The 191,837-nt window shown below is 31.4% G+C and carries 186 protein-coding genes, 9 tRNA genes, 1 pseudogene and 1 riboswitch (1 of these 197 only partly in view); of the genes and pseudogenes, 79 read left to right on the top strand and 117 right to left on the bottom strand.

The annotated features are described in order from the left end of the window. Positions 1–87: 87 nt before the first annotated feature. Complete coding sequence (locus P2G10_RS04175) at positions 88–729, bottom strand: rhomboid family intramembrane serine protease (RefSeq protein WP_275315298.1); 642 nt, start codon at positions 727–729, stop codon at positions 88–90. 91 nt (positions 730–820) lie between these two features. On the opposite strand from P2G10_RS04175, the gene P2G10_RS04170 reads away from it, so the two are divergent. Then, complete coding sequence (locus P2G10_RS04170) at positions 821–1,732, top strand: lysophospholipid acyltransferase family protein (RefSeq protein WP_218773431.1); 912 nt, start codon at positions 821–823, stop codon at positions 1,730–1,732. 58 nt (positions 1,733–1,790) lie between these two features. Here P2G10_RS04170 and P2G10_RS04165 read toward each other — a convergent pair. The 3 genes from P2G10_RS04165 to P2G10_RS04155 all read right to left on the bottom strand — a co-directional run bounded on the left by P2G10_RS04165 (position 1,791) and on the right by P2G10_RS04155 (position 3,792). Continuing rightward, positions 1,791–1,866, bottom strand: a tRNA-His gene (locus P2G10_RS04165). A 55-nt stretch (positions 1,867–1,921) separates the two neighbouring features. Continuing rightward, positions 1,922–2,638 (bottom strand): bacillithiol biosynthesis deacetylase BshB1, encoded by a 717-nt coding sequence (bshB1, locus tag P2G10_RS04160; protein WP_275315297.1) that lies wholly within the window; start codon positions 2,636–2,638, stop codon positions 1,922–1,924. An 8-nt stretch (positions 2,639–2,646) separates the two neighbouring features. Further along, positions 2,647–3,792, bottom strand: a complete 1,146-nt coding sequence (locus P2G10_RS04155; RefSeq protein WP_275315296.1) for a trans-sulfuration enzyme family protein — start codon at positions 3,790–3,792, stop codon at positions 2,647–2,649. 73 nt (positions 3,793–3,865) lie between these two features. Between P2G10_RS04155 and P2G10_RS04150 the strand changes: the two genes are divergently transcribed. The 4 genes from P2G10_RS04150 to P2G10_RS04135 all read left to right on the top strand — a co-directional run bounded on the left by P2G10_RS04150 (position 3,866) and on the right by P2G10_RS04135 (position 6,918). Next, positions 3,866–4,624, top strand: a complete 759-nt coding sequence (locus P2G10_RS04150) for a Rossmann-like and DUF2520 domain-containing protein (protein ID WP_218773434.1) — start codon at positions 3,866–3,868, stop codon at positions 4,622–4,624. Then, on the top strand, positions 4,608–5,135 hold the full coding sequence (locus P2G10_RS04145) for a KdsC family phosphatase (protein WP_275315294.1): 528 nt from the start codon (positions 4,608–4,610) through the stop codon (positions 5,133–5,135). The genes P2G10_RS04150 and P2G10_RS04145 overlap by 17 nt, the downstream gene beginning before the upstream one ends. Positions 5,136–5,183: 48 nt before the next feature. Next, positions 5,184–5,606, top strand: a complete 423-nt coding sequence (locus P2G10_RS04140; protein ID WP_218773436.1) for a DUF2147 domain-containing protein — start codon at positions 5,184–5,186, stop codon at positions 5,604–5,606. Positions 5,607–6,039: 433 nt separating this feature from the next. Further along, complete coding sequence (locus P2G10_RS04135) at positions 6,040–6,918, top strand: metalloprotease (protein ID WP_218773437.1); 879 nt, start codon at positions 6,040–6,042, stop codon at positions 6,916–6,918. Between the two features lie 179 nt (positions 6,919–7,097). Here the strand turns inward: P2G10_RS04135 and P2G10_RS04130 are convergent. From P2G10_RS04130 to P2G10_RS04115, 4 genes are all read right to left on the bottom strand, one after another. Then, a tRNA-Arg gene (locus tag P2G10_RS04130) sits at positions 7,098–7,171 on the bottom strand. 29 nt (positions 7,172–7,200) lie between these two features. Further along, a tRNA-Pro gene (locus P2G10_RS04125) sits at positions 7,201–7,275 on the bottom strand. 15 nt (positions 7,276–7,290) lie between these two features. Continuing rightward, a tRNA-Ser gene (locus P2G10_RS04120) sits at positions 7,291–7,374 on the bottom strand. A 99-nt stretch (positions 7,375–7,473) separates the two neighbouring features. Continuing rightward, a complete protein-coding gene (locus tag P2G10_RS04115; protein ID WP_218773438.1) occupies positions 7,474–9,525 on the bottom strand; it encodes an HD family phosphohydrolase in 2,052 nt (683 codons plus the stop codon). Positions 9,526–9,630: 105 nt separating this feature from the next. Between P2G10_RS04115 and P2G10_RS04110 the strand changes: the two genes are divergently transcribed. Together P2G10_RS04110 and P2G10_RS04105 are read left to right on the top strand one after the other, a co-directional pair. Then, entirely contained in the window at positions 9,631–10,806 is a 1,176-nt protein-coding gene (locus tag P2G10_RS04110) for an acetyl-CoA C-acyltransferase (RefSeq protein WP_275315291.1), read from the top strand. Positions 10,807–10,824: 18 nt separating this feature from the next. Next, positions 10,825–11,595: a C40 family peptidase gene (locus P2G10_RS04105; RefSeq protein ID WP_275315289.1), complete on the top strand. Its 771-nt coding sequence runs from the start codon at positions 10,825–10,827 to the stop codon at positions 11,593–11,595. 74 nt (positions 11,596–11,669) lie between these two features. Here the strand turns inward: P2G10_RS04105 and P2G10_RS04100 are convergent, their stop codons facing one another. After that, a complete protein-coding gene (locus tag P2G10_RS04100; RefSeq protein WP_218771075.1) occupies positions 11,670–12,905 on the bottom strand; it encodes a tetratricopeptide repeat protein in 1,236 nt (411 codons plus the stop codon). Positions 12,906–12,922: 17 nt separating this feature from the next. Beyond that, entirely contained in the window at positions 12,923–15,445 is a 2,523-nt protein-coding gene (gyrA, locus tag P2G10_RS04095; RefSeq protein WP_218771076.1) for a DNA gyrase subunit A, read from the bottom strand. 308 nt (positions 15,446–15,753) lie between these two features. Between gyrA and P2G10_RS04090 the strand changes: the two genes are divergently transcribed. The 5 genes and pseudogenes from P2G10_RS04090 to P2G10_RS04070 all read left to right on the top strand — a co-directional run. Beyond that, positions 15,754–18,306 carry an ATP-dependent Clp protease ATP-binding subunit gene (locus P2G10_RS04090; RefSeq protein ID WP_275315288.1) on the top strand — a complete coding sequence of 851 codons (2,553 nt, stop codon included), beginning with the start codon at positions 15,754–15,756 and terminating at the stop codon, positions 18,304–18,306. Between the two features lie 183 nt (positions 18,307–18,489). Further along, positions 18,490–19,875 (top strand): TlpA family protein disulfide reductase, encoded by a 1,386-nt coding sequence (locus P2G10_RS04085; protein ID WP_275315287.1) that lies wholly within the window; start codon positions 18,490–18,492, stop codon positions 19,873–19,875. A 124-nt stretch (positions 19,876–19,999) separates the two neighbouring features. Beyond that, positions 20,000–20,308: a hypothetical protein gene (locus P2G10_RS04080; protein ID WP_275315285.1), complete on the top strand. Its 309-nt coding sequence runs from the start codon at positions 20,000–20,002 to the stop codon at positions 20,306–20,308. A gap of 127 nt (positions 20,309–20,435) precedes the next feature. Next, positions 20,436–21,005: a hypothetical protein gene (locus tag P2G10_RS04075; protein WP_275315284.1), complete on the top strand. Its 570-nt coding sequence runs from the start codon at positions 20,436–20,438 to the stop codon at positions 21,003–21,005. 23 nt (positions 21,006–21,028) lie between these two features. After that, positions 21,029–21,385 (top strand): annotated as a pseudogene (locus P2G10_RS04070) (TlpA family protein disulfide reductase); the annotation flags it as partial. Positions 21,386–21,450: 65 nt separating this feature from the next. Here the strand turns inward: P2G10_RS04070 and P2G10_RS04065 are convergent. Then, positions 21,451–22,251, bottom strand: coding sequence for a TIGR00266 family protein (locus P2G10_RS04065; protein ID WP_275315283.1), 801 nt, complete (start codon positions 22,249–22,251; stop codon positions 21,451–21,453). A gap of 62 nt (positions 22,252–22,313) precedes the next feature. Next, on the bottom strand, positions 22,314–22,769 hold the full coding sequence (locus P2G10_RS04060; protein ID WP_275315282.1) for a DUF4442 domain-containing protein: 456 nt from the start codon (positions 22,767–22,769) through the stop codon (positions 22,314–22,316). A gap of 155 nt (positions 22,770–22,924) precedes the next feature. Here P2G10_RS04060 and P2G10_RS04055 point away from each other — a divergent pair, with 155 nt between their 5' ends. The 5 genes from P2G10_RS04055 (at position 22,925) to P2G10_RS04035 (ending at position 26,920) form a co-directional block, all read left to right on the top strand. Next, on the top strand, positions 22,925–23,353 hold the full coding sequence (locus P2G10_RS04055; protein WP_218771083.1) for a DUF4870 domain-containing protein: 429 nt from the start codon (positions 22,925–22,927) through the stop codon (positions 23,351–23,353). An 18-nt stretch (positions 23,354–23,371) separates the two neighbouring features. Further along, positions 23,372–23,716: a PadR family transcriptional regulator gene (locus P2G10_RS04050; RefSeq protein ID WP_218771084.1), complete on the top strand. Its 345-nt coding sequence runs from the start codon at positions 23,372–23,374 to the stop codon at positions 23,714–23,716. Continuing rightward, positions 23,709–25,682, top strand: a complete 1,974-nt coding sequence (locus tag P2G10_RS04045) for a PspC domain-containing protein (protein WP_275315280.1) — start codon at positions 23,709–23,711, stop codon at positions 25,680–25,682. The genes P2G10_RS04050 and P2G10_RS04045 overlap by 8 nt, the downstream gene beginning before the upstream one ends. Before the next feature lie 15 nt (positions 25,683–25,697). Beyond that, the gene (locus tag P2G10_RS04040; protein ID WP_275315279.1) at positions 25,698–26,204 is read left to right on the top strand and encodes a nuclear transport factor 2 family protein; all 507 of its coding nucleotides are present in this window, start codon (positions 25,698–25,700) and stop codon (positions 26,202–26,204) included. A 194-nt stretch (positions 26,205–26,398) separates the two neighbouring features. Further along, positions 26,399–26,920, top strand: coding sequence for a hypothetical protein (locus P2G10_RS04035; protein WP_275315278.1), 522 nt, complete (start codon positions 26,399–26,401; stop codon positions 26,918–26,920). Positions 26,921–27,006: 86 nt separating this feature from the next. On the opposite strand, the gene P2G10_RS04030 is transcribed toward P2G10_RS04035, so the two are convergent. After that, a complete protein-coding gene (locus tag P2G10_RS04030; RefSeq protein WP_218771088.1) occupies positions 27,007–27,294 on the bottom strand; it encodes a hypothetical protein in 288 nt (95 codons plus the stop codon). A gap of 185 nt (positions 27,295–27,479) precedes the next feature. On the opposite strand from P2G10_RS04030, the gene P2G10_RS04025 reads away from it, so the two are divergent. From P2G10_RS04025 to P2G10_RS04010, 4 genes are all read left to right on the top strand, one after another. Further along, positions 27,480–28,142 carry a M15 family metallopeptidase gene (locus P2G10_RS04025; RefSeq protein ID WP_275315277.1) on the top strand — a complete coding sequence of 221 codons (663 nt, stop codon included), beginning with the start codon at positions 27,480–27,482 and terminating at the stop codon, positions 28,140–28,142. A 129-nt stretch (positions 28,143–28,271) separates the two neighbouring features. After that, a complete protein-coding gene (locus tag P2G10_RS04020; RefSeq protein WP_275315276.1) occupies positions 28,272–28,952 on the top strand; it encodes a hypothetical protein in 681 nt (226 codons plus the stop codon). Between the two features lie 141 nt (positions 28,953–29,093). Then, complete coding sequence (gene pdhA, locus P2G10_RS04015) at positions 29,094–30,089, top strand: pyruvate dehydrogenase (acetyl-transferring) E1 component subunit alpha (protein ID WP_275315275.1); 996 nt, start codon at positions 29,094–29,096, stop codon at positions 30,087–30,089. Between the two features lie 3 nt (positions 30,090–30,092). After that, a complete protein-coding gene (locus P2G10_RS04010) occupies positions 30,093–31,733 on the top strand; it encodes a pyruvate dehydrogenase complex dihydrolipoamide acetyltransferase (protein WP_275315274.1) in 1,641 nt (546 codons plus the stop codon). Positions 31,734–32,526: 793 nt separating this feature from the next. Here P2G10_RS04010 and aroC read toward each other — a convergent pair. After that, positions 32,527–33,588: a chorismate synthase gene (aroC, locus tag P2G10_RS04005; protein WP_275315273.1), complete on the bottom strand. Its 1,062-nt coding sequence runs from the start codon at positions 33,586–33,588 to the stop codon at positions 32,527–32,529. 334 nt (positions 33,589–33,922) lie between these two features. Here aroC and P2G10_RS04000 point away from each other — a divergent pair. From P2G10_RS04000 to P2G10_RS03980, 5 genes are all read left to right on the top strand, one after another. Then, positions 33,923–34,007, top strand: a tRNA-Ser gene (locus P2G10_RS04000). A gap of 244 nt (positions 34,008–34,251) precedes the next feature. Then, positions 34,252–35,472: a site-specific integrase gene (locus P2G10_RS03995; protein ID WP_275315271.1), complete on the top strand. Its 1,221-nt coding sequence runs from the start codon at positions 34,252–34,254 to the stop codon at positions 35,470–35,472. A 61-nt stretch (positions 35,473–35,533) separates the two neighbouring features. Further along, positions 35,534–36,703, top strand: a complete 1,170-nt coding sequence (locus tag P2G10_RS03990; protein WP_275315270.1) for a hypothetical protein — start codon at positions 35,534–35,536, stop codon at positions 36,701–36,703. A gap of 86 nt (positions 36,704–36,789) precedes the next feature. After that, positions 36,790–37,080, top strand: coding sequence for a helix-turn-helix domain-containing protein (locus P2G10_RS03985; protein ID WP_275315269.1), 291 nt, complete (start codon positions 36,790–36,792; stop codon positions 37,078–37,080). A 4-nt stretch (positions 37,081–37,084) separates the two neighbouring features. Further along, entirely contained in the window at positions 37,085–38,584 is a 1,500-nt protein-coding gene (locus tag P2G10_RS03980; RefSeq protein ID WP_275315268.1) for a hypothetical protein, read from the top strand. Positions 38,585–38,913: 329 nt separating this feature from the next. Here P2G10_RS03980 and P2G10_RS03975 read toward each other — a convergent pair whose 3' ends face one another. From P2G10_RS03975 to P2G10_RS03965, 3 genes are read right to left on the bottom strand one after another with little or no spacing between them, the layout of a single operon-like run. Next, on the bottom strand, positions 38,914–39,126 hold the full coding sequence (locus P2G10_RS03975; protein ID WP_275315267.1) for a hypothetical protein: 213 nt from the start codon (positions 39,124–39,126) through the stop codon (positions 38,914–38,916). Positions 39,127–39,130: 4 nt separating this feature from the next. Further along, a complete protein-coding gene (locus P2G10_RS03970) occupies positions 39,131–39,340 on the bottom strand; it encodes a hypothetical protein (RefSeq protein WP_275315266.1) in 210 nt (69 codons plus the stop codon). A gap of 2 nt (positions 39,341–39,342) precedes the next feature. Continuing rightward, on the bottom strand, positions 39,343–39,543 hold the full coding sequence (locus P2G10_RS03965) for a hypothetical protein (RefSeq protein ID WP_275315265.1): 201 nt from the start codon (positions 39,541–39,543) through the stop codon (positions 39,343–39,345). Between the two features lie 163 nt (positions 39,544–39,706). Between P2G10_RS03965 and P2G10_RS03960 the strand changes: the two genes are divergently transcribed. From P2G10_RS03960 to P2G10_RS03940, 5 genes are all read left to right on the top strand, one after another. Next, complete coding sequence (locus tag P2G10_RS03960; protein ID WP_275315264.1) at positions 39,707–41,455, top strand: type I restriction-modification system subunit M; 1,749 nt, start codon at positions 39,707–39,709, stop codon at positions 41,453–41,455. Positions 41,456–41,457: 2 nt separating this feature from the next. Further along, entirely contained in the window at positions 41,458–42,750 is a 1,293-nt protein-coding gene (locus P2G10_RS03955; protein WP_275315262.1) for a restriction endonuclease subunit S, read from the top strand. A gap of 4 nt (positions 42,751–42,754) precedes the next feature. Beyond that, positions 42,755–44,380: an RNA-binding domain-containing protein gene (locus tag P2G10_RS03950; protein ID WP_275315261.1), complete on the top strand. Its 1,626-nt coding sequence runs from the start codon at positions 42,755–42,757 to the stop codon at positions 44,378–44,380. A gap of 1 nt (position 44,381) precedes the next feature. Further along, on the top strand, positions 44,382–47,393 hold the full coding sequence (locus P2G10_RS03945) for a type I restriction endonuclease subunit R (protein ID WP_275315259.1): 3,012 nt from the start codon (positions 44,382–44,384) through the stop codon (positions 47,391–47,393). A gap of 199 nt (positions 47,394–47,592) precedes the next feature. Next, positions 47,593–48,156: a tyrosine-type recombinase/integrase gene (locus P2G10_RS03940; RefSeq protein WP_275315258.1), complete on the top strand. Its 564-nt coding sequence runs from the start codon at positions 47,593–47,595 to the stop codon at positions 48,154–48,156. Positions 48,157–48,244: 88 nt separating this feature from the next. On the opposite strand, the gene P2G10_RS03935 is transcribed toward P2G10_RS03940, so the two are convergent. The 10 genes from P2G10_RS03935 to P2G10_RS03890 all read right to left on the bottom strand — a co-directional run bounded on the left by P2G10_RS03935 (position 48,245) and on the right by P2G10_RS03890 (position 57,958). Next, positions 48,245–48,571, bottom strand: a complete 327-nt coding sequence (locus P2G10_RS03935) for a hypothetical protein (protein WP_275315257.1) — start codon at positions 48,569–48,571, stop codon at positions 48,245–48,247. A 225-nt stretch (positions 48,572–48,796) separates the two neighbouring features. Continuing rightward, positions 48,797–49,201, bottom strand: coding sequence for a hypothetical protein (locus tag P2G10_RS03930; protein WP_275315255.1), 405 nt, complete (start codon positions 49,199–49,201; stop codon positions 48,797–48,799). 1 nt (position 49,202) lies between these two features. Continuing rightward, positions 49,203–49,931: a DUF5131 family protein gene (locus P2G10_RS03925; RefSeq protein ID WP_275315254.1), complete on the bottom strand. Its 729-nt coding sequence runs from the start codon at positions 49,929–49,931 to the stop codon at positions 49,203–49,205. Positions 49,932–50,487: 556 nt separating this feature from the next. Then, on the bottom strand, positions 50,488–50,979 hold the full coding sequence (locus P2G10_RS03920) for a CAP domain-containing protein (protein ID WP_275315252.1): 492 nt from the start codon (positions 50,977–50,979) through the stop codon (positions 50,488–50,490). A gap of 1,290 nt (positions 50,980–52,269) precedes the next feature. After that, positions 52,270–53,001: a LytR/AlgR family response regulator transcription factor gene (locus P2G10_RS03915; RefSeq protein ID WP_275315250.1), complete on the bottom strand. Its 732-nt coding sequence runs from the start codon at positions 52,999–53,001 to the stop codon at positions 52,270–52,272. Between the two features lie 979 nt (positions 53,002–53,980). Next, entirely contained in the window at positions 53,981–54,541 is a 561-nt protein-coding gene (locus P2G10_RS03910) for a phosphatase PAP2 family protein (RefSeq protein ID WP_275315249.1), read from the bottom strand. Between the two features lie 2 nt (positions 54,542–54,543). After that, positions 54,544–55,587, bottom strand: a complete 1,044-nt coding sequence (locus tag P2G10_RS03905) for a peptidylprolyl isomerase (protein WP_275315248.1) — start codon at positions 55,585–55,587, stop codon at positions 54,544–54,546. A gap of 89 nt (positions 55,588–55,676) precedes the next feature. Beyond that, entirely contained in the window at positions 55,677–56,402 is a 726-nt protein-coding gene (locus P2G10_RS03900; protein ID WP_218771095.1) for a BamJ family beta-barrel-assembly machinery protein, read from the bottom strand. A 13-nt stretch (positions 56,403–56,415) separates the two neighbouring features. Continuing rightward, on the bottom strand, positions 56,416–56,940 hold the full coding sequence (gene gldI, locus P2G10_RS03895; RefSeq protein WP_218771096.1) for a gliding motility-associated peptidyl-prolyl isomerase GldI: 525 nt from the start codon (positions 56,938–56,940) through the stop codon (positions 56,416–56,418). Further along, on the bottom strand, positions 56,930–57,958 hold the full coding sequence (locus tag P2G10_RS03890; RefSeq protein WP_218771097.1) for a DHH family phosphoesterase: 1,029 nt from the start codon (positions 57,956–57,958) through the stop codon (positions 56,930–56,932). The genes gldI and P2G10_RS03890 overlap by 11 nt, the downstream gene beginning before the upstream one ends. A 93-nt stretch (positions 57,959–58,051) precedes the next feature. On the opposite strand from P2G10_RS03890, the gene P2G10_RS03885 reads away from it, so the two are divergent. Next, a complete protein-coding gene (locus tag P2G10_RS03885; protein WP_275315246.1) occupies positions 58,052–58,471 on the top strand; it encodes a nucleoside-diphosphate kinase in 420 nt (139 codons plus the stop codon). A 97-nt stretch (positions 58,472–58,568) separates the two neighbouring features. On the opposite strand, the gene P2G10_RS03880 is transcribed toward P2G10_RS03885, so the two are convergent. Both P2G10_RS03880 and recF read right to left on the bottom strand, forming a co-directional pair. Beyond that, positions 58,569–58,865, bottom strand: a complete 297-nt coding sequence (locus tag P2G10_RS03880) for a DciA family protein (RefSeq protein ID WP_275315245.1) — start codon at positions 58,863–58,865, stop codon at positions 58,569–58,571. 82 nt (positions 58,866–58,947) lie between these two features. Next, on the bottom strand, positions 58,948–60,027 hold the full coding sequence (gene recF / locus P2G10_RS03875) for a DNA replication/repair protein RecF (RefSeq protein ID WP_275315244.1): 1,080 nt from the start codon (positions 60,025–60,027) through the stop codon (positions 58,948–58,950). 114 nt (positions 60,028–60,141) lie between these two features. Between recF and P2G10_RS03870 the strand changes: the two genes are divergently transcribed. The 11 genes from P2G10_RS03870 to P2G10_RS03820 all read left to right on the top strand — a co-directional run bounded on the left by P2G10_RS03870 (position 60,142) and on the right by P2G10_RS03820 (position 71,719). Continuing rightward, positions 60,142–60,924: a tetratricopeptide repeat protein gene (locus P2G10_RS03870; protein WP_218771101.1), complete on the top strand. Its 783-nt coding sequence runs from the start codon at positions 60,142–60,144 to the stop codon at positions 60,922–60,924. Next, positions 60,924–61,430: a 6,7-dimethyl-8-ribityllumazine synthase gene (gene ribH / locus P2G10_RS03865; RefSeq protein ID WP_275315243.1), complete on the top strand. Its 507-nt coding sequence runs from the start codon at positions 60,924–60,926 to the stop codon at positions 61,428–61,430. Before P2G10_RS03870 ends, ribH begins: the two co-directional genes overlap by 1 nt. Before the next feature lie 178 nt (positions 61,431–61,608). Next, complete coding sequence (locus P2G10_RS03860; protein ID WP_218771103.1) at positions 61,609–61,893, top strand: riboflavin synthase subunit beta; 285 nt, start codon at positions 61,609–61,611, stop codon at positions 61,891–61,893. Further along, positions 61,893–63,752 carry a DNA mismatch repair endonuclease MutL gene (mutL, locus tag P2G10_RS03855; RefSeq protein WP_275315242.1) on the top strand — a complete coding sequence of 620 codons (1,860 nt, stop codon included), beginning with the start codon at positions 61,893–61,895 and terminating at the stop codon, positions 63,750–63,752. The genes P2G10_RS03860 and mutL overlap by 1 nt, the downstream gene beginning before the upstream one ends. Positions 63,753–63,761: 9 nt before the next feature. Continuing rightward, on the top strand, positions 63,762–64,487 hold the full coding sequence (locus P2G10_RS03850; RefSeq protein ID WP_275315241.1) for a rhomboid family intramembrane serine protease: 726 nt from the start codon (positions 63,762–63,764) through the stop codon (positions 64,485–64,487). Between the two features lie 38 nt (positions 64,488–64,525). Continuing rightward, positions 64,526–65,383, top strand: a complete 858-nt coding sequence (locus P2G10_RS03845; protein WP_218771106.1) for a rhomboid family intramembrane serine protease — start codon at positions 64,526–64,528, stop codon at positions 65,381–65,383. 4 nt (positions 65,384–65,387) lie between these two features. Next, positions 65,388–66,401 carry an endonuclease/exonuclease/phosphatase family protein gene (locus P2G10_RS03840; RefSeq protein ID WP_275315240.1) on the top strand — a complete coding sequence of 338 codons (1,014 nt, stop codon included), beginning with the start codon at positions 65,388–65,390 and terminating at the stop codon, positions 66,399–66,401. Positions 66,402–66,484: 83 nt separating this feature from the next. Beyond that, a complete protein-coding gene (locus P2G10_RS03835; protein ID WP_275315239.1) occupies positions 66,485–67,885 on the top strand; it encodes an FAD binding domain-containing protein in 1,401 nt (466 codons plus the stop codon). Then, complete coding sequence (locus tag P2G10_RS03830; protein ID WP_275315238.1) at positions 67,885–70,140, top strand: xanthine dehydrogenase molybdopterin binding subunit; 2,256 nt, start codon at positions 67,885–67,887, stop codon at positions 70,138–70,140. The genes P2G10_RS03835 and P2G10_RS03830 overlap by 1 nt, the downstream gene beginning before the upstream one ends. Positions 70,141–70,310: 170 nt before the next feature. Beyond that, positions 70,311–70,685 carry a hypothetical protein gene (locus P2G10_RS03825; RefSeq protein WP_275315237.1) on the top strand — a complete coding sequence of 125 codons (375 nt, stop codon included), beginning with the start codon at positions 70,311–70,313 and terminating at the stop codon, positions 70,683–70,685. Between the two features lie 83 nt (positions 70,686–70,768). Continuing rightward, positions 70,769–71,719 (top strand): XdhC family protein, encoded by a 951-nt coding sequence (locus P2G10_RS03820; protein ID WP_275315236.1) that lies wholly within the window; start codon positions 70,769–70,771, stop codon positions 71,717–71,719. A 26-nt stretch (positions 71,720–71,745) separates the two neighbouring features. On the opposite strand, the gene proC is transcribed toward P2G10_RS03820, so the two are convergent. From proC to P2G10_RS03785, 7 genes are all read right to left on the bottom strand, one after another. Further along, positions 71,746–72,552 carry a pyrroline-5-carboxylate reductase gene (gene proC, locus P2G10_RS03815; protein ID WP_275315235.1) on the bottom strand — a complete coding sequence of 269 codons (807 nt, stop codon included), beginning with the start codon at positions 72,550–72,552 and terminating at the stop codon, positions 71,746–71,748. 48 nt (positions 72,553–72,600) lie between these two features. Then, positions 72,601–72,792, bottom strand: coding sequence for a hypothetical protein (locus P2G10_RS03810; protein WP_218771113.1), 192 nt, complete (start codon positions 72,790–72,792; stop codon positions 72,601–72,603). Between the two features lie 527 nt (positions 72,793–73,319). Beyond that, positions 73,320–73,982, bottom strand: coding sequence for an HAD family hydrolase (locus P2G10_RS03805; RefSeq protein ID WP_275315234.1), 663 nt, complete (start codon positions 73,980–73,982; stop codon positions 73,320–73,322). Positions 73,983–74,037: 55 nt separating this feature from the next. Continuing rightward, positions 74,038–74,664 (bottom strand): tetratricopeptide repeat protein, encoded by a 627-nt coding sequence (locus P2G10_RS03800; RefSeq protein ID WP_275315233.1) that lies wholly within the window; start codon positions 74,662–74,664, stop codon positions 74,038–74,040. Positions 74,665–74,670: 6 nt separating this feature from the next. Continuing rightward, entirely contained in the window at positions 74,671–75,090 is a 420-nt protein-coding gene (locus tag P2G10_RS03795) for a DUF2141 domain-containing protein (RefSeq protein WP_275315232.1), read from the bottom strand. A gap of 83 nt (positions 75,091–75,173) precedes the next feature. After that, a complete protein-coding gene (locus tag P2G10_RS03790) occupies positions 75,174–75,980 on the bottom strand; it encodes an alpha/beta hydrolase (RefSeq protein ID WP_275315231.1) in 807 nt (268 codons plus the stop codon). 114 nt (positions 75,981–76,094) lie between these two features. After that, a complete protein-coding gene (locus P2G10_RS03785; protein ID WP_275315230.1) occupies positions 76,095–78,251 on the bottom strand; it encodes a TonB-dependent receptor in 2,157 nt (718 codons plus the stop codon). 234 nt (positions 78,252–78,485) lie between these two features. Between P2G10_RS03785 and pdxH the strand changes: the two genes are divergently transcribed. From pdxH to P2G10_RS03770, 3 genes are read left to right on the top strand one after another with little or no spacing between them, the layout of a single operon-like run. Further along, entirely contained in the window at positions 78,486–79,133 is a 648-nt protein-coding gene (gene pdxH / locus P2G10_RS03780; protein ID WP_218771119.1) for a pyridoxamine 5'-phosphate oxidase, read from the top strand. A gap of 30 nt (positions 79,134–79,163) precedes the next feature. Then, the gene (locus tag P2G10_RS03775; protein WP_275315229.1) at positions 79,164–79,652 is read left to right on the top strand and encodes a SixA phosphatase family protein; all 489 of its coding nucleotides are present in this window, start codon (positions 79,164–79,166) and stop codon (positions 79,650–79,652) included. An 11-nt stretch (positions 79,653–79,663) separates the two neighbouring features. Then, entirely contained in the window at positions 79,664–80,557 is an 894-nt protein-coding gene (locus tag P2G10_RS03770) for a Ppx/GppA phosphatase family protein (protein ID WP_218771121.1), read from the top strand. A 68-nt stretch (positions 80,558–80,625) separates the two neighbouring features. Here the strand turns inward: P2G10_RS03770 and P2G10_RS03765 are convergent, their stop codons facing one another. From P2G10_RS03765 to P2G10_RS03725, 9 genes are all read right to left on the bottom strand, one after another. Then, complete coding sequence (locus tag P2G10_RS03765) at positions 80,626–82,071, bottom strand: DUF389 domain-containing protein (RefSeq protein WP_218771122.1); 1,446 nt, start codon at positions 82,069–82,071, stop codon at positions 80,626–80,628. A 113-nt stretch (positions 82,072–82,184) separates the two neighbouring features. Then, entirely contained in the window at positions 82,185–83,300 is a 1,116-nt protein-coding gene (locus P2G10_RS03760) for a C1 family peptidase (RefSeq protein WP_275315228.1), read from the bottom strand. A gap of 62 nt (positions 83,301–83,362) precedes the next feature. Next, positions 83,363–85,762, bottom strand: a complete 2,400-nt coding sequence (locus P2G10_RS03755) for a TonB-dependent receptor (protein WP_275315227.1) — start codon at positions 85,760–85,762, stop codon at positions 83,363–83,365. 118 nt (positions 85,763–85,880) lie between these two features. Then, positions 85,881–85,963 (bottom strand) — tRNA-Tyr (locus P2G10_RS03750). Positions 85,964–86,014: 51 nt separating this feature from the next. Further along, positions 86,015–86,087 (bottom strand) — tRNA-Lys (locus tag P2G10_RS03745). Positions 86,088–86,579: 492 nt separating this feature from the next. After that, positions 86,580–86,662 (bottom strand) — tRNA-Tyr (locus P2G10_RS03740). A 50-nt stretch (positions 86,663–86,712) separates the two neighbouring features. Continuing rightward, positions 86,713–86,785 (bottom strand) — tRNA-Lys (locus P2G10_RS03735). Between the two features lie 131 nt (positions 86,786–86,916). Next, positions 86,917–87,681 carry an ABC transporter ATP-binding protein gene (locus tag P2G10_RS03730; RefSeq protein WP_218771125.1) on the bottom strand — a complete coding sequence of 255 codons (765 nt, stop codon included), beginning with the start codon at positions 87,679–87,681 and terminating at the stop codon, positions 86,917–86,919. Next, entirely contained in the window at positions 87,681–88,421 is a 741-nt protein-coding gene (locus P2G10_RS03725) for an MlaE family ABC transporter permease (RefSeq protein WP_218771126.1), read from the bottom strand. Before P2G10_RS03725 ends, P2G10_RS03730 begins: the two co-directional genes overlap by 1 nt. A 116-nt stretch (positions 88,422–88,537) precedes the next feature. On the opposite strand from P2G10_RS03725, the gene pafA reads away from it, so the two are divergent. Then, positions 88,538–90,184: an alkaline phosphatase PafA gene (gene pafA / locus P2G10_RS03720; RefSeq protein ID WP_275315226.1), complete on the top strand. Its 1,647-nt coding sequence runs from the start codon at positions 88,538–88,540 to the stop codon at positions 90,182–90,184. Between the two features lie 58 nt (positions 90,185–90,242). On the opposite strand, the gene P2G10_RS03715 is transcribed toward pafA, so the two are convergent. Further along, positions 90,243–90,398, bottom strand: a complete 156-nt coding sequence (locus P2G10_RS03715; protein WP_260586715.1) for a YqaE/Pmp3 family membrane protein — start codon at positions 90,396–90,398, stop codon at positions 90,243–90,245. 132 nt (positions 90,399–90,530) lie between these two features. On the opposite strand from P2G10_RS03715, the gene P2G10_RS03710 reads away from it, so the two are divergent. Next, on the top strand, positions 90,531–93,305 hold the full coding sequence (locus tag P2G10_RS03710) for a T9SS type B sorting domain-containing protein (RefSeq protein WP_275315225.1): 2,775 nt from the start codon (positions 90,531–90,533) through the stop codon (positions 93,303–93,305). A gap of 71 nt (positions 93,306–93,376) precedes the next feature. Here the strand turns inward: P2G10_RS03710 and P2G10_RS03705 are convergent, their stop codons facing one another. Next, entirely contained in the window at positions 93,377–95,881 is a 2,505-nt protein-coding gene (locus P2G10_RS03705) for a M14 family metallopeptidase (RefSeq protein WP_275315224.1), read from the bottom strand. Positions 95,882–96,036: 155 nt separating this feature from the next. Here P2G10_RS03705 and P2G10_RS03700 point away from each other — a divergent pair, with 155 nt between their 5' ends. Next, positions 96,037–97,176: a geranylgeranyl reductase family protein gene (locus P2G10_RS03700; protein WP_275315223.1), complete on the top strand. Its 1,140-nt coding sequence runs from the start codon at positions 96,037–96,039 to the stop codon at positions 97,174–97,176. 70 nt (positions 97,177–97,246) lie between these two features. On the opposite strand, the gene P2G10_RS03695 is transcribed toward P2G10_RS03700, so the two are convergent. The 4 genes from P2G10_RS03695 to P2G10_RS03680 are packed head-to-tail and all read right to left on the bottom strand — an operon-like array spanning position 97,247 to position 100,172. Then, the gene (locus P2G10_RS03695) at positions 97,247–98,875 is read right to left on the bottom strand and encodes an ABC transporter substrate-binding protein (RefSeq protein ID WP_420833280.1); all 1,629 of its coding nucleotides are present in this window, start codon (positions 98,873–98,875) and stop codon (positions 97,247–97,249) included. Beyond that, positions 98,838–99,350, bottom strand: coding sequence for a DUF4442 domain-containing protein (locus P2G10_RS03690; protein ID WP_218771133.1), 513 nt, complete (start codon positions 99,348–99,350; stop codon positions 98,838–98,840). Before P2G10_RS03690 ends, P2G10_RS03695 begins: the two co-directional genes overlap by 38 nt. A gap of 10 nt (positions 99,351–99,360) precedes the next feature. Next, a complete protein-coding gene (locus tag P2G10_RS03685; RefSeq protein ID WP_218771134.1) occupies positions 99,361–99,678 on the bottom strand; it encodes an antibiotic biosynthesis monooxygenase family protein in 318 nt (105 codons plus the stop codon). Continuing rightward, the gene (locus P2G10_RS03680; RefSeq protein ID WP_275315221.1) at positions 99,675–100,172 is read right to left on the bottom strand and encodes a GNAT family N-acetyltransferase; all 498 of its coding nucleotides are present in this window, start codon (positions 100,170–100,172) and stop codon (positions 99,675–99,677) included. The genes P2G10_RS03685 and P2G10_RS03680 overlap by 4 nt, the downstream gene beginning before the upstream one ends. A 127-nt stretch (positions 100,173–100,299) precedes the next feature. Between P2G10_RS03680 and mtaB the strand changes: the two genes are divergently transcribed. The 5 genes from mtaB to P2G10_RS03655 are packed head-to-tail and all read left to right on the top strand — an operon-like array spanning position 100,300 to position 104,012. Beyond that, complete coding sequence (gene mtaB, locus P2G10_RS03675; RefSeq protein WP_275315220.1) at positions 100,300–101,634, top strand: tRNA (N(6)-L-threonylcarbamoyladenosine(37)-C(2))-methylthiotransferase MtaB; 1,335 nt, start codon at positions 100,300–100,302, stop codon at positions 101,632–101,634. A 38-nt stretch (positions 101,635–101,672) separates the two neighbouring features. After that, complete coding sequence (locus P2G10_RS03670) at positions 101,673–102,194, top strand: DUF6438 domain-containing protein (RefSeq protein WP_275315219.1); 522 nt, start codon at positions 101,673–101,675, stop codon at positions 102,192–102,194. After that, on the top strand, positions 102,194–102,859 hold the full coding sequence (locus tag P2G10_RS03665; protein WP_275315218.1) for an alpha/beta hydrolase family protein: 666 nt from the start codon (positions 102,194–102,196) through the stop codon (positions 102,857–102,859). Before P2G10_RS03670 ends, P2G10_RS03665 begins: the two co-directional genes overlap by 1 nt. 37 nt (positions 102,860–102,896) lie before the next feature. Next, positions 102,897–103,796 carry a lytic transglycosylase domain-containing protein gene (locus P2G10_RS03660; protein WP_275315217.1) on the top strand — a complete coding sequence of 300 codons (900 nt, stop codon included), beginning with the start codon at positions 102,897–102,899 and terminating at the stop codon, positions 103,794–103,796. Between the two features lie 3 nt (positions 103,797–103,799). Next, positions 103,800–104,012, top strand: coding sequence for a hypothetical protein (locus P2G10_RS03655; RefSeq protein WP_218775071.1), 213 nt, complete (start codon positions 103,800–103,802; stop codon positions 104,010–104,012). A gap of 5 nt (positions 104,013–104,017) precedes the next feature. Here the strand turns inward: P2G10_RS03655 and P2G10_RS03650 are convergent, their stop codons facing one another. The 4 genes from P2G10_RS03650 to P2G10_RS03635 all read right to left on the bottom strand — a co-directional run bounded on the left by P2G10_RS03650 (position 104,018) and on the right by P2G10_RS03635 (position 105,317). Next, positions 104,018–104,218, bottom strand: a complete 201-nt coding sequence (locus P2G10_RS03650) for a YwbE family protein (protein WP_218771140.1) — start codon at positions 104,216–104,218, stop codon at positions 104,018–104,020. An 85-nt stretch (positions 104,219–104,303) separates the two neighbouring features. Continuing rightward, on the bottom strand, positions 104,304–104,495 hold the full coding sequence (locus tag P2G10_RS03645) for a cold-shock protein (protein ID WP_218771141.1): 192 nt from the start codon (positions 104,493–104,495) through the stop codon (positions 104,304–104,306). Between the two features lie 195 nt (positions 104,496–104,690). After that, positions 104,691–104,882: a cold-shock protein gene (locus P2G10_RS03640; protein ID WP_218771142.1), complete on the bottom strand. Its 192-nt coding sequence runs from the start codon at positions 104,880–104,882 to the stop codon at positions 104,691–104,693. A 243-nt stretch (positions 104,883–105,125) separates the two neighbouring features. Further along, positions 105,126–105,317, bottom strand: a complete 192-nt coding sequence (locus P2G10_RS03635; RefSeq protein ID WP_218771143.1) for a cold-shock protein — start codon at positions 105,315–105,317, stop codon at positions 105,126–105,128. 171 nt (positions 105,318–105,488) lie between these two features. On the opposite strand from P2G10_RS03635, the gene P2G10_RS03630 reads away from it, so the two are divergent. Further along, a complete protein-coding gene (locus tag P2G10_RS03630) occupies positions 105,489–106,064 on the top strand; it encodes a helix-turn-helix domain-containing protein (RefSeq protein ID WP_275315216.1) in 576 nt (191 codons plus the stop codon). Between the two features lie 5 nt (positions 106,065–106,069). On the opposite strand, the gene P2G10_RS03625 is transcribed toward P2G10_RS03630, so the two are convergent. The 10 genes from P2G10_RS03625 to nadC all read right to left on the bottom strand — a co-directional run bounded on the left by P2G10_RS03625 (position 106,070) and on the right by nadC (position 119,375). Further along, positions 106,070–106,753, bottom strand: a complete 684-nt coding sequence (locus P2G10_RS03625; protein WP_218771145.1) for a phosphonatase-like hydrolase — start codon at positions 106,751–106,753, stop codon at positions 106,070–106,072. Between the two features lie 5 nt (positions 106,754–106,758). Next, positions 106,759–107,916: a TIGR03364 family FAD-dependent oxidoreductase gene (locus P2G10_RS03620; protein ID WP_275315215.1), complete on the bottom strand. Its 1,158-nt coding sequence runs from the start codon at positions 107,914–107,916 to the stop codon at positions 106,759–106,761. Then, a complete protein-coding gene (locus P2G10_RS03615; RefSeq protein ID WP_275315214.1) occupies positions 107,906–109,168 on the bottom strand; it encodes a DUF5690 family protein in 1,263 nt (420 codons plus the stop codon). Before P2G10_RS03615 ends, P2G10_RS03620 begins: the two co-directional genes overlap by 11 nt. A gap of 71 nt (positions 109,169–109,239) precedes the next feature. Continuing rightward, positions 109,240–112,092 (bottom strand): TonB-dependent receptor, encoded by a 2,853-nt coding sequence (locus tag P2G10_RS03610; protein WP_275315213.1) that lies wholly within the window; start codon positions 112,090–112,092, stop codon positions 109,240–109,242. A gap of 188 nt (positions 112,093–112,280) precedes the next feature. Further along, on the bottom strand, positions 112,281–112,949 hold the full coding sequence (folE, locus tag P2G10_RS03605; RefSeq protein WP_275315212.1) for a GTP cyclohydrolase I FolE: 669 nt from the start codon (positions 112,947–112,949) through the stop codon (positions 112,281–112,283). A gap of 68 nt (positions 112,950–113,017) precedes the next feature. Continuing rightward, a complete protein-coding gene (gene hisS / locus P2G10_RS03600) occupies positions 113,018–114,382 on the bottom strand; it encodes a histidine--tRNA ligase (RefSeq protein WP_275315211.1) in 1,365 nt (454 codons plus the stop codon). Positions 114,383–114,540: 158 nt separating this feature from the next. Next, positions 114,541–115,470, bottom strand: coding sequence for a YihY/virulence factor BrkB family protein (locus P2G10_RS03595; protein WP_275315210.1), 930 nt, complete (start codon positions 115,468–115,470; stop codon positions 114,541–114,543). 171 nt (positions 115,471–115,641) lie between these two features. Next, the gene (locus P2G10_RS03590) at positions 115,642–116,211 is read right to left on the bottom strand and encodes a pentapeptide repeat-containing protein (protein ID WP_218771152.1); all 570 of its coding nucleotides are present in this window, start codon (positions 116,209–116,211) and stop codon (positions 115,642–115,644) included. 182 nt (positions 116,212–116,393) lie between these two features. Continuing rightward, on the bottom strand, positions 116,394–118,499 hold the full coding sequence (locus P2G10_RS03585) for a M3 family metallopeptidase (RefSeq protein WP_275315209.1): 2,106 nt from the start codon (positions 118,497–118,499) through the stop codon (positions 116,394–116,396). Between the two features lie 15 nt (positions 118,500–118,514). Then, positions 118,515–119,375, bottom strand: coding sequence for a carboxylating nicotinate-nucleotide diphosphorylase (nadC, locus tag P2G10_RS03580; RefSeq protein ID WP_218771154.1), 861 nt, complete (start codon positions 119,373–119,375; stop codon positions 118,515–118,517). A gap of 61 nt (positions 119,376–119,436) precedes the next feature. On the opposite strand from nadC, the gene rlmH reads away from it, so the two are divergent. Next, positions 119,437–119,910: a 23S rRNA (pseudouridine(1915)-N(3))-methyltransferase RlmH gene (gene rlmH, locus P2G10_RS03575; protein WP_218771155.1), complete on the top strand. Its 474-nt coding sequence runs from the start codon at positions 119,437–119,439 to the stop codon at positions 119,908–119,910. Positions 119,911–120,027: 117 nt separating this feature from the next. Next, positions 120,028–120,870: a coiled-coil domain-containing protein gene (locus tag P2G10_RS03570; protein WP_218771156.1), complete on the top strand. Its 843-nt coding sequence runs from the start codon at positions 120,028–120,030 to the stop codon at positions 120,868–120,870. A 77-nt stretch (positions 120,871–120,947) separates the two neighbouring features. Here P2G10_RS03570 and P2G10_RS03565 read toward each other — a convergent pair whose 3' ends face one another. Continuing rightward, positions 120,948–121,709 carry a helix-turn-helix domain-containing protein gene (locus P2G10_RS03565; protein WP_275315208.1) on the bottom strand — a complete coding sequence of 254 codons (762 nt, stop codon included), beginning with the start codon at positions 121,707–121,709 and terminating at the stop codon, positions 120,948–120,950. Between the two features lie 201 nt (positions 121,710–121,910). Here P2G10_RS03565 and P2G10_RS03560 point away from each other — a divergent pair, with 201 nt between their 5' ends. The 5 genes from P2G10_RS03560 (at position 121,911) to P2G10_RS03540 (ending at position 126,260) form a co-directional block, all read left to right on the top strand. Next, a complete protein-coding gene (locus P2G10_RS03560) occupies positions 121,911–122,489 on the top strand; it encodes a non-canonical purine NTP diphosphatase (RefSeq protein WP_275315207.1) in 579 nt (192 codons plus the stop codon). Next, positions 122,490–123,521 (top strand): FecCD family ABC transporter permease, encoded by a 1,032-nt coding sequence (locus P2G10_RS03555; protein WP_420833279.1) that lies wholly within the window; start codon positions 122,490–122,492, stop codon positions 123,519–123,521. It begins immediately after the preceding gene. Between the two features lie 2 nt (positions 123,522–123,523). Further along, positions 123,524–124,321, top strand: coding sequence for an ABC transporter ATP-binding protein (locus P2G10_RS03550; protein WP_218771159.1), 798 nt, complete (start codon positions 123,524–123,526; stop codon positions 124,319–124,321). A gap of 67 nt (positions 124,322–124,388) precedes the next feature. Further along, positions 124,389–125,435, top strand: coding sequence for a M28 family metallopeptidase (locus tag P2G10_RS03545; RefSeq protein ID WP_275315206.1), 1,047 nt, complete (start codon positions 124,389–124,391; stop codon positions 125,433–125,435). A 108-nt stretch (positions 125,436–125,543) separates the two neighbouring features. Further along, positions 125,544–126,260 (top strand): 3-ketoacyl-ACP reductase, encoded by a 717-nt coding sequence (locus P2G10_RS03540; protein WP_275315205.1) that lies wholly within the window; start codon positions 125,544–125,546, stop codon positions 126,258–126,260. Positions 126,261–126,303: 43 nt separating this feature from the next. Here the strand turns inward: P2G10_RS03540 and moeB are convergent, their stop codons facing one another. From moeB to thiS, 8 genes are all read right to left on the bottom strand, one after another. Continuing rightward, on the bottom strand, positions 126,304–127,359 hold the full coding sequence (moeB, locus tag P2G10_RS03535; protein WP_275315204.1) for a HesA/MoeB/ThiF family protein: 1,056 nt from the start codon (positions 127,357–127,359) through the stop codon (positions 126,304–126,306). Further along, complete coding sequence (gene thiH / locus P2G10_RS03530; RefSeq protein ID WP_275315203.1) at positions 127,359–128,480, bottom strand: 2-iminoacetate synthase ThiH; 1,122 nt, start codon at positions 128,478–128,480, stop codon at positions 127,359–127,361. The genes moeB and thiH overlap by 1 nt, the downstream gene beginning before the upstream one ends. 109 nt (positions 128,481–128,589) lie before the next feature. After that, positions 128,590–129,360 (bottom strand): thiazole synthase, encoded by a 771-nt coding sequence (locus P2G10_RS03525; protein ID WP_275315202.1) that lies wholly within the window; start codon positions 129,358–129,360, stop codon positions 128,590–128,592. A gap of 14 nt (positions 129,361–129,374) precedes the next feature. Further along, positions 129,375–130,022, bottom strand: coding sequence for a thiamine phosphate synthase (gene thiE, locus P2G10_RS03520; protein WP_275315201.1), 648 nt, complete (start codon positions 130,020–130,022; stop codon positions 129,375–129,377). Position 130,023: 1 nt separating this feature from the next. Continuing rightward, the gene (locus P2G10_RS03515; RefSeq protein ID WP_218771164.1) at positions 130,024–130,779 is read right to left on the bottom strand and encodes a hydroxymethylpyrimidine/phosphomethylpyrimidine kinase; all 756 of its coding nucleotides are present in this window, start codon (positions 130,777–130,779) and stop codon (positions 130,024–130,026) included. 530 nt (positions 130,780–131,309) lie between these two features. Beyond that, the gene (locus P2G10_RS03510; RefSeq protein WP_275315200.1) at positions 131,310–131,912 is read right to left on the bottom strand and encodes a thiamine phosphate synthase; all 603 of its coding nucleotides are present in this window, start codon (positions 131,910–131,912) and stop codon (positions 131,310–131,312) included. A gap of 292 nt (positions 131,913–132,204) precedes the next feature. Then, a complete protein-coding gene (thiC, locus tag P2G10_RS03505) occupies positions 132,205–134,064 on the bottom strand; it encodes a phosphomethylpyrimidine synthase ThiC (protein ID WP_275315199.1) in 1,860 nt (619 codons plus the stop codon). A gap of 33 nt (positions 134,065–134,097) precedes the next feature. After that, the gene (gene thiS / locus P2G10_RS03500; protein WP_218771167.1) at positions 134,098–134,301 is read right to left on the bottom strand and encodes a sulfur carrier protein ThiS; all 204 of its coding nucleotides are present in this window, start codon (positions 134,299–134,301) and stop codon (positions 134,098–134,100) included. A gap of 45 nt (positions 134,302–134,346) precedes the next feature. Next, positions 134,347–134,441, bottom strand: a riboswitch (TPP riboswitch). Between the two features lie 271 nt (positions 134,442–134,712). Here thiS and P2G10_RS03495 point away from each other — a divergent pair. Next, positions 134,713–134,997 carry a hypothetical protein gene (locus P2G10_RS03495; RefSeq protein WP_218771168.1) on the top strand — a complete coding sequence of 95 codons (285 nt, stop codon included), beginning with the start codon at positions 134,713–134,715 and terminating at the stop codon, positions 134,995–134,997. Between the two features lie 59 nt (positions 134,998–135,056). Here P2G10_RS03495 and P2G10_RS03490 read toward each other — a convergent pair whose 3' ends face one another. From P2G10_RS03490 to rpsL, 37 genes are all read right to left on the bottom strand, one after another. Next, complete coding sequence (locus P2G10_RS03490) at positions 135,057–136,013, bottom strand: arginase (RefSeq protein ID WP_218771169.1); 957 nt, start codon at positions 136,011–136,013, stop codon at positions 135,057–135,059. A gap of 56 nt (positions 136,014–136,069) precedes the next feature. Next, positions 136,070–137,356, bottom strand: coding sequence for a citrate synthase (locus tag P2G10_RS03485; protein ID WP_218771170.1), 1,287 nt, complete (start codon positions 137,354–137,356; stop codon positions 136,070–136,072). Between the two features lie 333 nt (positions 137,357–137,689). Continuing rightward, on the bottom strand, positions 137,690–138,274 hold the full coding sequence (locus P2G10_RS03480; protein ID WP_275315198.1) for a hypothetical protein: 585 nt from the start codon (positions 138,272–138,274) through the stop codon (positions 137,690–137,692). 88 nt (positions 138,275–138,362) lie between these two features. Beyond that, entirely contained in the window at positions 138,363–139,652 is a 1,290-nt protein-coding gene (eno, locus tag P2G10_RS03475; protein ID WP_218771172.1) for a phosphopyruvate hydratase, read from the bottom strand. Positions 139,653–139,766: 114 nt separating this feature from the next. Then, positions 139,767–140,882 carry a glutamine-hydrolyzing carbamoyl-phosphate synthase small subunit gene (carA, locus tag P2G10_RS03470; protein ID WP_218771173.1) on the bottom strand — a complete coding sequence of 372 codons (1,116 nt, stop codon included), beginning with the start codon at positions 140,880–140,882 and terminating at the stop codon, positions 139,767–139,769. Between the two features lie 98 nt (positions 140,883–140,980). After that, complete coding sequence (gene rplQ / locus P2G10_RS03465) at positions 140,981–141,454, bottom strand: 50S ribosomal protein L17 (RefSeq protein ID WP_218771174.1); 474 nt, start codon at positions 141,452–141,454, stop codon at positions 140,981–140,983. Between the two features lie 60 nt (positions 141,455–141,514). Further along, positions 141,515–142,507 carry a DNA-directed RNA polymerase subunit alpha gene (locus tag P2G10_RS03460; protein ID WP_218771175.1) on the bottom strand — a complete coding sequence of 331 codons (993 nt, stop codon included), beginning with the start codon at positions 142,505–142,507 and terminating at the stop codon, positions 141,515–141,517. A gap of 95 nt (positions 142,508–142,602) precedes the next feature. Further along, entirely contained in the window at positions 142,603–143,208 is a 606-nt protein-coding gene (rpsD, locus tag P2G10_RS03455; protein ID WP_218771176.1) for a 30S ribosomal protein S4, read from the bottom strand. A gap of 137 nt (positions 143,209–143,345) precedes the next feature. Continuing rightward, positions 143,346–143,732 carry a 30S ribosomal protein S11 gene (gene rpsK / locus P2G10_RS03450; RefSeq protein ID WP_028887452.1) on the bottom strand — a complete coding sequence of 129 codons (387 nt, stop codon included), beginning with the start codon at positions 143,730–143,732 and terminating at the stop codon, positions 143,346–143,348. A gap of 79 nt (positions 143,733–143,811) precedes the next feature. Then, the gene (gene rpsM / locus P2G10_RS03445) at positions 143,812–144,177 is read right to left on the bottom strand and encodes a 30S ribosomal protein S13 (protein ID WP_218771177.1); all 366 of its coding nucleotides are present in this window, start codon (positions 144,175–144,177) and stop codon (positions 143,812–143,814) included. Continuing rightward, positions 144,177–144,293, bottom strand: coding sequence for a type B 50S ribosomal protein L36 (gene ykgO / locus P2G10_RS03440; RefSeq protein WP_073316873.1), 117 nt, complete (start codon positions 144,291–144,293; stop codon positions 144,177–144,179). Before ykgO ends, rpsM begins: the two co-directional genes overlap by 1 nt. Before the next feature lie 12 nt (positions 144,294–144,305). Next, a complete protein-coding gene (infA, locus tag P2G10_RS03435; protein ID WP_104808455.1) occupies positions 144,306–144,521 on the bottom strand; it encodes a translation initiation factor IF-1 in 216 nt (71 codons plus the stop codon). A 1-nt stretch (position 144,522) separates the two neighbouring features. Further along, a complete protein-coding gene (gene secY / locus P2G10_RS03430; RefSeq protein ID WP_218773491.1) occupies positions 144,523–145,842 on the bottom strand; it encodes a preprotein translocase subunit SecY in 1,320 nt (439 codons plus the stop codon). A gap of 14 nt (positions 145,843–145,856) precedes the next feature. Further along, positions 145,857–146,306 (bottom strand): 50S ribosomal protein L15, encoded by a 450-nt coding sequence (gene rplO, locus P2G10_RS03425; protein ID WP_218771178.1) that lies wholly within the window; start codon positions 146,304–146,306, stop codon positions 145,857–145,859. Between the two features lie 11 nt (positions 146,307–146,317). Further along, positions 146,318–146,500: a 50S ribosomal protein L30 gene (gene rpmD, locus P2G10_RS03420; RefSeq protein ID WP_218771179.1), complete on the bottom strand. Its 183-nt coding sequence runs from the start codon at positions 146,498–146,500 to the stop codon at positions 146,318–146,320. Between the two features lie 11 nt (positions 146,501–146,511). After that, the gene (gene rpsE / locus P2G10_RS03415; RefSeq protein ID WP_275315300.1) at positions 146,512–147,036 is read right to left on the bottom strand and encodes a 30S ribosomal protein S5; all 525 of its coding nucleotides are present in this window, start codon (positions 147,034–147,036) and stop codon (positions 146,512–146,514) included. Positions 147,037–147,044: 8 nt separating this feature from the next. Further along, positions 147,045–147,395: a 50S ribosomal protein L18 gene (gene rplR / locus P2G10_RS03410; RefSeq protein ID WP_275315197.1), complete on the bottom strand. Its 351-nt coding sequence runs from the start codon at positions 147,393–147,395 to the stop codon at positions 147,045–147,047. An 18-nt stretch (positions 147,396–147,413) separates the two neighbouring features. After that, positions 147,414–147,959, bottom strand: a complete 546-nt coding sequence (gene rplF, locus P2G10_RS03405; RefSeq protein WP_218771182.1) for a 50S ribosomal protein L6 — start codon at positions 147,957–147,959, stop codon at positions 147,414–147,416. A gap of 12 nt (positions 147,960–147,971) precedes the next feature. Beyond that, positions 147,972–148,370: a 30S ribosomal protein S8 gene (gene rpsH / locus P2G10_RS03400; protein ID WP_218771183.1), complete on the bottom strand. Its 399-nt coding sequence runs from the start codon at positions 148,368–148,370 to the stop codon at positions 147,972–147,974. A 363-nt stretch (positions 148,371–148,733) separates the two neighbouring features. Next, complete coding sequence (gene rpsN / locus P2G10_RS03395; RefSeq protein ID WP_218771184.1) at positions 148,734–149,003, bottom strand: 30S ribosomal protein S14; 270 nt, start codon at positions 149,001–149,003, stop codon at positions 148,734–148,736. A 3-nt stretch (positions 149,004–149,006) separates the two neighbouring features. Further along, the gene (rplE, locus tag P2G10_RS03390; protein ID WP_058885425.1) at positions 149,007–149,558 is read right to left on the bottom strand and encodes a 50S ribosomal protein L5; all 552 of its coding nucleotides are present in this window, start codon (positions 149,556–149,558) and stop codon (positions 149,007–149,009) included. Between the two features lie 2 nt (positions 149,559–149,560). Then, positions 149,561–149,869 carry a 50S ribosomal protein L24 gene (gene rplX / locus P2G10_RS03385; RefSeq protein ID WP_218771185.1) on the bottom strand — a complete coding sequence of 103 codons (309 nt, stop codon included), beginning with the start codon at positions 149,867–149,869 and terminating at the stop codon, positions 149,561–149,563. Between the two features lie 12 nt (positions 149,870–149,881). Then, positions 149,882–150,250, bottom strand: a complete 369-nt coding sequence (gene rplN, locus P2G10_RS03380; protein WP_218771186.1) for a 50S ribosomal protein L14 — start codon at positions 150,248–150,250, stop codon at positions 149,882–149,884. 1 nt (position 150,251) lies between these two features. Continuing rightward, on the bottom strand, positions 150,252–150,509 hold the full coding sequence (gene rpsQ, locus P2G10_RS03375; protein ID WP_068703444.1) for a 30S ribosomal protein S17: 258 nt from the start codon (positions 150,507–150,509) through the stop codon (positions 150,252–150,254). 18 nt (positions 150,510–150,527) lie between these two features. Beyond that, positions 150,528–150,719 (bottom strand): 50S ribosomal protein L29, encoded by a 192-nt coding sequence (rpmC, locus tag P2G10_RS03370; RefSeq protein ID WP_218771187.1) that lies wholly within the window; start codon positions 150,717–150,719, stop codon positions 150,528–150,530. Positions 150,720–150,730: 11 nt separating this feature from the next. Next, the gene (rplP, locus tag P2G10_RS03365) at positions 150,731–151,162 is read right to left on the bottom strand and encodes a 50S ribosomal protein L16 (RefSeq protein WP_218771188.1); all 432 of its coding nucleotides are present in this window, start codon (positions 151,160–151,162) and stop codon (positions 150,731–150,733) included. 22 nt (positions 151,163–151,184) lie between these two features. After that, positions 151,185–151,907 (bottom strand): 30S ribosomal protein S3, encoded by a 723-nt coding sequence (gene rpsC / locus P2G10_RS03360; RefSeq protein ID WP_218771189.1) that lies wholly within the window; start codon positions 151,905–151,907, stop codon positions 151,185–151,187. A gap of 11 nt (positions 151,908–151,918) precedes the next feature. After that, positions 151,919–152,323, bottom strand: a complete 405-nt coding sequence (rplV, locus tag P2G10_RS03355; RefSeq protein ID WP_275315196.1) for a 50S ribosomal protein L22 — start codon at positions 152,321–152,323, stop codon at positions 151,919–151,921. A 9-nt stretch (positions 152,324–152,332) separates the two neighbouring features. Next, the gene (gene rpsS / locus P2G10_RS03350; protein ID WP_028887472.1) at positions 152,333–152,611 is read right to left on the bottom strand and encodes a 30S ribosomal protein S19; all 279 of its coding nucleotides are present in this window, start codon (positions 152,609–152,611) and stop codon (positions 152,333–152,335) included. Positions 152,612–152,614: 3 nt separating this feature from the next. Further along, on the bottom strand, positions 152,615–153,439 hold the full coding sequence (gene rplB, locus P2G10_RS03345; protein WP_218771191.1) for a 50S ribosomal protein L2: 825 nt from the start codon (positions 153,437–153,439) through the stop codon (positions 152,615–152,617). A gap of 11 nt (positions 153,440–153,450) precedes the next feature. Further along, entirely contained in the window at positions 153,451–153,741 is a 291-nt protein-coding gene (rplW, locus tag P2G10_RS03340; RefSeq protein ID WP_275315195.1) for a 50S ribosomal protein L23, read from the bottom strand. An 8-nt stretch (positions 153,742–153,749) separates the two neighbouring features. Further along, positions 153,750–154,379, bottom strand: coding sequence for a 50S ribosomal protein L4 (gene rplD, locus P2G10_RS03335; RefSeq protein ID WP_275315194.1), 630 nt, complete (start codon positions 154,377–154,379; stop codon positions 153,750–153,752). Continuing rightward, on the bottom strand, positions 154,379–154,996 hold the full coding sequence (gene rplC / locus P2G10_RS03330; protein ID WP_218771194.1) for a 50S ribosomal protein L3: 618 nt from the start codon (positions 154,994–154,996) through the stop codon (positions 154,379–154,381). Before rplC ends, rplD begins: the two co-directional genes overlap by 1 nt. A 286-nt stretch (positions 154,997–155,282) precedes the next feature. Then, positions 155,283–155,588, bottom strand: coding sequence for a 30S ribosomal protein S10 (rpsJ, locus tag P2G10_RS03325; RefSeq protein WP_024740605.1), 306 nt, complete (start codon positions 155,586–155,588; stop codon positions 155,283–155,285). A gap of 12 nt (positions 155,589–155,600) precedes the next feature. After that, positions 155,601–157,718, bottom strand: coding sequence for an elongation factor G (gene fusA, locus P2G10_RS03320; RefSeq protein WP_275315193.1), 2,118 nt, complete (start codon positions 157,716–157,718; stop codon positions 155,601–155,603). Between the two features lie 3 nt (positions 157,719–157,721). Continuing rightward, entirely contained in the window at positions 157,722–158,198 is a 477-nt protein-coding gene (rpsG, locus tag P2G10_RS03315; protein ID WP_218771196.1) for a 30S ribosomal protein S7, read from the bottom strand. 32 nt (positions 158,199–158,230) lie between these two features. Next, positions 158,231–158,605 (bottom strand): 30S ribosomal protein S12, encoded by a 375-nt coding sequence (gene rpsL, locus P2G10_RS03310; protein WP_028887479.1) that lies wholly within the window; start codon positions 158,603–158,605, stop codon positions 158,231–158,233. Positions 158,606–158,908: 303 nt separating this feature from the next. Between rpsL and P2G10_RS03305 the strand changes: the two genes are divergently transcribed. From P2G10_RS03305 to rlmB, 6 genes are all read left to right on the top strand, one after another. Then, positions 158,909–162,076, top strand: a complete 3,168-nt coding sequence (locus P2G10_RS03305; RefSeq protein WP_275315192.1) for a SusC/RagA family TonB-linked outer membrane protein — start codon at positions 158,909–158,911, stop codon at positions 162,074–162,076. A gap of 17 nt (positions 162,077–162,093) precedes the next feature. Next, a complete protein-coding gene (locus P2G10_RS03300) occupies positions 162,094–163,581 on the top strand; it encodes a SusD/RagB family nutrient-binding outer membrane lipoprotein (RefSeq protein ID WP_275315191.1) in 1,488 nt (495 codons plus the stop codon). A 192-nt stretch (positions 163,582–163,773) separates the two neighbouring features. Then, positions 163,774–166,980 (top strand): SusC/RagA family TonB-linked outer membrane protein, encoded by a 3,207-nt coding sequence (locus P2G10_RS03295; RefSeq protein ID WP_275315190.1) that lies wholly within the window; start codon positions 163,774–163,776, stop codon positions 166,978–166,980. A 17-nt stretch (positions 166,981–166,997) separates the two neighbouring features. After that, entirely contained in the window at positions 166,998–168,464 is a 1,467-nt protein-coding gene (locus P2G10_RS03290; RefSeq protein WP_218771200.1) for a RagB/SusD family nutrient uptake outer membrane protein, read from the top strand. Positions 168,465–168,537: 73 nt separating this feature from the next. Further along, complete coding sequence (locus tag P2G10_RS03285) at positions 168,538–169,272, top strand: hypothetical protein (RefSeq protein ID WP_218771201.1); 735 nt, start codon at positions 168,538–168,540, stop codon at positions 169,270–169,272. Between the two features lie 78 nt (positions 169,273–169,350). After that, a complete protein-coding gene (rlmB, locus tag P2G10_RS03280; RefSeq protein ID WP_275315189.1) occupies positions 169,351–170,088 on the top strand; it encodes a 23S rRNA (guanosine(2251)-2'-O)-methyltransferase RlmB in 738 nt (245 codons plus the stop codon). A gap of 35 nt (positions 170,089–170,123) precedes the next feature. Here the strand turns inward: rlmB and P2G10_RS03275 are convergent, their stop codons facing one another. Next, a complete protein-coding gene (locus tag P2G10_RS03275; RefSeq protein WP_275315188.1) occupies positions 170,124–170,834 on the bottom strand; it encodes a rhomboid family intramembrane serine protease in 711 nt (236 codons plus the stop codon). Positions 170,835–170,910: 76 nt separating this feature from the next. Between P2G10_RS03275 and P2G10_RS03270 the strand changes: the two genes are divergently transcribed. Continuing rightward, positions 170,911–172,182 (top strand): replication-associated recombination protein A, encoded by a 1,272-nt coding sequence (locus tag P2G10_RS03270; RefSeq protein ID WP_275315299.1) that lies wholly within the window; start codon positions 170,911–170,913, stop codon positions 172,180–172,182. Positions 172,183–172,231: 49 nt separating this feature from the next. On the opposite strand, the gene P2G10_RS03265 is transcribed toward P2G10_RS03270, so the two are convergent. The 4 genes from P2G10_RS03265 to radC are packed head-to-tail and all read right to left on the bottom strand — an operon-like array spanning position 172,232 to position 175,726. After that, positions 172,232–172,975 carry a hypothetical protein gene (locus P2G10_RS03265; protein ID WP_275315187.1) on the bottom strand — a complete coding sequence of 248 codons (744 nt, stop codon included), beginning with the start codon at positions 172,973–172,975 and terminating at the stop codon, positions 172,232–172,234. Between the two features lie 28 nt (positions 172,976–173,003). Then, positions 173,004–173,681, bottom strand: coding sequence for a YjjG family noncanonical pyrimidine nucleotidase (locus P2G10_RS03260; protein ID WP_275315186.1), 678 nt, complete (start codon positions 173,679–173,681; stop codon positions 173,004–173,006). Positions 173,682–173,710: 29 nt separating this feature from the next. Then, positions 173,711–175,015: a polysaccharide deacetylase family protein gene (locus P2G10_RS03255; protein WP_275315185.1), complete on the bottom strand. Its 1,305-nt coding sequence runs from the start codon at positions 175,013–175,015 to the stop codon at positions 173,711–173,713. Positions 175,016–175,039: 24 nt separating this feature from the next. After that, positions 175,040–175,726, bottom strand: coding sequence for a RadC family protein (radC, locus tag P2G10_RS03250; protein ID WP_218771207.1), 687 nt, complete (start codon positions 175,724–175,726; stop codon positions 175,040–175,042). A 98-nt stretch (positions 175,727–175,824) separates the two neighbouring features. Between radC and trkA the strand changes: the two genes are divergently transcribed. From trkA to P2G10_RS03210, 8 genes are all read left to right on the top strand, one after another. Then, positions 175,825–177,171 carry a Trk system potassium transporter TrkA gene (gene trkA, locus P2G10_RS03245; protein WP_218771208.1) on the top strand — a complete coding sequence of 449 codons (1,347 nt, stop codon included), beginning with the start codon at positions 175,825–175,827 and terminating at the stop codon, positions 177,169–177,171. Beyond that, positions 177,171–178,670, top strand: a complete 1,500-nt coding sequence (locus P2G10_RS03240) for a TrkH family potassium uptake protein (RefSeq protein WP_218771209.1) — start codon at positions 177,171–177,173, stop codon at positions 178,668–178,670. The genes trkA and P2G10_RS03240 overlap by 1 nt, the downstream gene beginning before the upstream one ends. Positions 178,671–178,921: 251 nt before the next feature. Beyond that, complete coding sequence (locus P2G10_RS03235; protein WP_275315184.1) at positions 178,922–179,569, top strand: phage tail protein; 648 nt, start codon at positions 178,922–178,924, stop codon at positions 179,567–179,569. Between the two features lie 20 nt (positions 179,570–179,589). Then, positions 179,590–180,237, top strand: coding sequence for a phage tail protein (locus P2G10_RS03230; protein ID WP_275315183.1), 648 nt, complete (start codon positions 179,590–179,592; stop codon positions 180,235–180,237). 95 nt (positions 180,238–180,332) lie between these two features. Then, positions 180,333–184,493 carry a T9SS type A sorting domain-containing protein gene (locus tag P2G10_RS03225; protein ID WP_275315182.1) on the top strand — a complete coding sequence of 1,387 codons (4,161 nt, stop codon included), beginning with the start codon at positions 180,333–180,335 and terminating at the stop codon, positions 184,491–184,493. Between the two features lie 11 nt (positions 184,494–184,504). After that, positions 184,505–184,675 (top strand): hypothetical protein, encoded by a 171-nt coding sequence (locus P2G10_RS03220; protein WP_218771212.1) that lies wholly within the window; start codon positions 184,505–184,507, stop codon positions 184,673–184,675. 64 nt (positions 184,676–184,739) lie between these two features. Next, positions 184,740–185,849: a hypothetical protein gene (locus P2G10_RS03215; protein ID WP_275315181.1), complete on the top strand. Its 1,110-nt coding sequence runs from the start codon at positions 184,740–184,742 to the stop codon at positions 185,847–185,849. Next, complete coding sequence (locus P2G10_RS03210; protein WP_275315180.1) at positions 185,839–186,894, top strand: nucleotidyltransferase family protein; 1,056 nt, start codon at positions 185,839–185,841, stop codon at positions 186,892–186,894. The genes P2G10_RS03215 and P2G10_RS03210 overlap by 11 nt, the downstream gene beginning before the upstream one ends. Here the strand turns inward: P2G10_RS03210 and P2G10_RS03205 are convergent. Then, the gene (locus P2G10_RS03205) at positions 186,887–188,242 is read right to left on the bottom strand and encodes a UDP-N-acetylmuramate--L-alanine ligase (RefSeq protein WP_275315179.1); all 1,356 of its coding nucleotides are present in this window, start codon (positions 188,240–188,242) and stop codon (positions 186,887–186,889) included. The genes P2G10_RS03210 and P2G10_RS03205 overlap by 8 nt on opposite strands. Before the next feature lie 175 nt (positions 188,243–188,417). Between P2G10_RS03205 and P2G10_RS03200 the strand changes: the two genes are divergently transcribed. Beyond that, on the top strand, positions 188,418–191,837 hold the 5' portion of the coding sequence (locus tag P2G10_RS03200; protein WP_275315178.1) for an alpha-2-macroglobulin family protein. It continues 3,000 nt past the right edge of the window; the window shows 3,420 of its 6,420 coding nt (coding positions 1–3,420); it begins with the start codon at positions 188,418–188,420; the stop codon falls past the right edge of the window.

Genomic DNA, 191,837 nt, shown 5'->3' with positions numbered 1-191,837 from the left:
AGCGTCAGCCTTCCAAGCTGAATGTCGCCAGTTCGAACCTGGTCTTTCGCTCAAAAAGCCGAAACATTTGTTTCGGCTTTTTTTATTTTACTTCTTTAATTTATCTCCAAATAAGAACAACCCCACTATAATCGCTCCGATAATTCCGATCATTAAAGTATTATTCCCCACAACACTCGGCTTTAACAATATTGTTAACACATAACCTCCTATTGCACCCCCTAAATGTGCAGAATGCCCAACGTTACCTACTTGGTTTTTCATTCCATAGATTGAATACAGTAAATACCCAATACCAAAAATATAACCTGGCAAAGGAATAGGAATTGGTAACATGATTAATTCCATATCTGGATTGAGCATTATTGATGAAAAAATAACACCAGATACAGCTCCCGAAGCACCAACAGCACTATAGTATAATTCTTCTTTATGTTGATATAATGAATATAGACTTCCTGCAACCAAACTACCAACGTAAATCAACAAGAAATAAGGAGTTCCGAAATTAACAACCACTACTTTTCCAAAAAGATACAAAGCATACATGTTAAACCCTAAATGCATCCAATCTACATGCAAAAAACCCGATGTTAACATTCGTAATTTATCGCCGCTTAGTATCTTCTGCACTTGAAACTTGTATTTATCAAAAAAAACAAGATCATTAAAACCTTTACAAGAAATTAAAACGTTTACGACTATTAGTATTAAAATAATTTGACTCATATTTTATATTTATTACCACAAAAATAATCAAAAGTTAATAAAGCAAATGATTAATAATTTAATGCGATATTTGCATTTTTAAATTTACAATATGAAGTTTTTTACATTTGCCATTACCTACCCTTTTATATGGTTACTATCAAGATTACCTATGGGAATTTTATATTTATTTTCAGACTTTTTCTTTTTTGTATTATACCATATTCTTGGTTATAGAAAAAAAACTATTATAGGTAATTTAAACACAGCTTTTCCTAATAAAAAAAGAAAAGAGATAAATAAATTATCAAGAAAATTCTCTAGACACTTTGTTGATTTAATTTTTGAAAGCATTAAATCTTTTACTATTAGTGAAAAAGAAATACTAAAAAGATACAAATACAAAAACCCTGAATTGATAAACGAATTAACAAAACAAGGAAAAAGTATTGCTCTAGTTGGCGCTCATCAAGCAAATTGGGAATGGGCTTTTGCAATGCCTAAATTCTTAGATATTAATTGTTACGGAGCCTATACGAAAATACAAAATCCATATTTTGAAAAAAAGATAAAAACTTCAAGAACCAAATTTGGTTTCGAAGGAGTTCCTACAATTGAATTTAATAAAACCATTAGTAGCAGAGAAGCAAAAAAAATACAAACTCTTTATATTTTACTAAGTGATCAATCACCTAAAGTACGTAAAACAAGATATTGGTCTCATTTTTTAAATAAAAAAGTACCTGTACATACTGGCGCTGAAATCTTAGCTAAAAAATACGACTTAACAGTTGTTAACATGAATACCACAAAGATTAAACGAGGATATTTTGAAACTGAATTTGAACTAATAACAGACAACCCTAAAAGTTTTGATAATTTTGAAATAACAGATAAGTTTTTAGAAATAACAGAAAGAAATATAAATAAACAACCAGAGTGCTATTTATGGTCTCACAAACGCTTTAAGCACAAAGACAAATACGACGAATGGTTAAAAATCAGAAAAACTTCTCAAAAATAATTGAGAAGTTTTTTTTTGCTTTAAATTAAAAAAGTCTTCTCAAATGAGAAGACTTTTTGGGTGGAAGACGGGATTCGAACCCGCGACCCTCGGTACCACAAACCGATACTCTAACCAACTGAGCTACAACCACCATGTAACTTGCGGGTGCAAATATACAACATTTTCTAACTTCTGCAAAACTTTTTTTTAAATTAATTTACTTAAATTTTCAACAGCAACGTAACGCTCTGAGGTAAAACCTTCTGCATAATCTACACCTATTAATCTTCCTAAATCTTTTGCTCTATAATTTATACTATCTGTAAAATTCTTACTTGTTATTGGCGTTTCTGGTTCATTACTTGTCGGATCAAAGAACTGAGAACTGTATGCTAAAACTGAAGCTTCTTTTTTATCCATAAATCCAGTTACATCAACTACAAAATCTGGCTCAATATTTTTCCATTGTATGTAATGATATACTTGTTTCGGTCGCCATTTTTCTTGTAGCTCACCATCTAACTCAGTTTCAATCTTCATCAAACCACTTAAAAAACAAGCATCAGAAACAACTTTACTTCCTTTCGAGTGATCAATATGCCTATCATCAATTGCATTGCACAATACAATGTCTGGCTTGTACTTACGAATCATCTTTATAATTGCCAATTGATGCTCTTTATCATTAATAAAAAAACCATCAGCAAAGCCTAAATTTTCACGAACGGAAACTCCTAGAATCTCAGCAGAATTTGCAGCTTCCATATCTCTAATATCAGCAGAACCTCTTGTACCAAGTTCTCCCCTAGTTAAATCTACAATACCTACTTTTTTACCTAATGATATTTCTTTCGCAATCGTAGCGCCACAACCTAATTCAACATCATCTGGATGCGCTCCGAACGCCAATATATTTAATTTCATCTATTTTATTATTTTAAAGCTTGCTCTATGTCTTCTATTAAATCTTCTGTTTCTTCTATACCTACTGAAAAACGAATTAAACCATCCTTTATTCCTTGATTTGCTCTTTCTTCGGATGATAATAAAGAGTGAGAAGTTTCAGAAGGACTTAACATCGTGCTTTCAATACCCGCTAAACTCATTGATGGCTTTATTAATTGTAATCTATTCATAAAATCCATCGCGTTTAAACTTTCATTTAACTCAAAAGAAAGCATCCCTCCGTAGTATTTCATTTGAGAAACTGCTAGCTCATGATTTTCATGAGATTTTAAACCCGGATAATATACTTTTGATACTTGCTTATTACTCTCTAAATAAGTCGCCATTTTTAAAGCATTTTCACTTTGATGCTTTACCCTTAAATTTAACGTTTTTAAACTACGTTCTAACATCCACACCGTAAAATCACTTAAACTTCCTCCTAAGTTTTTGGCAAGATTCCAAATTCTATCAATATGCTTATCTGATGCAGCTACGGCTCCTGCTAAAATATCAGAATGTCCTCCCATATATTTGGTTGCCGAATGCAGCATAATATCAATACCAAAATCAGCAGGTGTTTGGTTTATTGGCGATGCAAATGTATTATCAATCATTGTTATAAGCTTATTTTCCTTAGCCAAATTAGCCACTGCTTTTATATCAACAATTTTTAATAATGGGTTTGACGGAGTCTCAATAAAAATAACCTTTGTATTTGGCTTTATCTCTTTTTTAAAATCCTCAATATTTAAACTTTTCGTAAAAGAATATTCAATTCCGAATTTATCAAACTCTTCAACAACAAAATTATATGTACCTCCATATAATGTTTCTTGCAATATAATATGATCTCCTTTTTGTAAAAAAGCAAGCATTGTTGTGCTTATTGCTGCCATTCCTGATCCAAAAATTAAAGCTCCTTCTGTTTTCTCTAGAGCTGCTATCTTCTTACATAAATACTCTTGATTAGGCGTATTAAATGAACGTGGATATCTTTTTACATCTACCGCATCAAATTCATAAGATGTAGACATGAATATAGGCGAAATGGCTCCTTTAAATTGCTCGTCTTTTATTTCTCCTACATGCGTACATATAGTATTTATACCTAGTTCACTGTTTTTTTTCATCTTTACGAAATTTAGCAGCTAATTTACTAAATCCATTTTCGTTTTGAAATAAAATATCGATATCTTCGTACTTATGATTAGAATTGCCATTATTGGAGGCGGAAATGTAGCAACACACTTAGCGAGTGCTTTTAATAAAACTAAAGAAGTTTCTTTAGTGCAAGTGTATGCCAGAAATATTGAGCAAATTGCGTTTTTAAAGCAAGAAGTTAGCGTAACAGATAACTTAGGTTTATTAAAAGATGCCGATGTTTATATCATTGCTGTTTCTGATGATGCTATAACTGAAGTTTCATCAAAAATTAATAAAAAAGATAGCCTAATTGTTCACACCTCTGGAAGTGCTTCATTAGACTCGCTAAAAAACAAAGGTAGAAAAGGTGTTTTTTACCTCTTGCAAAGTTTTTCTAAAGACAAGGCTGTTGATTTTAGTGAAATTCCGTTTTGCCTAGAGGCTGAAAACGAAGAAGATTTAACTACGCTAAAAACAATTGCCAAGACTATCGGAAAAAAAATATATTCTATTAATTCCGTGCAACGTAAAACAATACATGTAGCTGCTGTTTTTGTAAATAACTTTACAAATCACTTTTACAAAATTGGTGAAGATATTTGCAAAGAACATCAAGTTCCTTTTGAAATTTTACAACCTTTAATTCAGGAAACAGCAAGGAAAATTATCTCCTTAAATCCAGAAGAAGCTCAAACTGGACCTGCGAAGAGAAACGATCAAAAAACGATTCAGAATCATTTAGAGTTACTCAATAAAGAACAACAAGAAATGTATCAACTTATTACAAATTCAATCCAAAAAAATGGAAAAAAGTTATAAAGAAATATTACCTCAAATAGATACTTTAATTTTTGACGTGGACGGCGTTTTAACAAACGGAATCGTAACCGTTTTTCCTGACGGACAATTAGTGCGCCAAATGAATATTAAAGACGGATACGCTTTAAAAGCAGCTGTAAAAGCAGGTTTTAAGGTTTGTATTATTTCTGGAGGAAAAAATGAAGGAGTTCGTACTCGATTAGCCAACTTAGGCATTACTGATATTTATTTAGGCGCGCATGATAAAATTAAACAGTTTAACGAACTTATAGAAAAGTACAATTTAAAATCAGAAAACGTGTTATACATGGGTGATGATATTCCTGATTATCCGGTTATGAAACTGGTTGGAATGCCATGTTGCCCTAATGATGCTGCAAGAGAAATTCAGCAAGTATCTAAATATATTTCCGATAAAACTGGTGGAAATGGCTGTGCTCGCGATGTTATAGAACAAGTATTAAGGGTTCAAGGAAAATGGAACAACAATTTTGATGCTCAATACGATTAAATGGAACAATTTTTGAAAACTAAATACTATATTAAAAACACAATAAAAATGAAAAACACTATTTTAATTTTTTTATTAATTATTAGCTCTTCTATAAGTGCTCAAACTATTTTTGGTAAATGGGAAAACCGTGATGAAGAAACCAATAAGGTAGATTCTGTAATTGAAGTTTATGAAAAAGGCGGCAAAGCTTTTGCTAAAATTATAGAAATCACAGACAAAAACAGACAAGATGTTTTATGTACAGAATGTAGCGGTAAACGTAAAGACACTCCTATTTTAGGAATGAATATTTTAACTGGTTTAGAAAAAGATGGTGATGAATGGAGCGGTGGAAAAATACTAGATCCTAAAAACGGAAAAGAATACAAATGCTACATTCAGTTAGACTCTAGTAATAAATTAAAAGTACGTGGTTATCTTGGGTTTGCTGCCTTTGGTAGAACTTCATATTGGTATCGTAAAAAATAATTTTTTTCTTTTCCATAAAAAACTCTAACTACTCGCTAGTTAGAGTTTTTTTATTCCCTTTTTTTTTAATATCACTTTTCAATTTAATATAGGGTACCCGAAAAGTGTGCCTTTTATTAAAACTTATATAACAATCAAATATTAAAAAAAGATTTAAAACCTCTGACCACAAACATAACAGATAGCTAATCATATATCTAAAAAAGTATAATTTAAATGAATTGACTCTAGCATAAAAAACTAGCTAAACACCTCTTAAATATTACACTTATTTAGCATATTCACAAAATAAAAACTTAATATCACATAAAAAAACAACTACTACATTAATAAATTACACTTCTTGTTGTTTTTTTAACTATTTACACAAATAAACAATAATACACAATTACTTCCGTTTTTAATTTGATCAACCCTCAAACCCTTTAAAAAAATGAAACAAATTATCAAATTAATGACGTTAGCTATTCTAGTTTCGTTACAAAGTTGCGACAAACAAGAAATAGAAAAAGACATAGCTTTAAATGCTAACTCTCCAGAAACTGGTGTCCTACCTAATGAATTAGGTAATCATAACACAGCGCACAACTGCGCAACAGTATCTCAATTTGGACCAAATTCTTATTGGTCAAACACACTTGTAAACACAAGTGAAACAAATTTTTTAAAACAACAAAACAATAACGCTTCAAATCTGTTTGGAATATCAAATGTTCCTCTTTATTTTGCAGCAGGAAGCGGTACATTTAATGCACTTTCTTACGGACCTCCTAACAATTATATTATTTGGGGTGAAGAAATGCTGAGTGGCGCATTAAACTACGGAAGATCTGCCGTAGCATATATTGTTGCTCATGAAGTAGCGCATCAAATACAATTCAGACAAGGGTACCCTTCAGTAAGAGGCGCTTCTAATACAGAGTTAGAGGCAGATGGTTTTGCTGGATATTTTTTAAGAAGAAGCTATACATCTAATTGGTCTGATGTTATTCCTGCATATAATTTTTCTCAATCTATTGCTGGCTCTAACGGTTCATCTCATGGAACTGCAGCGCAAAGACGTTCTTCTGTAAGGTTAGGATGGTTACTAGCTAATAACGGTACTTTATCTAATGCTAATCTTGATTATAACTTTTTCTACTACTATAACAGCTATATTTTACCTGGTAAATTAAAATCTAGCAATATTGAAAAGCCTAAAAAAATAGATCAAGGATTACATGAATTCATGTTAACTAAAATAAAAGAGTTAAACGATATTCATTCAGGAAAAATCTCTGAAGAAGAATATGCTAACCTAAGTAATAACTAAAATAATATTAAATAAGGGTTGATCATTTTATAAAAGAGAGGTTTTAAAAACCTCTCTTTTTTTTATTATATGTTGATCCATATAATCATAGTCTAATCACAAGAAATGGTATATTATTCTAAACTATCATAAACCAAATAACAACAAAAAAGCCTCACTATTTCTAGTGAAGCTTTAAGTGAGCCCTGGAGGATTCGAACCTCCGACCGCCTCCTTAGAAGGGAGGTGCTCTATCCAGCTGAGCTAAGAGCCCGTAGTTTTTATGTTTCTACGAAAACAGTGTCGGGGTGGCAGGATTCGAACCTGCGACCTCCTCGTCCCAAACGAGGCGCGATGACCGGGCTACGCTACACCCCGAGTGCAATTTAATTGCGGAGAGACAGGGACTCGAACCCTGGCGACAGTTACCCGTCGACAGATTAGCAATCTGCTCCATTACCACTCTGGCACCTCTCCTCGAACTTTAAACTACTTAATAAATAAGAGTTTTAAATTGCGAGTGCAAATATACAACCACTTAAGTGCTTTCACAAGTATTTTTTAAAAAAAATTACACTAATCAGGGTACTCAACTCGTAAGTGATAGATACTCATCAACTTATTCTTAATAATTTTTTTTATTTTTTCTATCTCTCTAAAGGTAATATCCGAATTTGTGAACTGATTGTCGTTTTTTTGCTTATCAATGATCTTATCTATTAAATTATCTATTGATTGTGCTGTTGGGTTTTTTAAACTTTTAGAAGCTGCCTCAGCTGCATCACACATCATTAAAATAGCTGTTTCTTTAGAAAAAGGAATTGGGCCTTGGTATTGGAACTTTTTAATATCTACTTCCTCTCCTTCTATAGTGTTCTTTAATTCTTGCTTATAAAAGTAATAAGTAACACTTGTTCCGTGGTGTGTTCTAATAAAATCTATTATTCTGTCTGGCAGTTTGTTTTTCTTTGCTATTTCTATTCCCTTTATAACATGGTCTAGAATTATTCGGGCACTATCTTTTGGTAATAATTCGTTGTGAGGGTTTACACCTGTAGATTGGTTTTCTGTAAAATACATTGGGTTTGCCATTTTACCAATATCATGATACAGTGCTCCTGTTCTTACAAGCATTGAATTAGCACCTATCTCGTTTGCTGCAGCTTCTGCTAAATTTGCCACTTGCATTGAGTGCTGAAAGGTTCCTGGCGCTTTTTCATTTAAGTCTCTTAATAATTTCGAATTTGTATTAGACAATTCTAACAAAGTAACATCAGAAACCAAACCAAACAACTTCTCGTAAAAGTAAATAAAGAATACTGCCAAGAAGGATAATAATCCGTTTGCTGCAAACAATCCGAAATACAACCAATTTATTTTATCTGCATTTCCTTCTTTTAATATTGAGAAAGCAAAATAAGTAACCATATAAATTAGAGTAATTTGTCCTATCGACATAAATAAACTTGCTCTTTTATACAGCTCAGAAACTGTTAATATTGTTACAATACCTGCAATAATATGTAAATAGATAAACTCGAAACTATTAGGCACAATAAATCCTAACAAAAGAACCGTTAGCACATGTGTGAATAATCCAAGTCTAGCATCAAAAAAAGCTTTTAAAACTATTGGTAAAATACTTAACGGTACAACATAAAGGTATTCAGAATTGTATTTAACAACCAATGTTTGCACAAAAATCATTAAAAAAACATTAAAGAAAATAAAGGTTACTTTATTGTTGTCGTTAAAAATTTCGAACCTATATTTCTGTAAAAAAAGTAATAGCATTAACAGTGCTAAGGCTACTAAAATTGTATATCCAAAAACAATCCAATAATAATTAGATTTTGTCCAAAGTTGCGAACTTGAAGCAGTTTCATATGATTTTAAAATATTGAATTTTCTTCCAACAACAACATCGCCTTTTAATATTATCAACTCTCCTTTAGAAACTTTTCCTTTAACATGTGATATATTTCTTAAAGCTTCATTTAACTCTTTACTACTATATTTAGTGTCATAAATAACATTTGGTCTAAGACTTTCTGATAAAAGGTTTAAAAGTATGTTTTGTTTACTTACATCAAGCTTATTGGTGTTTTTTGAAATAAACTTAAGCACATCTTTTGATTGTAATAACATAGAAAAAGAAATATCATCTATCGAATTTCCTTTACGTAAAATTATAAGTTCTCCTGGGTTTCCTCTTGTTACACTCGCATCATCTAAAAAACCGTAATGATATATTTTCTTAATAACAAGTTCTCCTTCCTTTTTTAAAGCACTTAAATCTTTAACTGATAAAGAATCGGAAAGAGCTAATTTAGCTTCAAAAGAATTTAAAACTCGTGTTTCTACCTCTTCATTATAAACAAAATATTTTTTAATATTAGACCTGATTTCGCGTGTTTCCGCATCAATTTCTTTTGCAGTTTTTTGAATAGCAAAATCAAATGGCGCATAAAAATTATCATACTGCCAAGGTTTTCCTTGCGGATAATCATATTTAAATTGTCCTTCTTTAGGGAAGAGGTATACAATTGATACAACTGTAATTAAAAATAATAATACTTTATAAATAATAGCATTATTCTTATATAACTTATTAATGAAATCGTTCATTTTATATGTTTAAAAATGTAAATATAACCTTTCTCTATTATTTGAGTATTGGTTATAAAATGGTTATTTTCGCAAAACAAATCTTAACACAATACATTCAAATATATGAAAGAAGTAGTTATTGTATCAGTTGCTAGAACACCAATCGGTAGTTTTTTAGGCAGTTTATCAACTATACCTGCACCTAAGTTAGGTGCTGTAGCAATAAAAGGAGCTTTAGAGAAAATTAACTTAAAGCCAGAAATGGTCGATGAAGTTTTTATGGGAAATGTGGTTTCTGCCGGAATTGGTCAAGCACCAGCTCGTCAAGCTGCAATTTTTGCAGGAATTCCTAACACTGTACCTTGTACTACTGTAAATAAAGTTTGTTCTTCTGGTATGAAATCTATCATGTTAGCTGCGCAAGCAATTGCTTTAGGTGATGCTGATGTTGTTGCTGCTGGTGGTATGGAAAACATGAGTATGATTCCTCATTATCAACATGCAAGAACAGGTTCTAAATTCGGACCTATTAAAATGGAAGATGGTTTACAAAAAGACGGTTTAATTGATGCTTATGAACAAGTAGCGATGGGAGTTTGTGCTGATGAATGTGCAACTGAATATAGTTTCTCTAGAGAAGAGCAAGATGCTTTTGCTATCGAATCTTACAAACGTTCTTCTAAAGCATGGAGTGAAGGAAAATATGCTGATGAAATTGTACCGGTAGAAATACCTCAACGTCGTGGCGAACCTGTTGTCTTTTCTGAAGATGAAGAATATAAAAATGTAAAAATGGAGAAAATTCCTGCTTTACGCGCTGCTTTTACTAAAGACGGAACAGTTACTGCTGCAAATGCATCAACAATTAATGATGGTGGAGCTGCTTTAATTTTAATGTCTGCTGAAAAAGCTGCTGAATTAAACTTAACTCCTTTAGCTAAAATAAAAGGATATGCAGATGCTGCTCACGAACCTAAATGGTTTACCACTGCACCTGCTAAAGCATTGCCAAAGGCATTAGCGAAAGCTGGAGTTGCAATTGATGATGTAGATTACTTTGAATTAAACGAAGCGTTTTCTGTTGTAGGTTTAGCTAACATGAAAATTTTAGGTTTATCTGCTGATAAAGTAAATGTAAATGGTGGAGCTGTTTCTTTAGGACATCCATTAGGAGTTTCTGGAGCTAGAATTGTTATCGCTTTAACGTCTATCTTAAAACAGAATAATGCTAAAATAGGTGCTGCCGGTATTTGTAACGGTGGTGGAGGTGCTAGCGCAATGGTAATCGAAAGAGTTTAATCTTTAATTAACTAGTCAATGTCTTTCGGAATTTGTAATTTAAGTATTGTACCTCTTCGTCTTGAACCTGCTGACCCATCAGAAATGGTAAATCAAGTAGTTTTTGGCGAGCATTTTATGGTTTTAGAAAAATCTAAAAAATGGAGTAAAATTCGTTTAGCTTTCGATAACTACGAAGGTTTTATTGACAATAAGCAATATGAAGAAATTACAGAGGATGTTTATAATTCTTTATCCGAAGAAAACAAAAGCTATGCAGGTGAATTAATTGATTTTATTACTGATAACAATCATAATTTAACTACAATCCCTATGGGAGCTAGACTTCCGTTTTACAAAGACAAGAATATCAATATTAATAAAACTTTATATTCTTACGAAGGGAAGGTATGTAATACGAAACTAGCTAAATCTGTTATTATCGATACTGCTTTTCTATTTTTAAATGTGCCATATTTATGGGGCGGAAAATCGCCTTTTGGTATTGATTGCTCTGGCTTTACACAAACAGTATATAAATTGTGTGGCTACAATTTATTTCGTGATGCCAAAGAGCAAGCTAAACAAGGTGAAGTCTTAAGTTTTATTGAAGAAAGTGAACCTGGTGATTTAGCCTTTTTCGATAATGAAGATGGCAATATTACCCATGTTGGTATTATTATGAATGATTATAATATTATTCATGCGCATGGTAAAGTACGAATTGACAAGTTAGATCATAGCGGTATTTATAATATAGACACCAATAAACACACTCATAAATTAAGAGTAATTAAACGTTTTATTTAGAATTCCCTTAAAATACAAGTACAAAAAAAACCGAAACTTTTAAGTTTCGGTTTTTTTATGTTTCTGATATAATCTTATTTCATTGACTTGTATAAGTCTCTATATTCTGTTGCTTTCGCTTCATTTTCTAAAACCTCGTATAAGTTCATAAGAGTCTTTACAGTATCCATATTTCTATTTAAAGAATCTGCCTTTTCTAAGTAAGGTAACGCTTCTTTATAAACTTCTTTTTGTTGTAAAGCTAACTCATCGTACTTTTTAAAGTTTGATAAATTTTTATTCATCTCCTCTACAATTTTCTTATCCTTATTTAAAACAGCAACCGCTAAATTCATATAAGCATCAGCATAGTCCGGCTTTAATTCAACTGCCTTTCTATAATATTTTTTAGCATCATCAACTTTTCCTTCATTAAAGTTAACTACTCCTAAATTATAGTATAATGTAGGGTTTTCTGGATCTAAAGCAATTGCTTCACTCATTAACTCTCCAAACTTATCCATTCTTTTAAGCTTACTATACATATCAGCTTCATTCAGTAATAAATTTAAATCCTTTGGGTTTGCTTTTCTTGCCTCTGCTAAAGCCTCAATAGCCTCATCAGTTTTACCCTGTTCTTTTAATAATAAAGCTATATTCTTAACAATTATAGCTGTTTTAGATTCAGAAGATTTTATACTAGGCTTAATATACTTTTTAGATTTAACCATTAAATCTCTTTGCTGTTTAGAACCTAAGTTTTCAACTTTACCTGTTAATTTATTTGTTGCTACATATTGAGTTTCAACACCTGTATAACCAACTTTTCTTAGTTCTTTATAATACTTAATTGCTGTATCATAATCTTTTGCTTGTGTTGCTGATATAGCTGCATTATACACAAAAGAAGTATCTGTTGGACTTAACATATATGTTAAGTAAAAGTTTTCGGCTGCGTTTTTGTAATCCTTTTTATTATTGTATAAATCTACAGCCTTGTTAGATACTTCCTGAACTAATTGATTCAATAATGGTTTAGCTTGTTCAGAATACTTATTATCCTCCATTGCTAATAATATTTGAAAAGCTTCTGCAGAATTTTTATAATCTTTTTTTGCCGCTAAAGCTTTACCTTTTAAGAAATAAAATTTAGATTTATATTTATCTTCTCCTTCTGCCATTACTAGTTCTTCAACTGAGTTAAGAGTAGAAATTGCTGTTGAATAATCTTGTTTTTTTATAGCTTTCTCAGCTGCTTTTAATTCAGATTTTTGAGCCATTAATCCTAATGTCATCAATCCTAAAGAAAAGGTTAAAATTTGTTTTTTCATTTTAATTACTGTTTTATTTATTGTTGTTCTTGATCTTCGTTTGTTATATCTTCATTTTCAATTTCCGTGCCATTTTCTTCTTCTTCATTTTCATCATCGTCTTCTTCACGCATAACTTTTGCAACGGCAGCAATACTATCGGTATCTTTTATGTTAATTAAACGAACACCTTGCGTTGCACGTCCCATAACACGTAAATCTTCAACAGCCATACGAATTGTAAGTCCAGACTTATTAATAATCATTAAATCATTTGAATCATCTACATTTTTAATTGCAACTAATTCACCTGTTTTTTCTGATATATTTAAAGTTTTAACTCCTTTTCCTCCACGGTTTGTAACTCGATAATCTTCTAGTTTAGATCTTTTTCCGTATCCTTTTTCAGAAACAACTAGAATATTACTATCCATGTCATTTACTGCAATCATACCTACAACTTCATCCTTATCGTGTTGTAATGTAATACCTCTAACTCCAGATGCAGTTCTTCCCATTGGGCGGGTTTTTGCTTCTTCAAAACGAATAGACTTACCTGACTTTAAAGCTAACATCACTTGGCTATCACCAGTTGTTAATTTAGCCTCTAATAGTTCATCGCCTTCTTTAATTGTAATTGCATTTATACCATTAGTTCTTGGACGAGAATATTGCTCTAAAGGCGTCTTTTTAACTTGCCCCTTTTTAGTAGCCATAATCACAAAGTGATTATTAATATACTCTTCATCTTTTAAATCTTCAGTAACTAAGAATGCTTTTACCTTATCATCTTGTTCGATGTTAATTAGGTTTTGCATTGCTCTACCTTTGGTATTCTTTCCTCCTTCTGGAATTTCATAAACTCGCATCCAGAACACTTTTCCTTTTTGAGTAAAGAACATCATATATTGATGATTTGTTCCTACAAATAAATGCTCTAAGAAATCTTCATTACGAGTCGTTGCTCCTTTTTGTCCACGTCCTCCTCTATTCTGCACTTTATATTCATCAAGATTGGTACGTTTTACATAACCTGCATGAGAAATAGTTACTACAACTTTAGAGTCAGGAATCATATCTTCGATACGCATATCTCCACCAGCATAGTGAATCTCAGAACGACGCTCATCACCATATTTATCTCTAATAAGCGTTAACTCATCTGTAATTATTTGGTAACGTCTTGGTTCGTTTGCTAAAATATCTTTTAAGTCCGTAATTGTTAACATAATTTCGTCAAACTCTGCACGTAACTTATCTTGTTCTAGACCTGTTAATTGACGCAAACGCATTTCTACAATTGCTTTGGCCTGAATTTCTGTCAATTCAAAACGTTCAATTAAACTTTCTCTAGCTTCATCTCCATTTTTAGAAGCACGAATAATTTTAATTACTTCATCAATATTATCCGAAGCAATAATTAATCCTTCTAAAATATGTGCTCTTGCTTCTGCTTTCTTTAATTCAAATTCTGTTCTACGAACAACAACCTCATGTCTATGTTCTACAAAATAATGAATTAATTCTTTTAAGTTTAATTGCTCTGGACGGCCTTTTACTAACGCAATATTATTTACACTAAACGATGTTTGTAATTGTGTATATTTATATAATTTATTTAAGACGATATTAGGTATCGCATCACGTTTTAAGACATATACAATACGCATTCCGTTCCTATCAGACTCATCGCGTATATTGGCAATTCCTTCTAATTTTTTATCATTTACTAACTCGGCAGTTTTTTTAATCATTTCTGCTTTGTTAACCTGATAAGGAATTTCAGTAACAATAATACATTCTCTTCCTTTTACCTCTTCAATAGTAGCTTTGGCACGCATTACAATACGACCTCTACCTGTATGAAAAGCATCTCTTACACCATCATAACCATAAATAGTTCCTCCCGTAGGAAAATCTGGTGCTTTAATATGCTGCATTAACTCATCAATCTCAATATCTCTATTTTCGATATAAGCAATCGTACCGTTTACAACTTCTGTTAAGTTGTGCGGTGCCATATTTGTTGCCATACCTACTGCAATACCAGACGCTCCGTTTACTAATAAGTTTGGAATACGTGTTGGTAAAACCGTTGGTTCTTGCAAAGTATCATCAAAGTTTAAACGATGATCAACAGTTTCTTTTTCAATATCAGCTAACATATCTTCTGATATCTTCTGCATTCTAACCTCGGTATAACGCATTGCTGCTGGAGAATCTCCATCAACAGAACCAAAGTTACCCTGCCCATCAACCATCATATAACGTACACTCCAACTCTGTGCCATACGAACCATAGAATCATATACAGAGGTATCACCATGTGGGTGATACTTACCCAGTACTTCCCCTACAATTCTTGCTGATTTCTTATATGATCCTGTTGCTTTAATCCCTAGCTCATGCATACCATATAAAACTCTTCTGTGAACTGGTTTTAAACCATCTCTTACATCTGGTAATGCTCTTGATACGATAACCGACATCGAATAATCGATATACGCTGATTTCATTTGCTCTTCAATGTTGATAGGGATCAACTTTTCGCCATCTGCCATATATATTTTTTTAAAATATTAATTCTCAATTTCGTTAAAAAAGTGAATTTTACACTTGATAAAACTCACTCCTAAAATACACTAAAATTAGCTGTACCTCTTAAAACATTGCAAGATACTATAATGGCTGCTTTTACACAAAAAATAAACTTACTGTTTTAACCATACTTATCAACAATTTTAACATTTTTTAAACATTTATTTTCATATATTGATCTTGCCATTATGTCTGCTTAAAACTATTGGCATCTTTTTTGTAATTTTTAAGAAAAAAACTTACTAACTTTACATTTATACAAATTAAATTTATGGACGATAATTTTTCACCACAAGTTAGAGATGTAATTACTTTCAGTAAAGAAGAAGCCTTAAGACTAGGGCATGATTTTATTGGAACAGAACACCTGTTATTAGGTTTGATTAGGAAAGGAGACGGTAAAGCCATTGAAATACTAACTACTTACGATGTAGATTTGGATTTAATGCGCAATAAATTAGAGAAATTAAACCCAACCACCCCATCAATAGCAAACATCGAAAAAAAGAGTTTGCACCTTACAAGACAAGCTGAAAAAGCAATAAAAACAACGTTTTTAGAAGCTAAATTATATCAAAGTAACTCTATAGACACTGCTCATTTGTTGTTATGTATTTTACGTAACGAAAATGACCCAACTACTAAACTACTTCAAAAATATGATGTAGGCTACGAAGAAGCTAAAGCGCTTTACAAGGAACTCCATGTAGAAGATACTTTTTCTTCTCCTACTGCCGAAACACCTTCTGAAGATGAATTTAGTAATGAAAAATCAAATCCTTTCGGGCAACAAACACCTAAAGGAAAACAAGCTAAAAAATCTAAAACTCCTGTTTTAGATAATTTCGGGCGCGATTTAACATTATTAGCAACCACTGGCAAATTAGACCCAGTTGTTGGTCGAATAAAAGAAATTGAACGTGTTTCTCAGATTTTAAGTCGACGTAAAAAGAACAATCCAATGTTAATTGGAGAGCCTGGTGTTGGTAAATCTGCCATAGCAGAAGGTTTAGCTTTAAGAATTGTAGAACGCAAAGTATCTCGTATTTTATTCGATAAAAGGATTGTTTCTTTAGATTTAGCCAGCTTAGTTGCCGGAACAAAATATAGAGGTCAGTTTGAGGAACGCATGAAAGCCCTAATGAACGAATTAGAGAAGAATGACGACATTATTTTATTTATCGACGAAATTCACACTATTGTTGGCGCAGGTGGTGCTACAGGCTCTTTAGATGCCTCTAACATGCTTAAACCAGCTTTGGCCCGTGGAGAAATTCAATGTATTGGTGCCACTACTTTAGACGAATTTAGAACTAACATCGAAAAAGATGGTGCTTTAGAGCGTCGTTTTCAGAAAGTAATTGTAGAACCTACAACGGTTGAAGAAACAGTACAAATTTTACATAACATTAAAGCTAAGTACGAAACTCATCACCAAGTATCATATACTGATGAAGCTATTGACGCTTGTGTAAAATTAACGAATCGCTACATGACAGATCGCTTTTTACCAGATAAAGCTATCGATGCTTTAGATGAAGCAGGATCTAGAATACATATAACCAATATTGTTGTTCCGCAACAAATATTAGAACTAGAAGCTAAACTAGAACAAATTCGCGAACAAAAAACAAAAGCTGTAAGCGGCCAGAAATACGAAGAAGCAGCAAAGCTACGTGACGACGAAAAAAATATTGAAACAGCGCTAGAATCTGCTCAAAACCAATGGGAAGAAGACGCTAAACTAAATAGAGAAATTGTTACCGAAGATAATGTTGCCGAAGTTGTTTCTATGATGACAGGAATACCTGTTAACAGAGTTGCCGAAGCAGAAAGTCATCGTTTAGCCGATTTACCTAACATGATTAAAGGTAAAGTTATAGGTCAAGATGATGCTGTAACCAAAGTAGTAAAAGCCATACAGCGTAATCGTGTAGGTTTAAAAGATCCCAATAAACCAATTGGTTCTTTTATTTTCTTAGGATCTACTGGAGTTGGAAAAACTCAATTAGCAAAAGTACTGGCTCGTGAATTATTTGACTCTAGCGATTCTTTAATCAGAATTGATATGAGTGAGTATATGGAAAAATTTGCTATTTCTCGTTTAATTGGTGCACCTCCAGGATATGTAGGTTATGAAGAAGGCGGACAGTTAACAGAAAAAGTTAGAAGAAAACCATATTCTGTAATACTTTTAGATGAAATTGAAAAAGCACATCCAGATGTTTTTAACATGCTTTTACAAGTTTTAGACGACGGACATATTACGGATAGTCTGGGTAGAAAAATCGATTTTAGAAACACTATTATTATTATGACTTCTAATATAGGAGCTCGTAAAGTAAAAGAATTTGGCGCTGGTGTTGGATTTGGTACTGCTTCTAAAAAAGATCAAGAAGATGCACATGTAAAAAGCATTATAGAAGGAGCTTTAAAAAAATCATTTGCTCCCGAATTTTTAAATCGTATTGATGATGTTATCATTTTTAACTCGTTAGAACGAGACGATATTCATAAAATTATCGACATCGAATTAGAAAAACTTTTAACGCGTATTGCTGATTTAGGCTATAAATTAATGTTAAGCGAAAAAGCTAAAGACTATATAGCAGATAAAGGATTCGATAAAAAGTATGGTGCAAGACCTTTAAAAAGAGCAATTCAGAAATACATTGAAGATGCTTTAGCTGAAGAGATTGTAAACTCTAAACTAGATGAAGGTGATACTATTTTTATGGATTTAGATGAAAAAGACAACAAGTTAATCATCAAAATAGAAAAAGGAGAAAAACCTACAGAATCTCGCACTGAAATAGGCGAGTAAAACATACAAAACTCCTAAACACTGTGTTTGGGAGTTTTATTTTTTCAAAAAACACAAGATACTTATAAGTAATTTTTCACTAAAGACCCAAAAAATAGTAAATATTTTGTTAAATTCTTTGATAAAAATTCTAAAAAAAGTAACTTCGGCCCCTAAATCCCTTATTAACAAAAATATTAAACAATGAAAAGACTAGTACTTTTAGCACTTATAGGAGTTACCATTATTTCATGTAAAAAAGAAAAACCAGTAAAAGATTACCTTATTCTATCTGGTAATATAGAGAACTTCAAAAAAAGAGATATTACTTTGGAAAGTTTTCGTTTTAGCAAGAAAATAAAATTCGATAAAAAAACAGGTTCTTTTTCTGATACTTTAAAAATTAATAGAGACGGTTATTATACTTTAATCGTTAATAAAAAACCTATTAATTTATACCTTAATGATACTGTAGATACAGCAATTAAACTTGATTACAAAAAAGCAGACAAAATCAGCTTTAAAGGGACCAATGCAAACATCAACAGCTATTTTGTTCAAAAAAAGAAAAAATTTTCTGAAATTTTAATAAACGCTAACAAGTTATTCTCTTTAAAGGAAGAAGCTTTCTTAGAAAAAATGGATGAATATAAAGATGCCTTAACAGAGCTGTCTATCGCTAATAATTTACCTACCGAATTCTTAAAGAGTGAAGTTAAAAACATTGATTATGAGTACTTAAGAAACTTAAGTAATTATGAAGTTTTTTACGCAACTTTAACAGGAGATAAAGATTTTAAAGTTTCAGAAGATTTCCCTGATCCATTAAAAGACTTTAATTACAGTAGTGGTGATGACTATGTAAATTCTTATTCTTATCGTAAAATGTTAGAAACTCAAATTGAGGCTTTAACTAAAGAGAAAAATAAAGAAGGAGAGGATTATTATTTAACATATTTAGAAACTGTTCAAACCGAAGTTAATGATACTTTAGCAAAGAATGATCTATTATATGAAAGTGCGAAAAGTAGTATTACTTTTACGACAAACTTAAAAGAATTTCATGATAAATTCATGGCTTACTCTACAAACAAAGAGAATAAAAAAGAAATTTCAATTAGTTATAATACGCTAAAATCTACAGCTAAAGGGCAACCAGCTCCTAAATTTAAAGATTTTGAAAACTATGCTGGTGGAACAACTTCTTTAGATGACTTACTAGGCAAAGGAAAGTACTTATATATTGATGTTTGGGCTACTTGGTGTGGTTTTTGTAAAAGAGAAATTCCTTTATTAAAGAAATTAGAAGAAGAATACCACGGAAAAAATATTGAGTTTGTAAGTATTAGTGTTGATGATAAAAATCAACATGAAAAATGGAAACAAACAATTGTAGATCGTGAAATGACAGGAATACAATTATTTAGTGGAAAAAAACAATCTGAATTAGAATGGGCTCAAAAATTCTTAATTAAAGGCTTGCCTAAGTTTATCATTATAGATCCTAATGGAAATATTGTAAACCCTAACGCTCCTGCACCTTCAGGAGGAGAAGAATTAATTAATATTTTTAATGAATTAAAAATATAAAATAATATAATCAGCATAAAAAAACCGCCAATTGGCGGTTTTTTTATGCTTCAAAATTTATTAATTAAATTGCAATTTTGAGAACCGAATAAAAAAAAGTAATTTCCCTTAAAATTGAGAAGAAATGAAAAAAATAATCCTATTATGTATTGCATGTGTTGGTTTTTTTTCATGTAAAAAAGAAAAACCAGTAAAAGACTACCTTATTTTATCTGGTAACATAGAGAACTTCAAAAAAAGAAATATTACTTTAGAAGGCTTTAATTTTACTAAAAAAATAAAATTCGATAAAAAAACTGGTTCTTTTTCTGACACTGTAAAGATTGACAGAGATGGTTATTACACATTAATGCTTAATAAAAAGCCTATTAATCTATACCTCACTGATACTGTTGATGTAAAATTATCTACTGACTACAAAAAAAATTCTTAAAGCAAAGTTTAAAGGAACCAGTGCGGATATCCAAAACTATTTCCTTCTTAAAAAGAAAGCTTGGAATGAGCATATAGCTAATCCTAATAAGTTTTTCTCTTTAGAAGAAGAAGCATTTTTAGAACAAATGGACGAATATAAAGATGCTTTAACGGAGTTATCTATTGCTAACAATTTACCTACTGAATTCTTAAAGAGTGAAGTAAAAAACATTGATTTTGAATATTTAAGAAACTTAAGTAATTATGAAGGTTATTATGGAACTTTAACTGGCAATGCCGATTTTAAAGTATCAGAAGATTTTCCTGACCCTTTAAAAGACTTTAATTACAGTAGTGGTGATGATTATGTAAATTCATATTCTTACCGTAAAATGTTAGGAGTCCAGATAAAGAAAATATCTCAAGAAAAAAATAAAGAAGGAGAAGATTACTATTTAACGTATTTAGAAACCGTACAAACTGAAGTAAATGACACCATTGCAAAAAATGATTTATTATACAAAAACGCTAAAGATGGTATAACTTACACTGATAATTTAAAAGAATTTCGTGATAAATTCATGGCATATTCTACCAATAAAAATCATAAAAAAGAAATATCTAATACCTATAACATTTTAAAAACTACCGCTAAAGGGCAACCAGCTCCTAAATTTAAAGATTTTAAAATTATAATGGAGGAAACACGTCTTTAGATGATTTATTAGGTAAAGGAAAATATTTATATATTGATGTTTGGGCTACTTGGTGTGCTTACTGTAAAAGAGAAATCCCTTTATTAAAGAAACTAGAAGAAGAATACCACGGAAAAAACATAGAGTTTGTAAGTATTAGTGTTGATGCTAATGATGATTATGACAAGTGGAAACAAACTATTGTTGATCGTGAAATGACAGGAATACAACTATTTAGCGGAAAAGAATTAGCAGATTTAGAATTGGCTCAGAAGTTTTTAATAAAAGGATTGCCTAAATTCATCATTATAGATCCTGATGGTAATATTGTAAACCCTAATGCGCCTGTACCATCTCAAGGGGAAAGGCTAATTAATATCTTTGATGAATTAAAAATATAATATAATTATATTTTAAAACAAAAAAACCGCCAATTGGCGGTTTTTTTTATGCTGATTATATACGTTTAAAATCTATTATCACCGTCTAAAATATTTCCTAAACCTCCTAAAACACTTCCTTCTCCTTTATCTCCTTTACCGTTTTGTGGCGCCATTGCTAAAACTCTACCAGCTAATCTGCTAAATGGTAAAGACTGAATATAAACCGTACCAGGACCTTGAAGTTTCGCAAAAAACAAACCTTCGCCACCAAACACTGTGTTTTTTATTCCGCCTACAAACTCAATATCATAATCCACATCTTTTGTAAAACCAATAATACAACCCGTATCTACCTTTAAAATTTCACCTGCTTGCAATACTTTTTTTGCCATTGTGCCTCCAGCATGCACAAAAGCCATTCCATCTCCCTCAAGTTTCTCCATTATAAAACCTTCTCCTCCAAACAACCCTCTTCCTAATCGCTTAGAAAACTCTATTCCGATAGATACTCCTTTTGCTGCACATAAAAAAGCATCTTTCTGACAAATAAACTTACCATCAAATTCTGATAAATCGATTGGTATAATTTTACCTGGATAAGGTGAAGCAAACGAAACTTGTTTTTTGCCACTTCCTTCGTTAGTATAAACGGTCATAAATAAACTCTCACCAGTAAGAATTCTTTTACCTGCTGAAAATATCTTACCTAACAAACCTGTTTCTTGATTAGAACCATCACCAAAAATAGTACTCATTTTCACATCAGCCTCCATCATCATAAAGCTTCCACTTTCGGCAACAACCCCTTCTTGTGGATCTAATTCAATTTCTACATACTGCATTTCTTCTCCGAAAATACGATAATCTATTTCGTGTGCGTTCATCTTTTTTGGTTTTAGTATTTAATAAATTAGACGTTCATAATTATTTTTTGTTACGGTTACGGTTACGGTTTCACTTTCAAACTCCACTCGAATTGAAATTTAGATACTGAAACTCCGTCTTTATTTATACCTTCTGAAGTTACCAAAACTGTTTGCCCCTCGCCTGTTTCTACTGATTTTTGTATTGCCGCTTTAATAGCCAAACCATCATTACACTCAAATACAATTCTGCCTGTTGCTTTTTTAGTAAAAGTAGCATTCATGTTTGTTACCAACATCGATACTTTTCTGTTAGATTTATCAATAGCCTGCATAACCAAAATACCTGTAGCTAATTCTGCAGCCATTCCTTGTACTGCCCAAAACATACTCTTAAAAGGATTCTGATTAATCCAGCGATGCTTTACGGTAACTAATGATTTTTCATCAGAAATAGATTTTACTTTAATTCCGCAGATATAAGCTGATGGTAATTTAAATAAGGTGAAAAAGTTAATTTTTCGAGGTGTAAACTTCATTTTATCAGTATTTATGGGCAATTTATAGCTTTTTTTTAATACTTCCTAAAACATAGTGAATGTTAAATAAATGTTAATTACAGTACTATGTATTGCATAATACCTTTTTAAAGATATATATTTGCATAGTACAGTATTATATAAATTATCTAATCATGCAAAAAAATAACGAAAACACCAACGCTTTCTTAATACACATATCCGCTTTTGCGGGATACTTATTCCCTTTAGGAAGTATTATAACTCCACTAATATTATGGCAAACGTTAAAGGATAAAAGTCAGTTTTTAGACAATCATGGTAAAGAAGCCGTAAACTTTAATATCAGTTTTGGTTTGTACATCTTTATATTAAGTGCTTCGTTTTTCTCTTTCTTTTTTGGAAGTTTTTTAGATATTTTTAATGGAATAGATATTGATTTTGGTGGGCATCATTCTTACAATGGCTTATTTGGCTTTATTGGAATCGCCTCATTAGTAAGTGTTGTTTCACTTATTAAAATAGCTTTAATAATTATCGCTGCCATGAAAGCAAATAAAGGAGAAAATTACACATACCCTTTTACAATTAATTTTATAAAATAACCTCATAAACCGCATTATATGAAGATAGAAAACACAAAAGCACAAATGCGTAAAGGAGTTTTAGAGTATTGCATTTTATCAATTTTACAAAATGATGACGCATACACTTCTGAAATACTTTCGACATTAAAAAGTGCTGAAATGATTGTGGTTGAAGGAACTATTTATCCGCTATTAACTCGTTTAAAAAACGCTGGATTATTAACGTATAGATGGGAAGAATCAACCTCAGGTCCGCCAAGAAAATACTATGTTTTAACCGAAAACGGTGGCATGTTTTTAAAAGAACTAAACAAAACATGGGGTAATTTAGTAAACGCAGTAAACCTAGTAACAAGTACAAAATCAACTAACGATGAATAAGACAATAAATATAAACTTAGGTGGATTCTTCTTTCATATAGATGAAATTGCTTATCAGAAATTAAAGCGCTATTTAGAGGCCATTGGGCGTTCTTTAAGCGATGACCCGCAGGGAAAAAACGAAATAATATCAGATATTGAAGCTCGTATTAGCGAACTTTTATCTGAAAGAATTACAGATGCTCGCCAAGTAATAAACGAAAACGATATTGAAGAGGTTATCGCTATTATGGGGCAACCCGAAGATTACGCTGAAGCTGAAGACAACTACAACGAGAACTCTTCATACAACTCAAGATCAACTAACCGATCATCTAAAAAATTATTTAGAGATGGTGATGATAAATTTTTAGGAGGTGTTTGCTCTGGTATTGCACATTATTTTAACCTGGATGTTATTTGGATTCGTATTGCTTTTATTGTTTTAGTAGCCTCTGGTTTCTCTCCGTTAGCCTACATAATCCTTTGGATTTTATTACCCGAAGCAAAAACAACTTCAGAGAAATTACAGATGGAAGGTGAAGCTGTAAATATTGATAATATTGAAAAAAAAATTCGTGACGAGTTTGAGTCTTTTTCAACAAAAATAAAAGATGGAGCAACTGGTATTTCAGAAAAAATATCGAGCGCAGATTACGAAAAAATGCGTGCGCAAACAAAATCTGGTTTTCAGGATTTTATAGACACTATGGGTAAAATTTTACTAACACTTTTTAAAGTGTTTGGTAAATTTATAGGAGTACTATTAATATTTATTGCTGGTATAACTATTGTTTCTTTACTGCTAGGTATATTTTCTATAGGAAGTTTAGAGTTTTTAAATGTTGATAGTGAATTTGTGCATTATCCGCCTTTCTTTTACGAATCGACTTTACCTAGGTGGTTACTGTCTATTTCATTATTTGTTTTAATCGGAATTCCGTTTATCGTATTATTCATTTTAGGGTTACGAATATTATCACCAAATATTAAAAAACTAAGTACCGGTGCTATCTTAACCTTATCAGGAATTTGGTTAGTATCTTTATTAGCTATCGGTTTTTCAGGTATCGAGTTTGCTACAACACATGCTTATAATGGTGCAAATATTAGTAAACACAGTATTAGTTACGCTATAAATGAACCTCTAAAAATTAGAGTAGTTAACGATGATAATATTTATTATAACCATAACCTACGCAACAGAAATAATTCGATTGGAGTTTCCGTTAATAATACTGAGTTAAAATACTCTAACGATATAAATATTGATGTTCGTAAAAGTGAAACTGGTAATGCTTATATCGAAATTAAAAAAACATCAGAAGGTAGAAAACGTAATAAGGCAAATGATAATGCTAAAGCGATTCAGTACAATTTTAAATCAGCAAATAACACCATTGTTTTTGATGCTTTCTTTTTAAGCGAATACAAAAACATCTGGAAAGATGAAGAGGTAAAAGCTACCATTTTCATACCAGAAGGAACAACAGTATATTTTGAAGGATCTTCTCGCAGATTTTTAAATGATGTTAAAAACACGAAAGATATTTATGACCGCGATATGGGGAACCATCATTTTAAAATGACAACAAAAGGTTTTGAATGTACCGATTGTGATGATGATACAACGAACAACAATCAAGATAATAACTGGAATTCTGACAACGACGAAGATGTAAGTTTTTTATTCGACAGTACTATTAACGATTTAAAAGCTGAATTTATTATCAGTAAAAAAACCACTAAAAAAGAGTTAGAAAAGCTAGTTACATGGTTTAAAAATAAAAAAAATATTGACATTAATATTGTGGATTCTAAATATAATAACAGTAACCAAATAGATAAAGTTACGCTAAGAATAAATTGCAATGATGGTTATAGAGGCGAATTAACAATCTCTAGCAATACTTTAAATGATATTTCTAAAGGTTTTAGACGAACTTATAATCAAGAACACAGAGGTTTAGCCTTTAAAACTTGGTAATCAAAAACAAAAACTATGGGAGCTATTTTCGATTTTTTCTTTAAAGGTAATTTTTTCTTAAAATTCGTCACACTTTTGTATGCCTTATTATTCTCTTTGATAACAAATGCACAAGTAGCTGAAATTCCGAATTACAAAGCTGTAGATGCTAATTTACATAATGAAATTGTAAAAATGGATAGCATTTATTTTACCGCATACAATACTTGTGACATGAAAACCCAAGCAAAGTTGTATGATGAAGATTTAGAGTTTTTTCATGACAAAGGAGGTTTATCAACTTCTAAAAGTGATCTTTTAAAAGCCTTAGAGAAAAACATATGTGGCAAAGTAAACCGAACTTTAATAAAAGGAAGTATTGAAGTATATCCGATAAAAAATTACGGCGCAATTCAAATTGGTTATCATAAGTTTTATAATAATCAAGAACCTAACGAAAAATCAGTTCCTAGTAAATTTATTGTTATTTGGAAACAAGAAAACAAACAATGGAAAATAACAAAAGTTATTAGCCTACATTAAAATATAGTTCACACTAAAAACATTAGTTCATTTGTTATAGCTAACTCCAATGACACTAATACTTGGTTTTATTAGTTTACTAAGTCAAAGCTTAATTGCTTTGGCTTTTTTATTTTTAATAACTTTGATTAATTCTTAATTTATTTAATAAAGCTTTTATCTTTGATAAATATAAATTGCAAAAGAAAAAATTTATGAAAAAAACATCTTTTATACTCTTTCTAATATTGATAAGTTGTAGTTCCCTTAAAGAGACTAAAAACTCATCTGAAAAGAAAAAAATAGAGATTTTTACTAACTCACAAAATTATACTCTAAAAATACCTAATCATTGGAAGACTGTAATTGATCATGATTTCATAAGTTATACACCTAAAGATTTAAATGATATTTTTCATAAAAATACTGTTAGAGTATTTAAAATCGCTCAAAAAGAAAAAACGTCTCTAAAGAAAATAATAGATGCCGAAATAAAAAAGCTAAAAAAAGTAATAAAAATAAATTCTCAACAGGTTATTAAAGATAAAACTCAATTCGGAACAACCTATATCCATCAATATAAACACAGTTGGAACCTAACTAATTATGAAGTAATAACATATTATTTTAAGGTTAAAAATAATTACTATTTATTTAGTTATTCTTCTGATGAAAGATTTCAAAAGAAATACTATTATGATGCTTTATCAATTTTCAAATCATTCACATTGAAATAAATCCTGAGCACTAAAGACAAACTACCTTAAAAAAACAATTCATAACAACAAAAACCCACACTTTATAAAGTGTGGGTTTTTGTTGTTTACGCTACTCCTAAAATTCTTTGAAGCGGAATAATTGTTGATTTTTTTAAGATGACCGACTTCTCTGTCAGTCCCCATATAGTAGTTTCTACCATTTTTAAACCAGTATCATCTACAAAGGTAATTCTTACTTTTCCTTTTTCTAGATTACCAAGAGCCAAAGCTCTTTTTAAATCTATAAAACGGTTAAGTTGATCATTTTTCTTTCCTAAAACTTCTGCTTTCGAAAAATTTAAAAATTTAATTTGTTCTTTTTCAATAATTTGAACATCGCTAATTGGTATCATATAATTGGGGAATTATAGGTTATTTACTAATACACATGAAAAACATAATATTTACCAAAAATAACAAATAACTACACTTTTCACAGTAAACATATGTTAATAAACACTATTAACTAATTAAACAATATAAATAACACATATTCTATACAATCCGTATTTAAAAACCATTTCCTTATTTTTACGATATGAAATACACTGTTTTAATATTATTATTCTCATTATTTGTTCAATCTCAGCAGCTACCAAAAGGGTTTTCTTATTTACAAGAAATAGTTCCTTCTATAAAAAAAGAACTTAGATATTGCTCTGATAATAATTTTGTAGGTACTGCGATTAATGGGTATCAAGAAAACACACTTATTATCACTACAAAAGCAGCCAAAGCATTAAGTAAAGTACAAGGCGAGTTACTAAAAAAAGAATTGAGCCTGAAAGTTTTTGATGCTTATCGACCCCAAACTGCCGTAAATCATTTTGTGAAATGGGCACGTGTTATGAATGACACAGTAATGAAACAGCAATACTATCCGAATGTTAAGAAAAGGCAGTTATTTAAAAAAGGATATATATCCTCAAAATCTGGTCATTCTCGAGGTAGCACAGTCGATTTAACTATTATCGATTTAAAAACAAATAAGGAGTTAGATATGGGAAGTCCTTATGATTTTTTCGGAATCTCTTCACATATTTTATATCCTAAATTAACCAAACAACAACAAGAAAACAGACAATTACTACAAACTATAATGCGTAAATATAATTTTAGACCTTATTCTAAAGAATGGTGGCATTTTACTTTAAGAAATGAACCTTTTCCTTCAACTTATTTTAAGTTTCCTATTCATTAAGAAACAACTGTTAAACATATTTCTAAAGTAATTACCTCTACTAAAACAACTTACATAATAAATAAGTTTTAACGCTTTGTTTAGACAAAGAAAAAAAATGGGCATTATATTTGCCTATATTTATTTGAAATGACAAAAAAACTGCACTTCTTTTTATTTATTATTACGTTAAGTATAAGCTCATATAATTTTGCGCAACTTGATGGTTCTTTTGGCAATAAAAAAAATAATAACTCTTCTTCTTTTGGCAATATACCTGCCACATCTAAAGAAGTTAAAAAACCAACATCGTTAGATTTTAAAAATAATGATGGTTTTAAAACGGCACATACTAAACAACAAAAGGGTCTTAAAAAGAAACAAGCTGAAAGAGATTTAGAGAATAAAGGTATTTTAACCAAAGCTAAAATAGCAGAGCAGCAATACCTAAAATCTTTCCAAAAAATAAACGGAATGTACAACTACCCTGTTATCGATCAAGATTTAGGGAGTTTTAGTACAAAATCTAAAAATGTAAATATTATTTGCAGGGATTTTCAGTATCCAGACGGAGATCAGGTAATGATCCTTGTAAATAATATTCCGGTAGTTAGTAATTTAACACTTAAACAAAACTACCAATCTTTTAACATCCCTTTAGATGAAGGTATAAATACGATTGAAATCATAGCCTTAAATCAAGGAAGTTCAGGCCCTAACACCGCAGGATTTAAAATTTTTAATGATGCAGGTATGCTTATTTCATCTAATCAATGGAATTTGGCTACAGGTGCAAAAGCATCAATTATTATAGCAAAGCAAAAAGATTAGAGTTCAAAGATTTTAGCACAAAAAAACCTTGCTATAACTTTTAACAAGAACTTTTTTAAAATTACCAAAAACTACTTACTTTTGTAGTTAGGTTTTAAAATACGCAAAACAAACAAACTTTAAATAAACAACTAATATATAATGAATAAAATAACCAAAGAAACCTATATCAATTGGTATAGAGACATGCTATTTTGGAGAAAGTTTGAAGATAAGTTAGCAGCTGTTTACATTCAACAGAAAGTAAGAGGTTTTTTACACTTATATAACGGTCAAGAGGCTGTTTTAGCTGGTTCATTACATGCAATGGATTTAACTAAAGATAAAATGATTACTGCATACCGTAACCACGTACAACCAATTGGTATGGGTGAAGATCCTAAACGTGTAATGGCAGAATTATATGGTAAAGTTACAGGTACCTCTAAAGGTATGGGTGGTTCTATGCACATTTTTTCAAAAGAATTTGGTTTTTACGGTGGTCACGGAATTGTTGGTGGTCAAATTCCGTTAGGAGCAGGATTAGCTTTTGGAGACAAATACAAAGGTAATGATGCCGTAACTCTTTGTTACTTTGGTGATGGAGCTGCACGTCAGGGATCATTGCATGAAACTTTTAACATGGCTATGAACTGGAAGTTACCAGTAATTTTCATCGTTGAAAACAATGGTTACGCAATGGGAACTTCTGTTGAAAGAACTGCTAACCACACTGATATCTGGAAGTTAGGTTTAGGATACGAAATGCCTTGTGGACCGGTAGACGGAATGAACCCTATTAAAGTTGCCGAAGCTGTTGATGAAGCTGTACAAAGAGCTCGTCGTGGTGAAGGACCTACTTTCTTAGAAATGAAAACATACCGATATAGAGGTCACTCAATGTCTGATGCACAACAATACCGTACAAAAGACGAAGTTGAAGAGTATAAAAAGATTGACCCTATTTCGCAAGTATTAGAGATCATTAAAGAAAACAAATATGCTTCTGAAGAAGAAATAGAAGCTATTAAAAAAGAAGTAAAAGAATCAGTAAAAGAATGTGAAAAGTTTGCTGATGAATCTCCATATCCTGAAATAAACCAATTACACGATATGGTATACGAACAAGAAGATTATCCATTTATAAAATCTAAGTAAACCATGGCTACAATTATAAACATGCCTCGCTTAAGCGACACGATGGAAGAAGGAGTGGTAGCTTCTTGGTTAAAAAACGTTGGAGACAAAGTTGAAGAAGGCGATATTTTAGCCGAAATTGAAACCGACAAAGCTACAATGGAGTTTGAATCTTTTCACGAAGGTGTTTTATTACACATTGGTGTTCAAGAAGGTGAAGGCGCTCCTGTTGATAGTTTATTGGCTATTATTGGTGAAGAAGGTGAAGACATTACTTCTTTATTAAACGAAAACACTGCCGATAAAGAAGAAAAGGAAGAAACTCCTAAGAAAGAAGAGGAAAGCGATAACAAAAATAACGCTGGCGAGAACGAAACAACAGCAACTCCTGAAGGTGCAATTGTTATTAACATGCCTCGACTAAGTGATACCATGGAAGAAGGTACTGTAGCTTCTTGGTTAAAAAGCGTTGGAGACAAAGTTGAAGAGGGTGATATTTTAGCTGAAATTGAAACTGATAAAGCTACAATGGAGTTTGAATCTTTTAACGAAGGTGTTTTATTACACATCGGTGTTCAAGAAGGTGAAGCTGCCCCTGTAGATACTTTACTTGCTATTATTGGTAAGGAAGGTACAGGTATTGATGCTGTATTAGCTTCTCAGAAATCAGGAAATGCAACTGCTGCTCCTAAAGAAGAGAACAAAAAAGCCGATCAAAAAGAGGAAAAAAATGTAGTTCCTGAAACTGCAACAACTCCTTCTGGAGGTAGAATATTTGCTTCTCCACTAGCTAAAAAAATAGCAACAGATAAAGGAATTAATTTAGCTGATGTTAAAGGTTCTGGAGAAAACGGACGTATCGTTAAAAAAGATGTAGAAAATTACACTCCATCTGCTAAAACTGATACTCCATCTGCCACAACTAAAACGAATACTAACACCTCTAATCCATCTGCAGTAAGAAACTTTGCTGTTGCCGGAGAAGAAAATACATCAGAAGTTAAAAATTCTCAAATGCGTAAAGCAATAGCTAAAGCATTAGGAAATTCTAAATTCTCTGCACCTCATTTCTACTTAAATATTGAAGTAGATATGGACAACGCAATGGCTTCTCGTAAAACAATTAATTCGATTCCTGATACCAAAGTATCATTTAACGATATGGTTGTAAAAGCGTGTGCTATGGCATTAAAAAAACATCCGAATGTAAACACTAGCTGGACAGATAACAATACGTTATTTCACAGTCATATTCACATTGGCGTTGCAGTAGCTGTTGATGAAGGTTTAGTAGTACCTGTTGTAAAACACACAGATGCTTTAAGCTTAACTCAAATAGGGTCTTCGGTTCGTGATTTAGCTGGTAAAGCAAGAAATAAGAAAATTACTCCTGCTGAAATGCAAGGAAGTACTTTTACGGTTTCTAACTTAGGAATGTTTGGTATCGAAAGCTTTACTTCTATTATAAATCAACCTAACTCAGCAATTTTATCTGTTGGAGCCATTGTACAAAAACCTGTTGTTAAAGACGGTGCTATTGTGGTCGGTAACACGATGAAATTAACTTTAGCTTGCGACCACAGAACGGTTGACGGTGCAGTTGGTGCTCAGTTTTTACAAACATTAAAAACATTTATTGAAAACCCTGTTGCAATGTTAGCATAGTTTTTCAATAATATTCTATAAAAAAAGCTCGCAATTTGCGAGCTTTTTTATTTTAATACTTTTTTTCGCTTGTACTACATGTGGTTCGCTATAGTAAACTATAAATTGAAAATAATTTCAATGTTTAAACTTTAAAACAAGCAATCTTATCGCTTTTTTTACAGCTGTTAAATCGACTTTCTTAGCAAACTTAAGTAGTATTAATAATTCTGTTTTGAAACGCTATAAAACAAGTTAAAACATCATTTACATTTAATGCAGAATACTTCGGGTTCTTACTCTTAAAAGTATTAATTGTTTTCATACTTTCTTCGGATAATATGTCTAACCCAAATTATTACCTAAATAACCTGATTTGAAATTAGGGTCTGATTGCTTCTTAGAGTTGATAATCTTACTTTTTTTTGTATTACAAAATACTCCATACCTACAAATACTTATCTAGATTTACCTTCTGATTTTTGATGTAGTTAATTCTATAATAGTTCTTTATCCTTTTAGTAAAAGCAACAAGAGTGTTTGCAAACTCTTTTTACCTACTGATAAGAAAAACCGTACAACATCCTATCCTTCTCTTTTAATTTTACTTCTATAACTATATTAAAGCGTTATTTAGCTGATAATCTTAAATATGAAATTGAATTTCAACTACAAAAGAACAATATAATGCCACAATTATTGAGCACACACACCCATAACGAATTTATGTTTTTCTTTTTTATCTTCAATAAAAACTCTTAAAAAACCATTTACAACGAAAATAAATTAGCATCTATTTATCTTGTATATTTATTTAAACTTTTCGCGTTTTATTCATCAACCAAAAATCAGCCAATACTAAAGCTGTTAATGCTTCTACAATTGGTACCGCTCTAGGAACTACACAAGGATCATGACGTCCTTTACCTTGTATTTCTGTTAATTCATTTTCTGAATTAATAGTTTGTTGATTTTGCATAATAGTAGCAACAGGCTTAAAAGCTACTCGGAAATAAATATCCATTCCGTTTGAAACGCCTCCTTGAATTCCTCCTGATAAATTTGATTGCGTGGTACCATCTTCATTAAAAATATCATTATGCTTAGAACCTTGCATTTTAGCGCCACAAAACCCGCTTCCGAATTCAAAGCCTTTTACAGCGTTAATAGATAACATTGCTTTACCTAGCTCTGCATGTAATTTATGAAAAATAGGCTCCCCTAAACCAATAGGCATATTTTGAGCTACACAAGTAATTGTACCACCAATGGTATCACCTGCTTTTTTAATTTCTTTAATTTTAGCAATCATCTTTTCTGCTGATGCTTCATCCGGACAGCGAACAGTATTACTTTCTGTTTTAGTGAAATCTAAGTCCTGATAAGGTTTCATCATAAAAACATCGCCAACAGATGAAGTAAACGCATTTATATTAATATGCTTAATTAATTGTTTTGCCAAAGCACCAGCAACTACCCAATTAGCAGTTTCACGTGCGGATGTACGACCACCACCCCTATAATCTCTTATTCCATATTTTTTATCATAGGTATAATCTGCATGCGAAGGGCGATATACATTTGTATTATGATTATAATCTTTACTTTTTTGATTGGTATTTTTTATTTGAAAACCAATAGATGCCCCAGTTGTTTTACCTTCAAAAATACCAGATAGGAACTCGACAGTATCTGGTTCTTTACGCTGGGTTACAATTTTAGATTGTCCTGGCTTACGCCGATCTAATTCTTTTTGAACGGCATTTAAGTCTACCTCCATCCCTGCCGGAAAACCATCTATAACTCCTCCTATTGCAATTCCATGTGATTCACCAAAAGTGGTTAGTTTTAAAATATTCCCAAATGAATTAAACATGCTTTATCTATTTTAAAACAAAAATAATTTATTTGAAATGAAAAACTATCGCTTTTAAACTATAATTATCTTAAAAACGATATTAAAATTAAATGGTTTTCGCTTTCTAATCTATTTAAATATCCCGTTTTTAAAAATAAATGTGCCTCAATGATATTTTTATAAAAAAAAATTCTTTTCACAAAAAAGCAAACTACCTGATAACAAAACAATTGCAGATACAACTCACTTTTTATCTAAAAAACATTAAAAAAAAGTTCATTATATTTTTTTAGAACTAAAAAAAGGTTCTATATTTGCACCCGCAATCAGGGAATACTTGATTAGCATGTCAGGAGAAATGGCAGAGTGGTCGAATGCGGCGGTCTTGAAAACCGTTGTCTGTAACAGGACCGGGGGTTCGAATCCCTCTTTCTCCGCAAAGCCGAAGCTAACGCTTCGGCTTTTTTTAGGGGATTAAAGAAAAAGCTTACTTTGTAAGCTTTTTTCGATTTTAAACATAATCAAAATACACATTAAACATCAAAGTTAGGTTACCCTATAAGTTACCCTTGAAAAAAAAGCGATATTTAGGGTAACTAAATTCTTTAGGGAATACTGAGGAATCCCTCGCTAACCTCCTGTTTTACTGATAATTTTACAAAAAATTAAAAACGTATTATTATGATTAAAACATTTTTCTATCTAAAAACAGACAAACAAAACAGCGAAGGAGAATCTCCTATTTATGCCAAAATTCAACTTAAAGGCAAAAAAACAACACTCAGTACTCGGAAATTCATCAGCAAAGAACGTTGGAAATCAACTAACAAACTAAGAAATAAACTTCGTTTAAATACCGAAAAGATAAGTAAGTCTGTAATAGATTTACTAGAATCTAAAATTGAAACAATTTACCTAGAATTATCAAAGAGCAACCCAAATACAACTCTTGACGATGTAAAAAATAAACTAAACGGTAAAGCAATAGGGATAAACGAAATAAATATTCTAGAACTTTTCCAAAAACACAACGATTATTTTAATAAGAAAGTTGAAGCTAATGAACGTAGTAAAGCCACCCTACAAAAATATAATAGAGCCAAAAATTTATTAACAAACTTTATTAAAATTAAACATGGTGAAACAAACTTTAACATAACCGACATTAACAATCAATTCATCTATAATTTGGAGTTATTTTTAAAATACGAATCTTCATTTAAAGGTAATATTGGAATAAGTCATAATTCTGTAGTGAAATATTTTCAATGTTTTAAAACCATATGTCAATATGGTATCAAACGGAATCTAATTAAAAGCAACCCCTTTTTATGTTATGATGAAAAACTCGTAATTAAGGAAGCTATTTTCCTAACAAAAGAAGAACTTGAAAGAATTGAAGCAAAGATATTCAGTTCAGAAAGACTTAACAGAGTCAAAGACATCTTTTTATTTTCATGCTATACCAGTTACGCTCCTATTGATGTTAAAAACCTAACTATCGATAATTTAATAAAAGATAATGACGATACACTATGGATTAAAACTAATCGAGCAAAAACTACTATAAAATCTAATGTCCCAGTTTTACCACCAGTTAAACGAATTATTGATAAGTACGCCCATTTAGATGGAGATAAGCTACTGCCAAGTATAAGCAACCAAAAGATTAACGAATATTTAAAAGAAATTTCTGATATATGCCGAATAGACAAAAAGTTAACTCACTATGTCGCCAGACATACGTTTGCAACAACGGTTACCCTTGGAAATGGAGTCTCAATTGAAAATGTTTCTTCCATGATGGGTCACACCCGAATAACAATGACCCAACATTATGCTAAAGTTTTAGATATAAACGTAAAGAACGATATGAATAAGCTAAGACAGAAATACGCATAGTCCTATATTTTTTATATTTTAGAAGCCCTCAATAACGAGGGCTTTTTTTATTAGAAATTTTATGAAACACCTTATTGACCTTAACAAAGAGATAGAAAAAATAGTTAATCCCGAAATTAACTTTCATCATGATTATCAAACTTTTTCATTTTTTAAAACATGGGTAGTTGAGGCTGATAATGAGTATTTTAATAATTGGGAAAAAAGAATTAAAGATAAAATCAATCATATTGCTGATTTAGACAGCCCTATCAAGGTTAAATTTATTAAAGTATTTCATCAAGATGTTTTACAAAAATATAAAGACCTTCTTAAACTAAATTTTAATAATTTAGATACAGTCAAGTCTACTATTCATAGCGAATATAAAACCTCTAAATCTATTGACAAACCGAAAAAACGATGTAGTGATATATCTTACGAAAAGGAAAGTGTTTTTTATATGTCCCACTACTATTACTACGAAGAAATTATATATAAACTTGGGAAGATTTTTTATAGTGACAATTATCTTCTATTAGAAGACCCAGAATATACATTAGAAGATGAGAAGTCCAACTTAGAAGAATTAATTCTTGAAAGTTTAGAGGTTGAAAATGAGGAAATTGAAAAAAAGGTGCTTGAAGCAAAAGAAGCCAATAGAGCCTTTCTTGAAAAAGAAGGTACAAAAAAAGAGGTAATCGAAAAGGAACTATCTAAAATTCACAGTGTAACTAAGGTAGATATTGAAGAAGAATTAGAAAAAGTGTATTCTTATGTTCATCTTTCTATTTGCCTAGACAATACTAAAACTGTATTAAAGAATATAATCAAACACCTAGATAACCTAGTCAATCTCATAAAAAAACTTGAAAACTATAAAGAAGACGAGTTTACACTAGATGAAATTCTTATTAACGACCCTACCGATATTAAACTTGAATATAAATTGAGTAAAATGGAAGTTGCTTTATTTTATAGAGCATTGCATGATACTGGTATTATCCATGTTAATAATCAAGGACAAAAGCACCCCTATACAAACTTGAAATCGTACATTGATAATTCCAATATTTATTATTTGGATAAAGCAAAAATGAGTAAAGTGAACGATATTACAAGGCAATTTGCTAGATTTCTAAATGATAATAAATACGAAAAGCACGAATTAAAAATGCTTAATCATATCATTGAAAAATTCAAATCTAGAATTGAATACATCAAAGCAAACCAAGAAGAAGGACTTGCTTAATTATTAATAGGGAATGCTAGGGAATCCCTCGCTACACCTAATAAAACCTCATATTTTTGCATCATAATAATTAAACAAAATATGTTATGATACAAAATGAATCACCTACAATTTTAATCAAGTTAGACAGATTGCAATCTCTATTTAATCCAGTAATAAATAAACTGGAAGCAATAGAAACAAAACTTCTTAAAAAGCAACAAGCTCCTAAAGGGTACTATCGAAATAAGGAGCTTAAGGCTTTATTTGGATTATCACCAAATACAATAATAAAATATAGGGAGTCTGGAAACATCCCATACACAATGATGGGTGAAGTGTACCTATACCCTATTTCTAAAATAGACGAGTTACTGACTAAAAACTCTAATTACTAAGATTATGTCAGTACGTTTATACATCCGAAGAGATATAGTTGAGTTTTTACACTATAAGCTTGAAACAATACCACCTTATAAAGATTTAGATTTTATGGATTTGAATAAAGGAACTTTATTCAATTATGATAGCAATAACTTTTATTGGATTTTAGATAAGTTATTAAACCAAAAACAGAATGGCATCAAACCAAAAGAAGATGGATATATTTCATTATGTTCTAAAATATTGATAGATAATTTAGGTAAACAATATCAAACATATATAAGTTATTTAGTAAATCACAGTTTTATACAAAGTAATAAAAGATATAAAGAATATGAATGTTTAAAGTATAAGATATGTATAGATTATTCTATTGAATTTATAAATTATAATACAAATGTCCTATCTATTCCAGACAATGAAGTAAACATAACACAAACCCCTGTAAATATTGATATTAACCCTGTTTTGAAAAACAGGAAAAAAAATGAACTTGTTACAGTTAGTTTTGATGTTAAATCTAAAATGTATAAACAAAAAATTAAGGAATATGAATTGGAATTAGGTAGAAACAGGAAGTACCCTCCATTTCTTAAAACCATGTCTCAATACTTTAGAAAAAACTTAAAAATAAACTACAATGAAGCAATTGAATATTGTAAAAACTATATTGATACTGAAACTGAAAAACTAGAACTAAAATTTAATATTGGTAAAATAAGCAAAAGAGAGTTTAACAAAGAAATAAAAAAACTTCCTAATCGCTATACCCAACGAATCATTTCTGTTAAAAACTTACATTTTGGTAAAAAGAATAAATCATTAAAATTCAATAGAAACAACTCTAACAAACGAGTAGATACGAATCTTACCTTTATGGCTAAGGATATTAGAAAGTTTATTGTAGGCATCGAAAACATGTCTTACCTAGACCTTTCTAATTCTCAACCAGTACTATTCAATATAATATTGAAAAAGCATTATAAAAATGCTAGTAATCAATTTAAAGAAGAAATTAAAAGATATTATTTAACAACTATTTCGGGGAATTGGTATGAAGAGTTATGTGATATTTTTAAACTTAACCGTAATTGTAATGAGGATAGAGAAATAGCAAAGAAAAACTGGATGAAAATTGCATACTCTAGGAATAAAAAGTATAAAGTTTTAAAAAATAAATTTAAACGGTATTACCCAAAAACCAACGAATTTATTGAAAAAATAAAATCTAATGACCACAGTCAATTTGCAATAAAATTACAACGTATTGAAAGTAAAATATTTATTGATGAAATATGTAAAGCACTTGTAGAAAAGAATATCATACCGTATTCCATCCATGATGGTGTTTTAGTTCCTAAAGAACAAAAGGACATTACTTATAATGTAATGATTGAAATATTAAATGAGCATATTGGAAGTATTCCTGTAATATCTATTGATGATAAAAAAGTGTATCGCCCAACTACCAAGGAGGAAAACTTAAAGATTCAATTTGAAAAACACTTTAGCACTTAGATTTTTCATTTTAAGCTTTCAATCTGAACTAGTTTATTAGAATCATTAAGTAGATAAACTGCACGAAATAATTAATTTTTCCTGTTTTTTACATCCAATGTTTTTTCCTAATCATGTTAGTTTATTAAAAAGTACTTTGTTTTAGTGTTTTAGCTGCGTATTTTAAAATTGCATGTTAGCCAGTAGGTGAGAGAAAAAGTACAAAAAAGTACATTTAGAACATTATGTGCTACTTATTATCTCCTCTAGGGAGGGAGGGTAAGAGAGGTCTTCCCTCCGTGGTAGTATAGGTAGAGTGTTTAATTGATAATGTACGCTGTAGTGTATATTTAATTTGTTTTGAGCTTTCCAATAGTTGGAATTATTACATGAAATACTCCATTATCATCCTTCAATAAAGAGAAGTCTTTTAAAATTGATTCATATAGAACATCTTCTAGTCCTTCATATTTTGTTTTTATCAATAAAATCAATTGTTGTTTAATTAACGTACTATAATTTGATTCCTCTTGCTCTTTTAAATTTTGATTGTTAACTTTCATTTTACTAAGCTATTTGTCGTGTTTCACATGATAAAAATTCTGCTAAAATAAGCTGGTCTAACTCATTGTTTTCATGCAACCAAATAAGTTCATTTTTTAAGCTTTCATTGCTATAATCAGCATCTTCTTGATACTGAATACTAACGTAATTTATTAATAGTTTTTTGGTGTAAGGAGTGTATAATAATTCGATATTTTCAATAGTCATTTCCATTTTTAATTTTTGTTAGTGTACTTGTTATTAAATTCATTAATAAGCGAAACGTGAATTCGCCAGCTATGTCTTTTTTTATATAATAAATTTGGTTGGTCTTTATACTTTTCTTTAAGTTCAGCAATACGGTAGCGAAAAGTACGTTCGCTAATGCCAGTAATTTCTAGTATCTCACCAAATTTTAAATGTGTTTTCTGTTTCATAGTAGTCTTTTATAATAAATATGCAGCTGCAAGTAAAAAGTTGAATTATTAGTTAAATATTTTAAATAAATTTTATTCAGTAAAGTGTATCACTAAGCTATACTGATAATTCAGTAGATTTAAGTATCTTCACTTTTTCAAAAAAATTACTATAAAATTACACATGACAAACGTTAAAGAATCTGCAAATTTTATTTGGTCGATAGCCGACTTATTACGTGGTGATTACCGCCAAAGCGACTACGGTAAGGTAGTCTTACCTTTTACAGTTTTAAGGCGTTTAGATTGCGTTTTAAAAGCTACTAAAGCCGATGTTTTAAAGAAGCACGAGCAAGTAAAAAGCATGAATATTCAGAATTTAGACCCTATTTTAAACAAGGTTGCTGGATATAATTTTCATAATTCTAGTTTATTCGATTTTGATAAACTAATTGCAGACCCAAATAATATAGCTTCCAATTTGCGAAACTATATCAATGGATTTTCAGAGGAAGCGAGAGAAATAATTGAGCAGTTTGAATTCGATAATCAGATTACAAAATTGGAAGAATCCAACTTACTTTTCATGGTGCTGAAACGTTTCCAAGAAGTAGATTTACATCCAGCGCAAATTTCTAGTATGGAAATGGGTTACATGTTTGAAGAATTGATTAGAAAGTTTGCCGAAATATCCAACGAAACCGCTGGGGAACACTTTACACCTCGTGAAGTCATTCGCTTAATGGTAAATCTATTGTTTATGAACGATAGAGAGATTCTAACACAAAAGGGAATTGTAAAAACTATTTTCGATTGTTGTGCTGGTACTGGTGGTATGTTGTCGGTAGCCGAAGAATACTTAAACGAATTAAATCCAGATGCGAGATTAGAAGTGTTCGGACAAGAATTAAATCCAGAATCGTATGCCATCTGTAAATCCGATATGTTAATCAAAGGTCAAAAACCAGATAACATTGCCAAAGGAAACAGTTTAAAAAGTAAAGACGATGTAAAGCTAAAAGGCGACCAGTTTATAAATCATAAGTTCGATTATTTAATTACCAATCCGCCATTTGGCGTAAAATGGGGAAAAGTACAGAAGGAAGTAACAGAGGAACACCAATCGCTTGGTCATGGTGGTCGTTTTGGTGCTGGTTTACCTTCGGTTAGCGATGGTTCGTTTTTATTCTTGATGAGTTTAATGTCTAAAATGAAACCTAAAGACCAAGGAGGTTCTCGTTTAGCCATTGTATTTAACGGTTCGCCATTGTTTTCGGGTTCGCCAAGTAGCAAGAAAAACGAAAGTAGTATTCGTCAATGGATTATAGAAAACGACCTTTTAGAAAGCGTTATCGCTTTACCTAATCAATTATTTTACAATACTGGTATAAGTACTTATATCTGGATAATTAGTAACCACAAGGCTACAGAACGAAAAGGAAAAGTTCAGCTGATAAATGCTGTAGACTACTTTAAAAAAATGAGTAAATCTTTAGGGGATAAACGTAATGAGTTATCCGACCAACATATACAAGATATTACCAAACTATATGGCGATTTCTCAGCAAACGAACATTGTAAAATATTCGATAATACCGATTTTGGTTATGCTAAAGTAACCGTAGAACGTCCGTTGGTAGAAAACGGAAAACCAGTTACCGATAAAAAAGGAAATCCGAAACCAGATGCTAAATTACGTGATACCGAAAACATACCGTTAAAAGAAGATGTTGCTAATTATATGAAACGTGAAGTATTGCCACACGTGCCAGATGCTTGGGTAGATGAAAAGAAAACGAAAATTGGTTACGAAATTAACTTTACCAAATACTTCTACCAATACAAACCACTAAGGTCTTTAGCTGATATTAAAGCAGACATTTTGGCTTTAGAAGAAGAAACCGATGGTTTAATTAAAACCGTTATGGTATAAGTATGAAGCAATACGAAACATACAAAGATTCTGGAGTAGAATGGTTAGGCGAAATCCCAGAACATTGGGAGGTAAAAAGATTAAAGTTTCTTGGTGATGCTATAGGAGGAGTTACCTATTCACCAAAAGACATTGTTGAAAATGAAGAAGAAGGTACACTGGTATTAAGGTCTTCAAATATTCAAAAAGGTGAATTATATTTAGAGGATAACGTTTATATTAATACTGAAATTCAAGAAAAAAAGACATTAAGAAATGGAGATATATTAATATGTTCAAGAAACGGAAGTCGTCATCTTATAGGTAAGAATATCTGTATAGATGAACGAACAGAAGGAGAAACGTTTGGAGCATTTATGATGATTTTTAGGTCTAAAAACTCAAAGTTTTTATATCAATTCTTTAATTCACCAATTTTTAAATCTCAATCTGGTCTATTTTTAACAGCAACCATTAATCAATTAACATCGGGTACATTAAATAATTTTTATATAGCAATTCCAAAATCTTTAGAAGAACAAACCCAAATAGCCAATTACCTCAACCAAAAAACAGCTCAATTAGACACATTAATTGCTAAAAAAGAGCAGTTAATAAACCTATTACAAGAAGAGCGCACTGCAATGATTAATCATGCAGTTACCAAAGGTTTAGACCCAAATGTACCAATGAAAGATTCTGGTATTGAGTGGCTGGGTGAGATTCCAGCTCATTGGGAGGTTAAGAAATTGAAATATGTTTGTCAACTAGTTAGTGATAAGACCAAAGAAAAACCAGATTACGTTTTAGCTTTGGAAAATATTACGAGTTGGTCTGAGGAAATTATTGGTAATCCTTTTGAAAATAAAATGGAAGGTGATTCTAATTTGTTCCAAGAAAATGATATTTTATTCAATAAGCTTAGACCTTATTTAGCAAAAGTTGTTAAAGCTACAAGAAATGGTGGATGCGTAGGTGAATTATTAGTTCTTAGACCAGAAAAAAAGATTTGTCCAAATTTTCTTTACCGAAGATTAAGTTCTGAAATGATTATTACAATTGTTGATGGTTCAACTTATGGAACAAAAATGCCTAGAGCAAGTTGGGATAAATTTATTAGCAATATTCAAATAGGTGTACCGCCTAGAGAAGAACAAGAACAAATATCTGATTACATTGAAACTAAGCTTAATTATTCTAAAAGTATAGTCGAGAAATATCAAAAAGAAATAGAACTTTTAAAAGAATACAAAACCGCATTAATTAGCGAAGTAGTTACTGGTAAGGTAGATGTAAGAGAAGAAGTTTTAAATTAGCACTATGAGCATATTAGTAAGCATAGAAAATTTATTGTCTGGAAACATTGTAGAAGGTACACGTATGGAGTTTAAAAAAGGATGGAACCCTAAAACAATTATGCGTTCTGTTTGTGCTTTTGCTAATGATTTTGAAAATGAAGGTAGTGGCTATATTGTTGTTGGTGTAGATGAAGCTGAGGGTAAAGCCATACGCCCTGTTTTAGGTTTTAATCCTAGTGATTTAGAAACCGTTGAAAAACAATTAATAGGCTTTTGTAACCTTATTAAACCTACCTACATGCCTCGTTTGTCTTTGGAGCCAATTGATGGAAAACATGTATTGGTGCTATGGGTTCCATCGGGTAGTAATAGAGCCTATAAAGTGCCAGACGATGTTACTGCGAAACATAAAACCTATAATTATCGTATTAGATACCGTTCTAATAGTGTTATACCAAATCCAGAACAAGAAGCAGAATTGCTGCAGCTTACAGCAAAAATTCCTTTTGACGATAGAGTTAATACACATTCCAATGTAAGTGATATGAGTTTTTCATTAATGCGAGAGCATCTAGAAAAAACAAATAGCAGACTCTACCAAGACAGCCACATCATGACGGTCACCCAATTGGCAGAAAAAATGAATTTATCACAAGGAGCAGATGAACATTTGTTCCCTAAAAATGTGGGTTTATTAATGTTTTCAGATACACCAGAAAAATACTTTAAAGGTGTTCAAATTGATATTGTTGAGTTTCCAAAAGGAGTAGCTGGAAAAGAATTTAATGAAAAAATATTTCATGGAGCAATTCAAAAGCAGTTGGTTGATGTGCTTTCTTATATAAAAACGAATGTTATAAAGGAGAAAGTTATTAAGTATGCAGATAAAGAAGCTTCTGATAGGGTTTTTAACTATCCATTTAATGCAATAGAAGAAGCTTTATCTAATGCTGTTTATCATAGGAATTATGAACTTTTAGACCCTATTGAAGTAAGAATTCTACCAGAAGCTATTGAGATAATAAGTTTTAATGGGGCTGACCCATCTCTAAAGCAACGAGATTTTGACAAAGGAATTGTTAGAGCAAGACGCTATAGAAACAGACGTATAGGTGAGTTTCTTAAAGAGTTAAGGTTAACAGAAGGAAGAGGAACTGGCATCCCAACTATAATAAAAGCATTAGCCGATAACGGTTCTCCAGAGCCAAAATTTGATGCAAACGAACCCGAAAGGACCCATTTTTTAGTTGAGATACCAATTCATTCGGCTTTTTATGGACCAGGTGCGGACCAGGTGCGGGACCAAGTGAATAAGCGTCTAGAATCTTTGAATATAAGGGAGTTGTCAGAGGTTGAGCAGTTAATAAAAGAACTAAAATCATCAGAATGGGACCAAGTGAGGGACCAAGTGAGCGACCAAGCGGACCAGGTGAATAAACATCTTTCTACAATTTTAGAATATTGCTTAAAGCCGAAGAGCAGAAAAGAAGTATGTGAAAAAATTGGATTAGCAAATAAAGATTCAAATTTTAAGCGATATGCTGGAGAAGCTTTAGATTTTAATTGGATAGAAATGACTAGCTCTACCACAAGTAGTGACCAGAAATATGTGACAACAGAAAAAGGAAAAAAACTAATTAAAAGTTAACATGGCTAAAGGAATACATACAGAATTAACATTTGAAGCAGCAATAGAGTTATCCTTATTAGAAGATGGTGATTATGTAAAAGGATATTCCACAGATTTTAATGCAGATTTAGGAATTTTCCCAAAATACGTTATCGAGTTTTTGAAGAACTCGCAACCAAAACAATGGGATAAACTGGCTAATATTCACAAAGATGCTGTAGAAACCAAAGTAATGCAACGCTTACTAAAAGAGTTAGATTCAAAAGGTACGTTAGAGGTTTTACGTAATGGTTTCACTGATTATGGGGTAAAGTTCAATATGGCGTATTTTCGTCCAGAGAGTACTTTAAATCCAGAAGCTGAGATTTTATATAGTAAGAATCATTTAGCAGTTACCAGACAGTTATACTACGAACGTAAAGGTAAAAACTCGTTAGACATTGTACTAAGTTTAAATGGTTTACCTATTGCAACCATAGAGCTTAAAAATCAGTTTTCTGGGCAAAATGTTAGTAATGCTAAAAAGCAATATAAATTCGATAGAGAAGCCAGCGAACCTATATTTCAATTTAAAAAAAGAACGTTGGTTCATTTTGCTTTAGATGCCGATGAATGCGAAATGACAACAAAATTAGCTGGTAAAAAAACAAGATACTTACCCTTTAATTTGGGAGCTAATAACGGTGCTGGTAATCCTTTAAATAAAGATGGGTATCGTACAGCCTATTTATGGGAATACGTTTTAGCTAAAGATAGTTTTATGGACATTATTGGTAAGTTTTTGCATTTAGATGTGGAAGTTTACGAGCTTAATGGCGTAAAGAAGAAAAAGGAAACCATGATATTTCCAAGGTTTCACCAGATGGATGTGGTTCGTAAACTAACCAAAGATGCTAAGGCAAAAGGAGCTGGACAAAACTATCTGGTTCAGCATTCTGCTGGTTCTGGTAAATCTAATTCCATTGCTTGGTTATCTTATAGATTATCTAGTTTACACAATACCCAAAACGAGCGTGTTTTCGATTCGGTAATTGTTATTACAGACCGTAAAGTATTAGATAGTCAGTTACAAAATACCATATACCAGTTTGAACACAAGCAAGGCGTGGTCCAAAAAATAGATAAGAATTCACAACAGTTAGCCGATGCTATTACAGCTGGTTCTAATATCATTATCACCACATTGCAAAAGTTTCCGTTTATCATAGAAAAGATTGGAGAACTTCAAGCAAAAAAATATGCTGTTATAATTGATGAAGCGCATTCTAGCCAAGGAGGTGAAGGAACAAAGAAGTTAAAAGAAGTATTATCTGCAAAAACTTTAGAAGATGCCATTTTAGAAGATGTACATTCTGGATTAGATGAAGATGCCGAAGACCAGATTAGAAAATCTATGGAAGCCAGAGGAAAACAAGACAACCTCAGCTTTTTTGCATTTACAGCAACACCAAAAACTAAAACGATAGAAGTTTTTGGTACGCTTAATAGCGAAGGAATTCCAAAGCCGTTTCATTTATATAGTATGAAACAAGCCATTGAAGAAGGTTTTATTCTGGATGTTTTAAAAAACTATACAACGTATAAAACGTACTTCAAGCTATCTAAAGAAATTGAAGACGACCCGAAGGTTAATAAAAAACAAGCTGCTAGAGCTATAGGTCGTTTTATGTCATTGCATCCGCATAACTTGGCACAAAAAACGGAAGTAATTATAGAGCATTTTAGACAAGTCGTTTCCAAGAAAATTGGTGGTAAAGCCAAAGCCATGTTAGTAACTGGTTCTAGATTACATGCGGTTCGTTATAAAGAAGAATTTGATAAATACATAAAAAATAAAGGCTATACAGATATTAAAACCGTAGTAGCATTTTCGGGTAAAGTGATTTACGATGCATATCCAGAAGGTGTAACAGAAGTAGAACTCAACGGATTTAAGGAAAAGGAATTACCTAAAAAGTTTGCTTCGGATGAATACCAATTATTATTGGTCGCTGATAAATATCAAACAGGATTCGACCAGCCGTTATTGCATACCATGTACGTAGATAAAAAATTATCTGGTGTAAAGTGTGTACAAACCTTATCCAGATTAAACAGAATGCATGCTGGAAAAGAAGATACCTTTATTCTTGACTTTACTAATGAAACCGAAGATATATTAAATTCTTTTCAACCATATTACGAGTTAACAACGATTCAAAACACTACAGACCCAAACCAATTATACGATTTAAAATCCGAAATTGAAAAAGGTCAAATTATCTGGGAATCTGAAATTGATAATTTTTGTAATGTGTTCTTTAAATCTGCAAGAGCTTTAAATGTAAAAGAACAAGGTAAACTTAATGCGTTTATAGACCCAGCAGTAGAACGCTTTAAACAATTACCAGAAGAAAATAGTAAAGACGATGTTATTGGAACAGAAATTACGCAAGATAATTTTAAACACGCCATACAAACCTTTACCAGATTATATTCGTTTTTAACGCAAATTATGCCGTTTAGCGATGTAGAACTGGAGAAGTTATTTACGTACTCTAGATTCTTATTGAAGAAATTACCACGAAAAAACCAAGAAGATAGATTTCAACTTGGTGACGAAGTATCTCTAGAGTATTACCGATTACAACGTGTAGCTGAACAGAATATCGTAATGGAAGGTCAAAATGAATATGGCTTGGAGGGAATGGATGGAGCTGGAATTCGAATGAACAAAGAAGAACAAGAAGCCTTATCTGAAATTATAAACGTGCTGAATAATAGATTTGGAACGGAGTTTAATGATGCGGATAAATTGTTTTTCGACCAAATAGAAGCTGAGTTGATTTTAGATGATAAATTATCAGAACAAGCGAAAAACAATACGTTATCTAATTTTAAATTTGGTTTCGAAGATGCTTTTATGGATAAGCTAATTGCACGAATGGAGCAAAATCAAGATATTTTCACGAAAATGATGGATGATAAAAATTTTGGTGGATTAGTGAAAGATTATATGTTGAAAAAAGTTTATGAACGATTGAATAAGTAATCGAACAGAACATTTTAAAAACAACACTAAAAAGTTTCACTATTATTAGAAGTGAAACTTTTTCATTTCACTAAACACTTAAACACCAACTACTTACGTGTATTTCACGGAAATCACACGTAAATTAGTTTCACTTTTGACTAAATTTAACTAAAAATGAAACTATTTTTATTATATTTGTATTAGATATAATAAAGATATGAGTGTTAAAGGTTCTGTTACTACAAGTGATTATTTAAATTTTGATTCTACGCTTAACAAAGCAATCAAAATAATTAAAAATGACAAAAACTATAAATTAGGGTTTTTAGTCGTTTTAGGTATTAATTCTGGTTTACGCATATCAGACTTATTATCGTTAAAGTTTTCAGATTTAGAATCTGATTCAATAACACTACTTGAAAAAAAGACAAATAAGAAACGTATTATAAGAATTAACGATAATATTAAAAATGCTTTTGATTTATTAAAATCTAAAGTTGACGTTCATGAAGGTTTTATTTTTACTTCAAACCAAAACACCGTTTACAGTACTCAATATGTAAATCGTAAAATCAAAGAATTCTTTGGAACTAAAAAATTATCAATTTCTACGCATTCACTAAGAAAAACTTTTGGTCGTCAAGTGTACTCTAATAATAATGAGACTGAAAAGGCTCTATTATATTTATCAGATTTGTTTAATCATTCGTCACCAGCAATTACAAAACGTTACCTAGGTATAAGACAAGAAGAATTGGATGATATTTATATGAGTTTATAAATATCATGTTTGCTCACTGTATTATAATTCAAGCCTATCAGAACCTTTCTAATAGGCTTTCTTGTATTCAGTAACATTGGTTAAGTAATTAATCATTCAGTTCATTAAATTTCTTATAGTGTGCGTTAAAAATAGTATTGTTTTCAGTTACCCTGTAGTTATGCATACCGTAAAAATTATTCGTAGCGTTAAACGTAGCTAACACAATATCTTTTTTCGAATACTCTTTACTGACTCCCTTCTTAAATGCTACAGATAAACCAAAGTCTTCATTGTTGAACATTGCAAAAGCGATTGCTTCATTTCCTTGGAAGATAACTCCGTATTTGCCATTTTTTTCAGTTAATCTAAAGTTTAATGTGTTTTCTGTAATTGTACTTTCTACTGCTTTAAAACTTGGATGAATGTTTTTCATAATATAATAATTTAAAATGTTAGTGTTAATTGTTTCACTGATGCAAATATCTAACATAACTCTAGGTATAGCGAGGGATTCCCTAGCATTCCCTAAAATTATTAAGTAATATTATTTTTATAGCGAATTAGATGCAATGAAAATAATTTATTCAGCTCGTAAAGAAGTAATGACCTTCTAAGCTATAGCAGACAAGCTAAACAAATTACCTCAATTCAAATTCAATTATTCTTTGGTAAAGAAAAAAGATATTGTTGCTACTGTATGAAGAAAATCCAATTCATCCACCCTATACTTAGTCCAATTTGAATCACCATTAATATATTTTGGTGGATAAATTACTACCAAGTATTCCTCCTCCTCTATTTTCATGTATGAATTGTTCTCATAGGGATTACCTACAAAATTTGTTGAATGCACTAATGTTTTCCATGAATCATATCTTGCTTCCATTTCTGATATTGAATCAAATTTTATCTGCACTTGTTTTTCATTACCATATTTCATAACATCAATTATGTTATCATGTTTACCAATAACTAATTTTAATTCTTTTCTTAATTTTTTAATTTCTTTTTTCATGCTTTTTGTTTTTAATTTATTGTCAATTACTTTTTTTATATTTTTCATTTTAGACGTCTTTTTTTAAGTTAATCATCTCTGGCATAGCATCATAAGTGCGTCCATTTAAAATCCTACCAGCTTTTTTCTTGTTTTTGCCTCCCCATTGTTTGAAGAAGAAATGAACATCAGATTTTTCGCATTGCTGTTGAATATCAATTACCCAATCTTTTTCCATGGGTCTTGCCTTGCTTCCACTTTCGCCTCCTACAATTACCCAATCAATTTTGTCAAGATTCATATTAGGTAATGCGCCTAGTAACGGCTCTAGAGATAAAAATTTGACATGAGCATCGGTTTCTCTTAAGCAATCGATACGATTTTCAACCAACTGATTTTCCACAGAAACACCCATCCATATATTAGGAGTCCAATCCAGTTCTGAATGAACTTCCAGAAGTCGTTCAGCTCGTTTGGTTAATAGTTGGAATGTATGTCTCTGGTTATCATTCATAACCTTAAAGACTTGTTTAATGTAGTCTAGAGGAATTTCTTCATGAAATAAATCGCTCATAGAGTTCACAAAAACGACTCTAGGTTTTCTCCATTTGTAAGGAATCACTAATGTTTTAGGATGAATTCTAACCTCGAAGTTGTCCTTATACTTTTCGATTCCCATAGATTGCCATCTTTTTGATAAAACTTCTGCATAACAGAATTTACAACCTTGTGAAACTTTACTACATCCTGTAGTTGGATTCCATGTTTCTTCTGTCCATTCAATACTTGATTTTGCCATAATATTATTTTTATTAATTATTAATACAGGGCAAATATCTCACATGTTTACAGGTATAGCGAGGGATTCCCTAGCATTCCCTAAAAAATTTATTTATAGGTGACTACACGAAACAATAATCTTATAGAGACTCTGTTCCGAACTTTCCTTTAGAAAAAGTGTTGTGATAAAATTGTCTATAATTACATTATCTTAGCACTTGAATTGTTCATTGAAATAAATTAGAAGTAAAACAACGAGAGTTACCTTATTAGTTACCCTAAAAAGTTAAGCTTTGGTAAGTACTATAAACATTGATGTTTCAAGATAGGTGGAAGAACCTCTTTCTCCGCAAAGCCGAAGCTAACGCTTCGGCTTTTTTTAGGGGATTAAAGAAAAAGCTTACTTTGTAAGCTTTTTTCGATTTATAAAAACTCCTTTTCTTTAAAATCTAGGCAGACATAACTGTTTTCTAAAAAAACGATCCATTTTACACTCCTCTCCAGTTTTATTATTTACAATTACCCTTATTAAATTATTGTTTTTTCATATTGAAAACTTCACCAAATTATACTAATTATTTTTTGATAAACATGTTTGTAAAATACCACTTACCATTTTCGTTTTGCTCTGCTGATATCTGGAAGTGTGTATAATCTCCTTCCATATTTTTTTTATGATCTTCACTTTTTACCCAAGCATTTACCAAGTTTTTTGCACTTGAAAAGCCATAAGCTACATTCTCTGAAACTCTTTTTGCTCCTGAATGTTTTTTTAAATATTCGCTTCTTTTAAAAAAATTATCATGTGATGGGACTGCTTGCGTTATCATATAATCGGTATGTGTGTAAGCTTGTGCTTTTATCACATTCATTTGACCTAAGCTACTTAATCCTTTATCAACTCTATACTGATTAATCAACGCTAAAATTTCAATTTCTATTACCTTGTTTTCTGGCACTATTAAAGATATAGTATCATAAAGATCTGTATCTATGTTTTCTTCAGAACAAGAAGCAAATATTAAACTGAATACTAAAAAAAATACGATGGCTTGTAGCGTTTTCATAATGTACTGGTTTTGATTACATTATAAAATTACAACAGGCATGAACCTTGTTTTATAATATTTCGATTAGCTAAACGTTTGTATAGATGAGTAACGTATTGTTATTGCTAACACCCGTTGACCGACACACAATTACCGTCGAAACAAAAAAACAACACACTAACAATCAATTAATTAAACCAATACACTATGACAGAAATTTACAAAAACAACACCCCTAAGAACATTTACTTAGCTTCGTAAAACTTAAAAACAAAAAGCAACTAACCTTTAATAAGCGCTATTAAATTAATTACATATCCTTTTATTAATTTTCTTTACAACTTATAAACCACGGCTATCTTCTAATAAAACTAAAAAGTGTTTCTTACAAATAATAAAAAGTATAACAAAACAGCCTGTGATGCCTTAAAACGAAAAAACCACTAGACTTAATCAAGTGGTTTTTTTATACAAAGGGGGAATTGGGGGGGGGCGATAAAAATCAAATAACTTATGAAGGGTTATTTTTAATTTCTGTACATTTTTTGAATCTCGATATACACTATTCATCTTTTATAGAAGTAAACTGAAATGCTACTTAGCATACATAATACGACTGTTATAAATAACTATACTTTGATAACACTACAAATATACAATGTATCAGTTTTTGACACGTTTAAACATCTTTAGCTGGATCTTTTATGTAGCCGAACAGTTGTTTTGTGTCGATTAACGGAGTATTACATTATGTAACACTCCATTAATTATTCATGTATTTACTACAGGTAGTGCTCATGAGAAACCATAAACTACATTCACTAATACTTTCTTTGCATCTATATTTTCTTCCACTCAAAAAGTAAATACAAGACTGAACACAAAAAAACAAGTTGGTTTATACCGTTTTCATAATGTTTTATTTTGAATTACATTATAAAAAAACTATATCTTAAAGCCTTATTTCTTGCTATCTCGATTAAGTAAACTTTTATATAAGTGAGCAACTTATTATTTATGGCGACAACATTCACCTATACATAACTATCTATAAAATAAAATTAACACATTTATAACATAAACGTCTATTTTACGCATATTTACTTCTTATAATTATTTCTATAAATTAATTTGCGGTATTTATGAATATTTGACAAGTCTTAACTTACATTGTAATACTGAAGCAACAACATAAACTTAATGCTCAAAAAAACTATAGGGCATGTATAACTAAGTTAAAGATATGTTGTTGATGCTTTAAGCTAAAAGCAAAAGGAATTCGACTCTTTTTAAAATGTTTCATATTATTTACAACACGTTAAGATGAGATAATAATACTTTTTTATAACTAGCCCCTATAGGAAGGACTTGCTCTTTAAGACAAACAGTACCGCGCTTAATTTCGATAATTTCAGCTAGATTAACAATAATTTTTTTATGAATACGTATAAAACTATTATTTTCTAATTTAGATAATACATTTTCTAGATTTAAGGATAATTCATAACTTGCTTGTTTAGCTACGATAAGTAATTTTGATTTTTCCTCTTTAATATAATAAATATCTTCAATTTTTAGTTTTGTAGGTTTTTCATTAATGGTTAATAACAATTGAGATTCATCTATAATACAGAATGAATCTACTACATCTGTACAGCTCTTAACTATTGTTGATGCCTCTTTTTTAAATTGACTTATTATATTGCTTAATGCGGATAAAATATTAGATGGTTGTAATGGTTTTGTGAAAAGATTTGCTACTAATTTAAATTCAGAAGCTTTAGCAATCATTTTTTTATCTGAGGAAGTGATAATAACTACCGGTTGTTGCTTTAAAACCTCAAGAAAATCAATACCAGAAAATACCGGCATTTGTAAATCTAAAAAAACAAGGTTAACAACATTATTATTAAGATACTTTAAAGCATTTAAAGGGTTTTGAAAAGTTCCTACAATCTTTAAATTCTTAACCGGCTCGCATATTTTCTCAATTATGGATATCGCCGTTAATTCATCATCAATAATAATACAATTTAACATCTGTAATCTTTTTATTCTATGACCTTACATAATCACATATCAAACAAAATTAACACACCTACAAAGCACTTTCTGATATTTTCGATGAATGAATAATAACTATAGGTAAGCGACTAAAATTAAACTATGTATTGCAAAATGGTTGAATACTTATTTTAATTAAACGTCTATCAACATTAACGTAAAGGTCATTATCAGTATCCTTTTTAGCGATGTTAGTTATTTATTTCAGTACGGAATCATTTAGATGAGTAACGTATTGTTATTGCTAACACCCATTTATCGATAGCAAAAAACCTCATATACAATTAATTAAATAAAAACTCTAATGAAAATTCACAATAAGTAGTAACCCCTAGAGTATATACTTAGCTTCATAAAGCTAAAAAACAAAGAGTTACACTTCATAAAAGATGTTATTTTATATAGCAACAAAAAGGTTCAGCCTTTTAAAACTGAACCTTTTACAAACATGGTGAATTCAAATCCCCTCAAATACCACCAAAATACTACTCTAATTAAAAAAACAATTAACGTATCTGTTACAAATATATAACCATCTACAAAAAACTTAGCATCACTATTAGTTTAATAGCTTTAATCAATAGATGAATTACTACTTTATAAAGATTAATGGGAAAAGTAACTACCATAACCTGCAGTACAATTACATACAGACTTATTAAATTATTATATTAAAAAAATATCCTTAAAAGCATAGCCTAAAATTCGTTCTAAAAAAGCAACTAACCTTTAATAAGCACTATTAAAATTAATTACATATCCTTTTATTAATTTTCTTTACAACTTATAAACCACGGCTAGCTTCTAATAAAACCATAAAGTGTTTCTTACAAATAATAAAAAATATAACAAAACAGCCTGTGATGCCTTAAAATGAAAAAACATAACTATCTTCAACAAAAAAACGATCCATTTTATATAAAATGGATCGTTTTTTTTATGTTTCTTAGGTATTCTAGCTAAATATTATTCTGGATAATTTCATATATAAAAAATATCCTGAAAAACCTATTACGGTTCCGTTTATAAAGCCACATAAAATATCAATAGGAAAATGAACACCTAAATACAATCTACTATAGGCAAAAACTAACGGAAAAAGAAGTAGGAATCTAATATAACGTACATGATTTTTTAAAAGCATAATTAAAAAAACAGCAACTACTGTAGATGTTGTTGCATGACCAGAAGCAAAACTAAAACTTTGAGGTCTTATTAATGTTCTTAGCAAATCTTTTATAGCAGGATCATTATTTGGCCTTAACCTTTCAAAAACCCCTCTTATAACGTTTGTAATTTGATCTGAAAAAGTAATTAAGGCTGCTATGAATACCATGGTAAACAATCCTTTTTTCCATCCATAATGCTTAAATATCAAAAAAAGTATGAAAACGAATAAAGGAATCCAATTAAACTGATTCGTTATCGCTAACCAAAGTCCATCCCATTGCTCACTTCCTAAATTATTTAAATAAATAAGGAGTTGCTTGTCTTTTTGTATAATGTTTTCTATCAAAACTATTTACCTACTTTTAATACTTCTATTTCAAAAATTAAATCAGCTTTACCTATGATTGGACCTAAACCAGCTTCACCATACCCTAAATAATAAGGAATAAAAAATGTTGATTTATCTCCTTCTCTCATTGTTTTTACCCCTTCTTTCCAACCTGCTATTAATGGTTTTTCTGTATTGTTGATTGTAAAAGTGAATGGTTTTTTACCTAAACTAGAGTCTATTTTTTTCCCATCTGCTAAATATAACGTATAATGCACCGTAGTTGGTAATGCCGGATTTACCTTTTTACCGTTTCCTTTTTGTAGTTTTAATATTTTTAAGCCTGAGTCTGTTTCAACAGCATCGTTAATACCTTTTTCTTCTTGAAACTTACGTTTCGCAGCCTCTACAGCTTTCTTACGCTCAGCTTCTCGCTTTGCTACATTGGTTAATTCATGCTCGAAAACAACAGCTGCTTTAAACTTTTTAGCTTCTTTACCAACTCTGATTATCGCTACATGATTGATGTAATCATTTTTCTTAATTACATCAACAATATTTTGACCAAATAGCACCTTACCGAAAATTGAATGTAAACCATCTAACCAAGGTGTTTCTTTATGTGTTATAAAAAACTGACTGGAATTTGTTGCTTTTCCTGAATTTGCCATCGACAATACGCCTGGCGAATCATGTTTGTAAATTAATTGTCCGTTTTCATCCATAGGAAACTCGTCTCCAAACTTATAACCAGCATTACCAGCACCTGTACCAGTAATATCTCCTCCCTGAACCATAAAATCTTTAATAACTCTATGAAATTTTGTTTTATCATAATAAGGCTTCCCTTTTAAAGAGTCTGTCATTTTAGGATTATTTCCCTCAGCTAAAGAAACAAAATTAGCAACCGTCATTGGCATTTCTTGTTCGTATAGCTTTATTAAAATATCCCCTCTATTAGTTTGTAAATCTGCATACAATCCGTTTTCTAAATCTGGATATTTAACAGATTTACAAGCTGAAAACAATACCATTACTGCTATTAAAACTTTATAAAACTTCATTTATTATTATTTTAAGATTCTCTTATAAACAATCAATTAGGTTAGTAACAAGTACTAACCTAATTGCATTTTAGTCTTTTATATTGCTATTACTTAACCTCAAGTAACTCTACATCAAACACTAAAGCAGAAAAAGGCTTTATTGTAGCACCTCTTTGTTGCGCTCCGTAAGCTAAATCTTGAGGAATAAAAAATTTATACTTTGCTCCAGACTTCATCAATTGTAAACCTTCTGTCCAACCTTTAATAACTTGGTTTACTCCAAATTCTGTTGGCTCACCTCTATCTACAGAGCTATCAAAAACAGTTCCGTCTGTTAATGTACCGTGATAATGAACTTTTACACGTGAAGTTGCAGTTGGTGCATCTCCATTTCCTTCTTTTAAAACAATGTACTGCAAACCACTAGCTGTTGTTTTTACACCGTCTTTTGTTTTATTTTCAGCTAAGAAATCTTCACCTGCTTTTTTATGATCTCCAAATTCAGCTTCTGCTTTTTTTGATTGAAGCGCTTGTTGCTCCTTCATTTTTTCTTCTTGTCTTTTCTGAAAAAACGCTCTTAAAACATTATTTATATCTTTAGACTCAACTAATAAATTGGTAGAATCCATTCCGTTTTTAAATCCCTGAACGAATAAACCTTGATCTATATCATCAAAATTTGTTTTAATCTTATTCGCCATATCTAAACCTAAACTATAACTTACAGAATCTATTTCTGTTGCTAATGATTTTTTTGTTTCAAATTGGCTATTACCACATGATACGATTGATAAGGTTACAACTGCTGCTGCTAAAATTTTAGTTAATTTCATTTTTATTTATTTGTTATTTAATTTCGATTAATGTTACTGTACTTTTTATTGGTTGATTTACAACAATCTTATTTCCATCTCCTACAACTCCGAAAGCTCTGTATGACGGAATTACAAATGTAATTGTTTCTCCCTTTTTCATCAACTTTATTCCATCTTGTAATGCCGGAATAAAATCTTCTTTATCTACTTTATAATTTCTTTCTTTCTTCTGATAAATAACATTTCCTTGTACATCAGAAACTTCATAACTCAATAAAACAAGGTCTTCTGATTTAGGTTTTACGGTATTTAAAGTATCTTTAACAATGTATGTATACCAAAATCCGCTTTCTGAAGCTATATATTTATGAATTGTATCTTTAGAAATAAAGTTTTCTAATCGCTCTTTCTCTAAAGCATTTAGTTTTTTATTTTTAGCAATAACCTCTTTATAAAAGTTAACGGTTCCTTGTTTTTTTGGCCTTCTTGCTTCAGGCTCTTTACAAGAACTTATACTTAAAACAACTAGTAAGAAAAAAACTATATTAAACTTCATAAGATGCTTCTAATTCTTTTTGATAGTTAGGTAATAACGCTGTAAATGTTGCAATCGTATCTTCCATCGACTCTAAACTTTTACCTCCAGCTGCATTGTCATGTCCACCACCTGAAAAATGATTTCTAGCAAACTGATTTACAGAAAACTTCCCTTTACTACGAAGTGACATTTTAATTATTCCTTGTTCTTTATCTTCAATAAAAATAGCTGCAAATACAATTCCTTTTAAAGAAAGTGCATAATTTACAACACCTTCTGTATCTCCTTTTTCGTAATTAAACTTTTTCTTTTCTTCTTCGGATAAAGTTATAAAAGCTGTTTTATACTCTGGCAACAACTTCATATTACTTAAAGCTTGCCCTAACAGCAACAAACGGCTGTATGAATTTGCATCGTGTACATTGCTATGAATCTCATCATTCTTAGCTCCCTTATCAATTAAATCGGCAATAATACGATGTGTTGTACTTGTGGTTGATCTAAAACGGAAAGAACCTGTATCGGTCATAATACCTGTATATAAACAAGTTGCTATATTTTCATCAATCAAAGCAACATCTCCCATCATTTCAATGAAGTTATATACCATTTGACAGGTAGATGACATAGTAGTATCTGAATACATATACTCAAAATCGTCTGGTTGTTGATGATGATCTATCAATGCAAAATCATTCTTGTATTGCTCTAAAGTATTCTGCATATCGCCTCCTACTCTGTGCAATGCATTAAAATCTAAAAGGAATACAATTTCTGAATTATTTAAAGATCGAACACTTTGCTTGTTCTGACGATCAAAACGATAAACGGTATCCGACCCAGGAATCCAATGTAAAAAATCTGGATATTCATTAGGCATAACCACCTGAGCGGTGTGTCCTTTTTTATCTAAATAATGTTTTAATCCTAAAGTAGAGCCAACGGCATCACCATCGGGATTCCTATGACCTATTATCACAATATTTTTAGGTTGCGATAAAAATTCTTTGAGTTCTGTAAAGTGTTTTAAAATCATAAGTGGCGAATATACAATTAAATTAAAAAAATTGTGTAATTTCGCGCCGATTTTGTGTGACGTTCACACGTACAACTATTAAAACAAATACAGATGGCAACAAATAGAACTTTTACAATGATTAAACCAGATGGTGTTGAAAACGGACATACTGGTGCAATATTAGACAAAATTAATGCTGCAGGTTTTAGAATCGTAGCAATGAAAAAAACGCAAATGACTAAGCGTGATGCTGAAGCTTTTTATGCTGTGCATAACGAACGCCCTTTCTTTGGTGAATTAGTTGAATTTATGACTCGCGGACCAATTATCGCTGCTGTTTTAGAAAAAGACAACGCTGTTGAAGATTTTAGAACTTTAATCGGTGCTACTAACCCTGCAGATGCTGCTGAAGGAACTATTCGTAAAATGTTTGCTACTTCTATTGGTGAAAATGCTGTTCATGGATCTGATTCTGATGAAAATGCTACTATTGAAGGTGCTTTCCATTTTTCTGGTAGAGAAATGTTCTAAGAACACACTTCTTAAAATACATAAAAAAAACTCGTTACTAAATCGTAACGAGTTTTTTTTATGTATTTTGTTTTAGGCTTTTTTTTAACAAAAACTACTACACCAACATTAGTTTTTTCACCAACGTCTCACCCATTTCTTCGTTAATCATTGTTATAATCTTATCTTTTCCGTAACTTAACTGCTCCCTTAAAGCTGATGAAGTTAAACTAACTATTAAAGTTCCGTTTTGCAATTTTACTTCGTTTGTATATGACACCACTCCTGGCCCCATCATTTTACCCCAAGCCTCGTCTATGTGTATTTTCTGAAAACCTTTATTTAAGTTTCCTTCTTTTATAAAACTACCTAACAAATCTTTCATTGAAAGACTATCATTTTCTCTTTTTGCCATAATTAATTATGATAATATGTAATTGTGAACAAAATAAAGTAACCTTTAATTAATTACTTTAACATTCTTTCCTGTAATTACTTTATAATTTAAAAATCTGATATTCTTGATTACTCTTTTTTATAACACTTTCGGTACGATCAAAATGCGTGTCGGTAATAAAAATTTGTCCAAAAGCATCATTATTTACCAAATCTACTATTTGTGCAACACGATTTTCATCTAATTTATCAAAAATATCATCTAATAATAAAATCGGAGTTACATTAGATTGTTTTTTTATAAACTCGAACTGCGCTAACTTTAAAGCTATTAAATATGATTTTTGTTGCCCTTGAGAGCCAAATTTTTTAATCGGATACTCTCCTATTTCAAAATTTAAATCGTCTTTATGAATTCCTGATGACGTGTATTGTAGCAACCTATCTTTCTCTAAGCTTTGCGAAAACAAATCTATTAAGGAAGAATCGTGTAACTGACTTTTATAACGTAAATTCACTTCTTCTTTAGCGCCCGATATAATTTGATGCTTTTTATTAAAAATAGGCACAAACTCCTCTAAAAAAGCTTTTCTCTTCTCATAAATAACGGTTCCGTATTCAACTAATTGTTCATCGTACACTTTTAAATTTAATGCATCAAAAATTCTATTTGCTGCAAAATACTTTAACAAAGCGTTACGCTGACTTATTATCTTATTATACGAAATTAACCCTTGTAAATAGCTTTTATCTTGCTGAGAAATAACGCCGTCTATAAATTTTCTACGAGTTTCACTTCCTTCTACAATTAAATCTCTATCCGCAGGTGAAATAATTACCAAGGGTAACTGACCGATGTGCTCAGAAAACTTTTCATAAGCCTTTCCGTTTCTTTTTAGCATTTTTTTCTGACCTCTTTTTAAAGAACACAAAATTTTCTCATTTCTGTCGCCTAATAAGTAATCTCCTTCGATCATAAAAAAATCTTGACCATGACGAATATTCTGTCCAGCGACCGAATTAAAATAACTTTTTGCAAAAGATAAATAGTAAATAGCATCTAAGACATTGGTTTTACCAATTCCGTTATCACCTACAAAACAATTTATTTTCTTCTGAAAATCAAAGGTTTGCGTTTCTATATTCTTAAAATTTACTAGTGATATTTTCTGCAAATACATGAATGAGAATTATTTCGAAAAAGAAAGCGCAAATTATCATTTTTTTTACGAATAACCGATTTTTAAAATCCAATTTAAAAACATACTTTTGTCGCCACTAATTTTTAAGCAATTATGGCTACATACAAGAAAAGAGGTTATAAACCTAAAAAAGAAAAGTTTGCACAGGAAGAAGTAGAAAACTTTGATGAATCTCAAAGTACTACCGCCGAAGTATTTAATACTTTAGACGATACAGCCAACAAATCTGAACAATGGATTGAGAAAAACAGCAAGCCTTTATTTTACGGGTTGGTAACAGTTGCTGCTTTAATTTTAGGATATTTAGCATACACTAAGTTTGTTGCAGAACCTAACGAACAAGAAGCATCTAACGAATTAGCTTACCCAAGAACTTTCTTTGCAAAGGCTACAATATCAGCAGGTGTTGCAGCTGATTCTTTATATAATTTAGGATTAACTGGTGGTGACGGGAAATATGGTTTTACTGATATAGCTGCTGATTTTAGCGGAACTAAAGCAGGGAACTTAGCAAACTATTATGCTGGTATTTCTTACTTAAAAATGAAAAAATACGAAAAAGCAATAGAATATTTAAGTGATTTTAATTCTGATGATGAATTATTAGGCCCAACTGCTTTAGGTGCTATCGGTGATGCTTTTGCTGATATTAACCAACCAGAAGATGCTTTAGCTTATTATCAAAAAGCTGCCAACAAAAAAGACAATGACTTTACATCTCCTTTATTTTTATTCAAAGCAGCTCAAATTGCTATGGACTTAAAGGAATATGGTACTGCTGAAAAATTATACACAAGCATTAAAGAAAAATACGCTACTACTGATCAAGGTAGAGATATTGAAAAATATATCAATAGCGCAAAATATGCTCAATAATGGCAACAACAAATTTATCATATTACGATAAAGCTTCAATCCCAAATGCGAAATCTTTTCGATTTGGGATTGTTGTTTCAGAATGGAATCCTGAAATTACTGGCAACTTACAAAAAGGTGCTATCGAAACACTTTTAAATTGCGGTGCAACAGAAGAGAATATTATTTCTTGGGAGGTACCTGGAAGTTTCGAATTGGTATACGGTTGTAAAAAAATGATAGAATCTCAAAAAGTAGATGCTGTTATCGCAATTGGAAACGTAATTCAGGGAGAAACAAAGCACTTCGATTTTGTTTGTGAAGGAGTAACACAAGGAATTGTAGATTTAAACATTAAATACGATGTTCCTGTTATTTTCTGTGTCTTAACAGATAACACTAAGCAACAATCTTTAGATCGCTCTGGAGGAGAATTAGGTAACAAAGGTATTGAATGTGCCGTAGCTGCTGTAAAAATGGCTGCTATTAAAAACTTAGAAAGACCTAAAGGTTCTTTAGGATTTTAAAGATCACAAAAAATACAATTAAAATATAAAGAACCAAGATGTTTATCATTTTGGTTCTTTTTTTAACTTTAATTTAGTCATAATTTTTGACCACTTATTCATAATTCAGTAACTTTGAATTTCGTCTTAATTTGGTGTGATTTTTGTTACACTATAGTATTCAAAACAACAGCATTTTATGGGATTTATTAAAAGAGAAAATAAAAAGTTCGATTACAAGCCTACCTATTACAAAGGAGAAGGAAATCCGTATCAAGTAAAACATAAATTTGATAAATACCGCACGACTGTTGGTAAATCAAAAAATTTAAAAGGAAAATTTACTGCTGCAATTAATGAATTTAAAAACTCTGAAAATGGCGGATTCAACCCAACAATCTTAATTATAATTGCTATTTTACTGCTATTATTTTTATTTTTTATCGAATTTGATCTTTCTATATTTTTATCTAAAAACAACTAATGTCAGATATTATACAATTGCTTCCTGATCATGTAGCAAATCAAATTGCAGCAGGTGAAGTAGTACAAAGACCCGCTTCTGTAGTTAAAGAATTGGTAGAGAATTCGATTGATGCAGGTGCTAGTTCTATAAAACTTTTAATAAAAGATGCCGGTAAAACTTTAATTCAAGTAATCGACGATGGTAAAGGAATGAGTGCTACCGATGCACGTTTAAGTTTCGAGCGTCATGCTACTTCGAAAATTAAAGATGCCCAAGATTTATTTAACTTAAACACCAAAGGTTTTCGTGGTGAAGCACTGGCTTCTATCGCTGCTATTGCGCATGTTGAGCTAAAAACAAAACAAGAAGAGGAAGAATTAGGTTCTCAAATAAAAATAGAAGGAAGTAAAATTGTTTCTCAAGAACCTGTTTCAACTTCTAAAGGTACAAGTATTGCGGTTAAAAACTTGTTTTACAACATCCCAGCAAGAAGAAATTTCTTAAAATCAGACACTATTGAAACCCGTCATATTGTAGATGAATTTCAAAGAGTTGCACTAGCACATCCTGGCATTGCATTTTTATTACATCACAATAATACAGAGGTTTATCATTTAAAGAAAAGTAATTTACGCAAACGAATTGTGGCTATTTTTGGCGCAAAAATGAACGAGAAATTAGTTCCTATTTCTGAGCAAACCGATATTATTACTATAAACGGATTTACTGCGAAGCCTGAGTTTGCTAAAAAGAAAAGAGGTGAACAATACTTTTTTGTAAATAACCGATTTATAAAAAGTTCGTACTTAAATCATGCCGTTTCTAATGCTTTTGAAGGTTTACTAGAACACGGTTCACATCCGTCTTATTTTTTATATTTAGAAGTGCCGCCAAATAGTATCGATATAAATATACATCCAACAAAAACTGAGATTAAGTTTGATAATGAAAAAGCATTATATGCTATTTTACGTGCTACTGTAAAACACAGTTTGGGGCAATACAATGTTGCACCGGTCTTAGATTTTAACAGAGATGCTACGCTTGATACCCCATACGATTACAGTAAAAACAAAAGGACCTCATCCTCTGTTCCTCCGATTAGTGTAGATCCTACATTTAATCCGTTTAAAACAGAAACTAGTTACGAGTCAAAATCAAATAACTCAAACGACTCACAGAGTTCTAAATCGGTAAGTTATCAATCTAACTTCAAAAAAGACACCAGTAACTGGGAAGCTTTATATACAAATACAGAACCGTTAGAAGCGGTAAAACAAGAACAACTTTTTGAAAGTCATCAAGAAACTGAAACGGGTAAAACTTTTCAAATTCAAAAAAAATATTTATTAAGTTCAATAAAATCTGGTGTTGTTTTAATCAATCAATCACTAGCACATCAACGTATTTTATACGAAGAGTTCTTAGAGAATATAACCGTAAAAGAAGCTAGTAGTCAGCAATTGTTATTTCCTGTAAATATTTCTTTTTCTAAAGCAGATATTGAAATGATTTATACGATAAAATCGGATTTAGAAAGTGCTGGTTTTATGTTTGATGAATTTACGAAAGAAAGTGTTGTTATTGGCGGAATGCCAACATCAATAAGTGAAAGTCAAATCACTTTAATTTTAGAACAATTATTAGACGATATTAAGCTAGAAGTGCCTGATACTAGTTTTAGCCATTTTGATGTCATGGCAAAATCTTTTGCAAAATCATTGGCTATAAAAACAGGAACAGTACTATCTACTAAGGAACAAGAAAACTTAGTGGACGATCTATTTTCTTGTAAAGAACCAAATGCATCGCCTCTTGGTAAACCAACGTTTAAAACATTGACTTTAAACGAAATTGACACCATTTTTAATAAATAAAATAAAAACATGGGAAAATTAACTGACGCTATAAAACATTTAATAATCATTAACGTGATTATGTATTTTGCGCCGCAATTTTTAAATTTAGACTTAACAAATATATTTGCTTTACATTATCCACAAAACGAGCATTTTGGTGTTTGGCAATACGTTACGCATACTTTTATGCATGGCGGAACAATGCATTTACTTTTTAACATGTATGCGTTATGGGCTTTTGGTACTCCTTTAGAACAGATGTGGGGTAGAAATAAATTTATATTTTTTTACTTCTCTGCAGGTATCGGTGCGGGGTTGATATATACACTTGTAAATTACTACCAATTTAATGGTATTTACGAGCAAATAGCAGCATTAGGTGTTTCTCCTTCCGAAATACAAAACATTTTAACTACAGGGCAGTACAATGAAAATATAATAACGCTTTCTAACAGAACAATGAGCGAGTTTTACAGCTTGTACCACACGCCTGCCGTTGGTGCTTCTGGTGCTGTTTATGGTATATTAGTTGCCTTCGGATTAACGTTTCCGAATGCAAAACTAGCATTGATCTTTTTCCCAGTGCCAATTGCAGCAAAATACTTTATTCCGGTAATGATTGCTAGTGATTTATTTTTTGGTGTTACGAAGTACTCAATTGGTAATATTGCACATTTTGCACATATTGGAGGTGCTATTATTGGTTTTATTATTGCTTGGTATTGGAAAAAAAATCAGTTCAAAACTCATTAATGTAGTATATTAGATTCCTTGAAAGAAAAAGAAAATTGATGAATACTTTAGATAACTTAAAATATCGTTTTAAAAATGCAGGTATTGTAGAGCAACTTATCTACGTAAACCTTGCTGTTTTTTTATTGGTTTTTATTACCAATACTTTTGGATTTTTATTTCAATCTAATAACAACTTATTGGTTGAATGGTTTTCTTTACCTGCCAACTTTGATGAGTTTTTATACAAACCGTGGACAATTATTACCTACGGTTTTTTACATACTAGTTTTCTTCATATACTATTAAACTTAGTTGCTTTATTCTATATCGGGCATCTTTTTAAACAATATTTCACCTCTAAACAATTACTAAATTTTTACCTTCTAGGAACCTTATTTGGCGGAATCTTATTTTTAATTAGTTATGCTATTTTTCCTGTATTACTAAAAGAAGCTAATATTAGTGTTTTACTTGGAGCATCAGCAGGAATTTCAGCAATTTTTATAGGTATTGCAACCTATATACCTAATTATGAATTAAAATTTCCTTTAATTGGTTTTGTAAAATTATGGACTTTAGCTTGTATTTGGGTAGCTATTGATATTATACAAATACCTGCCGGTAATGCTGGCGGCCATATTGCACATATTGGCGGTGCTATATTTGGATTTTTATATGTTGTAAGAGCCAGCAATAAAGAGTTAGAGATTTTAGAACCGCTAAAAAAGTTTTTTGAGAGAAAGGAAAAACCTTTAAAGACAGTTTATAAATCTGGAAAAAAACCATCAAAAAACAACTACAAAAAATCAGAAAACCAAGCTGAAATAGATAATATTCTAGATAAAATAAGTAAATCAGGTTATGATACTTTAACAAAAAGTGAGAAAGACTTTTTATTTAAACAAGGTAAATAATCAAATGAAAAAATATTCACTTGTCAATAAGTTGATGTTCTTTATCAATTCAGTTTTTGCAACTGTTTTGTTGCTCTCTTATGTGTTACCTTTTCTATCTCCAAAAACAATCCCTGCACTTGCCGTTTTTAGTTTATTTGTTCCTTTATTAGTTATTTTAAATATTGTTTTTTTTATTTACTGGTTACTTAAACTACATAAAAACGCTTTATTATCGCTACTTATATTAGTAGTTGGCTATTTCATTTCTCCGCCTTTAATAAAATTTTCTAATAAAGAATTCATATTAAATAACGACTTAAAAGTGATGAGTTATAATGTGCGATTATTCAATCATTATAAACATTTAGAAGATAGCACTACCGAACAAAAGATTTATGATTTTATTGATAATGAAGATCCCGATGTTCTTGTAATGCAAGAGTTTTACAGATCTAAATCATTAAACATAAATCTTCCTTATAAATACATTAAAACCAAGTCGAAAGCTAATAAATTCGGACTAGCTATTTACTCGAGATACCCGATTATAAACTCAGGCTCTTTAAACTTTAAAAACAGTGCTAACAATACTATTTTTACTGATATTTTAAAAAATAAAGACACAATTCGCGTTTATAATGTACACTTAGAATCCTTGAAAGTAAATCCGGAGAAAGTAAATTTCGGAGAGAAAGATTCCGAACGCTTATTTAAACGTTTATCTAACGGTTTTAAAAAACAAGTAAGTCAAGCTGAACTTATCTTACAACATGAAACTTCATGGAAAGGAAAAAAAATTGTGTGTGGCGATTTTAACAACACAGCATACTCTTGGGTTTACAACAAACTATCTAAAAACAAAAAAGATGCTTTTTTAGATGCTGGTATTGGCTTAGGTAAATCTTTTAGATATATCTACCCTATGCGTATAGATTTTATTTTTACTGACAACAAAGCAACTATAAATCACTACAAAACATATAGTGATATTAAATTATCAGACCACTACCCTATTATGACACGTTTAAATTGGTAATTTTAAGCATTCTATAGTTCTTTTTTTTTAACTATAAATACTAACCAAACACTTCGTACTATTTCGTATCTTGCCCTTTGCATATGGTACAATTTATACTCAACAATCAGATTATTAAAACACCTGTAAATTCAGGTATTACGCTACTCGATTTCATTAGAGATCATCAACAGTTAAAAGGTACAAAAATCGGTTGTCGCGAAGGCGATTGCGGAGCTTGTACTGTTTTAATTGGCACAGTAGAAGGCGATAATGTAAACTACAAGAGTATTACTTCTTGTATTTCTCCTTTAGGGAACGCAAATGGTAAACACATTGTTACTATAGAAGGAATTAACTTGCCTAAGAGCCTAAATACCGTTCAAGAAGCGATGACTAGTAATTACGCTACTCAATGCGGATTTTGCACGCCTGGTTTTGTAGTTTCTATGACTGGTTTTGCTTTAAGCAACAATAATAACACTACTTGTAATGATGCCATTAGTGGTAATATTTGTAGATGCACCGGTTATAAATCTATAGAAAAAGCAGGTTTAGAAGTTGAAGAAAAGTTAGCTAATAAAGACGACAATCATCAAATAGATTGGTTGATTAAAGAAGGTTTTATTCCTAATTACTTTGAAACGATTCCTGATCAATTAAAAAAAATAGGGGCAAAATCTTCTGAACAAACAAAAGGAATAAAAGTTGCTAACGGAACCGATTTATATGTTCGCTCTGCGGATAAAATGGCTGACGAACAGGTTTATTTACTCGCAGATAAAAAAACATTATCTGGTATTTCTTTTTCTGAAGGAATTTGCACTTTAGGTGCGAATACAACGGTTACTGAAATTGCAGAAAATAAAAAGCTACAAACTTTATTTCCGAAGTTAAAGCTGTTTATGAAATTAATTTCATCGGAACAAATTAGAAATATGGGAACCATTGGCGGTAATTTCGTTAATGCTTCACCAATTGGCGATATGTCTATTTTCTTTTTAGCCTTAAATGCTACTTTAACAATTATTAAAGAAGACGAATCAGAACGTCATATTTTATTTCAAGAATTTCATCAAGATTACAAAAAATACGATTTAAAAGAAAATGAAGTCTTAAAGGCTATTTCCTTTAAAGTTCTTCAAAAAAATGAAGCTTTTAATTTTGAAAAAGTAAGCAAACGTACCCATTTAGATATTGCGAGTGTTAATGCAGCTGGTAGAATATCAATAGAAAAAAGTACTATTATAGGAGCTCATTTTTCAGTAGGTGGCGTTGCTGCTATTCCGAAATACCTATACAAAACGAATGATTATTTAATCGGAAAAAAGATGGATGCTGATACTATAATAGCAGCACAAGAAATACTTCAATCAGAAATATCACCAATTAGTGATGTAAGAGGAACATCTGCATACAAACGTTTATTAGCTAAACAATTATTCTTTGCCCATTTTATCGAATTATTTCCGAATCTAATCGAACTAAAAAAACTAATTGCCTAATGAAAAACATAGATAGTTATACACATGTTCGAGGAGAATCGTTATTTGTAGATGATTTAATGCTCCGCCAAGATGCTTTAATAGGCCTATGCTTTGATTCGCCAAAAGCGCATGGAAAAATAAAATTGGTAGATTATTCTAAAGCAGAAGCCTTAGAAGGTGTTGTGAAAATATTTACCTACAAAGATGTTTTAGGAGAAAATCAAATCGGAGGAATTATTCCTGACGAACCGCTATGGGCAGAAAATGAAGTACATTTCTGGGGACAACCAATTGCTTTTATTGTTGCTAAAACAGAGGCTATTGCTAAAAAAGCAAGAGCTTTAATTACCATTGATATTGAAGAGCTTCCTGTTATTACAACAGCAAAAGAGGCTAAAGAAAAAAATAGTTTTATCAACGCACCTCGCTCTTTTACACTTGGTGATTCATCTGGTTCTTTTTCTGAATGTGAATATGTTTTTGAAGGTGAAACATTCTCTAACGGACAAGAACATTTATATTTAGAAACACAAGGTTGCTACGCTGTTCCGTTAGAAAACGGAAACATAAAGCTAACTTCTTCTACCCAAGGACCAACGCAAGTACAAAAAACGGCTGCTAAAGTATTGGGAATTCCGATGCATAAGATTGAAGTAGATGTTATTCGCTTAGGTGGTGGTTTTGGGGGTAAAGAAGATCAAGCAACTCCTTGGGCAGTTATGACAGCTGTTGCTGTACAACATTTAAATCGCCCAGTAAAATATATGTTGAATCGTCATGACGATTTACGTATGACTGGTAAGCGCCACCCATATTCTTCTTTCTATAAAATAGGATTGACAAAAGATTTAAAAATTAAAGCTTTTGAAGTTGAGTTTTTACAAAATTCTGGTGCTGCTGCCGATTTATCTCCAGCAATTGCAGAACGAACTTTATTTCACGCCACTAACAGTTATTTTATTCCGAATGTAAGCACTACTGTATTTAGTTGTAAAACTAATTTACCACCCAACACTGCTTTTCGTGGTTTTGGCGGGCCACAAGGAATGTATGTTATAGAAAGTGCCATTGCCGATGCAGCAGATAAAATAGGCATCAATAAAAAACAAATACAAGAAGTTAATTTGTTAGCTGAAAATGATGAGTTTTCATACGGACAAATTGCAACACAAGTAGAGGCTAAAAACACCTGGTTTACTGCTAAAGATACTTTTGATTTAGAAAAATTAGAAGCTGAAAAAATTTCTTTTAATAAAGAGAATAATAGATTCAAAAAAGGAATATCATTAATGCCAATTACTTTTGGTATTTCATTTACAAACACACAAATGAATCATGCACGTGCATTGGTTCATATTTATCAAGACGGTAGTGTGGGAATTTCTACAGGAGCTGTAGAAATGGGACAAAGTGTAAACACTAAAATGCTGCAAGTTGCACAAACTGTTTTAGGCGTTTCAGCTGCTAAATTAAAGCTAGAAACTACCAATACAACTCGTGTTGCCAATACTTCGCCTTCTGCAGCGAGCTCTACTGCAGATTTAAACGGAAAAGCAGTTGAAATGGCTTGTAATACATTAATTGAAAGATTAACTGAAGTTGCTACTACATTAACTTCATCCGAAGAAAAAAACATTTCTTTTCAAGAGGATTTTGTTTTTATTGATGGTAAAAAATCTACTATTTCATGGGAAGATGTAATTAGTCAAGCCATGGTGCAACGTGTTGCTTTAACTGAAAACGCTCATTACGCTACACCTATTATTCATTTTGATAAATCTAAAGAAAAAGGGCATCCGTTTGCGTATCATGTATACGGAACAGCAATTACTACTACAACGGTAGATTGTTTGAGAGGAACTTATGAAATTGATGCCGTAAAAATTGTGCACGATTTTGGTAAATCTATGAATTTGGGAATTGATATCGGTCAAGTTGAAGGAGCCTTAGCGCAAGGAATTGGATGGATGACTATGGAGGAAATTGCCTACAATTCTGACGGGCGTTTATTATCGAATGCGTTATCTACGTATAAAGTTCCTGATATTTTTTCTACGCCGAAAATAGTAGAAACGATTCCTGTTAAAACAACAGGAAATGATATGGCTATACAAAAATCGAAAGCGGTAGGTGAACCTCCTTTAATGTACGGAATTGGTGCTTATTTTGCGATTCAGGAAGCTGTTAAAGAATTTAATCCTAATTATAAATTAAAATTTCACTCGCCTTTTACGCCAGAAAAAGTATTAATGGGCTTGTACGAAAACCAATAGCAGTTATTTAATATTTATAGATTCTTTTACCTATAAACTCTAAAAATAAAAAATCAATCAAACTACAATACACCAAACAAAACATATTAAAAGGCGCTATTATTTATAGCACTGGAGATACGATTGCAGCACTTTTATTAAACGATTTTTCTATATATCGGTTACTCGGAATGATGTTAATCGGGGCAACAATATATGCTTTTGAAATTCCTAATTTTTTTATTTGGATTGATAATAAAACAAGTTCTCTTAAAGGCTTAAAAAAAACGATAGCAAGAACAGGTTTAGCTATCGCCTATTTTAATCCGATTTGGGTTTTTAGGCACTTAGCTTTTATTAAATTATTTTCAGGAAATTACGATGAAATAAACAAAGATTTATTAATGATTGCACTGTTATCTTTTACGGTAAATATTCCAATATCATTTACTGTTAATTTTATCATCCAAAATAAAATACATTTAAATTGGCGTTTTATAGCAAGTGCAATTTTCTCTGCTTTAATGGCTATTTATTACGCTTTAAGTGAAACAATTTTTAATTAACTAATCATTAAGAATAAGATGTTGTAGTCTTCTTTAAAGGATAACTTCATCATACTTATTCGCTATGACAGTAATAACAATCAATGGGATTCTGGAAATACGTATTAGCTAAAATAAAAGACAATCAAAAAGCATATGTCTTAACAGTTATTGAGAACTTCGGGAGTTCTCCTGGAAGAAAAGGTTTTAAAATGCTAGTTGCACAAGACGGATTTATTTTTGGATCTATTGGCGGTGGTGTAATGGAGTTTACTTTGGTTGAAGAGGTTCAAAATTTTTTAAAAAATAAAAAATCACCAATATTTATAAAAAAACAAATTCATAAAGGTAGTATAGAAAACGGATCTGGAATGATCTGTTCTGGTGAACAAACAATTGCTTTTCATTGTTTAGATTTTAAGCAGATATCTGTAATTGAAAGTATTTTAAGCTGTATTCAAACAGGACAAAACGGAACATTAAATTTAACGCCTAACTCATTCTGTTTTTCAAAAAAACAACAAGAAAATCAATTTAATTATCAAATTAATTCAAATTCTGATTGGTATTTTAATGAATATATAGGTTATAAAGAAACTTTATATATTGTTGGCGGAGGGCATGTTGGAGTAGCTGTTTCAGAAACGTTTGTAAAACTTGGGTTTTATGTAGTTGTTTTTGACAATAGAGAAAACCTCAACACTCTCGAAAATAATAATTTCGCACATAAAAAATTAGTTGTTGATTATAATGATATCAACAACCATATTCCTGAAGGAAAAACAAGTTATGTAGCTATTATGACCAACAAATACACCGATGATAAATTGGCTTTAAGTAAACTACTTAAAAACGATTATAAATTTATTGGTGTTTTAGGCAGTAAGGCAAAATTAAAAACAATGTGGGAGGTTTTACGAAATGAAAAACACTCGCAAAAAGAGTTAGATGCTGTTTATGCTCCTATTGGTTTATCAATAAAAAGTGAAACTCCAGAAGAAATTGCCATTAGTATCGCGGCTCAAATTATTCAGTTAAAAAACCAAAATAAATAATTTTAAAAAAATGCATTACACTATTTTTAATGCTCTTCTCCTAATTCTACCGCTCTACTAAATGCTGCAAAAGCTGCTTCTTTTATCAACTCATTCACATTATTATCTTCCATAGAATCTAATGCTGCACGCGTTGTACCACCTTTTGAAGCTACTTTTTCCATCCAAGAATTAGGTGAAATATTCGACTGATTAAAAAGTTCGATAGCTCCTGCAAAAGTTTGAGTAACTAATACTGTAGAATCTTTTTTCGAGAAACCCATTTTTAATGCTGCTTCCATCATGCTTTGCATAAAGTAAAAAACATAGGCAGGTCCACTTCCTGAAATTCCCGTAGAAGCATCAATTAATTTCTCACTAGAAACCTGAATAGATTTACCTGTAGTAGCCAATAAACTTTCCACCGTTAGCATTTCTATTCTAGATACCTCATCAGAAACCACGAAAGAGGTTAAACCTTTTCCTATTTGTGCTGGTAAATTTGGCATTGCTCTAACAATCTTTTTTAAGCCTGTTAGCTCTACAATAGACTCTATAGTAACACCTGCCATTATAGATACTATTATTTGCTCGTTTTGCACAAGTGGCTTTATAGTATTAAACACATTAATTGCGTGGTGTGGTTTTACAGCGATAAAAATAATATCAGCCTTAGGAACACAATCTTCTAGTTTCTCAAAAGTATCAAAATGTGCTATTTTATGAAGCTCTTTAAGTTTTTCTTCAGATTTATCTAAAACCATAATATTCTTTTTCTTAAGAAGTTTAGATTTAGACATTCCTTCTGCATAGGTTAACCCCATATTTCCTGCACCAATTACAAGTACTTTCATGTGTTTTTATATTTTTTGAATAAGTTAGATTGTTAATTTATAAATGTACTATACGAATAACATACAGTCTTCACAATCTTTTACTTCTCCATAATATGTTTCTCTATATTTATGTACAGTTTTAAGAGGCAACCCAAGTAAATATTTTTTAATGTATGTTACTTTTGTTGTTAGCTCACCCATAGGGATACTGTATCTTTTTTCTTGAATAGTTTTTCTTTTGATGTATATCAGTTTCATATAATTGTTTTTAATTAATATTATTTTTATAAAGGAATCATGCTGTTATAGCTAATTAATAGCCATAAACATATAGAAAAGTAACAAATTGCTTTTACACCTATTCTTACTTAACTTAATAAGTTGAATAGGTAATATTGCAATATTTTTAAAGTATGTAGCGATAGCCTAATTAAAGGCCGACTGTTCTTAACAGAAAAAAATTGTTACAAGACTTGGCTTGTAAACTAAGAAGCAGGAGGTATGAATTTATCTGATTGATTTCTAAAAACCAGATAATTAAAAGTTAATACTCGTGAATTTTGTTGTTCAGTATTTTTCTGTACCATGGTGCAAATTTACAAAAACAAACAACCACCAACAAATACTCTTTGTTAAGATTATTATAAAGCTAAATATTTAAAAACAAAACACTTACCTATGAATTATTACACTAATAATTATAAGCTACTATTATTGTAAATAACATAATTATATACCTAAAAATTATTAAACCAATTATTTTATGTAGTAATAATTGATAAAAACTAAACGATGTTTTTTACTAAATTATATTTAATTTCGTTGTAATTAGAGATTATTTTCTGTGCTAATGTGTAATCTTGCGCTTTAGAATGCTCACTTTTATACGCTACACAATAAATTCCGCCATCATAAGCAGCTTTTATTCCGTTTGTAGAATCTTCTATAACCAAACATTCTTCTTTCTTAAAACCTGCAATTTCAGCTGCTTTTAAAAAAATTTCTGGATGCGGTTTTGATGCCTTTAAATCTGCACCACTAATCTTTCCTTTAAAGTATTGATTTAAATCAAATTTATTAAAAACATTATCAATCGTCACCATAGAGGCAGACGATGCTAAAACGAGTGTTATTCCGTTTGCGTAATAATCTTTAATTAAATCTAAAACACCTTCTAATAATTGCAAATCATTTTTATCAGAAAAAAAGAGCTCTTTAAAAAAAGCTCTTTTGTAAGCAACTAATTCGGTAGCTGCAATCGATAAGTTAAACTTGCTAACTAAATCTTTACAAATATCTATGGTTGATTGCCCTGTGTAAGCATTATATAATTCTTGAGAAACTTCGATTCCTACTTTAGCAAACATTAAAAAATATGCTTGTTTATGTAATGGTTCGGTGTCTACAATTACACCATCCATATCGAATAAAACTGCTTTTAAAGCCATTGTGTTTAGTTTGTGTTGTTTTACAAAAATAAGCAATTGCCTCTTTAGCTAGCTATTATTTTTTCTGACATTGTTTTAATACTTCTTCTGCCCTATCTAACATAAATTTAGGATAAAACTTTTCTGTTATTTTTTCTGTCTTGCCTAATTCAATAGCTCTTTTAATATCTTTACAAAAAGGCGCTGTAGATTGTCCGAAAAAATTAGCAGCCCCCATATCTGCTTGTGCTTTACTTAATATAACTCTAGGATTGTTAGGTGCTAATTTAAATGCTTTTGAATATAACGCTCCGTTTTTCATAGACATTGACATTCCGTATTTCTGCCCGTCAAAAGCCATGTAAGCAGTATTTAACAATGCTTGTGTTATTAAAATTTCTGGGTTATTTGGTGAAACAGCTGTTGCTGTATCTAAAAATTCTTGTGCCTTGTTAAGTTTCGCTTTTAAAACAGCTTCGTCTTTTACACCAAAACTTCCAACAATTTCAATCGTTGCTGCGTAAAACGGAGGTAACCAGTTTTCTTGTTCTGCTTTAGAAATACGCTCAAATAACTGACTAGCTTCTGTTGTTTTATTTGACTGCCAAAGCTCAAACCCTTTGGTCATACCTTTTTCATATTTACTTTGCGCTGATAAGTTTATAGCTAATAGTAATACTAGTAATGTGATTATCTTTTTCATGTTTTTTTAGTTTATCTTAATTGATAATTTTATGTTTTTTAATACTTTAAATTTTGCATTTTTATATTTTGGCGGTCCCATAAAACCTGTTGCATCATTAGAAATACCAATTGGTTCTTTTGGAATTCCGAAAAAATTAGTATCCATTTTTTTATTATTATTTGCATCATGAAAAGCAGAAATTGCGTAAGTTCCTATTGCTATATCCTTGAATACTACTGTTGCTTTTTTATCAATAACTTTTGCAATTGTACCTTTTAAAGGTTTCTTTAAAAAAGAATCTTCAGAATTATATAAAGCGATATATAAATCTCCTTTGTCTGATTTCATTCCGTTAAATTCTATAGTAACGGTTTGTGTTTCTTGAGCTGCAGAGCTTAAAACTACACTTAAAATAAATATTGCTGCTAAAATTATTTTTTTCATTGTTATTGTTTTTTATTGATGATTCAAATATCTTGACTTTCTTTCTGTTTTTATCAAGAATAGCGCCGAATTGTTATTTTTTATTACTCAACCGTTAAAAGTTTATCAATTTCTTTAAATATTTTTTTTGTTTCCTTACTAAAAGCTTCTAAATGTCCTTTATCAGAAGCAAGAAAAGTTTTAGGTTCTTGTGCATTTTTAAAAACAATCTGTGCATGACTTATCGGAATCGTTTTATCTACTTTACCATGTATTATTAATTTAGGCAAGTTTTTAATTGCTTTGATCTCTTCTTTAGATGGATATACTTTGCCTAAAACACTTTCTATATATGTATGTGCTGGTTTTGGCGCATACAATTTAGCTACATCTGCAAAAGATGAAAAACCGCCATCTAAAATTAAAGCATCAACCTCTTCTTGATGATTTTTAGTAAAGTTTGTAGCAATTTGGCAACCTAAAGACGCTCCTAATACAATTAATTTTGTGCCTTTTATGTCTTTATTTTCTTTCATTTTATTAAAGACAATAATTACATCTTCCTGTACGTTTTTATGTGTTGACTTTCCTGTTGATTTACCATAACCTCTAAAGTCAACCGCATACACTTGGTATCCATTAGCTATCATAGGTTTAATCATGTACATATAAGTGGATATATTTCCTCCGGCTCCATGAAAAAATAAAATTGTTGCCTTCGGAGGTGTTTTTGGCTGAAAAAAAGCGGTGTGAATTGTATCTTTTTCTACTGAAATAAAATCTTCTGAAAAAGGTGTTTTAATTTCTTTCCATTCTTTTTTAGGATAATAAAATTTATCTTCAAATTGCGCATTTACCAACTGAAAAACAAATAGTAATAAAACTGTCATGGTAATTTTCATCGTTCTCATTATTTATGTATTATACTTCAAATATCTTTTATTTAAACAGAGCTCGCCAAAACATGTTACTCAGTTGTTCGTTTTCACGACTGAACTGTAATGTTTTTTCTTACTTTCTTTTAATTACAAATTATCTAATTGATTATCTTTCTTATTATCGCTGATTGTCCAAAAGAAACCAACAAAGAAAAACCGATCTGCATTAGGCACAATTGCTTGTCTATCAAAAACACCGTTCATATTTGGCGTATTTTTATAATTATAACCAAATACATTCTGATGCCCTAAAACGTTGTTTACTGAGAAATACAATATTTTTTGCTGACTAATTAAATACGCCCAATTTACACTTACCGAATTATAATTTTTAGTTTTGTTATTCAAAAATCCTGTTTTATTAGGATTCGTGTAATTTCTACCAGAAGCAAAATTGTAACTAAAGCCTACCTGACTTTTTAAATCTTTAATAAAGTGTTTTCCTACCACTGATAAATTATGTGTCGATGCAAAATTTGGTGTAGCCGTTGTTGGATAATTTTTATAATTTCTTTCGGTATCTAAAAACGAATATGAGACCCAATAATCGGTGTTTTTTATACTTTTATTATCTCTCCAAAAAACATCAATTCCTTTAGCATAACCATTTCCTAAATTCGAATAATTAGTGGTTGGTAAAAAAGAATCTGTATCATATTTTACTAAATCTTGGTATTTTTTATAATAGCCTTCTACTCTAAAAATCTGTTTGTTTTTTACATATTGATAATTCGCTATAAAATGCGACGTGTTTTCTGCATTAAAATCAGTATTAAATTTTAAATAATCATTTTTAGGGTTCTGAAAAAAGCGTCCGTACGCAAAAGAAAACTGTGCGTTTTTTCCTGACTTATAAGCAATAGATGCTCTTGGCGAAATGGTAAACTCATTTAACAGCTCAGAATAATCGCCACGAATACCTATTTTTGATGCTAACTTTTTAGAGAAAAATATATCAGCCTCTGCATAAGTTCCTAAAATATTATTATCAAATCCATATTTATAAGCTTCGTTCGTTACGTTCTTATAATTTTCTTTAAAATCGGTAACAAAATACTCCGCTCCGAAATTTAATTTAAATCGATTCGAAAAACGTTTTTTCATCGCTACTTTAAAATGTGCTGAGTTTTCTTCGTCAGTAATTTCATCATCAACAACATTAATAATAGCCTGATCATTTGTAAAACTTACACCTGTGGCAATTTTCCATCCATCACCAAAACTATTTTTATAAGAGCTATTAAAATATAAGTTTCTGTTTGTTAACCCGAAGCGCACACCTTCTTCATAATTTATATCTTCTTGGGTTAAATCGAAATCAGTATAACTAAACGCTCCGTACACTTTTAATAGCGATTCGTTTTTAAACTTAAAACGATATACTGCCTCACCACTTAACGATTGCACTGGTTTATGCCACGTATTTCTGTCCTGAAAAGCCGATTGATACGGTGCTAAATTAATATACGATGCATTAACACTTAATGAGTTTTTGCCAAAAACTTGTGTATTACCAACTCCTAAACCAACTGTCATAAAAGATAAATCTGTTTTTTCTTCAACAACTTCATCTGTTGTATTTAATAACAACACACTCGATAATGCTTGTCCGTATTCTGCAGAATAACCTCCGGTAGAAAAAGTGATTCCTTTAAATAAAAATGGAGAAAATCGACCACGAGAAGTAATATTATTTGCTGATGGCGAGTACGGTTTAAAAACTCTAATTCCGTCTACAAAAATTTGCGTTTCTTCGGCATCACCACCCCGAACAAAAAGTCGCCCATCTTCATCAACAGTTGATGTTCCTGGTAAGGTTTGTAAAGCGCCAACAAAATCGCCCAATGCACTTGCCGTTGTTACAATATCTAACGGTTTTAAAGCAGTTACTTTTGCATTGTCTCCTGCTTCAAAAGTTCCTGCATTTATAGTTACAGCATCTAAAGTATTTACATCTTCACGTAATTTAATTTTTAACTTATTAAACTCTTTTACATCTGCTAATTTCGAAAATGTTTCGAAAGAGATAAAAGAAACTATTAATGTTCTTGTTCCTACTTCTGATGTTGAAAAAGAAAAAATTCCGTTATTATCTGTTGATGTGCCATCATATGTTCCGTCTAAATATACATTTGCTCCTTCAATCGGATTTCCTTTGTTATCTGTTACATTTCCTGAAATAATTGTTTGTGCAACCACATAACCCTGAATTAATAAGCATAAAATAAATAATAATTGTTTCATTGTTTTTGTTATTTGATAGTACAAAATTGCTTTCTTTTTAAAACTTAACATAAAAAGACACACTCAACTGTATAAATTTAATGACGAACTGTTTTCTATCACAAAATTAATTACTATACCTTTTTTATACTTACCTAATCTTGCCATCTTCTTTACAAATCTTGCTAAATTTTAAGTCAAAACAGCTTAAAACATTTCATAAATCTGTATTTTTACATAGTCTAAAAAATCATAATGTCACACGATTTAAGCAACCATAGAAAATCTTACGAAAAACAAGAACTTTTAAAAGAAAACTGCCCAGAAAACCCAATTGAATTATTTAGAGATTGGTTTTTTACTGCCGACGAATCTGAAATGGTAGATGAAGCTAACGCAATGAGCATTGCATCAATAGGCTTAGATGGTTTTCCTAAAAGCAGAATTGTATTGTTAAAAAAGTACACTTGGGAAGGTTTTATTTTTTACACCAATTATAATTCTGAAAAAGGAAAAGCTATTTTGAATAACAATAATGTATGCCTTTCGTTTTTTTGGGCTGGTTTAGAACAGCAGATAATTATAAAAGGGAAAGCTGAAAAGTTATCAGAAAACTTATCGGATGGTTATTTTGAATCAAGACCTGATGGAAGCAAGTTAGGCGCTTGGGCATCTAACCAAAGTGATGTTGTTAATTCTCGTAACGAACTTGATGAGCAACTAAAAAAAATAACAGAAAAATTTAATGGTAAAGAAATTGTAAGACCACCACATTGGGGCGGTTTTATGGTTAAACCAATATCTATTGAGTTTTGGCAAGGACGCCCTAACAGAATGCATGATCGTATAAGATATACCTTGCAAAAAGATTTCTCTTGGAAACTTGAACGTTTAGCTCCTTAGTTTTATATTTACACAGCTATAAAAAATTAAATGAAAACACTTTATATTGTTCGCCACGCAAAATCTTCATGGAAGTACGAAAGTATAGAAGATATTGATAGACCCTTAAAAGAACGCGGTATAAAAGACGCGCATCTTTTATCGAAATACCTATCCGAAGAAATAAAAAGACCCGATGTATTTGTATCTAGTAGTGCAAACAGGGCTTTACATACTGCTGTTATTTTTTGCGAAAACTTTAAATACCCGCTTGCAAACCTTAAAATAAAACGTCAGTTATATAGTTTTAGCGATGGGTACTTAGTAAAAACTGTAAAAGCTTTAGATGATAGTTTTGACAGTGCTATTATATTTAGCCATGACCATGGTATTAATAGTTTTGTAAATAAATTTGGTGATAAACCTATTGCTCACGTATCTACTTGCGGTGTAATTGGTATTCAGTTTGATGAAAAACATTGGAAAAACATAAAAAAAGGAAGTACATGTTTAGTAGAATTTCCTAAAAACCATCGATAAATCTATATAGTTTGAAAATTAAGAAATACGGTGCGATAGATATAGGTTCGAATGCTGTAAGACTTTTAATAGCAAATGTTATTGAAGAAAAAAATAAAGAACCTCAATTTAAAAAATCTTCATTAGTTCGTGTTCCTATTCGTTTAGGAACAGATTCTTTTGTTACTGGTGTTATTTCTGAAGAAAATACCAACAGAATGATTGATGCTATGGAGGCTTTTAAATTACTGATGAAAGTTCATGGCGTTGAAAGATATAAAGCCTGTGCTACCTCAGCAATGAGAGAAGCTAAGAACGGAACTGAAGTTGTAAATACCATTTTTAAGAAAACCAATATAGAAATTGATGTTATTGATGGTAAAAAAGAAGCTGCTATTATATTTGCAACCGATTTAAATCAATTAATAGAATCAGACCTAACGTATCTTTATGTTGATGTTGGTGGTGGTAGTACAGAATTCACCTTGTTTTCTAAAGGAAGAATTATTAAATCGAAATCTTTTAAAATAGGTACCGTACGATTAATCAATAATAAAAAAACAGAAAACAAAGCTATTTTTAAAGAGGTACAAGAATGGATTGAAGGCAATACTAAAATATACAAACGTATTTCTTTAATAGGTTCTGGCGGAAACATTAATAAAATATTTAAAATGTCGGGTAGAGATATTGGCAAACCAATCTCTTACATATACCTAAATGCTCAATATCAGTTTTTAAAGAATATGAGCTATAAAGAACGTATTTCTGAATTGAGTTTAAATCCTGATAGAGCAGATGTTATTGTTCCGGCTACAAAAATTTACCTTTCTGCAATGAAATGGAGTGGAGCTAGAAAAATATTTGTTCCTAAAATCGGACTTTCTGATGGAATTATAAAAAGCTTATACCTTAATAAATTATAGATATTTCTTTTAATAAAAACAAAAAAACCGAGCAAATGCTCGGTTTTTTTGTTTGAAATAGATTGCTTTTACTTCACTATAGTAATCTTTAATTTAAGTTCTTTTTGCAACCATGTTTTAAGTTCATTTTCGTTCTTTTTTACAATCGAATCTGCCAGTTTAGGATTCCATATTACTGATAACTCAGGAATTGTATCAACCTTTATAAAATCTTTAGAAGATAATTTTTTAGAAAAACTGATTTCTTTAATATCATTAAATCTAATTTTAGCTTCTTTTGCCACTTTGCTAAATGGTACACTATTTTTATCTCTATCTAAAGCGTTTTGTTCAATATTAGTATTCAAGGTTGAAATTGTACTTTTCAGATCTTCAATTTCACGCTGTAATCCTTTTATTATATTGTCTTTTAAATCTAAATCTGTAATTGCTCTATCATAAGCATCTACTACCCTATCTACACTACGTGCTTTATTTTCATTTATTATAAGCTCGTAAGTATCTAACTTTGCATAGGTTTTTAATTCATTTCTTAAAAAGGTTTCTGTAGCATCAGTTACATCTCCGTTAAAGAACAAGTTTACTTTTTTAGTATCTCTATGAATTTTTTCTCTTTGCAACCATAAATCTTTATTAGACTCTATTTTCTCTTTTAAAAACTTCTTATAACTTGCATTTATAACGCTTTCTTTATAAACACTAATAAATGTAAATACCGCAGGCACCATAACTAAAAAAGCTACAACAGATGCTAAACGTGCAATTCGTTTTCTTTTTACTGAATTTACATAACGAATCATTGTAAACCCTAATAATTTTAAAACTAAAAATGTTGCTAATGCTATAAATATGGTGTTAATAATAAATAAATACATAGCACCAAAAAAGTAATCGAAATTACCAATTGCCAAACCATAACCAGCTGTACATAAAGGCGGCATTAGGGCTGTTGCAATTGCAACACCAAAAATAACAGAAGCTATTGTTCCTTTTTTTGTACGTGCTATAATTAAAGCCAAACCTCCAAAAAAGGCGATTAATACATCTCTAATATCTGGTTTTACTCTACCTAATAACTCAGACGTATCTTCTTTTAATGGAAATAGAAAGAAAAAGAAAAATGCTGTTAATAAACTCAACCCAATCATCGTTGCTAAGTTGACCAATGACTTCTTTAACGTATCAATATCGTTTATAGCAATAGACATTCCTATTCCTAAAATTGGCCCCATTAAAGGCGATATTAACATGGCTCCAATTACAACTGCTGTAGAGTTTGCATTTAAACCTATAGAAGCCACAAATATCGAACATATTAAAATCCAAGCTGTTGCTCCTTTAAACGGAATATCAACTTTTATGGCTTCAATTGTTGCTTCTTGATCGGTGTCTTCACGAAAATCTAATAACTCAACAATAAATTTTTTAGAACTCTCCCACAAACCTTTCGCATCTTCTTGAATAGCTTGTTTAGATTGCTCTACACTTTCATCTTGATTTAGTTTTTCTTCCATTTATGTTGTTTTATAACTTGCGAAAGATACAAAATTCCTTATTTATTTTATAAAAATAAAAAAAGCTCAAAGATGTTTCTTTGAGCTTTTTAACGATGCATTTACATCATCATTTAATTGATATTTAACTTCTTTTTTAAATCGTTTAACAGACCATCTTTATGAACTAAAACAGAAATAGTTTTTAATTTAAAATAAGGAATAGACATGTATACATATCCGTTGTTTCCTTGCTTTGTTCCCCAAGAATTTTTCACTTTAAAATACCTATTCCCTTGCTGATCTTTAACCAAGCCTACAATGTGCATTAGGTGATCATCAGTAGTATTAAAGTTTTCGAATTCTGATTGACGAAAACTTGACGTTATATTTTTTTCTTTAATAATTTCTTTTAATCCCTTCTCACTATCTAAAACACTTGCAGGTATAAACGCCACTCCGTTTTTTGATGAAAATGTTTTTTCTGAAACATCACAATCTAGTTCAATCGTAAAGCCTTTTTCTAAAGCATTTTCTGTAACAGCAACCAATTCATCTAAAGAAACATTATAGAATGATCCGTTTGAAAAATTATCAGGAATATTTAAAACAAAATCATCATACATTTTAGCATGTTTAAAAGAAGTAATTGTTACGTAGTTTGACGGATTTATTTTTACATACTCAGCAAAACTTTTTGGCGTATATTCTTTACCTTCAAACTCGAACTTTTCTTTATTCTCGCCTAAATAAACATCTAAAACACTTTCTGTTGCTTTTTTCCATTTCGGACTTAATTCTTTAGCCGGATTTTTAATATACGCATCTAACATCGATTTTAAAACAGCTACAACCTCAGCGTGATTATGAGTTTGTTGCCCCATATCTAATCCCGAAAAAACTTGCTCAGGAACCAATCCGTATCTCGCTACAGAATTAATAACATCATGACCTAAACCACCTTCACTAAACTGCGATTTTCCTTGACGATATAAATAATTACTAGCTTTATCTGAATACGTATTACGAACGGTATACATTTCTGATAAATCGATGTTTTTACCTGTTAACCGTATAATTTCAGATTCTAAAAATGATGTTGTAGAAAAACTCCAACAAGTACCAGTATTTCCTTGGCTTTTTACTTGCGTGTTTTCGATATCTTTTATGGTTTTAAACTCATATTCTTGAGCTGTAATAGCACCGATACTTAAAACGCTAAAAGCAGCTCCTATAAATAAATTTTTCATGTTTGAATTTTATTAATAGAGCAATTTACAGTTTTTATAATGACTTTAAAAATTTCAACCTGCTAAAAATCTACAATTACGCCTATTCTTGGCAAAGCTCTTCCTGAGGTGTTTTCAATTTCTTCTAACACATACCTCGAATTATCACTGGGATCTGAAACCCTACCGTTTTCGTCTTCTATTGGCAATAAATATGGTTGTTGATTTGAACTACTTGCATAAATATTCTGAATATCAACATATAAATTAATAGCAGCTTTTTTTAAGAACCATGTTTTATCTACCCGAACATCTAACTGTGTGTAACTATCAAAACGTTGACCATTTAACTTTGTGTAATCTAGAATTCCACTGTTTACAACATCATAGTTTTCTTTTAATGAAGAAGCATCCCTATCGTAAGGTGTATAAGGCCTACCTCCAACTAATCTGAACTTAGAACCTATTTCCCAGTTTCTTTTTAATTTTTTACCTGCAGTTATCGTTACCAGATGTTTATTATCCCAAGTAGACGGAATATAATTACCTAGTGTATTTTTAAATTCACTTCTTACAAAGGTGTAAGATGCTATTCCGTACAAACCATTATATGATTTTTTTTGCGCAAGCACTTCAAATCCGTATGCTCTTCCTTTAGAATTAGAAACAACTTCTTCATTACCTACTACACCAAAATCTGCTCCTAAATTTGCCAAACTTATTTGATTTCTTACTGAAAAAGGATACTTACTATACGCTTTATAAAAACCTTCTAAAGTAATTTTAGAACTCGTGTTTGGCCTATATGCTAATCCGCTTACAAAGTGATCTGATTGTATATATTTCAAACCTTTTTTATTCGCAAACTCACCAACATTATTTTTAAAACCTAAAACAGTATAAGATGGTAATTGATAATAACGACCTAGTGATGAATTTAAAGACAACTTATCATTAAGGCTATAACTTAAAGAAAGTCTTGGTGAAAATTGATTTAAAAGATTTTTCATTTCACTATTATAATCAACTCCATCTAATCTAAATCCAAAAGAAACTCCTAGTTTATTATTTAAATATTCTTTAGAAACCTGACCAAACACACCATACTTTATAAAATCAATTTCTGAATTAAATATATCCTCAAAAACACCATCTGAATTAGCTACTTTTCTATAGGTATTGTTAATGTAAGTCGCTTTTTCTAAATTGGCACCTATATTAACTTTATAATTATTTTTAGTACTAAAATTACTCTCGTACCTAAATTTAGTTTCTATTTCTTTAGAATCATAATCTAATAATAAGTTCTGTGGTGTTTCCTCATTCATAAAATACTTCACAGCCTTATTTTTAAGCTCATTTCTGCTTAAAACAAATAAATGAGTAACATCATCTGCAAAATACTTATAACTCGCTCCTACTGTATAGTTCCACTGACTATTTACAGGCACCGTATTTAAAAATACTTTATTACTTTTTATTGTTTCTTCATCTGTTTCACCATCATTAACTGATGTATTTAATTCAAAATCATCAATGGCTCCTAACGCCACTATAGATAACTCACTATTTTTAGATAATTGCGAATTAACATTTAACTGAAAATCATTATAAGTTGGTAAAAAAGGCAATTTAATTAACTTAAATAATAACTGAAGATAAGATTGACGCACAGAGAGCATAAAGGTAGTTTTATCTCCTATAGGACCATCTAAAGTTATACCTGCATCCGAAGTTCCTAAAGTTGCTCTTGTATTAAGGGCTGTAGGGTTTCCTTTCTTTTGTGTAAATTCTATTACCGAACTTAATGTATTACCTCTATTTGCCGGAAAAGCACTTGAATAAAAATCAACCTTACGAATTAAATCAGCATTTATGATTCCTACTGGTCCGCCGGTAGCTCCTTGTGTTTGAAAATGATTTATTACCGGAACTTCAATTCCATCTAAATAAAACTTATTTTCTGATGTTGCCCCTCCTCTTATTATAATATCATTTCTAAAACCTGGATTTGAAGCTACTCCTGGAAATGATTGAATCACTTTTAAAACATCTCTATTTCCGCCTGGATTTTTCTCTATCTCAGCAACCCCCAAAGATTGTAATGATAACGGACTTTCTATTGATTTTTTAAACAAGCTAGCCTTAACTTCTACCTCCTTTAAGTTAGTACTACTTTCTTTTAATTTGATAATAATAAAGGGTGCATTATCATTCGTAACCAAATACTCGTCTGATATTAATGTTTCGTAGCCAATAAAAGAAACCTGTAATTTATTGTAACCTAAAGGAACGTTAGATATTTTAAAATTACCTTCCTCATCAGATGCCATTCCAATAGATGTTCCATAAATTAATACGTTTACAAAAGGAATTGCTTCTCTTGTTTTTTGATCGATTACTTTACCTGTAATTATTCCTTGACCTTGACCTACGGATACAAATACCTGTAATAATAAAATAAATAGTACTAACTTTTTCATAATTGGAATCCTTAATATTTTAACAAAAATACAATATTGTTTAATTAAAAATTAAAAAAGATAAACAAAATGTGTTTTAAAGGTAAAAAACCTCAATCTAAATAGATTGAGGTTTTTGTGGGGAGAGCAGGATTCGAACCTGCGAAGTCGTAAGACAACGGAGTTACAGTCCGTCCCAGTTGGCCGCTTTGGTATCTCCCCAAAGCTTTATAAAAAAAATAAAAGCTTTTCTTAAATAAGAAAAGCTTTTTGTGACCGGGCTGGGGCTCGAACCCAGGACCCTCTCCTTAAAAGGGAGATGCTCTACCAACTGAGCTACCAGGTCATTTATTTTTCTCCTTAGCGGGTGCAAATATACACTCCTTTTTCACATCTACAAACTTTTTTATCAAAAAAAACTACTTAAATAAAACTAAAAATTAAACAAGACTGATTATCTGAATATTAGATGAAATAATATTTTATAAAAAAACAATTTTTAAGTTTGCATATGATTAAGCTACGACTTTAAAACTTATTTCTACATCATCCAAATACGGCATAAAACAAAAAAGCATTACTAAAATTTTAGTAATGCTTTTTTGTTTTATGCTATTATTGATTAATCCCCCAATTCATCAATAATAAACCCTTGTGTATTATACTATAAATATACATAGAAACAATACTCTGCTAAACAACTAATGTATAAATGGTATTCGATTATGTGTAAATGGCCTTTTTTTGACATAACACTGAATAAAAACTTGCTAAACACCTGTAAGTAAACAAAATACGAACAATAAAAAACCTCAATCTAAATAGATTGAGGTTTTTGTGGGGAGAGCAGGATTCGAACCTGCGAAGTCGTAAGACAACGGAGTTACAGTCCGTCCCAGTTGGCCGCTTTGGTATCTCCCCAAAGCTTTAGAAAAAAATAAAAGCTTTTCTTAAATAAGAAAAGCTTTTTGTGACCGGGCTGGGGCTCGAACCCAGGACCCTCTCCTTAAAAGGGAGATGCTCTACCAACTGAGCTACCAGGTCATTTATTTTTCTCCTTAGCGGGTGCAAATATACAGTCCTTTTTTACTTCTACAAAACCTTTTTATCAAAAAAATAACCGATTTATCAATATTTATTTTAGTTCTTTGTTTTACAATAATTTAACACTAAAATTATTTTTCAGATAAATATGCTTGACGTACTTTTTTGAACAGATTAGATGAATATACAAAATCTACTACTGCTTTATTATCCGTTTTAAAAATTTCCTTATGAGAGCCTTCCCATGCTTTTATTCCATCTTTAAGAAAAACAATCTTATCTCCTATTTCCATAACAGAATTCATATCATGCGTATTAATAATCGTTGTTATTTTATACTCGTCTGTAATTTCTTGAATTAAATTATCGATTACAATTGATGTTTGCGGATCTAAACCTGAATTTGGTTCGTCACAAAACAAATATTTAGGTTTCATTACAATAGCACGTGCTATTGCAACACGTTTTTGCATTCCTCCTGATAGTTCTGCTGGAAATTTTTTATTTGAATTCTCTAAGTTCACTCGTTTTAAAACAAAGTTAACTCTATCTAGCATTTCGCTTTCTGGCTGCTTTGTAAACATTTTTAAAGGAAACATTACATTTTCCTCTACAGTTTGTGAATCAAACAGTGCACTTCCTTGAAAAACCATTCCTAGCTCTTTTCTAAAGTCTCTTTTATCTTCTATAGACATTTCATTATTTACGCGACCATCATATACGATACTTCCTTTTTCAGGAATGTGAAGCCCAATTAATGATTTTAAAAAAACAGTTTTACCAGAACCACTTTGTCCTATAATTAAACTTGTTTCTCCTGGAGAAAATGAAGTTGAAATTCCTTTTAAAATTTCAACACCATTAAACCCTTTATGTAAGTTATTTACTTCAATCATTAGGTTAGCAACATTTGAGTTAATAAATAATTAGCGATAACAATAAGAACGGTTGTCCAAACAACAGATTGCGTACTTGCCTTACCCACTTCTAACGAACCACCTTTTACATAATACCCATGATAAGAGGGCACAGTAGCTATTAAAAAGGCAAAAATTAATGTTTTTATAATTGCATAGGTTAGTAAAAACGGATTGAAATCCATCTGTACACCTGCTATATAATCTACTCCAGAAAACAATCCTGATAGCACACCTGCTAACCATCCTCCGAAAATTCCTAAGAACATTCCAAGAACTATTAAAAAAGGGTAAAAGAATACCGTAGCTATTATTTTAGGCAATACTAAATAATTTAATGAATTAATCCCCATTACTTCTAAGGCATCAATTTGTTCGGTAACACGCATTGCACCGATACTTGAAGTAATATATGAACCTACTTTCCCTGCCAAAATAATAGAACAAAACGTAGGAGCAAATTCTAATATGATAGATCTTTTGGCTGCGAAACCTATTAAAGACCTTGGTATAAACGGACTTTCTAAATTTAAAGCTGTCTGCAATGCTATTACTCCACCAATAAAAAAAGATATAAAAGCAATAATACCTAAAGATTTAAGACCTAATTCATCTATCTCTCTAAACAAAGCTTCTCTAAAAACACGTGCTCTCTGTGGTTTTGTAAATACTTGTTTTAGCATTCCAAAATACTTACCTATATGCTCAATGTAGTTCATTAAACTAATCTATTTTTCTTTTTGCTAAAGTATTAAAAAACCATTAACTCTTTGCTTTATTATCTATTTTAGTACGCATTTACTTACCTTTGATTTTATAATTTTTAAAAATCAAAATGAAAAAATTAATAACTTTAGCTGCCATTGCCTTATTTGGTTTATATAGTTTTACCCCTATTAAAAAAAAGGACCCTAAAAAACCGAAACTAGTTATAGGTATTGTTATCGATCAGATGCGCTATGATTATCTTACTCGTTTTGCTAGTAAATATGGTAAAGATGGCTTTAATCGTTTATTAAATGGTGGTTTTTCACTCGAAAACGCTCACTATAACTACATACCTACTTATACGGCTGTTGGCCACGCATCTATTTACACTGGTACTACCCCTGTAAATCACGCCATAATTAGTAACAATTGGTATGATAAATACTTAAAAGAAACTATTTATTGTGTTGATGATAGCAATTACAAAACTGTTGGAAATGATGGTAATGGTGGTGAAAAATCACCTCAAAGAATGCTTACTACTACCGTTACAGATCAATTAAGATTGGCACAAAACATGAACGGAAAAACTATTGGTATTGCAATTAAAGATCGTTCTGCTATTTTACCCGCTGGTCATACAGCTAATGCTGCCTATTGGTTTGATGGAGGTAGCAAAGGCGATTGGATAACTTCGTCATACTACCTAAATAAATTACCTAATTGGGTGCGAAAGTTTAATAACTCTAAAATTGTTGATAATTACCTAACACAACCCTGGGAAACTCTTTATGATATTAATACTTATACGGAAAGTATTGCTGACGATAATAACTTTGAAATGTCTTTTAAAGGAGAAGAAAAACCTATTTTTCCTCACGATATTCCAAAATTAAAAGATAAAAACAATAATTATAGTATTATAAAAGCAATTCCTGCTGGAAACTCTTTGACTACCGATTTTGCAAAAGCAGCTATCATAGGAGAGAATTTAGGCAAATCGGATTACACTGATTTTTTAGCCGTTAGTTACTCTTCTACTGATTATGTTGGTCATCAATTTGGTGTTGCATCCAAAGAAGTTGAAGATACTTATTTACGTTTAGATAAAGACTTGGCTGACTTTTTTCAGTTTTTAGATACACAAGTTGGCGAAGGTAATTACACCTTATTCTTAACAGCAGATCACGCAGCCGTTCAAGTTCCTAAATATTTAAAATCGGTTAAGATTCCTGCTAACTACTTTAGCTATAAAAAATTTAAAGAGTATGTAAACAACATTACTTTAAAATATTTTAAGTCTGATGAATTAGTAGAAAATATTTCTAACTTTCAAATTTTCTTAAATAAAGAAAAAATTGAAGAATTAAAGCTTAACGCTAATGAAGTTGCTCAGAAAATTACTGATCAAGTAATTAATTACAAGGGGATATATAAATCAGTAACTGCAAGAACTTTACAAACTACTTCTTTTACGTCTGGAATTTTAAATTCATTACAAAACGGTTATAATCAAAAATTTTCGGGAGATATTTTATTAATTCCTAATCCGTCTACACTAAGTACTTATTACAAAGATGGTGGAACCTCACATGGTTCAGGATATTCTTATGATACTCACATACCTATTATTTTTTACGGTAACGGAATTAAAAAAGGTGCTTCTAAAAAGAAATATGAAATTATAGATATTGCTCCTACAATCTCTAACCTATTACAAATTGAATTTCCCAACGGTTCAACAGGTAAAATTATAGAAGAAGTTTTAAATTAAAAAAAGCGCTCATAGAGCGCTTTTTTTAATTTAAAACACACATAAAAAGAGATGCTATTTATTTTGGATTATTTAATATAATAAGAGCAGCAATAACACCAGGCACCCAACCACACAGCGTTAACAAAAACACAATTATAATTGACCCACAACCTTTACCTATTACCGCTAATGGTGGGAAAAAAATTGCTAGTAAAACTCTTAGTAAACTCATTTTTTTTTATAATTTATTAATACAATATAAAGACGCTTAAACTTCTGTTTTGTTACAAAAAATATAATATAAATTATATTAATTAAGAATTGTTAATCTTTCTTCAACCACTTATATTTGCTAAAAAAAGCTTTGAAAAAACCATTACCCCTAAGACTAGTTTACACTTTACTTTTTATCTCTTCTTTAAATTTATTTGCTCAATTAGAAGCCCATTTAATCGAAAACCAAGGTTGGGTTAAAGGTAATTATGTTGAAATAGGTATTAATGAAAAAGGTGTTTTTGGTACTAAAAAGAATAACAAACCTACATCATTTCATGAAAACAGAGAATTTAGTAATTTATTATTTGGTTTTATAGCAAATCCTAAGAAAGATAATTGGGTAGATTATGATGGCGACTTCTTTACCCCTGGTGAAGCAGAAGAAGGTTTTTCTATTGAAATAGATGGTATAAATCACAATAACAATAATGTTTCCTTCTTTGATGGTGTTATGGGAGGAATAGTTAGTAGTAAAAAAATAGAATCTGACTGCTTCGAAAGTTTAGCACAAATTATATGGGAAGGTTCTGTAGATGGTTTGCAAATAAAAAGATCTTACAGTGTTACTGAAAACGGAACGTTTATTCAAATGATCACTTCAATCAGTAATACATCAAATGACATAAAAAAGAATGTTTTTTTTATGCACAATGTAGATCCTGACAATAATGTTTCTCTTTCTTCTGTTTACGCGACTAATTTAGAAATATTAAGTCAACCTAGTGCCAGTGATGATATAGCACTTGTTATGGCAACTCAAGATGCTGTTGGTGGTGTTGAAGATACTGACGGATCTGCTGTTAGTTTTTATGCAAATGATAAAAGAGCTAAAGTTAGTTTTGGTGGCTTTTCTAACAGGAGTGCTAGTAATATTTGGAATGGTACAACTGTAACAAATACTATTGGGGCAACAACTTTCGATGACATTGCCATGTCTATCTCTTTTAATATAGGAAATATTGCTCCAAAAGAAACTAAAAATTTTGTTTACTACTATTTCTTAAAAGAAGTAGATAAAACATTTGTTCCTATAATTGTAAACATATCTACATCTAATCCCACAGAATGTAACGGAAATGATGGGAGTTTACTTTTATCTGGTTTAAACGCTAATGAAGATTATACAATTAGCTATAGTCAAAACGGAACTCCAATTCCAGAAAAAACATATACAACTGATAATTTAGGAAATATTGAAATAGCTAACTTAATAGTGGGTGATTATTCTGACTTTAAAATAGGAGACACAACCTGTACTTCTAAATTAGACACAACCTACTCCCTAAATCCACCTGCTCCGTTAAACCCTACATTTTTAACTAAAAACCCTACGAAATGTGATGGAAACGATGGAAGTATAATTTTAACCGATTTAAATGCTAATGAAAATTACATTATTAGCTATATTAAAAATGGAATATTAATCCCTGATGCAACCTTTACTACAAATAGTTTAGGTGAAATTGAGATTATTAATTTAATAGAAGGCGATTATTCTGACTTTAAAATTACTTATAAGAGTTGCGTTACACAACTTAGTTCAACTCACACATTAAGCCCTCCAACACCCTTAAACCCCGTATTTAGCAGCGTAAACCCTACAAACTGTAATGGAGATGATGGTACTATTATTATTTCTGGACTAACAGATGGTGAGCAAACAGTAATTAACTACAAAGTAAACGGAACAGCTGCTCCTGAAACAATTTACACACCTAATAGTGCTGGTGAAATAGCACTAAATAACCTTTCAAATGGTACTTTTTCAGATTTTAGTTTAGAATATATCTCTTCAAGTTGCTCTAGAACTCCAAGTGATATTATTGTTTTAAATGGTACAACTCCTTTTACTACAACAAACATACCCGATCAGTCTTTTTGTGATATTAATTTTGACTTTATAACCAATATTCAACTTAGCATAGTTGACAATATTGCATTAGGTGTTTTAAGCTCTTCTGAATTTTCAGTATCTTATCATTCTTCTATAGATAATGCAAATAATAGTATAGATCTTGATAAAAACAATTATACCACTACTGGTGTGCCTACTTATTCTTTATTTGCTAAAATTAAAAACAATACAACAGGTTGTTATGAGATAGAACCTTTTATTATACTTATAAATACTCCCGCTAATTTTGAAATAGAAGATCTTTTTTTATGTAAAACTACAGATGACAACTTTATAACGCCCGAAATTGACACAAACCTAGATGATAGTTTATATACTTTTCAATGGTATTTAAATGATGTTTTATTACCTGAAACAACACCTAACATTTTTATTAATACAGCAGGGACATATAAAGTAAAAGCAACTACAATAACTACAGGATGCTCTATTACCGAAGAAGCTGAAGTTATCCCTTCTGGAGAACCAGATAAATTAGATTTATTTTTAAATTCAGAATTATTTGCTAACAATCACACAATAACTATAAATGCCCTTGGTAGCGGAAATTACATATACAGACTTAATGATGAGCCTTTTCAAGAAAGCCCAGTTTTTGAAAATGTTCCTGCTGGTTTTAATACTTTTTATATTTTAGATGAGAACGGTTGTGGTGAAACAAGTATCAGTAAAACTATTATTGATTACCCAAGATTCTTTACTCCTAACAACGATGGATCTAACGATACATGGCAAATCATAGGAATAGAATACCTAACAAACCCAACAGTTCAAATAGCTAACAGGTTTGGTAAACCATTATTTACATTAACAAAAGTATCTAAAGGCTGGGATGGTTTTTATAACGGTATAAGAATGCCTAAAAACGACTATTGGTTTATATTAACTTACACTAATGATTATGGAATAAAGCAACAGGTTAAATCGCATTTCTCTTTAATATATTAAGTAATTCTACTTCATAAAAAAGTCTCCTTTATAAATTATAAAGGAGACTTTTTTTTAGAACCTGTTAAAATCTACATTAATTTCCCGAAGAAAATAGCGTTCATTAACAATTTGTTTGTTCCAAACCAAAAAGCTCTAAAGTTTGTATTGTCTGTAAAAACAATAACCTTACCAGACCCTAATCTATTAACTTTAAACGGAACCGTGTTTTTTAATACATTCAAGTTTTCTTTAGAGACATAACCACTCAATAAAGGGCTATCGGTATATTGTATCGGATTATTATAACTCTTTTTGTCTGCCTGAATAAACTGACGTGTATTTCTAAATAAAGCGATTTTATCACTCTTGTATCCGAAATTTACAGGATGCGAACGATCTGTTTTTGCTTCAAAAATTGCACCACCGATTACTTGTGCACCTGATTGTAACGATTTATTTTCAAACGATATATTTTCAACTGTATCTATCTTTGTTTTATTAAATTTTAAATCGATGAATTTTTTATTAGACAACCAATTAACTGCATTTCTATATCCTATTAGAACACCACCGTTTCGTACCCAAACTTTTAACTTGTCTTCTAATCTTTTATCAACCGAATAACTATTAGGCACAACAATCGTTGTATACTTATCTAAGTTTATTCTTGAAGCATACGAAACATCTAACTTGGTTAATTTCATTTCAAAACGCTGATCTAATAAATGCCAAATTTCACCAGCATCATAACTCGTCATTCCACTACCAACTAACATCGCTATTTTTTGTGGTTTTATTGCTCTGAAGTTCCTACTCCCTAAATCAATTCCCTCATTTAACCCCGTAGCAACACCTTTTATGTTAATATGATTCTTAACCGTAATTTTATTTAAAAACTCATATAACTCTGAGTTGTTTAATTTCTGATTTTGAGCAGGAATAAAAATAGTTCCATAATCAAACGATTCTCCATTATTTTTAAACTGCTTCATAGCCACTTTTGCACGCAATCCTTTTTCTAAAATCGTATTTAAAGCTTTCGGAGTTTCATATTCATTCCAAGAAAACAAATACCCAACACTACTTTTATTTTTAATTGTTCCTTCTTTTTTCTTTAAATCAACAATCTCTTCTCCTGCTTTTGATAAAGAAATATTATCAGCAAAATCTACTCCAAAGGCATGATTGAATGTCCATGCAGAAACATCGTAAAATAAACTATCTTTAAAAGTAGTTCGTACATCAAACATTGCTTTTACCAATCGGTTATTCTTCTGATTCATTGGTACAACATAACTATACCCTTTTTTAAAATTTTTTCCTTTTGATGTAAAATCAGTTTTTAATTCGTGTATTTTTATTTGATGCTTTTTTAAAACTGCTGCTAAATGATAGCTTTTTACAGCATCTTTTTCATCTCCAAAAACAATCGCTTTATTATCTCCTGAATTTCGAGATTTCTCATAAAAACTTTGTTGATATTTTAAGATTTTTACGCGCATATTTTTAGCTGCTTCTAAAGTTGATAAAGTAGCTGTAAATTGATTGCGAATTGTAAACGGAAAAGTTAACACTCCGTTTTCACTTTCTTGTGCATGTCCACGAGAACTTCCTTGCTCAAACAAAATACCGATACTTCCGTTAATATCTGGGAATGTTGAGCCTTTTCCGAAGTAAAAATCATCAAAACTTTCTTCAGAATAATACGTTGATCCTATTTTATCAAAAGCCTTTGCATGGTAGGTTGCAATTTCTTTGGTTAAATCCTGGTTCATCTGCGGCGTTAACGGATTTGTTCTACTCGGAATTCCCGGTTGAAAAAAGAAACTCGAGTTGGTTCCCATTTCATGATGATCGGTTAAAATATTTGGTAACCATTTATGAAAAGAAGCTATTCTTGCAGCACTTTCAGGTAACTGAACTGGCAACCAATCACGGTTCATATCAAACCAATAGTGATTTGTTCTTCCGCCAGGCCAAACTTCATGATATTCTCTATCATTAGAGTCAGGGTTTATATTGTCCGCCTTGTTTGTATTTGCCCAATATGCAAAACGCTGTAAACCATCAGGATTCAAAGATGGATCGAACAATATAATTGTATTCTCTAATAACTCATCAATTTTAGCTCCTTCTGCCGCTGCTAAATAATAAGCCGATGCTAATGCAGAGTTTGTTCCACTAGGTTCATTTCCATGAATAGAAAAACCCTGATAAACCACTATAGGTTGACTCGAAACATTTACCGAAGCATCATCAGTCGCTTTTATGTGTTGCTTTCTAATTTGCTCTAAATTTTCATGATTTTTAGGCGAAGTAATTGTTAATAATAATAAAGGTCTTCCTTCATAGGTTTGCCCTCTATCTTCAATAAAAACTCTATCAGAAGCCTTTGCCAAGGCTTTCATATATTCTACCAACTTATCGTGTGTTACATGCCACTCTCCTACTTCATGACCTATAACCGATTTTGGTGTTGGTATATTTTTAGCATAAGAAACATCATTAGGTAGGTAATACGATAAATCTAATTTTTGTTGTGCAGTTACAGAGATTGATACCATTATCAATAGTAGTAAAAAAGCTTTTTTCATTTGTTATGTTGTTTAATAAGCTAACAAATATATTAAATCTAAAAATGCTTTTTTTCCAATAGCAAATAATTCGTTTTCAACTATTAAAAAACCCTTTCCTAACACTTCTTATAAATTGGAAGTAATACGTATATTGCGTTTTAAAAAAACAACTTATGCAACATTTTGATGTAGCTATTATTGGTAGTGGTCCTTCTGGGGCTTCAACTGCTTTTCATTTAGCTAAAAAAGGAATTTCAACTGTTATAATAGAGAAAGAAACATTACCCCGCTATAAAACTTGTGGTGGTGGATTTGTTTTTAGAGGCCGTAAAGATTTACCTTTTGATATCTCTTCTGTTGTTGAGCGTGAATTTAACACGATCGATATATATTTAGGTGAAAAACTACATTTTAAAACACAAAGAGAAGACCCTACAGTTACTATGATTATGAGAGATTCTTTCGATCATTTAATCGTAGAAAAAGCTAAGGAGCTTGGTGTTACTTTATTAGAGAATCATAAGTTAAATAAATTACATTTTTCTGATGATAAAATCACTTTAGAAACATCTCAAGGAGAACTTTCTGCTAAATTTATAATTGCTGCAGACGGTGCTTTAAGTCCTACCGCAAAAATGGCTGGATGGAAAGAAGATACTCGAAAATTAATACCCGCTTTAGAATATGAAGTAGAGGTTTCTGACGACGATTTTAATCGCTTAAAAGACGAAGTTCGTTTTGATATTGATGCTATACCTTACGGTTACGCGTGGAGTTTCCCTAAGAAAAATCATTTATCAATAGGAGTTGCATCTGCAAGAAGAACAAAAATAAATTTAAAGAAATTTTACCAAGAGTATATGGAAATACTTGGTATTACTAATGTAATTAATGAATCTCAACACGGATTCCAAATTCCTGTGGCACCAAGAACTGATGGGTTTGTGAAAAACAACGTGTTTTTAATTGGAGATGCTGCTGGTTTTGCAGATCCTGTTACTGCTGAAGGTATTTCTAATGCTATTTATAGTGGTAAATTAGCTGCTGAAGCAATAAGTGAAAGCAACTTAAATGAGAAACTTGCAGAGGAATTATACCTTGCTAAAATAAGTGAAAAACTACTACCAGAACTTAATACTGGTTTATGGCTTTCTAAGTGGTTTTATGAGCAAAAAACGATCCGTAATCTTTTATTAAAAAAATATGGGCAACGTTTTAGCGAAGCAATGGCAGATGTTTTTCATGGAAAACGCTCTTACCCAAAAGACATTAAACAGACTATAAAAAACAAAATAAAATCGTTGGTTTCTTAATCGAAGATTTATAAATAAAAAGACACCGTTTAGATTATATAAACGGTGTCTTTTCATTTTATAACTGATTTTACTCTTTACGTACTCTTTTTAAATTTAGTAAATCAACCGGATTTATACCCAATCCTTGAATATTTTTTTGACTAAAACGAATTACTTCATCATAATATAACGGAACAATCGGAGCCTCATTTATTATAATACTATCCATTTGCTGATATAATTCATAACGCTTTTTAACATCGATTTCCTTTATTGAGTTCTCGTATAGCTCATCAAATTTCTCGTTCTTAAAATGTGTATAATTTGGTCCGTTGGGCGTAAAATTTTTACTATAAAATAACGATACGTAGTTTTCTGCGTCTGGATAATCAGCAATCCAACTTGCTCTAAAAACAGGTAGTTTTCCGCTTGATTTACCTTGTCGTAAGGTTGAAGGCGGAATTACATCTACTTTAGTTTGCAAGCCTATATTTTGTAATTCACGCTGAATAAATTCACATAAGTCTAAATAATTACCATTCGTAGTAATCGTAATTTCTGGATTTATATTTCCTGTCACCTTTATGTATTCAGAAACCAACGCAGCCGCTTTTTCTGGCTGATAAGAATATCCTTTTTGGTTATTAAACGACGGCAATCCTTTTGGTATAAATCCACTTGTGGCAGGTGTACCAATTCCGTTTCGTAAGAATTTAATCATTTTTACACGATCAAATCCATAATTTATAGCTTGCCTTATTAATTTTGATTTTGTTGGTTCTTCATTTTCACCATCTAAATAAATCCCTAAATATTCAGTGTTCAAATATGCGCCTGTTTCCATCTTAATCTCACCTACATATTTCTCTTTTAAAGTTCCGTCTGTATTTAAAATATCATCTTTATAAGAAGCGTCAATACTTTTCATAAAGTCGAGATTACCTTGTATAAACTGTAAAAATTCACTCTGCTTATCAGGTAAAAAAGTAATTGCAACAGCTTCTAAATAAGGCAATGAATTCCCTGTTATATCTTTTTCATAAAACATCTTGTTTTTACGCAATACTAATTTTGTGTTTTCTACCCATAATTTAAATTTAAAAGGACCAGTACCAATTGGATTTTCTCTAAAAGAGTTGCCAAAATAAGTTACCGCTTCTTTCGGAACTACCGAACAATATTTCATTGCCAACAACCCTAAAAAAGGTGGAAATGGCTGTTTTAAATTGATTGTAAAAAGCGAATCGTTTTCAGCCTTAAAATTTGCTACGTTTTGTAAAACCCAACCTCCTGGAGAGGCAACATTTTTATCTAATAACCTACTAAATGAATATTCAAAATCTTTGGCAGTAACATTTCTCGTTGAATCTTTTCCGAACAATGAGTGTTTATGAAAATTCACATCTTTTCGTAGGTTGAACTTATATTTTTTTCCGTCTTCAGAAAGCGTCCAATTTTTAGCGATGTCGGGTTGTACATGTAAACTATCATCTAACTGCACCAAACCATTAAATAACTGATTTACCGCCCAAATATTTCGTTGATCTTTTGCAAAAGCAGGATCCAGCGAAGTAATATTCGAATGTTCATTATAACGAAAAACCTGAGTTTCAGAAAAAGAACTAGTCTCTTTAGCACAAGAATAAAAACCGATAAAAAGAACTACTAAAACAAAAAACTTACTTGTTCTTCCTTTTATTTTTATAATATGATTTATCTGCAATGTATATGATTTTAGAAACTTCAGCATATATCGTTGAAGCATCTTTATTTGTTATTTTAATATCTTTTTGTAAATCTATTTCTTGCGCATCTTTTAATCGTTCTTTTATTTGCTGAATCTCCTCTTCAGAAAAAATAAAATCAGCATACGAATTTGATTTTGCAGGTCTTTTAAACTTAATATTGGCACTTTTATCCCAAACTACATAATCGTTGCCTAGAATATTCATTAGCTGAATCATAAAAACAGGGTCTGTTGCCGAAAATAAACTTCCTCCGAAAATAGATCCTACATAGTTTTTGTTTTTATAACTAATAGGAATTTTAACTTTTACATTATACAAATCGTCAGATACTTCAATAATTTTACCTGTAGATCTACGATACATTGGTGAAATATTAAATCCGTATTTAAAAATAGTACTTTGTTTTAAAAAAGTACTTAAAACCTTAGATATTGTTGCGTACATTTAATTACTCTTATTTTTCAAACCCATATTCACGCTCTACTTTACAAATTCGGAGTTGGTATTTTGTGTACCATTTTTCTCTTCCTTTTTCTCGAGCTTCTATGTGTAATAAATTATTTTTCCATTGTGTAATTGCCTCTAAACTTCGCCAATATGAAACTGTAATTCCAACTTCCGAGCGGGCTGACTCAATTCCTAAATAACCTTCTTGTTTTTTTGCTAACTCTTCCATTCTGTTGTTCATGTCTTCATATCCTTCTTGATCATCAGACAATATAGTTGTAAAAATAACCGCGTAATATGGCGGAGTTAATGAATCTTCAATCATAAAATTAATTCGTATTTAGTTTCTGGCAAGCCAATATCTTCACTTATAAAATTCTTTATTTCTGTAAAATTAAATCGTTTTAATATTTTGGCTGAGGCTATATTCTCATCAACTACATAACCTACAATTTTTTTTATCCCTACAAATCTACAATAAGAAATTAGTCCTTTGCAAATTTCAGTTGCATATCCTTTACCCCAATATTCTTGAATAAATCGGTATCCTATTTCATCATCTACATTGTCTTTTACCAAAGCAACAGTTCCTATAAACTTCTTATCAACTTTTCGTTCTATCGCATAAATCCAAAAATCATTTTTAAGCTTATCATACCTATTCATCAAATCTTTAAGCTCTATTTCACACGCAACAATTGTTTTAATATCACCTGTTGCATATTGTAAAACTTCGGGATTACTTTCTAACTTAAAAAAAGGTTTTAAGTCAGTTAAAAGAAGTTTTCTAATGCGTAATCTTTCGGTTTCAAAAATCATGAATAAATTGTAATTTTGCAGTTGATAAATACTGTATAAAACAGATTTATAAAAATACACCATACGAACTTCTAAAAAATTAAAGACTTACACAAGCCTTTTGTTTTTTATTAAGGATATTAAAAGAATGAACGTAGATAAAAAAGTAGCTTTTTACACTTTAGGATGTAAATTAAATTTTTCTGAAACTTCAACAATTGCTAGAAATTTTGTTTCTGAAGGTTTTGAACGTGTTGAGTTTGATGAAAAAGCAGCTATATATGTAATTAATACATGTTCGGTTACTGATAATGCTGATAAACGTTTTAAATCGATTGTAAAATCGGCTTTAAAACAAAATGAAGATGCTTTTATAATTGGTGTAGGTTGCTATGCGCAATTAAAACCTGAAGAATTAGCCAATGTTAATGGGGTAGATTTAGTTTTAGGTGCTACCGAAAAATTTAACGTTACTAGTTACATCAATGATTTAACTAAAAATGATATTGGCGAAGTACATTCGTGCGAAATTGAAGAAGCCGATTCTTATGTTGGTGCCTATTCTATTGGCGATCGTACCCGTGCTTTCTTAAAAGTACAAGATGGTTGTGATTATAAATGTACGTATTGTACAATTCCGCTAGCAAGAGGAATTTCTAGATCTGATACTTTAGAGAACGTTTTAAAAAATGCCAAAGAAATATCAGAAAGAGGAATTAAAGAGATCGTTTTAACAGGTGTAAATATTGGTGATTACGGTAAAGGTGAGTTTGGTAACAAAAAACACGAACATACTTTCTTAGAATTGGTTAAAGAATTAGATAAAGTTGATGGTATTCACCGTTTGCGAATATCGTCTATCGAACCTAATTTATTAAAAGACGAAACAATTGATTTTGTTTCTAAATCTAATACTTTTGTTCCGCATTTTCACATTCCGTTGCAATCTGGTTCTGATGAATTGTTAAAAAAAATGAAGCGTCGTTATTTAACGCAAACCTATACAAATAGAGTTACTAGAATAAAAGAAGTAATGCCAAACGCTTGTATTGGTGTAGATGTTATTGTTGGTTTTCCTGGAGAAACAGATGAATTATTTTTAGAAACCTACAACTATTTAAACGAAATGGATATTTCGTATTTACATGTATTTACCTATTCTGAAAGACCAAATACAGAAGCTGTTAATATGGATGGCGTAGTTGCCAAAAATGTACGTGCAAAACGAAGTAAAATGTTACGTGGCTTATCTGTTAAAAAACGTAGGGCTTTTTATGAAACTCAAATCGGAAATACATTAACGGTGCTTTTTGAAAGTGAAAATAAAGAAGGCTATATTCACGGTTTTACACAGAATTATGTAAAAGTAAAAACACCTTGGAATCCGGAGTTGGTAAACACACTACATACTGTTTCCTTAACCGAAATTGACGAGGATGGTTTAGTTCGTTTTAACTTTGTTAAAAACGAAGTTATTGCTTAAATTGTGAATAGTTTTTTATCTACTTTAAAATAAAAATTATGAAATACGCACTAGTATTACTTTTCGCTTTAACTATTATAACTTGTAGCGTTCCTAAAACGGAATTAAAAAAAGATTCTAAACCTATCGAGAAAGAAATAATCGTAGAAAAAACAATTGATAAAACTAAAAAACTAGAAAGCGAACCAATTAAAGAGAACAATCTTGTAAATATTCGAAAAACGCCTTGTTTTGGAGATTGTGCCGTTTACAATGTTACTATTGATAAAAAAGGTAATGTTACCTTTAACGGAATCGAATATGTGCTTGAAAAAGGAATTCATACCTTTAAGCTTTCTGATAAAGATTTTAAAAAACTTAATGATATGTTTACTACAAATGGTTTTAATTCGTTTAAAACTGTTTACGACAACACAAACATATCTGATTTACCAAGCACATTTATAACCCATAATAACAAACAAATAAAAATTCGTTTGTGGAAAGATATTCCTGATGAATTAATTAATATTCACGAGTATATTGAAGAACTTTTATTGGATAAGAACCTTATTGAATAATGGTAAAAACTCATGTGTATTTTGTGCCAGGTTTAGCTGCAAATACTAAAATATTTGAGCACATTTCTTTGCCTAAAAAAAAAGCTCAGCTTCATTTTATAGACTGGTTATTACCAACATCAATAAATGAAAGCATTGAAAAGTATGCTGCACGAATGTGCGAAATTATTAAACACGAAAACCCGATATTGGTTGGTGTTTCTTTTGGAGGAATAATGGTACAAGAAATGAGTAAAATTATTCCTTGTAAAAAAGTAATTATTATTTCTAGTATCAAAAGTAATAAAGAACTTCCTATGCGTTTAAAATTAGCGCAAATAACAGGAGCATATAAACTTTTCCCTTCAAAAATAATAGCGAATATCGAAAGTTACGAACATTATTTCTTTAACGATTATTTAAAAAAAAGAGCGGAATTGTATAAAGTATATTTATCGATAAGAGATAAAAAATATTTACAATGGTCTATATACAACGTGTTGCATTGGCAACAAAAAGAACCATTGAAAAATATAATTCACATACATGGCAATGATGATGAAGTTTTTACTGCAAAACATATAAAAAATTATATCAAAATAGAAAAAGGGACTCATATTATGATTTTAAATAAAGCAAAAACTATTTCTAAAATCTTAGAAAAGGAATGCTTTTTGATGGATTAAAGATGGTAATAAGTTCTAATAAAAAAATTAAAAGAAAATGAATAAATCCGTGCGTTTTTTATCAATACTAACAGTTGTGTTTGTTGCTATTTTATTTACAAATACAATAAGCCAATCTAACGAACCTGTCATTAAGAATGTAGCAGAAAGCTATCAAATTAAAGCTGTAAAACTCCCTAAAAACATGGAGTTAGCTGGTGAACGTGTGCCTTTAGAAAAAGCAGACATTAAAGAACGTATGGATCGTGAGTTACTTGTAAACACTTATTGGCAATCAAACGGATTACTATTAATAAAACGTGCCAACAAATACTTTCCAATTCTAGAACCTTTATTAGCTAAACATGGTTTACCTGATGATTTTAAATTTTTAGCTTTGGCCGAAAGTGCATTTATTGATGAAACTTCATCTGTAGGCGCGGCCGGAATGTGGCATTTTATGAAAAGTACTGGTCGTGAATACGGTTTAGAAATTAACGACAATGTAGATGAACGCTATAATATAGAAAAATCAACTGAAGTAGCTGCTGAATATTTAAAGAAAGCATATAATCGTTTTAATTCTTGGACCCTTGCTGCTGCAGCATACAACGCCGGTAATTATGGTGTAGGAAGAAGATTAGAAACTCAAGGTGTAACTAGTTACTACGACGTTTTATTACCCGATGAAACAGAACGTTATGTATTTAGAATCTTAGCGTTAAAAGAAATAATTTCGAATCCTGAGAAGTATGGTTTTGAATTTGATAAAGAAGATTTATACACTTTACCATCTACCTACACAGTTAAAGTAGACACCGCTATTACCAACATAGCTTTATTTGCTAAAAAGTACGGTACCACCTATAAAGATCTTAAACTACACAACTCTTGGTTAAGAGAAAATAAACTAAATAATAAAAGTCGTAAACTATACGAAATTAAAATTCCCAACTAACAAATGAAAAAAGTACTTCCTTTTATATATATTGTAATTGGGCTATTTATTTTAATAGTCACTTTCTCTCAGTTTTTTAAAGATCAAGAAAGTTATCGGGTCCTTTTAAGTTTCAGAACCGAAAGCAAGTATATATTCTTACTTGTAAGAGTTTTATTTGCAAGTTGGTTTTTAATAGACGGAATAAAGAGGTTGAAACAAAGCAAAGAAGATTAGAGTATCTAATCTTCTTTTATGTTTTTTACCCTTCCTACAATTCCAGATTCTAATTGCACTTTAATTCCGTGAGGATGATTAGCTGAGTTTGTTAAAATTCTACTTACAATACCTATCGTTAACTCGCCCGATCTTTGATGACTTTTTTGAACAACCTCAACCTCTATACCAATACGAATGTGATTTCTATTTCTACCGTCTTTCATTTAAAATATTTTTCATTAAAATAAAAAAGCCTATCAATTAATTGATAGGCTTTCTTTAAAAAGTTTACTCTGGTAATAATATATATTATAATACTCTTACATTTACAGCGTTTAATCCTTTTTTTCCATCTTGTAAGTCAAACTCAACCTCATCGTTTTCACGAATTTCATCGATTAATCCTGAAACATGTACAAAATGCTCTTTGTTGTTTCCTTCTTCTGTGATAAATCCAAATCCTTTTGATTCGTTGAAGAATTTTACGGTACCTTTATTCATAATAAAAAATTAATTTGTCGTTAACTTAAGTGCTAACAACGTTTATTGTTTTGCAAAGATAATGCCATTTTTTTTAAATACACCTAAATAATTGATTTTATTACAATTATCTTAAAAATAAATATTAAAAATAAAAAAGCCTATCAATTAATTGATAGGCTTTTTTTAAAAAGTTTACTCTGGTAATAATATATATTATAATACTCTTACGTCTACAGCGTTTAATCCTTTTTTTCCTTCTTGTAATTCAAATTCAACTTCGTCATTTTCACGAATTTCATCGATTAATCCAGAAACATGTACAAAATGTTCTTTGTTTGATCCTTCTTCTGTGATAAATCCAAATCCTTTTGATTCGTTGAAGAATTTTACGGTACCTTTACTCATAATAAAAAATTAATTTGTTGTTTGCTTAAGTGCTAACAACGTTTATTGTATTGCAAATGTAATGCCAAATATTTTAAATACACCTAAATAATTGATTTTATTACAATTAAAAAAATAATTCTTGAAAATTTCATGTAACAAACACGCATTACTATAAAAGTTTAAAACATTTTTTAACACAAAAAAGCCTATCAATAATTGATAGGCTTTTTATTAAAAAGTTTACTCTGGTAATAATATATATTATAATACTCTTACGTTTACAGCGTTTAATCCTTTTCTTCCATCTTGTAATTCGAATTCAACTTCGTCGTTTTCACGAACTTCGTCAATTAATCCTGATACATGTACAAAATGCTCTTTGTTGTTTCCTTCTTCTGTGATAAATCCGAATCCTTTTGATTCGTTGAAGAATTTTACGATACCTTTATTCATTATAAAAAATTATGTGTCGCTAACTTAAGTGCTAGCTAAGTTTATTAAAGCCGCAAATTTAACACCAAAAATATTAATATCAGCTTAAAAAAAAAAATTATTTATTTATTTTCAAAACTCAAAAGAAACCATACATTTTGTATATTTTTATATTGTTAAACTTATTTATGGATGAATAATTTTTTAATAGGAATTGGTAAGCGAATCAAAATTATCAGAAAAAAACAGAAATTAACTATTAGCGAAGTTGCTTCAAATGCGGGCGTATCTAATGGTTTAATTTCTAGAATAGAGAATGGTAGAACAATGCCTTCCTTACCTGTTTTATTAGAACTAATAGCAGCTTTAAAAATTGATCCAAGTAATTTTTTTAAGGATATAGAAAATGCTCAATCCAAAAAATATATTCATATATCAAAAGAAGAACAACAATTAATAGAGAAGGAAGTAGATGCTGAAGGTTTCACGTACCATCATATATTTAATAAAAGTTTATCTGCTATAGGTTTTGAAGCTGTTATCTTAAACATAAGTCCTAATTCAAAAAGAGAAAAAGTAGTTACTGATGCTTGGGAATTTAAGTATATTATTAGCGGTAGTTGTACTTATTATATTGGCGAAGATAAAATTATTGTAAATAAAGGGGATTCGTTGTATTTTAATGGAAAAATACCTCACGTACCATTTAATCATACAGCACAAGATTGCACAATGCTTGTGCTGTATTTTTTTATTGATGCTGGTTAAATTTCTTATAAAACATCTTTTAGATTTACCAACGATTCTAAAATATAGGTTGGTTGTGGTTTTTCTAATTGTGTTTTTGTTTGTGCACCAGACAAAACACCCACAGTAATTCCGCAGCCTGCATTTTTTCCTTCTTCAATATCAATAGCAGAATCACCTGCTTTTAAAACTTTTGATGCATCTGTTACATTTAATAAGTCCATTGCTTGAAATATCATATATGGATGCGGACGTCCTTTTACAACATCACTTGCTGTAATTAAAGCGTCATAATGTGTTTTTTTATTCCACTGTAACTTATCTAATAATAAAGTCGCTGTTTTTCTATCATAGCCAGTATTTAGAACTACTTTTATACCATCGGCACGCAAACCTAACAAAACATTTTCAACCCCTTTAATAGGTTTTACCACTAAATTAATATAAGCTGTATCTAATAAACTTTTAAAATTTTCGAAAATAATTTGAGATTCTTTTAATTTATCAGACTTTAAATGTGTTAAAACATCTTTAATTGCTTTGTGCTTTTCTTTTCCTGCACCATATTCTAAAACAGTTTCTAAAGAAACTTCAACATTAAAATTTTGTATTGCTTTATGTAATGTTTTATAAACTACGTTTTGCTCATCTACTGTTGTTCCTGCCATATCAAAAACAACCATTTCTATTTCTCTCTTTGTTTCGCTCATCATCATTATTTATTAAATATTTTATTGATATTTTCTTTTGAAAACCCTGCACTTCCCGTCATTCCTTTTCCACCGATACCTGTTACAACATGTACATTATCACTTATTGTGTGTTCGAAAATATCTTTTTCTTTACATTGACTGTAAAAACCTGCCCATTTATACTGAATATCATAAGTTGGTAGCTCTATTATTTTTTTAGCTTCTGTAATCATATAATTGTCAATATCTTCATTTAAGTCAAAACCCAAATCATCAATATTTTTTGCAGTGGCATATTCATGCGAATCACCCAAAATCACCGAACCATCGATAGCTTGTTTAAATAAAATATGAACACCATATTTTTTCTGAAAACTATCAGGATCTTCTTTTGCTTTTATCTCATTCCATGAAGCACATTCTTCAAAAGCCTCGTATCTTCGGATTGTTGAACCTGTTAAAATAGAACCATCTAAAGTGAAATTTTTTTGAGGTTTGGTTTGCATCATTTGCAACTTAGAAACCACTAAATCACTATTATTATATATTGATGGATATAAAGTTTTAAAATCAACTCCGTTACAAATAATAACTTTTGATGCTTTAAATACCGCATCGATTGAAGATGTTACCACTACTTCATTATTTATTTCTGCTGTATTAATTACACTTGTATTGTAATGAATATCAATATTTTTTTCTGCGGATAGAAAAGAATGTAAACGATGAATCATCGTTTTTGGTTCTACGGTTACCTCCTCTGGAAAAAACAATCCTGCTTTACAATAATCAGTACGTAACCCTGCGTATTTATCTAAACATTGTGCTTTTGTTAATAAATTTGAAGTATAATTATTGTTTTTATTAATTTGATGCAATTCTTCAATTAACTGAACTTCTTCATTATTAGAAGCTAAATAAACCGTACCATTTTGACGAACTGTTACATCAAACTGACTTTGAATATCTTTATAAATAGCTAAACTTTCTCTTCCATAATTTTGCCATTTTTGATTCATTCCTGAAGGCACTACTTGTCCAAAATTACGAACTGTTGCTCCTTGTGGCTTATTATCTCTTTCTAAAATAGCTACTGATAATCCTTTTTTTGCTGCGTGATAAGCGTGAAAAGTTCCTAAAACTCCACCTCCAACAACGATTAAATCATACTTATTGTTCATATACTAATTCTTTTAATTGTACTGGTTTCTTATATTTATTCTTAAAAAAACGAAAACTATAAATTGTTATTACTAATCCTATAAATGCTAAAAAATATAATGCTTGTGTAAAAAATGAAAGCCAAGAGATATCTCCTTTTCCAAAATTCTTATAAAGAAGAATCAAAATACTTCCTAAATATCCGAAGGCATCGGCTATGTAAATTAAGAAACCTACGTTTCCGTTAATTTTAAAAGTCGCAATCATTCTATCAAAGAAAATTCCGTTAAAAGGTACGTAACAACTGTATAATCCTATTCCTGAAACTACCATCCAAACCAATGGCGTAATAACTTGTTGTTGATATAAATATGTTGATACCAAAATTGAAATACATCCAATAATCAACACATAATGGTAATACATAAAAGCTTTATAATTTTTAGTAATACTACCTATCATCCCTAAAACAACTAATACAATAATAGCTATTGGTATTTCAGAAATACTATAAATAGAGGCATCTGTATACCCTAAAGAATCCCATATTTCTCTAGCAAAATTGTCTCTAAAATCTCTAATTGATGTTAACAGCATAAAGAAAAATACTATTAAAGTTAAAGGCAGTGCGTATTTTTTAAATAACAGCTTTCTTTCTTGTTTATTTAAAGGCTTTCTTACGGCTCTTAATAGTTGGTCTTCTGTCGTTGGCGGTGGTAATTTCTCTAACAACCACGCAAAAAACAATAATGGAAGTATAAAAAATAGTCCTGTAATAAAGGGCATCCAATATTCATCAAAATGAAACTTATCTAATACCATTTTACCTATTGTTTTAACAGCTCCTGAGGAAACTATAAAACTAGAGGATAAGATTACTCCTAATAATTCGGTAGCTTTTCTTCCTTCTAGATAAGAAAATACAATTCCCCAAATCATTCCTAAGGGTAATCCGTTTAAAAATAAAAAGAGAATATTATAAGGTGCTGGAGTAACTGCAAAACCCAACAACGCTAATTCTGCTGAAAAAATAAAACCAACCAAATAAAGCATTCTTGTATGCGATTTCATTTCTGAAATTACTTTTATACCTACAAATTTTGATAACGTATAGCCAACCACTTGAGCTACTATTAATAAAATTTTATAATCTATGCCCCAAAAAGCTAAGTTTTCAAATGTGGCTACAGTAAACGGCTTTCTAAAAGCGTACATACAAAAATAAGTACCAAATGCAGCAATAGAAGCTTGTAATAAAAAACGTAAACGCATGAGTTCTTTTTTTTGACAGAAATTAGCTCTCAATTTCTTGAGAGCCTACTTCCGCGTTTAAATCAAAATACTTAAAGACTAAATTTAATACCAATGTTTCCTTTAACTCCGTAATATTCTACTTGTTTTGGGCGGTCTTGGCTTTTACCGTAATGATAAATCAGGGGATTATTTAAAATATTATTGAAATCAGTATAGATTGTCCATTTTTTCCCTATTTGATAAGATGCTGAAAAATCTAACGTATTATATCTTCCGTAGTACACATCACCAATATCTCTTTCTCCGTAAGCAATGGCATATTTTCCTTTATGATTAAAAGCTATCCTTGTATTAAATCCGCCTTTTTCAAAAAATAATTGTGCATTAAACAAACTTCCCGCTTGATAAGCCATCGCTACTTTTCTACCACTTGCTTTTGTCATTTCAGAATCCATAAACGTAGCGTTTAATTGTGTTCCAAAATATTTAAAAAATCCTGGTAAGAAATCAAAACGTCTGTTAATTCCTAACTCTACACCACCAATCCATGATGTTGCTCCTCCGTTTACAGGGGTAGTGAATTCAACACCTTCTTTACCGTTGTAAGTTCCTTGATAGGTATCATTATAAATAATATCTGTAATCGATTTATAAAAAACACCTGCGTTTACAACACCTACATTTTGGAAATAATATTCTCCTAATAAATCAAAATTCCATGAAAACGTTGGATTTAAATCAGGATTACCTCCTTTAAATTCGTTATCAAAAGATATAAAAGTTCCTGATGGAGAAATGTCTCCAAAATTAGGTCTTGAAAAACTTCTTGTTGCGGCAAAACGGATATTTAAATCTCTTTTAGGAGAATACTTAACGTGTAACATTGGTAATACTGCCCAATAATTTTTATTTTTTACCGATTTCGTTAAAACATTATTTTCAACAACATATCCTGATACTTTTGTTTCGGTTTTCGTAGCTCTTAATCCTCCTAAAATAGTCCACTTTTCAGAAGCTTTTAAAGTTCCCATACCGTAAAATGATAAATGAGTTTCATCAACATCAAAATTTCTTCCTAATCCACTATTATACTGTAAAGCTGATGAATCATCTTCTAAAACACTTAAATTTTCTTTGTTTGATGTCCAAAAATTATTCATTCCTTCGGTAGATAAAACAGGTCCAAAAGTTGATTGAATATTAGATCCCATTTCATTTAAATAATCTGCACGACCTGGTTGCTGAATAACATATTGAGAATAATCTGATAACATTGGAGTTTCTCCTGCTCCATTCCATCCGTAGTATAAATCTTCAAAAGTTGCTCTACGATCTTTATCTCTATATTTAGTTCCTACTTTAATTTTAAAATTATCATTAATGGTATGTTCATAATTTAATGAGGCTGCTATATTATCTCTTTCTTTTATTGATATTTTATATAATTCTAAATCTGAAAACTTCATTTTAGTTGCATCCATTTTAAATTTAGAATCGCTAAAAAATCCAAATAAAGCATCGGTATCATTATAATCTAACTTACCGCCATCGGCTTTCCAATAAGCTCTATCATCATCAGCACCACCAGTATCTTTCGGTCTGTTATCTAAATAATCAGCATTGATACCAATACCATCTTGTTTAAACTTTACAACAAAATAACTTTTATCTTGTGCTGTTGGCGTATTTCCATATTTAAATTCATTAGCATAAGAAGCAATACTCCAATCGAATTTTCCGTTTTCAACAAGATGTCTTCCTCCTATTTCTTTTCCAAAAAGCTCTGTAATTAATTCGTTATGTATATTTTGTAATTCTACTCTTGTAGTACTTGTTCCTGAGTCAAATTTATCAAAACGAATTCTATGCTTATAATGTTCTTCAGTATCAGATAAAGTTCCATAAACTCCTCTAAAATAGATTTTATGAGCAGGTGTAAAATTATATTCCATCGCAGCGTTTAATCCCATGGTAACTCTTACACCGTTATAATCTCTTAATTCCATTCTAAAAACACCTTCGTCTCCTTTTCTACGTGCTTCAAAATTATCAGTACCCCAACTTCTATTCCAATACGAACCGTTTACGATATATCCGAATTTACCGTCTTTACTTTTGTTACCAATGGTTAAAGAAGCATTGTAAATTGGGTTACCAGATTTTTCATTAAAACCACCACCTATATTTACATTTAAAAGTTGTTTGCTTGGTGCTGTTTGTGTAATAAAATTTACACCACCACCGATTCCGTCTGATTCCATATCAGGCATGTATGCTTTTGCTGCTTGTACGTATGAAATTAATTCTGATGGAAAAAAATCAAAAGCTGTTGCACGTGAAGTCGTTTCTTCTTCGGCTGTTGGAAGTCTATTTCCGTTAATAGTTGTTGATGTCCAAAAAGGAGGCAATCCTCTTACGGATACAAAACGTCCTTCACCTTGATCTCTTTCAATAGATAATCCTTGAATACGTTGTACTGTTTCCGCTGCATTACGATCGGGTAATTTACCAATACCATCAGAAGCAATCACATTCATTATACTCATTGATCTTTTTTGAATACTTAAAGCTTTCGCTTCACTATTTCTTCTTGATCCTCCATTAATTACAACTTCTTCTAATGCATTCGAAGAAGGTAACAATGCAATTACTCCTATATTTTTACTAGCACTACCAACAATAGAAACATCTACTATTTTTGTTTGAAAACCGATATAAGAGATCTCTAATACTACATTTCCTTGTTCAACTTTATTTATCACAAAATTTCCATCAAAATCAGTGTATACACCTTTTGTTGTTCCTGCTAATGAAATACTTGCTCCTGGTAACGGAAAATTACCATCAGTTATAATCCCTGTAATAATAGTTTCTTGTGAAAAAACAGCATTACTAATAAAGAGAACTAGTATCGTATTCAATAAAATTTTAAAATTATTCATTTGTTTAGTTTTACAATAATTAAATTACCTGACGCAAATCACGTTATTTTTTTACTATTTGTAAACTTTTGAATATTAAGAAAACTTTTTGATAATGCTATTTTAGTGTAATAAAATTGTTAAGCAATAAAAAAACCTTAACTAAATAGTTAAGGTTTTTTTGCTTTTTGATTAAAATAATAATAAAATTAATCGAATTTTGTATCCATTTTAACGTAATCTAAAAACTCACGTTTTGTTTCTTTATTTTTAAATTTACCGCCAAATTCGGCAGTAACAGTACTACTTTCTATATCTTTTATACCTCTAGAGTTAACACATAAATGTTTTGCATCAATAATACAAGCTACATCTTGTGTTCCTAAAGCTTCTTGCATTGCCTGAACTATTTGCATTGTTAAACGCTCTTGTACTTGTGGTCGTTTTGAGAAATACTCTACAATACGATTCATTTTAGATAGTCCAATTACTTTTCCATCAGAAATATAAGCAACATGTGCGCGACCAATTATTGGTAGTAAATGATGCTCGCAGGTAGAATATACAACGATATTCTTTTCTACCAACATTTCACCGTAATTGTAATTATTATCAAACGTAGATGCTTTTGGCATATTTGCAGGATTTAAGCCCATAAATATTTCATTTACAAATGCTTTTGCTACACGCTTAGGTGTACCTTGCATACTATCGTCTGTTAAATCCATTCCTAAAGTGATTAAAATATCTTTAACACTTTCTTGAATTTTTTCTATTTTTTCTTCATCAGAAATATCAAAAGCATCCACACGTATTGGTGATTCTGCCGATGTACTTATGTGATTCTCTCCTATCTCTTCTATTCTCTCGTCATTCATTTTGTTGCTACTCACTTCAAACATTTCTTTCAATTATTAGGGCGCAAATTTACAAATTAGTTGTTAATTTACTGTACTTTACTTATCAATTCATCTAAAGAACAAGTAGTTTGCTCTCCGTTTACCATATCTTTTAAAACAAACATATCGTTTTTAATAGTAGTTACCACATATTGTATGTCTCTACTACCAACGTATTTCCATTGTTTTTTCTCTTGTTTATTGCTTGTCGCGGTATCAGGGTACAACTCTGATTTTATGTTATGCGCTCTTAATTTCTTAATAGCTTTTATCTTCGATAGATTTTCTGCTTCATCAAAATTTAAAAATAACACTCTTGGTTTTGGCAACTCAACCTCTTCAAATAAATTTAATTCTTCCATTACCAAGTAAATTCTGTCTAACCCGAAAGAAATACCTACGCCACTTACATCCTTTAATCCGAAGATTCCTGTTAAATCGTCATAACGACCTCCGCCACCGATAGACCCCATTTTTACACCTTCTGGTGGTGCTACTTCATAAATGGCACCTGTGTAATAATTTAATCCGCGAGCTAAAGTTACATCTAACGTTAACGAAGCAGACGCCAACCCTATTTCTTCTATCATCTCTACAACAGTACGTAATTCTTGTACACCTGCCAATCCTTCATCTGAAGCTTGTAACATTTCTTGCAAAGACGCTAACCTATCTTGATTAGTTCCTGAAAAATTAAATAACGGATCTACTTTTACAATAGCATCTTCAGAAATTCCTTTTTCAAGCATTTCTTTTACAACACCTTCTTTACCAATTTTATCTAACTTATCTAAAGCAACCGTAAAATCGATTAATTTATCTTTTGCGCCAATTACCTCAGCAATACCAGATAATATTTTTCGGTTATTAATTTTTATAGTCGCACCGTTTAAACCTAACTTACTAAAAACAGTATCATATAACTGTACAAATTCTACTTCTTGCAATAATGATTTACTTCCTACTACATCCGCATCACATTGATAAAACTCTCTGAAACGTCCTTTTTGCGGACGATCTGCTCTCCAAACTGGTTGAATTTGGTATCTTTTAAAAGGAAACGTAATATCGTTTTGGTGCTGTACCACGTAACGTGCAAACGGCACTGTTAAGTCGTAACGCAAAGCTTTTTCAGATATTTTTGAAGTCGTTTTAAGACTGTTTTTTTCTGTTAATAAAGCTTCGTCTACTTTTTTTAAATAATCTCCAGAATTTAAAATCTTAAAAATTAAACGATCTCCTTCTTCTCCATACTTTCCCATTAAGGTTGATGAGTTTTCGAAACTTGGTGTTTCGATAGGCTGGAATCCGAAATTTTCAAACACGTGTTTGATCGTATTAAATATATAATTTCTTTTTGCTACTTCGCTTGATGAAAAATCTCTGGTTCCCTTTGGGATTGATGGTTTCATAGTTAATTATGAATTGTGGATTATAAATCGTGAGTTTTTCTCAAAACTTAAAATCTGTAATTTTTAAACGTTTGTATTCTGTTACTTAAAAGTAAGTTTTCACAAGAGTAAAATACTTAATCTAACTTAGTTGACAAATATCTGAATTTATAGGCGAATTATAAAGTTTTATTTACGCGTTTTAATCGATAAATAGCTGCGTTTAATTCAAACCCTAAAAGCAATATAATTGCATTTAACCACACAAACAACATTAAGACTAACAATGTACCAATAGAACCATAAAGTTGGTTATATGTTGCGAATTTTACCACATAAATTCCGAATAAATAAAAAGAAAATAAAGATAACACTGTGGTTAAAATTGCTCCTGGCGAAAAGAACCTCACTTCCCTTCCTTGTTTGGTTCCGAAACGAAAGAGTAACGAAACAATTGTAAAAATCATTATTAAGAATAATAAACCTCTACCCCAATAAAAAAAATCTAAATCACTCGTCTCTAACCATCCTATTTCATTGATTCTAGACAATGCTAGTTGGTAAAAAATAATAGCAACTACCGTTATTATCAAGAAAAAAGACATCAATAACGAAACACCTAGCGATACAATATAGGCTACAAAAACACTTCTAAATTCTGTTACATGGTATGAATATTCGAATCCGCCAAAAATGGCATTTACTCCGTTTGTCATTAAAAAAATTGACGCTAAGAATCCAAATGATAATAAACCACCATACTGGTTGTTAATAATATCTTTTAATACCAAATCTACAGCCTCAAAGGTTTCTGGAGGCAGCATTTCTTGAATTAACCAAAAGAGATTATCCTGAAACCCATCAATAGGTATGTAAGGTATTAACGACAAGATAAATAGCATAAAAGGAAAAATTGCCATAAAAAAACTAAAAGCAATACCACCAGCTCTAGTAGTTAAAGCACCTTTTACAATACCAATAACATACATTTCTAGCACGTCATATAAAGACATTCCTTCTAACCCTGGTATTTTAATTTTTTTTCCAAAAACTACTAACAAGTTTAATACTGGTACTTTTTCTAAATTATCTTCTATTTGTTTTGTCATTTATTAAGTTTCGAAGATTTTAAAGTTCTTTTATTAATTACTATTCCGCTTTAAACTTTGGTAAAAGCATGCATTATTTACTTTAATAGTTGATATGTCTCTCTCGGTTTACCTCAAAAGCACATTAAAAAATAAAGAGTAGTCTTAACCTGAATCAAGTTCTCACTAAAACTATTCAATAACAATATTATGTTTTTGTAACAATCCTATAACATTCTCTTTTGAAAACTTTGCTTTTTTAAGCTTATTATTATCAGGATCAATACTAAAATTAAAGGCGGTTTTAAAATCTACCTTTTCTAATATTGAGCGATCAAATATGGCACTTTTTAAATCGCACGTATCAAAAAATGAATTTGTAAGATCTGTTTCTGTAAAATCAACCTCTTGCAAATTACAATTTACAAATTTTGTGTTTGGTATTTTTAACTTATAAAATGATGAGAAATTTAATTGACAGTCTTTAAAACTAAACTGCAATAAAAACGAATCACATTCATTAAATTTTACACCAATCATTTTACATTTTACAAAAGACGCTTCCTTAAAAGCGCTATTTGTTACAATGGTATTACTAAAATTACAATCGATAAATTCACATTCTACAAATTGGATATTTGACGCATGTACGTTTTCGAAACTACAGTTCTCGAACGTACAATTATCGTATTCCCCCTTTTTGATTTTTGTTTCGTTAAAATCAATTTTTGTAAATGTTTCGCTATCGAAGTAATCGTTCATTTTAAAATAACCTTAGGGTGTTTATGAGCACTAAAACATCTCGATACAAATTTATTCGTTCCTCTTAATTTACTCGATGTGACAACCTCACAATTGTAGATATCATTTTTTTTTTAACACTGAGTAAAAATCTCTGCAAAAAATCATTCATTACCTAAGATTTACTCGATGTGACAACCAAACTATTGTAATCCTCTAGCTTTTAACATTGGAGCCGCTTTTGGATTTCTTCCTGCAAAAGTATTATACATTTTAGCGTAATCCATCGTGTTTCCTTTTGATAAAACTTGCTCGCGGAATTTCTGTCCGTTTTCACGCGTTAACAATCCGTTATCTTTAAACCAATCATAAGCATCGTGACTTAACATCTCTGTCCATAAATACGAATAATAACCAGCTGCGTAGCCTCCACTAAAAACATGTGCGAAATATGTAGAACGATATCTTGGCGGAACTTCTGCTATTTTTAATTGCATCTTTTTTAAAGCATCTTCTTCAAACTTAGCAACATCCTCTATCTTTTCATCAGCAGAAACAGTATGCCAATTCATATCTAAACTAGAAGAACATAAGTTTTCTATCATCGAATATCCTTGATTAAAAGTTCCGGCATCTTTAATTTTCTTTAATAAATCAGCAGGTATTACTTCTCCTGTTTTATAATGCACCGCATAATTATTTAATATCTCTGGATGTGTTGACCAGTTTTCGTTAAACTGAGATGGGAACTCAACAAAATCTCTCGCTGTACTTGTTCCTGAAATTGATGCATATTGTTGATTACCGAATAAACCGTGTAATGCATGTCCGAATTCATGAAACATCGTTTCAACTTCACCAAAACTAATTAAAGCCGGTTCACCTGCTGCTGGCTTTGGCGAATTACATACATTATATATTACTGGTTTTTGATTGCGTAACTTAGATTGTTTTACGAAAGCACTCATCCAAGCGCCACCACGTTTACTATCTCTTGCAAAGAAATCTCCATAATATAATCCTAACTTAGATCCATCTTCTTCAAACAACTCATACACCACAACATCTGGATGGTAAACCGGAATATCGGTGCGTTTTTTAAATGTAATTCCGTATAACTTAGTAGCTGCATAAAAAACACCTTTCTCTAATACATTTGTTACTTCAAAATAAGGCTTTACCTCCTCTTCATTAAGATTATATTTAGATTTACGCACTTTTTCAGCGTAATGATTCCAATCGTAAGCCGCTAATTTAAAATCGTTTCCTTCTTTTTTAATTTCAGCCTGAATTTCTTTAGTTTCTGAAGCAATTTTATCTAAAGCACCCGGAATTAATCCGCTAAACATTTTAAAAACCTCATCTGGTGTTCCTGCCATTGTTCCCTGTAAACTCCAACTTGCATAGTTTTTAAAACCTAAAATCTGCGCTTTGTTTGCTCGTAAAGCAACCATTTTTTTAACCAACTCACTTGTGTCGTATTCACCAGCATCTGATCTATGAATAGATTTTTCTAACAACTCTTTACGAACTTCTCTGTTTTCTAAAGTTTGTAATGATGGTTGTTGACTTGTATTAATTAACTGAATTTCATATTTACCGTCTTTATTTAACGACTTAATTTTTTCTTCAGAAAATCCTTTTAACTTTTCTTTATCAGTAATAACAACACCTCCTTTTTTACTTGCATCTAATAATTTTTTACCAAAATCATTTGCCAAGCTTGCTATTTCTGAGTTAATTTCTTTTAACTTCTCTTTTTTATCTTCTGATAAATCAGCTCCTGCTTTAGAAAAATTCTTATAATATTCTTTTACCAAATGTTTAGATTCAGCATCTAATTGTAAACTATCTACATTATTATAAACAGTTTTAATTTTAGCAAACAATGCGGTATTTAGTAAAATATCATCATTGTGTTTAGAAAATTTTGGCGCTAACTCTTTCTGAATCTCTTTAATTGTATCGTTTGTATTAGCTCCTGCTAATCCATAAAAAACAGCGGTAACTCTATCTAGAGTTTTACTACTTTCTTCTAAACTTAAAATAGTATTTTTAAAAGTTGCTGTCTCTGTATTTTCAACAATTTCTTTAATTGTTTCATTTTGCAATTTCATACCTTCTAAAATAGCTGGCATAAAATGTTCATTTTTTATCTTCGTAAAATCTGGCGCACCATAATCTAATGTGCTTTTAACTAATAACGGATTTTCTACAGCCATATTCGTTTTTGTTTCTTTTTTAGCTTCTTTAGTGTTGCATGAAATTGCCAATACTAAGGTTGCTAGTATAATTATATGTTTTTTCATTTTGATAAAATTAAATTAATCAACTGCTTTTAAACTTAAATCTAAATTATAAACCGAATGTGTTAAGGCGCCTGATGATATAAAATCTACACCACACTCAGCATACTCACGAATTGTTTCTTCATTAATTCCGCCAGAAGATTCTGTTAAGCAAGTATTACCTATTAAGGCAACCGCTTTACGAGTATCTTCATAATTAAAATTATCTATTAAAATACGATACACTCCTTCGTTCGATAAAATCTCTTTAATTTCTTCTAAACTACGCGCTTCTACTATAATTTTAATATCTAAACCTTTCTCTGCTAAATATTTTTTTGTTTTAGTAATTGCTGGTGTAATTCCGCCTGCAAAATCGATATGATTGTCTTTTATCATTACCATATCATACAATGCAAATCTGTGATTTTCTCCGCCACCAATTTTAACTGCCCATTTTTCTATAGCACGAATACCTGGCGTTGTTTTACGAGTGTCTAAAACTTTTGTTTTTGTTCCTTCTAATAAATTAGCAAAAAACTTCGTTTTAGTTGCAATGGCACTCATACGTTGCATTGCATTTAACACCAAACGTTCTGCCATTAAAATAGATTGTGATTTTCCTGACACATAAAAAACAACATCCCCGTATTTTACTTCATCTCCGTCGTTAATTAATGTTTCTATTTGCAAATCAGCATCAACATAATTAAAAACCATTTTGGCAAATTCTACTCCAGCTATAATTCCGTCATCTTTAACCAATAATTTTGCTTTACCAGTAGCGTCCGAAGGAATACAAGAAAGTGATGTATGATCTCCATCGCCAATATCTTCGCGAATAGCATTAACAATAATTAAATCTAGTTCTTTATTAAATTGTTCTTTTGATATCATGTTTTCAATAATTCTGACGTAAAAATACTAATTCGTAGTGCATAATTCATAATTTTACAGCATGAAAATAAAACTAATAGCCATTGGTAAAACTGATGATAAAAATTTGATTCAGTTGATTGATAATTATCAAAACAGATTAAAACATTATGTTAAGTTTGAATTAGAGGTTATACCTGACATTAAAAATGTTAAGAATCTTAGTGAATCTCAACAAAAAGAAAAAGAAGGTGAATTAATTTTGGCTAAACTTCAAAACACCGATCAACTTGTTTTATTAGATGATAAAGGAAAACATTTTACATCTATTGAATTCTCTCAATATTTACAAAAAAAGATGAATTCAGGTATTAAACAATTAGTTTTAGTAATTGGTGGGCCTTACGGATTTTCGGATGCGGTATACAAAAAAGCAAATGGGAAGTTATCTTTATCTAAAATGACCTTCTCGCATCAAATGATACGTTTATTTATTGTGGAACAAGTTTATCGTGGCTTTACTATTCTTAAGAATGAACCCTATCATCATGAGTAATTAAGCTACTTTTTCGGGACCATAAAGTTCTTAAAAAAACAACTATTTTTTTATTTAAATTTTTGTAATTTTGTCGCCCCAAAAAAGTGTATTAAATATTACAATAAATAAATCAAAATGAAAACATTAAAATTTTTATTAACCGCTGTTTTTTTCATCTTTTTCGCTAGTTTACAACAAGTAAATGCTCAAAACGAAATTAAATTATTAAAATCACAAGTAGAAGACAAAAAAGATCAAATTGACGCTAACGAAGAAGTTTTAGTTAGTGGTGTTAGAGCTTTAAAACGTGTAACTGCTAATTTAGAAGACTTCAAGAAAGGTAAAAACACTACTAAAGAAGAGATTAAAAGAAAAGAAAAGATTGTTTCAAGCATGCAAAGTAGGTTAACTAGGTTAAATGCTCAAATCGACATGCAAAAAGATGATTTAGCTGCTATTGAAAGAAAACTAGAAAGAAAAACTAGAAAGAGCTCTCCGAAAGTAGCTAAGGTAGTTACTGAAAAAACCGTTGTAAATAACAGTGTAAACAACACAGTAAGCGAATTAGCTTTACGTAAAAAACAATTAGAAGACGCTCGTTTAAAGTTAGAAAATGATCGTAAAGCAAAAGAAATTGCTTATTTAAAACAACAAGAATCGTTACGTTTAGAGGCTGAAAAATTAAAACAATTAGACAACCAAATTAAGGCTGAAGAAAAATCTATCGTTAAAGAAAAAGGAACTTTAATTAGTGATTACGAAGATGATATTAGTATTAATGAAGAAATTTTAACAAGCGGAAAAGAAGGTTTAGCTAGAATGAATGCTAAATTAGAAAAAGCTAAAAAAGACCCATCTACTTCTAAAGAGAGTATTGCTCGTAAAGAAGCTATTATAGTTAAAATTAAAGATCGTTTAATTAAAATACAAGAAGAAATTAATGCTAAGAAATTAGAGCTAAATAAATTAAAAGGTTAAGAACTCTTAATTATTCCTTTAAAAAAGCCGAAATTTAGAAACATCTAAATTTCGGCTTTTTTATTATACTTAATTTATTATTTTTTTACCAATCTATAAATAACAATTATCTCTAAAATGGTTGTTGGTATTAGTAAAAAAGCGCCCACACCCGCTAAAAATAATGTAACCAAACAAACACCTAGTATTATCTCTAAAACTCCATTAACCTGAATTAAAGTACCTAATTTAGTTTTTAACTTCAATAGACTAGCTCCAAATATTATTTGAATTATTCCAAAAACTAACAACTCAACAACAGTTATTGTAACTATTAATCCATCAGAAAAATATATTAAAAAAATATCATACAACTCTGCTAAAACGTATGCTAACATAAAAATGTAAACAATAATTTCTAATAACTTATATGAATATAATTTTGCTATTTTTAAAAACCCCCTAAAAAATATTACAAATGTTATTGATGAAATTATTTTAATACTTGTATATGTTACTACACCAGTATAAATTTCGCCTTCAATATAACTATACAGGTCTATAGTTGTTTCAATAAAACCAAACACAAGATATATAATTCCAAAAATCCAAGCTGTGTTTAACACCTTTCTGTCATACTCGTTAATTTCTATATCATTTGTAAAACTACTTATATCAAAATCTGCTTCTAACGCCTCTAAAATTGTTTTAATAGTAAAACTTCTCGGAGAGGTTTCTCCGGCTTCTATTCTTTGAATCGTACGCACATTGATATTACATTTTTCTACTAGCTCTTCTTGAGTTAAACCTTTTTGTTTTCTTAATTCAGAAATTTTCTTTCCTAATGCTGGCTGTTTCATAATAAGTAAATTTTTATTTTCCATACAATCTTACTTTAGCTTTTCTTTTTTATGAAACATTTTAATTGATTTTAACCCGACATTTACACGACGTTCCTTTATTAACAACACCTACAGAGATTTGTTATTTTGATAAAAATAAAAATATTAATTACAAAGATGATAAAAAACAATACATTTGTTTACATTAAAAATTGATTAATGAAACTTGTTTTTGCCACAAATAATCTAAACAAACTAGCGGAAGTTAAAAAAATGCTTCCTAAAAATATTGAGCTATTATCTTTAAACGATATTCAATGTTTTGATGACATTGAAGAAACTGCAACCACTTTAGATGGTAATGCAAAAATAAAAGCAGATCATATTACCAGTAAATTTAACTTTAATTGTTTTGCTGATGATACTGGCCTAGAAGTTGAAAGCTTAAACGGAGCCCCAGGTGTATATTCTGCTCGTTATGCAGGTGAACCAAGTAATTCAGAGAACAACATGCAAAAAATGCTAACTGAGTTAAACGGAAAAGAAAATAGAACAGCACAATTTAGAACCTCAATATGTTTAAATTTAAACGGCAAACAGTTTTTATTTAATGGCGTTTGTAAAGGAAACATCTTAACTAAAAAACATGGGGAAAAAGGATTTGGATATGATCCTATTTTTCAACCTGAAGGATTTAAGCAATCATTTGCAGAGATGAGTTCTGAAGAAAAAAACACTATTAGTCACCGTGGATTAGCCATTAAAAAATTAGTTGAATTTTTAAAATCAATCAACTAATTGACGTCTTCTAAAAAACACACAAAATATTTTATTTTCTTATCAGTTATGCTGGTTTTTTTCTTGTTCTTAAATATTAGTTTAGGATCCGTATCAATTCCTATTGATGATATTTTTAACGCATTAATTGGTGGTGTTGCCTCTAAAGACAGTTGGCAAACCATTATTTTAAATTTCCGACTACCTAAAGCTGTTACAGCGATTATGGTTGGTTCTGGTTTGTCAATCTGCGGATTACTAATGCAAACCTTATTCCGAAACCCATTGGCTGGCCCTTTTGTTTTAGGTATTTCTTCGGGTGCAAGTTTAGGCGTAGCTTTACTTATTTTGGGCTCTGGCTTATTTGGCGGTATTTTTGTTTCAATTGCTTTTTCTAATTGGGCGTTAGCAATCGCTGCTAGTTTAGGTTCTTTCTTTGTCTTATTTGCTGTAATTATCGCAGCTAACAAAGTTAGAAACACGATGTCTATATTAATTATAGGTTTAATGTTTGGCTCATTAACCTCTGCAGTAATAAGTGTTTTATCTTACTTTAGTGAAGCCGAACAAATTCAACAATACATGTTTTGGAGTTTTGGTAGCTTAGGTAATTTAACTTGGACAGAACTTACTGTTTTCGGAATTATTTATAGCATTGGTATTTTAGGCACATTTAGTATTATAAAACCTTTAAATAGTTTTTTGCTAGGTGAAAATTACGCAAAAAGCTTAGGTATCAATATTAAAAAAAGTAGAAATATTATTTTATTAATCACCAGTTTATTAACCGGTGTTATTACTGCTTTTTCGGGTCCAATTGCTTTTATAGGCTTAGCAGTTCCTCATATTTCTAAAATGATTTTTTCTACTTCTAACCATAAAACACTTTTACCCGCAACAGCTCTTTTAGGAGCAATAGTGTTACTAATTTGCGATGCTATTGCTCAGCTACCTACAAGCGAGTTTACTTTACCTATAAACGCAATCACCTCTTTATTTGGTGCTCCTGTAGTTATTTGGCTGTTGGTACGAAAAAAGAAAATATATGTATAAATTTGGCTGATTCTAAAAAACATATCGTTCTTAATATTGAAAACCTTGCAATAGGTTATCAAACAAAAAAGCAACAAACTGTAATTGCTTCTGACATTAATTTTTCTGTAGAAAAAGGAACGTTTGTAGCTTTATTGGGTAAAAACGGAATTGGAAAATCTACCTTACTGCGCACACTTTCTAAAGTTCAAAAACCATTAAGTGGAAGTATAAAAATTAATCAAAAAAACATTTCTGATTATTCACATCACGAACTAGCTACTTCTTTAAGCTTGGTTTTAACAGAGCGCTTACCTCAAAGCCAATTAACGGTTTTCGAATTAATCGCCTTAGGACGTCAGCCATACACAAATTGGATAGATAAATTATCAGCCAAAGATCTCAAAAAAATTCTTTGGGCAATTGAACAAACAGCTATTGAGCATTTAAAAGATAAACGTTTTTATGAACTAAGTGATGGGCAACTACAACGTGTTCTTATCGCTCGTGCATTGGCTCAAGATACTGACATCATTATTTTAGATGAACCAACTGCTCATCTAGATATTCATCATACCATTAAAATATTCTCACTCTTAAAACAGTTAGTCGAAAAAACAGGAAAAACTATTGTTATTTCTACTCACGAAGTAAACCTTGCTATTCAGTTAGCTGATGAGTTTATTTTACTTTCTGAAAATAAAATTTATAGCGGAACATCTAAAGAATTAATCAATCAAAATGCTTTTGAGCAATTATTTCCTAAAGAATTGATAAGTTTTAACAAAACATTAGAACAATTCGTCATAAAGAAAAATTAAATTTGAATTTCTGTAACATTTCGTTACTTTTAGATACTAATCAAACCAAAATCTTAATTAAATATTAATGAAAAAACTACTTTATTTAGCAAGTGCTTTTGCATTTGTAGCTTGTGGAGCAAGTAAAGATACCGCTAGCACCGAAACTAATGACACTACTATAGATTATGCAGCGAAATATGCAAAAACTATTACAGCTAAAGATTTAGGAAAACATTTATTTATATATGCTTCTGATGAATTTGAAGGGCGTAATACTGGTGAGCCTGGTCAGAAAAAAGCTGTTAACTATTTAAGAGACTTTTATAAAAGCGAAGGAATTGTATCTCCTTTAGAAAATGATAACTATTTTCAAAAAGTTCCTTCTGCTTACTTAAGTAATAATCGTAGAGGAATGAAATTAAATGATTCTGAAAATGTTGTTGCTTTTATTAAAGGAACAGAAAAACCAGAAGAGATTTTAGTAATTTCTGCACATTTAGATCATGAAGGTGTTAAAAACGGAAAAATTTATAATGGTGCAGATGATGACGGTTCAGGTACAGTTGCCATTTTAGAAATTGCTGAAGCTTTTAAACAAGCTTATAACGAAGGTAAAAAACCAAAACGTTCTATTTTATTTTTACATGTTACAGGTGAAGAAAAAGGTTTATTAGGTTCTAAGTATTATACTGAAAATCCTATTTTCCCTTTAGCGAATACCGTTACTAATTTAAATATTGATATGATTGGTAGAGTTGATGACCGTCATAAAGGAAATCCTAATTATGTATATTTAATTGGTGCTGATAAGTTAAGTACTGAGTTACATGACATTTCTGAAGCAATGAATAATAAATACACAAATGTAGCTTTAGACTATAAATATAACGACGAAAAAGATCCGAATCGTTACTACTATCGTTCAGACCATTATAATTTTGCTAAGAATAACATTCCTGTTATTTTCTATTTTAACGGTACACATGATGATTACCACCAGCCAACAGATACTCCTGATAAGATTAACTACGAGATGTTAGAAAACAGAACTCGTTTGGTTTTTCATACAGCATGGGAACTTGCAAATCGCGAGAATCGTGTAGTTGTTGACAAAGGAGAAACTACAAAGTAAAAAACATATTTTAGTATAAAAAACTCACCAAATTGGTGAGTTTTTTTGTATCTTTTAATTACAGTTAAAAGATACAAAAACCAATATATTTTACTTAAAAAACAATAAATGGAAAATTTAACGAATAAAAAAGCCATCATAACTGGAGGTAGTAGAGGTTTAGGAAAAGCCACCGCTATTGCTTTTGCTAAAAAAGGGATAAATGTTGCCATTACTGGTAGAAACGAGAAACGACTGCTTAGCACAGTTACCGAAATAAAAACATATGGTGTTGAGGCAAGTTATGCCGTCTTTGATGTTAGCAATTACAACGAAGTTCAAAAAGGGATAAAAGAGATTATAAATACATTTGGCACTGTTGATATTTTAGTAAACAATGCGGGTATTGCTGCTTTTGGTTCGCTGAACGAAATGCCTGTTGAAGATTGGACACAAATTATACAAACCAATTTAATGGGAATGTATTATGTTACCAAAGAAGTTTTACCTTATTTAATTGAAAAAAACGAAGGTGACATTATTAATATTGCTTCTACTGCCGGATTAAGTGGTAATGCGAGTACTTCAGCTTATTCTGCTTCTAAATTTGCCGTAATCGGAATGTCGGAATCATTAATGAAAGAGGTTCGTAAAAATAACATTAGAGTTTGCACACTTACACCTAGTACTATTGCGTCAGATATGTCTTTAGAATTAGGTATTACAAACGGAGATCCTGAAAAAATATTACAACCTGAAGATTTTGCTGAATTGATTGTCGCTGGCTTAACTTTACCTAGAAGAGCCATGCTTAAAGGAGCTTCTTTATGGTCAACCAATCCATAATTTACACAATGCGTTTCCTTTATAAAAAAAGAAACGCATTTTTTTAATTCAGTCCGTTTTTTAGGTTGATAAAAATAACCTCATCAAATTCCTCTTCTAAAAAGGTTATTGCTTTTTTACTTCGTATTCCTGATTTACAATACACAACTAAAGGTTTTTCAATATTTAACTCTTTAAATCGATTTTGTAATTGTCCTAAAGGAATATGCTGTCCTTTTATATGATGTTGTTCGCGCTCCCAATTTTCACGCACATCTAATAAATTATATTTCGGTAAATTCTTTTGAAGTTCCTCAAAAGTAATTTCATTCTTAACTGATTTTATTCCGCAGAAAAAATCATAATCTTTTTCTAATGCTGTAACCGCTATATTGGTTGATTTCTCAAATTTCAAAATCATTTGACGCATAGTCAACGTATCATACATCAATAATTTATTGGCTAAAACCTCTCCTATTTCGCAAATTATCTTAATAGTTTCATTCGCTTGCAAACTACCAATAATCCCTGGTAACACACCTAAGACTCCAATTTCAGAACAATTTGGAGATTCATCTGGTTTTGGTGGTGTCGGATATAAACATCTATACGTAGCACTTCCTTGATAATTAAATACACTAACCTGCCCTTCAAACTTAAAAATAGCGCCGTACACCAATGGTTTTTTGGTAATTACAGCGGCATCGTTTGTTAAATAACGGGTAGAAAAATTATCACTTCCATCTACAATAACATCATATTTTTCAAACAAAGAAATGGCATTTTTGTTGGTTAATTTTTCTTTATATACTTTAAAGTTTACAAACGGATTTAACCTCGATAATCGCTTTGCAGCTGTTTCAGCCTTCGACAAGCCAATATCATCAATGGTATATAAAATTTGACGCTGCAAATTACTTTGATCAATAATATCGTCATCTATAATTCCGATTGTTCCAACACCTGCTGCTGTTAAATACTGTAATACAGGGCAACCCAATCCGCCAGCACCAATCACCAAAACTTTTGCTTGCTTTAATTTTAATTGACCTGTTTCTCCTATTTTATCTAAAATAAGATGACGATTATATTGTTTTTGTTCTTCGTTGGTTAAATTCATTATTTTTCTATTGACTCAAAATGTGCCCAATCTTTCCAAACGACTTCTAAACCTTTATCTTTTAACATTTTTACCACTTCCGCTGTGCTTCGTTCATCAGAAATTTCAAACTGTTCTAACGATTGTGGCTCTACGGTATAACCTCCGGGATTCGTTTTAGATTCTGCGCTGATTGATGTAGCTCCTAAATTAACAATATTATTTCTAAAAATTTCACTTTCTCTGGTAGACATCGATAGTTCTACATCTTCATCAAGTAAACGAAAAGCACAAATTAACTGTACCAAGTCTGTATCAGTCATCTCTACTTTTGGCTCTAATCCGCCAGAATGTGGTCGTAACCTCGGAAAAGAAATCGAGTACTTCGTTTTCCAATACGTTTTTTGTAAATATTTTAAATGCAAGGCTGTAAAAAAACTATCGGCACGCCAATCTTCTAATCCGAATAAAGCACCTAAACCTATTTTATGAATCCCTGCTTTTCCTAATCTGTCTGGTGTATCTAAACGATAATTAAAATTAGATTTTTTTCCCTTCGGATGATGTTTCTTATACTCATCTCTATGATACGTTTCTTGATAAACTAATACAGCATACAATCCTGCTTCAATTAACGATTCGTATTCATCCTGATCTAAAGGTTGTACTTCAATCGTAATATTTGAAAACTGAGAACGAATTAATTCAATTGCATTTTTAATATAATTAACACCAACTGTTTTATTCGCTTCTCCGGTAACTAATAATATATGATCGTAGCCTTTTTCTTTTAAGAAAGCCACTTCTTTTAAAATCTCTGAATCTGTTAACGTTCGTCTGGGTATTTTGTTGGTCATGCTAAAGCCGCAATACGTACAAATATTCTGACATTCGTTACTCAAATACATGGGGGCATACATTTGTATAGTATTGCCAAATCGTTTTTTAGTAAGCATACTACTTTTCTGAGCTAATTGCTCGATATACGGTCGCGCAGCAGGAGATATTAACGCTTTAAAATCTTCTAAATCGATTTTATCTTTCATTAAAGCACTTTCAACCTCAACCGCTGTTTTATTGAAAATACCTTGTAAAGTATCTTCCCAGTTATAAGTGTCGAAAAGTTCTTTAAAATTACTCATAATTTAATTTTTTAATGCTGTTATCGTCATTGCGAATGAAATAAAATGGAATGAAGCAATCTGCATACTATTGTAAACGATTACTTCGTCGTGCCTCCTCGTAATTACATTAATTTAAAAACGATGTTAATGGGCTACTTGCTGCGGCTTGTTTTTGAACAGGTGCTAGTTTTGCTTCATACGCCATTCTCCCCGCTTCAACTGCCATTTTAAATGCTCTTGCCATTGCTACTGGTTTTTTAGAAACGGCTATTGCAGTATTTACTAAAACCGCATCCGCACCTAATTCCATTGCATAGGCAGCATGCGATGGTGCACCAATACCAGCATCTACAATTACAGGAACATTAGATTGTTCGATAATAATTTCTAAAAAATCTTGAGTTCGTAATCCTTTATTACTTCCTATTGGTGCGCCTAATGGCATTACACATTGTGTTCCTACATCTTCTAAACGCTTGCATAAAACAGGATCAGCATGAATATAAGGCATTACCACAAAACCTAGTTTAACTAATTCTTCTGCTGCTTTTAAAGTTTCAATAGCATCTGGTAATAAATATCGTGGATCTGGGTGAATTTCAAGTTTTACCCAATTCGTACCTAATGCTTCTCTAGATAATTCTGCCGCAAATACCGCTTCTTTTGCTGTTCTTACTCCAGATGTATTCGGTAATAAATTAATATGTGCATGGTTTAAATGTGTTAAAATATCATCATTTTTATCTTTAACATCTACTCTTTTTAAAGCAACGGTAATTAATTCGCTTTCGGATGCTAATAAAGAAGCACTCATTAATTCTGAAGAACTAAACTTTCCTGTTCCTGTGAATAATCTTGAGTTAAATTCTTTATCTGCTATTTTTAATATGTTATTCATTCTTTCTCTTTAAACTACTTATCGTTCATTTTATACACTTGCTCTTGTGTACTTGGTGCACTTAAAATTTTATGAAAAACAGGAATACTTGTAAAATCATTGGTAATTGCTCCAGACGTTGCAACGCCATAAATACCTGAATGTACAATTGCTGCAACATCATCTAAAGTAATACCACCAATAGCAATTATTGGCGTTTCAGTATGTAGTGCTGTTAGTATTTTTTTGTAACCTTCTATTCCTAAAACCGGACTTAAATGCTTCTTAGTTTCTGTAAAACGAAAAGGACCTAAACCTATATAATCTACTTTTTTTTCAATTAATTTTTTACAATCTTCTAACGTATTTGCTGTTCCGCCAATACTATAAAATTTACCCAAATACTCACGAACTTTTAAAGGGCAAGCATCTGAAGTACCTAAATGAACACCATCTGCATTTACTTCCTTGGCTACTTTATAATGGTCGTTTATAATTAATCTTGTTTGAAAATGACTTGTAATTTCTCTCGCTTTTTTGGCTGTTTCTAACAACGTTTTAGGATCTACCTTTTTTAATCGCAGTTGTACCCACTCTACTCCCGAAGCACATGCTTTTTGAATATTATCTAAATGATCTTGAGGTGTTTCTCCTTGTGTTATGTACTGTAATTTACTTATCATTTTATTTATATTTATGCGTTCCTAACAAGGAATCGTTCGAGTTTAAAAATTGTTCTGTATATTTTTTTGTGTTTTTACTGGCATCTTCTAAAGAAAATTCTAACACTAAGTTAGCCGCTAATGCGGATGATAAAACACAACCACTTCCGTGTTTTTCGAAAACAGTATTTGCAATAGGCGGAATATTTAGTTTTACAATTTTACTATAATACACTTCATCCCATCCTTTTTTATCTTTTCTGTGTCCGCCTTTTAAATAGATATTTGTTTTTTCGGATATAAAATCAATTGTTTCTTCGATATTTTTATTCGGAAAAAGTGCATGTATCTCTTCGTAATTGGGTGTTACAAAATCACAGAAATTTAATGTTTTTTCTAAAATTTCTAAATTTTGATTTGTATGAAAATTAAATCCTGCACTCGCTTTTAAAACTGGATCTAAAACTATTTTTATCTTCGGATTTAATTGTTTTAAAGTTTGAATTACTTCTAATAAAACTTCCCAAGATTCTATAATTCCTATTTTTACTACGGATATTGAAAATCGTTCAAAAAGCGTTGTTATTTGCGAAAGAATAACTTCTTTTTCAATCCAAACACAACTTTTAAAATCAATGTCATTTTGAATAGTTACGGCTGTACATACTGATAATCCGTATAAACCATGTGCTTCAAATGTTTTAATATCTGAAGTGATGCCTGCGCCACTTGATGGATCTAAACCTGCAATGGTTAGTATGTAGTTTTTTTTACTCAATATGCTATTTATTTTGATTTGTTTCTGATAACAATAGTTAATATAAAAATGTTCTCGATACTTTTTTATTTCGTTATCACTTCATAAAAACACTCGAACTGACATATAGTTCTCGACTGCGCTCGAACTGACAAACGAATAAAATCACTTCTTTGTATGTTCTTCATCACAACCTTTTATTCGTCATTGCAAATGAAATGAAGTAATCTATTATTACTCTAAAAAGATTACATCATCGTTTTCAACTCTCTAACTTATAGTTCTCGACTGCACTCGAACTAACAAATCAATAAAATTACTTTATTATGTCTTCTTCATGACAACCTTTTATTCGTCATTGCGAATGAAATGAAGCAATCTATTATTACTCTAAAAGGTTACATCGTCGTTCTAAACTCTCGTTCTGAAATTTAGTTCTCGACTGAGCTCGAACTGACAAATCAATAAAATGACTTATTCTGTGTTCTTCATAAGAACTTTTTATTCGTCATTGCGAATGAAATGAAGCAATCTATTATTACTCTAATAGATTACATCGTCGTTTCCTTCTGGTAATGACGCTTTATCTCTCTAAAACTTTCAACAGGATTTTCTGCATTCCACACGCCTCCTAAAACACCAATTCCTTTAAAACCTAACTCGATAGTTTGTGCAATGGTTTCTTTATTAATTCCGCCCATTCCTACGATTGATTTATCGATATTATTTACATTAAAACCTCTTCCTTCATATCCTTTTTTAGAAATGGATGAAAAAACTGGACTCAATAAATGATAATCGAATTCAATATCACAAACTTCTATATCTTTAGGTTCGTGAAAAGAACTACTCATTGTTTTTCCTAACATATTTAATCCTATAAAATACCTGTTTCCGTTTTCTAAAGCATCTCGTCTTTTTTGTTCTTGAAAATGGATTCCTTTTAAATTAAATTCATTCGTTAATTCATGAAAATAATGTACGATTATCTTATTATGATATTTTTTATCAATTTTATTTAAATACGAAACATACGCTTCTAAATCTTTAAACGGTTTTCTTAAATGATAGTATTCTAAACCTGCTTCAAATAATTGATGTAGTATTTCAATTTCGTTTGCTACATCTTTTTCTGGAGCTATAAGTACAATCATATTCGTTTAATTTAGTCGCTATTAATTTGGTGTAAAAATAACCTAATTTAATCTTGAAATAGCAGATTTACCTTATCGTTTACTCCTTGTTATTACGGTTACTATTTTTCGGGTTAGGGATTGCAGTGGTATCCTTTTGCTTTTTGTTCGAGTGAATTAATGTAGTAAAACGAAATAAATTTATATCGAGAACTTACAAAAGATATAACGGAAAGCCCGACTACGCCTTTTTTCAAGGCGTAGGAACCTCCTCCTTCTTCTTCATTTCATTCCTCTTCTTCTTACTTTTATTTTATAAATACACTTCTGAACCTTTTTCTTTAAACTCTTTCGATTTTTCTTCCATTCCTTTTGCAATCACTTCATTATCTACAATATCATTTACGGCTGCAAAATCGCGAACTTCTTGTGAAATTTTCATAGAACAGAATTTTGGACCACACATAGAACAAAAATGTGCAATTTTTGCTCCTGCTGCAGGTAAAGTTTCATCGTGATACTCGCGAGCACGCTCTGGATCTAAACCTAAATTAAACTGATCTTCCCAACGGAACTCAAAACGTGCCATACTCAACGCATTGTCTCTGTGCTGAGAACCTGGATGACCTTTTGCTAAATCGGCAGCATGTGCAGCTAATTTATAGGTCACAACTCCTACTCTAACATCTTCTTTATTTGGCAACCCTAAATGTTCTTTTGGTGTTACGTAACACAACATTGCACAACCATACCAACCAATCATTGCCGCTCCGATACCTGAAGTAATATGATCGTAACCTGGTGCAATATCGGTAGTTAAAGGGCCTAAAGTATAAAAAGGAGCTTCGTCACAAAGTTCTATTTGCTTCTCCATATTTTCTTTTATCATGTGCATTGGCACGTGCCCTGGTCCTTCAATAAAACATTGAACTTCGTGCTTACGAGCAATCTGCGTTAACTCTCCCAACGTTTCTAGTTCAGCAAATTGTGCTTCGTCATTTGCATCAGCAACCGAACCTGGTCGTAACCCGTCTCCTAAAGAAAAAGCAACATCGTATTGTTTTAAAATCTCGCAAATATCTTCGAAATGCGTATATAAAAAGCTTTCTTTATGATGCGCTAAACACCATTTTGCCATAATTGATCCTCCACGAGAAACGATACCTGTAACACGTTTTGCCGTCATTGGCACGTAACGCAATAAAACTCCAGCGTGAATGGTAAAATAATCTACACCTTGTTCTGCTTGTTCAATTAAAGTATCACGGAAAATCTCCCATGTTAAATCTTCTGCAACTCCGTTTACTTTTTCTAATGCTTGATAAATTGGCACAGTACCCACTGGAACTGGCGAGTTACGAACAATCCACTCACGTGTTTCATGAATATTTTCTCCGGTAGATAAATCCATAATATTATCTGCTCCCCAACGGCAAGCCCAAACTGCTTTTTCTACTTCTTCTTCAATAGAGGATGTAACAGCAGAGTTACCAATGTTTGCGTTTATTTTTACTAAGAAGTTTCTACCTAAAATCATAGGTTCTGCTTCTGGGTGATTTATGTTTGATGGAATAATAGCTCTACCTCTAGCTACTTCAGATCGTACAAATTCCGGTGTAATTTTATCTGGAATTGAAGCGCCAAAATGTTCGCCTTTATGTTGCTTTCTGATCTCTGTCATTTCATCTATTCGTTGATTTTCACGAATAGCGATGTACTCCATTTCTGGGGTAATCATTCCTTTTTTAGCATAATGCAATTGTGTTACATTTTGCCCTTTTTTAGCACGTAATGGTTTTTTTACTAACTTAAAACGCATATGATCTAAACTAGCGTCGTTTAAACGCTCATTACAATAATCCGAAGAAAAAGATGTTAATTGCTCAACATCTCCTCGATCTTTAATCCATTGTTCACGAATTCTTTCAATACCATTATGTACATCTATTTCTTTATTAGGATCGGTATAAGGCCCTGAAGTATCGTAAACAGTTACAGATTCGTTTGGTGTTTTCTTTTTCGTCATAGAATCAACCGTATCGCTTAAGGTAATTTCACGCATGGCAACTTTAATTTGCGGGTGAATTTTACCGTTTACATAAATTTTTTGCGAATTCGGAAACGGATTTCTTGTAATTCCGTTTTGCTTTGGTGCAGTGTCTTTATTCTTCATAAGATAATTAATACGTTAGGTTTTAAAACAAAATCATCCTCCTTGGGTAGATTTTATTATTAAAATATCATCATTATTTTGAAGCAACTTTAAAGACCAATCAGCTCTTTTTATCACAGTACTATTTATAGCAATAGCAATACCATTCGTTTGAATTTTTAAATATTCAACGAGTTCTTGTAATGTTAAGGTTTCTAAAAACTGGTGGTTTTCTTGGTTTACTTTTATAGTAATCATATTTATAAAATATTACTGTAAACCAAATGGTAGTATTTCGATATGGTATCGAACATAACTTTTTCCTACGCTGGTATTAACCAAATCAGGTTCTAAGGATGTTTCTCAAACTAATTTAATAGCTACTCCTAAAGTTTACAAAACAAATGTATTATTATTTTTTAGAAAACGTATATTTTAAAATTATTTTTTTGCACTCTTTCTTTAATTTCCTTTCGCTTATACCTAAAAAACAAACGATTAAGGACTTTTTTAAAATACTACTATTTTTTTCTTATAACTTTGACTTATCAGATTAAAAGACATATATGTGGAGCAGAAACCACTAAAAAAACGATTTTTTCTATAGAATAAATTATAGAAGGCGGTATCCGAAAAGCCTTATGAGTAGGTAAAATAACCAAATTAATTATGAATACTGAAACTTTAACAAAAAAAGAAACATTTGTAGGAGGATGGACTGCCTACCATGCATTAACGACTGAAGACCGTAAAGTATTTGATGAAGCTTTAAAGGGGTTTGTAGGTGTAAGCTACACTCCTAATCAAGTATCAACACAAGTTGTAGCTGGGGTAAATTACCGTTTTAAATGTTCAGCTTCAATACCTCCTTCTGAGGTTATTTGGGAAGCTATTGTTGAAATTTATCAACCTTTAGATGGCAAAGCTCACATTACTGGTATTACTAGGTTATAAAACCAACAAATCCTGTCTTTTACAATTAAAAGACAGGATTTTCTTTATAAAATTTATTTTTATAACTTCTGTATTTCTTTCGTTACTTCTTCAAGTACTTTAAATGCCGTTTCTGCCATTTTATTTCCTTTTAAATCTAACAACGGGTTTACTTCTACAAATTCTACACAAGCTACTTTTTTACTTGCTAATAATCCATTTATAATTTCAACGATTTCTTTATCATCAAATCCTTTTGGAACTGGTGTACCTGTACCATAAGAAATCATATCACAGTCCATCGAATCAACATCAAAAGACACATAAATAATGTCACAATCAGTTAATTTTTCCAACGCTTCGTTTACACAAATTTCTAATCCGCGATAGCGAACTTCGGCCACCATGTAGTTTTTAATACCATATTTTGCCATTTGTTTTTCTTCTGGCTCTTCAGTATCTCTAACTCCGAAAAACACAATATCCTCAGGTAAAACTTTTTGACCTGGCATTCCGATATTTTTCATTCTATCCCACAAGTCGGCAGTTTCTCTACTTACATCGTTAATCTGACAATCTAAGTTATCATCTGAAATTGCTGCTCCTAATGGCATTCCGTGAATATTTCCTGATGGAGAAGTGTAAGGTGTATGTAAATCTCCGTGAGCATCAATCCAAACTACGCCAACTTTTTTATTAGGGTTCGCTGCTTTAACTCCGCTTATAGTTCCTAAAGCAGACGAATGATCTCCTGAAAGAACTATCGGAAATTTACCTTCTTGTAAATTTACTTTTACGTGGTTACTTAATCTTTTACATTGATTAAAAACACTATTTATTTGCTTACCAAATGAATTGTTTTTTTTGTTGTAAACCGATTCGTTTTCTGTTATTACATCTTCAGAGTCGAAACGGTTAAAAAAATCGTTATTCTGATTAATTGCTGCAATTTCAATAGCATCAATTCCCATATCAGATCCACGTGTTCCTGCACCAATGTCTGATCTGTTTTTGATAATTTTAATTTCTTTCATCATCAATTATATTTAATAAAAAAATGCCATCTAAATATTAAATGGCATTTTTTGTTGATTTATCTTTTATTTACGTCTACAAAACTCCTAAGGTTCTCACCTACATAAACTTGACGAGGACGACCAATTGGTTCTTTATTTTCTCTCATTTCTTTCCATTGAGCAATCCAACCTGGTAAACGACCTAATGCAAACATTACTGTAAACATCTCTACAGGAATTCCCATTGCACGATAAATAATACCAGAATAGAAATCTACATTTGGGTATAATTTTCTATCTACAAAATAAGGATCATTTAAAGCTTCTTGCTCTAACCCTTTAGCTATTTCTAAAATAGGATCATTAATTCCTAAATCTGCTAATACTTCATCAGCTGCTACTTTAATAATCGTTGCTCTTGGATCAAAGTTTTTATAAACACGGTGTCCGAATCCCATTAAACGGAAAGGATCGTTTTTATCTTTTGCCTTTGCCATGTATTTTTTAGTATCACCACCATCTTCTTTAATAGCTTCAAGCATTTCTAATACTGCTTGATTTGCACCACCATGTAATGGTCCCCATAGTGCAGAAATTCCTGCAGAAAGAGATGCAAATAAACCTGCATGAGACGAACCTACAATTCTTACTGTTGATGTAGAACAATTTTGTTCGTGATCAGCATGTAAAATTAATAATTTATCTAGTGCGTTTTTTATAATTGGGTTTATGGTATATTCTTCATTAGGCTGCTCAAACATCATTTTCATAATATTCTCTACATATCCTAATTTTTTAGATCCATAGTTTAATGGTAATCCTTGTTTTTTACGCATTGCCCAAGCAACTAATACTGGGAACTTTGCTAAAATCTTAACGATTGCATTGTACATTTCTTCTTCCGAATCAACATTTACTGAAGATGGATTAAATGCTATTAATGCACTTGTTAATGATGATAAAACTCCCATTGGATGGGCATTCTTAGGAAAAGCTTCGATGATTTTTTTAATATCTTCATCTACAATTGCTTTTTCTCTAATATCGTTATGAAACTTTTCTAACTTATCTTTAGATGGTAATTCTCCAAAAATCAATAAATAAGCTACTTCTAAAAAATCTGCTTTTTCAGCTAATTCTTCAATAGCATATCCTCTATATCTTAAAACTCCTTCCTCTCCATTTAAAAATGTAATAGCACTTTGACAAGAACCTGTATTCTTATATCCTGGATCTATAGTAATAACACCTTCGGTTGCACCTCTTAACGTTTTAATGTCAATCGCTTTTTCTTTTTCTGTTCCTTCTATTATAGGGAACTCATACGTCTTATCACCAATTTGTAGTTTTGCTATATCTGCCATTTATATCTTGAATTTTATGATTGAACTGAGTTGCGAAGATACCATTTTTTGTAGTATTTTAAAAATAGGTTTTGATAGATTTTTAATATCAGAAAATAGAAATAGTTTATTATAAATCACTTAAAAAAACAAAACTTCATAAACATACTTTTATAAGGTTTTTATAGGATATAAATTTAATTAAAAATTGTTTTACACAAACTTAAATACGCTTTAAATTAACACCATAAAAAACTGATAACTAAAAGAATGTAATTCTGAAATAAATTCAGAATGACGCTCTGATAATTAAGTTATAATTCAAACTAAAAACCTATCTAAAAATTGGCTCATTTAGTTTTTAATCTGATTTTTATGAATGTTTTTGATGATTCTTTCCAATCCTTTTATAATTATATTCCCTGCACTTTTTGTTAAAGCCAAATTATCATAGTTTTCTGGAACAAAGACATTACCTACAACTGATTGAGAATACATTTCTTCAAGTAAATTTAAATCGTAAATAGTTACTGTTACCTCTCCTCTGTTTTCAGATGAAGACATTATATTTCCTTGTCCTAAAACACCAACTTCATCAGAAATAACAGTTGCATTAATCTTTATAAAAAAATCAGAACCGGTTCCGTTTTTAATATCTTTTAAATCAGCTTTACTTAGATCGTTATTTATATTGCTTGGCAATAATATACCTCTAGTTGTAAACGAATCAGAAAAACGATTTCCTAATAACTCAGTAAACTTTTCGGTCGCTATATTCGTTAAGCTTTCTTTTATACTTTTTGGAGCATCAATAGTATACAACAACCATTTACCTTTTTTGAAATCTAAACGTGAATTTACATTTCCTGAATGTGTGTACTTTGTAGAGTGACATGATGTAAAGGTTATAACTATTAGTAAGGCTAGTATCTTTTTCATAGGATTATTTTTGTGCTTTCTCTAAAATCAAAAACCTTGTTATCTAAATAACAAGGTTTTTATATTTATTTAAATCGTAAATTTTAAATTACTTTATTTTAAACGCTTTTTCTTGCGGATAATAAGCAACACCATCTAATTGCTCTTCAATACGCAATAATTGATTGTATTTTGCCATACGATCTGAACGAGAAGCCGAACCTGTTTTTATTTGGCCACAGTTTAAAGCTACTGCTAAATCGGCTATTGTATAATCTTCTGTTTCACCAGATCTATGGCTCATAACAGATGTATAACCTGCATTGTGTGCCATATTAACCGCTGCAATAGTTTCAGTTAACGTTCCTATTTGGTTTACTTTAATTAAAATTGAATTTGCTATTCCGTTTTCAATTCCTCTTGATAAACGCTCTACATTGGTTACAAATAAATCATCACCTACTAATTGTACTTTATCACCGCAAATTTCAGTTAAATATCTCCAACCTTCCCAGTCATTTTCATCCATACCGTCTTCAATAGAAATAATTGGATATTTAGCTGCTAACTCCGCTAAATAATCAGCTTGTTCTTTACTAGAACGTACTTTTCCTTTTGCGCCTTCAAACTTTGTGTAATCGTATTTACCATCAACAAAAAATTCAGCAGCAGCACAATCTAAAGCAATCATTACTTCTTCTCCGAACTTATAACCTGCATTTTTAGTCGCTAATGCAATTGTTTCAATGGCATCTTCAGTACCATTTAAAGTTGGAGCAAAACCTCCTTCATCTCCAACAGCTGTTGATAAATTACGGTCGTGTAAAACTTTTTTAAGGTTATGGAAAATTTCAGACCCAATTTGCATTGCTTCAGTAAAATTTTTAGCTTTTACCGGCATTACCATAAATTCTTGGAATGCAATTGGTGCATCAGAATGCGAACCTCCGTTAATGATATTCATCATCGGAACTGGTAACGTATTTGCTGATACTCCACCAACATATCTATACAAAGGTAAACCTAGCTCGTTAGCTGCTGCTTTTGCTGCCGCTAAAGAAACACCTAAAATAGCGTTAGCTCCTAAAACAGATTTGTTTGATGTACCGTCTAAATCGATCATTATTTGATCAATCATATTTTGTTCAAAAACAGAAACACCTAATAATTCTTGTGCTATTAAAGTGTTTACGTTTTTAACCGCGTTTAAAACTCCTTTACCCATATAATCTTTACCGCCATCGCGTAATTCTACAGCTTCATGTTCGCCAGTAGAAGCTCCTGAAGGAACTGCTGCTCTTCCCATAACTCCGTTTTCTGTAGTTACATCTACCTCTACAGTTGGATTACCTCTTGAATCGAAAATTTGACGTGCATGAATGTTGATTATAATACTCATAGTTCTTTATTTTTAATACAGAAACCCGTGACTTTTCAATTCACGGGAATACTAATTTATATAGTTGCTAATTTACTAATTGTGGTTGATTTTGGTATATTAATCAATAATTAATTACGCTTCAACTTTTGCTTTTTTGATGTTTTCTATAAACTCATCAAATAAATATTCTGCATCGTGTGGCCCAGGACTTGCTTCTGGATGGTACTGAACAGAAAATACATTTTTAGATTTCATTCTAATTCCTGCTACCGTATGGTCGTTTAAGTGTACATGAGAAATCTCAACATCTGGATGTGCTTCTGTTTCTTTACGATTAATAGCAAAGCCATGGTTCTGAGAAGTAATTTCCCCTTTACCTGTAATTAAATTCTTAACAGGATGGTTTATTCCTCTATGACCATTGTGCATTTTGTATGTAGAAATTCCGTTTGCCAATGCAATAACTTGGTGTCCTAAACAAATACCAAATAATGGTAAATTTCTTTTAATGATTTCTTTTGCGGTGTTTTGTGCATCCACTAACGGCTCAGGATCTCCAGGTCCGTTAGAAATAAAATAGCCATCAGGATTAAAATCGCTCATCTGTTCGAAAGTAGCATTGTAAGGATATACTTTTATATAGGCTCCTCTTTTTACTAAGTTTCTTAAAATATTCTTTTTGATACCGATATCTAATGCAGATACTTTAATTGGTGCATTTTCATCCCCTATAAAATAAGGTTCTTTAGTTGATACTTTGGATGCTAATTCTAAGCCTTCCATATTTGGAGTCGCTGCTAATTGTTTTTTAAGAGCATCAATATTATCAACTTCCGTAGAAATAATAGCATTCATTGCTCCGTTATCTCTAATATAAGCAACCAAAGCACGCGTATCTACATCAGAAATAGCAACTAAATTATGTTCTTTAAACCAGTCAAATAAATTTCCATCAGAATCTACACGAGAGTGTGTAAAACTAAAATTACGACAAATTAAGCCTGCTATTTTTATACCCTCAGATTCTACTTCCTTATTATTTACTCCATAATTACCAATATGGGCGTTGGTTGTTACCATAAGTTGCCCATAATAAGAAGGATCTGTAAAAATTTCCTGATAACCAGTCATACCGGTATTAAAACAAATTTCTCCAGTTGATGTTCCTTCTATTCCAATAGACTTACCGTAGAAAATGGTCCCGTCTGCTAAAAGAACTAATGCTTTTTTACGTTGTTGATATTTCATTTAGTGTGTGTTGTGTAGTTTGTTTGCAAAAATATATAAAAAAAGGGATAAACATTAAATGTTTATCCCTTTGATATAAATTATAAAAATTTTCATTTTTATTCTTCTTCTTGTGAAGTTTGAGTTTCAACTGCTGCATCAGTAGTTTTTGCTCCACCACGACGGCTACGACGAGTGTTCTTCTTAGCTTTGTTTCCTTTCGGGTTGTATAATTCGTTGTAATCAACTAATTCTACCATTGCCATAGGAGCATTATCTCCCTGACGGTTTCCTAATTTGATAATACGAACATAACCTCCTGGTCTGTCAGCTATTTTCACAGAAATTTCCTTAAATAATTCCGTTACTGCATCTTTACTACGTAAATAGCTAAATACTGTACGACGATTATGAGTAGTATCTGTTTTAGACTTAGTAATTATAGGTTCGATAAACGTACGAAAAGCTTTCGCCTTAGCAACTGTAGTGTTTATACGTTTGTGCTCTATTAAAGAACAACCCATATTTGCTAACATCGCCTTTCTATGCGCTGTTTGTCTTCCTAAATGATTAAATTTCTTTCCGTGTCTCATGACATTTGGTTTTGGCTTTCATCTTGCTACAACCCATTTTGGGGAGCAAAATATGAAAGGTTAATCTCTATCTAATTTGTATTTGCTTAAGTCCATTCCGAAATTAAGGTTTTTGTTTGCCACTAACTCATCTAATTCAGTTAATGATTTCTTACCAAAGTTTCTAAATTTCATTAAATCGCTTTTGTTGAATGATACTAAATCTCCTAAAGTATCAACTTCCGCAGCTTTTAAACAGTTTAAAGCACGAACTGATAAATCCATATCAACTAATTTCGTCTTTAATAACTGACGCATGTGTAATGATTCCTCATCATATGTTTCAGTCTGAGCAATTTCATCTGCCTCTAAAGTGATACGCTCATCAGAGAATAACATAAAGTGGTGGATTAAAATTTTAGCTGCTTCAGTTAAGGCATCTTTTGGGTTGATAGAACCATCTGTATCGATATCAAAAACTAATTTTTCATAATCGGTCTTTTGTTCTACACGAAAATTTTCAACAGCATACTTTACATTCTTTATAGGAGTGTAAATAGAATCTGTAAAAATTGTTCCTAAAGGTGCACCTGCTCTTTTATTTTCTTCTGCTGGTACGAAACCTCTACCCTTTTCGATAGTGATTTCAGCATTAAAACTTACTGATTTATCCAAGTTACAAATTACTAAATCTGGATTTAATACTTGAAAACCTGAGGTAAATTTCTGTAAATCTCCTGCAGTCAATTGTTCTTGACCTGATACTGATATAGATACTGTTTCTCTATCAGTTTCTTCAATTTGTTTCTTAAAACGAACTTGTTTTAAGTTTAAGATGATTTCTGTTACATCTTCTACAACTCCTTGAATTGTTGAAAACTCATGATCTACACCGTCAACACGTAATGATGTTATTGCAAACCCTTCTAATGAAGATAATAATACTCTTCTTAAAGCGTTACCAATTGTTAATCCAAAACCTGGTTCAAGGGGTCTGAATTCAAATCTACCTGTAAAATCAGTAGATTCAACCATTATTACTTTATCTGGTTTCTGAAAATTTAAAATTGCCATTTTATCTTCTTTTTAATTGTTATTTAGTTGCGCGGTTTATTAGTTCGAAGATGTACACATAAACCCTTTGGCTAAATACCAATATGAATAATTTATTATTTAGAATATAATTCTACGATTAACTGTTCCTTAATGTTTTCAGGAATTTGTAATCTCTCTGGTGCTTTAATAAAAGTTCCAGATTTTAAATCAGAGTTCCAGCTTAACCATTCATAAACGTTACTGTTTGATGCCAAAGCATCTTCAATAGCGATTAATGATTTAGATTTTTCTCTTACTGCAACAACATCACCTGCTTGTACACTATAAGAAGGAATATTTACTATTTCTCCATTTACAGTAATATGACGGTGAGATACTAATTGACGTGCTCCACTTCGAGAGTTAGAAACACCTAATCTGTATACTACGTTGTCTAAACGAGATTCACATAATTGTAATAAAACCTCACCAGTAACACCTCCAGCAGCCTGAGCGCTTTTGAATAAGTTACGGAATTGACGTTCTAAAATACCATACATGTATTTCGCTTTTTGCTTCTCCATTAACTGAGTTGCATATTCAGATTTCTTACCTCTTCTTCTTGCATTTCCATGCTGCCCTGGAGGGTAATTTCTCTTTTCGAAGTTTTTATCATCTCCGAAAATTGCCTCGCCAAACTTACGAGCAATTTTAGTTTTTGGTCCTGTATATCTTGCCATTTCTTATTGTTTTAGCAGGGATTATGAATTAAGGCTTAATCCTTCGATAACCTGATTCCTACTTTAGTTAAAATATTTTATTTTTTGCGCGCACAAAAGTACACAAAATAAAAATATAAGCTGAAAACTAATTCAACTTATACTCTTCTTCTTTTTGGTGGACGACATCCGTTATGAGGAATAGGTGTAACATCAATAATTTCAGTTACTTCGATTCCAGCATTGTGGATAGATCTGATTGCAGATTCTCTACCGTTACCAGGTCCTTTAACATACACCTTTACTTTACGTAAACCTGCTTCTTTTGCCACGTTAGCACAATCTTCTGCTGCTAATTGAGCTGCATACGGAGTGTTCTTTTTAGAACCTCTGAAACCCATTTTACCTGCAGATGACCAAGAAATAACGTCACCTTTTTTGTTTGTTAAAGAAATAATAATGTTGTTGAATGATGCAGTAACGTGAGCTTCACCTACTGATTCTATTACAACTTTACGTTTTTTTGTTATTTTAGACTTTGCCATGATTATTATAGTTTTAGTAATTTAGTTTTCTAACCTTATAGTTTTACAACTACTATTAGATCTTTATTACATATCTAACTTATTTTTTCTTGTTAGCTACAGTTTTTCTCTTACCTTTTCTAGTACGAGAGTTATTCTTAGTTCTTTGACCTCTTAAAGGAAGACCTAATCTGTGACGAATACCTCTTTGACATCCAATGTCCATTAAACGTTTGATGCTTAACTGAACTTCTGAACGTAATTCACCTTCAATAGTAAATGTTCCTGCTTGCTCACGAATCGCTGCAATTTGATCATCAGTCCAATCTTGAACCTTGATACTTTCGTCTACCTTTGCAGTTGCTAAAATTTCTTTAGATCTGCTGTTTCCTATACCAAAGATGTAAGTTAAAGCGATAACACCTCTTTTATTCTTTGGAATATCAATACCTGCTATTCTTGCCATTACCCTTGTCTTTGTTTAAATCTAGGATTCTTTTTGTTAATTACATATAATCTGCCCTTTCTACGTACAATCTTGCACTCGGCGCTTCTTTTCTTTAATGATGCTCTTACTTTCATCAGTGTGTGTTTTTAGTATCTGTAAGTAATTCTTGCCTTTGATAAATCATACGGACTCATTTCTAATTTCACCTTGTCTCCAGGTAATAATTTGATATAATGCATACGCATTTTACCAGAAATGTGTGCCGTTACAACATGGCCGTTCTCTAATTCTACACGAAACATTGCATTAGATAATGCTTCTGTTATTGTTCCGTCTTGCTGAATTGCTGATTGCTTAGCCATATTATTTTAATGATTTTCTGTTACTGTTACCTGATTTCATTAAACCGTCATAACGACTATTTAATAAATACGAGTTAATTTGCTGTATGGTATCTATTGCTACACCAACCATAATGATTAAAGATGTACCTCCAAAAAACATTGCCCAGTTTTGAGTAACTCCAAACTTTACAATAATTGCTGGTAATATAGATAAAGCTGCTAAAAATAAAGAACCTGGAAATGTTATCTTCGATAACACAGAGTCTAAATAATCTGCAGTTTCTTCTCCTGGCTTATAACCTGGAACAAAACCATTACTTCTTTTTAAATCTTCAGCCATTTTGTTTGTAGGGATCGTAATCGCCGTATAAAAATAACTAAAAATGATTATCAAAAGAGCAAATATAAGGTTATACTGCCATCCGAAGTTATCAGTTAAACTGTTTAATGCTGGAAATTTCTGACCTAATGCTACTGGTAAAAACATAATAGCTTGTGCAAAAATAATTGGCATTACACCAGATGCATTCAATTTTAATGGAATGTACTGGCGAGCACCGTCAACATCTTTAATGTCTGTAACGGCTGTACGACGTGCGTATTGAACTGCTACTTTACGTACTGCTGTAACTAATAAAACGGTTAACAAAATTACTACAAACCAAACTATTAATTCGATTAAAATCATCATAATACCTCCTGCTCCTGCTGTTTGTTTAGAAACTAATTCTTGAATAAATGCAGCTGGAAAGTTAGCGATAATACCTACAGTAATTAATAATGAAATTCCATTACCAACTCCTTTGTCTGTAATACGCTCTCCTAACCACATTGCAAAAATTGTTCCTGCAGATAATAGGATTATTGATGATACCCAAAATGTAGCTCCTGTTACTAAAAATGCTTCAGGTCCTAATCCCATTTGGTTTTGAATAATACCAATATAGGTTGGTGCTTGAAACAATGTAATAGCAATTGTTAGCCATCTTGTTATTTGTGTAATCTTCTTACGTCCACTTTCTCCATCTTTTTGTAACTTCTGTAAATAAGGTACCGCGATACCCATTAACTGTACTACAATCGATGCAGAAATATAAGGCATTATACCTAGTGCCATTACTGACGCTCTTGCAAATGCCCCTCCTGTAAATGCGTTTAATAAACCTAAAAGTCCACTAGAAGTACTGTCTTGTAAAGCTGATAACTGTGTAGGGTCAATTCCTGGTAATGGAACTGCTGCCATAAAACGGTAAACAGCGATTAAACCTAAAGTTAAAAGTAATTTCTCTTTTAACTCTTCTATCTTCCAAATGTCTTTTAACGTATTTATAAAATTCATCATTTACAATTTTCTTATAATGTAACTACTTCACCTCCTGCAGCTTCAATAGCCGCTTTTGCTGTTGCAGTAAATTTATGTACAGTTATGTTTAATTTAGCCTTTAACTCACCGCCACCTAGTATTTTTACTAAATCGTTTTTACGAGCTAAACGGTTTTCTACTAAAACCTCTAAAGTAACTGTATCTGTAATTTTTCCGTTCTCTACTAATCCTTGTAATTTATCTAAATTAACACCAACATACTCTTTACGATTAATGTTTGTGAAACCAAATTTAGGTACACGTCTTTGAAGAGGCATTTGTCCTCCTTCAAATCCTATTTTACGAGAATAACCAGAACGAGACTTCTGACCATTATGACCTCTTGTAGAGGTACCTCCATGTCCAGATCCTTCACCACGAGCGATTCTTTTTCCGCTCTTAGTAGATCCTGCTGCAGGTTTTAAGTTGTGTAAACTCATCTTATATTGTCTTATTTAATTTCTTCTACAGAAACTAAGTGTGAAACTGTTTTTACCATACCTAAAATTGATGCTGTTGCATTGTGTTCTACAGTATGATTCATCTTACGTAAACCTAAAGCCGCTAAGGTTAATTTTTGACTTTTAAGGCGACCGATTTTACTTCTTACTTGTGTAACTTTAATTTTACTCATCGTCTTAAATTTTAACCGTTAAAAACTTTCTCTAAAGAAATTCCTCTTTGCTTAGCAATTGTTGCTGCGCTACGTAATTGTAATAAAGCATCAAAAGTTGCTTTTACTACGTTGTGAGGATTTGATGATCCTTGAGACTTAGATAATACGTCTTTAATACCAACAGATTCCAATACTGAACGTACTGCACCACCGGCTATAACTCCCGTACCATGTGAGGCTGGCTTGATGAATACTTTTGCTCCACCAAATTTACCTTTTTGTTCGTGAGGTAAAGTTCCGTCTAAAAGAGGAATACGCACTAAACTTTTCTTTGCATCTTCAATTGCTTTTGCAATTGCTGAAGCAACATCTTTAGACTTTCCTAATCCATGACCTACAACTCCGTTACCATCTCCAACTACTACGATTGCAGAGAAACCAAATGCTCTACCACCTTTTGTTACTTTGGTTACACGTTGTACACCTACTAATTTATCTACAAGCTCTAATCCGCTTGGTTTTACTCTTTCTACGTTTTTATATCCTAACATAATATAATTTCTTAAAATTTTAAACCAGCTTCTCTAGCAGCTTCTGCTAACACCTTAATTCTACCGTGGTATAAAAATCCATTCCTATCAAAAGAAATAGTTTCAAAACCTTTTGCAGCAGCCTTTTCAGCAATTGCTTTACCTACTGCACTTGCAGCTTCTGATTTAGAACCAGATGTAATTTCTTTATCTCTTGATGATGCAGATGCTAATGTTACACCAGCAACGTCATCAATTAATTGAGCATAGATTTCTTTGTTACTTCTAAAAACTGATAACCTAGGTTTAGCAGTAGTTCCTGTAACAACTTTTCTAATTCTATACTTAATTCGTTGTCTTCTTTCAAGCTTTGATAATGCCATAATAATATCTCTTATTTATTATGCAGATTTACCTGCTTTTCTTCTTAATACTTCTCCTACAAACTTAATTCCTTTTCCTTTATATGGCTCTGGAGCACGGAAAGAACGAATTTTTGCTGCAACTTGACCAACTAATTGTTTGTCAAATGAAGATAACTTAATGATAGGATTTTTACCTTTTTCTGATACTGTTTCAATCTTTACTTCTGGAGCTAAGTTTAAAACAATGTTATGAGAAAAACCTAAAGCTAAATCTAATTTTTGCCCTTGGTTAGAGGCTCTATAACCTACACCTACTAATTCTAATTCCTTAGTATAACCTTTAGAAACACCTTCAATCATGTTATTGATTAAAGCACGATATAAACCGTGTGCTGCTCTATGGTCTTTACTATCTGATGTTCTTTTAACTGTTAAAACACCATCTTCAATTTCTGCAGTAATTTCAGATTTTAACTCTTGAGTTAATTCTCCTAATTTACCTTTTACTGTAACCACATTTCCGTCTACTTTAACTTCAACACCTTGTGGTAATGCGATTGGATTTTTTCCTATTCTACTCATTGTACAAAGTGATTAATAAACGTAACATAATACTTCTCCACCAACGTTTTCAAGTTTTGCTTTTTTGTTTGTCATTACACCTCTAGATGTAGAAACAATAGCAATACCTAAACCGTTTAATACTCTTGGCATCTCTTTCGAACCAACGTATTTACGTAAACCTGGTGTTGAAATTCTTTGAATTTTTCTGATTACTGATTCTTTCGTTTCACGATCATACTTTAAAGCTATCTTGATTGTTCCCTGAACTTTATCGTCATTGAACTGGTAGCTTAAAACATAACCTTGATCGAACAAAATTTTCGTCATTTCCTTCTTCAATTTTGAAGCAGGAATCTCGACTACTCGGTGATTTGCTGCGATAGCATTTCTAACACGAGTAAGAAAATCCGCGATTGGATCTGTATACATAATTAATTAAATTTCGGTTTTGGTTTTCATTTATAGTTATTTCCAGTATGAAAATCAACTACCAACGAACCTGAAACCAGTTAATATTTATTTTTTGCTTTTCGGATAAAATATCATAAGCATTATACTGTTACACAGTATTTACCTACAAGACACAACATACCCTGTAAAAACAGTGTGCAAATATACATAAACTTTTTAAAAATCAAGCATTTAATACCTTATCATTTTGAGTCTTAATTTATTGGTGAAAAAATTAAATATATCAGCCATCAAAAAACACAAAATTGTACTGTTTTATAAACAAAAAAGCATACCACAAAAATGTGATACGCTTTTTTAAACTTTAATAAAAAGTGCTGTTTACCAGCTTGCTTTTTTAACACCTGGAATTAATCCTTGGTTAGCCATTTCACGAAAAGTAACACGTGAAACTCCGAACTGACGCATATATCCTTTAGGACGACCTGTTAATTTACAACGATTGTGCATTCTAACTGGTGATGCATTCTTTGGTAACTTTTGTAATGCTTCGTAGTCTCCAGCTTCTTTTAAAGCTTTTCTCTTCTCTGCATACTTTGCTACCACTTTAGCTCTTTTGCGCTCACGCGCTTTCATTGATTCTTTAGCCATGTCTTAGTTCTTTTTAAATGGTAAACCTAATTCTGTTAATAATGATTTAGCTTCTTTATCAGTGTTAGCAGATGTTACAAAAGTAATATCCATTCCACTAATCTTTTTTACTTGATCAATATTAATTTCAGGGTAGATGATTTGTTCAGTAATTCCTAAATTATAATTACCTCTACCATCAAAACCATTAGCTTTGATTCCGTTAAAATCTCTTACACGTGGTAAAGAAGCAGTAACTAATCTGTCTAAAAATTCGTACATTTTAACTCCTCTTAACGTAACTTTTGCACCAATTGGCATTCCCTTACGTAATTTGAAGTTTGCAACATCTTTCTTAGAGATGGTTGAAACTGCTTTTTGACCTGTAATTGTAGTTAACTCGTCAATAGCGTATTCTATTAATTTCTTATCTGCTATAGCTGCCCCAACACCTTTATTTACAACAATCTTCTGTAATTTAGGTACTTGCATTACATTACTATAACCGAATTCTTCAGTAAGAGCTTTTATAACTCTGCTCTTGTACTCCTCTTTTAATCTTGGTACGTAACTCATTGTTATATTGCTTTATCTGATTTTTTTGAAAATCTAACTTTCTTATCTCCTTCTACTTTATATCCAACTTTTACAGCTTCACCGTTTTCGATTAATGCTAAGTTTGATATATGTAAAGAAGCTTCCTTTTTTACAATTCCTCCCTGAGGATTAGCTGCAGATGGCTTAGTGTGCTTAGACACCATGTTAACACCTTCAACTAATACTCTATCTTTATCCTTAAAGATTTGTAAAACTTTACCTTCCGATCCTTTGTGATCTCCTGCTAATACTTTTACAGTATCTCCTGATTTGATTTTGAACTTTTTCATCTTAATGTCGATTTAAAGCACTTCAGGTGCTAATGATACTATCTTCATAAATTGCTTATCACGTAATTCACGGGCTACAGGACCAAATACACGAGTTCCTCTCATTTCCTCTGTAGGATTTAAAAGTACACAAGCATTATCATCAAATCTGATGTATGATCCGTCTTTACGTCTAATTTCCTTTTTAGTACGAACAACAACTGCGCGAGATACTTGACCTTTTTTTACACTTCCGTTTGGAGATGTAGACTTTACAGTTACTACAATTTTATCTCCAACGCTAGCATAACGCTTTCTTGTTCCTCCTAAAACTCTTATCACTAAAACTTCTTTTGCTCCAGTGTTATCTGCGACTCTTAATCTTGATTCTGTCTGTAACATATTATTTAGCTCTTTCTAAGATTTCTACTAATCTCCAACGTTTAGATTTACTCATAGGACGTGTTTCCATTATCCTAACTGTATCTCCTTCGTTGCAGTCGTTATTCTCGTCATGTGCAACATACTTTTTCGTTTTTAATACGAATTTACCGTACATTGGGTGCTTGGTTCTTTTTACCTCATTAACAACAATAGATTTCTCCATTTTGCTACTAGATACTACACCTATTCTCTCTTTTCTAAGATTTCTTTTTTCCATCTTTAAAACTGACTAGAATTATTGTAATTCTCTTTTAGTTAACTCCGTAGCAATTCTTGCTACAGTTTTTCTTAAGCTTTTAATCTGCATTGGGTTTTCCAATGGAGTTATGGCGTGAGCCATCTTAAGATCCGTATAATTTTTCTTTAACGTCACAAACCTTCCTTGTAAGTCAGTTGTGGTTAATTCTTTAATTGCTGATTGTTTCATAGTATATAGAATTAAGCGTTAAAATCAAAATCTCTTGCAATAACAAACTTCGTTTTTACTGGAAGTTTTTGTGCAGCTAAACGTAAAGCTTCTTTTGCAACATCCATTGGTACACCACCAATTTCAAACAAAATTCTACCTGGTTTAATTACTGACACAAAATGGTCAGGAGCACCTTTACCTTTACCCATACGTACTTCTAATGGTTTCTTGGTAATAGGCTTGTCTGGAAATATCTTAATCCAAAGCTGTCCTTCTCTCTTCATGTGACGAGTTGCCGCAATACGAGCTGCCTCTATTTGGCGAGAGGTAAGTAAATTCTGATCTAATGATTTGATACCAAACATTCCGTTAGAAAGTTGAGCACCTCTACCAGAGTTACCTTTCATATTTCCTTTCGCCTTCTGTACCTTACGGTATTTTACTCTTTTTGGCTGTAACATTTTTAATTTCTAATTTTAAAAATTATTTTCTTCTGCGAGGTTGTTGACGTTTGTTTCCACCACCTTTATTAGCACCACCTTTTTGCTTAGATAATCCTACTAATGGAGATAATTCACGTTTTCCATAAACCTCACCTTTCATGATCCATACCTTAATACCTAATCTTCCGTATTGTGTATGTGCCTCAACAAGTGCATAATCAATGTCTGCTCTAAAAGTAGAAAGAGGAATTCTTCCTTCTTTATAATGCTCAGAACGTGCCATTTCTGCTCCATTTAAACGACCAGAAATTTGGACTTTAATCCCCTCTGAATTCATTCTCATTGCTGCAGTAATAGCCATTTTTGTAGCACGCTTGTAAGAAATTCTATTTTCAATTTGACGAGCAATACTAGCCGCTACTAATGTAGCATCTAATTCTGGACGCTTAATCTCAAAAATATTAATTTGAACTTCTTTTCCTGTAATTTTCTTAAGCTCTTCTTTTAACTTGTCTACCTCTTGACCTCCTTTACCAATAATGATACCTGGACGTGCAGTAGTGATAGTAACGGTTACAAGTTTAAGCGTACGCTCAATAATTACTCTTGATACACTTGCTTTAAATAAACGAGCATTAATATACTCTCTTATTTTATAGTCTTCAGCTAATTTATCTCCGTAGTCATTTCCACCATACCAGTTAGATTCCCATCCTCTGATAATTCCTAAACGATTTCCTATTGGATTTGTTTTTTGTCCCATTTCTACTTTGATTAATTACTTATATTTTTAGCTCCTAGCTCTAAAGTAACGTGATTAGAACGCTTACGAATTCTGTGTGCACGCCCTTGTGGAGCTGGTCTTAATCTCTTTAACATACCTGCGCTATCTACAAAAATAGACTTAACGAATAACCCAGCATCTTCGATACTAGCATCTTCATTCTTAGCTTGCCAGTTTGCTATTGCAGACATTAACAATTTCTCTAAGTTTCTTGATGCTTCTTTTGGACTAAACTTTAAGATTTGCAAAGCTTTTTCAACCTCTACTCCTCTTACTAAATCTGCTACCAAACGCATTTTTCTTGGTGATGTAGGACAATTAGTTATTTTAGCGAAAGCTTTAGACTTTCTTGCTTCTTTTAACTGTGTTGCCATGTTATGTTTACGACTTCCCATAATTTCCTACTATTTTTTACCTTTATTTTTTGCACCAGCGTGTCCTCTAAAAGAACGTGTTGGTGAAAATTCGCCTAATTTATGACCTACCATGTTTTCAGTAACGTAAACTGGTACAAACTGACGTCCGTTATGAACAGCAATTGTTTGCCCAACGAAATCTGGAGTAATCATACTTGCTCTTGACCAAGTTTTGATAACTGACTTACTCTCAGTTTCAACGTTAGTTAACACTTTTTTCTCTAACTTATAGTGAACGAAAGGTCCTTTTTTTAATGATCTTGCCATGGTTTATTTCTTTCTACGTTCTAAAATATACTTATTACTAGCTTTAGTTTTAGATCTAGTCTTAAACCCTTTAGCTGGAATACCGTTTCTTGATCTTGGATGTCCTCCTGAAGAACGTCCTTCACCACCACCCATTGGGTGATCAACTGGATTCATACGAACAGCATTTGTTCTTGGACGTTTACCTAACCATCTAGATCTACCTGCTTTACCAGAAACTAGTAATTGATGATCTGAATTAGATACAACTCCGATAGTTGCCATACAAGTTAACAAGATTAATCTTGTTTCACCTGAAGGTAACTTAACTGTAGCGTATTTACCATCTCTTGCCATTAACTGAGCAAATGAACCAGCAGAACGAGCCATAACAGCTCCTTGACCTGGATGCAACTCAATACAAGAAATAGTTGTTCCTAAAGGAATTTCGCTTAAGTATAAACCATTCCCCACTTCTGGAGCTAATCCTTTACCTGAAACGATTACCTGACCTACTTTTAAACCGTTTTGTGCAATTACATAACGCTTTTCACCATCAGCATAACTAAGTAAAGCAATAAATGCCGTACGATTTGGATCGTACTCTATAGTTTTTACTGTTGCAGGGATACCTTGTTTGTTTCTTTTGAAATCAATAATACGGTATTTTTGTTTATGACCACCACCGATATTACGTGTTGTCATTCTACCCTGGTTGTTTCGACCTCCAGATCGTTTTTTCGGAGCAAGTAAACTTTTCTCCGGCTTATCAGTTGTTATGGTGTCGAACCCATTTACAACTCTAAAACGCTGACCTGGTGTTATTGGTTTTAATTTTCTAACTGACATTCTGTCTTTTCTTAAAGATTGTTATAAAAATCAATAGTTTCTCCTTCAGCTAACTGAACGATTGCCTTCTTGTATCCACTAGTTATCCCTGTTACTAAACCTTTTTTTGTGTGCTTAGTATTTCTTTGAATAGGGTAGTTCATGGTCTTAACAGACTTAATTGCTACACCATAAGTTGCCTCAACAGCTGCTTTGATTTCCAATTTATTAGCCTTACTATTCACAACAAATGCATAACGATTAAATACTTCGCTATCTTTAGTTGCTTTTTCCGTAATAATAGGTTTAATTAAAATACTCATATCTTTCCCTATTTACTTAAGTTAATTTGAATTCCTTCTAAAGAGCTTTCAGAAATAACTACTTTGTTAGCGTTTAAAACACTGTAAGTATTAACTCCTGTAGCGTTTACTACTTTAGATCCTTTTATGTTACGAGATGATAAGTAAACATTGTTACTTTCTTCTCCTAATACAAATAAAGATTTTTTAGAGTCTAACTCTAAAGCTTTTAAAACATTGATAAACTCTTTAGTTTTTGGAGTTTCAAAATTGAAATCTTCAACAACAACTAAATTGCTTTCTTTTGCTTGAATACTTAAAGCAGACTTACGTGCTAAACGCTTTAAGTTTTTATTCAATTTAAAAGAGTAGTTTCTAGGTCTTGGTCCAAACATACGTCCACCCCCTCTGAAAACTCCAGATTTGATTGAACCAGCACGTGCGGTACCTGTTCCTTTTTGCTTTTTAATCTTTCTTGTACTACCAGCGATTTCTGCTCTTTCTTTAGACTTATGAGTTCCTTGTCTTTGATTAGCCAAGTACTGCTTTACATCTAAATAAATTGCGTGATCGTTTGGTTCAATACCAAATACCTCGTTAGAAAGTTCAACTTTTCTACCGGTATCTTTTCCTGTAATATCTAAAACTGCTACTTTCATTATTTTTCGATAGTTACAAAAGTATTCTTGTGACCAGGAATTGCTCCTTTAACTACGATAAGATTCTTATCAGCAACCACTTTTAATACTTTTAAATTTTGAACTTTTACTTTGTCTCCACCCATACGACCTGCCATGCGCATTCCTTTGAATACTCTTGCAGGATATGATGCAGCACCAATCGAACCAGGAGCCCTTAAACGGTTATGCTGACCGTGAGTTGCTTGACCAACACCGGCAAATCCATGACGTTTAACAACACCTTGAAAACCTTTACCTTTAGAAACTCCAGAAACATCTACGAATTCTCCTTCAGCAAAGTGCTCAACAGTAATTGAATCACCTAATTTATACTCTCCGTCAAATCCTTGAAATTCAATGACTTTTTTCTTAGCAGATGTACCAGCTTTTTTAAAGTGTCCATCTAAAGCTTTATTAGAGCTTTTTGCTTTTTTGTCATCGAAACCAAGTTGTAACGCACTATAGCCGTCTACCTCTTCGGTTCTGACTTGGGTAACCACGCATGGCCCTGCTTCGATTACAGTACAAGGAATGTTTTTCCCGTTCTCATCGAATAAGCTGGTCATACCTACTTTTCTACCTATTAACCCAGACATATTTGTTAATTTTAAGACGATAGATTTTATTTATCCAGCGCGTCTATTAATAAAATTTTTTTGAAACAAATGTTTCAGTTTTTTCCTTTTAAATTTCACACAAAAAAAAGAGCGAAAAACATCTTCACTCTGAATTTGTTTTTACCATTTTTCCTTCGCGAAACCCTCAGGACATGTTAAACACTGAACAAATCAGCATTTTTACACCACGAAACGTTAATTCCGGTGCGCAAAAGTATAAAAAACTTTCGGTTTAAAAAAATTAAACCGAAAGTTAGTTAATTACTTATACTTTAATCTCAACTTCAACTCCACTTGGTAACTCAAGTTTCATTAAAGCATCAATAGTTTTCGAAGAAGAACTATAAATGTCTAATAATCTTTTGTAAGCAGATAATTGAAATTGTTCTCTAGATTTTTTGTTTACGTGTGGTGAACGTAATACTGTAAAAATCTTTTTATTTGTTGGTAAAGGAATAGGACCGTTTACTACAGCTCCTGTTGACTTTACTGTCTTTACGATTTTTTCAGCAGATTTATCTACTAAGTTGTAATCGTAAGATTTTAATTTAATTCTAATTTTTTGGCTCATCTTAATATCTTATTAACCTTTAGATTTTGCAATAACATCTTCTGAAACATTAGAAGGAGTTTCTGCGTAGTGAGAAAATTCCATAGTAGAAGTAGCTCTACCAGAAGACATTGTTCTTAAAGCTGTTACATATCCGAACATTTCAGATAATGGAACTAATGCTTTTACAACTTTAGATCCAGCACGATCACTCATATCGTTAACCTGACCTCTTCTTCTGTTTAAATCTCCTACAATATCTCCCATGTTTTCTTCAGGAGTTAATACTTCAACTTTCATTAATGGCTCCATAATTCTGGCTTTGGCAGCTTTAGCAGCAGCTTTATAACCCATTTTTGCAGCTAACTCGAAAGATAATGCGTCAGAATCCACAGGGTGGAAAGATCCATCTCTTAAAGTTACTTTCATTGAATCCATTTCATATCCAGCTAAAGGACCGTTCTTCATAGCTTCTTTGAAACCTTTCTCTACAGAAGGAACAAATTCTTTAGGAACGTTACCTCCTTTAATTACAGATTCGAACACTAAACCTTGAACACCTTCATCAGCAGGCTCCATCGTAAATGCTATATCAGCAAATTTACCACGTCCACCAGATTGTTTCTTAAAAACCTCTCTGTGTTCAGCTGCAGCTGTAATTGCTTCTTTGTATTCTACCTGTGGCTGACCTTCGTTCACCTCTACTTTGAATTCACGTTTTAAACGATCAACAATAATATCTAAGTGTAACTCTCCCATTCCTGAGATAATAGTTTGCCCTGAAGCTTCATCTGTTCTTACTGTAAATGTAGGATCCTCTTCTGCTAATTTTGCTAAAGACATTCCTAATTTATCTACATCTGCTTTAGTTTTAGGCTCAACCGCAATACCAATTACTGGATCTGGGAAGTCCATAGATTCTAAAACAATAGGATGTTTTTCATCCGACAAAGTATCTCCTGTTTTAATTGATTTAAAACCTACTGCTGCACCGATATCTCCTGCCTCAATGAAAGGAATAGCGTTTTGCTTGTTAGCATGCATTTGGTAGATACGAGAGATACGTTCTTTTTTTCCTGAACGGTTGTTTAAAACATAAGAACCTGCATCTAAACGACCAGAATATGTTCTAAAGAATGCTAAACGTCCTACGAAAGGATCAGTAGCAATTTTAAATGCTAAAGCAGCGAAAGGCTCCTTTACATCTGGCTTACGAGAAATCTCTTCACCATTATCTGGGTTAGTACCAACGATTGCTTCCTTATCCATTGGAGAAGGTAAATAACGACAAACAGCATCTAATAAGAACTGTACTCCTTTATTTTTAAACGCTGATCCACAAATCATAGGAATGATAGACATATCCATAACTGCAGCACGAAGCGCAGCATGCACTTCTTCTTCAGTAATAGAGTCTTCATCTTCCATGAATTTCTCTAAAAGATTTTCATCATAAGCAGCAACCTCTTCAATAAGTTTACCTCTTAATTCAGCAGCTTCTTCTTTTAAATCTTCTGGAATATCAATAACATCAAATGTAGCTCCTTGTGTAGCATCATGCCATACAATAGCACGGTTCTTCACTAAATCTACAATACCTTTAAACTCATCTTCATCACCAATGTTCATAACAATTGGCACTGCGTTTGACTTTAACATATCCTTAACTTGCTGACATACTGCCATAAAGTTAGATCCTTGACGATCCATTTTGTTAACAAAACCGATACGTGGCACTTTATAGTTATCAGCAAGTCTCCAGTTAGTTTCAGACTGAGGCTCAACACCATCAACTGCACTAAATAAGAAAACTAATCCATCAAGTACTCTTAATGAACGATTTACTTCAACTGTAAAATCAACGTGACCTGGAGTATCAATAATATTAAAGTGATATCCTTTTGTTTCATCTGTAGATTCACCATTGTTTAATGGGAATTTCCATTCACAAGTAGTAGCAGCAGAAGTAATTGTAATACCTCTTTCCTGCTCTTGCTCCATCCAGTCCATAGTTGCGGCACCATCATGTACCTCACCTATTTTATGACTAACACCTGTATAATATAATACACGTTCTGTCGTAGTGGTTTTACCAGCATCAATGTGCGCAGCAATACCAATGTTTCTAGTAAATTTTAAATCTCTAGCCATTTCTTAGAATCTAAAGTGTGAGAATGCTTTGTTAGCTTCAGCCATCTTATGAGTGTCTGTACGCTTCTTAACAGCAGCACCTTCTTCCTTAGCCGCAGCTAAAATTTCAGCAGCTAAACGCTGTGCCATTGTTTTCTCATTACGCTTTCGCGTATATGTTATCATCCATTTAATAGCCATAGACACTTTACGGTCTGGGCGAATTTGCATTGGAATTTGGAATGTTGCTCCACCTACACGACGAGAACGAACCTCTACATGTGGCATTACATTTGACAAACCATCTTTCCAAATTTCTAAGGCTGATTTTTCTTCGTCAGTCTTTTTTTCGTTTACGATATCCATTGCATCGTAAAATACTTTAAAAGCTACAGATTTTTTACCGTCCCACATTAAGTTGTTTACAAAACGTGTTACTAATTGGTCGTTAAACCTTGGATCTGGTAAAAGAACCCTTTTTTTCGCTTTTCTTTTTCTCATGTCTTTACATTAAAAAAGTTAATTGATTATTTTTACTTCTTTGGGCGTTTTGCACCGTACTTAGATCTACGTTGGGTTCTACCCTCAACTCCTGCAGTATCTAATGCACCACGTACTACGTGATACTTAACTCCTGGCAAATCTTTTACCCTTCCACCTCTAACTAATACTATCGAGTGCTCTTGCAAGTTGTGCCCTTCTCCTGGAATATACGCGTTAATTTCGTTACCATTTGTTAATCTTACCCTAGCCACCTTTCTCATTGCTGAGTTAGGTTTCTTAGGTGTAGTGGTATACACACGCGTACAAACTCCACGTCTCTGAGGACAAGCTTGTAAAGCAGCCGATTTACTCTTCTTAGTTATTTTGGTTCTTCCTTTACGAACTAATTGTTGAATAGTTGGCATACTATTATTACTTGTTTTTAATTTGTACTAAAAATTACTCTCTTTAAAAGAGTGTGCAAATGTACAATTATTTTCTAATTATTCAAATATCAATGAGTTATTTTTAAAAAACAGATTCCCCTGCAAAAAATAAAAATTCTTACAAGTAGAAGCAAAAATTAAAAACCTTCAGTATACCCTACACCCAACACACTTACAACGAACATAATAATTTATGTGTTTTATTAAGAAATAATTAACTTTTATGTTGTTTAATTAAGAATTATTTAAGATTTTTGAACAATTAATTCAAACAATTATAAAATGAAAACGAAATTTAATGGGATTTTAACTTTCTTTTTAGCGCTACTTGTTCAAGTAACATTCGCGCAAGAAAGAACAATTTCAGGTGTTGTTTCTGACGAAACAGGTCCTCTGCCTGGAGTTAACGTAATTAAAAAAGGAACTACTGTTGGTGTAGAATCAGACTTCAATGGTAATTATTCTATCAGTGCTAAAACAGGCGAAGTACTTGTTTTTAGTTTTGTTGGAATGAAAACTGCTGAAAAAACAGTTGGAAGTTCTAATCAACTTAATGTATTAATGATAAACAACAACGTACTTGACGAGATTGTTGTTACTGCCCTAGGTATTAAAAGAGAAAAGAAAAGTTTAGGTTTTGCTCAACAAACTGTAGAGGCAGAACAACTTACTCAAACAAGAGAGGTTGACCTTAACAATTCTATCGCTGGTAGAGTTGCAGGTGTTCAAATACTTGGTGCTCCTAGTACTGGTTTTGGTAACGCCTTAGTAAGATTAAGAGGTGAGTCAGATTTATTATACGTGGTAGACGGAGTAAAAGTTTCTAGCTCATCTGATATTAACACGGACGATATTGAAAACTTAAGTGTATTAAAAGGTAGTGCTGCAACAGCTCTTTATGGTCCTATTGGTAAAAATGGTGTAGTTGTAATTACATCTAAAAAAGCTAAAAACGGAAAAACATCTATTGTTTTAGATCAATCTATACAGGTTTCTAACGTTTATGTTTTACCTGAATACCAGAATGAATACGGTGGAGGTTACTCTCAAGAGTTCTCTACCTTAAATGGTCAAAACATTCCTAATTATGCAGCAGATGCTTCTTGGGGTCCTAAATTAGATGGAAGATTAGTTAGACACTGGGATAGCTGGATTCCTAATAGTGCTGAATTTGGAGAGTTAAGAGCATGGTCTCCTAACGCTAATAACATTAAAGATTTCTTTAACACAGGTGTTACAAGAAATACCAACCTTGCTTTTTCTAAAGGAGGAGATGGTTATAATGTAAAAGCTTCTGTAAGAAATGTTGATATTGAAGGAGTTATACCAAATTCTGAAAGACAACTTAACCAAGTTAGTGTTCAAGCTAACTTTGATGTTAGTGAAAGATTAAATGTTTACACTAATATTAACTATCAAAATAGAACTACAGTAAACAACCCTACAGGTGGTTATAATGGTCTTGCTTCTGGTTTTAACCAATGGTGGCAAAGACAATTAGACATGGATAGAATAAGAAAAAATGACTTCCAAAATGATCAATGGTATTCTTGGAACCTAAGAAGTAATGCTGATCCTCGTCCATTATATTGGGATTCTCCATTTTTCGAGGTAGAGAACAATACTAAAAACCAAGTAAAAGATGCTACTTTTGGTAACTTTGGTTTAAATTATGAAGTTAATGATGACATAAACTTAAATGTAGAGTTAAGAAGAACTGTTAACACTTTTAAAAGTGATGCTAGAGTTGGATTTGGTGGTTTAAACCAAACTGAATTTACTGAACAAGAAAACACTTTAACGTCTTTTGAATTTTTTGCTGCAGCAACATATCAAAAAGACTTAACTGAAGATTTAGATTTAACTGCAACGTTAGGTACTGAGCTTAGAACTGATAAAGAAAGAAGAACAACTGCTACATCTGTTGGTGGGTTAACAATACCTGGTATTTTTACAATTGCATCTTCAAAAGATAGACCTACTTATACTGCTTTCAATTCTGAAACAAGAAACAATGGTTTATTTGCTACAGCATCTTTAGGTTTTAAAGACATGTTATATTTAGACGGTTCTATAAGAGGTGACTGGAACTCTAATGCTGATAATGAAAATAACAGAGTAATAACTTATGGTGTTTCTGGAAGTTTCTTGTTTAGCAAATTAATTGAATCAGAAGCTTTTTCTTTTGGTAAATTAAGACTTGGTTATGCTGAAGCACCTGATTTCCCAAGATTTGGAAGTACTACACAAACTTACACGTTAGGTTCTAACAATAATGGTGTTGTTCCTTTCTACAACAACTCAAATCAAGCTAATCCTTTTATTGAAGGTGGTGTGAGAACAGAATTTGAAGTTGGTACTGAATTACAATTTTTTAGAAATAGATTTGGTGTAGATTTTACTTACTTTAATAGAAAAGACAAAAACTTAGCTATTGATGTGCCACTATCTCCAGCATCTGGTTATTTTGGAGCTGCTGTAAACTCTGGTAAATTTACTAGTAAAGGTCTTGAGATTGCTTTAAATGCAACACCTGTTAGGAATGAAAATTTTGAATGGAACATTGGTGTTAACTTTGCTACATTAGAAAAAACTACTGATGAGTTATATGTAGATCCTGATACAGGTGAAGCTATTGAAAATGAAATTTTAGACACTACTTGGAGAGGTATTAATATTGAATCTAGAGTAGGTGAAGAATATGGAGCTATCTATGGTAGAAAAATAATTAGAGATGATGCTGGTAACCAGGTATTAAATAATCAAGGTGAAATTCAGTTTGAACAAAACCAATATTTAGGTAACTTACTTCCTGATTTTACTGGTGGTTTATCTAACAGAATTAAATACAAAAACTTTACATTAAGTGCTAATGTTGATTTCCAAAGTGGTGGTAAATTCTTCTCTGTAACTCAAATGTTTGGTAACTACTCTGGTTTATTAGCACCAACTGTAGGTAACAACGCCGCTGGTAACCCAGTAAGAGATGCCATTAACGGAACGAATGTTCCTGCACCAACTGATGCAGATCCTTCTGCAACTAATGACAATGTAATATTTGGTGATTCAGCAAACGCAAACACAGGTGGTGTGTTAGTTAGCGGAGTTGATTCTACAACTGGCCAACCTGCTTCTTATTATGTTGAACCTCAAACCTATTACGGTAGTTTATTCGCTTTACATGAAAAGTGGTTATATGACGCATCTTACGTTAAGCTAAGACAAGTATCTTTAGGGTATGATTTACCTTCTACGATATTTGAAGATTCATTTATCGAAAGTATTTCTTTAAATGCTTTTGCTAATAACCTTTGGTTGATATATTCAAGCGTAGACGGAGTGGATCCTTCTGAGCTAGAAAACACTTCTGCTGGTGGATTACGTTGGGAAGAAGGTGGTCAGTTACCAAGTAGCCGTTCTTTCGGAATAAACGTAAAAGTTAAATTTTAATTAAAAATATTAAGAAAATGAATAAAAAATTCAAAAGCTTGTTAGCTACTGTAGCTGCCTCTGTTTTATTAGTAGGTTGTGAAAGTTACGACTTTGGTGACACAGGTGTAGACAAAAATAATCCTGTAGTAGCGATTCCATCGTCACTTTTAACAGGAGCACAATCAAAAATAGTAGGAACTGTAAGTTTAAGTTCAACTGCAACTCCTTCTTTATATGTACAGCATTTATCACAAACGCAGTACACTGAAGAGTCGAGATACCAAACTATAAACTATAACTGGAATGTTGTGGGTAGTGGTGCAGGAGTAGATGGTACTGTAAATTTTTACAACAAAGTATTTCCTAACTTATTACAAATAATAGATTTAAACACTAATGAAAGCACAAAAGTTGCAGCAGCAGTGTATGGTTCTAACAACAACCAAATAGCTGTAGCTAAGTTAATGTGGTCTTATTATTTTCAATGGGCAACAGACCGTTGGGGTATGCTACCTTATAGCGATGCATTTGGAGGAAGATCTTCTTCAAAGTCTAAATATGATTCACAAGAGGATATTTACAAGGATTTATTTAATAAAATAGATGAAGCGTTAGCTCAAATGGATTCAGGTGATGCACCACAAGGAGATATTTTATTTGGTGGAGACATGGCTAAATGGACTAAATTTGGAAACACTTTAAAAATGAATATGGCTATTCGTTTAGCAAAAGTATATCCTGCTGCAGGTGGTTATGCTGCAACAAAGTTCAACGAAGCTATGGCAGGTGCTATATCATCTAATTCTGAAGATATTATGTTCCCTTCTATTGCTAATGATGCATATGACAATCCTTACCAGGATGATTATATTGATTTAGGAAGAACAGATGAATGTTTAAGTGATATTCTTGTTGATAGAATGTTAGGTTTAAACGATCCTCGTTTACCTAAATTTGGTGAACCAGCTGCATCTACAGGAACCTTTGTTGGTTTACTTTACGGATGGTCTCAGTCAGGTACTATTCCTAATGCTGATGTATCTTTTATGAACGATGATCTAATTAAGAATAGTGAAAGAGATTTACCAATGTTTACTTATTCTCAAATCTCATTTAACAAAGCTGAAGCAGCTTTATTAGGTTGGATTCCAGGAAGTGCTCAAACATTTTATGAAGACGCTGTAAAAGCATCTATGGTGCAATGGTCTGTAGATTCTGCCGATGCAGATGCTTATTTATTAGAAGCAGATGTTGCATACAATGCTGCTTCAGCGATGAATCAGATAGCTGAACAAAAATGGTTAGCATTATTTTACCAACCTTATGAAGCTTGGGCTGAATGGAGAAGATTAGATTTCCCTAATTTATCACCTGCAGTTAATCCTTTAAACGGTACTTCTATACCTGTAAGACATGGTTATCCTACTGCAGAAGTATCTCAGAATAAAGCTAATTATGATGCTGCTGTCGCTGCTCAAGGCCCAGATGGTTTATTCACCAAACTTTGGTGGGACGTAAACTAAATACATCTATTATCTCTTTACAATAATTGCACCCAGTTCATTAAGGACTGGGTGTTTTTTTATCTATAAGAACAAAAATATCTCAAAAAAAACACCTGCAACTACCAATAAAACAAACATATTGTGTTAAAAAATTGTTTATTTAAGATAAAATTAGGACTTTAGCAGCTAATTAATTCAAATAATTATACAATGAGAACAAAGTTTAATGGAATTTTAACGCTTTTGCTAGCGTTGGTTGTGCAAATATCCTTTGCACAAGACAAAACAATTTCAGGTACCGTTTCTGATGAATCGGGTCCTTTACCTGGGGTTACAGTAATTAAAAAAGGTACAACAATAGGTACTGAAACAGATTTTGATGGTAATTATACTATTAAAGCAAATGTTGGAGATGTATTAGTTTACACTTTCGTGGGTATGAAACCTGCAGAGAAATCTGTTGGTACTAATAGTACTATTAATGTAATTTTAGAAACTGACAATTTATTAGAAGAAGTTGTTGTTACAGGTTACGGTACTTCTACAAAACAAGCGTTTACAGGTACAGCAAAAGTTGTTAAGAGTGAATACTTAGAAGCTAAATCTGTATCTAACGTTTCACAAGCTTTGGCAGGTGAAGTTGCAGGTGTTACCGTTGTTAACGGTTCTGGTCAACCAGGTAGTGCTGCTACAATTAGAATTAGAGGTTTTGGTACTATTAATGGTAGTAGTGCTCCTTTATATGTTGTTGATGGTGTACCTTATGTAAACAGTATAAGTAATATTAACCCTGCTGATATTGAATCAACTACTATTTTAAAAGATGCAACTGCAACTTCTATATATGGTTCTAGAGGTGCTAATGGTGTTATTGTTATAACAACTAAAAAAGGTAGAAACGGAGTTTCTAATATCTCTGTTGATATTAAAACAGGTGTTAACATGAGGTTATTACCTGCGTATGAAGTTGTAAAATCTCAAGATGAATTTATTGGACTTTCTTGGGAGTCATTAAGAAACACAGGAGACTTCTTAGGAAGTTCTGATCCGGCTGCTTATGCAAATGCTAATTTATTCTCAGGTGCTGGAATTAGCCCTGACTACAATATGTGGAATGTTAATAGTGTAAGTGAACTTATTGACCCTACTACTGGTAAAGTTAGACCTGGTGTTACTCGTAAATATACTCCAGAAGACTGGTCAGATTATGGGTTTCAATCTTCTATAAGAACTGAAGCTAACGTAAGTATGAGTGGCGGTAATGATTCAACTACATATTTCTCTTCATTTGGTTATTTAGATGATGTTGGATATTTGGTGAATTCTGATTTTCAACGTTACAGCACAAGATTAAATGTAACGCATAAGCCTGCTAAATGGATCGAAGCTAACGCTAATATGGACTACTCTTATGCAGTGCAAACTGCTAACGGACAATCTGAAGATTCTGGATCAATTTTTTGGTTTACAGATAATATACCTTCTATTTATCCTTTATTTTTACGTGATGCTAATGGGGCTATCGTTAAAGATCCTTTTTATGGAGGTAATCAATATGATTATGGTCAGAATAGAGGTTTTGGAGGTTTAACAAATGCTATTGCTGACGCTAACTATGATTTAAGTCAAAATAAGCGTCATTCTATAAATGGTAATTTCTCTTTTAAATTTAACCTAACAGAAGATTTATCTTTCACTGCTAAATATGGAGCTAACTATTATAGCTTTATTGACGATAGTATCAACAACCCTTTCTATGGTTCTGCTGCAGGACAAGGTGGTAGTTTATTTAAAGAACAACGTCAAGCTTTAACACAAAACTTTTTACAAATGTTTAACTACAGTAAAAGTTTTGGAAACCATAACATAACTGCTTTATTAGCACATGAAAGTAATGAATGGAAGAGTGATCGTACTTTTATAAGTAAAAACACTGTAGTTAATTTAGTTAACGGTTTAGACAACCCAACTAACTATGTTAACGTGGGTTCTAATCCAGAAGGATATACTGAAGAGACAGGTTTAGAAAGTTATTTTACACAAGTAAATTACAGTTATAATGATAAATACTTCTTATCAGGTACTATTAGACGTGATGGTTCTTCTCGTTTTGCTAAAAACAAATGGGGTACATTCTGGTCTGCAGGTGCATCATGGATTATGAGTAAAGAAAACTTCATGAGTAATGCTAGTTTTGTAAACTATTTAAAATTAAAAGCTAGTTACGGTATAACTGGTGATCAAGGTGGTGCTGGTTTCTATTCTGGACAAAACAATTATAACATTGATAATTTAGATGGTAATATTTCTTTAATTCTTGGAGCTATTGAAAACCCAGAATTAACATGGGAATCTAGTAATATGTACCAAGTAGGTACTGAATTTAGACTATTTAATAACATTATTGATGGTTCTTTAGATTACTACATTAAAGATACTGATGATTTACTTTTTGATGTTCGTATTCCAATCTCAGCAGGTGATGCTATTTTAACTAAAAATGATGGATCAATTGTAAACAGAGGTTTTGAATTTGATTTAACTGGTCACATTATAAATAAAGAGAATTTTAAATTAGATTTATCTGTTAATGGTGAAATGTTAGAAAATGAAATAACTCAAATGCCTTTTGATACACCAGCAGGAAGAAATAAAATAATTGATATAGACGGTAACTTTGGTAGGACTGAAGGAAGAAGTAGATTTGATTACTACATGCCAGTATGGGCAGGTGTAGATGCTTCTAACGGTAATCCTTTATGGGAAACAAACTATGTAGATACCAATAGTAACGGGGCGTTTGACTCTGGAGAAGAAATTTTAGAACTATATGAATATAAAGTACTAAACCCTGACGCTACAATAGAACAAGCTCTTACGAGTGACTATACTGAAGCTTCAAATAAATTTGTTGGTAAATCTGCTATTCCTACTGTAAGAGGAGCATTTAGATTATCTGCTAAAATTCATGATTTTGACATTAGCTCTCAATTCGCTTATAGTTTAGGTGGTTATGGTTATGATGGTAACTACGCAAGCGTTATGGGTAATGATCAAGCAGGTGGTAACAACTACCATATAGACATCAGAGATAGATGGCAAAACCCAGGAGATGTAACAAATGTACCAAGATTATATAGTAACCAAAATATCAGAGTTACTAGTCAATCTACTCGTTTTTTAACAAAATCTGATTATTTAGCATTAAATAATGTAAGGATTGGTTATACTATACCGTCTAACTTCCTAAACAACACTGGTGTTTCTGGAGTTAACATATGGTTAGCTGGTGATAATCTTTTCTTATTAAGCGCTAGAGAAGGATACAACCCATCTACTTCATTAGTAGGATCTTCTGAAAGATACAGATACAACCCATTATCTACATTCACATTAGGTGTTCGTATAAAAATTTAATTTAAAAAATTTAAAAAATGAAACGTAATTTAATCAAAACAGTATTTGCTCTTACTGTAATTACAACATTATTTAGTTGTGGTGATGAGCTCTTAGACAAAAGTCCTACTCAATTTATAAATGTTGATGATGCAGGTGCTTCTGGTGCATTAAATCCTGTAATTTTAGAATCTACACTTAATGGTGTTTACTCTATGATGGTAAATGCTTTTACTGGAGGTACTACTGACCATAGTGATTTTGGTCAAAAAGGATATGATATATACACAGATTTTTTATCTGGTGATTTAGCTTTAACTGCAAACAACTATAATAGATATGGTGATTTTGCTAACTTACAATCTACCTTAGATTTCTCTAACAATGATAACTATATTCCTTGGAGATATTATTATAGAGTTATTAAGTCTAGTAATTTAATCATTGCTTCTCTTGGAGGTAATACAGCAATTCCTGACTCTGAATCTGCAAGACACTCTTTAGGTCAAGCAAAAGCTTTAAGAGCTTACGCATATTTTTACTTATCTCAATTGTATCAAGCAGAGTATAATGCTTCTGAAGCTATATTACCTTTATATACAGAGGTAAAAGACGTGGAACCTCAAGCTCCAATGAGTGAGGTGTTCGATCAAATTATTAGCGATCTTTCATCTGCTATTACTCTTTTAGATGGTTTTTCAAGAACTTCAAAATCTGCTGTAAATGCCGATGTCGCAAAAGGATTACTAGCATATGCTTATGCTGCTAAAGGCGATAGCGCTTCAAACATTAAAGCTAAAAACTTAGCTAATGAAGTAATTGCAGGTTATCCTCTTATGGATGCTAGTGAAGTTACTGGAGGTTTTAATAACGTTGGTACACCAGGATGGATCTGGGGATTTGATGTTACTTTAGCTAACGGTTTAGATTTAGTTTCATGGTGGGGTCAAATGGATGTATTTACATACAGTTACCAATGGGCTGGTGATAAAAAAGGAATGGATGATGTTTTATATGCTTCTATAGATGCTAACGACATTAGAAAAACTCAATTTGATCCTACTAACGACTTACAACCTAGAAACAAGTTTTATAATGGTGCTAGAGTTATTGGTGGACAAAGGAACATTGAAGATGATTATGTATTCATGAGAGTTGCTGAAATGTATTTATTATCTGCTGAGATGTCAGCTAAAGAAGGTATGGATGGTGATGCTAAAAGTACTTTAAAGCAATTATTATCAAAAAGATATACTAATGCTGCTGATTATGCTTATGTTGATGCATTAGCTGGTAGTGCATTATTAGATGAAGTTATTTTAGAAACAAGAAAAGAATTATGGGGTGAAGGAAAGAGTTATTTATCTATGAAAAGGAATAAGCAAATGATGACTAGAGGTACTAATCATGTTTTTCTTTCTGGATTATCTATTCCTCATACAGATGAAAGATTAACTTATCCTATTCCACGTTCAGAAGTTCAAAATAACCCTTTTATTAACTAATAATATATATTTAGAAAGCTTTCTATAATTACAGAAAGCTTTCTATAATTATATTTTTTGAAAACCAATAATTATGAAAAAATATTTATTTTTATTTTTACTTTCTATCTCTTTTTTAACCTTTACTAGTTGTGAAGAACAAATTGAAACATCTGATTTAAAATATATCTCTTTTGGAAAAACTGATGTTTCTTTTGACGTATCTGAAGGGACAGAAGCTTCTCAAGAATTTTATTTCTACACTACAAATAAATCTTCTAGCGATAAAACGTTTAATATAGAAGTATTGGAAGCTAGTACTGCTGATGCAGGGTTTTATTCTATACCTTCTACTGTGACAGTTCCAGGAGGATCTAATAAAGGGATGATTTCAATTTCTATAACTGATGGGACTTGGTTAGATACAGACCAAACTATCATGTTAAGATTAACTTCAGATGAATACGCAGTTGGTCAAGTTGCTACTTACAATGTTTCTAGACTTTGTGGTGCAGGAACTGTAAAACTTGCAATGGATATTACTTTTGATGATGGTTATCCTGAAGAAATTGCTTGGAGAATTTTAGATGCTACAGGAGCAACTGTAATAGCAAGTGCTACTCCATTCGGTTATGGTGCATATGCTGATTTAGAAGACGGTATTTCTGTTGCTGCTGGGTGTTTACCTGAAGGAGATTATACACTAGAAGTATATGATTCTTATGGTGATGGAGGTCATGGTTACAGCGTTAAAGCCAACGGGGCTACTATCGCAACAATAGCGCAAGATAGTTTTACAAGTTCTGCAGCTATAGCTTTTACTTTATAATATTTTAAATATTTAAGCGAAAGAACCACCTCTAACGAGGTGGTTTTTTTTTACAATAAATTCAACTACATTTGCAGCATGGAAGAAAACACTACTATTTTTGGTATTAGAGCAATTATTGAGGCTATTGAAAGTGATGCATCAATTAACAAAGTATATCTACAAAAAGGACTTAGAGGCGAGTTATTTTTTGAATTAGATAAGTTATTACGAAAAAACAAAGTATCAACTAGTGTTGTTCCTATAGAAAAACTTGATAGATTGTCTAAGCACAGCAATCATCAAGGAGCTGTTGCTAAAATTTCTCCTGTAGATTTTCATGATTTAGAAATATTAATTGAAACTACTTTAGAGTCTGATAAAATGCCTTTGTTTTTATTATTAGATCAGGTATCTGATGTACGTAATTTTGGTGCTATTATTAGAACTGCTGAATGTACTGGTGTTAACGGAATTATCATTCAAAAAAGTGGTAGTGCTCCTGTAAATGCTGAAACTATAAAAACATCAGCTGGTGCAGCTTTTAAAATACCTATCTGTAAAGTAGATCATATTAAAGATGCTATGTTTCAATTACAAGCGGCAGATATAAAAATGGTTGCTGCTAGCGAAAAAACAGAAGATTCTATTTTTGATGTTGATTTAAATCAACCAATGGCAATTGTAATGGGATCTGAGCACAAAGGTGTAAGTTCTTCTGTTTTAAAAATGGTAGATTACAAAGCCAAATTGCCTTTACTTGGTGAAATTGAATCTTTAAATGTTTCTGTTGCCTGTGGTGTATTTCTATATGAAACACTAAGACAACGACAATAATATAAATAAAAAACCTGCTGTATAGCAGGTTTTTTTTATTCTTCTTTATAAAAATACTTATAATGTATTTCTGGTAATTTAGTTAATTCAACCTCTTCGTTAATTTCAGGTGGCATATAGTTACCTTCTTCATCAAACAAATCGTCAAAATCAGTTTTAGAAAACTGATATTTCTCTTTTACTATACCTATATTTCTATAAAAAACAGCTAAAATAAGGCCGGATATCAAACCAGAAAGATGACCTTCCCAAGACATACCTTCTTTAATTGGTAATACATACCAAATCATACTTCCGTAGAGAAAAATTATAATTAACGATACTGCTACCAATCGATAGTGTTTTCTTATTATTCCACTAAAAAAAACAAAACTAAAAAGCAAATAAACGATTCCACTAGCACCAATATGGTATGAACTAGTAGCAATAATCCAAGTTAAAAAACCTGTTAATAAAGCTCCTGAAATTAAAACTTTTAGCGCTACCTTATTATAAAAATAAAAAAGACAAGTAGAAAGCACAAATAAAGGAACCGAGTTATTAAAAAGGTGACTAGTATCACTATGTATAAATGGAGATGCTAAAACACCTCTTAGACCATAAATTTTTCTGGGTGCTACACCGTATTTATTAAAATTTAAACCGAAAGTAATTTCTATCCAATAAATAAACCATATTAGAAAAACAAAAATAAACGGAATAAGAAAAATGTTGTTCGAAAATTTTAATTGAGTAACTGTTTTCATCGGTATGAAAATAACAAAAATAAATCCAAACAACAATTTCGGAACATCTGTCATAAATCTTTTATATTTTTACATCATGAATGAACCTTTGGCAGAAAGAATACGTCCACAAAAATTATCAGATTATATTAGTCAACAACACCTGGTTGGCGAAAGCGGAATTTTAACAAATCATATTAAACAAGGCATCATTCCTTCTTTAATTCTTTGGGGACCTCCTGGTATCGGAAAAACAACATTAGCAAATATTATTGCCAATGAATCTGGCCGTCCTTTTTACACCTTAAGTGCAATAAGTTCGGGCGTGAAAGATGTTAGAGAAGTCATTGAAAAAGCTAAAAAAAGTGGTGGATTGTTTACACAAAAAAATCCTATTCTATTTATTGATGAAATTCATCGTTTTAGTAAATCTCAGCAAGATTCACTCTTAGCCGCCGTAGAAAAAGGATGGGTTACTTTAGTCGGCGCAACAACTGAAAACCCTAGTTTTGAAGTGATACCTGCCCTACTCTCTCGTTGTCAGGTATATATTTTAAATTCTTTTGATAAAAATGATTTAATAGCTCTTTTGAACAGAGCGATGAAAAAAGACGATCTTATATCACAAAAAAAGATAACACTAAAAGAAACCGATGCCTTATTGCAAGTATCAGGAGGAGATGCTCGTAAATTATTAAATATTTTTGAATTATTAGTAGCCGCTGATGATGAGATTGAAATTACAAATGAATTAGTTTTATCTAAAATTCAGAAAAACAACGTTCGTTACGATAAAACTGGCGAGCAACATTACGATATTGTTTCGGCTTTCATAAAATCGATAAGAGGTAGTGATCCTAACGGTGCTGTGTATTGGTTGGCAAGAATGATTGAAGGAGGCGAAGATGTAAAATTTATTGCCCGTAGGCTTATTATTGCTGCTTCAGAAGATATTGGTAACGCAAACCCTACTGCCTTTATTATGGCCAATAATACATTCCAGGCTGTGTCTGTAATTGGTTATCCTGAATCTAGGATTATATTAAGTCAATGCGCTATTTACTTAGCTAATTCTGCAAAAAGTAATGCTTCTTATATGGCAATTGGCGAAGCTCAGAACTTAGTAAGAACAACAGGTGATTTATCAATTCCGTTGCACTTAAGAAATGCTCCCACAAAACTAATGAAAGATTTAGATTATGGTAAAGAGTACCAATATTCACATAATTATGCTGGTAACTTTGTTAGCCAAGAGTTTTTACCTGATGAAATTAAGAACACTAAATTATATGAACCTGGTAATAATGCTAGAGAAAATCAGTTTAGAGAATTATTAAAACAACGCTGGAAGGATAAATATAATTATTAAAAAAGAGCGCTAAAATAGCGCTCTTTTTTAATATTATTTTAAATAGAAATTAAAATTTAACTTCGTATTTCTCAATAACTTTTATACTTTCTTTATAATATTCAGCAATCCAAATACCATTACTTTGATACAAGATTCCATTTTTATCCTTCAGTATAAAAACATCTTTCACATTTGTTATTAATATTTGAAAAATAACTTCTGGTTTTGTATTTACCAATTGAAATCCGTTAGGTATTGATTGCGCATATAAACTTGTAGCTTTTGTTTCATTAACAATATTCTCTACAACTATTGTAGCTTCTATAACTTTAGGTTTAGTTTCATTTATACTTAGAACAGATTCATCAACTTCTTCCCCTTTAAAAGGAACATAGCTATACTTTAAAGCTTCGATAGATTTAAAAGCATCTCGTAAAGACTCATGATAAGCCTTTTTGTAATCTTTCTGATTACTTTTTCCTTCTTTAGATGAAAAAACAACATTATTAAAACAATCTTTAAATTCTATAGTGCTTTTAGTTGTAAATAAACCTGAATTATCTCTAACTGATACTATCAAAGCCAAACATCTATTTTTAGATAAATCTTTAGGTAATTTCTCATCCGATAAAATAGCCGTAAAACCATATTTATTGAATAAAAACTTGGTTAATGAACTTGTTTGATATTGATCATCTTTTTTAACAAAATCAAATTTCTTAGGCACAATTACATACTTATAGTTGTTAATTTTTTTTTGAGCAAAGATTGATGCTGATAGCATCAAAAAAATAAAAAGTAATTTATTCATGTTTATTATAAATTATATAAAAATTATTTTACAAATATTGTTTTAATTGCAATAATGATTGAATATTTACCACTCCTTTTTTAGGTGTAGTTTCATTTGTAAAATGAATCGCTAACATACCACAATTTAAAGCACCTAAAATATCTGCTTCATAACTATCTCCTATCATTATAGCTTCTTTTGCTATTGTTTCTGCTTTCATTAAGGCAAACTCAAATACTTTAGGGTTTGGTTTCTTAACACCCACACTTTCCGAAGTAATAACTTCTTTAAAATAGGTGTCTATTCCTGCTTTTTGCATCTTTAAATTTTGAACCTCTTCAAAACCATTCGTAATGATATGCAATTCATATTTAGTTTTTAAATACTCTAAAACCTCCACAGTTCCTTCAAACAAATGATTATAATTAGGTAAGTATTTAATATAATCTTCAGAAATGATACTAATTAAATCGTCTGATATTTTATAGTTTAAAGCATCAAAAGTTTCTTTTAACCTACCATATCTTAAAGTTGATTTCGATACTTTTTCATCTCTATATAGCTTCCAGTATTTTAAATTAATAGGTAAATAAATGTTTAAAAATTCATCTACCTTCAATTTTACACCCTGCTCTTCAATAATTTGTTTAAAGGTTAGTTTTGAATTTTTATCAAAATCCCAAAGTGTGTGATCTAAATCAAAAAAAATATGTTTTATATTCATACTAATATAGTGCCCAAAAAGGGTTTTAATTAATTTCTAACTATTTTAAGCATCGAACTATATACCCGCCTCCAACCTTTCCATCGTTGATAATTACCTAAAATTTCATTATGAAAAACGGTAATAAAAAGTCCGTTTACAGCTTTCACTTCGTTTTTAAGATCTCTAATTTTACCTAATGACTGTTTCGGTGTCAGCTTCAGGTAATCATTTAAAGTTGTATCAATTAAAGCAAACGGAAATACTTTTAAAGGTGTTTGAATTTCAAATTCTAAATCGTAAAAATAAAAAGGAGTACAGGTTCCTGCCCTAAAACCAGTATGACTTGCATATCCCATCGAATAATCTTCCTCTATCTCTAAATCGATTAAATTCTGATATGTTTCAGGCAAAGATAATCGTAAATAATGCTGTCGTGAACGGCGTATTGGCATATTTATAATGTTTTCTAACCGTTCTTTTTCTTTCTTTAACATATCACTATTATTCATAGTGTAATATGATGGGTGTAAACCTACCCGAGCATAATCTACCGTGTCTTTTATTAAGAGCTTAAACTTTCTTTTTGATGCTGATACATTGGTATCAAAAGTAGTATAATCACCTATTAGGAAGAAAAAAATAGTTCTTACTTCATATATTTTTTTTAACTCTATTATTGATTTAAAAGTATTAAAAGGATCTCTTTTTATATTAAACAAAACTGCTAACCTATCCCAAATTGTAAATATTTTTAAATGTGATGCATCTTTTAAAAACCCACCTACAGTTCTAACAAAACTTTTATACTTGTATGCAAAAGCATTGTCTACATCAACTGTAGAGATATATTGATATTTTCTTACAGAATGCTCATAATCGGGGAACTTAACTTTTAAAGTTTCTAAAAATTTATATGCCCAAATATCAACTACTGGCTTTTCTAAAAAACCATGTTTAAAAGCAATACTATTTTTTGCCGTAAATCGTCCATGTTCATCTTTTACTTGTGGTAAATACTCTTCATATCTAGATACCAAATAAAAGCTTGCAGCAAAAATATCAAAAGGTATTTCTGATTGTTCGTCTGTTGGAAAAAAGCAAGGAATATCATCCCATTTTTTAAAAATCACTTCAAAATCTTTCACTCCTTGCTGAAACAATAATTCGTTACTTTTTACAAAAAACTCTTTTCCTAAAGCTACGTTTGTATACGAAAACTTAGGTCCATTATACGCAACAAACTCTTCTACTTTACCTGTAAAATCGATAGGAATTTGCAGTATGCGTGTAAAAATATGCTTAAAAACATACCGAACACGAGGCGTAATTTTATGAGTATAAATAAGTATCATAGTATTAAAGATATGTGCAAACTACTATAGTATACCTTCGTCTGCAAAGCTAAAATACGTTTTTTCAGTAATTATTAAATGGTCTAAGAGTTTTATATCTAAAGTAGCTCCAGCTTCTTTAATTTTATTGGTAAGTTCAATATCTGATTTACTAGGGCTTAATTTTCCTGACGGATGATTATGAGATACAATAATACCTACTGCTGATAACTTTAATGCCTTTTGATATAACAATCGTACATCTACCAAAGTTGCCGTAAAACCTCCTTTACTTAATTGATGTTTTGCTAATATTTTATTTGAATTATTTAAATACAACACCCAAAACTCTTCATGTTCTAAATCTCCTAAAAACGGTTGTAATATGGTAGCGGCGTCTAATGAGCTTTTTATTTTTGAAACCGTATTACTTTCTTTAAACTGTCTTCTTTTCCCGAACTCTAAGGCTGTTATTATTGAAATTGCCTTTGCCTCCCCTATTCCTTTAAATTCCATTAATTCTTCAATAGATAATTTTGCTAAAGTGTTTAAATCATGATTTACAGAGGCTAATATTTTTTGAGACAACGCAACCGCACTTTCTTCTCTATTACCTGAACCTATTAAAATAGCAACTAACTCTGCATCCGATAAAACAGATTTACCTTTTAGCATTAATTTTTCACGAGGCCTATCATCTAAAGCCCAAGATTTAATTGATATCTTTTTCATCTATTACAGTATCAGAATTATAGATAAATATAATTCATTTTTTGCACAACCAAAAGAAGCACAGTATCTTTGCATTCTATCATTTTTCAAACTTACATATGAAAATTATAATAGCCGGAGCAGGAAGCGTAGGTTTTCACTTGGCTAAACTCCTTTCTTACGAATCTCAAGATACTTTTGTGATTGATTTTGACGGCGAAAAGCTGAATTATATCAATAATCATTTAGATGTAATTACCAAAAAAGGAGATGCAACTTCTATTAAGTTATTAAAAGAAATTGGTATTGGTTCTGCTGATTTATTATTGGCTGTTACCGAGAGTCAAAACACCAACTTCGCCATATCTGTAATAGGTAAAGCATTAGGTGTAAAAAAGACAATTGCAAGAATAAACAACCCCGAGTTTTTAAAAAATGATAGTATCAATTTTAAAGATTTTGGAGTAGATTTCATGATTTCTCCAGAAGCTTTAGCTGCTGAAGAAATAAAATTACTTTTAAATCAATCCTCTTTTAATGATACTGTTGCCTTTGAAAATGGTGTCTTTAATATTATGGGAACTGCCCTTGGTTATAAATCAAAAATATTAGATCTAACGGTTAGAGAAGCTAAAGAAAAATTTAGTTTAGTCGATTTTATTACCATTGCAATAAAGCGAGAAGGAATAGCACAAACTATTATTCCTCGTGGTGATACTACCTATAAAATGAACGATCAAGTTTATTTTTCAGTACCAAATTATAGTATATCTAAACTATATCCTATTATTGGAAAAGAACATGTTAACATTAAAAATGTTATGATTCTTGGCGGTAGTAGTATTGGTAGAAAAACAGCAAGAAGTCTTTGTAAAGATAATTTTAAAGTAAAATTAATAGAACGTAAAAGAGAAAAGGCATTAAGCCTTGCTGAAGATTTAATGGATACGTTAGTTGTTCATGGTGACGGTAGAAATATAGAACTTTTAGAAGGTGAAAATATTCGAGAAATGGATGCTTTTGTTGCCGTTACTGGTGATTCTGAAACCAATATTATGTCTTGTTTAGTTGCAAAATCTAAAGGTGTTAAAAAAACAGTCGCTTTAGTTGAAAATATGGATTATATAAACATATCGCAAACTATAGGTATAGATACGCTTATTAATAAAAAATTAATTGCTGCTAGTAGCATTTTTCGTCACATCCGTAAAGGAGATATATTAGCTTTAGCTAATTTACATAATATTGATGCCGAAGTTTTTGAGTTTGAAGTACCATCAAATGCTAAAGTAACAGAAAAGCCTATTAAAGATTTACGTTTTCCGAGAGAAGCAGTTTTTGGAGGTGTAATTAGAGATGGTAAACCTCATATGTCTTTTGGAGATTTTCAATTAAAAGGAGGAGATAAAGCTATCGTTTTTTGTTTACCAGAGGCAATATCAGTAGTAGAAGACTTATTTAAATAATGGAAAACCTTAATCGAAAATTAATTTATCGTTTTTTAGGTGTAACCGCTATTCTTAACGGTTTATTCATGTGGCTTTCATTACCTTTTAGCTTTTATTATGATGAAAATTGTAAATGGGGAATTTTAAATGCGGGTGTTATTACTATTGCGATTGGCTCAATTCTCTATTTTTTTAACAAGCCTGATAATAAAAAAATTCAAAAAAAAGAAGGGTATCTTATAGTTACCTTCGGATGGCTTACGCTGTCTATTACAGGTATGCTACCTTATTTATTATCTGGTAGTATTCCTAGTATTACAAATGCTTTCTTTGAAACAATATCTGGTTATTCAACAACAGGTTCATCTATCTTAACAGATATAGAATCTATGCCTAAAGGAATTCTTTTTTGGCGTAGTGCAACACATTGGATTGGTGGTATGGGTATTATTGTACTAACCATTGCAATATTGCCTTTATTAGGTATTGGAGGAATGCAATTATTTATGGCGGAAGCTCCAGGACCGTCGGCAGATAAATTACACCCACGTATTACAGACACTGCTAAGCGATTATGGCAAATTTATGTACTACTTACTATTGTTGAACTCTTACTTTTAAAAGTAGCAGGTATGAATTGGTTTGATGCCATTAACCATGCTATGGCAACGGTTAGTACTGGTGGATTCTCAACTAAAAACGCAAGTGTTGCTCATTGGAATGGTTCTCCTTTAATTCAATATATTATTATATTTTTCATGTTTGTAGCAGGTACTAATTTTGTACTAACTTATTTTGCTTTAAAAGGAAAATTCAGGAAAGTAATTCAGAGTGAAGAATTTAAATATTATTTATTTGGTACATTAACCATATCTGCAATTATTGCGGTTATGATTATTTTTTATCAAGATCCGGCTTTACAAACTTCTATCGATCACCCAATGGTTTTCGGAAAGGTAGAAAGTGCTGTTAGACATGCGTTATTTTCTGTAATTTCAGTTGTAACTACAACCGGATTTGTAACTGCCGATTTTACAATGTGGAGCTTTTTTGTAACAGCAATGTTCTTCTCTTTATTCTTCTTGGGTGGATCAGCAGGGTCTACTTCTGGTGGTGTAAAAATTGTTCGCCATATTGTAATGCTTAAAAACAGCTTTTTAGAATTTAAAAAATCATTACATCCTAATGCTATTATCCCCGTTCGTTATGATGGTAAAGCCGTAAAACAAACCATTGTATTTAACATACTTTCGTTCTTTGTTGTATACATGCTTATTTTTATATCAGGTACAGTAGTATTAACTTTTTTTGGTTTAGATTTTTATTCAGCCTTAGGCGCATGTGCATCGTCTTTGGGTAATATCGGACCTGCAATAGGAACTGTAAGCCCCGTAGATAATTTTAATCATTTATCTATCGGAGCAAAATGGTTCTGCTCTTTCCTAATGTTAATTGGTCGTTTAGAGCTTTTTACTGTATTAATATTATTAACCCCATTCTTCTGGCGTAAAAGTTAATTACGCTTATTAGTTTTTTTCTTTGTAAAATGTTTTCTTTAAAGAAAACGTTTTTCCTATACCTTTTATATTATTCTTTATGCCTTTAATTTATACGCTTAAGGAATTTTTTACTATTTCTATTACCTCTATTCCTAAATTTGAGTACAGAAGACACGTACACAACATATTCTTTTTTACTTTAATAGTAAAGAGATTAACATCAATGTCTTTAGAGAAAAAAAATATTAATAAACTAAATTTTACACATTATGATATTAAAAATAAAATTTTTAGGATTACTATTTATTTGCTTACTATCAGCAACCACTAGTAACGCACAAGAAACAATGTTAGCCGAAGTTAAAATATTTGCTGGAAATTTTGCTCCAAGAGGATGGGCTTTTTGTGACGGACAATTGCTATCTATAGCACAAAATCAGGCACTATTTTCTTTACTAGGAACCACCTATGGAGGTGACGGAAGAACTTCTTTTGGCTTACCAGATTTACGTGGTAGAGTTGCTATAGGACCTAGAAGCGGACCAGGATTATCTGACTACGGATTAGGACAAAAAGGAGGAACACAATCAAACTTTTTAAATTCAACGCAACTACCTTCGCACAATCATCTTGTTATTATTAATAACAATGGTACTGTAAGTATTCCTGTAAATACTGAAGCTGGAAATGAAGATGAAGCAAATCCTGGAGCAGGGGTATTAGCTAATACAGGCGCAGATAATTTTTCCTCTGAAGCAACAGCAACAGCGCAATATTCTGGAAGTCCTATAGCTATTCAAGGTATTACTGCTAGCACAGCAAACACGGGGGCTAATCAACCTATAGAAAACAGACAACCATATTTAGCTATCAATTATATTATAGCTACTCAAGGTCTTTTTCCTAGTAGAAATTAATAATCAAACTTTATTAAGTTATGAAATTAAAAACTAAATATATCGGGCTTTTCTTAATTTGTCTTTTGTTTGCTATTAAAAGTAATGCTCAAGAAGGCTTAATTGGAGAGATTAAATTATTCGCTGGAAATTTTGCTCCTAGAGGCTGGGCTTTTTGTGATGGACAAATAATGTCCATCTCACAAAATACTGCCTTATTTTCAATTCTAGGAACCATTTACGGTGGAGACGGAAGAACTACTTATGCATTGCCTGATTTAAGAGGTAGAGCTCCTATTGGCCCTAGAACAGGGCCAGGTTTATCAAACTATAGACAAGGTACAAAAGGAGGAAAAGAATTAAACGTTTTAAATTCAACACAATTACCTTCTCACAATCACAGTGTTATTATTAATAACAATGGTACGGTAAGTATTCCTGTGAATACTGAAGCAGGAAATGAAGATGAAGCAAATCCAGGTGGAGGAGTATTAGCGAACACAGGTGCAGATAACTTCTCATCTGAATTTACAGCAACAGCGAAATACAATGCTAGTACTATAACTGTTCAAGGTATTAGCGCTAGTACAACCAATACAGGATCGAACCTCTCTGTTGATAATAAACAACCATATTTAGCTTCAAACTATATTATATGTCTTTTTGGGGTCTACCCTAATAGGCAATAAATTATTTATGCTACAAATTAAATTTCAATAAAGTTCCTAATTATTTTTTAGAGAACTTTATTGAAATTACTTATATTTACCTAAAAATCAAGCAAATGACAAAAAAAATTACTCTAACAACAATAAAGATATTCAGTCTTTTTTTATTGTTTTTAACCGCAAATACCATTCATGCTCAGCAAGGTGATAATGGTACAATTGATGTTCCTGGCGATATTGCTATAATTGCTTTTAACAAAGTTTTTACACCAACATCAAAATCAGATTATGCTTTTTTACTATTGGATGATTGTATAAATCTTACTACCATTGTTTTTGATGACGAGGAATGGACAGGAAGTGCTTTTGGTTCACCTATAGGAGAGGGTGCAAATACTTGGATAAATGATACGGGTAGTACAATACTAAAAGGAACCGTTATTCAAATAAGTAGTGGAAATGATCTACCAACAGCATCTATGGGTTCCGTTACTGAATCAGATTCTGGTTTTAACTTAGCTGCTGGAGATCAATTATATGCCTATTTTGGCACAAGAGCTGCTCCAACTACATTTTTAGCGTTTTATGGAGAACTAACACCTACTAATGGAGAAATAGCTGTTTTATCAGGAACAGGGCTTGTAGCTGGAAGCACTGCTATATCGTCTAGTAACTTAGGCTATTATTCTGGATCTACAGTATGTAACGGAAGTACAGCTGACTGCTTAAACGCAATCAGTAATCCTCCTACAGGATGGACAACGGGTGAGTTTAATTTCCCAACAGGGGTTCCTTCTTCTTTTACAGGTAGTACTTTTGCAGCACCTAACACAGCGCCAGTAGCTACAGCATTTAGCACGCCAACAGTTGCAGAAGACGCTATGAATGTTACTCTATCAGGGGCAAGTATTTCAGATGCAGAGACAGCAGACACACAAACTGTAACTGTAACAAGTACAGGTGGTACTATTACTTTAGGTGGTTCTACAAGTGCTAGTGTAATGACTTCTGGAAATGCAGCTACAGTTACTACAGCTTTAAATGGCGCTACTTTTACACCTACAACAAATTTTAACGGCGCAGCAAGTATCAGCATTGTTTCAAACGATGGTACAGTAGCCTCTAATACAGCCACAGTAAATTTCACAGTTTCATCTGTAAATGACGAACCAAGTTTTACAGTAAGCCCGAAAGAAGTGGTTGATGAAGATGCAGGCCCACAAACTGTAACAGGTTTTGCAACAGCTTTAGAAGATGGAGATGCAGAAGTAACACAAACACTTCTTTTTAATGTGTCTAATAATAATAATGGCTTATTTAGTGCACAACCAGCTATTGATGCATCAGGTAATTTAACCTATACTACAGCAACTAATCTTTTTGGTACTGCAACAGTTATGGTAAACATTATGGATAATGGTGGCACAGCGAATGCTGGTGACGATGACACTTCAGATAATAGAACATTTACTATTACAGTAAATCAAGTAAATGATACTCCTGTTGTTATTACAAGTATTTCTGATGATACAGGATCAAGTAATACTGATTATATTACCAATGATAATAAACCAACTGTAAATGGTACAGCAGAACCAGGTAGTATAATTACTTTAATTATAAACGGTCTTCCAACAACTACTTTTGGAGTAACAGCAACAACAAATTCAATGGGAGTTTTCGCTTTTCGTTTTCCTGCCGTTTTTGGTTCTTTGCAAAACAACGCTACAGCTACGATATCAGCGCGTGCTGAATTGAATCGTATAACTTTAAGCTCACCAAATCAACCTGTAACTGTTGATATTTCTGCTCCAATAATTTCAAGTATAACTCGTCAAAATCCTACAACAAGCTCTACAAATACAGATGCTTTAGTGTGGGATGTAACTTTTGATAATGCAGTAGTCGATGTGGATACTACAGATTTTGCAGTAATAGGAACTACAGCTACAGTTTCTTCGATAACTAACCCTAGTGGAAATACATACAGAGTAACAGTTTCTGGTGGCGATTTAGCTGGTTTGAATGCCACTGTTACTTTAGGATTTAACGGAGGTCAAAATATTACTGATATCGCTGGTAATACATTAACTAATTTAACACCAACAGGAACTAACAGTGATAATTTTGTAGTAGATAATACCAACCCACTTATCAGTAGTATAACTCTTCAGAGTCCAACAACAAACCCAACAAATGCTGATGCTTTAGCTTGGGATGTAACTTTTGATGGTGCAGTTTCGAATGTGGATGCAACAGATTTCACTGTTAGTGGAACAACTGCTACAGTTGCTTCGGTAACTAACCCTAGTGGAAATACATATAGAGTAACAGTTTCTGGTGGCGATTTAGCTGGTTTGAATGCCACTGTTACTTTAGGATTTAACGGAGGTCAAAATATTACTGATATCGCTGGTAATACATTAACTAATTTAACACCAACAGGAACTAACAGTGATAATTTTGTAGTAGATAATACCAACCCACTTATCAGTAGTATAACTCTTCAGAGTCCAACAACAAACCCAACAAATGCTGATACTTTAGCTTGGGATGTAACTTTTGATGGTGTAGTAACCAATGTGGATGCAACAGATTTCGCTGTAAGTGGAACAACAGCTACAGTTGCTTCGGTAACTAACCCTAGTGGTAATGTTTATCGTGTTATGGTTTCTGGTGGAGATTTAGCTGGGTTAAATGGAACAGTAACTTTAGGATTTTCTGGTGGTCAAAACATTGCTGATGCTTCAGGTAATACATTAACTAATTTAACACCTACAGGAACTAACAATAATACTTTTGTAATAGACAATACACCTCCAGTGTATACTTGGACAGGAGTATCCAATAGTACATGGGGAGTCTCGTCAAATTGGAACCCAACAAATGTTCCTCCTGCGAATGCAGATATTATTATTCCTAGTGGTTTAAATAATTACCCTACAGCCAATGTTGCGGTAACATTTAATTCATTAACTATTAATTCAGGAGCTACTTTTAAGCCAAACAGCACTGTTACAGGGCCTGTTACTTATAAAAGAAACTTACCTACTACTAACTGGTATTTAGTTGCGGCACCGGTTAATGGTGAAACGCAACAAGACGTTATTGCAAGCCATACTTTTGCGAACGGAACAGGAAGTAATATTGGTCTTGGAGGATACTTAAATAATACCGGACCAAGTTGGATATATTCTACTGCTACTTCTACAGGAGCTATTCCTTCAGGAATTGGAATCTCTATGAAATTAACTGTACCTGGTGATGTATCTATCACAGGTAGTATAAACACATCTAATGTTAGCTTTCCTGTTAATCAAGGAACTAGAGATAACTTTAACTTATTAGGTAATCCTTATACTTCATATATAAATTCAGCTGCCTTTACTACCACAAATACAACTGTTCTTACAGAGGAAACAATTTGGTTATGGGATGGAACGCAATATGTAACATATAATGCTGTTAGTCCTATAGAAATTGCACCTGCGCAAGGGTTCTTTGTTGAGGCGAGTACTAATAATACTGTTTTATATAGCACAAGTAATAGAAGTCATCAAAATACTGATACTTTTATGAGACAAACTCCAAAAACTTCTTTTGAGCTATTTGTAGAAAATGATGCAAGTAAAAAATCAACTAAAGTATTTTACGTAGCTAACAAGACTACTGGTTTTGATAACGGCTATGATTCTAAAATATTTAGTGGTGTAAAAGAAGATTTTACTATATATACTGAGTTGTTAGAAAACAATAAAGGTAAAAAACTAGCTATTCAAACCTTACCAAATACTAATTTAGAAACAATGGTAATACCTATTGGGTTAACTACTGAAGCTGGAAAGGAATTAACATTTTCTGTTAGCTCTAAAAACCTTCCTGAAGGAATGGATGTATATTTAGAAGATAGAATTGCAAATACTTTTACAAATCTTTCTCAGGGTAATTATAAAATAACTGTAAAGAACACTAGTAAATCAACTGGGCAGTTTTATATTCATACTACTTCTAAAAAATTAGAGAATATACCTACTACACAAGAGTTACAAAATGTAAGTATTTATAGATCTACTAACAATACCTTAATTGTTGCTGGTTTACAAACTGATAATGCATCGTTAAACATTTACTCTATTTTGGGTAAAAAAATAATTAGCACACAATTTAAATCTACAGGAGTTCATATAATTAAATTACCAGAAATATCTAAGGGAGTTTACATTGTAGAATTAAAATCAGATTTAGGTAAAATTAGTAAGAAAATTATTTTAGAATAATATACAGCATCATGAAAAAACAAATTAAAAATAATAGTGAAGACATCTCTAGAAAAGAGGCTCTAAAAAAAATAGGTGGTTATGGTAAGTATGCAGCTTTAACCGCTTTAGGAACTTATCTTATTTTAAGTCCACAAAAAGCACAAGCACAAAGCCCTGGAGCTCCAGGAGAAGGCTTTTAATATCTTTTTATTTTTTTAACAATAAAACCCCGATTGTATCGGGGTTTTATTATTTTTACTACCTATGATTTTACAGCGAACACTAGAAAACAAAACTATCTTATGGCTTCAAAACAGCAACCAATACTTAATAGTAAAACCTATTGTTGCTGAGATTATTTCTCTTTTAAACAATCAAGTTACTAAAGAAGAAATCATAACTGCTTTATCTGATAAAAACAGCACCACAAACCACAAACTATCTGTTATTATAGATGATATTTCTAAATTATTAACCACACCGTCAAAGGAAAAACCTAATAATTATTTAGTTAAAAAACCTCAACTATTTCAACACCAATCTTATTATAAAATTAATGATGTTATTATTCATGTTCACTATTCTACCGAATATGAACGATTTTTAGTACATCCAAAATTTGCACACTTAGAAACTAGTAAACCTGAAGGTAAAATAGATTCATTTCATGTGTATAGTAACGACCAGCATATTTCTTTCTCTATAAATAATGAAGTTATAGAAACTTGGCTATTAAAAGATGTTCACTTTTTTCAGGGAAAATTTTCCATGAAAATAGTAGAACACATGCATCAAAAAATAGAAGATGAATGGCTTGGTGTTTTTCATGCATCTGCTATTAGTAATGGTATATCTTCAATGCTTTTTTTAGGCGATTCTGGCAACGGAAAAAGTACTTCTTTAGCGTTGTTACAAGCAAACGGTTTTACTTGCTTAGCAGATGACTTTGTTCCTGTTGCTGCTAAAAATAAACATATATATAGTTTTCCTTCTGCAATTTCTATTAAAAAAAATAGTTTACAAACACTATTACCAATATATCCTGAGCTAGAAAATTCTGCTGAATATCATTTTAAAAGATTGAATAAAATTGTTCGCTACATTGTACCTAACAACAATGATTACAAGCAAAAATTACCTTGTAAAGCATTGGTTTTTATTAAATATAAAAAAGATAGCGATATAGCTATTTCTAAAATTTCTAACCTAAATGCTTTAGAGCAATTAGTACCCGATTCATGGCTTTCACCTAAAATAGAAAATGCAAGTATTTTTTTAGATTGGTTTCTAAAAATTCCTTGCTACCAACTTACTTATTCTGATAATACAAAAATGATAAATACAGTCACTAAAATTTTTAATGATGACTTATAAAGAAACATTATTATTCGTTGGTAAATGCCTTACAATTACACATGAAAAACACAATCGTGAATTAGTTGAGCAATTATTAAAAACAGGAAATGTAAATTGGGACAATGTGGTAAAATTAAGCACATCTCATTATGTTTTTCCTGCTTTGTACTGTAATTTAAAACGGACTGATTTTTTACATTACTTACCTAATGATTTGGTTGCTTACATGCAGCATATAACAGCTTTAAACCGCACTAGAAATTCTGAAATTATAGCTGAAGCCAAAGAAATAAATGAGTTACTTCTTAAAAATAATATCACACCTATATTTTTAAAAGGGACAGGGAACTTACTTGATAACCTTTACGAAGATATTGCAGAGCGCATGGTTGGGGATATTGATTTTTTGGTTGATAAAAAGGAGTTTAAAAGAACTGTAAACATCTTAAAAAAAAGCGGGTATTCTCAAAAAAACGAAAAAAATATTGATAACACAATTCTTAATCGTCATTACCCTAAAATGACAAAAAAAAAGAAAACTGCAGCTATTGAAATACACTATAAAATGGTTACAAACAATGATTGGTTTAATTATAACTATGTATATACCGATATAAAAAAACTACCAGATACAACCACTGTACTTTCCTTTAATAATCAATTACTTTTAACGTGCTTTAACAAACAGATTAACGATAAAGCACAATGGACGAAAAATATTTCATTTAGGAATTCTTATGATTTATACTTACTCTCTAAGTTTACAAAAGTTAACAAAATACTTTCTATTACAAAAAAACCAGAAATAAGTTTCTTTACAAACTTCGTAGCCAGCACTTATCACTTTTTTAACCAACCAAATTCTTTAGAATATGTTAAAACAAATCAGTCTGAAAACTATGTAAATAAACAACTATATTTTATAGAACATCCAAAAAAAAGTGCTTTTAATCAAAAAAAGTGGGAATTATATTTTCTATATCATCATCGTTTTTCTGTTATTTTAAAAGCTATATATTTAAAAGAATACAGAACATATTTACTCAAAAGATTATTTAATTAACCAACCTCTTAACTTCATCAAAATCCAATCCTCCATAATTACCAGAACTCATTAGTAATAAAGCAGTATTTTCTAAATTCTGATTAAATAAGTACTCTTTAAACTCAGCAGGATTCGTATATATAATTAAATCATCACGTTTAAAAGCACCTGCAATTTGTTGTTCTGTAACCTCTTCTAGTTGCTTAATTTTTACTGCGTGTGGTGAATAAAACACTACTGCTTTGTCTGCTTTATCTAAAACACCTTTATACTCTGCTAAAAACTCAGCATTTAAACTAGAGTATGTATGCAATTCTAAACACGCTAATACTGTTCTCTCTGAATACTGTTTTTTAACCGCAATAGTTGTTGCTGCTACTTTACTAGGGCTATGCGCAAAATCTTTAAAAATTACTGATGTTTTATTTTCTGTAATTTTCTCTAATCGCTTACTTGCTCCTTTAAAACTAGCGATCGCTTCATAAAAATCATCTTCATCAACACCCATGTGCTGACAAATCCACTTTGCTCCTGCTAAGTTTTGTAAATTATGATCACCAAAAATTTCTAAAGGTAAATCTCCATCCGGAGTATCTAAATACGTAATTCCGTTATCAATAAAATAAGTAGGTGTTTTGTATGGATATTTTTTTATCGGATGGTTCGAGTTCTCTACAACTTCTTTTAAAATAGTATCCTCTTCATTATATACCATTATTCCGCCATTGGTAAGCGAATCTGTAAATATCTTAAACTGCGATACATAATTATCAAACGTCGGAAATACATTAATATGATCCCAAGCAATTCCTGTTAACAACGCAATATTTGGCTTGTATAAATGAAATTTCGGACGCATATCTATAGGAGAACTTAAATACTCATCTCCTTCTAAAACAATAAACTCATTTTCTTCAGTTAAATGCACCATGGTATCGAAGCCTTCTAACTGTGCTCCTACCATGTAATCAACTTCTCTTTCATGATAATTCAACACATGTAAAATCATTGAAGTAATGGTAGTTTTTCCGTGAGAACCACCAATTACTACACGTGTTTTATCTTTAGATTGCTCGTATAAAAATTCTGGATATGAATATATTTTAATACCTAACTCTTGGGCTTTCAACAACTCAACATTATCTTTCTTGGCATGCATTCCTAAAACAATCGCATCTAAATCGGTATTGATTTTTTCTGGAAACCAACCAAATTTTTCTGGTAATAATCCACGTTTTGCTAAACGAGATTTAGAAGGATCGTGAATTGTATCGTCGCTTCCTGTAATTTGGTATCCTTTTTGGTATAAAGCAATTGCTAAATTGTGCATTGCACTTCCACCGATGGCTATAAAATGAATTTTCATGTTTTAGGTATCTCTAGTATAAAGCAAAAATACAAAACCCTGTTAAAATTTAAGTATCTTTAAATCGAAACTCATTGAAAAGTTATGTTCACGCATTCAAATACTAATTTTACAAAGTTTTGGTTGTTATATTTAAGATAATTTAAGTGTTTTGATCTTATAAACGAATTCCGCTATGAAAAAATTGACATCTATTTTACTACTAATTTTATTTTCATCTGTTATACATGCCCAAGAAAATTATAAAAACCTTTGGGATGAAGTTCAGAAATTTGAAAAAGACAATCTTCCAAAATCAGCCTTAAAAGTTGTAAATATTATTTACGCTAAAGCGGAAGCAACTAAAAATTCTCCACAAATTATTAAAGCATTATTTTATAAAAGTAAGTTTTCGTTAACTTTAGAAGAAGATGCACAATTAAAAATTATCAATCAGTTTAAAGAACAGATTGCTAAGAGTAGTTTTCCTACAAAAAACGTATTAGAAAATGTTTTAGCTAATTTATATTGGCAGTACTTTAATCAAAATAGATGGAAGTTTTATCAACGTACCAAAACATCAGAAAAAATTAATGAAAACGATTTTAGAACTTGGGATTTAGATACGCTGTTTACTGAAATTCACAGCTATTATCAAAAATCACTAGCAAACGGATTACTCTTACAACAAACAGATGTTTCTGAATTTAGTGATATTTTACATACCGCTAAAAGCTCTAAAGAATATCGACCTACCCTATTTGATTTTTTAGCTCATAATGCACTAAAATTTTATAAAACACCTGAAACAAATATTACAAAACCTGCCTATCAATTTAAAATTGATAATCCGAAATTGATAAGTGATGCTGTTAGTTTTTCTACTATCAACTTAACTTCAAAAGATACTGTTTCACTTCAATTAAATGCGTTGAAAATTTATCAAGAACTCATAAGTTTTCATTTAAAAAACAACAATTTAAAAGCTTTAGCTACGGTAGATTTAGAACGCTTAAATTTTGTGAATCAACATGCTACTTTTAATGATAAGCACGAACTGTTTTTAAAAACATTAAAATCAACTGAAAACAACTATAAAAAACAAGAAATAGCTGGATTGTATAGTTACAAAATTGCTGAAATTTACAAACAACAAGCAAGCAATTACAAAGCCACCAAAAATGAAACTTTTCGTTTTAAAAACAAAGAAGCACTTACCATTTGTAATCGTGTAATTACGCAGTTTCCTAAAAGTATTGGCGGTAAAAAATGTGAAGCTTTAAAGCAGCAAATAAAAACAAAAGCGCTTTCAATTTTATCAGAAAAATTCAGCCTTATAAATACCACTTCTCGTTTATTAATTACTTACAATAATATTGATCATTTATATTTTTCAGCTTATAAAATAAGTAGAAATCAAGTTGAAAAACTAAATAATATTTATAAGGAAGAAGAACGCATAAATTTTATAAAAAAGCTAACAATAGCAACATCTTGGAATACTAAGTTAAGAAATGAATTTGATTATTTATCGCACTCAACCGAAGTTATCGTTCCTAAACTTGCACAAGGGAATTATTTAATTGTTGCCCATGAAAACGAAACTTTAAATACAACTGACTTGTTTGCTACTGCCAATATTCAGGTAAGTAATTTGGCTTTAATTGAAAGTTCAGATAACAACATAAAAACATATCAAGTAGTTGATAGAAATACAGGTAAACCGATTAAAAATGCTCAATTATTATTAAAAAATAAAGAGTATCGAAACAGAAAAAACATCAATCAGAAATTAACTACTGATGAAAACGGATTTGCTTCTTATAAAAGTAATCAGACTTATTATAACGTATCTATTACTGCTACAACTAAAAATGACAGTGCTGTTTTTGGCAACTACTATTTATACAAACATCAAGAATCAGGAATAAAAGAACAAGAAGAAAGCATCAAAATAAAACCGTTTATTTTTACTGATAGAAGTATTTATCGCCCTGGACAAACTGTTTATTTTAAAACTATTTTCATTCAAAAAAAGGACGATAAATCTACTCCTTTCACTAATGAATATGTTGAAGTTACCTTAAATGATGTAAACGGGCAAGAAGTTAAAAAGTTAGATTTAAAACTAAATGAATTCGGATCTGCTTCTGGTGAGATAATATTACCTAATAATGGTTTAACTGGCGAATATTCTTTTGATATTGATGAAAGTGAGAAAAAAGAAAGTACTTTTTACGATACTGTTGATTTCGATTTTGAAAGAGATGATTACATTACTACTATTTCGGTTGAAGAATACAAGCGACCAAAATTTGAAACAGATTTTAAACCAGTTATCGAAACTTTTAAACTAAATAATAGTGTTACCGTAAACGGATTTGCAAAAGCTTTTTCTGGAGCAAATATTACTGATGCTAAAGTAGTGTATCGTGTTCATAGAAAAGTACAATATCCTAATTGGTGGTATTGGCGCAGACCAAATTCATCGTCTGAAGCACAAGAAATTACACACGGAGAAAGTACCACCGATGCAGCAGGTAATTTTTCTATCAAATTTAAAGCACTTCCAGACGAGAATGTTTCTAAAATAGATTTACCAATTTTTAATTATGAAATTACGGCTGATGTTACCGATATTAATGGAGAAACCCGAAGTGCTACCACAATCGTAAAAGTAGGTTATCATGCATTAACGGCTTCTTTACATATCAATCCGATTATTGATAAAGAAGATAAACAGCATACAATAAAAGTTAACACCGAAAACTTAAACAACGAGTTTGCTGCTGCTAACGGAACTGTAAAAATTTACAAGTTACAAGCTCCTAAAAATCCGTTACGAAAAAGACCTTGGAATACTCCCGATTATCAAGATATTCCAGAAGATGAGTTTAGAAAATTATTTCCGCATGATGCTTATACTAAAGAAGAACAAAATGAAACTTCTTGGAAGAAAGGGAAATTGGTTTTTGAAAAAGAGTTTGATACTAAAAAATCGAAAGAGCTTATTTTTAAAAACATCAAAAGTTGGACTTCAGGTAAATATATTGCCGTTTTAACTACGCAAGATAAATTTAAACAGCAAGTAACCGACAAAGTTAATTTTACTGTTACTAGTGCTCGTGAGAAAAAAATTGCTGATAATAATTTATTTTTTATTAGCACTGATAAAACTAATTATTCGGTAAACGATATGGTTTGTTTAGAACTTGCTTCTGCGTCAAAAGATATTACAGTAATTGTTCAGGTTGAAAAAAACCACAAAATTGTAAACACTCAATTAGTCCATTTAAATAATAACGTAAAATCAATTGAAATCCCTGTAAATAAAGAAGATATTGGCGGCTTTGCAATTAAATACTACTTTGTAAACTATAATTCTTTTTGCAGCGGAGTTATTACTATTTCGGCTCCTAAAAATGAAGAACTTATTACTATTGAAACCACTACTTTTAGAGATAAACTAAAACCAGGTACTTCTGAAAAATGGAGTTTCACCATTAAAAATGATCAAAAAAATAAAGTAACTGCCGAAGTTTTAGCAAGTATGTATGATGCTTCTTTAGATGAGTTTAAACCTCATAATTGGCAATTTAACCCAATAACAACCTCC

It is taken from the genome of Tenacibaculum bernardetii (assembly GCF_029125915.1).
GTDB lineage: Bacteria > Bacteroidota > Bacteroidia > Flavobacteriales > Flavobacteriaceae > Polaribacter > Polaribacter bernardetii.
Note: the sequence above shows the minus strand (reverse complement) of the source record. Positions and strands in the feature narration are given on the sequence as shown.

Excerpts from the sequence above, each read along its gene's own strand:
- P2G10_RS04175 (WP_275315298.1), bottom strand. The coding sequence starts at position 729 with ATGAGTCAAATTATTTTAATACTAATAGTCGTAAACGTTTTAATTTCT.
- P2G10_RS04170 (WP_218773431.1), top strand. The coding sequence starts at position 821 with ATGAAGTTTTTTACATTTGCCATTACCTACCCTTTTATATGGTTACTA.
- bshB1 (WP_275315297.1), bottom strand. The coding sequence starts at position 2,638 with ATGAAATTAAATATATTGGCGTTCGGAGCGCATCCAGATGATGTTGAA.
- P2G10_RS04155 (WP_275315296.1), bottom strand. The coding sequence starts at position 3,792 with ATGAAAAAAAACAGTGAACTAGGTATAAATACTATATGTACGCATGTA.
- P2G10_RS04150 (WP_218773434.1), top strand. The coding sequence starts at position 3,866 with ATGATTAGAATTGCCATTATTGGAGGCGGAAATGTAGCAACACACTTA.
- P2G10_RS04145 (WP_275315294.1), top strand. The coding sequence starts at position 4,608 with ATGGAAAAAAGTTATAAAGAAATATTACCTCAAATAGATACTTTAATT.
- P2G10_RS04140 (WP_218773436.1), top strand. The coding sequence starts at position 5,184 with ATGAAAAACACTATTTTAATTTTTTTATTAATTATTAGCTCTTCTATA.
- P2G10_RS04135 (WP_218773437.1), top strand. The coding sequence starts at position 6,040 with ATGAAACAAATTATCAAATTAATGACGTTAGCTATTCTAGTTTCGTTA.
- P2G10_RS04115 (WP_218773438.1), bottom strand. The coding sequence starts at position 9,525 with ATGAACGATTTCATTAATAAGTTATATAAGAATAATGCTATTATTTAT.
- P2G10_RS04110 (WP_275315291.1), top strand. The coding sequence starts at position 9,631 with ATGAAAGAAGTAGTTATTGTATCAGTTGCTAGAACACCAATCGGTAGT.
- P2G10_RS04105 (WP_275315289.1), top strand. The coding sequence starts at position 10,825 with ATGTCTTTCGGAATTTGTAATTTAAGTATTGTACCTCTTCGTCTTGAA.
- P2G10_RS04100 (WP_218771075.1), bottom strand. The coding sequence starts at position 12,905 with ATGAAAAAACAAATTTTAACCTTTTCTTTAGGATTGATGACATTAGGA.
- gyrA (WP_218771076.1), bottom strand. The coding sequence starts at position 15,445 with ATGGCAGATGGCGAAAAGTTGATCCCTATCAACATTGAAGAGCAAATG.
- P2G10_RS04090 (WP_275315288.1), top strand. The coding sequence starts at position 15,754 with ATGGACGATAATTTTTCACCACAAGTTAGAGATGTAATTACTTTCAGT.
- P2G10_RS04085 (WP_275315287.1), top strand. The coding sequence starts at position 18,490 with ATGAAAAGACTAGTACTTTTAGCACTTATAGGAGTTACCATTATTTCA.
- P2G10_RS04080 (WP_275315285.1), top strand. The coding sequence starts at position 20,000 with ATGAAAAAAATAATCCTATTATGTATTGCATGTGTTGGTTTTTTTTCA.
- P2G10_RS04075 (WP_275315284.1), top strand. The coding sequence starts at position 20,436 with ATGGACGAATATAAAGATGCTTTAACGGAGTTATCTATTGCTAACAAT.
- P2G10_RS04065 (WP_275315283.1), bottom strand. The coding sequence starts at position 22,251 with ATGAACGCACACGAAATAGATTATCGTATTTTCGGAGAAGAAATGCAG.
- P2G10_RS04060 (WP_275315282.1), bottom strand. The coding sequence starts at position 22,769 with ATGAAGTTTACACCTCGAAAAATTAACTTTTTCACCTTATTTAAATTA.
- P2G10_RS04055 (WP_218771083.1), top strand. The coding sequence starts at position 22,925 with ATGCAAAAAAATAACGAAAACACCAACGCTTTCTTAATACACATATCC.
- P2G10_RS04050 (WP_218771084.1), top strand. The coding sequence starts at position 23,372 with ATGAAGATAGAAAACACAAAAGCACAAATGCGTAAAGGAGTTTTAGAG.
- P2G10_RS04045 (WP_275315280.1), top strand. The coding sequence starts at position 23,709 with ATGAATAAGACAATAAATATAAACTTAGGTGGATTCTTCTTTCATATA.
- P2G10_RS04040 (WP_275315279.1), top strand. The coding sequence starts at position 25,698 with ATGGGAGCTATTTTCGATTTTTTCTTTAAAGGTAATTTTTTCTTAAAA.
- P2G10_RS04035 (WP_275315278.1), top strand. The coding sequence starts at position 26,399 with ATGAAAAAAACATCTTTTATACTCTTTCTAATATTGATAAGTTGTAGT.
- P2G10_RS04030 (WP_218771088.1), bottom strand. The coding sequence starts at position 27,294 with ATGATACCAATTAGCGATGTTCAAATTATTGAAAAAGAACAAATTAAA.
- P2G10_RS04025 (WP_275315277.1), top strand. The coding sequence starts at position 27,480 with ATGAAATACACTGTTTTAATATTATTATTCTCATTATTTGTTCAATCT.
- P2G10_RS04020 (WP_275315276.1), top strand. The coding sequence starts at position 28,272 with ATGACAAAAAAACTGCACTTCTTTTTATTTATTATTACGTTAAGTATA.
- pdhA (WP_275315275.1), top strand. The coding sequence starts at position 29,094 with ATGAATAAAATAACCAAAGAAACCTATATCAATTGGTATAGAGACATG.
- P2G10_RS04010 (WP_275315274.1), top strand. The coding sequence starts at position 30,093 with ATGGCTACAATTATAAACATGCCTCGCTTAAGCGACACGATGGAAGAA.
- aroC (WP_275315273.1), bottom strand. The coding sequence starts at position 33,588 with ATGTTTAATTCATTTGGGAATATTTTAAAACTAACCACTTTTGGTGAA.
- P2G10_RS03995 (WP_275315271.1), top strand. The coding sequence starts at position 34,252 with ATGATTAAAACATTTTTCTATCTAAAAACAGACAAACAAAACAGCGAA.
- P2G10_RS03990 (WP_275315270.1), top strand. The coding sequence starts at position 35,534 with ATGAAACACCTTATTGACCTTAACAAAGAGATAGAAAAAATAGTTAAT.
- P2G10_RS03985 (WP_275315269.1), top strand. The coding sequence starts at position 36,790 with ATGATACAAAATGAATCACCTACAATTTTAATCAAGTTAGACAGATTG.
- P2G10_RS03980 (WP_275315268.1), top strand. The coding sequence starts at position 37,085 with ATGTCAGTACGTTTATACATCCGAAGAGATATAGTTGAGTTTTTACAC.
- P2G10_RS03975 (WP_275315267.1), bottom strand. The coding sequence starts at position 39,126 with ATGAAAGTTAACAATCAAAATTTAAAAGAGCAAGAGGAATCAAATTAT.
- P2G10_RS03970 (WP_275315266.1), bottom strand. The coding sequence starts at position 39,340 with ATGGAAATGACTATTGAAAATATCGAATTATTATACACTCCTTACACC.
- P2G10_RS03965 (WP_275315265.1), bottom strand. The coding sequence starts at position 39,543 with ATGAAACAGAAAACACATTTAAAATTTGGTGAGATACTAGAAATTACT.
- P2G10_RS03960 (WP_275315264.1), top strand. The coding sequence starts at position 39,707 with ATGACAAACGTTAAAGAATCTGCAAATTTTATTTGGTCGATAGCCGAC.
- P2G10_RS03955 (WP_275315262.1), top strand. The coding sequence starts at position 41,458 with ATGAAGCAATACGAAACATACAAAGATTCTGGAGTAGAATGGTTAGGC.
- P2G10_RS03950 (WP_275315261.1), top strand. The coding sequence starts at position 42,755 with ATGAGCATATTAGTAAGCATAGAAAATTTATTGTCTGGAAACATTGTA.
- P2G10_RS03945 (WP_275315259.1), top strand. The coding sequence starts at position 44,382 with ATGGCTAAAGGAATACATACAGAATTAACATTTGAAGCAGCAATAGAG.
- P2G10_RS03940 (WP_275315258.1), top strand. The coding sequence starts at position 47,593 with ATGAGTGTTAAAGGTTCTGTTACTACAAGTGATTATTTAAATTTTGAT.
- P2G10_RS03935 (WP_275315257.1), bottom strand. The coding sequence starts at position 48,571 with ATGAAAAACATTCATCCAAGTTTTAAAGCAGTAGAAAGTACAATTACA.
- P2G10_RS03930 (WP_275315255.1), bottom strand. The coding sequence starts at position 49,201 with ATGAAAAATATAAAAAAAGTAATTGACAATAAATTAAAAACAAAAAGC.
- P2G10_RS03925 (WP_275315254.1), bottom strand. The coding sequence starts at position 49,931 with ATGGCAAAATCAAGTATTGAATGGACAGAAGAAACATGGAATCCAACT.
- P2G10_RS03920 (WP_275315252.1), bottom strand. The coding sequence starts at position 50,979 with ATGAAAACGCTACAAGCCATCGTATTTTTTTTAGTATTCAGTTTAATA.
- P2G10_RS03915 (WP_275315250.1), bottom strand. The coding sequence starts at position 53,001 with ATGTTAAATTGTATTATTATTGATGATGAATTAACGGCGATATCCATA.
- P2G10_RS03905 (WP_275315248.1), bottom strand. The coding sequence starts at position 55,587 with ATGAAGTTTTATAAAGTTTTAATAGCAGTAATGGTATTGTTTTCAGCT.
- P2G10_RS03900 (WP_218771095.1), bottom strand. The coding sequence starts at position 56,402 with ATGAAATTAACTAAAATTTTAGCAGCAGCAGTTGTAACCTTATCAATC.
- gldI (WP_218771096.1), bottom strand. The coding sequence starts at position 56,940 with ATGAAGTTTAATATAGTTTTTTTCTTACTAGTTGTTTTAAGTATAAGT.
- P2G10_RS03890 (WP_218771097.1), bottom strand. The coding sequence starts at position 57,958 with ATGATTTTAAAACACTTTACAGAACTCAAAGAATTTTTATCGCAACCT.
- P2G10_RS03885 (WP_275315246.1), top strand. The coding sequence starts at position 58,052 with ATGGCAACAAATAGAACTTTTACAATGATTAAACCAGATGGTGTTGAA.
- P2G10_RS03880 (WP_275315245.1), bottom strand. The coding sequence starts at position 58,865 with ATGGCAAAAAGAGAAAATGATAGTCTTTCAATGAAAGATTTGTTAGGT.
- recF (WP_275315244.1), bottom strand. The coding sequence starts at position 60,027 with ATGTATTTGCAGAAAATATCACTAGTAAATTTTAAGAATATAGAAACG.
- P2G10_RS03870 (WP_218771101.1), top strand. The coding sequence starts at position 60,142 with ATGGCTACATACAAGAAAAGAGGTTATAAACCTAAAAAAGAAAAGTTT.
- ribH (WP_275315243.1), top strand. The coding sequence starts at position 60,924 with ATGGCAACAACAAATTTATCATATTACGATAAAGCTTCAATCCCAAAT.
- P2G10_RS03860 (WP_218771103.1), top strand. The coding sequence starts at position 61,609 with ATGGGATTTATTAAAAGAGAAAATAAAAAGTTCGATTACAAGCCTACC.
- mutL (WP_275315242.1), top strand. The coding sequence starts at position 61,893 with ATGTCAGATATTATACAATTGCTTCCTGATCATGTAGCAAATCAAATT.
- P2G10_RS03850 (WP_275315241.1), top strand. The coding sequence starts at position 63,762 with ATGGGAAAATTAACTGACGCTATAAAACATTTAATAATCATTAACGTG.
- P2G10_RS03845 (WP_218771106.1), top strand. The coding sequence starts at position 64,526 with ATGAATACTTTAGATAACTTAAAATATCGTTTTAAAAATGCAGGTATT.
- P2G10_RS03840 (WP_275315240.1), top strand. The coding sequence starts at position 65,388 with ATGAAAAAATATTCACTTGTCAATAAGTTGATGTTCTTTATCAATTCA.
- P2G10_RS03835 (WP_275315239.1), top strand. The coding sequence starts at position 66,485 with ATGGTACAATTTATACTCAACAATCAGATTATTAAAACACCTGTAAAT.
- P2G10_RS03830 (WP_275315238.1), top strand. The coding sequence starts at position 67,885 with ATGAAAAACATAGATAGTTATACACATGTTCGAGGAGAATCGTTATTT.
- P2G10_RS03825 (WP_275315237.1), top strand. The coding sequence starts at position 70,311 with ATGATGTTAATCGGGGCAACAATATATGCTTTTGAAATTCCTAATTTT.
- P2G10_RS03820 (WP_275315236.1), top strand. The coding sequence starts at position 70,769 with ATGGGATTCTGGAAATACGTATTAGCTAAAATAAAAGACAATCAAAAA.
- proC (WP_275315235.1), bottom strand. The coding sequence starts at position 72,552 with ATGAAAGTACTTGTAATTGGTGCAGGAAATATGGGGTTAACCTATGCA.
- P2G10_RS03810 (WP_218771113.1), bottom strand. The coding sequence starts at position 72,792 with ATGAAACTGATATACATCAAAAGAAAAACTATTCAAGAAAAAAGATAC.
- P2G10_RS03805 (WP_275315234.1), bottom strand. The coding sequence starts at position 73,982 with ATGGCTTTAAAAGCAGTTTTATTCGATATGGATGGTGTAATTGTAGAC.
- P2G10_RS03800 (WP_275315233.1), bottom strand. The coding sequence starts at position 74,664 with ATGAAAAAGATAATCACATTACTAGTATTACTATTAGCTATAAACTTA.
- P2G10_RS03795 (WP_275315232.1), bottom strand. The coding sequence starts at position 75,090 with ATGAAAAAAATAATTTTAGCAGCAATATTTATTTTAAGTGTAGTTTTA.
- P2G10_RS03790 (WP_275315231.1), bottom strand. The coding sequence starts at position 75,980 with ATGAGAACGATGAAAATTACCATGACAGTTTTATTACTATTTGTTTTT.
- P2G10_RS03785 (WP_275315230.1), bottom strand. The coding sequence starts at position 78,251 with ATGAAACAATTATTATTTATTTTATGCTTATTAATTCAGGGTTATGTG.
- pdxH (WP_218771119.1), top strand. The coding sequence starts at position 78,486 with ATGTCACACGATTTAAGCAACCATAGAAAATCTTACGAAAAACAAGAA.
- P2G10_RS03775 (WP_275315229.1), top strand. The coding sequence starts at position 79,164 with ATGAAAACACTTTATATTGTTCGCCACGCAAAATCTTCATGGAAGTAC.
- P2G10_RS03765 (WP_218771122.1), bottom strand. The coding sequence starts at position 82,071 with ATGGAAGAAAAACTAAATCAAGATGAAAGTGTAGAGCAATCTAAACAA.
- P2G10_RS03760 (WP_275315228.1), bottom strand. The coding sequence starts at position 83,300 with ATGAAAAATTTATTTATAGGAGCTGCTTTTAGCGTTTTAAGTATCGGT.
- P2G10_RS03755 (WP_275315227.1), bottom strand. The coding sequence starts at position 85,762 with ATGAAAAAGTTAGTACTATTTATTTTATTATTACAGGTATTTGTATCC.
- P2G10_RS03730 (WP_218771125.1), bottom strand. The coding sequence starts at position 87,681 with ATGATTGAAGTAAATAACTTACATAAAGGGTTTAATGGTGTTGAAATT.
- P2G10_RS03725 (WP_218771126.1), bottom strand. The coding sequence starts at position 88,421 with ATGAACTACATTGAGCATATAGGTAAGTATTTTGGAATGCTAAAACAA.
- pafA (WP_275315226.1), top strand. The coding sequence starts at position 88,538 with ATGAAAAAATTAATAACTTTAGCTGCCATTGCCTTATTTGGTTTATAT.
- P2G10_RS03715 (WP_260586715.1), bottom strand. The coding sequence starts at position 90,398 with ATGAGTTTACTAAGAGTTTTACTAGCAATTTTTTTCCCACCATTAGCG.
- P2G10_RS03705 (WP_275315224.1), bottom strand. The coding sequence starts at position 95,881 with ATGAAAAAAGCTTTTTTACTACTATTGATAATGGTATCAATCTCTGTA.
- P2G10_RS03700 (WP_275315223.1), top strand. The coding sequence starts at position 96,037 with ATGCAACATTTTGATGTAGCTATTATTGGTAGTGGTCCTTCTGGGGCT.
- P2G10_RS03690 (WP_218771133.1), bottom strand. The coding sequence starts at position 99,350 with ATGTACGCAACAATATCTAAGGTTTTAAGTACTTTTTTAAAACAAAGT.
- P2G10_RS03685 (WP_218771134.1), bottom strand. The coding sequence starts at position 99,678 with ATGATTGAAGATTCATTAACTCCGCCATATTACGCGGTTATTTTTACA.
- P2G10_RS03680 (WP_275315221.1), bottom strand. The coding sequence starts at position 100,172 with ATGATTTTTGAAACCGAAAGATTACGCATTAGAAAACTTCTTTTAACT.
- mtaB (WP_275315220.1), top strand. The coding sequence starts at position 100,300 with ATGAACGTAGATAAAAAAGTAGCTTTTTACACTTTAGGATGTAAATTA.
- P2G10_RS03670 (WP_275315219.1), top strand. The coding sequence starts at position 101,673 with ATGAAATACGCACTAGTATTACTTTTCGCTTTAACTATTATAACTTGT.
- P2G10_RS03665 (WP_275315218.1), top strand. The coding sequence starts at position 102,194 with ATGGTAAAAACTCATGTGTATTTTGTGCCAGGTTTAGCTGCAAATACT.
- P2G10_RS03660 (WP_275315217.1), top strand. The coding sequence starts at position 102,897 with ATGAATAAATCCGTGCGTTTTTTATCAATACTAACAGTTGTGTTTGTT.
- P2G10_RS03655 (WP_218775071.1), top strand. The coding sequence starts at position 103,800 with ATGAAAAAAGTACTTCCTTTTATATATATTGTAATTGGGCTATTTATT.
- P2G10_RS03650 (WP_218771140.1), bottom strand. The coding sequence starts at position 104,218 with ATGAAAGACGGTAGAAATAGAAATCACATTCGTATTGGTATAGAGGTT.
- P2G10_RS03645 (WP_218771141.1), bottom strand. The coding sequence starts at position 104,495 with ATGAATAAAGGTACCGTAAAATTCTTCAACGAATCAAAAGGATTTGGA.
- P2G10_RS03640 (WP_218771142.1), bottom strand. The coding sequence starts at position 104,882 with ATGAGTAAAGGTACCGTAAAATTCTTCAACGAATCAAAAGGATTTGGA.
- P2G10_RS03635 (WP_218771143.1), bottom strand. The coding sequence starts at position 105,317 with ATGAATAAAGGTATCGTAAAATTCTTCAACGAATCAAAAGGATTCGGA.
- P2G10_RS03630 (WP_275315216.1), top strand. The coding sequence starts at position 105,489 with ATGAATAATTTTTTAATAGGAATTGGTAAGCGAATCAAAATTATCAGA.
- P2G10_RS03625 (WP_218771145.1), bottom strand. The coding sequence starts at position 106,753 with ATGAGCGAAACAAAGAGAGAAATAGAAATGGTTGTTTTTGATATGGCA.
- P2G10_RS03620 (WP_275315215.1), bottom strand. The coding sequence starts at position 107,916 with ATGAACAATAAGTATGATTTAATCGTTGTTGGAGGTGGAGTTTTAGGA.
- P2G10_RS03615 (WP_275315214.1), bottom strand. The coding sequence starts at position 109,168 with ATGCGTTTACGTTTTTTATTACAAGCTTCTATTGCTGCATTTGGTACT.
- P2G10_RS03610 (WP_275315213.1), bottom strand. The coding sequence starts at position 112,092 with ATGAATAATTTTAAAATTTTATTGAATACGATACTAGTTCTCTTTATT.
- folE (WP_275315212.1), bottom strand. The coding sequence starts at position 112,949 with ATGAATGACGAGAGAATAGAAGAGATAGGAGAGAATCACATAAGTACA.
- hisS (WP_275315211.1), bottom strand. The coding sequence starts at position 114,382 with ATGAAACCATCAATCCCAAAGGGAACCAGAGATTTTTCATCAAGCGAA.
- P2G10_RS03595 (WP_275315210.1), bottom strand. The coding sequence starts at position 115,470 with ATGACAAAACAAATAGAAGATAATTTAGAAAAAGTACCAGTATTAAAC.
- P2G10_RS03590 (WP_218771152.1), bottom strand. The coding sequence starts at position 116,211 with ATGAACGATTACTTCGATAGCGAAACATTTACAAAAATTGATTTTAAC.
- P2G10_RS03585 (WP_275315209.1), bottom strand. The coding sequence starts at position 118,499 with ATGAAAAAACATATAATTATACTAGCAACCTTAGTATTGGCAATTTCA.
- nadC (WP_218771154.1), bottom strand. The coding sequence starts at position 119,375 with ATGATATCAAAAGAACAATTTAATAAAGAACTAGATTTAATTATTGTT.
- rlmH (WP_218771155.1), top strand. The coding sequence starts at position 119,437 with ATGAAAATAAAACTAATAGCCATTGGTAAAACTGATGATAAAAATTTG.
- P2G10_RS03570 (WP_218771156.1), top strand. The coding sequence starts at position 120,028 with ATGAAAACATTAAAATTTTTATTAACCGCTGTTTTTTTCATCTTTTTC.
- P2G10_RS03565 (WP_275315208.1), bottom strand. The coding sequence starts at position 121,709 with ATGAAACAGCCAGCATTAGGAAAGAAAATTTCTGAATTAAGAAAACAA.
- P2G10_RS03560 (WP_275315207.1), top strand. The coding sequence starts at position 121,911 with ATGAAACTTGTTTTTGCCACAAATAATCTAAACAAACTAGCGGAAGTT.
- P2G10_RS03545 (WP_275315206.1), top strand. The coding sequence starts at position 124,389 with ATGAAAAAACTACTTTATTTAGCAAGTGCTTTTGCATTTGTAGCTTGT.
- P2G10_RS03540 (WP_275315205.1), top strand. The coding sequence starts at position 125,544 with ATGGAAAATTTAACGAATAAAAAAGCCATCATAACTGGAGGTAGTAGA.
- moeB (WP_275315204.1), bottom strand. The coding sequence starts at position 127,359 with ATGAATTTAACCAACGAAGAACAAAAACAATATAATCGTCATCTTATT.
- thiH (WP_275315203.1), bottom strand. The coding sequence starts at position 128,480 with ATGAGTAATTTTAAAGAACTTTTCGACACTTATAACTGGGAAGATACT.
- P2G10_RS03525 (WP_275315202.1), bottom strand. The coding sequence starts at position 129,360 with ATGAATAACATATTAAAAATAGCAGATAAAGAATTTAACTCAAGATTA.
- thiE (WP_275315201.1), bottom strand. The coding sequence starts at position 130,022 with ATGATAAGTAAATTACAGTACATAACACAAGGAGAAACACCTCAAGAT.
- P2G10_RS03510 (WP_275315200.1), bottom strand. The coding sequence starts at position 131,912 with ATGATTGTACTTATAGCTCCAGAAAAAGATGTAGCAAACGAAATTGAA.
- thiC (WP_275315199.1), bottom strand. The coding sequence starts at position 134,064 with ATGAAGAATAAAGACACTGCACCAAAGCAAAACGGAATTACAAGAAAT.
- thiS (WP_218771167.1), bottom strand. The coding sequence starts at position 134,301 with ATGATTACTATAAAAGTAAACCAAGAAAACCACCAGTTTTTAGAAACC.
- P2G10_RS03495 (WP_218771168.1), top strand. The coding sequence starts at position 134,713 with ATGAATACTGAAACTTTAACAAAAAAAGAAACATTTGTAGGAGGATGG.
- P2G10_RS03490 (WP_218771169.1), bottom strand. The coding sequence starts at position 136,013 with ATGATGAAAGAAATTAAAATTATCAAAAACAGATCAGACATTGGTGCA.
- P2G10_RS03485 (WP_218771170.1), bottom strand. The coding sequence starts at position 137,356 with ATGGCAGATATAGCAAAACTACAAATTGGTGATAAGACGTATGAGTTC.
- P2G10_RS03480 (WP_275315198.1), bottom strand. The coding sequence starts at position 138,274 with ATGAAAAAGATACTAGCCTTACTAATAGTTATAACCTTTACATCATGT.
- eno (WP_218771172.1), bottom strand. The coding sequence starts at position 139,652 with ATGAGTATTATAATCAACATTCATGCACGTCAAATTTTCGATTCAAGA.
- carA (WP_218771173.1), bottom strand. The coding sequence starts at position 140,882 with ATGAAATATCAACAACGTAAAAAAGCATTAGTTCTTTTAGCAGACGGG.
- rplQ (WP_218771174.1), bottom strand. The coding sequence starts at position 141,454 with ATGAGACACGGAAAGAAATTTAATCATTTAGGAAGACAAACAGCGCAT.
- P2G10_RS03460 (WP_218771175.1), bottom strand. The coding sequence starts at position 142,507 with ATGGCAATTTTAAATTTTCAGAAACCAGATAAAGTAATAATGGTTGAA.
- rpsD (WP_218771176.1), bottom strand. The coding sequence starts at position 143,208 with ATGGCAAGATATACAGGACCAAAAACTAAAATTGCTCGTAAGTTTGGC.
- rpsK (WP_028887452.1), bottom strand. The coding sequence starts at position 143,732 with ATGGCAAAGTCTAAAATAACAAAAAAACGTAAAGTTGTAATAGAATCA.
- rpsM (WP_218771177.1), bottom strand. The coding sequence starts at position 144,177 with ATGGCAAGAATAGCAGGTATTGATATTCCAAAGAATAAAAGAGGTGTT.
- ykgO (WP_073316873.1), bottom strand. The coding sequence starts at position 144,293 with ATGAAAGTAAGAGCATCATTAAAGAAAAGAAGCGCCGAGTGCAAGATT.
- infA (WP_104808455.1), bottom strand. The coding sequence starts at position 144,521 with ATGGCTAAGCAATCAGCAATTCAGCAAGACGGAACAATAACAGAAGCA.
- secY (WP_218773491.1), bottom strand. The coding sequence starts at position 145,842 with ATGAATTTTATAAATACGTTAAAAGACATTTGGAAGATAGAAGAGTTA.
- rplO (WP_218771178.1), bottom strand. The coding sequence starts at position 146,306 with ATGAGTTTACACAACTTAAAACCTGCAGCAGGATCTACTAAGAGCGGA.
- rpmD (WP_218771179.1), bottom strand. The coding sequence starts at position 146,500 with ATGAGTAAAATTAAAGTTACACAAGTAAGAAGTAAAATCGGTCGCCTT.
- rplR (WP_275315197.1), bottom strand. The coding sequence starts at position 147,395 with ATGGCATTATCAAAGCTTGAAAGAAGACAACGAATTAAGTATAGAATT.
- rplF (WP_218771182.1), bottom strand. The coding sequence starts at position 147,959 with ATGAGTAGAATAGGAAAAAATCCAATCGCATTACCACAAGGTGTTGAA.
- rpsH (WP_218771183.1), bottom strand. The coding sequence starts at position 148,370 with ATGTATACAGATCCAATCGCGGATTTTCTTACTCGTGTTAGAAATGCT.
- rpsN (WP_218771184.1), bottom strand. The coding sequence starts at position 149,003 with ATGGCTAAAGAATCAATGAAAGCGCGTGAGCGCAAAAGAGCTAAAGTG.
- rplE (WP_058885425.1), bottom strand. The coding sequence starts at position 149,558 with ATGAGTTACGTACCAAGATTAAAAGAGGAGTACAAGAGCAGAGTTATA.
- rplX (WP_218771185.1), bottom strand. The coding sequence starts at position 149,869 with ATGAAAAAGTTCAAAATCAAATCAGGAGATACTGTAAAAGTATTAGCA.
- rplN (WP_218771186.1), bottom strand. The coding sequence starts at position 150,250 with ATGTTACAGACAGAATCAAGATTAAGAGTCGCAGATAACACTGGAGCA.
- rpsQ (WP_068703444.1), bottom strand. The coding sequence starts at position 150,509 with ATGGAAAAAAGAAATCTTAGAAAAGAGAGAATAGGTGTAGTATCTAGT.
- rpmC (WP_218771187.1), bottom strand. The coding sequence starts at position 150,719 with ATGAAACAATCAGCAATTAAAGAATTAACCACAACTGACTTACAAGGA.
- rplP (WP_218771188.1), bottom strand. The coding sequence starts at position 151,162 with ATGTTACAGCCAAAAAGAGTAAAATACCGTAAGGTACAGAAGGCGAAA.
- rpsC (WP_218771189.1), bottom strand. The coding sequence starts at position 151,907 with ATGGGACAAAAAACAAATCCAATAGGAAATCGTTTAGGAATTATCAGA.
- rplV (WP_275315196.1), bottom strand. The coding sequence starts at position 152,323 with ATGGGAAGTCGTAAACATAACATGGCAACACAGTTAAAAGAAGCAAGA.
- rpsS (WP_028887472.1), bottom strand. The coding sequence starts at position 152,611 with ATGGCAAGATCATTAAAAAAAGGACCTTTCGTTCACTATAAGTTAGAG.
- rplB (WP_218771191.1), bottom strand. The coding sequence starts at position 153,439 with ATGTCAGTTAGAAAATTAAAACCAATAACACCAGGTCAGCGTTTTAGA.
- rplW (WP_275315195.1), bottom strand. The coding sequence starts at position 153,741 with ATGAGTATTTTAATTAAACCTATTATTACGGAAAAAGCAACTAAAGAT.
- rplD (WP_275315194.1), bottom strand. The coding sequence starts at position 154,379 with ATGAAAGTAGCAGTTTTAGATATTACAGGAAAAGATACCGGTAGAAAA.
- rplC (WP_218771194.1), bottom strand. The coding sequence starts at position 154,996 with ATGTCTGGGTTAATAGGTAGAAAAGTAGGTATGACCAGCTTATTCGAT.
- rpsJ (WP_024740605.1), bottom strand. The coding sequence starts at position 155,588 with ATGAGCCAAAAAATTAGAATTAAATTAAAATCTTACGATTACAACTTA.
- fusA (WP_275315193.1), bottom strand. The coding sequence starts at position 157,718 with ATGGCTAGAGATTTAAAATTTACTAGAAACATTGGTATTGCTGCGCAC.
- rpsG (WP_218771196.1), bottom strand. The coding sequence starts at position 158,198 with ATGAGAAAAAGAAAAGCGAAAAAAAGGGTTCTTTTACCAGATCCAAGG.
- rpsL (WP_028887479.1), bottom strand. The coding sequence starts at position 158,605 with ATGCCAACTATTCAACAATTAGTTCGTAAAGGAAGAACCAAAATAACT.
- P2G10_RS03305 (WP_275315192.1), top strand. The coding sequence starts at position 158,909 with ATGAAAACGAAATTTAATGGGATTTTAACTTTCTTTTTAGCGCTACTT.
- P2G10_RS03300 (WP_275315191.1), top strand. The coding sequence starts at position 162,094 with ATGAATAAAAAATTCAAAAGCTTGTTAGCTACTGTAGCTGCCTCTGTT.
- P2G10_RS03295 (WP_275315190.1), top strand. The coding sequence starts at position 163,774 with ATGAGAACAAAGTTTAATGGAATTTTAACGCTTTTGCTAGCGTTGGTT.
- P2G10_RS03290 (WP_218771200.1), top strand. The coding sequence starts at position 166,998 with ATGAAACGTAATTTAATCAAAACAGTATTTGCTCTTACTGTAATTACA.
- P2G10_RS03285 (WP_218771201.1), top strand. The coding sequence starts at position 168,538 with ATGAAAAAATATTTATTTTTATTTTTACTTTCTATCTCTTTTTTAACC.
- rlmB (WP_275315189.1), top strand. The coding sequence starts at position 169,351 with ATGGAAGAAAACACTACTATTTTTGGTATTAGAGCAATTATTGAGGCT.
- P2G10_RS03275 (WP_275315188.1), bottom strand. The coding sequence starts at position 170,834 with ATGAAAACAGTTACTCAATTAAAATTTTCGAACAACATTTTTCTTATT.
- P2G10_RS03270 (WP_275315299.1), top strand. The coding sequence starts at position 170,911 with ATGAATGAACCTTTGGCAGAAAGAATACGTCCACAAAAATTATCAGAT.
- P2G10_RS03265 (WP_275315187.1), bottom strand. The coding sequence starts at position 172,975 with ATGAATAAATTACTTTTTATTTTTTTGATGCTATCAGCATCAATCTTT.
- P2G10_RS03260 (WP_275315186.1), bottom strand. The coding sequence starts at position 173,681 with ATGAATATAAAACATATTTTTTTTGATTTAGATCACACACTTTGGGAT.
- P2G10_RS03255 (WP_275315185.1), bottom strand. The coding sequence starts at position 175,015 with ATGATACTTATTTATACTCATAAAATTACGCCTCGTGTTCGGTATGTT.
- radC (WP_218771207.1), bottom strand. The coding sequence starts at position 175,726 with ATGAAAAAGATATCAATTAAATCTTGGGCTTTAGATGATAGGCCTCGT.
- trkA (WP_218771208.1), top strand. The coding sequence starts at position 175,825 with ATGAAAATTATAATAGCCGGAGCAGGAAGCGTAGGTTTTCACTTGGCT.
- P2G10_RS03240 (WP_218771209.1), top strand. The coding sequence starts at position 177,171 with ATGGAAAACCTTAATCGAAAATTAATTTATCGTTTTTTAGGTGTAACC.
- P2G10_RS03235 (WP_275315184.1), top strand. The coding sequence starts at position 178,922 with ATGATATTAAAAATAAAATTTTTAGGATTACTATTTATTTGCTTACTA.
- P2G10_RS03230 (WP_275315183.1), top strand. The coding sequence starts at position 179,590 with ATGAAATTAAAAACTAAATATATCGGGCTTTTCTTAATTTGTCTTTTG.
- P2G10_RS03225 (WP_275315182.1), top strand. The coding sequence starts at position 180,333 with ATGACAAAAAAAATTACTCTAACAACAATAAAGATATTCAGTCTTTTT.
- P2G10_RS03220 (WP_218771212.1), top strand. The coding sequence starts at position 184,505 with ATGAAAAAACAAATTAAAAATAATAGTGAAGACATCTCTAGAAAAGAG.
- P2G10_RS03215 (WP_275315181.1), top strand. The coding sequence starts at position 184,740 with ATGATTTTACAGCGAACACTAGAAAACAAAACTATCTTATGGCTTCAA.
- P2G10_RS03210 (WP_275315180.1), top strand. The coding sequence starts at position 185,839 with ATGACTTATAAAGAAACATTATTATTCGTTGGTAAATGCCTTACAATT.
- P2G10_RS03205 (WP_275315179.1), bottom strand. The coding sequence starts at position 188,242 with ATGAAAATTCATTTTATAGCCATCGGTGGAAGTGCAATGCACAATTTA.